This is a genomic window from Anaerostipes faecalis, assembly GCF_018982945.1.
GTDB classification, from domain to species: domain Bacteria; phylum Bacillota; class Clostridia; order Lachnospirales; family Lachnospiraceae; genus Anaerostipes; species Anaerostipes faecalis.
On the sequence record NZ_JABRXE010000004.1, the window covers coordinates 1 to 230686 of the forward strand.

Annotated in this window: 253 protein-coding genes, 7 tRNA genes and 2 pseudogenes (1 of these 262 cut by a window edge); 228 read left to right on the forward strand and 34 right to left on the reverse strand. The window is 37.3% G+C overall.

Annotated elements, in window-relative coordinates:
* The 7 genes and pseudogenes from KTB61_RS05485 to KTB61_RS05515 form a co-directional block, all read left to right on the forward strand.
* A pseudogene (locus KTB61_RS05485) lies at positions 1-233 on the forward strand (RNA-guided endonuclease TnpB family protein); the annotation flags it as partial.
* 42 nt (positions 234-275) lie between these two features.
* Entirely contained in the window at positions 276-1022 is a 747-nt protein-coding gene (locus tag KTB61_RS05490) for an APC family permease (protein WP_278277200.1), read from the forward strand.
* 106 nt (positions 1023-1128) lie between these two features.
* Positions 1129-2346, forward strand: coding sequence for a peptidase T (gene pepT / locus KTB61_RS05495; RefSeq protein ID WP_216696998.1), 1218 nt, complete (start codon positions 1129-1131; stop codon positions 2344-2346).
* Between the two features lie 421 nt (positions 2347-2767).
* Positions 2768-2962 carry a hypothetical protein gene (locus KTB61_RS05500; RefSeq protein ID WP_230973630.1) on the forward strand — a complete coding sequence of 65 codons (195 nt, stop codon included), beginning with the start codon at positions 2768-2770 and terminating at the stop codon, positions 2960-2962.
* Between the two features lie 99 nt (positions 2963-3061).
* Complete coding sequence (locus KTB61_RS05505; RefSeq protein ID WP_075759945.1) at positions 3062-3616, forward strand: LemA family protein; 555 nt, start codon at positions 3062-3064, stop codon at positions 3614-3616.
* Between the two features lie 19 nt (positions 3617-3635).
* Entirely contained in the window at positions 3636-5561 is a 1926-nt protein-coding gene (locus KTB61_RS05510) for a DUF2207 domain-containing protein (RefSeq protein WP_230973631.1), read from the forward strand.
* A gap of 30 nt (positions 5562-5591) precedes the next feature.
* Positions 5592-6782, forward strand: coding sequence for a phosphopentomutase (locus KTB61_RS05515; protein ID WP_216696999.1), 1191 nt, complete (start codon positions 5592-5594; stop codon positions 6780-6782).
* A gap of 75 nt (positions 6783-6857) precedes the next feature.
* On the opposite strand, the gene KTB61_RS05520 is transcribed toward KTB61_RS05515, so the two are convergent.
* Positions 6858-7193 (reverse strand): helix-turn-helix domain-containing protein, encoded by a 336-nt coding sequence (locus KTB61_RS05520; RefSeq protein ID WP_216697000.1) that lies wholly within the window; start codon positions 7191-7193, stop codon positions 6858-6860.
* A 175-nt stretch (positions 7194-7368) separates the two neighbouring features.
* On the opposite strand from KTB61_RS05520, the gene KTB61_RS05525 reads away from it, so the two are divergent.
* The 8 genes from KTB61_RS05525 to rbsK all read left to right on the forward strand — a co-directional run bounded on the left by KTB61_RS05525 (position 7369) and on the right by rbsK (position 16682).
* Positions 7369-7983, forward strand: a complete 615-nt coding sequence (locus KTB61_RS05525; protein ID WP_216697001.1) for a DUF5688 family protein — start codon at positions 7369-7371, stop codon at positions 7981-7983.
* Positions 7984-8069: 86 nt separating this feature from the next.
* Complete coding sequence (locus KTB61_RS05530; protein ID WP_216697002.1) at positions 8070-8948, forward strand: damage-control phosphatase ARMT1 family protein; 879 nt, start codon at positions 8070-8072, stop codon at positions 8946-8948.
* Between the two features lie 145 nt (positions 8949-9093).
* Positions 9094-10401, forward strand: coding sequence for an ATP-binding protein (locus KTB61_RS05535; RefSeq protein WP_075759961.1), 1308 nt, complete (start codon positions 9094-9096; stop codon positions 10399-10401).
* A gap of 154 nt (positions 10402-10555) precedes the next feature.
* Positions 10556-11416 carry a class I SAM-dependent methyltransferase gene (locus KTB61_RS05540; protein ID WP_075759962.1) on the forward strand — a complete coding sequence of 287 codons (861 nt, stop codon included), beginning with the start codon at positions 10556-10558 and terminating at the stop codon, positions 11414-11416.
* A 155-nt stretch (positions 11417-11571) separates the two neighbouring features.
* Positions 11572-12576: a rod shape-determining protein gene (mreB, locus tag KTB61_RS05545; RefSeq protein WP_075759963.1), complete on the forward strand. Its 1005-nt coding sequence runs from the start codon at positions 11572-11574 to the stop codon at positions 12574-12576.
* Positions 12577-12720: 144 nt separating this feature from the next.
* Positions 12721-14979 carry an SF1B family DNA helicase RecD2 gene (gene recD2, locus KTB61_RS05550; protein WP_216697003.1) on the forward strand — a complete coding sequence of 753 codons (2259 nt, stop codon included), beginning with the start codon at positions 12721-12723 and terminating at the stop codon, positions 14977-14979.
* A 123-nt stretch (positions 14980-15102) separates the two neighbouring features.
* On the forward strand, positions 15103-15636 hold the full coding sequence (locus KTB61_RS05555; protein WP_216697004.1) for a helix-turn-helix domain-containing protein: 534 nt from the start codon (positions 15103-15105) through the stop codon (positions 15634-15636).
* A 29-nt stretch (positions 15637-15665) separates the two neighbouring features.
* A complete protein-coding gene (gene rbsK / locus KTB61_RS05560) occupies positions 15666-16682 on the forward strand; it encodes a ribokinase (protein WP_230973632.1) in 1017 nt (338 codons plus the stop codon).
* A 126-nt stretch (positions 16683-16808) separates the two neighbouring features.
* On the opposite strand, the gene KTB61_RS05565 is transcribed toward rbsK, so the two are convergent.
* On the reverse strand, positions 16809-16979 hold the full coding sequence (locus tag KTB61_RS05565; protein ID WP_075759967.1) for a DUF362 domain-containing protein: 171 nt from the start codon (positions 16977-16979) through the stop codon (positions 16809-16811).
* 212 nt (positions 16980-17191) lie between these two features.
* Here KTB61_RS05565 and KTB61_RS05570 point away from each other — a divergent pair, with 212 nt between their 5' ends.
* The 10 genes from KTB61_RS05570 (at position 17192) to KTB61_RS05615 (ending at position 27010) form a co-directional block, all read left to right on the forward strand.
* The gene (locus tag KTB61_RS05570) at positions 17192-17398 is read left to right on the forward strand and encodes a DUF1858 domain-containing protein (protein ID WP_075759968.1); all 207 of its coding nucleotides are present in this window, start codon (positions 17192-17194) and stop codon (positions 17396-17398) included.
* Positions 17399-17979: 581 nt separating this feature from the next.
* On the forward strand, positions 17980-18465 hold the full coding sequence (locus KTB61_RS05575) for a PTS sugar transporter subunit IIA (RefSeq protein WP_083638405.1): 486 nt from the start codon (positions 17980-17982) through the stop codon (positions 18463-18465).
* A 47-nt stretch (positions 18466-18512) separates the two neighbouring features.
* On the forward strand, positions 18513-18794 hold the full coding sequence (locus KTB61_RS05580) for a PTS sugar transporter subunit IIB (RefSeq protein ID WP_075759969.1): 282 nt from the start codon (positions 18513-18515) through the stop codon (positions 18792-18794).
* A gap of 36 nt (positions 18795-18830) precedes the next feature.
* Positions 18831-20207, forward strand: a complete 1377-nt coding sequence (locus tag KTB61_RS05585) for a PTS galactitol transporter subunit IIC (RefSeq protein WP_075759970.1) — start codon at positions 18831-18833, stop codon at positions 20205-20207.
* A gap of 57 nt (positions 20208-20264) precedes the next feature.
* Positions 20265-21263, forward strand: a complete 999-nt coding sequence (locus tag KTB61_RS05590) for a dihydroxyacetone kinase subunit DhaK (RefSeq protein ID WP_075759971.1) — start codon at positions 20265-20267, stop codon at positions 21261-21263.
* Positions 21232-23358 (forward strand): BglG family transcription antiterminator, encoded by a 2127-nt coding sequence (locus tag KTB61_RS05595; RefSeq protein ID WP_230973633.1) that lies wholly within the window; start codon positions 21232-21234, stop codon positions 23356-23358. The genes KTB61_RS05590 and KTB61_RS05595 overlap by 32 nt, the downstream gene beginning before the upstream one ends.
* Before the next feature lie 4 nt (positions 23359-23362).
* Positions 23363-24031, forward strand: coding sequence for a class II aldolase/adducin family protein (locus tag KTB61_RS05600; protein WP_075759972.1), 669 nt, complete (start codon positions 23363-23365; stop codon positions 24029-24031).
* A gap of 38 nt (positions 24032-24069) precedes the next feature.
* Positions 24070-25080 (forward strand): dihydroxyacetone kinase subunit DhaK, encoded by a 1011-nt coding sequence (locus KTB61_RS05605; protein WP_216697005.1) that lies wholly within the window; start codon positions 24070-24072, stop codon positions 25078-25080.
* 13 nt (positions 25081-25093) lie between these two features.
* On the forward strand, positions 25094-25717 hold the full coding sequence (locus KTB61_RS05610) for a dihydroxyacetone kinase subunit L (RefSeq protein ID WP_075759974.1): 624 nt from the start codon (positions 25094-25096) through the stop codon (positions 25715-25717).
* Positions 25718-25828: 111 nt separating this feature from the next.
* Positions 25829-27010: an iron-containing alcohol dehydrogenase gene (locus tag KTB61_RS05615; RefSeq protein WP_075759975.1), complete on the forward strand. Its 1182-nt coding sequence runs from the start codon at positions 25829-25831 to the stop codon at positions 27008-27010.
* 130 nt (positions 27011-27140) lie between these two features.
* Here the strand turns inward: KTB61_RS05615 and KTB61_RS05620 are convergent, their stop codons facing one another.
* Positions 27141-27842: an adaptor protein MecA gene (locus tag KTB61_RS05620; RefSeq protein WP_230973634.1), complete on the reverse strand. Its 702-nt coding sequence runs from the start codon at positions 27840-27842 to the stop codon at positions 27141-27143.
* A 219-nt stretch (positions 27843-28061) separates the two neighbouring features.
* Between KTB61_RS05620 and KTB61_RS05625 the strand changes: the two genes are divergently transcribed.
* Positions 28062-28256 carry a hypothetical protein gene (locus KTB61_RS05625; protein ID WP_075759977.1) on the forward strand — a complete coding sequence of 65 codons (195 nt, stop codon included), beginning with the start codon at positions 28062-28064 and terminating at the stop codon, positions 28254-28256.
* A 47-nt stretch (positions 28257-28303) separates the two neighbouring features.
* Here KTB61_RS05625 and KTB61_RS05630 read toward each other — a convergent pair whose 3' ends face one another.
* On the reverse strand, positions 28304-28993 hold the full coding sequence (locus KTB61_RS05630; protein WP_216697007.1) for an N-acetylmuramoyl-L-alanine amidase: 690 nt from the start codon (positions 28991-28993) through the stop codon (positions 28304-28306).
* Between the two features lie 180 nt (positions 28994-29173).
* Here KTB61_RS05630 and KTB61_RS05635 point away from each other — a divergent pair, with 180 nt between their 5' ends.
* The 10 genes from KTB61_RS05635 to atpC (KTB61_RS05680) all read left to right on the forward strand — a co-directional run bounded on the left by KTB61_RS05635 (position 29174) and on the right by atpC (KTB61_RS05680) (position 37584).
* Entirely contained in the window at positions 29174-30223 is a 1050-nt protein-coding gene (locus KTB61_RS05635; RefSeq protein ID WP_216697008.1) for an L-threonylcarbamoyladenylate synthase, read from the forward strand.
* 14 nt (positions 30224-30237) lie between these two features.
* Positions 30238-31119, forward strand: a complete 882-nt coding sequence (gene rpiB / locus KTB61_RS05640) for a ribose 5-phosphate isomerase B (protein ID WP_230973635.1) — start codon at positions 30238-30240, stop codon at positions 31117-31119.
* A 321-nt stretch (positions 31120-31440) separates the two neighbouring features.
* On the forward strand, positions 31441-32124 hold the full coding sequence (locus KTB61_RS05645; RefSeq protein ID WP_216697009.1) for a F0F1 ATP synthase subunit A: 684 nt from the start codon (positions 31441-31443) through the stop codon (positions 32122-32124).
* Between the two features lie 19 nt (positions 32125-32143).
* Positions 32144-32362, forward strand: coding sequence for an ATP synthase F0 subunit C (atpE, locus tag KTB61_RS05650; protein ID WP_075759981.1), 219 nt, complete (start codon positions 32144-32146; stop codon positions 32360-32362).
* 18 nt (positions 32363-32380) lie between these two features.
* The gene (gene atpF, locus KTB61_RS05655) at positions 32381-32863 is read left to right on the forward strand and encodes a F0F1 ATP synthase subunit B (RefSeq protein WP_075759982.1); all 483 of its coding nucleotides are present in this window, start codon (positions 32381-32383) and stop codon (positions 32861-32863) included.
* Positions 32864-32865: 2 nt separating this feature from the next.
* Complete coding sequence (gene atpH, locus KTB61_RS05660) at positions 32866-33369, forward strand: ATP synthase F1 subunit delta (RefSeq protein ID WP_230973636.1); 504 nt, start codon at positions 32866-32868, stop codon at positions 33367-33369.
* A 7-nt stretch (positions 33370-33376) separates the two neighbouring features.
* Positions 33377-34876, forward strand: a complete 1500-nt coding sequence (gene atpA / locus KTB61_RS05665) for a F0F1 ATP synthase subunit alpha (RefSeq protein WP_216697010.1) — start codon at positions 33377-33379, stop codon at positions 34874-34876.
* Between the two features lie 10 nt (positions 34877-34886).
* The gene (atpG, locus tag KTB61_RS05670; protein WP_075759985.1) at positions 34887-35759 is read left to right on the forward strand and encodes an ATP synthase F1 subunit gamma; all 873 of its coding nucleotides are present in this window, start codon (positions 34887-34889) and stop codon (positions 35757-35759) included.
* A gap of 22 nt (positions 35760-35781) precedes the next feature.
* Positions 35782-37170: a F0F1 ATP synthase subunit beta gene (gene atpD / locus KTB61_RS05675; protein WP_075759986.1), complete on the forward strand. Its 1389-nt coding sequence runs from the start codon at positions 35782-35784 to the stop codon at positions 37168-37170.
* A complete protein-coding gene (gene atpC / locus KTB61_RS05680; protein WP_075759987.1) occupies positions 37171-37584 on the forward strand; it encodes an ATP synthase F1 subunit epsilon in 414 nt (137 codons plus the stop codon).
* An 86-nt stretch (positions 37585-37670) separates the two neighbouring features.
* On the opposite strand, the gene KTB61_RS05685 is transcribed toward atpC (KTB61_RS05680), so the two are convergent.
* Entirely contained in the window at positions 37671-38735 is a 1065-nt protein-coding gene (locus KTB61_RS05685) for an acyltransferase (protein ID WP_075759988.1), read from the reverse strand.
* 89 nt (positions 38736-38824) lie between these two features.
* Between KTB61_RS05685 and KTB61_RS05690 the strand changes: the two genes are divergently transcribed.
* From KTB61_RS05690 to atpC (KTB61_RS05745), 12 genes are all read left to right on the forward strand, one after another.
* Positions 38825-39127, forward strand: a complete 303-nt coding sequence (locus tag KTB61_RS05690; RefSeq protein ID WP_083638407.1) for a FeoA family protein — start codon at positions 38825-38827, stop codon at positions 39125-39127.
* Positions 39128-39140: 13 nt separating this feature from the next.
* Positions 39141-40952: a ferrous iron transporter B gene (feoB, locus tag KTB61_RS05695; protein WP_216697011.1), complete on the forward strand. Its 1812-nt coding sequence runs from the start codon at positions 39141-39143 to the stop codon at positions 40950-40952.
* Between the two features lie 164 nt (positions 40953-41116).
* Positions 41117-41350, forward strand: coding sequence for an AtpZ/AtpI family protein (locus KTB61_RS05700; RefSeq protein WP_075759991.1), 234 nt, complete (start codon positions 41117-41119; stop codon positions 41348-41350).
* A complete protein-coding gene (locus tag KTB61_RS05705; RefSeq protein WP_075759992.1) occupies positions 41340-41744 on the forward strand; it encodes a hypothetical protein in 405 nt (134 codons plus the stop codon). Before KTB61_RS05700 ends, KTB61_RS05705 begins: the two co-directional genes overlap by 11 nt.
* Before the next feature lie 18 nt (positions 41745-41762).
* Entirely contained in the window at positions 41763-42491 is a 729-nt protein-coding gene (atpB, locus tag KTB61_RS05710) for a F0F1 ATP synthase subunit A (RefSeq protein ID WP_075759993.1), read from the forward strand.
* A 42-nt stretch (positions 42492-42533) separates the two neighbouring features.
* Positions 42534-42797: an ATP synthase F0 subunit C gene (atpE, locus tag KTB61_RS05715; RefSeq protein WP_075759994.1), complete on the forward strand. Its 264-nt coding sequence runs from the start codon at positions 42534-42536 to the stop codon at positions 42795-42797.
* A 27-nt stretch (positions 42798-42824) separates the two neighbouring features.
* Entirely contained in the window at positions 42825-43346 is a 522-nt protein-coding gene (gene atpF, locus KTB61_RS05720; protein WP_075759995.1) for a F0F1 ATP synthase subunit B, read from the forward strand.
* Positions 43331-43876 (forward strand): ATP synthase F1 subunit delta, encoded by a 546-nt coding sequence (gene atpH / locus KTB61_RS05725; RefSeq protein WP_075759996.1) that lies wholly within the window; start codon positions 43331-43333, stop codon positions 43874-43876. The genes atpF (KTB61_RS05720) and atpH (KTB61_RS05725) overlap by 16 nt, the downstream gene beginning before the upstream one ends.
* A 21-nt stretch (positions 43877-43897) precedes the next feature.
* The gene (gene atpA / locus KTB61_RS05730) at positions 43898-45406 is read left to right on the forward strand and encodes a F0F1 ATP synthase subunit alpha (protein WP_075759997.1); all 1509 of its coding nucleotides are present in this window, start codon (positions 43898-43900) and stop codon (positions 45404-45406) included.
* An 11-nt stretch (positions 45407-45417) separates the two neighbouring features.
* Positions 45418-46278, forward strand: coding sequence for an ATP synthase F1 subunit gamma (atpG, locus tag KTB61_RS05735; protein WP_075759998.1), 861 nt, complete (start codon positions 45418-45420; stop codon positions 46276-46278).
* 17 nt (positions 46279-46295) lie between these two features.
* Positions 46296-47696 carry a F0F1 ATP synthase subunit beta gene (gene atpD, locus KTB61_RS05740; RefSeq protein WP_075759999.1) on the forward strand — a complete coding sequence of 467 codons (1401 nt, stop codon included), beginning with the start codon at positions 46296-46298 and terminating at the stop codon, positions 47694-47696.
* Positions 47697-47704: 8 nt separating this feature from the next.
* Positions 47705-48109, forward strand: a complete 405-nt coding sequence (gene atpC / locus KTB61_RS05745; RefSeq protein ID WP_075760000.1) for an ATP synthase F1 subunit epsilon — start codon at positions 47705-47707, stop codon at positions 48107-48109.
* Positions 48110-48326: 217 nt separating this feature from the next.
* Here atpC (KTB61_RS05745) and KTB61_RS05750 read toward each other — a convergent pair whose 3' ends face one another.
* Entirely contained in the window at positions 48327-48776 is a 450-nt protein-coding gene (locus KTB61_RS05750; protein ID WP_075760001.1) for a CYTH domain-containing protein, read from the reverse strand.
* A gap of 95 nt (positions 48777-48871) precedes the next feature.
* On the opposite strand from KTB61_RS05750, the gene trmB reads away from it, so the two are divergent.
* The 3 genes from trmB (at position 48872) to KTB61_RS05765 (ending at position 51904) form a co-directional block, all read left to right on the forward strand.
* Complete coding sequence (trmB, locus tag KTB61_RS05755; RefSeq protein WP_216697012.1) at positions 48872-49513, forward strand: tRNA (guanosine(46)-N7)-methyltransferase TrmB; 642 nt, start codon at positions 48872-48874, stop codon at positions 49511-49513.
* 182 nt (positions 49514-49695) lie between these two features.
* Positions 49696-50013, forward strand: a complete 318-nt coding sequence (trxA, locus tag KTB61_RS05760) for a thioredoxin (RefSeq protein ID WP_075760003.1) — start codon at positions 49696-49698, stop codon at positions 50011-50013.
* Positions 50014-50110: 97 nt separating this feature from the next.
* Complete coding sequence (locus KTB61_RS05765) at positions 50111-51904, forward strand: ABC-F family ATP-binding cassette domain-containing protein (protein ID WP_216697013.1); 1794 nt, start codon at positions 50111-50113, stop codon at positions 51902-51904.
* Between the two features lie 54 nt (positions 51905-51958).
* Here KTB61_RS05765 and KTB61_RS05770 read toward each other — a convergent pair whose 3' ends face one another.
* The gene (locus KTB61_RS05770) at positions 51959-53137 is read right to left on the reverse strand and encodes an AI-2E family transporter (RefSeq protein ID WP_216697014.1); all 1179 of its coding nucleotides are present in this window, start codon (positions 53135-53137) and stop codon (positions 51959-51961) included.
* A 152-nt stretch (positions 53138-53289) separates the two neighbouring features.
* Here KTB61_RS05770 and KTB61_RS05775 point away from each other — a divergent pair.
* Together KTB61_RS05775 and KTB61_RS05780 are read left to right on the forward strand one after the other, a co-directional pair.
* Positions 53290-53362 (forward strand) — tRNA-Lys (locus KTB61_RS05775).
* 101 nt (positions 53363-53463) lie between these two features.
* The gene (locus tag KTB61_RS05780; protein ID WP_216697015.1) at positions 53464-54276 is read left to right on the forward strand and encodes a carbon-nitrogen hydrolase family protein; all 813 of its coding nucleotides are present in this window, start codon (positions 53464-53466) and stop codon (positions 54274-54276) included.
* On the opposite strand, the gene KTB61_RS05785 is transcribed toward KTB61_RS05780, so the two are convergent.
* Entirely contained in the window at positions 54262-54936 is a 675-nt protein-coding gene (locus KTB61_RS05785) for a DUF554 domain-containing protein (RefSeq protein WP_330656327.1), read from the reverse strand. The two genes, KTB61_RS05780 and KTB61_RS05785, sit on opposite strands and share 15 nt — an antisense overlap.
* Positions 54937-55158: 222 nt before the next feature.
* On the opposite strand from KTB61_RS05785, the gene KTB61_RS05790 reads away from it, so the two are divergent.
* From KTB61_RS05790 to KTB61_RS05825, 8 genes are all read left to right on the forward strand, one after another.
* Positions 55159-55647 carry a C-GCAxxG-C-C family protein gene (locus KTB61_RS05790; protein ID WP_075760006.1) on the forward strand — a complete coding sequence of 163 codons (489 nt, stop codon included), beginning with the start codon at positions 55159-55161 and terminating at the stop codon, positions 55645-55647.
* 414 nt (positions 55648-56061) lie between these two features.
* Positions 56062-56235, forward strand: coding sequence for a hypothetical protein (locus KTB61_RS05795; protein ID WP_216697016.1), 174 nt, complete (start codon positions 56062-56064; stop codon positions 56233-56235).
* 8 nt (positions 56236-56243) lie between these two features.
* Positions 56244-56519: a MarR family winged helix-turn-helix transcriptional regulator gene (locus tag KTB61_RS05800; RefSeq protein WP_216697017.1), complete on the forward strand. Its 276-nt coding sequence runs from the start codon at positions 56244-56246 to the stop codon at positions 56517-56519.
* 20 nt (positions 56520-56539) lie between these two features.
* Positions 56540-56962 carry a zinc ribbon domain-containing protein gene (locus KTB61_RS05805; protein WP_075760008.1) on the forward strand — a complete coding sequence of 141 codons (423 nt, stop codon included), beginning with the start codon at positions 56540-56542 and terminating at the stop codon, positions 56960-56962.
* 1 nt (position 56963) lies between these two features.
* Positions 56964-57809 carry a DUF5685 family protein gene (locus KTB61_RS05810; RefSeq protein WP_075760009.1) on the forward strand — a complete coding sequence of 282 codons (846 nt, stop codon included), beginning with the start codon at positions 56964-56966 and terminating at the stop codon, positions 57807-57809.
* Positions 57802-58560: a DnaJ domain-containing protein gene (locus tag KTB61_RS05815; RefSeq protein WP_216697018.1), complete on the forward strand. Its 759-nt coding sequence runs from the start codon at positions 57802-57804 to the stop codon at positions 58558-58560. Before KTB61_RS05810 ends, KTB61_RS05815 begins: the two co-directional genes overlap by 8 nt.
* Positions 58561-58594: 34 nt before the next feature.
* Complete coding sequence (gene dnaK / locus KTB61_RS05820) at positions 58595-60340, forward strand: molecular chaperone DnaK (protein ID WP_216697019.1); 1746 nt, start codon at positions 58595-58597, stop codon at positions 60338-60340.
* Positions 60341-60470: 130 nt separating this feature from the next.
* A complete protein-coding gene (locus tag KTB61_RS05825; protein ID WP_075760012.1) occupies positions 60471-61082 on the forward strand; it encodes a DUF3793 family protein in 612 nt (203 codons plus the stop codon).
* A 68-nt stretch (positions 61083-61150) separates the two neighbouring features.
* Here KTB61_RS05825 and KTB61_RS05830 read toward each other — a convergent pair whose 3' ends face one another.
* Positions 61151-61519, reverse strand: coding sequence for a metal-dependent transcriptional regulator (locus KTB61_RS05830; RefSeq protein ID WP_075760013.1), 369 nt, complete (start codon positions 61517-61519; stop codon positions 61151-61153).
* Positions 61520-61773: 254 nt separating this feature from the next.
* Here KTB61_RS05830 and KTB61_RS05835 point away from each other — a divergent pair, with 254 nt between their 5' ends.
* The 8 genes from KTB61_RS05835 to KTB61_RS05870 all read left to right on the forward strand — a co-directional run bounded on the left by KTB61_RS05835 (position 61774) and on the right by KTB61_RS05870 (position 67543).
* Entirely contained in the window at positions 61774-61986 is a 213-nt protein-coding gene (locus tag KTB61_RS05835) for a FeoA family protein (protein WP_075760014.1), read from the forward strand.
* Between the two features lie 30 nt (positions 61987-62016).
* Positions 62017-62238 (forward strand): FeoA family protein, encoded by a 222-nt coding sequence (locus KTB61_RS05840; protein ID WP_075760015.1) that lies wholly within the window; start codon positions 62017-62019, stop codon positions 62236-62238.
* 87 nt (positions 62239-62325) lie between these two features.
* Entirely contained in the window at positions 62326-64473 is a 2148-nt protein-coding gene (gene feoB, locus KTB61_RS05845; protein WP_216697020.1) for a ferrous iron transport protein B, read from the forward strand.
* A gap of 63 nt (positions 64474-64536) precedes the next feature.
* On the forward strand, positions 64537-64704 hold the full coding sequence (locus tag KTB61_RS05850; protein WP_230973637.1) for a FeoB-associated Cys-rich membrane protein: 168 nt from the start codon (positions 64537-64539) through the stop codon (positions 64702-64704).
* Between the two features lie 14 nt (positions 64705-64718).
* Positions 64719-64976 (forward strand): transcriptional repressor, encoded by a 258-nt coding sequence (locus tag KTB61_RS05855; protein ID WP_075760018.1) that lies wholly within the window; start codon positions 64719-64721, stop codon positions 64974-64976.
* 110 nt (positions 64977-65086) lie between these two features.
* Positions 65087-65842 (forward strand): class B sortase, encoded by a 756-nt coding sequence (srtB, locus tag KTB61_RS05860; protein ID WP_075760019.1) that lies wholly within the window; start codon positions 65087-65089, stop codon positions 65840-65842.
* Complete coding sequence (locus KTB61_RS05865) at positions 65829-66590, forward strand: glycoside hydrolase family 25 protein (RefSeq protein WP_230973638.1); 762 nt, start codon at positions 65829-65831, stop codon at positions 66588-66590. The genes srtB and KTB61_RS05865 overlap by 14 nt, the downstream gene beginning before the upstream one ends.
* A gap of 5 nt (positions 66591-66595) precedes the next feature.
* Complete coding sequence (locus KTB61_RS05870; RefSeq protein WP_216697022.1) at positions 66596-67543, forward strand: ketopantoate reductase family protein; 948 nt, start codon at positions 66596-66598, stop codon at positions 67541-67543.
* Here KTB61_RS05870 and KTB61_RS05875 read toward each other — a convergent pair.
* Positions 67540-68454: a CPBP family intramembrane glutamic endopeptidase gene (locus KTB61_RS05875; RefSeq protein WP_075760022.1), complete on the reverse strand. Its 915-nt coding sequence runs from the start codon at positions 68452-68454 to the stop codon at positions 67540-67542. The two genes, KTB61_RS05870 and KTB61_RS05875, sit on opposite strands and share 4 nt — an antisense overlap.
* A 15-nt stretch (positions 68455-68469) precedes the next feature.
* On the reverse strand, positions 68470-69306 hold the full coding sequence (locus tag KTB61_RS05880) for a CvfB family protein (RefSeq protein WP_075760023.1): 837 nt from the start codon (positions 69304-69306) through the stop codon (positions 68470-68472).
* 94 nt (positions 69307-69400) lie between these two features.
* Between KTB61_RS05880 and KTB61_RS05885 the strand changes: the two genes are divergently transcribed.
* From KTB61_RS05885 to KTB61_RS05960, 16 genes are all read left to right on the forward strand, one after another.
* The gene (locus tag KTB61_RS05885; protein ID WP_216697023.1) at positions 69401-69805 is read left to right on the forward strand and encodes a MazG family protein; all 405 of its coding nucleotides are present in this window, start codon (positions 69401-69403) and stop codon (positions 69803-69805) included.
* Between the two features lie 122 nt (positions 69806-69927).
* Positions 69928-70203, forward strand: coding sequence for an HU family DNA-binding protein (locus KTB61_RS05890; protein ID WP_075760025.1), 276 nt, complete (start codon positions 69928-69930; stop codon positions 70201-70203).
* A gap of 133 nt (positions 70204-70336) precedes the next feature.
* Positions 70337-70576 carry an RNA-binding S4 domain-containing protein gene (locus tag KTB61_RS05895; RefSeq protein WP_075760026.1) on the forward strand — a complete coding sequence of 80 codons (240 nt, stop codon included), beginning with the start codon at positions 70337-70339 and terminating at the stop codon, positions 70574-70576.
* Between the two features lie 59 nt (positions 70577-70635).
* Positions 70636-70923, forward strand: a complete 288-nt coding sequence (gene yabP / locus KTB61_RS05900; RefSeq protein WP_083638412.1) for a sporulation protein YabP — start codon at positions 70636-70638, stop codon at positions 70921-70923.
* A complete protein-coding gene (yabQ, locus tag KTB61_RS05905; protein ID WP_083638414.1) occupies positions 70923-71405 on the forward strand; it encodes a spore cortex biosynthesis protein YabQ in 483 nt (160 codons plus the stop codon). Before yabP ends, yabQ begins: the two co-directional genes overlap by 1 nt.
* A gap of 25 nt (positions 71406-71430) precedes the next feature.
* Entirely contained in the window at positions 71431-71667 is a 237-nt protein-coding gene (locus tag KTB61_RS05910; protein WP_330656329.1) for a septum formation initiator family protein, read from the forward strand.
* Positions 71668-71896: 229 nt separating this feature from the next.
* Entirely contained in the window at positions 71897-73855 is a 1959-nt protein-coding gene (locus KTB61_RS05915) for a BglG family transcription antiterminator (protein ID WP_216697024.1), read from the forward strand.
* Positions 73856-73873: 18 nt separating this feature from the next.
* Entirely contained in the window at positions 73874-74311 is a 438-nt protein-coding gene (locus tag KTB61_RS05920; protein WP_075760030.1) for a PTS sugar transporter subunit IIA, read from the forward strand.
* Between the two features lie 32 nt (positions 74312-74343).
* Complete coding sequence (locus KTB61_RS05925) at positions 74344-74634, forward strand: PTS sugar transporter subunit IIB (RefSeq protein ID WP_075760031.1); 291 nt, start codon at positions 74344-74346, stop codon at positions 74632-74634.
* Positions 74635-74657: 23 nt separating this feature from the next.
* On the forward strand, positions 74658-75935 hold the full coding sequence (locus tag KTB61_RS05930; protein WP_075760032.1) for a PTS ascorbate transporter subunit IIC: 1278 nt from the start codon (positions 74658-74660) through the stop codon (positions 75933-75935).
* A 67-nt stretch (positions 75936-76002) separates the two neighbouring features.
* On the forward strand, positions 76003-76383 hold the full coding sequence (locus tag KTB61_RS05935) for a tetratricopeptide repeat protein (RefSeq protein WP_075760033.1): 381 nt from the start codon (positions 76003-76005) through the stop codon (positions 76381-76383).
* Between the two features lie 52 nt (positions 76384-76435).
* Positions 76436-77281, forward strand: coding sequence for a class II fructose-bisphosphate aldolase (locus KTB61_RS05940; protein WP_075760034.1), 846 nt, complete (start codon positions 76436-76438; stop codon positions 77279-77281).
* A 91-nt stretch (positions 77282-77372) separates the two neighbouring features.
* Positions 77373-77981: an AAA family ATPase gene (locus tag KTB61_RS05945; protein ID WP_075760035.1), complete on the forward strand. Its 609-nt coding sequence runs from the start codon at positions 77373-77375 to the stop codon at positions 77979-77981.
* A 14-nt stretch (positions 77982-77995) separates the two neighbouring features.
* Positions 77996-78925: a carbohydrate kinase family protein gene (locus KTB61_RS05950; RefSeq protein ID WP_075760036.1), complete on the forward strand. Its 930-nt coding sequence runs from the start codon at positions 77996-77998 to the stop codon at positions 78923-78925.
* A 63-nt stretch (positions 78926-78988) separates the two neighbouring features.
* Positions 78989-79639: a deoxyribose-phosphate aldolase gene (gene deoC, locus KTB61_RS05955; protein WP_075760037.1), complete on the forward strand. Its 651-nt coding sequence runs from the start codon at positions 78989-78991 to the stop codon at positions 79637-79639.
* Positions 79640-79938: 299 nt separating this feature from the next.
* The gene (locus KTB61_RS05960; RefSeq protein ID WP_075760038.1) at positions 79939-81093 is read left to right on the forward strand and encodes a mannitol dehydrogenase family protein; all 1155 of its coding nucleotides are present in this window, start codon (positions 79939-79941) and stop codon (positions 81091-81093) included.
* Positions 81094-81179: 86 nt separating this feature from the next.
* On the opposite strand, the gene KTB61_RS05965 is transcribed toward KTB61_RS05960, so the two are convergent.
* On the reverse strand, positions 81180-81983 hold the full coding sequence (locus KTB61_RS05965) for an MBL fold metallo-hydrolase (protein WP_075760039.1): 804 nt from the start codon (positions 81981-81983) through the stop codon (positions 81180-81182).
* Positions 81984-82090: 107 nt separating this feature from the next.
* Here KTB61_RS05965 and KTB61_RS05970 point away from each other — a divergent pair, with 107 nt between their 5' ends.
* From KTB61_RS05970 to KTB61_RS06030, 13 genes are all read left to right on the forward strand, one after another.
* Entirely contained in the window at positions 82091-83491 is a 1401-nt protein-coding gene (locus tag KTB61_RS05970; RefSeq protein WP_075760040.1) for a SpoIIE family protein phosphatase, read from the forward strand.
* Between the two features lie 31 nt (positions 83492-83522).
* Positions 83523-84854 (forward strand): tRNA lysidine(34) synthetase TilS, encoded by a 1332-nt coding sequence (gene tilS / locus KTB61_RS05975; protein ID WP_216697025.1) that lies wholly within the window; start codon positions 83523-83525, stop codon positions 84852-84854.
* Between the two features lies 1 nt (position 84855).
* Entirely contained in the window at positions 84856-85374 is a 519-nt protein-coding gene (gene hpt, locus KTB61_RS05980) for a hypoxanthine phosphoribosyltransferase (protein WP_075760042.1), read from the forward strand.
* A gap of 12 nt (positions 85375-85386) precedes the next feature.
* Positions 85387-87213 carry an ATP-dependent zinc metalloprotease FtsH gene (gene ftsH / locus KTB61_RS05985; RefSeq protein ID WP_408630305.1) on the forward strand — a complete coding sequence of 609 codons (1827 nt, stop codon included), beginning with the start codon at positions 85387-85389 and terminating at the stop codon, positions 87211-87213.
* Between the two features lie 72 nt (positions 87214-87285).
* Positions 87286-87367 (forward strand) — tRNA-Tyr (locus tag KTB61_RS05990).
* A 4-nt stretch (positions 87368-87371) separates the two neighbouring features.
* Positions 87372-87457, forward strand: a tRNA-Leu gene (locus KTB61_RS05995).
* A 333-nt stretch (positions 87458-87790) separates the two neighbouring features.
* Positions 87791-88750, forward strand: coding sequence for a leucine-rich repeat protein (locus tag KTB61_RS06000; protein WP_230973639.1), 960 nt, complete (start codon positions 87791-87793; stop codon positions 88748-88750).
* An 11-nt stretch (positions 88751-88761) separates the two neighbouring features.
* Positions 88762-90078, forward strand: coding sequence for a vWA domain-containing protein (locus tag KTB61_RS06005; RefSeq protein ID WP_330656330.1), 1317 nt, complete (start codon positions 88762-88764; stop codon positions 90076-90078).
* Entirely contained in the window at positions 90068-91570 is a 1503-nt protein-coding gene (locus KTB61_RS06010; protein WP_216697026.1) for an ATP-binding protein, read from the forward strand. The genes KTB61_RS06005 and KTB61_RS06010 overlap by 11 nt, the downstream gene beginning before the upstream one ends.
* A gap of 164 nt (positions 91571-91734) precedes the next feature.
* Positions 91735-91807, forward strand: a tRNA-Gly gene (locus KTB61_RS06015).
* Between the two features lie 190 nt (positions 91808-91997).
* Positions 91998-93173, forward strand: a complete 1176-nt coding sequence (locus tag KTB61_RS06020; protein WP_216697027.1) for an ATP-binding protein — start codon at positions 91998-92000, stop codon at positions 93171-93173.
* 283 nt (positions 93174-93456) lie between these two features.
* Entirely contained in the window at positions 93457-93945 is a 489-nt protein-coding gene (locus KTB61_RS06025) for a SprT-like domain-containing protein (RefSeq protein WP_075760058.1), read from the forward strand.
* A gap of 93 nt (positions 93946-94038) precedes the next feature.
* A complete protein-coding gene (locus KTB61_RS06030) occupies positions 94039-94566 on the forward strand; it encodes a nitroreductase (RefSeq protein WP_075760059.1) in 528 nt (175 codons plus the stop codon).
* Positions 94567-94681: 115 nt separating this feature from the next.
* Here KTB61_RS06030 and KTB61_RS06035 read toward each other — a convergent pair whose 3' ends face one another.
* The gene (locus KTB61_RS06035) at positions 94682-94888 is read right to left on the reverse strand and encodes a DUF378 domain-containing protein (RefSeq protein ID WP_075760060.1); all 207 of its coding nucleotides are present in this window, start codon (positions 94886-94888) and stop codon (positions 94682-94684) included.
* 62 nt (positions 94889-94950) lie between these two features.
* On the reverse strand, positions 94951-95610 hold the full coding sequence (locus tag KTB61_RS06040; protein ID WP_075760061.1) for an HAD family hydrolase: 660 nt from the start codon (positions 95608-95610) through the stop codon (positions 94951-94953).
* Between the two features lie 144 nt (positions 95611-95754).
* Here KTB61_RS06040 and KTB61_RS06045 point away from each other — a divergent pair, with 144 nt between their 5' ends.
* The 7 genes from KTB61_RS06045 (at position 95755) to KTB61_RS06075 (ending at position 100529) form a co-directional block, all read left to right on the forward strand.
* Positions 95755-96255 carry an HAD domain-containing protein gene (locus KTB61_RS06045; RefSeq protein WP_216697028.1) on the forward strand — a complete coding sequence of 167 codons (501 nt, stop codon included), beginning with the start codon at positions 95755-95757 and terminating at the stop codon, positions 96253-96255.
* Positions 96256-96266: 11 nt separating this feature from the next.
* Positions 96267-96758: an HD domain-containing protein gene (locus tag KTB61_RS06050; RefSeq protein ID WP_075760063.1), complete on the forward strand. Its 492-nt coding sequence runs from the start codon at positions 96267-96269 to the stop codon at positions 96756-96758.
* Positions 96759-96819: 61 nt separating this feature from the next.
* Positions 96820-96892 (forward strand) — tRNA-Phe (locus KTB61_RS06055).
* A 27-nt stretch (positions 96893-96919) separates the two neighbouring features.
* Positions 96920-96990: transfer RNA gene (locus tag KTB61_RS06060), tRNA-Gly, on the forward strand.
* 55 nt (positions 96991-97045) lie between these two features.
* Positions 97046-97687, forward strand: coding sequence for a DNA-3-methyladenine glycosylase family protein (locus KTB61_RS06065; RefSeq protein WP_075760064.1), 642 nt, complete (start codon positions 97046-97048; stop codon positions 97685-97687).
* An 18-nt stretch (positions 97688-97705) separates the two neighbouring features.
* Positions 97706-98863: an NAD(P)-dependent malic enzyme gene (locus KTB61_RS06070; RefSeq protein ID WP_216697029.1), complete on the forward strand. Its 1158-nt coding sequence runs from the start codon at positions 97706-97708 to the stop codon at positions 98861-98863.
* A gap of 226 nt (positions 98864-99089) precedes the next feature.
* Positions 99090-100529 (forward strand): MATE family efflux transporter, encoded by a 1440-nt coding sequence (locus tag KTB61_RS06075; RefSeq protein ID WP_216697030.1) that lies wholly within the window; start codon positions 99090-99092, stop codon positions 100527-100529.
* Here KTB61_RS06075 and KTB61_RS06080 read toward each other — a convergent pair.
* Positions 100498-101322, reverse strand: coding sequence for a helix-turn-helix domain-containing protein (locus tag KTB61_RS06080; RefSeq protein ID WP_075760067.1), 825 nt, complete (start codon positions 101320-101322; stop codon positions 100498-100500). The genes KTB61_RS06075 and KTB61_RS06080 overlap by 32 nt on opposite strands.
* A 228-nt stretch (positions 101323-101550) precedes the next feature.
* Here KTB61_RS06080 and KTB61_RS06085 point away from each other — a divergent pair, with 228 nt between their 5' ends.
* Positions 101551-103236 (forward strand): amidohydrolase, encoded by a 1686-nt coding sequence (locus KTB61_RS06085; protein WP_216697031.1) that lies wholly within the window; start codon positions 101551-101553, stop codon positions 103234-103236.
* 28 nt (positions 103237-103264) lie between these two features.
* Complete coding sequence (locus KTB61_RS06090) at positions 103265-104629, forward strand: MATE family efflux transporter (protein ID WP_075760068.1); 1365 nt, start codon at positions 103265-103267, stop codon at positions 104627-104629.
* Between the two features lie 67 nt (positions 104630-104696).
* Here the strand turns inward: KTB61_RS06090 and KTB61_RS06095 are convergent, their stop codons facing one another.
* Both KTB61_RS06095 and KTB61_RS06100 read right to left on the reverse strand, forming a co-directional pair.
* Complete coding sequence (locus KTB61_RS06095; RefSeq protein WP_216697032.1) at positions 104697-106658, reverse strand: YhgE/Pip domain-containing protein; 1962 nt, start codon at positions 106656-106658, stop codon at positions 104697-104699.
* Positions 106659-106670: 12 nt separating this feature from the next.
* Entirely contained in the window at positions 106671-108740 is a 2070-nt protein-coding gene (locus KTB61_RS06100; RefSeq protein WP_216697033.1) for an efflux RND transporter permease subunit, read from the reverse strand.
* 163 nt (positions 108741-108903) lie between these two features.
* On the opposite strand from KTB61_RS06100, the gene KTB61_RS06105 reads away from it, so the two are divergent.
* The 12 genes from KTB61_RS06105 to KTB61_RS06160 all read left to right on the forward strand — a co-directional run bounded on the left by KTB61_RS06105 (position 108904) and on the right by KTB61_RS06160 (position 119679).
* Positions 108904-109503, forward strand: a complete 600-nt coding sequence (locus KTB61_RS06105; protein WP_075760071.1) for a TetR/AcrR family transcriptional regulator — start codon at positions 108904-108906, stop codon at positions 109501-109503.
* A 94-nt stretch (positions 109504-109597) separates the two neighbouring features.
* A complete protein-coding gene (malQ, locus tag KTB61_RS06110) occupies positions 109598-111016 on the forward strand; it encodes a 4-alpha-glucanotransferase (RefSeq protein WP_075760072.1) in 1419 nt (472 codons plus the stop codon).
* Positions 111017-111213: 197 nt separating this feature from the next.
* Positions 111214-112062, forward strand: a complete 849-nt coding sequence (locus tag KTB61_RS06115) for a Rossmann-like and DUF2520 domain-containing protein (RefSeq protein WP_075760073.1) — start codon at positions 111214-111216, stop codon at positions 112060-112062.
* A complete protein-coding gene (gene panB / locus KTB61_RS06120) occupies positions 112059-112886 on the forward strand; it encodes a 3-methyl-2-oxobutanoate hydroxymethyltransferase (RefSeq protein ID WP_075760074.1) in 828 nt (275 codons plus the stop codon). Before KTB61_RS06115 ends, panB begins: the two co-directional genes overlap by 4 nt.
* Positions 112887-112913: 27 nt before the next feature.
* Positions 112914-113756, forward strand: a complete 843-nt coding sequence (panC, locus tag KTB61_RS06125; RefSeq protein WP_216697034.1) for a pantoate--beta-alanine ligase — start codon at positions 112914-112916, stop codon at positions 113754-113756.
* A gap of 23 nt (positions 113757-113779) precedes the next feature.
* Positions 113780-114169 (forward strand): aspartate 1-decarboxylase, encoded by a 390-nt coding sequence (panD, locus tag KTB61_RS06130; protein WP_044921912.1) that lies wholly within the window; start codon positions 113780-113782, stop codon positions 114167-114169.
* A gap of 9 nt (positions 114170-114178) precedes the next feature.
* On the forward strand, positions 114179-115375 hold the full coding sequence (gene coaBC / locus KTB61_RS06135) for a bifunctional phosphopantothenoylcysteine decarboxylase/phosphopantothenate--cysteine ligase CoaBC (protein WP_216697035.1): 1197 nt from the start codon (positions 114179-114181) through the stop codon (positions 115373-115375).
* 124 nt (positions 115376-115499) lie between these two features.
* Positions 115500-116996, forward strand: a complete 1497-nt coding sequence (locus KTB61_RS06140) for a HAMP domain-containing sensor histidine kinase (protein WP_075760078.1) — start codon at positions 115500-115502, stop codon at positions 116994-116996.
* A complete protein-coding gene (locus tag KTB61_RS06145; RefSeq protein WP_075760079.1) occupies positions 116989-117678 on the forward strand; it encodes a response regulator transcription factor in 690 nt (229 codons plus the stop codon). The genes KTB61_RS06140 and KTB61_RS06145 overlap by 8 nt, the downstream gene beginning before the upstream one ends.
* A 9-nt stretch (positions 117679-117687) precedes the next feature.
* Positions 117688-118398, forward strand: a complete 711-nt coding sequence (locus tag KTB61_RS06150; protein WP_216697036.1) for an RluA family pseudouridine synthase — start codon at positions 117688-117690, stop codon at positions 118396-118398.
* A gap of 15 nt (positions 118399-118413) precedes the next feature.
* Entirely contained in the window at positions 118414-119190 is a 777-nt protein-coding gene (hisA, locus tag KTB61_RS06155; RefSeq protein ID WP_075760081.1) for a phosphoribosylformimino-5-aminoimidazole carboxamide ribotide isomerase, read from the forward strand.
* Positions 119191-119205: 15 nt separating this feature from the next.
* Positions 119206-119679, forward strand: coding sequence for a hypothetical protein (locus KTB61_RS06160; RefSeq protein ID WP_230973640.1), 474 nt, complete (start codon positions 119206-119208; stop codon positions 119677-119679).
* 54 nt (positions 119680-119733) lie between these two features.
* Here the strand turns inward: KTB61_RS06160 and KTB61_RS06165 are convergent, their stop codons facing one another.
* From KTB61_RS06165 to KTB61_RS06180, 4 genes are all read right to left on the reverse strand, one after another.
* Positions 119734-120195: a hypothetical protein gene (locus tag KTB61_RS06165; RefSeq protein ID WP_075760083.1), complete on the reverse strand. Its 462-nt coding sequence runs from the start codon at positions 120193-120195 to the stop codon at positions 119734-119736.
* 33 nt (positions 120196-120228) lie between these two features.
* Complete coding sequence (locus KTB61_RS06170) at positions 120229-120867, reverse strand: lysophospholipid acyltransferase family protein (RefSeq protein WP_230973641.1); 639 nt, start codon at positions 120865-120867, stop codon at positions 120229-120231.
* Between the two features lie 154 nt (positions 120868-121021).
* A complete protein-coding gene (locus KTB61_RS06175) occupies positions 121022-122473 on the reverse strand; it encodes a nicotinate phosphoribosyltransferase (protein WP_216697037.1) in 1452 nt (483 codons plus the stop codon).
* Between the two features lie 78 nt (positions 122474-122551).
* Positions 122552-122815: an HPr family phosphocarrier protein gene (locus KTB61_RS06180; protein ID WP_075760086.1), complete on the reverse strand. Its 264-nt coding sequence runs from the start codon at positions 122813-122815 to the stop codon at positions 122552-122554.
* A gap of 69 nt (positions 122816-122884) precedes the next feature.
* Between KTB61_RS06180 and KTB61_RS06185 the strand changes: the two genes are divergently transcribed.
* The 3 genes from KTB61_RS06185 (at position 122885) to KTB61_RS06195 (ending at position 124913) form a co-directional block, all read left to right on the forward strand.
* Positions 122885-123817 carry a SpoIID/LytB domain-containing protein gene (locus KTB61_RS06185; RefSeq protein WP_075760087.1) on the forward strand — a complete coding sequence of 311 codons (933 nt, stop codon included), beginning with the start codon at positions 122885-122887 and terminating at the stop codon, positions 123815-123817.
* Between the two features lie 40 nt (positions 123818-123857).
* Positions 123858-124547, forward strand: a complete 690-nt coding sequence (locus KTB61_RS06190) for a M23 family metallopeptidase (RefSeq protein ID WP_230973642.1) — start codon at positions 123858-123860, stop codon at positions 124545-124547.
* A 102-nt stretch (positions 124548-124649) separates the two neighbouring features.
* Positions 124650-124913: a GIY-YIG nuclease family protein gene (locus KTB61_RS06195; RefSeq protein WP_075760587.1), complete on the forward strand. Its 264-nt coding sequence runs from the start codon at positions 124650-124652 to the stop codon at positions 124911-124913.
* Positions 124914-124917: 4 nt separating this feature from the next.
* Here KTB61_RS06195 and trhA read toward each other — a convergent pair whose 3' ends face one another.
* Positions 124918-125562 (reverse strand): PAQR family membrane homeostasis protein TrhA, encoded by a 645-nt coding sequence (gene trhA, locus KTB61_RS06200; RefSeq protein ID WP_075760089.1) that lies wholly within the window; start codon positions 125560-125562, stop codon positions 124918-124920.
* Positions 125563-125767: 205 nt separating this feature from the next.
* Here trhA and KTB61_RS06205 point away from each other — a divergent pair, with 205 nt between their 5' ends.
* Together KTB61_RS06205 and KTB61_RS06210 are read left to right on the forward strand one after the other, a co-directional pair.
* On the forward strand, positions 125768-126157 hold the full coding sequence (locus KTB61_RS06205; protein WP_075760090.1) for a Fur family transcriptional regulator: 390 nt from the start codon (positions 125768-125770) through the stop codon (positions 126155-126157).
* 138 nt (positions 126158-126295) lie between these two features.
* On the forward strand, positions 126296-126838 hold the full coding sequence (locus tag KTB61_RS06210) for an NADH peroxidase (RefSeq protein ID WP_075760091.1): 543 nt from the start codon (positions 126296-126298) through the stop codon (positions 126836-126838).
* A gap of 96 nt (positions 126839-126934) precedes the next feature.
* On the opposite strand, the gene KTB61_RS06215 is transcribed toward KTB61_RS06210, so the two are convergent.
* Genes KTB61_RS06215 through KTB61_RS06230 form a run of 4 tightly spaced genes read right to left on the reverse strand, consistent with a single transcriptional unit; the run spans position 126935 to position 131090 of the window.
* Positions 126935-127825, reverse strand: coding sequence for a DUF4340 domain-containing protein (locus KTB61_RS06215; RefSeq protein ID WP_216697038.1), 891 nt, complete (start codon positions 127823-127825; stop codon positions 126935-126937).
* Positions 127826-127836: 11 nt separating this feature from the next.
* Positions 127837-129249, reverse strand: coding sequence for a Gldg family protein (locus KTB61_RS06220; RefSeq protein WP_216697039.1), 1413 nt, complete (start codon positions 129247-129249; stop codon positions 127837-127839).
* 12 nt (positions 129250-129261) lie between these two features.
* Positions 129262-130128, reverse strand: a complete 867-nt coding sequence (locus KTB61_RS06225) for an ABC transporter permease (protein WP_075760093.1) — start codon at positions 130126-130128, stop codon at positions 129262-129264.
* A gap of 2 nt (positions 130129-130130) precedes the next feature.
* A complete protein-coding gene (locus KTB61_RS06230) occupies positions 130131-131090 on the reverse strand; it encodes an ABC transporter ATP-binding protein (protein ID WP_216697040.1) in 960 nt (319 codons plus the stop codon).
* A gap of 305 nt (positions 131091-131395) precedes the next feature.
* On the opposite strand from KTB61_RS06230, the gene acpP reads away from it, so the two are divergent.
* The 9 genes and pseudogenes from acpP to KTB61_RS06275 all read left to right on the forward strand — a co-directional run bounded on the left by acpP (position 131396) and on the right by KTB61_RS06275 (position 139671).
* Positions 131396-131629 carry an acyl carrier protein gene (gene acpP / locus KTB61_RS06235; protein WP_075760095.1) on the forward strand — a complete coding sequence of 78 codons (234 nt, stop codon included), beginning with the start codon at positions 131396-131398 and terminating at the stop codon, positions 131627-131629.
* A gap of 99 nt (positions 131630-131728) precedes the next feature.
* Complete coding sequence (gene fabD, locus KTB61_RS06240; RefSeq protein ID WP_216697041.1) at positions 131729-132655, forward strand: ACP S-malonyltransferase; 927 nt, start codon at positions 131729-131731, stop codon at positions 132653-132655.
* The gene (fabG, locus tag KTB61_RS06245; protein ID WP_075760097.1) at positions 132649-133389 is read left to right on the forward strand and encodes a 3-oxoacyl-[acyl-carrier-protein] reductase; all 741 of its coding nucleotides are present in this window, start codon (positions 132649-132651) and stop codon (positions 133387-133389) included. The genes fabD and fabG overlap by 7 nt, the downstream gene beginning before the upstream one ends.
* A gap of 11 nt (positions 133390-133400) precedes the next feature.
* The gene (gene fabF, locus KTB61_RS06250) at positions 133401-134645 is read left to right on the forward strand and encodes a beta-ketoacyl-ACP synthase II (RefSeq protein WP_075760098.1); all 1245 of its coding nucleotides are present in this window, start codon (positions 133401-133403) and stop codon (positions 134643-134645) included.
* A 10-nt stretch (positions 134646-134655) separates the two neighbouring features.
* Positions 134656-135096: an acetyl-CoA carboxylase biotin carboxyl carrier protein gene (accB, locus tag KTB61_RS06255; protein ID WP_075760099.1), complete on the forward strand. Its 441-nt coding sequence runs from the start codon at positions 134656-134658 to the stop codon at positions 135094-135096.
* A 15-nt stretch (positions 135097-135111) separates the two neighbouring features.
* A complete protein-coding gene (gene fabZ / locus KTB61_RS06260; RefSeq protein ID WP_075760100.1) occupies positions 135112-135534 on the forward strand; it encodes a 3-hydroxyacyl-ACP dehydratase FabZ in 423 nt (140 codons plus the stop codon).
* 16 nt (positions 135535-135550) lie between these two features.
* Positions 135551-136915, forward strand: a complete 1365-nt coding sequence (locus tag KTB61_RS06265) for an acetyl-CoA carboxylase biotin carboxylase subunit (protein WP_216697042.1) — start codon at positions 135551-135553, stop codon at positions 136913-136915.
* Between the two features lie 25 nt (positions 136916-136940).
* Positions 136941-138606, forward strand: a pseudogene (locus KTB61_RS13335) (acetyl-CoA carboxylase carboxyltransferase subunit alpha).
* A gap of 6 nt (positions 138607-138612) precedes the next feature.
* Positions 138613-139671 (forward strand): NAD(P)H-dependent flavin oxidoreductase, encoded by a 1059-nt coding sequence (locus KTB61_RS06275; RefSeq protein WP_075760104.1) that lies wholly within the window; start codon positions 138613-138615, stop codon positions 139669-139671.
* A 75-nt stretch (positions 139672-139746) separates the two neighbouring features.
* On the opposite strand, the gene KTB61_RS06280 is transcribed toward KTB61_RS06275, so the two are convergent.
* Complete coding sequence (locus KTB61_RS06280) at positions 139747-140514, reverse strand: DeoR/GlpR family DNA-binding transcription regulator (protein WP_075760105.1); 768 nt, start codon at positions 140512-140514, stop codon at positions 139747-139749.
* Between the two features lie 203 nt (positions 140515-140717).
* Between KTB61_RS06280 and hxlB (KTB61_RS06285) the strand changes: the two genes are divergently transcribed.
* The 46 genes from hxlB (KTB61_RS06285) to KTB61_RS06510 all read left to right on the forward strand — a co-directional run bounded on the left by hxlB (KTB61_RS06285) (position 140718) and on the right by KTB61_RS06510 (position 169562).
* Positions 140718-141281, forward strand: a complete 564-nt coding sequence (gene hxlB / locus KTB61_RS06285; protein WP_075760106.1) for a 6-phospho-3-hexuloisomerase — start codon at positions 140718-140720, stop codon at positions 141279-141281.
* A gap of 13 nt (positions 141282-141294) precedes the next feature.
* Positions 141295-142293: a dihydroxyacetone kinase subunit DhaK gene (locus KTB61_RS06290; RefSeq protein WP_216697043.1), complete on the forward strand. Its 999-nt coding sequence runs from the start codon at positions 141295-141297 to the stop codon at positions 142291-142293.
* Between the two features lie 28 nt (positions 142294-142321).
* Positions 142322-143470 (forward strand): mannitol dehydrogenase family protein, encoded by a 1149-nt coding sequence (locus KTB61_RS06295; RefSeq protein ID WP_216697044.1) that lies wholly within the window; start codon positions 142322-142324, stop codon positions 143468-143470.
* A 51-nt stretch (positions 143471-143521) separates the two neighbouring features.
* Positions 143522-144148, forward strand: coding sequence for a 3-hexulose-6-phosphate synthase (hxlA, locus tag KTB61_RS06300; protein WP_216697045.1), 627 nt, complete (start codon positions 143522-143524; stop codon positions 144146-144148).
* 21 nt (positions 144149-144169) lie between these two features.
* Complete coding sequence (hxlB, locus tag KTB61_RS06305) at positions 144170-144727, forward strand: 6-phospho-3-hexuloisomerase (protein WP_075760110.1); 558 nt, start codon at positions 144170-144172, stop codon at positions 144725-144727.
* 118 nt (positions 144728-144845) lie between these two features.
* Positions 144846-145796 carry an aldo/keto reductase gene (locus KTB61_RS06310; RefSeq protein WP_216697046.1) on the forward strand — a complete coding sequence of 317 codons (951 nt, stop codon included), beginning with the start codon at positions 144846-144848 and terminating at the stop codon, positions 145794-145796.
* A gap of 485 nt (positions 145797-146281) precedes the next feature.
* On the forward strand, positions 146282-146602 hold the full coding sequence (gene rpsJ, locus KTB61_RS06315) for a 30S ribosomal protein S10 (protein WP_216697047.1): 321 nt from the start codon (positions 146282-146284) through the stop codon (positions 146600-146602).
* A 113-nt stretch (positions 146603-146715) separates the two neighbouring features.
* Complete coding sequence (gene rplC / locus KTB61_RS06320; protein ID WP_075760112.1) at positions 146716-147345, forward strand: 50S ribosomal protein L3; 630 nt, start codon at positions 146716-146718, stop codon at positions 147343-147345.
* A 29-nt stretch (positions 147346-147374) separates the two neighbouring features.
* Complete coding sequence (rplD, locus tag KTB61_RS06325; protein ID WP_075760113.1) at positions 147375-147995, forward strand: 50S ribosomal protein L4; 621 nt, start codon at positions 147375-147377, stop codon at positions 147993-147995.
* The gene (rplW, locus tag KTB61_RS06330) at positions 147995-148294 is read left to right on the forward strand and encodes a 50S ribosomal protein L23 (RefSeq protein ID WP_075760114.1); all 300 of its coding nucleotides are present in this window, start codon (positions 147995-147997) and stop codon (positions 148292-148294) included. Before rplD ends, rplW begins: the two co-directional genes overlap by 1 nt.
* A gap of 67 nt (positions 148295-148361) precedes the next feature.
* Positions 148362-149204 (forward strand): 50S ribosomal protein L2, encoded by an 843-nt coding sequence (gene rplB, locus KTB61_RS06335; RefSeq protein WP_075760115.1) that lies wholly within the window; start codon positions 148362-148364, stop codon positions 149202-149204.
* A 16-nt stretch (positions 149205-149220) separates the two neighbouring features.
* Positions 149221-149499, forward strand: a complete 279-nt coding sequence (gene rpsS / locus KTB61_RS06340) for a 30S ribosomal protein S19 (RefSeq protein WP_075760116.1) — start codon at positions 149221-149223, stop codon at positions 149497-149499.
* 27 nt (positions 149500-149526) lie between these two features.
* Positions 149527-149916 (forward strand): 50S ribosomal protein L22, encoded by a 390-nt coding sequence (gene rplV / locus KTB61_RS06345; RefSeq protein ID WP_075760117.1) that lies wholly within the window; start codon positions 149527-149529, stop codon positions 149914-149916.
* 12 nt (positions 149917-149928) lie between these two features.
* Positions 149929-150579, forward strand: coding sequence for a 30S ribosomal protein S3 (gene rpsC / locus KTB61_RS06350; RefSeq protein WP_075760118.1), 651 nt, complete (start codon positions 149929-149931; stop codon positions 150577-150579).
* Entirely contained in the window at positions 150579-151016 is a 438-nt protein-coding gene (gene rplP / locus KTB61_RS06355; protein ID WP_075760119.1) for a 50S ribosomal protein L16, read from the forward strand. The genes rpsC and rplP overlap by 1 nt, the downstream gene beginning before the upstream one ends.
* Complete coding sequence (rpmC, locus tag KTB61_RS06360) at positions 151006-151209, forward strand: 50S ribosomal protein L29 (protein ID WP_075760120.1); 204 nt, start codon at positions 151006-151008, stop codon at positions 151207-151209. The genes rplP and rpmC overlap by 11 nt, the downstream gene beginning before the upstream one ends.
* Positions 151210-151233: 24 nt before the next feature.
* The gene (gene rpsQ, locus KTB61_RS06365; RefSeq protein WP_075760121.1) at positions 151234-151488 is read left to right on the forward strand and encodes a 30S ribosomal protein S17; all 255 of its coding nucleotides are present in this window, start codon (positions 151234-151236) and stop codon (positions 151486-151488) included.
* Between the two features lie 33 nt (positions 151489-151521).
* Positions 151522-151890 carry a 50S ribosomal protein L14 gene (gene rplN, locus KTB61_RS06370; RefSeq protein WP_009264114.1) on the forward strand — a complete coding sequence of 123 codons (369 nt, stop codon included), beginning with the start codon at positions 151522-151524 and terminating at the stop codon, positions 151888-151890.
* 12 nt (positions 151891-151902) lie between these two features.
* Positions 151903-152214 (forward strand): 50S ribosomal protein L24, encoded by a 312-nt coding sequence (gene rplX, locus KTB61_RS06375; protein WP_075760122.1) that lies wholly within the window; start codon positions 151903-151905, stop codon positions 152212-152214.
* Between the two features lie 23 nt (positions 152215-152237).
* Entirely contained in the window at positions 152238-152777 is a 540-nt protein-coding gene (gene rplE, locus KTB61_RS06380) for a 50S ribosomal protein L5 (protein ID WP_075760123.1), read from the forward strand.
* A gap of 14 nt (positions 152778-152791) precedes the next feature.
* Entirely contained in the window at positions 152792-152977 is a 186-nt protein-coding gene (locus KTB61_RS06385; RefSeq protein WP_008393389.1) for a type Z 30S ribosomal protein S14, read from the forward strand.
* 23 nt (positions 152978-153000) lie between these two features.
* On the forward strand, positions 153001-153402 hold the full coding sequence (gene rpsH, locus KTB61_RS06390; protein ID WP_216697048.1) for a 30S ribosomal protein S8: 402 nt from the start codon (positions 153001-153003) through the stop codon (positions 153400-153402).
* Positions 153403-153615: 213 nt separating this feature from the next.
* Positions 153616-154158, forward strand: a complete 543-nt coding sequence (rplF, locus tag KTB61_RS06395; protein WP_075760125.1) for a 50S ribosomal protein L6 — start codon at positions 153616-153618, stop codon at positions 154156-154158.
* Positions 154159-154172: 14 nt separating this feature from the next.
* Positions 154173-154541, forward strand: a complete 369-nt coding sequence (gene rplR / locus KTB61_RS06400; protein ID WP_075760126.1) for a 50S ribosomal protein L18 — start codon at positions 154173-154175, stop codon at positions 154539-154541.
* A 14-nt stretch (positions 154542-154555) separates the two neighbouring features.
* The gene (gene rpsE, locus KTB61_RS06405; protein ID WP_075760127.1) at positions 154556-155065 is read left to right on the forward strand and encodes a 30S ribosomal protein S5; all 510 of its coding nucleotides are present in this window, start codon (positions 154556-154558) and stop codon (positions 155063-155065) included.
* Between the two features lie 13 nt (positions 155066-155078).
* The gene (rpmD, locus tag KTB61_RS06410; protein WP_075760128.1) at positions 155079-155261 is read left to right on the forward strand and encodes a 50S ribosomal protein L30; all 183 of its coding nucleotides are present in this window, start codon (positions 155079-155081) and stop codon (positions 155259-155261) included.
* Positions 155262-155289: 28 nt separating this feature from the next.
* Entirely contained in the window at positions 155290-155733 is a 444-nt protein-coding gene (rplO, locus tag KTB61_RS06415; RefSeq protein ID WP_075760129.1) for a 50S ribosomal protein L15, read from the forward strand.
* Between the two features lies 1 nt (position 155734).
* A complete protein-coding gene (gene secY, locus KTB61_RS06420; protein WP_075760130.1) occupies positions 155735-157051 on the forward strand; it encodes a preprotein translocase subunit SecY in 1317 nt (438 codons plus the stop codon).
* A gap of 103 nt (positions 157052-157154) precedes the next feature.
* Entirely contained in the window at positions 157155-157799 is a 645-nt protein-coding gene (locus KTB61_RS06425) for an adenylate kinase (RefSeq protein ID WP_075760131.1), read from the forward strand.
* 3 nt (positions 157800-157802) lie between these two features.
* The gene (gene map / locus KTB61_RS06430; RefSeq protein ID WP_075760132.1) at positions 157803-158558 is read left to right on the forward strand and encodes a type I methionyl aminopeptidase; all 756 of its coding nucleotides are present in this window, start codon (positions 157803-157805) and stop codon (positions 158556-158558) included.
* Positions 158559-158570: 12 nt separating this feature from the next.
* Positions 158571-158789, forward strand: a complete 219-nt coding sequence (gene infA / locus KTB61_RS06435; protein ID WP_075760133.1) for a translation initiation factor IF-1 — start codon at positions 158571-158573, stop codon at positions 158787-158789.
* Between the two features lie 69 nt (positions 158790-158858).
* Positions 158859-158972 (forward strand): 50S ribosomal protein L36, encoded by a 114-nt coding sequence (gene rpmJ / locus KTB61_RS06440; protein WP_075760134.1) that lies wholly within the window; start codon positions 158859-158861, stop codon positions 158970-158972.
* 283 nt (positions 158973-159255) lie between these two features.
* Positions 159256-159624 carry a 30S ribosomal protein S13 gene (gene rpsM / locus KTB61_RS06445; RefSeq protein WP_075760135.1) on the forward strand — a complete coding sequence of 123 codons (369 nt, stop codon included), beginning with the start codon at positions 159256-159258 and terminating at the stop codon, positions 159622-159624.
* A gap of 111 nt (positions 159625-159735) precedes the next feature.
* Entirely contained in the window at positions 159736-160128 is a 393-nt protein-coding gene (gene rpsK / locus KTB61_RS06450; RefSeq protein ID WP_075760136.1) for a 30S ribosomal protein S11, read from the forward strand.
* Between the two features lie 17 nt (positions 160129-160145).
* Positions 160146-160739, forward strand: a complete 594-nt coding sequence (rpsD, locus tag KTB61_RS06455; RefSeq protein WP_075760137.1) for a 30S ribosomal protein S4 — start codon at positions 160146-160148, stop codon at positions 160737-160739.
* A 39-nt stretch (positions 160740-160778) separates the two neighbouring features.
* On the forward strand, positions 160779-161735 hold the full coding sequence (locus KTB61_RS06460) for a DNA-directed RNA polymerase subunit alpha (RefSeq protein WP_075760138.1): 957 nt from the start codon (positions 160779-160781) through the stop codon (positions 161733-161735).
* A 65-nt stretch (positions 161736-161800) separates the two neighbouring features.
* The gene (locus KTB61_RS06465) at positions 161801-162337 is read left to right on the forward strand and encodes a bL17 family ribosomal protein (protein WP_075760139.1); all 537 of its coding nucleotides are present in this window, start codon (positions 161801-161803) and stop codon (positions 162335-162337) included.
* A 270-nt stretch (positions 162338-162607) separates the two neighbouring features.
* Positions 162608-163459: an energy-coupling factor transporter ATPase gene (locus KTB61_RS06470; protein WP_216697049.1), complete on the forward strand. Its 852-nt coding sequence runs from the start codon at positions 162608-162610 to the stop codon at positions 163457-163459.
* Entirely contained in the window at positions 163444-164307 is an 864-nt protein-coding gene (locus KTB61_RS06475) for an energy-coupling factor transporter ATPase (RefSeq protein WP_216697050.1), read from the forward strand. Before KTB61_RS06470 ends, KTB61_RS06475 begins: the two co-directional genes overlap by 16 nt.
* Positions 164300-165109: an energy-coupling factor transporter transmembrane component T family protein gene (locus KTB61_RS06480; RefSeq protein ID WP_075760142.1), complete on the forward strand. Its 810-nt coding sequence runs from the start codon at positions 164300-164302 to the stop codon at positions 165107-165109. The genes KTB61_RS06475 and KTB61_RS06480 overlap by 8 nt, the downstream gene beginning before the upstream one ends.
* Positions 165110-165112: 3 nt before the next feature.
* Positions 165113-165865 carry a tRNA pseudouridine(38-40) synthase TruA gene (truA, locus tag KTB61_RS06485; RefSeq protein WP_075760143.1) on the forward strand — a complete coding sequence of 251 codons (753 nt, stop codon included), beginning with the start codon at positions 165113-165115 and terminating at the stop codon, positions 165863-165865.
* A gap of 6 nt (positions 165866-165871) precedes the next feature.
* Positions 165872-166801 (forward strand): AEC family transporter, encoded by a 930-nt coding sequence (locus KTB61_RS06490; protein WP_075760144.1) that lies wholly within the window; start codon positions 165872-165874, stop codon positions 166799-166801.
* Between the two features lie 180 nt (positions 166802-166981).
* Positions 166982-167416 (forward strand): 50S ribosomal protein L13, encoded by a 435-nt coding sequence (rplM, locus tag KTB61_RS06495; protein WP_075760145.1) that lies wholly within the window; start codon positions 166982-166984, stop codon positions 167414-167416.
* A 19-nt stretch (positions 167417-167435) separates the two neighbouring features.
* Positions 167436-167828, forward strand: coding sequence for a 30S ribosomal protein S9 (gene rpsI / locus KTB61_RS06500; RefSeq protein ID WP_075760146.1), 393 nt, complete (start codon positions 167436-167438; stop codon positions 167826-167828).
* A 375-nt stretch (positions 167829-168203) separates the two neighbouring features.
* Positions 168204-168779 carry a transposase gene (locus KTB61_RS06505; protein ID WP_230973657.1) on the forward strand — a complete coding sequence of 192 codons (576 nt, stop codon included), beginning with the start codon at positions 168204-168206 and terminating at the stop codon, positions 168777-168779.
* A gap of 171 nt (positions 168780-168950) precedes the next feature.
* Positions 168951-169562, forward strand: coding sequence for a transposase (locus tag KTB61_RS06510; protein ID WP_216697052.1), 612 nt, complete (start codon positions 168951-168953; stop codon positions 169560-169562).
* A 192-nt stretch (positions 169563-169754) separates the two neighbouring features.
* Here KTB61_RS06510 and KTB61_RS06515 read toward each other — a convergent pair whose 3' ends face one another.
* Positions 169755-170600 (reverse strand): patatin-like phospholipase family protein, encoded by an 846-nt coding sequence (locus tag KTB61_RS06515; protein ID WP_216697053.1) that lies wholly within the window; start codon positions 170598-170600, stop codon positions 169755-169757.
* A 202-nt stretch (positions 170601-170802) separates the two neighbouring features.
* Here KTB61_RS06515 and KTB61_RS06520 point away from each other — a divergent pair, with 202 nt between their 5' ends.
* The gene (locus KTB61_RS06520; RefSeq protein WP_075760150.1) at positions 170803-171606 is read left to right on the forward strand and encodes an SDR family NAD(P)-dependent oxidoreductase; all 804 of its coding nucleotides are present in this window, start codon (positions 170803-170805) and stop codon (positions 171604-171606) included.
* Between the two features lie 95 nt (positions 171607-171701).
* Here the strand turns inward: KTB61_RS06520 and trpS are convergent, their stop codons facing one another.
* Both trpS and KTB61_RS06530 read right to left on the reverse strand, forming a co-directional pair.
* Positions 171702-172763, reverse strand: coding sequence for a tryptophan--tRNA ligase (trpS, locus tag KTB61_RS06525; RefSeq protein WP_075760151.1), 1062 nt, complete (start codon positions 172761-172763; stop codon positions 171702-171704).
* A gap of 137 nt (positions 172764-172900) precedes the next feature.
* The gene (locus tag KTB61_RS06530; RefSeq protein WP_216697054.1) at positions 172901-173854 is read right to left on the reverse strand and encodes an L-lactate dehydrogenase; all 954 of its coding nucleotides are present in this window, start codon (positions 173852-173854) and stop codon (positions 172901-172903) included.
* A gap of 228 nt (positions 173855-174082) precedes the next feature.
* Here KTB61_RS06530 and KTB61_RS06535 point away from each other — a divergent pair, with 228 nt between their 5' ends.
* The 4 genes from KTB61_RS06535 to KTB61_RS06550 all read left to right on the forward strand — a co-directional run bounded on the left by KTB61_RS06535 (position 174083) and on the right by KTB61_RS06550 (position 177848).
* Positions 174083-175246, forward strand: a complete 1164-nt coding sequence (locus tag KTB61_RS06535) for an FprA family A-type flavoprotein (protein WP_075760153.1) — start codon at positions 174083-174085, stop codon at positions 175244-175246.
* Positions 175247-175359: 113 nt separating this feature from the next.
* Positions 175360-176286 carry a radical SAM protein gene (locus KTB61_RS06540; RefSeq protein ID WP_075760154.1) on the forward strand — a complete coding sequence of 309 codons (927 nt, stop codon included), beginning with the start codon at positions 175360-175362 and terminating at the stop codon, positions 176284-176286.
* A gap of 17 nt (positions 176287-176303) precedes the next feature.
* The gene (locus KTB61_RS06545; protein ID WP_075760155.1) at positions 176304-177179 is read left to right on the forward strand and encodes a pyridoxamine kinase; all 876 of its coding nucleotides are present in this window, start codon (positions 176304-176306) and stop codon (positions 177177-177179) included.
* A gap of 27 nt (positions 177180-177206) precedes the next feature.
* Positions 177207-177848: a chloramphenicol acetyltransferase gene (locus tag KTB61_RS06550; protein WP_075760156.1), complete on the forward strand. Its 642-nt coding sequence runs from the start codon at positions 177207-177209 to the stop codon at positions 177846-177848.
* On the opposite strand, the gene KTB61_RS06555 is transcribed toward KTB61_RS06550, so the two are convergent.
* A complete protein-coding gene (locus tag KTB61_RS06555; RefSeq protein WP_216697055.1) occupies positions 177840-178409 on the reverse strand; it encodes a TetR/AcrR family transcriptional regulator in 570 nt (189 codons plus the stop codon). The genes KTB61_RS06550 and KTB61_RS06555 overlap by 9 nt on opposite strands.
* 158 nt (positions 178410-178567) lie before the next feature.
* Between KTB61_RS06555 and glgB the strand changes: the two genes are divergently transcribed.
* A complete protein-coding gene (glgB, locus tag KTB61_RS06560) occupies positions 178568-180385 on the forward strand; it encodes a 1,4-alpha-glucan branching protein GlgB (protein WP_075760158.1) in 1818 nt (605 codons plus the stop codon).
* Between the two features lie 63 nt (positions 180386-180448).
* On the opposite strand, the gene KTB61_RS06565 is transcribed toward glgB, so the two are convergent.
* Positions 180449-181075, reverse strand: coding sequence for an SdpI family protein (locus KTB61_RS06565; protein WP_075760159.1), 627 nt, complete (start codon positions 181073-181075; stop codon positions 180449-180451).
* Positions 181072-181230: an ArsR family transcriptional regulator gene (locus KTB61_RS06570; protein WP_143249386.1), complete on the reverse strand. Its 159-nt coding sequence runs from the start codon at positions 181228-181230 to the stop codon at positions 181072-181074. Before KTB61_RS06570 ends, KTB61_RS06565 begins: the two co-directional genes overlap by 4 nt.
* Positions 181231-181353: 123 nt before the next feature.
* Between KTB61_RS06570 and trxB the strand changes: the two genes are divergently transcribed.
* The 9 genes from trxB (at position 181354) to KTB61_RS06615 (ending at position 192972) form a co-directional block, all read left to right on the forward strand.
* Positions 181354-182274, forward strand: coding sequence for a thioredoxin-disulfide reductase (gene trxB, locus KTB61_RS06575; RefSeq protein ID WP_216697056.1), 921 nt, complete (start codon positions 181354-181356; stop codon positions 182272-182274).
* A 355-nt stretch (positions 182275-182629) separates the two neighbouring features.
* Complete coding sequence (hpf, locus tag KTB61_RS06580) at positions 182630-183160, forward strand: ribosome hibernation-promoting factor, HPF/YfiA family (protein WP_075760161.1); 531 nt, start codon at positions 182630-182632, stop codon at positions 183158-183160.
* Positions 183161-183497: 337 nt separating this feature from the next.
* Entirely contained in the window at positions 183498-186065 is a 2568-nt protein-coding gene (secA, locus tag KTB61_RS06585) for a preprotein translocase subunit SecA (protein ID WP_075760162.1), read from the forward strand.
* 12 nt (positions 186066-186077) lie between these two features.
* The gene (gene prfB / locus KTB61_RS06590; protein WP_075760163.1) at positions 186078-187190 is read left to right on the forward strand and encodes a peptide chain release factor 2; all 1113 of its coding nucleotides are present in this window, start codon (positions 186078-186080) and stop codon (positions 187188-187190) included.
* Positions 187191-187333: 143 nt separating this feature from the next.
* Positions 187334-187774 carry an ACT domain-containing protein gene (locus KTB61_RS06595; protein ID WP_075760164.1) on the forward strand — a complete coding sequence of 147 codons (441 nt, stop codon included), beginning with the start codon at positions 187334-187336 and terminating at the stop codon, positions 187772-187774.
* A gap of 12 nt (positions 187775-187786) precedes the next feature.
* Positions 187787-188986, forward strand: coding sequence for a cofactor-independent phosphoglycerate mutase (locus tag KTB61_RS06600; RefSeq protein WP_216697057.1), 1200 nt, complete (start codon positions 187787-187789; stop codon positions 188984-188986).
* A 22-nt stretch (positions 188987-189008) separates the two neighbouring features.
* Positions 189009-190214, forward strand: coding sequence for an aspartate kinase (locus KTB61_RS06605; RefSeq protein WP_075760166.1), 1206 nt, complete (start codon positions 189009-189011; stop codon positions 190212-190214).
* A gap of 115 nt (positions 190215-190329) precedes the next feature.
* Positions 190330-190809, forward strand: coding sequence for a deoxycytidylate deaminase (locus KTB61_RS06610; protein WP_075760167.1), 480 nt, complete (start codon positions 190330-190332; stop codon positions 190807-190809).
* 18 nt (positions 190810-190827) lie between these two features.
* The gene (locus KTB61_RS06615) at positions 190828-192972 is read left to right on the forward strand and encodes a Tex family protein (protein ID WP_216697058.1); all 2145 of its coding nucleotides are present in this window, start codon (positions 190828-190830) and stop codon (positions 192970-192972) included.
* 2 nt (positions 192973-192974) lie between these two features.
* Here KTB61_RS06615 and ymfI read toward each other — a convergent pair whose 3' ends face one another.
* On the reverse strand, positions 192975-193700 hold the full coding sequence (gene ymfI, locus KTB61_RS06620) for an elongation factor P 5-aminopentanone reductase (RefSeq protein WP_075760169.1): 726 nt from the start codon (positions 193698-193700) through the stop codon (positions 192975-192977).
* A 135-nt stretch (positions 193701-193835) separates the two neighbouring features.
* On the opposite strand from ymfI, the gene KTB61_RS06625 reads away from it, so the two are divergent.
* The 34 genes from KTB61_RS06625 to KTB61_RS06790 all read left to right on the forward strand — a co-directional run.
* On the forward strand, positions 193836-195080 hold the full coding sequence (locus KTB61_RS06625; RefSeq protein ID WP_216697059.1) for an LCP family protein: 1245 nt from the start codon (positions 193836-193838) through the stop codon (positions 195078-195080).
* A gap of 96 nt (positions 195081-195176) precedes the next feature.
* A complete protein-coding gene (locus KTB61_RS06630; RefSeq protein WP_230973643.1) occupies positions 195177-196004 on the forward strand; it encodes a YitT family protein in 828 nt (275 codons plus the stop codon).
* Positions 196005-196100: 96 nt separating this feature from the next.
* On the forward strand, positions 196101-197186 hold the full coding sequence (locus tag KTB61_RS06635; RefSeq protein WP_216697060.1) for a PucR family transcriptional regulator: 1086 nt from the start codon (positions 196101-196103) through the stop codon (positions 197184-197186).
* A 4-nt stretch (positions 197187-197190) separates the two neighbouring features.
* Complete coding sequence (ftsE, locus tag KTB61_RS06640) at positions 197191-197874, forward strand: cell division ATP-binding protein FtsE (protein ID WP_075760172.1); 684 nt, start codon at positions 197191-197193, stop codon at positions 197872-197874.
* Positions 197861-198772, forward strand: coding sequence for a permease-like cell division protein FtsX (gene ftsX / locus KTB61_RS06645; RefSeq protein WP_216697061.1), 912 nt, complete (start codon positions 197861-197863; stop codon positions 198770-198772). The genes ftsE and ftsX overlap by 14 nt, the downstream gene beginning before the upstream one ends.
* Before the next feature lie 12 nt (positions 198773-198784).
* On the forward strand, positions 198785-199972 hold the full coding sequence (locus tag KTB61_RS06650) for a murein hydrolase activator EnvC family protein (RefSeq protein ID WP_230973644.1): 1188 nt from the start codon (positions 198785-198787) through the stop codon (positions 199970-199972).
* 139 nt (positions 199973-200111) lie between these two features.
* The gene (locus tag KTB61_RS06655; protein WP_075760175.1) at positions 200112-200264 is read left to right on the forward strand and encodes a YezD family protein; all 153 of its coding nucleotides are present in this window, start codon (positions 200112-200114) and stop codon (positions 200262-200264) included.
* A 189-nt stretch (positions 200265-200453) separates the two neighbouring features.
* Complete coding sequence (cysK, locus tag KTB61_RS06660; protein ID WP_216697062.1) at positions 200454-201383, forward strand: cysteine synthase A; 930 nt, start codon at positions 200454-200456, stop codon at positions 201381-201383.
* Between the two features lie 120 nt (positions 201384-201503).
* Positions 201504-201577: transfer RNA gene (locus tag KTB61_RS06665), tRNA-Cys, on the forward strand.
* 226 nt (positions 201578-201803) lie between these two features.
* Positions 201804-202979, forward strand: a complete 1176-nt coding sequence (locus KTB61_RS06670) for a MalY/PatB family protein (RefSeq protein ID WP_216697063.1) — start codon at positions 201804-201806, stop codon at positions 202977-202979.
* A gap of 131 nt (positions 202980-203110) precedes the next feature.
* Positions 203111-203557: an Rrf2 family transcriptional regulator gene (locus KTB61_RS06675; RefSeq protein WP_075760177.1), complete on the forward strand. Its 447-nt coding sequence runs from the start codon at positions 203111-203113 to the stop codon at positions 203555-203557.
* Between the two features lie 147 nt (positions 203558-203704).
* Positions 203705-206182 (forward strand): (2S)-3-sulfopropanediol dehydratase, encoded by a 2478-nt coding sequence (hpsG, locus tag KTB61_RS06680; protein WP_216697064.1) that lies wholly within the window; start codon positions 203705-203707, stop codon positions 206180-206182.
* 2 nt (positions 206183-206184) lie between these two features.
* Entirely contained in the window at positions 206185-207105 is a 921-nt protein-coding gene (locus KTB61_RS06685) for a glycyl-radical enzyme activating protein (protein WP_216697065.1), read from the forward strand.
* Entirely contained in the window at positions 207089-208420 is a 1332-nt protein-coding gene (locus tag KTB61_RS06690; RefSeq protein WP_216697066.1) for an aminotransferase class III-fold pyridoxal phosphate-dependent enzyme, read from the forward strand. The genes KTB61_RS06685 and KTB61_RS06690 overlap by 17 nt, the downstream gene beginning before the upstream one ends.
* Before the next feature lie 51 nt (positions 208421-208471).
* A complete protein-coding gene (locus tag KTB61_RS06695) occupies positions 208472-209257 on the forward strand; it encodes an ABC transporter permease (protein WP_216697067.1) in 786 nt (261 codons plus the stop codon).
* A gap of 15 nt (positions 209258-209272) precedes the next feature.
* On the forward strand, positions 209273-210298 hold the full coding sequence (locus KTB61_RS06700) for a taurine ABC transporter substrate-binding protein (RefSeq protein ID WP_216697068.1): 1026 nt from the start codon (positions 209273-209275) through the stop codon (positions 210296-210298).
* A 9-nt stretch (positions 210299-210307) separates the two neighbouring features.
* On the forward strand, positions 210308-211201 hold the full coding sequence (locus KTB61_RS06705; protein WP_083638426.1) for an ABC transporter ATP-binding protein: 894 nt from the start codon (positions 210308-210310) through the stop codon (positions 211199-211201).
* 37 nt (positions 211202-211238) lie between these two features.
* Positions 211239-212366: an iron-containing alcohol dehydrogenase family protein gene (locus KTB61_RS06710; protein WP_216697069.1), complete on the forward strand. Its 1128-nt coding sequence runs from the start codon at positions 211239-211241 to the stop codon at positions 212364-212366.
* Between the two features lie 51 nt (positions 212367-212417).
* Positions 212418-213659 (forward strand): O-acetylhomoserine aminocarboxypropyltransferase/cysteine synthase family protein, encoded by a 1242-nt coding sequence (locus tag KTB61_RS06715; protein WP_216697070.1) that lies wholly within the window; start codon positions 212418-212420, stop codon positions 213657-213659.
* 1 nt (position 213660) lies between these two features.
* Positions 213661-214524: a 4Fe-4S binding protein gene (locus tag KTB61_RS06720; protein ID WP_216697071.1), complete on the forward strand. Its 864-nt coding sequence runs from the start codon at positions 213661-213663 to the stop codon at positions 214522-214524.
* Positions 214517-214762, forward strand: a complete 246-nt coding sequence (locus KTB61_RS06725; protein ID WP_075760188.1) for a sulfurtransferase TusA family protein — start codon at positions 214517-214519, stop codon at positions 214760-214762. The genes KTB61_RS06720 and KTB61_RS06725 overlap by 8 nt, the downstream gene beginning before the upstream one ends.
* 1 nt (position 214763) lies before the next feature.
* The gene (locus KTB61_RS06730; protein ID WP_075760189.1) at positions 214764-215081 is read left to right on the forward strand and encodes a thioredoxin family protein; all 318 of its coding nucleotides are present in this window, start codon (positions 214764-214766) and stop codon (positions 215079-215081) included.
* A gap of 15 nt (positions 215082-215096) precedes the next feature.
* On the forward strand, positions 215097-215303 hold the full coding sequence (gene thiS, locus KTB61_RS06735) for a sulfur carrier protein ThiS (protein ID WP_216697072.1): 207 nt from the start codon (positions 215097-215099) through the stop codon (positions 215301-215303).
* On the forward strand, positions 215303-216109 hold the full coding sequence (locus KTB61_RS06740; RefSeq protein ID WP_216697073.1) for a HesA/MoeB/ThiF family protein: 807 nt from the start codon (positions 215303-215305) through the stop codon (positions 216107-216109). The genes thiS and KTB61_RS06740 overlap by 1 nt, the downstream gene beginning before the upstream one ends.
* An 8-nt stretch (positions 216110-216117) precedes the next feature.
* Complete coding sequence (locus KTB61_RS06745; RefSeq protein ID WP_216697074.1) at positions 216118-216528, forward strand: M67 family metallopeptidase; 411 nt, start codon at positions 216118-216120, stop codon at positions 216526-216528.
* Positions 216529-216697: 169 nt separating this feature from the next.
* Positions 216698-217837: a S41 family peptidase gene (locus tag KTB61_RS06750; protein WP_216697075.1), complete on the forward strand. Its 1140-nt coding sequence runs from the start codon at positions 216698-216700 to the stop codon at positions 217835-217837.
* A 13-nt stretch (positions 217838-217850) separates the two neighbouring features.
* A complete protein-coding gene (locus KTB61_RS06755) occupies positions 217851-219386 on the forward strand; it encodes a nitrite/sulfite reductase (protein WP_216697076.1) in 1536 nt (511 codons plus the stop codon).
* A gap of 170 nt (positions 219387-219556) precedes the next feature.
* Positions 219557-220207 carry a precorrin-2 dehydrogenase/sirohydrochlorin ferrochelatase family protein gene (locus KTB61_RS06760; protein ID WP_216697077.1) on the forward strand — a complete coding sequence of 217 codons (651 nt, stop codon included), beginning with the start codon at positions 219557-219559 and terminating at the stop codon, positions 220205-220207.
* A complete protein-coding gene (gene hemB, locus KTB61_RS06765) occupies positions 220186-221157 on the forward strand; it encodes a porphobilinogen synthase (RefSeq protein WP_216697078.1) in 972 nt (323 codons plus the stop codon). Before KTB61_RS06760 ends, hemB begins: the two co-directional genes overlap by 22 nt.
* A complete protein-coding gene (gene hemL, locus KTB61_RS06770) occupies positions 221133-222437 on the forward strand; it encodes a glutamate-1-semialdehyde 2,1-aminomutase (protein WP_230973645.1) in 1305 nt (434 codons plus the stop codon). Before hemB ends, hemL begins: the two co-directional genes overlap by 25 nt.
* Entirely contained in the window at positions 222395-223645 is a 1251-nt protein-coding gene (hemA, locus tag KTB61_RS06775; RefSeq protein WP_230973646.1) for a glutamyl-tRNA reductase, read from the forward strand. The genes hemL and hemA overlap by 43 nt, the downstream gene beginning before the upstream one ends.
* A gap of 11 nt (positions 223646-223656) precedes the next feature.
* Positions 223657-226002, forward strand: coding sequence for a hydroxymethylbilane synthase (gene hemC, locus KTB61_RS06780; RefSeq protein WP_216697079.1), 2346 nt, complete (start codon positions 223657-223659; stop codon positions 226000-226002).
* 137 nt (positions 226003-226139) lie between these two features.
* Positions 226140-227051, forward strand: a complete 912-nt coding sequence (locus KTB61_RS06785; protein ID WP_230973647.1) for a DUF2935 domain-containing protein — start codon at positions 226140-226142, stop codon at positions 227049-227051.
* A protein-coding gene (locus KTB61_RS06790) for a multicopper oxidase domain-containing protein (RefSeq protein ID WP_216697081.1) crosses the window boundary here: on the forward strand, positions 227027-230686 show its 5' portion. The gene runs 12 nt beyond the window's last position; only the first 3660 of its 3672 coding nucleotides appear in the window; its start codon is at positions 227027-227029; the stop codon falls past the right edge of the window. Before KTB61_RS06785 ends, KTB61_RS06790 begins: the two co-directional genes overlap by 25 nt.

Genomic DNA, 230686 nt, shown 5'->3' on the forward strand with positions numbered 1-230686 from the left:
CCTTTTTTGATAGGGATGTTATGCCTGTCTATGGCGAAGAAGATAGCCAAACACCTGCAACATTCAGCGGAAAAAGAGTGAAAAGAGGACTCTATCGGACTTCCACGGGCTATGAATTCAATGCAGACGTAAACGGTGCACTCAATATCCTTCGTAAAAGTAATGTTGTGTGCTTAGATGCACTATACAGTAGAGGCGTCGTGGCAACGCCTATGAGAATACGTATGGCTTAATTGCCATGCGCTGTTCTCATGAAGCCCCCACTTCTATAAGTGGTGGGTAGTTCACTTGTCCTTCAGTCCATTTTAGGAGTTGGAATGACCCAGTATGTAAAATTAAGTCAACTTGCCGGAAGTGACACGCCACATATGATTTTCGCAACAAATCTTTTAGGCCATGCAGGAAGTATTTGGATGGGGCTGGTAACAGTACTGGCAGGAATTTCAACATTGAATACGATACTTCCAAGTACTTCGAAGATTATGCAAGGCATGGCAGAAGAAGGAATGTATCCGAAAATTTTTGCAAAAACCAATCGTCATGGGGTTGCATTGGCCGGCATGTGCCTGATGTGTGGAGTTGTTGCCATGATTTTGATTACAGGATATGCAAATTCCAGTGGCTTATCTAATATGATCCTTGCCGCTTCATGTTTTTGGTTGGTATCTTATGCACTGACACATTTAAATGTTATGGTTTTAAGAAAAAGATATCCGGAGGCACCAAGAAATGAGAAACTTCGACTTGCAAATATTCCACAGATTATCGGAATCATTGGGATAATCTATATGATCTGGAATATCAGTTCAGATATGGAAAGCCGCTTGATGATATACAAACTATTTTTTATAATTTTTGCATTACTAGTCATCTTTGCTTTTTGCTGGGTCAAATTTGTCATGAAAACAAAACCATTTAAAGCAGTACCTATCGAAGAAGTAAGTGAGGAAGCTTCCAAATGGAGAAAGGAAGCGGAACGTCAGGAGTATGTCTATCAGGAAGGGCAGACAGTATTATTATAGAAATTGTTATAGAAAACTAAAGTTGCAGAATCTGTCGGTTATGGAATATAATAAAAGAAATATGTATTCAATGAACAATGTGATAAAATAATAAAAAGGAATTATTATGGACATAAAGCAACGTTTTTTAAATTATGCAACGATATATACAGGAAGCTCTGAAGGCAGTTCTGTCACTCCGTCTACAAAGGAACAGTTTAATCTGGCGCATGAGCTGGAACAGGAAATGAATGAAATCGGATTATCAGATGTGCTAGTAGACGAGAACTGTTATGTGTATGGCTTTTTACCTGCCACAAAAGGCTACGAAAACTGTAAACATATTGGGTTTATTGCACATCTGGATATTGTGAGCGATTTTGGAACAAGGGAAATTAAACCACAGGTTGTAAAAGATTATAATGGGAATGCTATTTCTCTTGGAACCAGTGGACGTTTTCTGGATACAGAACAATTTCCTCATTTGAAAAATGCCTTGGGAAAGACAATTATCACAACAGATGGAAATACAGTACTGGGTGCTGATGACAAAGCGGGAATTGCCGAAATCATGACCATGTGTAGTGAACTGATAGAGAAACAGATTCCACATGGAAAAATCAGCATTTGTTTTACTCCTGATGAAGAAATCGGTCATGGAGCAGCATTGCTGGATCTGGATAAATTTGATGCAGATTATGCATTTACTGTGGATGGAAGCAGTCCCGGTGAAATTGAATATGAAACATTCAATGCAGCCAGTGGAATATATGAAATTAAAGGGATATCTGTGCATCCGGGAGATGCCAAGGATAAGATGGTAAACGCATCTCTTGTGGCAATGGAAATAAACAGGATGCTTCCAGAAGAAGAGATTCCTGCTAATACAGAGGGAAGAGAAGGTTTTTTCCATCTGTGCTCCATGGAGGGAGATGTAGGAAGGGCAAAATTAACCTATATTGTCCGTGATCATGATTCTCATATTTTTGAAAATCGTAAAGATAAAATGAAGAAGATTGAAACTGTCTTAAATAAAAAATATGGAAAGGGTACCGTAAAATTAACTTTAAAAGACCAATATAAAAACATGGCAGAAATTATGAAACAACATCCTGAAGTTATTGGAAAAGCCCGAAATGCCATCAGTGAAAGAGGATTACAGCCGGTTTCTAATCCTGTAAGAGGAGGAACAGATGGAGCACAGCTTTCTTTTCGTGGATTACCATGTCCGAATCTTGGGACAGGAGGATATGCAATGCATGGACCATATGAACATGTTATTGTGGAAGAGATGGAAGAAATAGTCCAGATATTAATAAATATTGTTAAGGAATCTTATAACTGATGAAGCCTCCGATAGACCCCGTTATTTAAGCAAAAAATATCTCTTGACAGTGATGGAAGACAGTGCTATATTCAAATCAAGCAACAAAAGGGAGTAGCTGAACATCCATTTATGGATGGGTTTGAGATCGTCAGCCGATACTGTAAGGTATCCGTATCAAATGAGATAGCAAGACTTTTATTGTGACGAATGTCATGATAAAGGTCTTTTTTTATTACATAGGAAAATCCTTTGAATTGCCTATGTAATAAAAAAAGACCTTGTCGGCTTTGTTTATAAATCAAATGATATCCGTCACGAAAGTTGCCGAGAAAGTGAGGTATTACAATGGAGGAAGTAATGAAAAGTGAAATGAGAGAAGCTGTGGAAGCTGGAGAGAAGGTACTGATAACTTTAAAAGCTGCACAGAAGGAATTAAACAGTGCAGGATGTCGAAATTCCGATGGATCTTCATGTAGAAGTGGAAGGGTTTTTAAAATTTGCAGATTTTTTCTTTGATGGAATTGTGGCAGATTATCTTGTCCAGTCAAAGATCGAGAATGCAAAGAAACAGCTGAATGATGCCGTTTATCAGGTAGAAAGTATACTTATGGATCTGAAAGAAAGGAGTAGATAAAGGAGTAGATAAAGGAGAAAGCAGATGTATTAAAAACAGCAGAATTATATTATAATGGATGTAAGGATATAAAATAATTGTTTTGAAGGGAGAAATAAAATGATTGCAGGAATTATTATTGGAGTGCTGATATTATTATTGGTGATTTATGTTGTAAGTTCATACAATGGTTTTGTCAGTTTGAGAAATAAGACAGAAGAAGCATTTTCAGCTATGGATGTATCTTTGAAAAAAAGATATGATCTGATTCCTAATTATGTGGAAACTGTAAAAGGGTACGCAAAGCATGAATCAGAAACTTTAGAAAAGGTTATTTCAGCAAGAAACTCAGCTATGGGGGCATCTTCTGCAGAAGAGCGTATTGAGAATGAAAATGTATTAAATGGTGCTTTAAAATCTTTGTTTGCTGTAGCCGAGAGTTATCCGGATCTGAAAGCAAATCAGAACTTTTTACAGCTTCAGGATCAGCTTCAGAGGCTGGAGGAAGAAATTGCAGGTTCCAGAAGATATTATAATGGAGTTGTTAATAAATTTAATACAAAAACAGAGATGTTTCCTGGAAATATTATTGCAGGTATATTTGGATTTAAACGGAAACCTTTATACGAAGTAGAAAATACAGAAGAACGTGAAAATGTTAAAGTGTCTTTCTAGAAGACTATGAGGTAGGATTATGAAAAAGATCAGAGCATGGGCAGTCATTATTATAATGGCTGTTGCAAGCATTATTTTTTGCAGAGCAGATTCAGTTAAAGCAGCTGAAAATGTTTCCTATGATTCCAATATGAAGACAGAAAAATATGATGTGGATGTTGTGATTAGCGAAGATGGAAGCTATACAGTAACAGAAAAGATAGCGGTTAAATTTTTAAATCCACGACATGGAATATACCGTTATATTCCCAATAAGGGGAAAATCATTACGGCAGATAAAAATGAAAAACAGAAAAAGCTTTTATATTTTGCAGATATAAAAGTTCTGGAAAGTAATACTACCTGTGAAAAATCATCAGAAAATGGAAATATAGTATTGAGATTTGGAGATGAGGATACGTATGTGAAAAATAAAACCTACCGTTTTACTTATCGCTTTACCCCTCGCTATGAAGATGAAAGTTTCCACAGTATATATTTTAATATTTTCCCGACAGGATGGCAAAACAGAATTCCTGCAGGCAGTCACTTCAGTATTCAATTTCCGAAAAAAACGGATGTAAGCCAGCTGAAATTTTCTTATGGAGCCTACGGAGAATCAAAGAATGGAGAAAATATTTTAAATCTTTGGATAGATGAAACAAATCATCAGTTGTCAGGAACCTTAAAGAAAAAGCTGGACCTGGGGAATGGAATTACGGTTTATGGGGAAATGGAGGAAGGATATTTTTCTCAATACCATCAGTCTCATATGGATAAAGTTGTCTTTGCGGCAACCCTGGCAGTTCTGGTTTTGGCTTTGGGATTGTATTTTAAGTTCGGAAAAGATGAAAAAATTATTCCTTCTATTCAGTTTCAGCCTCCGGAAGGGTTAGATAGTGCAGCAGTTGGATATATTATTGATGGCACAATTGAAAATGAAGATCTGATTTCTCTCATTATATATTGGGCAGATCATGGATATCTTCGTGTGGAGGAAAAGAAGAAGGGAAAGGTTACCCTTTATAAATTAAAAGATTTAAAGAAGGATGCACCGGGATATCAGACATATCTGTTTGATGCGTTGTTTGATGGAAAAGATTCCGTTAAAATCTCATCATTACAATATAAATTTGCGGATCATTTACATAATGCAAAAGATAAGCTGAAATATTATTACAAAGATCAGATTTATACAAAGGCATCAAAGGCAGTAAGAATGGTAATGTTACTTGTAATCCCGATTCCTTTTGGAATCTTTCTTCTCATGATGAGTTATTATAATTATATAGGAGGTTTTGGGATTTTCCTGGAAATTGCCCTATGGTTACTGTTTTTAGCAGGTGCTGTCATTTCATGTATTACGGTGGATAAATGGTATGCCATATCCGCATCTGCAAGAAAAGTACGAATTGCCATAAGTGTTATTTTAACAGGTGGCAGTATTTTAGGATATGGAGCTTATTACATCTGGAAAACAGCTCAAGGAGATATGTTTAATTACAGATGGCTGTATGCAGTGATAGCAGCAGTATCAGTGATAGCTGTTGTGCTTGTAGCATTTATGAAAAAAAGAACTGATCAGTGTATTCAGTGGATGGGATATCTGTCTGGATTAAGAGATTTTATTGAAACTGCCGAACTGGATCGTATGAAAGTCCTGGCAAAAGATCATCCGGAAATGTTTTATCATATTTTACCGTATGCTATGGTTTTTGGATTATCTGATGTGTTTGCAGAGAAACTGGAAGATCTGAAGATTCCGGCACCTGACTGGTATGACTCTTATGTTGAAACACCATATTTCCATTATTATATGTTAAGCAGATGTATGGAGAATACCATAGCAGAAACTTTGTCAGTACCAGAACCGCCAGTACAGGATGAGGGCGGTGGTTTCTCAGGAGGATCCTTTGGAGGATTTTCAGGAGGAGGCTTTGGCGGCGGAGGCGGCGGAAGCTGGTAAAAAAGTAACTATAAAAAGAAGGTGCAGAATATGAGAAAATATAAACGTATTTTTACAATTGTAATTGATTCTCTTGGAGCAGGAGCCATGGAAGATGCGGGGAAATATGGTGATAAAGGAACCGACACATTAGGGCATATATCTGAATCAGTGGATAACTTTGAAATCCCCAATCTTCAGAAACTTGGTTTAGCCAATTTGCATAAGTTAAAACAGGTGAAACCAGTGGAAAATCCTATGGGCTATCATATGCTGCTTAATGAGGCAAGCGTTGGAAAAGATACTATGACGGGACACTGGGAGATGATGGGCCTTCATATTACAAAGCCATTTAAAACATTTACGGAAACCGGCTTTCCAAAAGAACTAATTGAGGAGCTTTCCAGGAGAACCAGACATAAAATCATCGGAAATAAAAGTGCCAGTGGAACAGAAATTCTGGATGAACTGGGGGAGGAAGAAATTGCCACAGGGCATATGATTGTTTATACTTCGGCGGATTCAGTATTACAAATATGTGGAAATGAAGAGACTTTTGGACTGGAGGAGCTGTACCGATGCTGTGAGATAGCCAGAGAACTGACTTTAAAAGACCAGTGGAAGGTGGGACGTGTTATTGCAAGACCATACATTGGAAAGAAAAAGGGAGAATTTAAACGAACCAGTAACCGCCATGATTATGCTTTGAAGCCTTACGGGAAAACTGTTTTAAATGCATTAAAAGAAGCTGGATTTCAGGTGATTTCTGTGGGGAAAATATATGATATTTTCGATGGAGAGGGGCTGACAGAATCTAATAAATCTAAAAGTTCAGTTCATGGAATGGAACAGACTATAGAAATTGCCAGGAGGGATTTTGAAGGGCTTTGTTTTACCAATCTGGTTGATTTTGATGCCCTGTGGGGACACCGTAGAAATCCTCATGGATATGCACAGGAACTTGAAAAATTTGATAAAAAACTGGGGAAATTGTTGCAATTATTAAAAGAAGATGATTTGCTGATTATCACTGCAGATCATGGAAATGATCCGACTCATACAGGAACAGATCATACAAGGGAAAAGGTACCATTTCTTGCTTATTCACCGTCAATGACAGGTGGTGGAAATCTTGGAGAAGCAGACACTTTTGCCATAATAGGAGCAACGATAGCAGATAATTTCCAGGTGAAGATGCCAGAAGGAACAATAGGAGAATCTATTCTGGACCGGTTAAATTAAATAAAAAGACAAAATAGGAATAAAAAAAGGAGCTATTACAATTAAAATATTGTAACAGCTCCTTTTTAAGTGTTATCATTTTAAATGAGGAATTATTGCAGATAATATTTCAGCAATCTGGTTACGTTGTTCTAGAGTCAGGTGTCTGGTCAGTTCCCATAAAGCATCATGTTTAGATGGATAGTCTGCTTCTAAAAGAGTATCTCCAAATAATAAATAGTCTGCTGATACGTTCAGGGCATTGGAAATAGATGCTAGTATATGAATAGACATGGATTTCAGACCAGATTCAATTTCATAAACATAATGTGGTGTAATTTCAGCTATCTCAGCCAGTTTCTCCTGGGTCATATTACGTTGCTTTCGAATTTCTTTAATTCTTTGTCCGGTTGCTTTAACGTCTGTTTTCATTTGATACCTCCCATGAGAAAACAAGCTTTTCAACATAAGAAAATACTATAACTAACAGCAACAGATAGCCACGAGCTTACAGCTACATTATTTGTTGCTATAAGCAACATGTGATGGTATGATAGATAGAGTATGAAGATAACACGCAATAAAGCAGTAGGAGTTGTATGATAATATGCAAAAGAATCAGGGTTTGATTCAGAATAAATGTCCAAAAAGTATTGAGAAAAATATCATATATCATTTGATAAATTATAACAAAAACAGGAAAATATTAGAAAAACTTCCGCATATACATTATGAAGATCTGGCAATAGTTTTTCGCTTTGTACAGAAAAAAGTCGGACAGATAAACTCAGTACTTATCGATTGTAAAATGACAGAAGAATGGAAAATGGATGAAAAGGATTTGTGGAGATGTGCCAAAAAGAATACACCGGAAATGTTTCCGGAGAAAATAGAATCCATAAATGAAATGTTTCATCGCCATAAAAAAAATGAAGAACCGGCATTAATCTTATCGAATCAGCAAGGCCTGTATGGAGCAGGAGTTATTTTGTATGAAGATATTCTTAAAAATCTGGCAGACCGGTATGGATGGAATTTATTTTTACTTCCAATCAGTATTCATGAAGCTATGATACTATTCGACCGGGGACAGTATGTACAGGAGGAATTGTTGAAAATCATACAGATTTCCAATCAGACCGTTGTATCAGAAAATAATTTTTTGTCGGATAATGTATATTATTATGACCGGCTGGATCATGAATTGTTTTGTCTTTTTTAATTAATATGATTAAAGCAAATCTGGATTGGAGATTTTATTGAGAATTTAATATAATAGAAGCAGAAAATTAAGAGAAGGAGCTTATTATGGAGAAAGTTAGATTAAATTCTCAGTGCATTCGTTGTTTGGTGAAGAAACAGATGGAAAATTTTGATAATAATATAGCTGAGAATCAAAAGGTTCAATATATGCAGGAAGTTTTAAAGATTATTGCACAGGCAGGACCGTCAGAAGGAGGGCCCGTGATTTCGGGACGTATTTTTGAACTGCAAAAGAGAATGTTTGGAGAGAAGGTTGATTATAAACCGATTAAACACCGATACAACCAGATGATGCTGGATATGGAATATGAAATCAGTCAGAAAATAGAAAATTCTGAAGATACGCTGAAGCAGGCACTGAAATATGCAATGACTGGAAATTACATTGATTTTGGAGCTTTGTCCAATGTAGATAATGAAAAACTGATGGAACTTTTGGAACAGGCGGGAAAAAATGCAGTCAGCCAGGAAGAGTATCAAGCCTTAAGGGAAGATCTGAAACGGGGAGGAAAACTGGTATATCTGACAGATAACTGTGGTGAAGTTGTGTTGGACAAGCTATTGATAAAACAGTTGAAAAAGGAGTATCCGGATCTTGATATTACGGTAATTGTAAGAGGTCAGGAAGTGTTAAATGATGCAACCATGGAAGATGCGAAGCAAATCGGAATGACAGATATTGTAAAAGTTATAGGAAATGGATCTGATATTGCAGGAACTTATGAGGAAGAAATTTCACAGGAAGCATTGGATATGATAAATCAGGCAGATGTGATCATTGCCAAAGGACAGGGAAACTTTGAGACTTTGTGGGGATGCGGTAGAAATATTTACTATATGTTCCTGTGTAAATGTGAGCTGTTTACCGAAAGGTTTGGAGTGAATCTTTTAGAAGGGGTTCTGATAAATGACAAAAATTGCTAGTTAAGAATTAACTCCAAGGAGAACAGACAATGAAGATAAATTTCAGAATTATCTTCCGATTTAGATAAAAAGTGCTATAATGATAAGAAAAATCTACCAAGACCTGATGATTGGGTTGATAGGATATATGGAAGGTGAGTAGAAAATGTACAATATAGTTTCAAAGTTATTAATTTATGGAGATATGGACAAAGATTCTATTTTAATGGAATTAAGTGATATATTTCGCTGCATGGATGAAGGAACTGAGAGTAAAGATATTCTGACGACCAGAGTATTTAAGCAGATTAAGAGAATTTTACAGGTGGCAACAGATTATGCCTTCGACAAAAATTTATGGCATAATTATCTGACATTTTTACTGATTACCAATGAGAATCCTTTTAGTATTACATGTGAAAAGGTTGGAGCAAGTGAGGGAAGTGTAAATCATTTTGCCAAAAATGATTTTAAGGCATTTAAAGAACTGTTTGATTTTGATTTCAGTAAAATTGAAGAGAATCTTGGAATCGATTGTTTTAGCAGGATTTCTGACTATAAGGCTATTGGTAAACCTGAATTAATGTATAACAAAAATGTAAGTGAGAAAGTCCGTGCTTTAAGTGAAAAACTGGAAGCCACTAAAGATGAAAATGAGTTTTTTGATGTGGTAACTGATTTTTATAAAGCCTATGGTGTTGGCATGTTTGGGCTTAATAAGGCATTTCGTATTGAAGAGACAGGTGATGGAGACATCCGCTTCCGTGCAATCAATAATATGGACAAAGTTGTGCTGGATGACCTGGTTGGATATGAAATCCAGAAGAAGAAGCTGGTGGACAATACAGAAGCCTTTGTTCAGGGGAAAAAGGCAAACAATGCTTTGCTTTTTGGAGACAGCGGTACAGGAAAATCCACAAGTATCAAGGCTATTGTTAATGAATACTATGACCAGGGTCTGCGTATGATTGAGATTTATAAGCATCAATTTAAGGATTTGTCCAATGTGATTGCCAAGATTAAAAATCGTAATTACCGTTTTATTATCTATATGGATGATTTGTCTTTTGAAGAGTTTGAAATTGAGTATAAATTCCTGAAAGCTGTTATCGAAGGAGGAGTGGAAACAAAACCGGAGAATATTCTGATTTATGCAACTTCTAACCGTCGTCATCTGATCAAGGAAACATGGAATGATAGAAATGATGTGGAAAATAGCAATGGAATGCACAGATCTGATACTATGGAAGAAAAGTTATCTCTGGTAAATCGTTTTGGAGTAACCATTAATTATTCTAAGCCAAGCCAGAAAGAATATTTTAATATTGTTATTCAGCTGGCAAGAAAAGCAGGAATTACTATGTCAGATGATGATTTATGCAAAGAAGCAAATAAATGGGAATTAAGTCATGGGGGAATTTCAGGAAGAACTGCACAGCAGTTTATCAATTATCTGTTAGGAGTGCAGGATTAAATTCTGAAAATAAAAATTTGTAATGCTTTCATAAAATTAGGTAAAAAGGAAGAATCTCAAGGGGAAGGTTCTTTCTTTTTCTCATTTCATAGGGTATACTAGTTCTTGTATAACAGAAAATAATTAAAATTACAGATAGAAAGAGAGAAAACATATGTGGGTAGCAGATCAATGGAAAGATTATGAAGTACTGGACACCTCAAATGGTGAAAAGCTGGAAAGATGGGGAGATTATTATCTTGTTCGTCCCGACCCGCAGGTTTTATGGACAACACAAAAAAAATTAAGACAATGGAAGAAGCCTAATGGACATTATCACAGAAGTAATAAAGGCGGCGGTCAGTGGGAGTTTTTTGATCTTCCAAAAACATGGGATATTCAGTATAAAGATTTGAAGTTCCATCTTCAGCCATTTAGCTTTAAACATACTGGATTGTTTCCGGAACAGGCAGTAAACTGGGACTGGTTTTCTGATAAAATCAGAAATGCAGGAAGACCGGTAAAAGTATTGAACTTATTTGCTTATACCGGCGGTGCAACTCTGGCGGCAGCAAATGCAGGAGCAGCAGTCACCCATGTGGATGCTTCCAAAGGCATGGTAAACTGGGCGAAAGAAAATGCTCAGTTATCAGGATTAAGAGAAAGACCAATTCGCTGGCTTGTGGATGACTGTGTGAAATTCGTCGAACGGGAAATTCGACGTGGAAATCACTATGACGGGATTATCATGGATCCACCTTCTTATGGAAGAGGACCAAAAGGAGAAATCTGGAAGATAGAGGAGAAAATTTATCCTTTTGTACAGCTTTGTACTAAAATTTTATCAGATGATCCATTGTTTTTCCTGATCAATTCATATACAACAGGACTTCAGCCGGCAGTACTGACTTATATGCTGGAGACAGAAGTAAGATCAAAATTCGGTGGTAAAGTCATGTCTGATGAAATCGGACTTCCAGTCAGTTCCAACGGGCTTGTTTTGCCATGTGGAGCTTCAGGAAGATGGGAAAAATAACGAAGATTACAGAAATCTTAAGTTTTACTAAATTTTTTTATAATCTAAAAAAAACAATTGAATTTTTTGTCGGATTGTTTATAATTAAGAGAGTATGTATACGAATAATCAATCATTAACATAATAATAAAAAATTGAAAGGGGAATTTGTTACCATGGCATCAGGAACAGATATTGGAATTGACTTAGGAACAGCCAGCGTCTTAGTATATGTTAAAGGTAAAGGCGTTGTTTTAAAAGAGCCTTCAGTTGTGGCTTTTGATAGAGATACAAACAAAATTAAAGCAATCGGAGAAGAAGCACGTTTAATGCTTGGAAGAACACCGGGAAATATTGTGGCAGTTCGTCCGCTGAGACAGGGTGTTATCTCTGATTATACAGTTACAGAGAAGATGTTAAGCTACTTTATTAATCGTGCAATAGGCAAATCATTATTTGGAAGAAAGCCTCGCATCAGTGTCTGTGTTCCAAGTGGAGCAACAGAAGTTGAGAAGAAGGCAGTTGAAGATGCAACTTACCAGGCAGGAGCCAGAGATGTATCTATTATTGAAGAACCGGTTGCAGCAGCAATTGGAGCAGGAATCGATATTTCCAAACCATGTGGAAATATGATCGTAGATATCGGGGGAGGAACTTCTGATATTGCTGTTATTTCTCTTGGAGGAGTTGTTGTAAGTAATTCTATCAAGATCGCAGGAGATGATTTTGATGAAGCTATTGTTCGTTTTATGCGTAAAAAGCATAATCTGTTAATTGGAGAACGTACGGCTGAAGAGATTAAGATTAATGTAGGTACAGTATTTAAACGTCCTGAAAATCTTACAATGGATGTACGTGGACGTAATCTGGTAACAGGATTACCTAAGACTGTCACTGTAACTTCTGAAGAAACAGAAGAAGCCTTAAGAGAACCTGCATACCAGATCGTTGATGCAGTTCATAACGTTCTGGAGAGAACTCCACCTGAACTGGCAGCAGATATTTCTGACAGAGGAATTGTATTGACAGGAGGAGGATCACTGATCCAGGGTCTGGAAGAGCTGATTGAAGAAAAGACAGGTATCAATACAATGACTGCAGAAGATCCGTTAACAGCTGTAGCGATCGGTACAGGAAAATTTATTGAATTTCTTGCCGGAGAAGACGATAAACGTAAATAATAAGTGTTAAATTAAAAACAAAGCGGACAAGTGCCTCATGATACTTGTCCGCTTTATTTTTCTTCGGGAAATCTTATAAAAGCTCCTTAAGAAAAAATACTCCGTGCAGCATGCAATCAGATACGTATGGAAAGAGAGGACTGAATGGAACATCTGGAAGGATATGTTGATCATATTAGATTTCGAAATGAAAATAATGGATATACGGTGTTAAGTCTTGATGTGGAGGATGATGAGGAAACTGTAGTTGGATTGTTCCCTTTTTTGAATGAAGGGGAATATATTTCTATGGAAGGGGAATATGTTGATCATCCGGTTCATGGACCTCAGTTTCAGATGAAAACTTATGAAATTACGGCACCTGATGATATACATAGTATGGAACGATATCTGGGTTCCGGTGCTATTAAAGGTGTTGGACCGGCAACAGCTAAAAAAATTGTAAAAAAATTTAAGATGGATACTTTCAGGATTATAGAAGAAGAACCGGAAAGATTGGCAGAAATCAAAGGAATTACAGATAAAAAAGCTCAAATGATTGCTGTGGAATTTAATGAAAAACAGGAAATGCGTCACGCCATGATGTTTTTATCCGGATATGGAATTAACAATAATCTTGCAGTTAAAATCTACAAAGAATATGGAGACCATCTTTATACCATTATTCAGGAAAATCCATATCGAATGACAGATGATATTGCAGGTGTGGGATTTAAGATTGCAGATGAAATTGCTAAAAAAGTAGGTATTGGAAGTGACTCTGATTACCGAATCATATCTGGAATATTCTATACATTGATGCAGGCATTAAATGAAGGCCATATATATCTTCCAAAACATATTTTGTGCAGAAATGCAGCATATATTCTTGGAGTGAGGGAAGAAGCCATTGAAGAACATTTACTGGGGATGATGATTGACAAAAAAATTGTAATCGTTGAGGAAGAAGAGATTAGAATTTATGGAGCTGCTCAATATCACATGGAAGTAAATACAGCAAGAATGCTGTGTGATCTGAATCTTCATTATGATGTTTCTGTTTCAGAGATTGAAACGATGATTGCAGGCATTGAAGAGGCCGAGCAGATTACATTTGCCAATAAGCAAAAAGAGGCAATTGAAGCTATTGCCAGCCACAGTATCGTGATTTTAACCGGTGGTCCGGGAACTGGAAAGACAACTACGATCAATGGTATGATTCAGTATTTTGAAAGGGAAGGTCTTGATATCCGTCTGGCGGCACCAACCGGAAGGGCTGCAAAGCGTATGACAGAAGCTACAGGATATGAAGCTATGACCATTCACAGATTGCTGGAGATTAATGGAGAGGCTGAAAGAGATCTGAATCATGGTGGAATGCCCTTTGAGCGTAACAGTGCCAATCCTCTGGAAACAGATGTGGTTATCATTGATGAAATGTCTATGGTAGATTTATATCTGATGAATGCACTTTTGCAGGCAATGGTTCCGGGGACCAGACTGGTGATGGTAGGAGATGCTAATCAGCTTCCATCTATTGGTGCGGGAAACGTGTTAAAGGATATGATATCTTCCAAAGAATTTAAGGTAGTAGAACTAAATCAGATCTTCCGTCAGGAAGAAGGAAGTCATATTGTAAGAAATGCTCATTTAATCCATCAGGGAAGAACGGTAGAGCTTGATAATAAAAGCAGAGACTTTTTCTTTCTTCAGAGGAATTCTGTTCAGGATGTATTGGGAGTTCTTGTCTATCTTGTCAGAGATAAGCTTCCGGCATATGTCAATGCCGAGCCATATGATATTCAGATTCTTACTCCTATGCGAAAAGGTGAACTGGGAGTCGAAAGACTAAATCAGGTTATGCAGCAGTATCTGAATCCTCCAGACAAGGAAAAGAAAGAAAAGGATACATCTTTTGGAGTTTTTCGTGAAGGTGATAAAGTGATGCAGATTAAAAACAATTACCAGCAGGAATGGGAAATCCGAAATAAAAAAGGGTTTACTGTGGATAAAGGAGTTGGTGTGTTTAACGGGGATATTGGAATTATTACGGAAATTAATGATTTTACAGAAAAAGTAACGGTAGTATTTGATGATACAAGGGAGGTTCAGTACGGCTATGCATCGCTGGATGAACTGGAACTTGCTTATGCTATTACGATACATAAATCTCAGGGAAGCGAGTATCCGGCGGTAGTAATGCCTCTTTTAACAGGACCAAGAGTACTGTTTCACAGAAATCTGCTGTATACAGGAGTTACCAGAGCAAGAAACTGTCTGACGATTGTTGGAGATAGAGGAACGTTGTTTTCAATGATTCAGAATGTAAATGAACAAAGACGATATTCTACACTGACAAAACGGATTCAGGAAATAGCCGGCGAATCAGAAGAAAATCCGTTTGACGAAGGGTGGATAGAATAGAATAAAGTTTTTTCATAAAATAAAAAAATTAGCTAAAACCGTCATCTTTTAGAGGACGGTTTTTCTTGTTTCATAAATAAGTCCTTGATACACTAAAATACGAAGAAAGCAAGGAGGGGGCTTATGAGAGAAAAGAAACGTATGATATCAGAAGCAGCCCGGGAATTGGGACTGGAAACTTATAATTTAAGAACCTGGGAAGATGAATTTGGGCTGATGATTCCACGAAATGAAAAAGGATACCGATGCTATGGAGATAAAGAAATCCAGACATTCCAGATAATTCGAAATATGAAAAATGAAGGTATTGATACAGAACAGATCAGGAAAAAGCTATTAGGGAATATTATTCCTTTTCCAAAGGAAACTCAGGTGGGAGTATCGGATAAAATGGCGCAGTTTCAGGATGTAATGGTGAAGATCATGGGACAGGCTCTTAGAGAGCAAAAAGGTTTTCTGGAGAAAGAAATAGGAGATCAGGTTTCTCAAAAAATTTCAAAAGAGATAGATTATCAGTTCAGACTGAGAGAAGAACAGCAGGAAAAGCATTTCCAGAAATTAGATGAACTGATTCGAATACAGCAAAAAACAAGAGAAGAAATTGCGGCTTCCAAAGAAAAGAAAAAATTCTTTCGACGTAGAAGAAAAGAAAGATAAGATTGTATTTCTACAAGAACAATATTATAATGAATTCAGAAACAGAGTGTATTTCAAACAGCATAAGTGAGGAATTGATTATGGGTAAAAGACCAAAGATATTAGTTGTGGGAAGCTTTGTTATGGATCAGATTGTCACTACCAGAGTATTTCCACAGGAAGGTGAAACTGTCCTTGGGAAGACTTTTCATAAGGCACCTGGAGGGAAAGGAGCTAATCAGGCAGTACAAATGGCTCGTCTCGGTGCAGATGTTACGATGATAGGTAAATTAGGGAAAGATTCCAATGGAGAAGAACTTCTGGATGTATGTAAAAAAGCAGGGATAGACACTGGTAAAGTATTATTTGATGAGACTGAAGCATCAGGATGTGCCATGATTATTTTGGAGTTAATTCCTGGAGGAAGCACAAGGAATCGCATTATTGTTATTCCGGGATCCAATATGACCATAAAACCGGAGGAGATTGCTTTTCTTGAAGATGAGATCGAACAATATGATCTTGTTTTGCTACAGCATGAGATTCCTATGGAGGTTAATGAAAAAGTTGCTTCATATGCCCATGCGAAGGGGGTACCGGTGATGCTGAATCCGGCCCCGGCAGCACAGCTGTCAAAAGAGTTTATTGCAAATCTGACATATATTTCTCCAAATGAACATGAAGCTGCGGCTATGACAGGAATAAAGATACATAGAGATAAAGGAGTATTTAATCTGGAGGAAGCAAAAGTTGCTGCTTTAGTATTAAGAGGTTTTGGTGTTGATAATGTTGTTATAACGTTGGGAGAATCGGGAGTTCTGATGGACACTCCCCAAGGGATGATTTATAAACCGTCTGTTCCAGATGTGAATGTAGTAGATCCTACAGCTGCAGGAGATTCTTTTGTTGGAGCGTTTTGTACGAGAATATGTATGGGAGATAGTTTTGGTGAAGCATTGACTTTCGCAAATCATACGGCGGCACTTACAGTATCTAAAATGGGGGCTATGCCATCGCTTCCTCACCTTGATGAAGTGGAAGAATATATTCGATCAAAAAAAGATTAATAGTTGTAGATTTCCTGTATTCCTCAATCATGAGAGACTTGCTCCGCTTTAGTGTAGCAAGGTCTTTCCTAATAAAATAAAAAAAGAGATGCAATAGTGCATCTCTTTTTTATGTACGTTTCTGGATTATTCCTGGCTGATAGCACCAGCTGGACATCCATCTGCACAAGCACCACAATCCATGCATGTATCTGCATCGATTACGTACTGTCCATCTCCTTCGCTGATAGCTCCTGCTGGGCAAGTTCCTTCACAAGCACCACAAGAAATACAAGCGTCTGAAATTACATATGCCATAGTTAAGTCCTCCTTATATAGTATAGTCAATTAAAACGGAAACCCGCTTAACTACATCTTATTTTAATATACTTAATCAAGAATATCAAGCAATTTGTTGTTTTTTTAACGATAATGTATTATACTATAAACATTAGTCTTATAAAACTTCAAATGGAGAGTCTGTTTGTTGTTTTTTAAGTAAAAATATAAGTATATGGAGGAATTTTAGAATGACAATTTCAAAAGATATGGTAATTGGTGATTTACTGGCAATTGATCAGAATTTTGCAGCTATTTTAATGAGATCCGGAATGGGATGTGTTGGATGCCCATCTGCACAGGGAGAAACTTTAGAAGAAGCAGCATTTGTTCATGGAATGGATGTTGAAGAGCTTCTTGGAAAATTAAATGAATATGCAGCTACAAAAGAAGCATAGTCAAATCATTATATCAGATGAGGGATGACTCCCGCCTCTGTAGGCGGTGAGCAACAATTATGTATCAGTGGCGGGTTTCAATCCCCCATCTGATATACGCTCCGCGAGGATGCGCAGGAATTCGGATTGGAAGTATGTCTGCTATGCAGACCCGAATTCCGCGCCAAGACTCGCGAGCGAGTCTTGAATAACAGGAATATAAAGCTTATAAACAGAGAAGGGATTTCTATAAAAATAATATGGAAATTTCTTCTTTTTTTCTTGTAAAAAAAGGTTTGTTCAGCTGTTTCGTAAATATATAGTATACTGTTCAATTGTGTTAAAGAGGTAAAATATAATAAAAAAATCCACGGTTTTAGGCGGTTTTTATGAATTATTTATAAATTTTTAATAATTGCACAACGTTGTGCAAAGGAAATGTTCATCACAGGAATGAGCAACAGATGGCGCATTATTCGAACTCAAAGAAGATTGTATATATAAAAATACTGAAATATAATGAGTACAACAGGTGATGGACAAGAAGTACCGAGTCATAAATAACAGATTATCCTGATTATTGAAAAGGAGAGTGATACAAGGTGGCTAATCGTGACACAATTTACAGAGAACTAATTCAGCTTGACTGGGAAGTGGCAGATCAGACAGAATTCTTTGACAAGATGGCAGCTAAGTTGGTTGAACTTGGATATGTAAAAGAAACTTTTGCAGATGCCATTAAGACAAGAGAAGCTAATTTTCCAACTGCACTTCCGGTAGAACCTTATCCAGTTGCGATTCCTCATGCAGATCCACAGCATATTATTAAACCATTTATCGCATGTACCAGATTAAAGAATCCGGTAAAATGGTGTGAGATGGCTAATAATGATGAAGAACATGATGTAAAATTTATTTTCATGTTAGGTTTCCTCGGTGGACATGGTAATGAAGGGTCTAACGAACATGTAGAGTTACTGCAGGTTCTTGTAATGAACTTCCAGAAACCGGAGTTAATGGATAAGTTAGTAAATGCAAAAACTGAAGATGAGTATATGGAAGCAGTTCTTTCCATGGAAGGTCTTTAGAATTTAAAAGTAACTTTTTAATTATTTTTTAGAAAGAAGGTCTTAAAATGAAACAGATTGTTGTAGCATGTGGTAGTGGAGTGGCAACATCTCAGACAGTTGCAAGTAAAGTAAATCGCCTTTTAAAAGAAAATAACGTTCCAGCAGAAGTTTTAGCTGTTGATATTAAATCTGTTGATCGTTATATTGCAGGAAGCGTTGCTTACATTGCAATTACAAAAGTTGACAAAGAATATCCAATTCCTGTTATCAATGGTATTGCATTCCTTACAGGAGTAGGACAGGATGCGGAATTCAAAAAATTAGTTGATGCTGTAAATAACGGCTGATTTTAATTTTAAAGAGAGACGGAAGGAGAAAATTATATGAGTATTTTGAGTGATGTTATTAATTGGATATTGGGATTAGGTGCAGCAATTTTCGTACCTATCGTAATCATTATTGCAGGTTTAATCGTAGGAATGAAACTGAAAGATGCTATTTCAGCTGGTGTAACACTTGGTGTAGCATTCACAGGTATGTCAATGCTGATCAGCTTCATGTCTGGAGCAATCGGACCTGCTGCAGAAGCAATGTTAAAGAGTACAGGTATCAACTTACCAATTGTTGACGGTGGTTGGACAACGTTATCAGCTATTGCCTGGTCATGGCCATATGCATTCTTAATGTTCCCACTGATGATCGGAATTAACATCGTTATGTTAATTATCAACAAAACAAAAACATTTAATGCTGACTTATGGAATGTTTGGGGTAAAATCTTTACAGGTGTTTGTGTAACAGCTGTATGTAAACCTTACTTTGGAACAGCAGCTGCAGTAGTAATTGCTTTCGTTGTAGCTGGTATCCAGATTATCTTCGAATTGAAGATGGCAGATATGTATCAGTATCGTATTGAAAAATTATCAGGAATTCCGGGTGTAACATGTACTCATAAGATGGGATTCACATCTATCTTCATGTTCCCGATTGACTGCTTATTAAAGAAAATTCCGGCATTAAACAAACGTTTTGATGCTGCTGTATTAAAAGACAAGATTGGTATCTTTGCTGAGTCTCACATTTTAGGATTTATCCTTGGTGTACTGTTCGGAATCTTAGCAAGATATGATGTTGCTGCAACATTAACATTAGGTATTCAGGCTGCAGCTTCTTTAACACTGTTCCCTGTAATTTCTAAATACTTTATGATGGCTCTGGAACCAATTTCAACAGCTATCAGTGCATTTATGAATAAGAAATTTGATGACAGAACATTAGTTGTAGGTCTTGACTGGCCATTCATGGGTGGTGCAAACGAAATCTGGTTAGCAGTATTCTGGGCTATTCCTGTAACATTAATTTATTCTATGTTCTTACCAGGAAACGAAATCCTGCCATTTGCCGGTATCATTAACAATGCTATCGCAGTAGCAGCATTCCTTGTAACAGGTGGTAACGTAATCCGTATGTTGATTCTGGTTACACTTTTTGCTCCAGCTTATCTGTGGGTTGGAACAATCATGGCACCATTTATCTCTGATCTTGCACGTTCTACAGGAGCTGTAGCTTTGAAAGCAGGCGAATTAATTTCCTGCAGTTCTATTGATGGACCTATCCAGACATATGCATTCTCTCATGTATTCAAGATCATGGATGGTGAATTTATTCCATTGGTACTTTGTGTAATCTTTGTTGTATGCTTTGTTGCACTGTACAAATATCTTGGAAAAGAAGAAGCAGAAGGAAGAGAAATCAACTAATATTTATATTGTATTCGAAAATTGGATAGCATAAAGAAAGAAAAATGAGGTTTAATTATGCAGAGATTTGTAAATGATCCTGATTATATTGTAGAAGATATGTTAAAAGGGTTTGTAAAGGCCCATAGTGATCTGATTGTACGTTCTGAAGCAAATGACCGTGTTGTTAAATACATAAATGCACCAGTGGAAGGCAAAGTTGGGCTTGTTACTGGAGGAGGAAGTGGTCATGAACCTGCTTTTCTTGGCTATGTTGGAAAGAATATGATGGATGCAGTTGCAGTAGGTGAAGTTTTTTCTTCACCTTCTGCACAAGCATTTTATGATGCATTTATGGAGGCAGATTCAGGACAGGGTGTTGCCTGTCTGTTTGGAAATTATGCCGGAGATAACATGAATGTTAAAATGGCTGTCCGCATGGCAAAGAAAAAAGGTGTTACAGTTAAATTTGTAACAGCAACAGACGATGTGGCATCTTCACCAAAAGAAACAAAGGAAAAACGCCATGGTATTGCCGGTGGTGTTTTCATGTGGAAAGTTGGAGGAGCAAAAGCAGCACTCGGCGGAACTTTGGATGAAGTAATTGAAACTGCTCAGAAAGCGGTGGACAATACAAGAAGTATTTGTGTCGGACTGGAGCCATGTACAATACCGGCTGTTGGACATTCTAATTTCCAGATTGCAGATGGAGATATGGAATTTGGTATTGGGCACCATGGGGAGCCAGGTATTAATGTACAAAAATTAAAACCAGCAAAGGAAATTGCCCGTGATATGGCAAAAGCAATTATTGATGACCTTGAACCAGACAGTGGTGATGAAGTTGCGGTTTTACTTTCTGGTTTAGGAGCAACTCCGATTATGGAATTATATGTTCTATATGATGATATAGAAGCTTACCTGAAAGAACAGGGACTTTCTATTTATAAGGTATTCATTGGAGATTATGTAACTTCTCTGGATATGAATGGAGCTGCTTTAACAGTGATGAAACTGGATGATGAGCTGAAAACCTTATTGGATTATGAAGCAAAATCACCAGGAATTGAAGTGTAAAAATACTTTTGAAAGAGGTGCACCATTGTATTTAGATGAAAGAGGTTATGCTGTTCTTAAAACAATTGTGAATAATCCTGCAATTACAGGAAAAGAAGTAGAAGCTTCTTTACAGCTAACAAGAAAGCAGTTAAGCTATACCATTGAAAAAATCAATGATTATCTGCAGGGCAATGGGATGCCGAAAATCGAACGGCTCAGAACAGGAAAATTTATTATTCCGGTTGCTGTGCTGGAACAATATCAGACAGAAGATATTGGAAGAACAGATACAATATATATTTATTCAGATAAAGAGAGAGGATTCCTGATTTATCTGATGCTTTTATGCATCAAGGAAGAGTTATCAATTTATCATTTCACATCAGAATTACAAGTAAGTAAAAACACATTTTTAACAGATTTAAAGAAACTTGAGAAAAAGTTGGAATCTTATCATTTGGAAGTATCCTATAGCCGGCAGGAAGGTTATCATCTGGTTGGAAGTGAATATTCCAAACGGGAAATGATGATTACTGCAGTTCGGGGAATCTTAAAACTTCCAAATGGCAAAGATACGATTATGGGTATCTGCCGTATCAGTCAGGAACTGATGAGGCAGGTAGAGAATCAGATTAATGTCATCGAGAACCGGTTAAAAATCCGATTTACAGATGAGCGGCTGAAGGAACTTCCATTGATTTTGTGTCTGATTGTTATCAGGACAAGAAAAGGAAGGATTCTCCGTGAAGTTCCAGAAACTTTTCAGCATATAGCAGGAACGAAAGAATATTCTGTGATGCTGGAATTTGCAAAGGAATATGATATTACATGGCAGACTGAAAAATTATTTCTGGCTGCACAGATTCAGATTTCTAATTTTCACGGAATACAGAGTAATGAGTCCCAGCAGGAAGAGGAACTGATGAAAGCTTCCGAGGAAGTCATTACCAATTTTGAAAATCTGATTTGTGTCACAATCAATGAAAGGGACATGCTTTTAGAAGCATTATTCCAGCACATCAAACCGGCATTCTACCGAATGAAATACCATTATCATATAGAACAGAGTATTGTAGATATGGTTCTTCCTATGTATAACTCATTACATGCAGTTGTAAGGAAGTCTATTTCACCATTTGAAAAACTTGTGGGAGAGAAGTTTCCTGATGAGGAACTGGTCTATATTACAGCACTGTTTGGTGCGTGGTTGAGGCGAGAAGGAATTCTTGATCTGGTAGAAACCAGAAAGAGAGCTTTAGTGGTTTGTGCAAATGGAGTATCTGTTTCAAATTTCCTTTACTTTTCATTAAGAGAATTGTTTCCCGAAATTGATTTTATTGCATGTTTATCTATGAGAGAATTTGCGGAATATGATGAAAAGAAGTTTGATATTGTTTTTTCCATGGTGAGATTGGAAACAAGAAAAATGCAGTTTTTAGTAAAACCATTTATTGATGAAATATCAAAAAGAAAATTCCGTGAAAAGGTTATGGGTGAACTGACAGGAATAGTCCCCCATGAAATCGATGTGATAGGGCTTATGGATATTATTAAAAAATATGCAGATATCCAGGATGAAGAAACTTTAAAACGTGAAATAGCCAATGCACTGACGCCGGATTCCAGGGAGGAGCCGAAAATTAATGTTGGTACCCAGTTATCAATCGAATTGAAAGATGTGTTAGTAAAGGATACCATACAGGTGCTTGATCACACATTGCCTTGGGAAGATGCTGTAAGAATAACAGGTATTCCATTGATTAACAGAGGAGATGTTACAGAGGAATATGTGGAACAGGCAATTGAAAATATAAAGGATGAGCATCCGTTTATTATGATTGCTGATGGAGTTATTATTGCTCATGCAGGAGTAGATGACGGTGCAAAAAGAGTTTGTCTTTCTTTGCTGACTCTGCCAGAAAAAATAAATGTTGATGATTATATGGAAGCGGATGTTATCATCATGATTGGAACACCAGATCCGACAAAACATTTGGAAGTTCTGGAAGAGTTAAATTATATTCTCGAAAATAAAAAGACCCTGCAGATATTAAAAAAGGCAGAAAAACCGGATGATATATTAGAATTAATTCAAAAAGAAAAGGAGAAATAGCGAGATGTTAGAATCATTAAAAAAAGATGTAGTTGCTATGGCAAAACGTGCGCAGGCTGAAGGATTATGCAAACATTTATCTGGAAATCTTAGTGCAAGAGATCCAGAAACAGGATATGTTGTAATTACACCTACACAGGTAGATAGAGAATTATTAACAGCTAGAGATATGGTAGTTCTTGATCTGGACGCAAATGTTATCGAAAATGAATCAGGACTTCGCCCAACAAGTGAATCTCTGATGCATCTTCAGATTTATAAAACAAGACCAGATGTTAATTCTATCTGTCATACACATTCTATGTATGCGACAACATTTGCTGTATTAAATAAACCAATTCCTGCAGTTGTTTATGAAATTGCTAATCTTGGTGTAACAAAATCAAGAATTCCAGTTGCACCTTATGGACGTCCAGGAACAACAGACCTTTCTGACAGTGTAATCGAACCAGTTCAGGAAGCAGATGTATTCTTATTACAGGGACATGGGGCAGTAGCAGTATCTCAGGGAGACATCTATGATGCATACTTAAGAGCTGCTTATATCGAGGAATTAGCTCAGTTATACTTCAATGCACTTTGCGCAGGACAGGGTGAAGAACCATACTTCTTCCCGCCAGAAGAATTACAGAAATGGGAATATCCATCACAGATTAAATTTCCTAACAAATAATTTTTTACTGTATTCATGAGCATAAGGAGTATTTTCATATGAAAAAAATTATTAATTCTCCAGATAATTATATTAAAGAAATGTTAGAAGGAATCTATATTGCACATGCAGATGATTTAACATGTGTTGATGGAGATTTACAGGTTCTTGTAACAAAACATAAAAAAGAAGGCAAAGTAGGTATTGTAACCGGTGGTGGATCTGGACATCTTCCATTGTTCTTAGGATATGTGGGAAAAGGAATGATTGATGGATGTGCTGTTGGTGACGTTTTCCAGTCTCCAAGTGTGGATCAGGCAATTGCTTTAACAAGAGAAGCAGACAATGGTGCTGGTGTTCTTTACATCTATGGTAACTACAATGGAGATATCTTCACATTCCGTCCGGCAGCTGATGAAGTTGAGATGGAAGATGACATTGAAACAGCAGAAGTTCTTGGAGCTGATGATGTTGCTTCAGCAGGGCCATCTGCACCAGGAGAAAAGAGCACACGTCGTGGTGTTGCAGGTATCTTCTTTGTTTATAAATGTGCTGGGGCTGCAGCAGATAAAATGTTATCTTTAGAAGAAGTTAAACGTGTTGCAGACAAAGCCAATAACAATGTTCGTACAATGGGTGTTGCTTTAACTCCATGTACAGTACCAAGAGTTGGAAAACCAAGTTTTGAAATTGAAGATGATGAGATGGAAATCGGAATGGGAATCCATGGAGAACCAGGAATCCGTCGTGGAAAACTGGAACCAGCAGATCAGATTGTTGATGAAATGTTAGAAAAGATCGTAGCAGATCTTCCATATGAAAGTGGAGATGAAGTAGCAGTTCTTGTTAATGGTCTTGGTGCTACTCCATTGGATGAACAGTACATAGTAACTCGTCGTATCAATCAGGTATTAGAAGAAAAAGGAATTAATGTATACAAATACTATGTAGGTGAGTATGCAACAGCAATCGAAATGGCTGGATTCTCCATTTCTTTATTAAAACTTGATGATGAACTGAAAGAGTATATTGATCATCCGGTTGATACACCATTCTTCAAACAGATTTAGGAGGACATTTCATATGGAGACATCTTACTTAATTACTCTTTTAAAAGAAATCAGCGATATTATGGCTGAAAACAAAGATAAACTGATTGCAATGGATGGTATTGTCGGTGACGGAGATTTAGGCCTTACAATGACAGATGGTTTCAAGGCTGCATATGATGCAGTTGCAGATGGAGCCATCACAGATGCGGGTAAATTGTTATTTGCAGCTGGAAAAGCAATGGCTAATAAAGTTCCTTCAACTATGGGGTCATTAATGGCAACTGGCTTAAAACAGGGAGGAAAAGACCTGAAAGGTAAAGAATCTCTGGAAAATGCAGATATTGTTCAGGTATTTGAATCTTACGAAGCAGGTGTTGCAAAGCTTGGTGGAGCAAAAGTCGGTGACAAAACATTTATCGATGGAATTCATCCAGCAGTTGAAAGCTTAAAGGCTTCTTTAGAAGCAGGAGATTCTTTAGCTGATATGGCAGCAAAAGCTGCAAAAGCAGCTGATGAAGGATTTAAAGCTACAACAACTATGATTGCTGTTCATGGAAGAGCAGCAACAAGAGGAGAAGCTTCCAGAAGTCTGGAAGATCCAGGAGCAAAAGTTGCAGCATTAATATTTGAAGCATTTGAAAAAAGTGTTCAGTAAAATATAACTCATTTATCCCTCGCAAAACGGCTTCCGCGCTTCGCTTGTGCAGATAGTTTTTGCGAGGGATAAATTCGTTTTGAATGGAATTTATAATTAAAGGAGGACGGTATGTTAAATTTCCAGTATTATACACCAACCAAAGTTATTTTTGGCAAAGATAGTGAAAAGGAAGTTGGTGCTCTTATAAAAGAGCAGGGATGTAAAAAAGTTTTGGTTCATTACGGCGGACAGAGTGCAAAAAAATCGGGACTTCTGGATCGTATTTTTAAAGCGTTGGAAGTTGAAGGAGTGGATTATGTAAGTCTTGGCGGTGTTGTGCCAAATCCAAGATTATCTAAGGTTTACGAAGGAATTGAACTTTGTAAGGAAGAAGATGTTGATTTTATTCTTGCTGTAGGAGGCGGAAGTGTTATTGATTCTGCGAAAGCCATCGGCTATGGTATGGCAAACCAATTCTGTGATGTATGGGATTTGTATACAGGAAAAGAGCAACCGACAGGATGTATGCCGATTGGAGCGGTTCTTACAATTGCAGCAGCAGGAAGTGAGATGAGCAATTCTTCTGTAATTACAAATGAAGACGGATGGTATAAAAAGGCATTGGATATTGATTATGGAAGATGTAAATTTGCAGTAATGAATCCAGAACTGACATATACATTGCCGGAATATCAGACAGAAAGCGGATGTACGGATATTATGATGCATACTATGGAACGCTATTTTGTTGTAGAAGATACAATGGATCTCACAGACAGTTTTGCGGAAGATGTGATGAAAAATGTAATGGTTAATGCAAAAATTCTTTTGGATGATCCGAAAAATTATGATGCACGGGCAGAAATTATGTGGGCAGGTTCTGTATCACATAATGGTCTTACAGGTTGCGGAACCAATGGCGGTGACTGGGCAACTCATTTGATCGAACATGAATTAGGAGGAATGTTTGATGTGGCACATGGGGCAGGACTTGCAGCAGTCTGGGGAAGCTGGGCAAGATATGTAATGGATGAAAAACCGGAACGTTTTGCAAAGTTTGCTAAAAATGTGATGGGAGTAGAAGATCAGGGCGATGTTAAGAAAACAGCATTGGCAGGAATTGAAGCTGTTGAGGATTTTTACCACTCCATTAATATGCCTGTTAATATGAAAGAACTTGGTATTGAGCCAACAGATGAACAGATAGAAGAAATGGCAATGAAAGCAACCAATGAAAATACCGTGGAATTGGGTGCATTTAAAAAATTAAAAGCAGAGGATCTTGTAAAGATTTATACGGCTGCAAAATAAGTCTCTTATGATTGAGGGAGACAGGAGATTGACAGGGAACTTGTCCCTTTAATTTTATTGACTATATAAAAACATGGTACTCCGAATGTATCTGACCAAGCAGAGCCTCGGGGACCATGTTTTTAAATCTCTAATATTCAGCCATCTCTTCTATGGCCTGTTTTTGGATAATGGTTTGTAGATGTTCATTAAATAAAGCTTTGGTTGCATAAGTGTTTGGCAAACGTTTGCAGTATTCAGAAAGTATAGAATGAATTTCATCCATACGATGGTTTTCAGCTGTTTCCGATAAAATGTTTAATGTCAGATAATAACAATGGTTCATTGGATTTTTATATAAACTGCTCTGAGTATCATAATCTTTGATTAGTTTTACTGCGGCTGATATGTCTTCCAGTGAATGGAAACAGTATATACTCGTATTAGAATCCGTTAGTGCATCTTTCATGGATTTTTCAAAATCCTTCATTGGATGTTCAACTGCATCTCCAAGTATGTCTAACAATTCACTGTCATCTGCAAAATGAATATGATCTGGGGAAACATTTTTAGCCAGTTTTTTATAGTGGTCCTGGAAGTCCTCCGGATTATCAACTCTGGTAATTACAAGAATCAGACATTCTTTTGAAACGGGGATGGCTTCTACCATTAATGGAATATCATTTGTTTCAAAACCAAGCTCTGCAGAGGCTTTTTGCATTAATTCACGAAAAAGTCCTTTTGCTTTATCAGACCCAAAAGCCAGCTCGTTTAATAGTGTTTCCTTTCCTGCAAGATCTTCTTTATTTAAAGTACATCGTATTTGATTATCGCTGATACGTTCTATTTTCATAATCATCACTCCTTACTTTGTTGTTATTATAGTATTACTTTTGACAGGTGTAAAGTGTTTCTATTGAATTTACAAATTTCCCCAATTTTTATGTTGAAAAAATTTACAATTAAGTATATAATAGGAATATGTCGCGACAGAACCTTACATTTTGGTACAGTAAAGGATATGACTACCACGAAATACTGCTTCATATGTAAGCAGCAGAAGGAGGTACATATGGCGAATCATGACGAATTATCTAAATATTTATCTGAAGGACTGGCAATCCGTTTGGATGGCATTGCAATAAGTGATGTGAACCTGGAACATGTGAATCTAATATTAAAGGAAGATGATTCATACATGAAAGAGTTTATTGATAACGGGGAAGGGGAGATTTGTGCTGTCAATTTTCAAAAAATAAGAGAATGATTACAAGGAGTTCATTGCCGGGAGTAATTCCCGGCATTTTTTTATTACTATTCTGATGAAGAGGAAAGATACTCTTTTAATCCCTGATATATACATTGTGCAGCTTTTTTCTGATAAGAGCTGGTCATAAGTTTTTGCTTTTCTTCTTCATTCGATAGGAAGCCACATTCCACAATCACTGTAGGATATGGATTATTTTTTAGAAGATAGTAATCCGTGTTGGATTTTGCCTTGCGGTGATTTGATGGATCTAATCCCTTAACTAATTCAGACTGTATGGAATCAGCCAGATGCTTGCTTTTTGAAGAACCCAGATAGTAGAAAACCTGTGCACCATGAACTTCTTCACTGGGATAACTATTCTGATGAATACTGATGACAGCAATGGGATCCTGATCGAATATCTGTTGTTTTCGATTTTTCAGGTCTGATAATTTTACATTTGTTGAAGATGACGCCAGATTATAATCACCGTTTCTTGTTAAAAATACTTTGAAGTTTGCTTTCTCCAGAATTTTTTTCAGTTTTAGGGAGAGAGAAAGATTAATATCTTTCTCCAGAATATTACCAGAACCTACTTTTCCAGGATCAGAGCCGCCATGACCGGGATCTATATATATAATATTCCGATTATGGATTGTTTGATTTACAAAAATGGGAAAAGTAAATGAAGAAACAGAAAGTAGAAATAGAATAAAGAAACTTCCTAAAAATATCATTTTTGAATTTTGTTTCATACGAGCAGCCCTTGCTTTTTTTATATTATAAGAAAATTTATGAAACAATATTCTCATATTATAGGAAAATATAAGTTTAAAGGATTTGTCTTTTCCGTTAAGCGGAAAAAGGATGAAGAATACGGACTTTTTTTTTGTACGGATTAATGATATAATTGTTAAGTATGTTTAGGAGATATTATGAAGACAAAATTAGTAAAAATTCAGCAAATTGAAGAATCAGATGATGGACTCAATGAAGCTGCAGGGCTGATAAGGAAGGGCGAGGTCGTTGCATTTCCAACAGAAACAGTTTATGGACTGGGTGGGAATGGCTTTATGGAAGATGCGGTCCATAAGATTTATGAAGCCAAAGGACGGCCTTCAGATAATCCATTAATCTTACATGTGTGTGACATAGATATGGTGGAAAGACTGGTTAAGAAGATGCCGCCAACCGCCAGAAAGGCCATGGAAGTTTTCTGGCCAGGTCCGTTAACTGTGATTCTTCCAAAGACAGAGATAGTCCCTGGATGTGTTACAGGAGGCTTGGAATCTGTAGCAGTGAGGATGCCATCACATCAGGTGGCATTGGAACTGATTCGAAGATCAGGAGTGCCAATTGCCGCCCCTAGTGCCAATACATCAGGAAGACCAAGTCCTACAAAGGCAGAACATGTTATGGAGGATCTTAAGGGAAAGATTCCTATGATATTGGATGGAGGAGCTGTTTTGGTTGGGGTGGAGTCAACAATTGTTGATTTTACAGAGGATATTCCTGTTATTTTAAGACCAGGTCGTATTACAAAGGAAGATTTAGAAAAAGTAATTGGATGTAAGGTGCAGATGAATACATCTTTTCGTGGAGAAGATAATGGGATACCTAAAGCACCAGGGATGAAATATAGACATTATGCACCAAAGGCACAGATGACATTGATTCTGGGAGAAAGGCAGGCGGTAGTTGATGAAATCAACCGTTTGACTGAGAAAGACAGAAAACAGGGAATAAGAACAGGAGTTATCGGCACAGATGAAACAGTGGATTTATATTGTGCAGATGAAGTTGTCTCTGTGGGACAACGTAAGAACATGGAAACAGTAACAGCAAATCTGTATGATGTTATACGTGGATTCGATCATAAAGATGTGGATGTGATCTATTCAGAGGGTTTCGAAGGGGAACCTTTGGAGGAGGCGGTCATGAACCGTCTTGTGAAAGCAGCAGGTCATAGGATCATTCGAGTTTGAAAAAGGAGAATGTTTTGAAGAAGATTATCATAGTGAGTACAAATAATACCTGCCGCAGTTTTATTGCAGAGTCTGTATTGCGTCAGTATCTGAAAGAGGCTCATCAAAAAGATGTTGAGGTGGTTTCCAGAGGGCTGGTTGTGCTTTTTCCGGAACCGGTACATGTAAAGGCAGCAGATATGGTCCGGGAAACCGGAATTGAGATTGTAGACTTTCAGTCTTCCCAGCTTTTGCAGGAAGAAGTTGAAGAAAGTGATTTGATCCTCACGATGACAGAAGAACAAAAAGAAAAGATCATAAGTGATTATCATGGATACAAAGAAGTTGCTACTATTAATGAATATGCCAGAGTTGAGGGAGCGGTCATTGATCCCTATGGTATGGAAGAAGAAGACTATGAGCGTTGTTTTATTCAGATTACGCGATTAATAAAAAAAATATGGGAAGAAAGATTAGGAGGAAACAAAATGATAGGTATTGGAAGTGATCATGGCGGATTTGCATTGAAACAGGCAGTAATCAAGCATTTAGAGGAAAAGGGTTATGCAGTAAAAGATTATGGCTGCTATTCTGAAGAATCCTGTGATTATCCTGTTTATGCAAAAGCAGTTGCAAAAGGAATCAAAGATGGTGAGATCAAACAGGGAATTCTGATTTGTGGAACAGGTATTGGAATTTCTATTACAGCAAACAAGATTCCTGGAATCCGTGCTGCTCTTTGTGGAGACACATTTAGTGCAAAAGCCACAAGGGAACATAACGATGCAAACATTCTTGCAATGGGTGCAAGAGTAACAGGAGAAGGACTTGCTCTTGAAATCGTAGATACTTTCCTGGAAACAAAATTCTCAAATGATGAAAGACATATTCGTCGTATCAATATGATTGAAGATTAATTAGAAAGTGAACCTTGGGAAACAGCCGGAATCGGCTGTTTTTTTATTACATAGGAAATTCCTTTGAATTTCCTATGTAATAAAAAACGCTCCGCGTGGATGTCCGCTTTGTTCTGTTATAGCGTGTTATAGCATTTTTCACAATAAAAAGAACTGCATTTTGTACAATATAAACAAAAATTTAACGGGAAAATAATTGACAAATAGAAATCAGGGGAATAAAATAGCAGACAAACAAAGGTGTTTACAATTTCTGTTAAGCAGAAACTGTAGGCACCTTTTGTTAAAAAAGAATACCAGACAGGAAAAGAAGGTGAGAAAATGGGTTCATTGGCAAATGAACTAATGAAGGCCCTGGAACTTCGGACAAGTTTTGTGATCCCTGTTGGGAAGGGAATTCCGGTGCCTGAGTCAACGGTAGTTACCTGGGGTATCATGGCAATTGTTGTATTGCTGTGTATCATTTTTGTAAGGAACCTGAAAATCGAACCAGAAGGACCGCAGCTTTATGTGGAAGCGCTTGTTGGATTCATTTATGGATTTATAGGTGATATTGTGGGAGAAAAAGCAAAACCATATATTCCTTTCCTGGGAACGGTGCTGATTTATCTGGGCTGTTCCAATGTATCAGGATTCTTTCGGGTAGCACCTCCTACAAAAGACCTGAATGTAACTGCAGGGCTTGCAGTAATCAGCTTGTTTCTGATTATTTATTCCGGCATACGCGAAAAAGGTGTCAAGGGATATCTGATGAGTTATGGACAGCCAATGGCAATGATGATTCCAATTAATTTGTTGGAGATCATCACCAGACCTTTATCATTATGTATGCGTCTTTTTGGAAATATTTTAGGTGGTTTTGTTCTGATGGAACTGATTACCATTGCAGCGCCGGCAATTGTGCCATTGCCGTTCAGCTGTTATTTTGATTTTTTTGATGGATTATTACAGGCATATGTTTTTGTTTTATTAACATCACTGTTTATTAGTGAATCACTTGAGTAAAAGAAAAGGAGATATGATTATGGGATTAGCAGCAATAGGAGCAGGAATTGCGGTATTAACAGGTTTAGGAGCAGGAATTGGAATTGGAATAGCAACAAACGGAGCTTTGGGAGCTATTGCCAGACAGCCGGAGGAAGCTGGAAACATTAACAAAACATTACTTCTTGGATGTGCACTGGCAGAATCAACAGCTATTTATGGACTGGTTATAGCTATTTTACTGATTGTATTAAAATAAAACCGGGAGGCAGAAGATATGTTTCTAAAATTAGACTGGGCCATAATCTGGCCAATTGTAAATATCTTTGTATTTTATCTTCTGCTTCGGAAATTTTTGTTTGGTCCGGTAAATGCGATTATGGAAAAAAGGAAAGAGATAATCACAAAAGATTTAACAGAGGCAGCAAACCAGAAGCAGGAAGCTGCAGAACTGAAAAAAGAGTATGAAGCATCTCTTACAGCAGCAAAGGATCAGGCAGGACAAATCGTTTCCGATGCAAGAGAACGTGCAAAGGCAGAATATCATGAGAAAATAAGTCAGGCAGATGAAGAGATTGCGCTGATGAAGGAAAATGCCCAGAAGGATATGGAAATTCAGAAGCAGAAAACACTGGCAGGATTGCAAAGTGAAATCGCAGGAATTGCACTGATGGCAGCAGCAAAAGTGGTAGAAAAGGAAACAACCAGTCAGGACAATGAAAAAATGTTAGATGATTTCTTAAAAGAGGCAGGTGTCTAGAAATGAAAATAGTATCTATGGCATATGGACAGGCATTATTTGATCTGGATATATCCACAGAAAGTATTCATGAATCAGAATGTATTTTAAATGAGAATCCTGAACTGATGAAGGCATTGGAAAATCCATTGATTTCCAAAAAGGAGAAAAATAAAGTAATTGAGAAGATTTTTCCAGGAGCTATGCAGAAGTTTTTAAAAACGATTTGTGCAAACAGAAATACGGAAAATCTGAAAGAAGCATTTGCATATTACCATATACTCAGATCGAAAAAAGAAAAAAAGATTCAGGCAGAGCTGATTTATGTGACAAAACCAGAAGAAATACAGAAAAAAAGAATAAAGAAATACCTGAAAAAGAAATATGATGCAGATAGTGTGGAGCTTATTTTAAAACAGGATCATTCGCTGATTGGAGGATTTGTCATAAAAGTTCAGGATTATGTGATTGATAACAGCCTAAAAGGGAAACTGGAAAAAATGAAACAGGATTTAACGTGGAGGTGAGAATCAGGTGAGCAGTATTAAACCAGAAACTGTTGTTTCTGTCTTAAAAGATCAGATTGAACATTATGATGAAAAGACAGAAGTGAAAGAAGAGGGAAGAGTTATACAGATTGCAGATGGAATTGCAACTGTTTATGGAATGGATCAGGTTATGTACGGAGAGCTGGTAATTTTTGAAACCGGTGTTCGTGGAATGGTCCTGAATATTGAAAGAAGCTGTATCGGATGTGTTCTCCTGGGTTCCGATTATGGATTGATGGAAGGTTCCAAGGTTACACGAACCGGAATTCAGGCAGAAATCCCGGTAGGTAATGCTATGATTGGACGTGTGGTGAATGCCATAGGAGAGCCGATTGATGGAAATGGGGAAATAGAGACAGATGAATACAGACCGATTGAACATGAAGCAGCAGGAGTTATAGATCGAAAATCTGTAGATCAGCCTTTACAGACAGGAATTCTAGCTATTGATTCCATGTTTCCGATTGGACGAGGACAAAGGGAACTGATCATCGGAGACCGTCAGACAGGAAAGACTTCTATTGCAGTAGATGCGATTTTAAATCAAAAAGGTCAGGATGTGATATGTATATATGTTGCAGTTGGACAGAAGGCATCAACGGTATCACAGATTGTAACAACCCTGAAAAAACACGGTGCCATGGATTATTCTATTGTTCTTGCATCCACAGCAAGTGACCCGGCATCTTTACAATACATTGCGCCTTATGCAGGAACTGCAATCGGAGAGCACTTTATGTATCAGGGAAAAGATGTACTGATTGTATATGATGATTTGTCCAAGCATGCAGTGGCTTACCGTACTATCTCATTGCTGCTGGAGAGATCTCCTGGACGAGAAGCTTATCCAGGTGACGTATTTTATCTCCATTCAAGGCTTCTGGAACGATCCTGCCGTCTGGATGAAGCACATGGAGGCGGCTCTATAACAGCGCTGCCAATTATTGAAACACAGGCAGGTGATGTATCTGCATATATTCCAACTAACGTGATTTCCATTACCGATGGGCAGATTTTCCTGGAAAGTGAACTGTTCTTTTCAGGTGTTCGACCGGCAGTTAATGTCGGATTATCAGTTTCACGTGTAGGAGGTGCAGCTCAGACAAAAATCATGAAAAAAGTTGCAGGAAATCTGAGAATTGATTTGGCACAGTATCGCGAACTGGAGGTTTTCACACAGTTTAGTTCAGATCTGGATGAGGGGACAAAAGAAGTCTTAAACCATGGAGCACATCTGATAGAATTGCTGAAACAGCCATTGTATCATCCAATGAGTCTTCATAAACAGATTATTCTGTTATATGCAGCATCTCATAAGATGCTTGACAATATTCCTTTAAGTGAGCTTAAGAAGACAACAGAAGAAATGGTATCTGTTTTTGAACAGAAATATCCGGAAATTATTCAGGAAATCGATGATGGAAAAATCCTGACGGAGGAACTTGCTGCATCCATTCAGCAGGGAATTGAGACTTTTTTTAAGTAGGTGATGTCTTATGGCAAATATGAGAGAAATTAAGACAAGAAAGAGCAGTATTGAAGATACAAGGAAAATTACCAATGCAATGTATCTGATTTCATCATCAAAACTTAAGAAAGCAAGAAAGCAGCTGGAGGCTACTGCGCCATATTTTGAAATGATACAGGCTACATTAATGGATATTATGACTCATTCGCCCAAACTGAAGCATCCGTTTCTGGAGAGTTCCAGAAAGTCTGGACAGAAAAAGGGTTTTTTGATTATGACAGCGGATCGTGGACTTGCAGGTGCCTACAATCATAACGTAATTAAAATGGCAGAAGAGCAGATGGGGAAAGTTGAAGACTGCAGATTGTTTGTTATGGGATATATGGGAAGAAATTATTTTGGAAAAAGAAATGAGGCTCAGACCGATGAAGATTTCTTTTATACGACCCAGGATCCGACCATTTACCGGGCAAGGAGAATAGCAGAAAAAATACTCAAAATGTATGTTGAAGGAGAACTGGATGAAGTTTATGTTATTTACACGAAGATGATAACATCAACAGTATCAGAGCCTCAAATGGTTAAAATACTGCCGTTAAATGGCGAAAATTATATTATGGCAGAGAAACAATCCGGGAGAACGACAGATTTTCAGCCTTCTGTTGAAGCTGTTATGGACCGGCTGGTGCCAAATTATATCAAGGGGCTGGTGTATGGGGCTATGGTTGAGTCCTTCTCCAGTGAACTGAATGCCAGAATGATGGCAATGGAAGGTGCAAGTAAAAGTGCCAGTGAGATGATTCAGAAATTAGATTTACAGTATAATAGGGTCCGCCAGGCAGCTATTACTCAGGAAATAACGGAAGTTGCCAGCGGGGCAAAAGCATTAAGAAAGAAATAAGAACGAAGGAAGGGATAATCAGATGGAAAAAGGAAAAATTGTTCAGGTTCTGGGTCCTGTTATAGATGTGGAATTTGAGACAGAACATCTTCCTTTGATAAAAGACGCATTAACCGTCAAAAATAAAGGGAAAAATGTTGTTATGGAAGTGGCACAGCATATGGGAAACCGGACGGTACGCTGCATTCTTCTTGCGGCAAGTGAAGGTCTGCATAAAGGAATGGAAGTAATGACAACAGGGGGACCAATTAAAGTACCTGTAGGGAAACAGACACTTGGCCGAATGTTTAATGTTCTTGGAGAAACCATAGATAATGGAGAACCTATTGAAACAGAAGAAAAGTGGACGATTCACAGGGAACCACCGAAATTTGAAGATCAGAGTCCTGTTGTAGAAATGTTTGAAACAGGAATTAAGGTTATTGATCTTCTGGCACCTTATGCAAAAGGTGGAAAGATTGGTTTATTTGGAGGTGCAGGTGTAGGAAAAACTGTATTGATTCAGGAATTGATTCACAACATTGCAACAGAACATGGAGGATACTCAATTTTTACTGGTGTAGGAGAGCGTTCCCGTGAGGGAAATGACCTTTGGGGCGAAATGACTGAATCCGGGGTTATTAAGAATACAGCGCTGGTGTTTGGACAGATGAATGAACCGCCTGGATCCCGTATGAGGGTTGCACAGACAGGACTGACCATGGCAGAATATTTCCGTGATCAGGAAAAACAGAATGTATTATTATTTATAGACAATATCTTCCGTTATGTACAGGCAGGATCTGAAGTTTCAGCGCTTCTCGGGCGAATGCCGTCAGCAGTAGGTTATCAGCCGACACTTGCCAATGAAGTTGGAGAACTTCAGGAGCGAATTACATCCACAAAAAACGGGTCCATTACATCTGTACAGGCTGTTTATGTACCTGCCGATGACCTGACAGACCCGGCTCCGGCCACAACATTTGCACATCTGGATGCGACAACTGTATTGTCCAGAGCAATATCTGAGCAGGGAATTTATCCGGCAGTTGATCCGCTGGAATCCAGCTCAAGAATTCTTGAGCCTGATATTGTAGGTGAAGAACATTATGAAACAGCCAGACGTGTGGAAGAGGCCTTGCAGAAATATAAAGAACTGCAGGATATCATTGCAATTCTGGGAATGGAAGAACTGGATGAAGAAGATAAACTTACCGTTTACAGGGCAAGAAAAATTCAGAAGTTTCTTTCACAACCATTCCATGTGGCAGAAAACTTTACGGGAATTCCTGGTGTCTATGTGCCAGTCAGTGAAACAATCCGTGGATTTAAAGCGATTCTTGATGGTGAGATGGATGAATATCCGGAAACAGCATTTTTGATGGCAGGAACAATTGATGATGTAAAGGAGAAAGCGAAAGGGGTGTCATAAATGGCAGAGACCTTTTATTTTGAAATTATTGCCAGTGACAAGAAATTTTACAGCGGGGCATGTGAACATGTCATATTTCCTGCAGTGGATGGTTCTTACGGTGTCCTTGCCAATCATGAAGATACAGTTACTGCAGTTGTTGCCGGGGAAATGAGATTTAAGGTAGATGGAGAATGGCATACGGCAATTGTAGGAGAAGGATTTGCAGATATCACACGGGATTTTGTGATTATTGTTGTTGATACGGTAGAACGACCAGAAGATATTGATATCATCCGGGCAAGAGAAGCAAAAGCTCGTGCAGAAGAACGGTTAAAGCAGAAGCAGAGCAGGATACAGTATTATCATACACAGGCCGCATTATCCAGAGCCATGGCGAGACTGAAAGTAACAGCAAAGTATACAAGAAAATAGGGAATGGGATATAATCTTATCCAGAAAAAAGAGAATGTTGAAAAAGTAGATTTATAATCTGCCAGGTCAACATTCTCTTTTTTACATCACATCCAAAAGCGAATTATTTTTATTTTTCTTAATAAATAAACGATGATTCCTGATACAAAGAAAACCAGGAAAGATAGAACCGGAATTTCCCAAAAAGGAGAATATCGGCCAATCATTTTCTGAGAAACAAGAAAATGAATGAAAATATTGTGTACCAGATAAATTCCAAAAGAAAGCTGTCCACCCAAAAGGATAGGTTTTCTGAATTTTTCCCAAAAAGGAGAGGAGCCTATCTGGGTAAGAAAAATAAAAACGGCAATTCCGGTAATAACAATTCCAGGTGCGAAATCATTGGTCCAGGTTTCTTCCCATCCGCCAAGAGTCAGGCTGGCCTTTCGGGCAAGAAAAACAGTAACTCCCATAGAAAAAACAGCAATCCCATAAAAAATATAACGCTGGATTTTTGACAATGGATAACGATAAATATACCAGCCTGCCAGAAGAAAGCCGCTATACTTAAGGAAACCGGTAAGTTTCAGTTTACGAAGAAACAGATTGGCATAGGAAAATGCACCAATACCCAAAGGTTCCACATAAGGAATAATGCAGTTGGTAACAAAAAGTATAGCAAGAAGATACAAGTATGTTTTCTGGTCCATTTCCTTTACCAGTATTCGTAAAAATGGGAGAACCAGATAGAGACCAATCATCATATAAAGGAACCAGTAAACAACGTTACCATCGTTTTTTAATAAAGTAATCAGCGCATGCTTAAGATCCTGTAAAGAAATAGAAAAAGTATCTCGATAAAAAACAGAGTAACAAATATCAAATAATGGCACCATGATGCAGATTGCCATCAGCATTCTTAGAATGTAAGATTTTAAAATCTTGCTGGCAGTGATTGTTTTTTCTGGATTTAGTAAAAAGATACCACTGATCATCAGAAATAGAATAACTGGCCAGGATGAAATCAGAATGTTGAAAAAATGACTAATCTGCCAACGACTGCTCCAGAAAACAGAGGCACGGATTTCCTGAGAAGAGATATGATTAAAGCAGATTAAGAGAATTGCAATGATTCGAATAAATTCAGGATATAACATTCGTTCTTTTTTCATATATAATCTCCTTAAGTAAATATTACAAATATTTTACCATAATATTACATAAATGGAAATAGGGGATTATTTACAAAAATTTATAAAAAATGGATAATAAAGTAACAATTATTTCCATAGAGAATATATTACTATTAGTGACTATTATAAAGGTTAAGAAAATAATGGAGAAAAGAATGGATGAGATGGAACCGGGAGAAAAAGGAGAAATTATAAAAATAGATGCAAAAGAAGATTTTTGTGACAGGATGGCTGCTGTGGGATTAGAAGAGAAGGTATCAGTAGTGTGTGTTGGAAAAAGTCCATGGGGAAATCCATCCGCTTATGGTGTTTGTGGGGCGGTAATTGCATTTCGGAATGAGGATGTTCATAATATTAAGGTAATTGTTTAGGAGTAAAAAGAGCATGAAACAGTCTGTTGTTGTGGCATTTGCAGGGAATCCAAATGTGGGAAAGAGCACTTTATTTAATAGTCTGACAGGTATGAGACAACACACGGGAAACTGGCCGGGAAAAACAGTGGAAAAGGCAGAAGCTGATATTGAAACAGACAGGTATTGTTATCATCTGATTGACTTACCTGGGACTTATTCTTTAAAAGCCCGCTCTTTGGAGGAGATAATCACACAAGATTATTTAAGTGAGCAGAATCCGGATATTACAATGGTAGTCTGTGATGCATCCTGTCTGCAGCGTAATTTAAAATTTTTACTGCAGGTTATGGAAATAAGTTCCCACGTAATTCTTTGCGTTAATCTGATGGATGAAGCAAAGAAAAGAGGAATTATCATTAATCTGGAGAAACTGTCTGAAATCTTAGGTATAGTCGTCATTGGAACCTGTGCTCATAAAAGGAATACCAGGAAAGAAATCATGAGTCTTTTGGATCAGGAAGTTGGACGGCAAAGGAAAAGAAATAATATAAAGGAAAAGGATATTGAAAGCATATGTCAGAAGGTTATAGAGAAACCAGAAGGATATGATCGAAAAGACAGGCAGATGGATAAGATTTTTACAAGTATCCAGACCGGATTTCTTTCTATGATATTATTATTTACATTAATTTTCTGGATTACCCTTACAGGTGCAAATTATATTTCGGATGGTCTGGCAGATGGAATGGATATACTTTATGGATGGATAGGAAAATTGTTGACTATTATAGAAATACCAGAGGTATTTTATGATTTTCTAATGAATGGAGTCTTAAAGGTCATGTTTTGGGTAATCTCGGTTATGCTGCCGCCAATGGCAGTTTTCTTTCCTCTGTTTTCAGTGCTGGAAGACAGCGGTTATTTGCCAAGAATGGCTTATAATCTGGATTGCCCGTTAAAAAAATGCGGAGGATGCGGAAAACAGGCTCTTACAATGAGTATGGGTCTTGGGTGTAATGCTGTGGGGGTGACAGGGTGTCGGATTATCGATTCTCCACGGGAACGTCTTATTGCTGTTTTAACCAATAGTTTCATACCATGCAATGGAAGGTTCCCTGCAATGATTACGGTTATTACAATATTCTTTTCTGGATTTTCTCAAAAAGAACAACTAGATCGTATTCCTTTTGTGGTAATTCTGGCGGGATTTATTATTTTGAGTATTTTACTGACTTTTTTTGTGTCAAAAATATTATCATTAACTATTTTAAAAGGAATTTCTTCTTTTTTTATGTTGGAGCTGCCACCATATAGAAAACCTCAGATGAAAAAAATTCTGGTTCGTTCAGTTTTTGACCGGACATTGTATATGCTTAGAAGAGCAGTTATAGTTTCAGTACCTGCCGGGGCAATTTTATGGATCATGATTAATGTAAAAACAGGAAATATTACATTGATGAAAGGATTTATTAAATTTCTGGAACCATTAGGACATTATATTGGATTAGATGGGACTATTTTAGCTGCTTTTTTGTTGGGTTTTCCTGCAAATGAGATTGTTATACCGATTATGATCATGGGATACCTTCAGAATGGAACTCTGGAGGAAATTTCTAATTTAAGACAGATTTACGGATTGCTTGTGCAAAATGGATGGAATTTAGGAACAGCAGTCTGTTTTCTGGTTTTTACAATCAGTCATTGGCCATGTGCAACTACATTATATACAATATGGAAGGAAGAGAAAAAAATACGATGGGTTATTTGGGCGGTAATTATACCTGCCATGACAGGAATGAGTATATGTCTTGTTATCCATACAATTATGCAGGTTGTTATATAAACCATGAAAATACAGGCTTTTTACAATATAATAGATACAAAAAAAATCAGATACACTCAAATAATTTGTGGGAAATATATGGAAAAGTAAAAATGTGGTGGTTATATTTTGGAAGAAATGATATAATGCACTCATGAAGATGCCATACATAAGGAGGTTTTGATATGAAAAAATATGGGCCTGTTATCCGTATGTTTTCATTAATCACCCAGCTTGGAATCACTATGCTGACATCCATTTTTTTATGTATGTTTATTGGGTTATGGATTGACCGGACGTTTTCCACCCATCTGTTTCTTCCGTTTTTGATTTTAGGAGTTCTTGGAGGAATCAGAGGAGTGTATTCGCTGGTCCGGCATGCGAATGATGACAGCGGGGAGGGTGAAAATGATAGATAAGTTAAGACAGCTGGATGAGACATTTTTGGATCTGGTCATTGGGATTTTTCTCTATGGTGTGGTATCTGGAATTTTGGGCATGATAATAACAAAGGGGAATCTGTGGTTCCTTCTTGGCATTTTGATCGGCATCCTGGCTGCAGTGGGGATGATCATTCACATGATGGTCAGTATTCAGAAAGCAGTAGAAATGGATTCTCATGATGCCAGTCGATATATGGTCAAATGTACCATGATTCGATATTTTGTCATGTTGTTGATCATGATACCTGGAATTAAGATGGATTTTATCTGCTTTATTGGAATTATCACAGGTATTTTAAGCAGTAAATTTTCAGCATTACTTCACAGGGTGATACATCAGCATCTTACCAGAAGAATTTTAAAAGAATAACAAAAAGGAGGTTATGCTATGGGACTTATGAAAGCCCCCATGATGCTTGCATCAGCTGGAAATGATGTAGATTTCATGGTTCATGGGCTGATACCGCTTAAGTTTCTTGGACATAGGGTGTGGATTACAACAACTCATGTGACTACATTGATTGTTATGGTATTTATCCTGATTCTTGCATTGATTGCAAGACGTGCAATCTTAAATGGAAAGGAAAAACCCGAGGGACTGCAGAATTTTGTGGAACTTCTTGTTGAAACACTGGACAAACTTGTTCAAGGAACAATGGGAAGGCATTGGAGGCCTTTTGTCAATTATATCGGAAGTATTATGGTGTTTATCTTAATATGTAATACATCCGGATTATTTGGACTTCGACCGCCAACAGCAGATTATGGCACGACTCTGGCCCTGGCATTGATTACATTTGTACTTATTCAGTACAGTGCTTTTAAGACCAGTAAGCTGAATGTGTTCATTGATTTATTTAAGCCAATTCCTATTTTGTTTCCGATCAATCTGATTGGAGAGTTTGCAACACCGTTATCTATGTCACTGCGTTTGTTTGGAAACATTATGGCAGGTACCATTATGATGGCATTATGGTATGGATTACTTCCGGTATTTGCAAAACTTGGAATCCCGGCATTTCTGCACATCTATTTTGATTTATTTTCAGGAGCAATACAAACATTTGTATTTGCTATGCTGACGATGACATTTATCGCACAAAAGCGTGATGCTTAAAGACATTGAAATTCATAAAGATATATCTAGGAGGAAAGAAATATGAATATTACAAGTGAGGCATTTGTATTAGGATGTTCAGCAATTGGGGCTGGACTTGCACTGATTGCTGGTATTGGACCTGGTATTGGTCAGGGATATGCAGCAGGACAAGGTGCATCAGCAGTAGGACGCAATCCTGGAGCAAAGGGTGATATTACATCAACTATGCTTTTAGGACAGGCTGTTGCAGAGACAACAGGTCTTTACGGATTGGTTATCGGCCTGATCTTATTATATGCAAACCCATTATTTGCAAAACTTTAAAAAGATAAGCCGAAGGGAGGCCAAGGCGTGGACGGAAGAATATTTGGATTAGATATTCAGCTTGGCTTTGATGTGATTTTGCAGGCAATCGCAGTATTTATCATGTTTGCATTGCTTTCCTATTTATTGTTTGAACCGGCCCGCAAGATGCTGGAAGAACGTAGGAAAAAGATTGCAGGGCAGTTAGATCAGGCAGCTGCGGATCAGGAAGATGCAGCAAGATTAAAAGCTGAGTATGATGAGAAATTAAAGAATGTTGAAAAAGAAGCAGACGAGATTCTGGCTCAGGCCAGAAAGAAGGCACTGAAAAGAGAAGAGGATATTGTAGCTGAGGCAAAAGAAGAAGCTGCAAGAATCATTGCCGGTGCCAATCGTGAAGTTGAGCTTCAGAAAGCCAAGGTCAAAGATCAGATGAAGCAGGAAATGATTCAGGTGGCAGTCTTAATGGCAGGTAAGATTATTGAAAGTCAGATAGATGCCAAGGAACAGGCTGCACTTGTTGATCAGACCTTACAGGAAATGGGTGATAAGACATGGCTTCAAGAGTAAGTAAGATCTATGGGGATGCATTTGTATCTCTGCAGGCTGAAGAAGGAAGTCTTGCACAGGCGATGGAAGAAGTTAAGGCGGTCAAAGAAATCTTTGACTCCAATGATGATTTGATTCGTTTTCTGCATCACCCACAGATTACCAAAGATGAAAAGATGAAGGTCGTGGAGAAAATTCTTAAAGGAAAAGTATCAGATGATATGACAGGTTTTCTCATGATTATCATAAAAAAGGGACGCTATCAGGAAATAGATGGAATTTTTGATTATGTGATCGAAAAGATAAAGAAGCTTGAGGGAATAGGAACTCTTAAAGTAACTTCAGCGTTTCCTTTATCGAAAGAACAAAAAGAAAAAATTGAAAAGAAAGTTCTTTCCATTACCAGTTATAAAAAGCTGGAGATTCATTATGAGACAGATGAGGCAATCATTGGAGGTCTTATCCTGAATATGGATGACCGGGTTGTGGATAACTCCATTCGTACAAAGCTTACGACAATGGGGAAACATTTGTCAAAAATACAACTTTAGAACAGGAGGAAGATAAGCCCCATGAATTTAAGACCAGAAGAGATCAGCTCTGTAATCAAGGAGCAGATTAAACAATATTCAACAAAGCTTGAAACCTCTGATATTGGAACGGTAATACAGGTAGCTGATGGAATTGCCAGAATCCATGGTCTGGAAAAAGCCATGCAGGGAGAACTTCTGGAATTTCCTGGCGAAGTTTATGGTATGGTACTGAATCTGGAAGAGGATAATGTTGGTGCTGTACTTTTGGGAAATCAGAAGAATATTAATGAAGGCGATACAGTTAAGACTACCGGACGTGTTGTAGAAGTACCAGTTGGAGATGCTATGACCGGACGTGTCGTTAATTCACTGGGTCAGCCAATTGATAATAAGGGACCTATTGAGACTGATAAATATCGTCCAATTGAGAGAGTTGCTTCTGGAGTTATCTCAAGAAAATCTGTAGATACTCCGATTCAGACAGGAATTAAGGCGATTGATGCCATGGTACCGATCGGACGCGGACAGCGTGAATTGATCATTGGTGACCGTCAGACAGGTAAGACAGCGATCGCTATTGATACTATTATTAACCAGAAGGGTCAGGGTGTTCACTGTATTTATGTAGCAATTGGACAGAAAGCATCTACAGTTGCTAATATCGTAAAAACTTTGGATGAGTTTGGTGCTATGGATTATACAACAATTGTAGCATCTACAGCCAGTGAACTGGCACCTCTTCAGTATATTGCGCCATATGCAGGATGTGCTATTGGTGAAGAATGGATGGAAAAGGGAGAAGATGTACTGATCGTGTATGATGATTTGAGTAAACATGCAACTGCATATCGTACACTTTCGCTACTTCTGAGACGACCACCTGGACGTGAAGCTTATCCTGGTGACGTTTTCTATCTTCATTCAAGATTACTGGAAAGAGCAGCCCGCTTATCAGATGAACTGGGTGGAGGATCATTAACTGCACTGCCAATTATTGAAACTCAGGCAGGGGATGTATCTGCATATATTCCAACCAATGTAATTTCTATTACAGATGGTCAGATTTATCTGGAAACCGAAATGTTTAATGCAGGTTTCCGTCCGGCAATCAATGCAGGACTTTCTGTATCCCGAGTTGGTGGATCTGCACAGATTAAGGCAATGAAAAGTATTGCCGGTCCAATTCGTACAGATCTTGCCCAGTACCGTGAACTTGCAGCATTTGCCCAGTTTGGTTCTGAACTGGATGCAGATACAAAAGAGCGTCTGGCACAGGGTGAAAGAATCCGTGAAGTATTAAAACAGCCACAATATCAGCCGCTTGCTGTTGAAAAACAGGTTGTGATCATTTATGCGGCAGTTAACAAGTATCTGCTGGATCTGGAAGTGAATAAAGTACTGGATTTTGAAAAAGAGCTGTTTGAACTGATTGACACAAAATATCCGGAAATTTTCAAGTCAATTGCAGAAGAGAAAGTAATAAATAAAGAAACAGAAGAAAAGCTTATTCAGGCAATAAATGAGTGCAAAGACTCTTTTAGAAAGTAAGGTGAATCGTCATGGCATCAATGATTGATATAAAAAGACGAAAAGCCAGCATTGAAAGTACCGGACAGATCACCAAAGCCATGAAACTTGTCTCTACAGTTAAATTGCAGAGGGCAAGACAGCGCGCAGAGGAATCAAAAGCATATTTTAACAAGATGTATCAGACTATGACATCTATTCTTGCAAAAGCAGGGAATATTGAGCACCCGTATTTAAAAGCCAACGGGTCTTCTGTGAAAGGAATTATTACGATTTCTTCCAATCGAGGACTTGCAGGCGGATATAACAATAATATTGTAAAGATGATCCGTGACTGCGGAATGGATAAAGATGAAATTGCAATATATGGTGTTGGACATAAGGCTATGGAAGTACTTGCCCATCGAGGATATAAAATAGTTTCAGATGATTCTGAGATTATTAATGAGCCTGAATACGAAGATGCAAGAAAACTTGGTGAAAAGGTTTTAGAAGCTTTTGAAAATGGAGAGATTGGTGAAATATATCTGGCATATACCGATTTTAAAAATACCGTTGTACATGAACCTAAATTAGTGAAATTGCTGCCGATTGAATGGGACAGGGACTCTCTGGAGGAATCTCAGGATGATAAATTACTGATGAATTTTGAACCAGAACCAGAAGAAGCCCTAACCATGCTGATTCCGAAATATCTTTGCAGTATGATCTATGGGGCTCTGGTTACATCGGTAGCCAGTGAAAACGGTGCGAGAATGCAGGCAATGGACTCTGCAACCAGCAATGCAGAGGAAATGATTTCCACCTTAGAGCTTGCTTATAACCGCGCAAGACAAGGTGCAATCACACAAGAACTGACAGAAATTATTTCAGGAGCAGAAGCACTTAAATAAGAGTAGGAGGAAATAAGATGGCAGATAATCATACAGGGAAAATCACCCAGGTGATTGGTGCGGTTCTGGATATCAAATTTGAGGAAGGACAGCTTCCGGAAATAAATGACGCAATCGATATTCAGACAAAAGATGGAGGCAAACTTGTTGTAGAAGTTGCCCAGCATCTGGGAGATGATACCGTAAGATGTATCGCAATGGGACCAACCGATGGACTGGTTCGCGGCATGGATGCCGTTGCTACAGGAGGACCAATTTCTGTTCCTGTCGGTGAAGCAACATTAGGACGTATCTTTAATGTGCTGGGAGATCCTATTGATAATAAACCTGCACCGGAAGGTGTAGAACGGTTGCCAATTCATAGAAAAGCACCGGAATTCAGTGAGCAGTCTACAGAAACTGAAGTATTGGAAACAGGAATCAAAGTCGTTGATCTGCTGTGTCCATATCAGAAAGGTGGAAAAATCGGACTGTTTGGTGGTGCCGGGGTTGGAAAGACCGTATTGATTCAGGAATTAATTCGAAATATTGCAACAGAACATGGTGGATATTCTGTATTTACCGGAGTAGGAGAGCGTACTCGAGAAGGAAATGACCTTTATTATGAAATGAGCGAGTCTGGAGTTATCGATAAAACAGCCATGGTATTCGGACAGATGAATGAACCACCTGGAGCACGTATGCGAGTAGGTCTTACTGGACTTACTATTGCAGAAAATTTCCGTGATCAGGGTGGAAAGGATGTATTGCTGTTTATTGATAATATTTTCCGTTTTACTCAGGCTGGATCTGAAGTATCTGCTTTGCTTGGACGTGTTCCAAGTGCAGTAGGATATCAGCCGACACTGCAGACAGAAATGGGTGCATTACAGGAACGAATTACTTCCACAAAAAACGGTTCTATCACATCTGTACAGGCAGTTTATGTGCCTGCGGATGACCTGACAGACCCGGCTCCTGCAACAACATTTGCCCATCTGGATGCAACTACGGTATTATCCCGTTCTATTTCTGAAATGGGTATTTATCCTGCAGTAGATCCGCTGGAATCCACATCCAGAATTCTGGATCCGAAGATTGTTGGAGAAGAGCATTATCAGGTAGCACGTGGAGTTCAGGAAATTCTTCAGAGATATAAAGAATTGCAGGATATTATTGCAATCCTTGGTATGGATGAACTTTCAGAAGAAGAGAAACTGATTGTAGATCGTGCAAGAAAGGTCCAGAGATTCCTGTCACAGCCATTCTTTGTGGCAGAACAGTTTACAGGTAAACCGGGACAGTATGTATCATTAAATGATACTATTCAGGGATTTAAGGAAATACTGGAAGGAAAACATGATGATATTCCGGAAGGTATGTTCTTGAATGCAGGAAGTATTGATGAAGTAGTAGAGCGTGCAGCAGAGAAGAAGTAGGTGATGGCATGGCTGATAATTTAATGAAATTAGAAGTAACAACGCCGGAGCGTACTTTTTATCAGGGTGATGTGCGTATGGTGGAGCTGACAACAACGGAAGGTGATGTTGGAATTTATCCAAAGCATATTCCCATGACTATGATAGTTGCACCTGGAGTTCTCACTATCACAGAATCAGATGGTACCAAAAAGGAGGCAGCATTAATGAAAGGCTTCCTGGAAATAACAGGTGACTCCATGAGTATTTTGGCAGAAGTTGCTGAATGGCCAGATGAAATTAATCTGGAACGTGCCAGAAAGGCAAAAGAGCGTGCCAAGAGACGTCTGGCAGCCAAAGATGCCAATACAGATTATGTACGGGCAGAAATGGCACTAAAACGAGCACTGATAAGAGAAAAAATTTCAAATTAAAGAGAGACTCAGATATACCCCGTAAAACGGCTTCCGCGCTGCGCTTGTGCAGATTGTTTTTGCGGGGTATATTTTCGTCTTAGAAAGAGAATTTAATTCATGGAGAGGGTTAAAAGAAGAAAGAAAATTCATGGAGTGCGTTAAAAAATACATCCTGCATGGAAACATTCTGTGGGGCCATAGGTCCCTGGTCGTTCCAGGCAGGATATCTGAGTTATTATCGATTTGCTAAATTATTATTCTGATATCTGGAGTCGAAGGTTACTTCGTCATCAAACCATTCTGGTCCTTCATAGTCAAGTGCTGCTTCTTCGCTTGGAAATTCGACTTCTGCCATAACAAGCCCTTCGTGATCTCCGTGAAATACATCCAGTTCAATCAGATAACCATCATCTGTGGGAATTTTATAACGTGTTTTCTGAATGAGAATGCCGTCAATTTTTGGTCGTAAATGTTCATAAGCTTTTTTATCCAGCGGGAATTCAGATTCCGTGCGGGACATAAGGCCACGGGACTTAAAGGTAAGAAAATACAGCTTATTCATTCGGCGAATCCTTATGACAGGATCCATGCATAAATAACCTTGTTCAATTTCTGAATGTGGATAAGTTTCCAAATTGTCAGGTAAATCGTGGACAATAAATTTACGTTCAATTTCCATGGGCATCCCCTCCATTTGTTTTTCTTTATTATACCTAGCGATTATGATATAATCAACAAAGATTAAAGAAAAAACAAAAAATAAGGAGAAATGTAGAATTTATGCGTTTAAGGAATGTACCTGGGGCAAGAGAAACTATTATTGAAAGTCCCATATCCATTCAGGATCCAGAAAAATTAAAAGGAAAATGGGCGGATGAATTTAAAAATGACCATCCTGTACACATTGAAGTAGGTATGGGAAAAGGAAAGTTTATTTTAGAAATGGCAAGAAGAAATCCTGATATCAATTATATAGGGATTGAAAAATATTCCAGCGTTCTTGTGAGAGCTGTGGAAAAAGCGGAAGAATTTGAAGGAGATAACCTTCGCCTTATTCGTATGGATGCAGAAAATATTGAAGATGTATTTGATGAAGCAGAAATTGATCGTATATATCTGAATTTCTCTGATCCATGGCCAAAAGACCGTCATGCCAAACGTCGTTTAACATCAACACGTTTTTTTGAGCGGTATGATCATATTTTAGCTTCAGAAGGACGTGTTATGTTTAAGACAGACAACAGAGCTTTGTTTGACTTTTCTCTGGAACAGGTTGAAGAGGCTGGATGGATTCTGGAAAATTATACTTATGATTTGCATCATAGTGAATATAATGAAGGAAATGTTATGACAGAATACGAAGAAAAATTTTCTGCAAAAGGAAATCCAATCTGTCGTTTAACAGCATATCGTCAAAAATAACTTTTTTCTGCATATATTATGAAAAAAGTGGTAATATAATCATGAAACCAGGAAAATGTCAAAGAAAAATTCATATGTTTCTTTATCAGCATCCTTGTATCAGCAAATGGATCTGTAAATTTTTAATTTCATTAAAAGAAGCAAATGATTGTTTAAACCGAAAAGAATAGGAGGAATGGAACATGGAATATACATTTACAAAGGAAAATTTTGAAAAAGAGGTATTACAGTCTGATGTACCGGTATTGGTTGATATGTTTGCAACATGGTGTGGCCCATGTAAAATGATGGCTCCTGTAGTTGAAGAGATAGCAAAAGAATATGAAGGAATCGCCAAGGTTGGAAAAGTCGATATCGATCAGGACAGTGATCTGGCAGCCCGTTACAGCATTATGTCAGTTCCGACATTTTTAATCTTTAAAAATGGAGAAGTAGTGGATAAAGTAGTAGGTGGTGTACCAAAAGACATCCTGACACAGGCAATTGAAAAAGCAAAATAAAATGATATTGGAGCTTCATTTGAGGCTCCTTTTTTCTTGCATGTAAACTGCTTTTGCCATATAATCGAGATAATAAGCCTATAATCGGGAGGATCAGATGAATATTTTAAATATAGAGCATATTAGCAAAATATATGGAGAAAAAGTGATTTTTGATGATGTATCCTGTGGAATTCATCAGGGAGACAAAATTGGTATTATCGGAGTCAATGGGACAGGGAAAACAACTTTATTAAAGATAATTACAGGTATGGAAGAACCGGATTTGGGACAGGTAATATGCGGAAATGGAATCAGTGTTGCCTATTTGCCGCAAAATCCTGAGTTTCCTAAAGAACTGACGATTCTTGAATATGTTATGGAAGGAAAAGAACATCAGGACTGGAAGACAGAAAGTGATGCAAAATCCATACTTACCCGATTAGGTATTTATGATTTTGAAAGCAGTACAAAATATTTATCTGGAGGACAGAAAAAAAGAGTAGCATTGGCAAGAACACTGGTAGATCCTGCGGAGGTTCTTGTTCTGGATGAACCTACCAACCATCTGGATAACGATATGGTTTTATGGCTGGAGGATTATCTGAATCAGTTTAGAGGTGTTTTAATCATGGTAACCCATGACCGGTACTTTTTGGATCGTGTTACCAATAAGATTGTGGAAATTGATAAAGGAAAGCTGTATGAATATAATGCAAATTATTCCGGTTTTCTTGAATTAAAGGTCCAAAGAGAAGAAATGGAACAGGCAACGGAAAGAAAACGCCAGAGTCTTCTTCGTGTGGAAATGGAATGGATGAAGCAGGGAATTAAAGCCCGGGGGACAAGGCAGAGAGCACGAACAGAACGATTTGAAGCATTAAAAAATGCTGCAGGTCCGGAAATCCAGCAGAAAGTGGAAATGGATTCTGTCAGCAGTCGTCTGGGGAAAAAGACCATAGAGATTGAACATGTCTCTAAAGGGTATGATGATAAACAGCTGATCCAGGATTTTTCTTATATTATCTTAAGAGATGATCGTCTTGGAATAATAGGACCAAACGGTTGTGGAAAATCTACATTGATGAAGATGATCATGGGAATTGTTTCTCCAGATGAAGGGCAGATCATAATAGGTGACACTGTTAAAATCGGATATTTTGCTCAGGAAAATGAAGAAATGGAAGAGGATAAGAGGGTCATAGATTATATCCGTGATGTGGCAGATTATATTGAAACTGCCAGGGGGAAAGCAAGTGCATCCCAGATGCTTGAGAGATTTTTGTTTCCGCCAGCATTGCAGTATACCCCATTAAATAAATTATCCGGTGGAGAAAAAAGAAGACTTTATTTGTTAAGAGTGTTAATGGAAGCTCCGAATGTTCTGATACTGGACGAACCGACAAATGATCTGGATATTGCCACTTTGACGATTCTTGAAGATTATCTGGATACATTTCAGGGAATTGTTATTACTGTTTCTCATGACCGGTATTTTCTGGATCGAATCGTAAACAGAATCTTTGCTTTTGAATCAGGAGGGCGTCTGGTACAGTATGAAGGTGGTTATACGGATTATCTGGAAAAGACCAAGGACAAATTTAAACAGATACAAACAAAAAAGGAACCTAAAGATAATAAAGGTACAAAATTTCAGAAAACCCATCAGAAAAAATTGAAATTCACCTTCAAGGAACAAAAGGAATTTGAAACTATTGATGAAGATATTGAAAAGCTGGAAACAAAGATTGAACAACTGGATGAGGAAATAATGAAAAATGCCACAAATTCTGGAAGGCTTTCTGAATTGACGGTTGAAAAAGAAGAAACGGAAGCTCAGTTAAATGAAAAAATGGATCGCTGGGTCTATTTAAACGATTTAGCAGAAAGAATTGAAAATCAGAATCTATAAAAAAATTCTGGGGATTTAATATGCCCCAGAATTTTTTGCTACATAATTTCATTATTAAACTTCGTCTGGATCTAAATGTATATCCTTTTTGTATAAACGGTATTCTACCCAGTTGGTAATTAAATATTGAACACAGGCAAAAAACGGAACACCTAAAAACATTCCAAGAGGTCCAAAGAATTCTCCACCTACAGTAATAGAGAACAAGATCAGTAATGGGCGGACACCAGTGGATTGTCCAAGAATTTTAGGACCGAGAATCAGTCCGTCAAATTGCTGAAGTACCAATATCATAATAAGGAAAATAAATGCTTTCATGGGACTGATGATAAGCAGGATAAAAGCACCAGGAACGGCACCAAAAAATGGTCCAAAGTACGGAATCATATTGGTAATTCCAACAATAACACTAATGAGAACTGTATATGGAAGCTTAAGAATCGTCATTAAGAAAAAACATAAAACTCCAATAATCAGAGAATCAATAGATTTTCCTATGATAAAACTGGAAAAGATCTCGTGACAGTCTTTACATGTTTTCAAAACAGTATAGGACCTCTTTTCATTGAAAATAGCAAGAATCAGTTTTTTCATAGACAATTTAATAATCCCTTTATCTGTTGTCATATAAACAGATACTACAAAAGCAATAAAAATATTAAACAGCCATTTGGCAAGAGATAAAGACATATTATATAGCCATGGAATAATCTCAGCAATAATTGTATTGGAAAGATTTAAAAGTTTCGGGAGAGTTTTTGTTTCGATGGTATCCAAAACTTCAGGAGGAAGCAAGTGTGTACTTGTTGCGCGATATTTTTCAAAAAGGTCTACAATAACTTTGTAAATAGAAGGAATCTGCAATGACAGTTCACGGATACTCTCATATAGTTGAGGAATAATGAATGTAAGGCAAACAATCAGACATCCAATAAATACCAGATAGCTTAATAAAATAGAAAGGCCTCTGGAAAGCTTTTTCTTTTTTTTCGGAAGAATCCTGTCAAAAGTGTTTCTCTGGAAAAAAGCAACTACCGGATTCATAATATAAGCAATGAGGAATCCCATAAAAAATGGGAAAAGTGTATCCCAGATATCATTTAAAATTTTTTTGGTAATATTCCACTGGGTAATAAAATGGAATATTAGGCATCCGATCAAGATGACTGCAATAGAATAAATACATATTGTAAAATATTTTTTGTTTGATTCAAATTTATGATTCCCCGCCATTTTTTTCTCCTTATCAATTATTTGATACTATTATAGAATGTAAGTTGATTTTCTACAAGAAAAAAATGAAATTTGTACTTGCATTCTTTGTACCAATCGTATATAATAAATCTTGCGTTAAGGGAGAGCCCCTTAACAGATAATATAAATATGCGTGATTAGCTCAGTTGGTAGAGCACCTGACTCTTAATCAGGGTGTCGAGGGTTCGAACCCCTCATCGCGTACTAGAGACACTGTTTTTGGATATCAAGCCGGGGATGGTGTTTTTTTGTTTCTAAAAAAACACTTAAAGAATTATTATGCAGACTGAGAGACGGGTGATGATATGGCAGTAAAATTAGCATTGGCACAAACCACATCTTCTTTGAAGTGGGAAGAAAATGTGATGAAAGCTGAAAGATATATAAAAGAAGCTAAAAGACAGGGAGTAAAACTTATTCTCTTTCCAGAATATTTCATGATGTATTATCCATCTGAAGAGATTAATTACAGAAATGAAGCACAAAGTTTGGATGGTCCCTTTGTAAGTAGAATGAAAGAACTTGCAAAGCAATATGAGATGTGGATTATCGCAGGTATGAATGAGGATTCTTTGGATAAAGAGAAAAGCTATAATACAATAGTTTTGATTGATGATTCAGGAAGGCTTGCAGCCAGGTATCACAAAAATCATTTATTTAATGCTTTTTCCTGCCAGGAGTCTGAAGATACACTGGAAGGGCAGAATATGTTTATACCTGTGGATTCTCCCGCAGGAGTGATAGGAATGGGCTGCTGCTATGATTTGCGTTTTCCGGAAGTGGCACGACTGGCGGCTCTTGGAGGTGCACAGGTTATGTTTTATCCATCAGCATGGGTAAAAGGAAATATGAAATATGAGCAATGGGAGTCCTTGCTGCGAGCAAGAGCGATAGAAAATGAAATGTATGTTTTTGGATGCTGTCATTATAGCCCGATGCACTATATGGGCAGAAGCATTGGTTTTGATCCAATGGGTGAAAAAATAATAGAGGGAGAAGAAAAAGAACAGCTTCTTGTATGTGAAATAGATCTGGGGAAAATACAAAAGGTCCGCCGTGACAATCCTGTATTTGAGAATCGACGGACAGACCTTTATTCATTATTATACAAAAAATAAAAAGAAAATAATCGGTACCAGTAAAGCCGGAAGCATATTAAGGGTCTTAAGATCTTTTATTTCCAAAATGGAAAGACCGGATGCAGTAATCAGAAAACCGCCGACAATAGTGATTTCTGCCATAAGGGGAGCTGTTAAAAATTCCTGAAGGAAAGTGGCACCAAGATAGATTGCCCCCTGCCAGCAAAATAGTACCGGACTGGCAAATGCCATTCCAATCCCATAAGTTGAAGCCAGTACTGTTGAAGTTACAAAATCCAGAGTTGCGTTTGTAAATAAATATGTATTGTCTCCATAAAGAGCACTTTGGATTGGCCCTAAAATAGATAAACTTCCGATGCAATACAGAAGGATTCCGGTAGAAAGACCCTTGGATAACTCTGATTTCCCAAGGCGGCTCATAAGATTTTTGAATCTGCCATCAATATCAAGGACGGTACCGATCAGACTTCCAAGAGCCAGGCTCACAATGAATAAAACCGGGTATTTACTATTTGACATATTTGAGATGACAGCGTTGAGTCCAAGACCTACAGCAGCCAGTCCCATGGCATTATACAGACAGTTCTGATATTTTTTATGAGTTCCTTTTCGAAAAATACTTCCAAGAATACTTCCGGTTAAAATAGTTCCGGTATTTACAATAGTTCCGATCATCATCAGTACAATTCCTCTTTTCTATTATATTCAGATATATTATAAACGAAAGTTCATAATTGTGGGAAGAAAAAATATAATAATAAAGAAAAAGAAGTTTGGAGCGGATAAGATGCCTCAAACTTTTTTCTGTTTTTACCAATGCCGCCTGGCTATTTATGATATACTGTTAATGGAAATCCTTAAAATCTATAGACAGTATAGTGAATAAAGGGAGGTAAACGGATGTTAGCAAAAGAGGAGAGTCTTTATGCCTCAAAAGCAGGAAATTTATTCGGGAAAGGGTTTAACTGTGCCCAGTCTGTTTTTCTGGCATTTGAAGATTATTATGAGATTGACCATGAAACTGCTTTAAGATTAAGCTCTTCCTTTGGAGGAGGAATGGGACGGCTTCGTGAAGTCTGTGGAGCAGTCAGCGGAATGTTTATGGCAGCAGGATGTATATATGGATATTCCTCTCCCGAAGATTATGAAGCAAAAAAAGCTCATTATGAGCGAATCCAGATACTGGCAGAAGAATTCAGAAAAGAGAACGGATCAATTGTATGTAGGGAACTGCTGGGATTGAAAAAGGGAAAAGATGATCCGACACCTTCAAAACGTACGGAAGAATATTATAAAAAACGGCCATGTAGAGAACTGGTAGAAATGGCAGCGGCGATTCTTCATGGTTATATGGAAGAGCACTCCAAGAGAGAGCCGGATGAAATGTAAAATATTTTTGAGATTTGATAGAGTCATTAGGATTTATTTAATATTAAATCTTACACATGTAATATATCAGATGAGGGATGACTCCCGCCTCTGTAGGCGGTGAGCAACAATTATGTATCAGTGGCGGGTTTCAATCCCCCATCTGATATACGCTCCGCGAGGATGCGCAGGAATTCGGATTGGAAGTATGTCTGCTATGCAGACCCGAATTCCGCGCCAAGACTCGCGAGCGAGTCTTGAAAATAGAAGATAAATAAAGGGGAAGAGAAAAATTATAAACTTTTCTTTAGAAATTGTTTAGATAAGGTTCATTGAATTCCTTATATCTTGGGAGTATGCTGTCTTTTGTACAATTGATAACAATGTTAACAATAATAATATACAGTCTTTCACAGGCTGAAAAAGGAAGGAGCCATGGGAGATCATCAGACGATAGAAGATGATATGATTACTTTGTTCCGTAAGTTGCTGAAAGTAGATTTTTCTGCTTATATCCGGAATCTTTCCAGAGAAGAGTTTTTCATGCTGGGTGTCATAGAAAATTATTCCCGGCAAAACCAGGGGAAGGAATTCGTGTTTCAGAGATAGCGGAAACATTGGATGTATCCTCTCCAGCAGTGTCCAGGATGCTGCGTGGGCTGGAAAAGAAAAAATACATTTGCAGAAAGGCAAGCAGTATCAGCAGGAGAAATACTATCGTAAAGCTGGCACCGGATGGAGTCAGGGTATACGAGGATTCTAAAAATCATATCAGCGATTTAATTCAGAGAGTTATGAAGCAGATGGGAAAAGACCAAATGGACGAATTAATGAGACTTTGGAATCGGTTTGCCCACATTTTTGTTGAGGAGACAGGAAAAGATTTGGAATAATTTGAAGGAGATGACAGTTAATGAGAGAAAAAATTAATCAATTTATGCTTGGGAGATATGGAAATGATGATCTGAACCGGTGTTTAATGAAGATTGTAGTTGCAGCTATTGTTTTATCGCTATTCACTGGACGGATACATATAGGTATTATTTCATTGGGAACTATTTTTTATTGGATTGGTTTACTTGGACTTATATACAGCTATTTTCGCATGTTTTCCAGAAATATATATAAGCGTTCTGAGGAAAATAGAAAATTCCTTCAGAAAACAGCCAATATCCGGGGATCCTGGAGTTCTAAAAAAAGAATGATGGAACAAAGAAAATATTACCATATCTATACATGCCCGGGATGCAAACAGAAAATCCGCATTCCAAAGGGAAAAGGGAAAATAGAAGTACGTTGTCCAAAATGTGGAGCTACATTTGTAAAGAGGAGTTAACATGTTCGGATATATCATTGTCAATAAACCGGAAATGAAATTTAAAGAATTTGATATATATCATGGGTATTACTGTGGACTTTGCAGGAAATTAAAAGAATATTATGGTGTTGAGGGACAGATTACATTGTCTTATGATATGACTTTTGTTATCATGATGTTGTCTAGTTTGTATGAGCCGAAGACAGAAGATGGATGTACCAAATGTGCAGCTCATCCACTTCAAAAACATCCTACAAAAATCAATGAGATTACAGATTATGTAGCTCATATGAATGTGATTCTTGCATATTATAAGTGTCAGGATGACTGGAATGATGATAGAAAAATAAAAAAAAGAATTCTTGGAAAAGCATTAAAGCGTAAATGCAGGCTTTCCGAATCTTTATATAGAGAAAAATGGAAGAAGATAGATCATTTGTTAAATGAATTATCCAAAGAAGAGGAAAACGGGAATACAGATATTGATCATATGTCAGGAATGTTTGGACAGATTATGGCTGAGATTATGCTTTACAGGGAAGATGAGTGGAAAGATCTTCTTTTAAGATTTGGATTTTATCTGGGAAAATTCATTTATTTAATGGATGCATATGAGGATATCGAAGATGATATAAAAAATAATAATTACAATCCTTTAAAAGAGATATATCAGAGGGATGATTTTGAAGAAATCTGTCATGGCATTTTAACTATGATGATGGCAGAGTGTTCTAAAGCATTTGAACAGCTGCCTTTGATTGATAATATTGAAATCTTACGTAATATTTTGTACTCTGGTGTATGGTACAGATATGAAAATGTAAGAACCAAAAGAGAAAAGGAAAAGGGAGAAAAGAATGGTTGATCCTTATGAAATTCTTGGAGTGTCGAGAGATGCAACGGAAGAAGAGATTAAAAAAGCATATAAGAGATTAAGTCGAAAATATCATCCTGATGCAAATCTGGATAATCCGAAAGCTGCTGAAGAAAAGTTCAAGCAGATTCAGCAGGCTTATCAGCAGGTAATGAAAGAGAAAACATCTGGTTATAGTCAGGGTTCATATGGTACCCAGGGAAATCCATATGGACAATCACAAAGCGGTCCATATGGCAATACCCAGGGAAATCCATATGGCAATCCGTTTGAAGATATATTCCGTGAATTTTATGGAGGCGGAGCTTATAGTGGTCAAGGATATGGAGATCAGACCAGCACAGGATATGAAAAAGATAATCATCTGAGGGCTGCGGGAAATTATGTAAGAAATGGTTATTATCAGGAAGCAAGAAATGTTTTAGATGGTATGGAAGCAGGTAAGAGGAATGCTCGTTGGTATTATTATAGCGCATGTGCCAATGTTGGACTTGGAAACAATGTAACAGCCATGGAACATGCCCGCCAGGCTGTTTCAATGGAACCTGGAAATGCAGAGTATCAGATGTTGTTACAGCAGTTGGAAGGGAATGGAACATGGTATCAGCAACGGCAGCAAAGTTATGGAAGTCCTTATGCAGCAGGTGGAGACTGGTGTATGAAGATTTGTCTCCTTAATCTTGCATGTAATCTTTGCTGTGGCGGAGGCGGCTTCTGTTGTGGAGGTCCATATTATCGGTAAATAACAGAAAAAATAGGATACTGGAGGGAATAAAATGAGCAAAATCATAGGTATAGATTTAGGAACCACCAATTCATGTGTAGCAGTCATGGAAGGTGGACAGCCAGTGGTCATTACCAATAGTGAAGGACAGAGAACAACACCATCCATCGTTGCATTTACAAAAAACGGGGAGAGACTGGTGGGAGAATCTGCAAAGCGTCAGGCTGTGACAAATATTGACAGGACGGTTGCATCTGTAAAGCGTCAGATGGGATCAGATCGTCGTGTAAAGATTGATGGGGAAAAATACAGCCCACAGGAAATTTCTGCTATGATCCTTATGAAACTTAAAAAAGATGCAGAAAATTATCTGGGAGAAACTGTGCAAAAAGCTGTTATCACAGTACCGGCCTATTTTAGTGATGCTCAAAGACAGGCTACAAAAGATGCAGGGAAAATAGCAGGACTTCAGGTTGAAAGGATCATCAATGAACCAACAGCTGCAGCATTAGCATATGGACTGGATAAATCAGTTTCTCAAAAGATTATGGTATATGATCTAGGTGGTGGAACTTTTGATGTATCGGTGATTGAAATAGGTGATGGAGTTGTGGAAGTACTGGCAACGTCAGGAGATAATCATCTTGGTGGAGATGATTTTGATGCAAGGATCGTACAATACCTGTTAAAAGAATTTAAGGCTCAGGAAGGCATTGATCTATCAAAAGATCAGACAGCAGTACAGAGAATCATGGAAGAAGCGGAAAAGGCAAAAAAAGAGTTATCATCAGCAATGAGTGTTCAAATTAATCTTCCATTTATTACAACAACAAATCAGGGACCGAAACATATGGATATTTCCCTTACCAGAGCAAAGTTTCAGGAACTGACCTATGATCTGATCGATAAAACGGCAGGACCGGTAAATCAGGCATTGTCAGATGCGGGAATATCTGCATCACAGTTGAATCAGGTTTTACTGGTAGGAGGATCCACAAGGATGCCCGCAGTTAGTGATAAAGTAAAACAGCTGACTGGAAAAGAACCTTCTAAAACATTAAATCCTGATGAATGTGTTGCCTTGGGAGCTGCAATTCAAGGTGGGAAAATGGCAGGAGAATCAGGATTAAATGAAATTCTCCTTATGGATGTTACACCACTGTCACTTTCCATTGAAACAGCAGGAGGAGTAGCTACCCGGCTGATCGAGAGAAATACAACGATCCCGACCAGATATAGCCAGATTTTCACAACAGCAGCTAACTTTCAGACTTCCGTTGATATTAAAGTACTGCAGGGTGAGCGTGCTATGGCAAAAGATAATCAGGTACTGGGTAATTTCAGATTAAAAGGAATTAAACGTGCTATGCGAGGTATTCCTCAGATCGAAGTAACATTTGATATTGATGTTAATGGAATTTTAAATGTATCTGCAAAAGATCTGGGAACAGGGAAGGAACAATCAATCACGATTACATCCAGTTCTAATTTATCAGATGAAGATATTCAGAGAGCCATGGAAGATGCAAAGGCATATGAATCTCAGGATCAGGAAAAACGAGATGCCATAGAAATTTACAATGAAGGGGAAAAACTTTTATATCGGGGAGAAAGAATTCTTTCAGAGAAGAAAAAGGAATTGACAAAAGAACAAAAATCTATGCTGAAATCGGGAATTACCGGATTAAAACGTTCCATGAAAAGAGTAAAAGCCCAAAATATTACACAGGAAGAGGCAAGACAGATAAAGGCTGCCATGGATGAACTGGAGCAGATTCTTGCTCCGATAGAGGCATAAATTTACAGAGTATGATAAAAGGAAAGTGGGAAGATTAATGATAAATCTTCTCACTTTTTTCTATGGACATTTTTATAAAGATACCTTATGATACATATAGTTAGTTAAGGCTAACTAAAAGGAGGAACATATGAGGTATCAGTTTGAATTAAGTAAGGTAAAATGGGAAAAAACAATGAAAATGCAAATAGCAATGCATTGTGCACCAGTATTAGCAGGGGTAAAACCATCCAATGCCGTAACCTTGAATGATTATGATTCCAGCGAATTACAGGAAACTGTTCAAGGGACAGATATTCAATGTGCACTTATTTACAAAGACAGGGAAAAATGTTTGTGGCTTCTTTATAGAGAACAATCTGTAAATCATTATCTGATGAAAAAGGAGCATAAAGAATTCTTGAAAAAATGCGGCTATACATCCTTTCAGTTCTATGATATTCTTTCAACCCTTAGAAAAAAATATCAGGTGTACAAAAATAAAAAAGGAAGTTTTCCTCATGAGCTGGGCTTAATTCTAGGATACCCTCTATGTGATGTTGAGGGATTCATTCAACATCAAGGAAAAAACTTTCTGTATTCAGGCTACTGGAAGGTATATGATAATCCTTCAGTAACAAAAAAGCTGTTTGAAATATATGATTTCGTTCGCTATCAGATGATCAAGCAGATTGAATATGGGAAATCACTGAGACAGATTATAGATTCGTACAGGACTTATCAGGTTCCGAATTTTGCATAAGTACAAAACACTTAAAGAAAGATAGGATATGAAAAATCTTCCCGCATAAAAATAAGCAGGAAGATTTTTTATTTCTTCGAATGAATATGTTGTTTGATTGCTTCAAAACTTTCAGGGCTTATAACATGTTCCATACGACATGCATCTTCAGCTGCAATTTTAGGATCTACACCTAAATCTGTGAGCATCTTTGATAAAAGTTCATGTCGCTCGTAAATTGTTTCAGCAATTTTACGACCGGATTCTGTCAGTGCAATGTGTCCATCTGTATCCATGATGATCAGATCATTCTGACGAAGATTTTTCATAGCGATGCTGACACTGGGTTTGGAAAAATTCATTTCGCGGGCGATATCAATAGAACGAATGGTTTTTTGCCTTTGTCCGAGAATTAAAATTGTTTCAAGATAATTTTCAGCAGATTCCTGTATCTTCAAGGTATTTCTCCTTATCTTTCATGTTTTATATGTATCAATTCTATATGATACGAAGTACATCATATCACAAGTTTAACTTATTTTCAATGGATGGGGGGAAGCTGATAGATAAGAAAAATGAAAAAAATAGTTGACAAAACAGTTAGTTGGTGCTAACCTATAAAAGAATTAGGAATGACTAACTGATAATAATCGAAGGTGGTTAGATATAACTTACTAAGAAAGCTGGTAAATATTGAATCAAGGGAGGATGCATGATGCCGTTAACGATGGTAAGACCTGGTGAAGAAAATTTAATTAAAAAAGTCGGAGGGAAAACAGAGACCAGAAGATTTCTGGAGACTTTGGGATTTGTAGTAGGTGGCAATGTTACAGTGGTTTCGACAAATAAAGGGAATCTGATTGTAAATATTAAAGATTCCAGGGTTGCAATCAGCCGGGAAATGGCAAATAAAATCATGGTTTAAGCTATATTGTTGAAAGGAGAGTTGCATATTATGCAGACATTAAAAGATACGAAAGTAGGAAGTACAGTATCTGTTGTAAAGCTTCACGGAGCAGGAGCAGTGAAGCGTCGTATTATGGATATGGGAATTACAAAGGGATGTGAAGTATATATTCGTAAAGTTGCACCTTTAGGAGATCCTGTTGAAGTAACAGTCAGGGGATATGAGCTGTCTCTGAGAAAAGCAGATGCACAGATGATAGAAGTACAGTAATTTTTTTATAACAATAGTTAGCGACTGCTAACTATATTTTTTGCAAAGTAGTTAGTCTAAACTAATAGATGTTGAGGAGGATAAAAAATGTCAGTAAAAATTGCACTTGCCGGAAATCCAAATAGTGGTAAGACAACTTTATTTAATGGATTAACTGGATCAAATCAGTTTGTGGGAAACTGGCCGGGAGTAACTGTTGAAAAAAAAGAAGGAAAGCTAAAAGGAAATAAAGATGTTACTATCATGGATTTACCAGGAATTTATTCTTTATCTCCATATACTTTGGAAGAAGTGGTAGCAAGAAACTATCTGATTACAGAACGACCAGATGCTATTCTGAATATTGTGGATGGAACAAATCTGGAACGTAATCTGTATTTAACAACTCAGTTGATGGAACTGGGGATTCCGGTTATTATGGCAATAAATATGATTGATATCGTAGAAAAGAATGGCGATGAGATTGATACAGAAATTCTTTCCAGACAATTAGGATGTGAAGTTGTAAAAATTTCTGCATTGAAAGGAAAGGGAATTAAGGAAGCAGCCGATAAAGCAGTAAATCTGGCAGGAAGCAGTCAGACAAAAGCTCCTGTTCATACATTCAGTGCAGAAGTTGAAACAGTACTTCAGGATATTGAAAGTACACTGGAAGATGATATTCCGGAAGAACAGAAACGTTTTTACGCTATTAAATTATTTGAACGTGATGATAAGATAATGGAGCAGATGAAATCTGCACCAAATATAGATCAGATTATTGAAAAAGCAGAAAATGATTTTGACGATGATTCTGAAAGTATCATTACAAATGAAAGATATAATTATATTACTTCAATTATTGGAAAATGCTATAAAAAGAAAAACAAGGAACAGTTAAGCACCTCTGATAAAATTGATAGAATCGTTACAAATCGTTTCCTTGCACTTCCAATTTTTGCAGTGGTTATGTATATTGTTTATTATGTATCTGTGACAACCGTTGGAACGATTATGACAGACTGGACCAATGATGTACTGTTTGGGGAGATTATTCCTCCTGCGATTGAAAGCTTTCTGGTAAGTATCCATTGTGCAGAATGGCTTCAGAGCTTAATTCTTGATGGTATTGTTGCCGGTGTTGGAGCAGTTATCGGATTTGTACCTCAGATGTTAGTACTGTTTATCTTCCTTGCGTTTTTAGAAAGCTGCGGATATATGGCGCGTATTGCATTTATCATGGACCGTATTTTCCGTAAATTCGGATTATCTGGAAAATCCTTTATTCCAATGCTTATTGGAACAGGATGTGGGGTTCCCGGTGTCATGGCATCTCGAACTATTGAAAATGACAGAGATCGTAAAATGACAATTATGACGACAACATTTATTCCTTGTGGAGCAAAGCTTCCAATTATTGCACTGATTGCAGGTGCATTATTTGACGGAGCTTCATGGGTAGCACCGAGTGCATATTTTGTTGGGATTGCAGCAATTATTATTTCTGGTATCATATTAAAGAAAACAAAGATGTTTGCGGGAGAACCGGCACCATTTGTTATGGAACTTCCGGCATATCATCTGCCAACAGCAGGAAATGTATTAAGAAGTATGTGGGAACGAGGATGGTCATTTATTAAGAAGGCCGGAACCGTTATCCTGTTATCCACTATTTTTATCTGGTTTACATCAAACTTTGGTGTACACGGCGGATTTCATATGGTAGATGATTTAAGTGAAGGAATTTTATCTGATATTGGTAAAGGATTTGCATGGATTTTTACTCCTCTTGGATGGGGAAATTGGAAAGCAGCTGTTGCAGCTGTTACTGGATTAGTGGCAAAAGAAAATGTTGTTGGTACTTTTGGCATCCTTTATGGATTTGCAGAAGTAGCAGAAGATGGTGCAGAAATCTGGGGAACTCTAGCAGGAAGTTTTACTTCAGTAGCAGCATATTCCTTCCTGGTATTTAATTTGTTATGTGCACCATGTTTTGCAGCTATTGGAGCAATCAAACGTGAAATGAATAATACAAAATGGACATGGTTTGCCATTGGATATCAGTGTGTGTTTGCATATGCAATTTCATTATGTATTTATCAGATTGGTGGATTAGTGACAGGAACCATAAGTTTTGGAGCTGGAACTGTAGCGGCAATTCTGATTATTGTATTTTTACTTTACATGCTGCTGCGTCCATATAAAGAAAGCAATACTTTTAATATTTCAAGTGTTGAAGTAAAAACAAAAGCATAAATAATATGTAAATCTTATATAGTTAATAGTCAATGAAAGGATGTAGCAATGTTTGATTTTTTTATGGAAAATTTATCTACGATACTTGTAGCTTTGGTGGTATTTGGATGTGTTTTGCTGGCCGTGCGTAGTATTCACAGAGATAAGAAAAACGGAAAGGCCTGCAGTGGATGCGCAGGTGGCTGCAGCGGGTGTGCAGGTTCATCAGGGTGCCATGATCATCAGGAATAAAAGGTGTGATACATATGTCTCAAGAACAGGTACTAAAATTACTTCAGGATAATGGGAAAAGAATTACCCAGCAGAGGAAAATTCTAGTTGATGTAATTTTAAATGGACAATGGGAATGTTGTAAAGAAATATATTATGAAGCGGCCAAAAGAGATTTATCTATTGGAATGGCAACAGTATACAGAATGATGACTACACTGGAAGAAATTGGGGTTATAGAAAGAAGATGTGTTTTCTGTATAAAAGAGAACAGAGATTGTATTCCTAAATAAAGTTTTGTACGAAAAAATGGTCTTGCATGAGAATGCAGGGCCATTATTGACGTTAGAAAGAAAATTCAGTATACTTTTTTAAAGGAGAATTTTTCCAAAGAGAAATTGTTATGAGAAAATATATTATAAATTTAATTTTGCTAATCAGTGCTATTATTTTTTGCTTTTCCGGATGGAAATTATATGGAATCCGGCATTCTTATCAAGAGGCAGAAAAAGAATATGAGACTATTCGAAAAGAGACACATGCAGATGAAAAGAAAAAAGGGAAAAAAATAGATAGAAAAATTGATTTTTCAAGACTGAAAAAGATTAATCCTGATGTGGTGGGGTGGATTTATATTCCTGGAACATCCATTGATTATCCTGTAGTAAAAGGGAAGGACAATGAAGAATATCTGCACAAAACATTCCAGGGAAAAATCAATTCGTCAGGTGCAATTTTTATGGACTGCAATGGGAAGAAGGATTTTTCCGGCGAGCATAATATTCTTTATGGTCACCATATGAGAAATGGATCAATGTTTGCAGATTTATTGAAGTTTAGAAAAGAATCATTTGTGAAGAAATATGATAGTGCCATATTATATACACCTGAAAAAACTGTTTATCTTAAAATATTTGCAGCCTATGGAAAGAAAGCAGATCAAAATATTTTATTATCTTTTGGAAACCCGCAGGAGAAATTTCACTATCTCCAGGATATTTTTAAAAGAAATGAGATAAAATCCGGTAATCTCATAAACAACATAGAAAATATACAAAAAATCTATACCTTTGTTACATGCAGCTATGAGGCTGAAAATCAGAGGACATTTGTTCATGGAATGGAGGTTGGAAAGCAGGAAATCAATGAAGTTAAATAAGAGAAATAAAAAAGAATTAAGAATAATCTGTTTATTTCTTCTGGCAATAACAGTGATTTTTCTTTGGATCGTTCAAAATATCGGTTTTCCTATTGAAACAAAGATTTTCCAGGGTGGTAAAATTAAGGTAATCGATGTTTCTTCTTATAATGGAAATATAAACTGGAAAAAAGTAAAAGATCAGGAAATTAATCATGCCATGTTAAAAATTGGATCTGGGATAAATGGAAAACGGAAAGAAATGGAAGATTCACGTTTTTCTGGTAATTACAGGAATGCAGGATATGCGGCAATTCATCGGGGAATTTACTATTATTCATATGCTGAAAATGTGACAGATGCCAGAAAAGAGGCGAAGCATTGTCTGTCTTTGATGCAAAAAAATGGTATTGATCCAACCGATCTGGATTTACCTGTTGCATATGATGTAGAGGAACCGTCTGTTTTTCAAACGGGGAAAGAAAATGTAACTGCCATAACAGTAGCATTTTGTGAGGAAATTGAAAAAGCAGGATTTACTCCTATGATTTATTCAGGAGTATCTGCTTTGAATCATTATTTCGATTACGATAAGATAAAAAAATATAAAATATGGGTAGCGCATTATACAAATCGTTCCCGGCCGGCAGTACGTTTTCCATATCAGATGTGGCAGTATACCAGTAAAGCTTCTGTGCCAGGAGCAAACACAGGACGAGGTTACTGTGACGTTAGTTACTATTACATAAATCAAAAAGAGAGGAAATAATAGCTATGAGAGAGATAAAAAGTGTGGCATTGATTGGACTTGGTGCCATAGGAGGTTATGTTGCACCGAAACTGGAGACAGTTATGGGACATGAAGGATTTACGATTATTGCAGATGGAAAGAGAAAAGAACGTCTGGAAAACGAAGGATGCACCATCAATGATGTTATCTGGAAGTTTTCGGTTACAGCACCAGAAGATGCTGTAAAACCAGTGGACTTACTGATTTTTTCTGTAAAATATCATGGACTGGAGCAGGCTATTGAAGATGCAAAAAAATTTGTTGGAGAAAATACTATTCTGATGTCATTACTTAATGGTGTGGAAAGTGAAGAAATTCTTCGGAAGCATTTCCCTAAACAGCATATTTTGTATTCCATTATTCGAATTCCATCTATTCATGAAAATGGGAAAATATCGTATCCTGATGATTGGGGGGAAATATCCTTTGGAGATCCTGTCAATCATGAATTGTCTGAGGATGTAAAGGCAGTAAAGAATCTTTTTGAAAAGGCACAGATTGGATATCAGATTCCAGAAGATATGCTGAGAAACATGTGGCACAAATTTATGACTAACGTCAGTGAAAATCAAATTGCGGCTGTATTGAAAGCACCTTATGGAATATTTCAGATTAGTAGAGAGGCTAATCATCTTAGAGAGAATGTAGCCAGAGAGGTTATAGCCATCGCTCAGGCTAAGGGAATTGATTTAAAAGAGGAAGATTTACTTCCTGTAAGAGAAAAAGTTGCATCTTATCCATTTCAAGGGAAGCCATCAACTATGCAGGATATTGAGCATAGAAGAAAAACTGAAGTTGATATGTTTGCAGGGGCAATGCTCAGAATGGGAAAGGAGCTGGGAATTCCAACTCCTTATAATCAGATGCTGTTTGATTGTATAAAAGCTTTAGAAACCTGGAATGATTATCAGACGAAGTCTGAAAATTGCTAAAACATTGATACAGATATTTCCACTAGAATGGAAAGAATAAAACAAATTATCAGAGCAGCAAAGTAGGAAGTACTTGTTGCTCTTTCTTTTGGCCAGCTTTTTCTCACGTCTCTGGAAAGCCATGTTTTCATATAGCCCAGACGACCATTAAAATATGCAAGGGCAATCAGCAGAAAAAAACTTAAAATCAGACCAATAAGGGCCGCAGGCAGAATAGAAATCACACCAATCCAGCTAGTGCTATCTGAAGCGGCAGTTTGAGTCATTTCAGACAGTATGCTGAATTTATTCAGAATATATGAGGCAACCAATGAAGAGCCATTAAATATTCCATGTACGATCATAGAAGAAAAAATACTGTCAGATGCCTCTACCACCAGTCCGAATACAAGACCAAGGAAAAAAGCGTAGCAAAACTGTTGAAAATTCATATGTGCAAGACCGAAAAATAAGGCAGAAAAGAAAATCCCTTTTATGGGATTTCCTTTGCGAAGTCCCGAATATACAACACCTCGAAAAATCAGTTCTTCCACAATTCCAGGCAGCAAAGCTGTGGAAATCAGCATTAATGGAAAGTTCTGCATGATACCCTTCGTAATGGAAGAGGTGGTAATATCATGGAAAAACATTTGTCCTGCCACGCTGATCAAACCAGCGGCAGGTCGAATGGTAAATGCCAGTAAGATCAGCAAAAGTATGGAAACAGGGTGGATTTTGTGAAGGCGTAAAGTCTTTCTGAAATCTTTTCCGGTGAAAATCATATATATTATGATATAACAAAGCAAACCGGCATATGTGATGATTGATAACAACGGTCCATTGCTGAAAAAAATAGAAATTCCCATGGAAAAGCAGAGGAATATTAAAACATAGCATAAACTGAAAAAGCCCACAGATTTAAAATATCTCATAATGACCAGACTCCTTTATTTTTTTAAAATGCCTGTTTTAGTAATGATAATTTTATCTTCCTTTAAAAGTCTTCCTACTGCCCGTTTAAATGCGTTTTTACTAAGTCCAAGCTCCCGGTCAATGATTTCAGGTTTCACTTTGTCATTAAAAGGAAGACATCCGTCATAGCTGTCAATGGTATCCATAACCAGTTTGGCATCACGATCCATCTGAAGATATGCTTTTTCATGAGGACTTAAACTGAGTTTTCCATCAGAAGAAATACTGGTAATACGAAGATGAAGCTGTTCACCAATGGAAATCTTACCGTGAAGTTCTTTTTTTGGAATTCTGCCAAGATACTTATCTTCTACAGCAACAAAAGCACCATGTTCTGGATGAATGTTGTATACGGTTCCCATGACCCATTCGCCAGTTTTAAAAGAATGTTCTGTGGACAGAAGCTGACCAATCTTCATTGTTGCACAAAGACGGGAACTTTTATCAACATAAAGAGAAACTAAATAATTTTTTCCTGGACGAACACGTCCCAGCTGTTCTTTAAATGGAAGAAACAGATCTTTTTCCAGTCCCCAGTCAAGAAATGCTCCAATTGAACTTACTTCTTTTACACGTAAAGGACGGATGGTACCCAAAGTTATTTTTGGAATATGAACGGTCGCGATTGGACGGTCTTCGGAATCTTTGTAGACGAAACAGGAAATACGGTCCCCGATATGGGAATCCTGAGGAACCTGCTTGGCAGGAAGAAGAATGCTTCCTTCGATTTTATCTTTTTGATCATTTACATAGACACCGAAATCCTTTCTTTTTACAATATATAAATCTTGAAATTTTCCTAATTGAATCATATCATAACCTCTTTCTTTTAAATTTCAGGTTTGCTAAACTAGTATATCATAGTTTGGGACAAATATGAAATATAATGAATCAAGGAGGAGTCATATGGAAATAAATGAGAAATACTCTTTTCAGGAGCTGATAGAAATTGTGGCAAAGCTGAGAGGTGATCAGGGATGCCCCTGGGACAAAAAACAGACTCATGAATCTTTAATTCCATGTCTTATGGAGGAAAGTGATGAGGTTAAGGAGGCAATCTGTCATAAGGATATGGATAACCTGTGCGAGGAGCTGGGTGACGTACTCCTTCAGGTAGTGATGCATGCTCAGATAGCCAGTGAAAATGGCAGTTTTAATATAGAAGATGTCATTACTGGAGTCAGCCGGAAGATGATTCGCAGACATCCCCATGTATTTGGTGATTTAAAGGTGGAAGATGAACAGCAGCTGTTAAAAAACTGGGAACGAATCAAGCAGGAAGAACGACTGGAAAAAGAAAGTCCAAAGTAGCATGAAATCGAGGTTTTGACATATTTTACTTGACTAACATTAGGAAAGACTATAGAATTAGCTTATGCGAATTTAAGAGCATAAATAAAATATGTTTGGGTTGAGATTAGGAGGAAGAATTAATGAACAAGACAGAATTAGTCGCTGCAATTGCAAAGAAAACAGAATTGTCCAAAAAAGATGCAGAAAAGGCATTAAAAGCCTTTACTGATGTTGTAGCAGAAGAACTTAAGAAAGGTGAAAAAATTCAGTTAGTTGGATTTGGAACATTCGAAGTTACTGAAAGAGCTGCAAGAGAAGGAAGAAATCCTCGCAGTGGCGAAATTATGAAGATTGCTGCTTCTAAAGCTCCAAAGTTCAAAGCAGGAAAAGCTTTAAAAGACATCGTAAACGAATAGATAATGTTCATTTGATTATGACTGCCGGTTTTTTCACGGACCGGCAGTTTTCTTAATTTATCAGGAAAATCCTGGTGAATGATATGCTTCCGGAAGATGTGCTAAAGTCATATATGGATTAGAAAGGTAGATTATGAGATTAGATAAATTTTTGAAAGTATCAAGAATCATTAAAAGAAGAACTGTTGCAAATGAAGCTTGCTCTGCCGGACGTGTTTTTGTAAATGGAAAGACGGCCAAAGCGGGAACCAATGTGAAGCCAGGTGACAAAATTGAAATACAGTTTGGAAATCGTGAAGTAGCAGTGGAAGTGTTAGATGTAATGGAAACTGTGAAAAAAGATCAGGCAGCAGAATTGTATCGATATTTATAGGTATCTTTTGCAGGCTCCTTTCATATGATGTATAAATCAAAATTGAAAGGAGAGCAATTATGATTGAGGATAGACAACCTATAAAAACACATAAACTAAATATTCTGAATCGGTCTCTTGGGGTGATTACCGGTGTCAAAGATGTAGTTTCTTTTGATCTGAATGAAATCATTTTAGATACAGAACAGGGTTTGCTTATGATCAAAGGGATGAATCTTCATGTTAAAAGACTTCTGGTAGAAAAGGGAGAAGTTGAGATTGATGGAAAGATTGACAGCTTCCTTTATTCGGAAATGGAAGAATCCAGAGGAAAGAAAGAAGGGTTCATAGGAAGGCTTTTGAAATAATGGAAGTAGTAACCGGGCAACTGATGTTCTTTCTGGAATCTCTTGGATTTGGAGCGGTACTCTTTTTTCTATATGATATCATCAGAGGATTTCGAAGAATATTTATACATAAATCCTTCTTTATTATAATAGAAGATCTTTTTTTCTGGATGCTGGTGGGAATCATAAGTTTTCGGTTTCTCTGCTGGTATAATCAGGGGGAATTAAGAGGCTTCTTTTTTCTTGGACTTGGTATTGGAATGATATTATATTTTAAACTTGCCAGTAAGATGATTATAAATATATCTACTGTTATTTTTGATTATCTGAAAAGATTTTGTAAATATATATATTATTTATTATTTCGTCCTGTATTGAAGATAAACACAAATATCAGGTGGCAATTGAAAAAAGAGAAAAAAAAAGTTAAAATGGCACTAAAGAATGGAAAAATAAGGGGTGATGCAGATGAAGATGGAAAGAAAATACAGGAAAAAAGATAAAAGGAAAAAGTACATCGCTTTTTTTGTGATTGTATTTGTAGTGGCAATGTCTTTTTCCTATTTAGGTCTGTATCAAAAATCCAAAAAGCTGGAAAAAGAACAGCAGCAGGTTGAGGCACAGATTAAAAAGGAAAAAGAAAAAAAGAAAGAATTAAAGAAAAAAAAGGAATATATTAAAACAAGAGAATTTATTGAGAAAATGGCAACTGAAAAGTTTGGATTATTATATCCAGATGAATTTTTACTGAAAGCAGATGAATAAAAAGAATCAGGAATTTACCTGATTCTTTTTTTTTACATAGGAAATTCAAAGGAATTTCCTATGTAAAAAATGCTCTGCGCGGATGTGCACGATGTGTAGCAGTTAAAACTGCTACACATCGGCACGCAAAGCGGAAATAGTTGTTTTTTATTTCCGCTTCAAGCGGAAAAACACGAACTATATTATGAGGAAATATTTTCCTATAATAAATTTCAGAAGGAGTGAAGAAATGGAGTTATCTAATAAACGATGCATCCAGATCCTGAAACTACTAATGAAAAGTAAAGATAAGATGACCGGAGATAATCTGGCGATTTCAATTGGTGTTTCTTCAAGAACCATAAGAAATGATATGAAGGAACTGAATCGTGATTTGAAGAAATATGGAGCAGAGGTTATTTCGGAAATCGGTCAGGGCTATTATCTGAAAGTTACGCAAAAAGAAAAATTTGCAGGCTTTCTAGAAGAGCTTCAACGGAAAAAAAAGGAAAAAGATTTTAAAAATATTATTCCATCAGAGCCGGAAGACCGGGTGCGGTATATTATCTCCAAATTGCTGTTATCATCACTAAACGGGAGAAAGGAAATCATAGATTCCTTTGATCTTGAGGAAGAACTTTTTATTAGTACGTCTACTTTGAAAAAAGATTTTCGTACCATTGATCGAATACTGAAAAACTACGATTTAAAAATCAGCATTACGAAAAAAGAAGGTGTTCGTATTGTGGGAGAAGAAACGAAGATACGCTATTGCATTTCGGAGTATATTTTCAATAGCAAAGGATATTTTGGTGCGGAAGAAAATGAATTTTATAAGAATGTATTTACTGAAGAGGAAATGGAAAGCCTTCGAAAAATACTTTTAGAAGCTATTACAGACTATAACCTTAGATTGACAGATATTGCTTTTAAGAATGTATTGATACATAGTCTGATTATGTTAAAGCGTTTTGAAAGACAGAAGAGAGTCATTTATGAAAAAAGTGACATGGAGTCTTTTGAACAACGAATAGAATTTGACTGTGCAAAGGAAATTATCTGGAAAATACAAGAAGAACTTGGTGTGGATCTGGGAAATGAAGTATATTATCTGACTCAGCATTTAATATCAAGCCAGAGATTTCTGATTGATAATCCGGAAGATGATTATGAATACAAAGAGGAAATTAGCAATATTCTGGAAACAATAAAGGCAGAAACAAACATTGACCTTTCAGATGATAAAGAGCTGATCAATGGATTGGCAATGCATTTGGAAGCAGCAATGCAACGTCTGAGATTTGACATGAATATTCGTAATGAATTTTTGGATTCTATCAAGAATATGTATCCTCTGGCCTTTGAACTGGCAGTTCTGGCAGGGGAGGTGATTGAAAAGAATCACAAATTCAAACCGAAAGAAAATGAGATTGGATTTCTTGCCATGCATTTTGGGGCAGCTCTTGAAAGAAAGGGTCTTAACCGGAAGATGGAAAGAAAAAAAGCAGTAATTGTCTGTATTGCAGGAGTAGCAACAGCCATGCTGTTAAAAGAAAAAATACAACAGAATTTTGGACATAAGATTGAGGTTGTAAAAACATGTCCTAGTCAGGAAGTAACACAGGAATTAATTAATCAGGTGGACATCGTGCTTACAACTGTGGAATTAAGTGACTTTCATTCTTCCAAAATTAAGAAAATAAACCTATTTCTGGAAGATGCTGATATAGAAAGTATCAGAACTGTTCTGGAAACGACAGAAAATAATGAAGTGGCTGCATATAGAGATATTTTTCGATCTGATTTGTTCTTTTCAAATGTGGATTTGAAGAACAAACAGGAGGTGCTGGAATATATTACAGATACTATGCTGAATAGAGGATATATTACAGAAAATATAAAGAGATCTATTTTTAAAAGAGAAGAGATGGCAACCACAGAACTGGGAAGTCTGGTGGCAATTCCACACGCATTAACTAATGATATGGGTGAAGCTGTGGTATCTGTCATGATTTTGAAAAAACCTATCCCCTGGGAAAATGAAAAAGTTCAGGTAGTACTTTTACTAAATATTCCAAAAAGCAAGTATGGAATGTGGGAATCTGTTTTTAAACGGTTATACCAATATCTGATAGGAAGTCAAGGGGTAACTAAGTTAATTAAAAATAGAAATTATGAAGAATTTATTGGACAGCTTGAAAGCATGTGATTAAAGGAGGAAAAAGAAGTGGAAGGGCTGGTTTTAAACAAAAATAATGTAAAACTGAAAGTCGAGGCAGCAAATTGGGAAGAAGCAATCCGTGTTGGTGCCGGAATGCTTGTAGAACAGGGACTTGCAAAAGAATCCTATGTGGAGGGTATTATTTCAGCTGTAAAACAGCTGGGTCCATATATCATTATATCTGAAGGACTGGCAATGCCTCATACAAGACCGGAAGAAGGAGCATTGGACATCGGGTGCAGCCTGATTACTTTGAAAGAGCCGGTACTATTTGAAGGGGACAGCAGTCCGATAAAGGTTATGATTTGTTTCTCAGCAGTAGACAGTGAGAGCCATATGGATATTCTAAAGATGATCGTTGAGTTTGTAGAACGCGGACTCATTGATGATATAGCTAAAGCAGAGACTTACGAAGAGTTACTTGAAGTGATTGGAACTAATTAAAGTGATTAACATATAAGAAAGGAGGAGCTATTATGTTACAAATTTTAACTGTATGTGGTGCAGGACTTGGAAGTAGTTTTGCGTGCCAGATGAGTGTGGAAGCTGTTCTGAAAGAACTTGGTGTGGAAGCAAAATTGGATCATACAGACATTTCCAGTGTAGGTGGAGCAAAAGCTGACATTATTCTTTCAGGAAAGAATTTTGAAAAACAGTTTGAACGCTATACACTTGATTGTCCTACAGTGTTCCTTGATCGTCTGGTTGATAAAAATGAAATCAAAGAAAAACTGACACCAGTATTAAAGGAACTTGGAGCATTATAAACAAGAAAAAGTGAGGAGAAAATATGCAAGTTTTAAATTTTATTATTAAAAATATTTTAACACAGGCGTCTGTAGTTATTGGGCTGATTGCTCTTCTTGGATTAGCATTACAGAAAAAACCAGTGGGAGCTATTGTGTCTGGAACAATGAAAACTATCTTAGGATTTTTAGTTTTATCTGCAGGTTCCAGTGTAATCCAGGGATCATTGGCAATCTTTGGTGATTTGTTCAATAAGGCTTTTGGATTAAAAGGTTTAGTAGCATCAATTGAAGGTATCAATGGTCAGGCAATGACAGACCTTGGACTTGGTTCTGAAATCGCTATCACATTGGCAGGTATCTTTATCGTCAACATTATTTTAGCTCGTGTAACAAAATTCAAATATATTTTCTTAACAGGACAGGCCCTGTTATGGGAATCTACTCTTTGTGTAGTATTTGCTTACTTTACAGGATTAAGAGGAGTAGCATTGATCATCGTTGCATCTATCGTTGGTGGTGCTTTCGCAACATTAATGCCAGCATTTGCTCAGCCAGTTATGAGACAGATTACAGGAAGTGATGACATTGCGTTAGGACATTTCTGTACAATTGGTTACATGTTTACAGCATTGATTTCTAAATTAACAGGTGACAAAGAGCATTCTACAGAAGATATTGCTCTTCCACAGAGTCTTGAATTCTTACAGGATACATATCTTTCTGTAATGGTAGTTATGGTTCCATTTTACTTAATCGTTGCTATCTTTGCAGGACCAGCCGCATGTGCAGAATATGCTGGAGAAACTAACTATATCGTATTTATGTTCCTTCAGGCATTACAGTTTGTAACAGGTCTGTATGTATTGATGGCAGGTGTTCGTCTTCTGTTAGCTGAATTAGTTCCAGCATTCCAGGGAATCTCTATGAAACTGGTACCAAATTCAAAACCTGCTTTAGACTGCCCTGTATTATTCCCATATGCACCAAACGCAGTTATCCTTGGATTTATCTTTACAACAATCGGATCTATCATCGGTATGTTCATTACACCACTTATGGGATTACCAATGATTCTTCCAGGTGTTATGAGTAACTTCTTTGCAGGTGGTACAGCAGGTATCTTTGCTAACCAGGTTGGTGGACGTCGTGGAACAATGATCGGATGTATTGCACATGGTATCTTCATCATCATCATTCCAGCACTGCTTTCCCCAATGTTAGGAGAAATCGGATTCCAGAACATGACATGTACTGATGTAGATACAGTATTTACAGGATTCTTCTTCATGATTATTAAATCTATTACAGGAATCTTTTAATTTGAAGTCGTGATAGGAATTTTGTTAGAAAATTTTGATGACAAAAAGACTTTTGGAGGGATCAAACATGTTTTTCTTTAAAAAGAAAGAAAAGAAAAAAGAGGAAACAGCAGCTCCAGTTGTAAATAAAGAAGAACTTCTTGCTAAAGCAGAAGAAAAAATAAAAGAACTGGAAGGAAAAGAAGGTAATGACAAAGTCCAGGTACTTAATGAAATAGGATCTTTGTATACTCAGGCAGAAGAAATAGACCAGGCAATAAAATATTATGAAGAGAGTCTGGAAATCTGTAAACAGCATGGAAAAGCTTCAACAGATCTGATGAAACTGTATAACAAAAAACGTCAGGAAGCTGCAGAAGCAAAAGATGACGAAAAAGTTAAAGAGTATATGGAAAAAGTTCAGGGACTTATGCAAATGTCAAAAGACATCATTCGTGGAAATGCGTAAAAGCATGAGAAACATGTGAGACCGCAGGACATAATAAAGGAGTAATAATATCATGTATAAAAATTTAATTGACTTATTTAAAGAAAACGAAGGAAAAGGTGCTGTTGGTGCATTTAACCTGCATTGTTTTGAAATGTTGCCATCTATGATTGCAGCAGCAGAGGAACTGAATGTACCTGTTATCATTCAGACATCTTTAGGAACAGCTGAATATATTGGTTTCGAACCATTAATTGCAGCAGTAAAAGCTTTAGCTGAGAAATCTTCTATCAGTGTTGCATTACATATGGATCACTGCAAAGATATCGAAGCATTAAAGAAAGCAATTGATTTAGGATATTCTTCTGTAATGTATGATGGATCTTCTCTTCCTATTGAAGAAAACATTAAAAATACAAAAGAAGTAGTTGCTTATGCTCATGCAAATGGAGTATCCGTAGAAGGTGAAATCGGTTCTATTGGTGGAGCAGAAGAAGGTGTTGTTGTAGAAAAAGATGCAGCGATGTACACAAAACCAGAAGATGCACTTTATTATGTATCAGAAACAAATGTTGATGCACTGGCTGTTTCTATCGGAACAACTCATGGACAGTTCAAATCTAAAGCAAAGATTAACTATGAACTGTTAACAGAATTAAAATCAAAACTGGGTGATGTTGGACTGGTTCTTCATGGAGGAACAGGAGTATCTGATGAAGATATGAAACGTTGTGTACGTGAAGGAATGAAGAAAATCAATGTAGGAACAGAATTAAATAAAAACTACATTGAAGTCGTAAGCAAAACATTTACAGCAGATGATGTAACACCATTAACATCTTTACGTAATCTGTTAGGACCTGCAAACGACAGAATCAAAGAAATCGTAATGGAAAAGGCTTCTTTATTTAAATTATAGGTTCTTTGGTGATATTCACCGATAATGATTTAGGTATGGCGGGGAGGAATCCCCGCCTATTGTTTTTTTGAGAAAATTTGGAGGTCAGAAAATGAAAAAAACTATCGTTTTACTGGCAGGATATCCAGCTACGGGAAAAAGTTATCTCTGCAATAAGATTTTAGAAAAACTGCCAGAATTTATAGTAGTGTCCCAGGATGAAATGAAAGAAAAATTATTTGATCAATACGGATTTAATAACATGGAAGAAAAAGTCTGTATTGAAAATAAAAGCTGGAAGCAATATTATGAAGTTATGGAAGAACATCTGCAAAAAGGAGATTCAATCATTTCAGATTATCCCTTTAGTGATAAACAGAAAAGTAGAATTTCAGGTCTGTCAGAAAAATATGGATATCAGGTGGTTACTTTTCGTCTGATTGGTGATCTGGAAGTGCTTTATCAGCGTTCAAAAAAAAGAGATCTGGATCCAAAACGTCATTTAAGTCATCTGGTATCCTGCTATCATAAAGGAGATGTTCTGGAAGACCGTTCTAAAGCAGATTGTTTGGTGACTTATGATATATTTATGGATCGTTGCAAAAATCGTGGTTATGGAACTTTTCAGCTGGGACATTTGATAGAGCTTGATGTTACTGATTTTACAAAAATTGATTATCCTGCAGTTATTCAGGAACTATATAATTTAGTGGAAGAATAAAAGGAGAAAATCTTATGGGAAGTATTTTTTGTATTGGACAGTCTGCTTATGATATTACAATACCGCTGACAGATCCAATAGTGGAGAACCAAAAATATCGAATCCTTGAAAAATATGAAAGTGGTGGAGGTCCGGCATTTAATTCTTCATATCTTTGTGGACTTTGGGGTGCTGATGTTTCACTAATTACCAGACTGGGAAATGACGAATATGGGAAAAAACTTCGAGAGATTGCAGAAAGTGTTCATGTGGGACTTGATTACCTGATTCCAGATGATGAAATAGCAACTCCTCACAGTTATATTTTTTCCAATAGTAATAATGGTTCAAGAACATTGTTTAATTTTCCGGGTAAGCTAAAAGATCTAGAGTATATCTATCCAAAGCAGGATGTGTCTGTAATTTTAAGTGATGGACATGAACCGGATATTAGTATTGGAGCTATTGAGACATATAAAGAGGCAGTTTCTGTTGTAGATGCAGGAACATGTCGTGAAAGCACATTAAAAGTTGCTAAAAAAGTGGATTATCTGGTTTGTTCAGAAGATTTTGCACGACAATATACTGGAAAAACTCCAGACATTGAAAACTGGGCTCTTTGTCTGGAAATATTTAAAGAAGTTGAAGCAATTAACGGGAAACATGCAGTTATCACCTTAGGTGAGAAAGGGCTGCTTTATAAGAAGGATGGACAGGTATGCCATCTTCCTGCTTATAAAGTAAAAGCAGTGGATACCAATGGAGCCGGAGATATTTTCCATGGAGCTTTTGCATATGGATTATACAGGAATATGTCATTGCTGGATATTTTAAAACTCAGTTCCATGACTTCAGCAATTTCTGTACAAAGCTCAGGAAGCCAAAGTTCCATTCCGACACTTGAAAAAGTTAAAAAACAGTTGAATGTTTGTGGAGAAAAGACAACTGCAGATAAATTACAATAAATAGACTTCAACTTGCAGATCGTATCAATTATAATTTAGAAAAAGAATAAAAAGGAGACTGCTATGACAAGAGAAGATATTTTTAAAACGGTTGATCACACTTTGCTGGCACAGACTGCAACATGGGAAGAAATCAAACAGATATGTGATGATGCAATAACCTATCAGACAGCGTCTGTATGTATTCCGGCATCATATGTGAAAAGAGCAAAAGACTATGTGGGAGATAAAATGGCTGTATGTACAGTGATTGGATTTCCAAATGGATACAGCACAGCTGCTGTAAAAGAATTTGAAACAAAAGATGCTTTAAATAACGGTGCAGATGAAATAGATATGGTTATCAATCTTGGAGATGTAAAAGATGGTCGTTTTGACAAGATTAAAGATGAAATAGTACTTCTTAAGAAAGCCTGTGGAACAAAGATTCTTAAGGTTATTATTGAAACATGTCTTTTAACAGAAGAAGAAAAAATCAGGATGTGCAAGGTAGTAACGGAAGCAGGTGCGGATTATATTAAGACTTCTACAGGATTTTCTACAGCAGGAGCAACGTTTGAAGATATTGCGTTGTTTGCAAAACATGTAGGATCAGATGTAAAAATTAAGGCTGCGGGAGGAATCAGCTCTTTTGATGATGCCCAAAAGTTTATCGAATTAGGAGCTGATCGATTGGGAACCAGTCGTTTAGTGAAAATCGCCAAAGCTCAATAGTAATTATGCACAAAGAAAAACTGATTTTATGTGTAAAATTTATAAATTAAAAAATTAAATTTTATATTGAATTCTAATAAAAATGAGTATATGATAATAATGTAAATACACTCATATAATTTTCAAAGGTGAGGGGCGGAGATTTTTCTCCGCCCCTCACCTTTTATTTTTTCATTAGTTTGAAAAATCTGTCATTTTTTTATTTGTCAAATTTCGTGTTGTAAAAGGATGGGATTAAGCATTATTATGACTATAGAAACAGTAAAACATGGAATGAATAGAAAACGAGGGATAGATTTATGAAAAATGTATTTATCGTAGGGGCAGGAAGACTTGGCAAAGGATTTGTAGCGGAGACGTTTGATAATGCCGGATGGAAGATTACATTTCTAGATAAAGATTCCAAAGTTGCAGAGGAATTGGAAAAACAGGGATGTTTTCATGTTAAGGTTCATCGTGTGGAAGAAATTCAGAATCGAACCATTACGAATTTTAAGGCTTTTACCTGTGACTCTGGATATTCTTGTATGGAAGCTTTTTTAGAGACTGACCTGATCGTACTTCCATTGTATCCGGAAGATTTTAAAGATGCAGGACATTATTTGTCAAAATGTTTTGAAAAATTCTATGAAGTACATCCAGAACGAAAATTAACATTGATTTGTATTACTAACAAAAACTATGAAATTCCAAAATATGAGACATACTTTAAAGAATTATTATCTGATGAAGCACAAACATGGTTTGATAAAAATGTAGTTATCCGTGATTCTATTATTCGAAGGGCCACAGATGCTGAAAGTAATTATGCCACAGACATTGATACGGTTGCAGTGAATTCTTTATTGATTCAAGGACCTGTTAATAATGATTTTAGTGATGTGGAATGGATGGAAGTTGTAGACAAGGTTGAAATGCTTAAGGATATTAAAGTAACAGCAGTAAACGGGCCTCATGCCTCTTATGCATTCCTTGGATATCTGAGGGGATGGAAGACCATTGAGGAGGCGGAAGAGGATTCCTGGGTGGCAGAAATCGTAGAAAAAGCCAGAGAAGAAATTACAGAAGGTGTTCTGAAGGAATATCCAGTGACTCCAGAAGAAGTTCATAATCTTGTATATTTTGCACCGGCAAAGGGAGTGCTTCCGGATTCTATTCATCGTGTTGCATTTGATCCAGTTCGAAAGGTATCAAAAGGAGATCGGTTAACCGGTGCAGCCTATGTAAACTGGAAGCATGGAGTGCCTTTTGACAATATTGCCATCGGTCTTGCTGCAGGCTTTGGATATGCAGACCCGGACGATGAAAATGCACAGATAATACAAAAAGACATAAAAACTTTGGGAATTAAAAAGACCATTAGTAAATATATAGATTTTCCTGAGGATCATATAATAACAGAAACAGTCCTAAAACAATACAACATGCTGTGCGAACAAGGATTAATTAAATAGCTTCTCATTTTTCTTTTCAATATTAGTTGAAACCCCCTGGTGAATAAGGTTTTTAACCTGCTCGCCAGGGGGTTTTATAGATGAAATTAAAATACGATAACATCCTGGTCTTCAGGAATCAGCAGATTTCCAGAATAATATTTTTGTCCTTCTTTTAAATAATTTTCCTGACGATGGGCCATATCATGATCTTCTGTATGCCATAAAACCAGATTTGGTATATTTAATGACTGAGCAAGCTGACAGGCATCTTTTACGGTGCTGTGATGTTTTTCGTAAGGTTTAAAACGATCTCGTTGACTATAAAGACAGAAAGCTTCATGCAGCATCCAGTCAGAACCTTGAACAAATTGATGGAGATTATCCCGGTAAGGTTCATCACCAACGAAGGTAAGTTTGATTCCATTGTCCATATTTACGGAAAAACCAAATTGTTTGTCTTTGGTGGATTCAATGTCAAAAAAGATAAATTTATCTCCAAGGATAGTTTTTGTTTCACCATGCTCAACAATATGAAACAACATGCGGTCATCGAAATACTTATAAAATTTTTTTCTAACTGTCAACGTAGTGAGCGTTTTGATGGTATCTACAAGTTCTTTGTGACAGTAAATATGAAAATCACCATCATATGTTCCGTTGTTCATAAATGTTCCAACAAGACGAATCAGCCATATAACACCAAGAATATGATCTGTATGAGCATGACTGACAAACAAATGATGAATATTTTTTATTGGAATATGGGCATTTTCCAAAGCAGAGAGAATTCCATTTCCACCTCCGGCATCAACAAGAAAGTATTCATCGTTTTTTTTCATGGCATAACATGTATTATAGCAGTTTATAGCACGGGCATTTCCAGTACCAAGAACAATTAATTGGTCCATATCAGTCTCCTTTTGTAATTGATGAAATAATTTGCATTTTATTATATCACATATCGACAAATAATCAGGAGCTCTTTTTTTATAATGGTTGGAAGGAGGGATAAGATATGGAAATCCGTAGTAAAAAAGAGTGCGAAAAGGACAAATTATTTCATGAATTAAATGAGGTGATTTCTTATCATATGAAGGAAATGCAGAATTGTCTTATGACGGCAGGAAAGTTATTTTATGATTATGATCAGGATATATCTGAAAAAAAATCAGGAAAAGAAGTAGTGGAAAGTGCCATTGTGAAAGAGTGTGTCGTATGTAAAGAAAAAAGAAAATGCAGATTTACCATGGAAGAAAAGGATCAGCTGGGTGTCTGCCTTGAGAGGTATGGAAGATTACGATCTGATGATTTCCGTAATTTTCGTTCCTGCAAAAGAGAGAAGGAATTTATCCAGGAAATCAATAGAATTTATGAAAGAGAGTTGTTTCATTTGTCAATGGAACAGGGGCTGATACAAATGCGGAGACTAATAGGAAAGCAATATCTGGAAGCAGGGAATATGCTGGGAGGTTTTGCAGGAGGCCAGTTTGAAATGTCCAAAGGAAATAAGGAGCTGAAACAATCCATAAAAAAACAATTTAAAGAGCAGCATTTAGAGGTGAAAGAAATATATTTTTATGACAATCTGGAAAAAGGAAAGCAGATTTATTTGTTTGTAAAAAGAAGGAGGAGTAGTGAAATATCAGTGAAACAGACAGCTTTGATATTATCAGAAACTCTAAAGAAAAAAATGCAGCCTCTTCCTGGACAAAAAAAGATGATTGGCAGTGGATATGAAATGCTGGGATTTGTACAAGCACCAAGATTCCATGTGTTGGGCGGTGTTATATCAAAACCGTGCAGGGATGGTGATAAGAACGGAGATAGTTTTTCTATGAAGAATATCGGGGAAAAACGTTTTATTTCTATTATTTCAGATGGAATGGGGACGGGAGATAATGCAAGCAGGGAAAGCAGGAAGAATATTGAAACTCTGGAAGAACTTTTAGAAGCAGGAATCAGTGAGACCAAAGCCATTACATTGCTACACTCTTTGTTTTTGCTTCAGCCGGAAAAGGAACAATATGCTACCATTGATTATCTGCAGATTGATTTGTTTGCAGGAATCGGAACATCCTTGAAAATAGGTGCCTGTCCATCTTTTTTGAAAAGAAAAGGAAAGGTGGAAATTCTGCCGTCAGAGACTCTTCCAATTGCGTATAAAGATGATAAAGCAATCCCTTTTTGTCGTAAGAAGCTGGAAAGTGAAGATATGATTCTTCAGGTCAGTGATGGAGTTCTGGATTCCATAGAGGGAGATGGAATAGAAAAGATATGTGAATATATGGAAGAAATACAGGCAATCCGACCGCAAACATTTGTAGAGCAGCTAATGGAAAAATTACAGGAGACAAAAGGATTTGAGAAAAGAGATGATATGACAATGATTGCTCTGGGAATTTGGGATAAGTATTGAATAAAAAATCCTGTAATGTTAAAGTGATATTATGGAAAAAGTTATACAATTTATAAAAAACAGATCTTTAATAGAGGAAAATGACAGGATTCTGGTTGGTGTCTCTGGTGGGGCAGATTCTGTTTATCTGCTTCGGGTTTTGTGTGCTCTTCAGGAGAAGATGAATCTTTCCATAAAAGCAATTCATGTAAACCATCAGATTCGTAAGGAAGCAGCAGGAGATCAGGAATTTGTAGAAACCTTATGTGCCAGATGGAAGGTACCTTGTAAAGTAGTGTCTGTGGATGTAAAAAAGATAGCCAAAAAGTATAAGCTTACTCTTGAGGAGGCGGGGAGAAAAGCACGATATGAGATTTTTTACAAAGAAAGAGATGCATTAGGAGGAGGGAAAATTGCAGTTGCTCATCATCAAAATGATCAGGCAGAAACTTTTTTGTTTCGCATTGCCAGGGGTACCGGGATTGAAGGTGCAGGTGCAATGAAAGCATTTGATGATCCACTGATTCGTCCTTTGTTATGTATGAAAAAGGCTGAAATCCAGGAAGAATTGATAAAAGCAGGACAAGATTGGGTGGAAGATGCCACTAATGAGGATAATGCATATGCGAGAAACCAGATTCGAAATCAGATTATACCGCTGATGGAGGAAGTGAATCCCAGGACGGTAGAACATATTGCATTTTTATCAGAGGATATTCAAGAAGTGATGGAATATTTAAAAACTGTATTGGAAAAGCAATATCATAAGATTGTAAAAAGAGATGAAGAAAGAAGGCTTATCGACTGGATAGATTTAAAAAAGCAGGATTTGTGGATACAGAAACAAATCGTAAAAAGAGCTTTGGAGGAAACAGCAGGAAGAAGAAAAGATATTGAGAAGAGACATGTAAGAGATGTTTTTTCCCTGATGGAGAAAGACAGCGGAAAGCAGATTTCACTGCCCTATCAGATGGTGGCTGAGAAAAGTTATCAGTATATTATCCTGAAGAAAAAAGGATGTGAGAAAAAGCAGCAAGTACAAGGGATTCTTCGGCAGGAAAAAATTCAGGATTTTTCAAATATATTGGAAAAGGATTGTATCAAAATCATTGATTATGATAAAATAGAAAATGGTATACAATTGCGCTATCGAAAGCCTGGAGATTTTTTTGTTTTTGGAACTGAGGGCAGGAAGAAATCTTTAAATCGCTTTTTTATTGATGAAAAGATTCCAAGAGAGATGAGAGATCAGATTCCTTTGGCGGCAGATGGAAATCATATTGTCTGGATTGTTGGCAGAAGAGTCAGCAGTCATTATCAGGTTTCGGATAAAACAAAACAATATCTGAAATTGGAATTCATAAGAGAAAAAGGAGATGAATAGCATGGCTAAGATCAGAGAATTAATTTCGGAAGAAAAAGTTGATCAGAAAATTGCTGAGATGGGGGCACAGATTAGTAAGGATTATGAGGGAAAAGAGGTTCATTTAATTGCAATTTTAAAAGGAAGTGTTTTTTTTGCCTGTGAGCTTGCAAAGAGAATCACTGTACCGGTAACCATTGACTTTATGTCTGTATCCAGTTATGGAGATTCCAGAGAGTCTTCAGGAATTGTAAAGATTGCAAAGGATTTAGATGAACCGATTCAGGGAAAGGAAGTTCTGGTAGTAGAAGACATTATTGATTCTGGAAAAACTCTGAATCATTTAAAACCTATGTTATTGAGCAGAGGGCCAGCCTCTTTAAATCTTTGTACATTGCTGAATAAACCGGAAAGACGTGAAGTGGAAGTAGAAGTGAAGTATATTGGATTTGATGTGCCAGACGAGTTTGTTGTCGGGTATGGACTGGACTTTGCACAAAAATACCGCAACTTACCATATATTGGAGTGGCAGAGGAATAGAGAGGAGACATAATATTGAACCAGAAGAGAAGTAGTAATGGTTTTTTGATACTGATTATTTTGTTTGCTATAGGAATTTATTATTTCTCAAATATGTTACAGACAGGAAGTAAAGATTATTCATATCAGCAGTTTATAAGTGATGTGAAAGCTGACAAAGTAGTAAGTGTAACATTTGAACAGAATAAAGAAGTACCAACAGGAAAACTGACAGCAGAATATAAAAAGAATGTTTACCGCAGTTGTGAACTTACCAACGTTGCAGAAACAATGAAAGAAGTGAAGTCGGTTTCTCCAAAATTAAAGATGACTTTAAAGCCGATCGATCATAGTGGAGAGATGATCACAAATATTATCGGTATACTTGTTCCGGTGGGAGTTGTCATTTTGTTTATGGTCATGATGATGAGACAAAATGGCGGCGGTAATGGCAAAATGATGGACTTTGGAAAGAGCCGTGCCAAACTTGCCAATCCAAATGGTAAGAAGGTTACCTTCAGAGATGTGGCAGGTCTGGATGAAGAGAAAGAGGAACTGGAAGAAGTTGTTGAATTTTTGAAGAATCCTGCCAAATTTATTAAAATCGGAGCTAGAATCCCTAAAGGAGTACTGCTTGTGGGGCCTCCGGGAACAGGAAAGACTCTGCTTGCAAAAGCTGTTGCAGGTGAAGCCAATGTACCATTTTTCAGCATTTCAGGTTCAGATTTTGTAGAAATGTTTGTTGGTGTAGGTGCGGCACGTGTGCGAGATCTTTTTGCAGAAGCAAAGAAAAATTCACCATGTATTGTATTTATCGATGAAATTGATGCGGTAGCACGCCGAAGAGGTTCTGGTCTTGGCGGTGGACATGACGAAAGAGAACAGACATTAAATCAGATGCTGGTTGAAATGGATGGTTTTGGTGTTAATGAGGGAATCATTATGATTGCTGCCACTAACCGTGTTGATATTCTGGATCCGGCTATTCTTCGTCCAGGACGATTTGACAGAAAAGTTGGTGTCGGACGTCCGGATATTAAAGGGCGTGAAGAAATTCTTAAAATACACAGTCGCGAAAAGCCGCTGGGTGATGATGTGGATCTTCATGAAATTGCAAGAACAACAGCTGGTTTTGTAGGTGCAGATCTGGAAAATCTTATGAATGAAGCGGCGATTCATGCTGCAAGACAGGATCGTGCTTATATTGTAAAAGAAGATATCGACAAATCCTTTATTAAAGTCGGAATAGGAACAGAAAAGAAAAGCCGTGTGGTTCCGGAAAGTGAACGAAAGATTACGGCTTATCATGAGTCAGGTCATGCAATCCTGTTCCATCTTCTTCCAGATGTAGGACCCGTTTATACTGTTTCAATTATTCCTACAGGAACGGGGGCAGCAGGATATACAATGCCACTTCCTGAAAGAGATAATGTCTTTATGACAAAAGGAAAAATGATTCAGGATATTATGGTAAGTCTGGGAGGAAGAATTGCCGAAGAACTGATATTTGATGATATTACCACAGGAGCATCTCAGGATATTAAACAGGTAACTCAGCTGGCACGTTCCATGGTTACTAAATTTGGTATGTCAGAGGAACTGGGTCTGATCAACTATGATACAGGTGACAGTGATGAGGTCTTCCTAGGTAAAGAAATCGGTCAGCAAAGACCATATGGAGAGCATATTGCTACTGTTATCGATGAAGAAGTCAAGAAGATTGTCAACAAGTGTTATACCGACGCAAAGTCAATGATCGAAGAGCATATGGATGTCCTTCATAAATGTGCAGAACTTCTGCTGGAAAAAGAAAGAATTAACCAGGCAGAGTTTGAAGCTTTATTTTATGAAGAAAACTAAAATAAAATGAAAAAAATACTTGCATTTTACCTGATGATAAAGTATAATCTTAAATTGTCAGGTAAATGACTTGGTGGGATTCCCGAGTGGCCAAAGGGGGCAGACTGTAAATCTGTTGGCAACGCCTTCGAAGGTTCGAATCCTTCTCCCACCATTTTGCCGCAGTGGCGGAACTGGCAGACGCGCAGGACTTAAAATCCTGTTCGAGTTAAATCGAGTACCGGTTCGATTCCGGTCTGCGGCATTAAATCAGAGTAGAGGAAACGTTGGATTTACAGCGTTTCCTTTATTTTTTTATTACATAGGAAATTTCTTTGGATTTCCTATGTAATAAAAAATGCTCCGCACGGATGTGCACGATGTGCAAAGGAAAGCAGTTAAAACTGCTGCACATCGGCATGCAAAGCGGAGCAAGTCCCTCATGATTGAGGAATACAGGGAGTTGATAGCGGATTTGTCCGCTTTTTTTATTAGGAAAGATTTCAAATATGTTTCTGTGATTGATATTTCCTCTCAGACGGCTATAATAAAAATGTACAAAATTGTGAGAAAATCACTGAAACGAGGATAAAAACAAATGCTTAGGATAGAGTATAGAGATATAAAAGATGGAGTTGAGGTTCTTCGTTGTTTTGGCAATGATTCTACGATAACATTGCCGGAAAGCATTGAAGGAAAACCAATTCTTAAAATTGGGAACTATGCTTTTTCTCAATACAAGAAAAAAGAAGAAGAAGCTAAATCCATTACCCTTGGAGCTGTTTTTGAAAATTCTGCTTTGGAAATGATATGTGGAGATAAAGTAAGAGAAGTGTATCTTTCGTCAAAGACAGAAGAAATCGGGAAATATGCTTTTTATGGTTGTATCAATCTAGAGAAACTTGGTTTTTCCGATGCTCTTCTTCGAACAGGAACAGGAATTTTCACTGGATGTAAATTAAAAGAAATCAGGCTGGATTTATATCAGGGGAGAAAATCTGCATTAAGAGATATTGTCACTGATACAAGATTTCCGTTGAAGACTAAGCTGCTATATCATAAAAATGAGCATATAGAAGAAGTAAGTCTTATTTTTCCGGAATATTATGAAGAAGCAGTGGAAAATACACCTGCAAGGATTATTGAGAATCATTTTCATGGAACCGGATACAAGTATCGCCAGTGCTTTTTCAGGGGAGAGGTAGATTATGAGAAATATGATGACCTGTTTACAGAAGCAGTGGTTTTAGAGGATGAAGATATAATCAGTGATATTGCATTTGGAAGATTGTTGTATCCATATGATCTGACGGAACACCATAAACAGGAATATCTGGATTATATTAGTAGTCATCAGAGTGAAATGATGAAAGCATTGATCAATCATGAGGACATGGATGGAATTAAGATATTTTCCTTTAAAAATATTTGGACCAGAGAATGTATAGATGAAGCAATTGATCTGGCATCAGCAAAGGGAAAAACAGAGATACTTAGTTACTTAATGGATGAAAAGAATCGGAAATTTTCAAAGAAAAAAAAGACATTTGAATTATAGGGGAATGAAACGTGGAAGAAAATTTAAATGAGCGTCTGGATCAGATTGGAAAACAGATCCTGAGAGCTACGAGAAATGAATTATATATTCATATGCGGTTTCTGGATGTGGCATTAAGCAGCTTTTTTTATGTTATGGATCCATCAGTTACCACATTTGCCACAGATGGGAATAACATGTTTTTTCATCCGGCAGCAATCGGAGGTATGTTTCGTCAGAGCAGGATTTCCATGAATCGCAGTTATCTGCATATGGTACTTCATTGTCTGCTCCATCATGTAACCCGGAGGAGAAAAAGAGACATACAGATGTGGAATCTGGCATGTGATATTGCAGTAGAATCTATTATGGATCACTGGTATCTGAAATGTATTCATAAGCCACAGACATGGCTTAGAAAAGATACATACAGGAAACTGGAAAAATCCATGAAGGTTATGACAGCAGAGGGAATTTACCGGCAGCTTATGGTATGGAATCAGCAGGGGAATGATCTGGAAGCAATAGGAAGGGAATTTTATTGTGATGATCATAGGTACTGGCCGGATGATCCTCAGAAGAAGATGAATCAGGAAATTGAAAATAAATGGAAAAATATCAGTGAAAAAACAGAGACGGATATGGAGACATTTTCCAGTGAGGAATCACAGGAGTCTGGAAATTTAATGGAACAGGTTCAGGTAGAAAACAGGGAACGATATGATTATCGGGAGTTTCTGAGGAAATTTGCAACGTTAAGAGAAGAGGTGACCATCGATCCTGATACATTTGATTATACGTTTTACACTTATGGATTATCCATGTATGGAAACATGCCGCTGATTGAGCCTCAGGAATGGAAAGAGGTGAAAAAAGTCCAGGAATTTGCCATTGTCATTGATACATCTATGTCTTGTTCAGGGGATCTGGTCAAAAAATTTCTGGAGGAAACCTATGGAGTGTTAAGTCAGCAGCAAAGTTTCTTTCATAAAGTGAATATTCATATTATTCAGTGTGATGAAGAAGTCCAGAATGATCGAAAGATTACCGATGAGCGGGAATTAAAAGAATATATGGAAAATCTTGAGCTTGTGGGGGAAGGCGGAACAGACTTTCGTCCTGCATTTGAATATGTGGATTCCCTGATTGAAAAAGGAGAATTTCATCAGTTAAAAGGGCTGATTTATTTTACCGATGGAAAAGGTACTTATCCGAAAAAAATGCCATCTTACGAGACTGCTTTCATTTTTATGCAGGAAGAATATGAAGACACACAGGTACCGCCATGGGCAATAAAACTAGTCATTGATGCACAAGATCTGGAAGAAGGAGAAGAAAATGAACATTAAAAGAGCAAAACAGGAAATAAAGAATTCCATTGAAGCCTATCTTCATAAAAATGAATATGGGGAATATATGATACCATCTATTCGTCAGCGACCAGTCCTTTTGATGGGACCTCCAGGAATTGGAAAGACACAGATTATGGAGCAGATTGCAAAAGAATGTCAGATTGGTCTGGTAGCATACACCATTACTCATCATACAAGACAGAGTGCGGTGGGACTCCCTTTTATTAAAGAAAAGGAATATGGTGGACAGACTTATTCTGTAACGGAATATACTATGAGCGAGATTATAGCATCAGTTTATAACAAAATTGAGCAGACAGGGATGAAAGAGGGTATTCTGTTTATTGATGAAATAAATTGTGTATCCGAGACTTTAGCACCGACCATGCTCCAGTTTCTGCAATGTAAAATGTTTGGAAATCAAAGTGTACCGGAAGGCTGGATTATCGTAGCAGCAGGAAATCCGCCGGAATATAATAAATCTGTTCGGGAGTTTGATGTGGTAACACTGGACAGAATCAAAAGAATCGATGTGGAAGCAGATTATGAGGTATGGAAAGAATATGCATATAAAACAGGAATTCATCCATCGATTCTTGCGTACCTTGAGATAAAAAAAGATTGTTTCTATCGAATGGAAACTACAATTGATGGAAAGGCTTTTGTTACAGCCAGAGGATGGGAAGACCTTTCACAGCTGATCTGGGTATATGAAAATCTTGATAAATCCATTGACAGGGAAGTGGTTTATCAATATCTTCAGCATCAGAAAATAGCAAAAGACTTTGCCAATTATTATGAATTATATAAGAAATACCGAAAGGATTATGGAATTGAGCGAATTCTTAAAGGGGAGTTCCATAGTGAAACGATCAATCGTTTAAAATTTGCAGCATTTGACGAAAAACTAAGTGTAGTCAGTTTATTAAATGGAAAACTTGCAGAAATGTTTAAAAGCTGTTTTATAACAGATGCCTATGTAACAGAATTATTCCAGTGTTTAAAAGATTTTAAATCCAATGGATCCATGGAGCAGACTTTAGAAACAGCAAAATCTGTTTTTGAGCAAAAGAAAAAGGCAGAGCAGCTATTAAAGCAGGAAGAGTATATCAGAAAGGATGTCATTCATAAGCTGGAAACATATCAGAAAATGATTATGGAAGAACATCTGGATTCTGAAGATGCCTTTGAAGCTGTAAGGGAGGATTTCAATAAAGAAACTGTTCGTAGAGAAGAAGAGATTGACGAAACATCAAGAGCATTGGAACATGCATTTGATTTTATGGAACAGGCTTTTGGTGAAAGTCAGGAAATGGTCGTATTTGTAACAGAATTAAATGTAAATTATTACAGTGTACAGTTTATTAAAGAAAATGGATGTGATAAATATTACCAGTATAATAAAGGTCTTTTGTTTGATGAGCAGCAGGAGCAGATACTGGAAGATTTAAATGATATAGAACAGAAAATAGAAGGAACTTTAGTTTAGTTCCTTCTATATTTCTGCTGGTTTCGGGGCATAATCTTTTCTGGGTATCTAAGCACCATAGATAGATGTATGAAAGAAATATATGAATATCAATAGAATATAAAAAAACTGTTGACAGAATAGATGAAATGGGGTACAATCATCATTGTCTGAAAAACAGATATGCGATAGTGGCGTAGTTGGTAACGCGCGACCTTGCCAAGGTCGAGACCGCGGGTTCGAGCCCCGTCTATCGCTTTTTTATTTTAACCCACGTTTTGCGTGGGTTTTTTTATTACATAGGAAATTCTTTTAAATTTCCTATATAACCAAAACGCTCCATGCCAATGGCAGCGATGATATCTTCTTGAGTTTTTTTCTGGAACTGCGTATAATAAAGAAAGCCTATTGAAACAGTAGGAATAAAAGAAAGGGAATAGAAAAACTCATGGAGCAGAATTTATTGGATATAGATTACAAAGAAATTAGCCGGCTTCGTCCGGAGAAATATCAGCTGATTGATATTCGAGAGGAGACTTCAGTTGCATATGGGATGATTCCAGGAGCAGTTCATATTCCAGAACATGAAATATGGGATAGAATGCAGGAATTTGAGACCGGTAAGAAAATAATTCTATATTGCATGAAAGGGATATTCAGTCAGAAAATAGCAAAAAAACTTAGAGAGAAGGGAATTGATGCCTATAGTCTGGCAAAAGGATATACAGGGTGGCTTTTGGAAAGTATGAGAGACCAGCAGGAGCAGAAGGCAGAAGATCTTGAGGAGAGAAGAAAGGATATAGAAAAGAGCATTCAGAAGAAGTTCAAAAAGAAATTGTTTTCCAGATTTGCAAAGGCAATTAACCGATATGAATTGGTTAAGGAAAACGATAAGATTGCAGTTTGTATTTCTGGTGGAAAAGATTCTATGCTTATGGCAAAATTATTTCAGGAGCTTAAACGGCATAATAAATTTCCTTTTGAAGTAGAATATCTGGTGATGGATCCTGGATATAGTGAAGCCAATCGAAAAGTAATTGAAAACAATGCTAAGCTTTTGAATATCCCGATTACTATTTTTGAATCGGATATTTTTGATGCAGTGTATGAAATTGAAAAATCACCTTGCTATTTATGTGCCAGAATGCGAAGAGGTTATTTATACAGCAAGGCAAAAGAGCTTGGATGTAATAAGATTGCCTTAGGACATCATTATGATGATGTAATCGAAACAATTTTAATGGGAATGCTTTATGGAGGACAGGTACAGACGATGATGCCTAAACTGCATAGTACTAATTTTGAAGGAATGGAGCTGATTCGTCCGTTATATCTGATTCGTGAGGAAGATATTAAACACTGGAGAGACTATAATAATCTGCATTTTATTCAATGTGCCTGCCGGTTTACTGATACATGTACCACGTGCCGGTCTGATGGAAGCAGTGTCTCCAAACGAATGGAGATTAAGAGGATGATTGCAGATATGAAAAAAACAAATCCTTTTGTAGAAAGTAATATTTTTAAAAGTGTAGAAAATGTTAATCTCAGTACTATTGTGGCCTATAAAGAAAATGGCATAAAACATCACTTTTTAGATGACTATGAATATCCGAAAAATTAGTCTCCCTAAAATGGTTAAAACCTGTAAAGTTTGTGGAGAAAATCCAACGATTATATCAGATGAGGGATGACTCCCGCCTCTGTAGGCGGTGAGCAACAATTATGTATCAGTGGCGGGTTTCAATCCCCCATCTGATATACGCTCCGCGAGGATGCGCAGGAATTCGGATTGGAAGTATGTCTGCTATGCAGACCCGAATTCCGCGCCAAGACTCGCGAGCGAGTCTTGAAAGCTTGCGGATTATGAAATTACAGCATGCAATATTTGATAGAAAGGGAAATACATGAGAGATTTACAACGAATTGCGCAGGAGTGTATCAATGAACTGGATCAGATAAATATTCCCTATGGAAATGTGGAGAAGTTTGTTTCTAATCAGCGTTTTTCAAGAACATGGGGACGTTGTCAGAAGACATCTGGCGGGTTTTTGATACAAATATCTGAAAAACTTTTACAGGATCATGTGCCAATGGAAGCTTTGAAGCAGACAATACTTCATGAAATGATTCATACCTGTCCCGGGTGCTTCAATCATCAGAGAGAGTGGAAACGGATGGCTGCATTAGTTAATGATACTTATGGATATAATATAAAAACATACTCGGATGCGGAAGAATTGGGAATGTCTCCAGTTGTCAGAAAAGTAAAGCATCGTTTTGTGTGCACAGGATGTGGACTGGTGATTGAAAGGCAGAAAGAAAGTAAGTTTACAAAAAATTATAAAAAATATTATTGCAGCAGATGTAAGGGAAGATTTCAGAAAGAATTTTGATTTTCCTCAAAAAGACTGATTGTAAGATATTCTTGTATATAATGAATAACATGTTACAATAAATAATAAAATAATAGAAAGGCAGGGAACTAGATGGGAGAAACATTAACAGCAATTAAAGATAGAAGAAGTGTGCGTAAATTCAAATCTGATATGATTCCAAAAGAGATTATAAACCAGATTATAGAAGCAGGTACATATGCAGCGACAGGAATGGACAGACAGTCGCCAATTATTATTGCAGTAACTAATAAGGAACTTAGAGATAAACTGTCAAAAATGAATGCAGTATTTATGGGAAAAGATGAAAGCTTTGATCCTTTTTATGGTGCACCTGTGGTTTTAATCGTTCTTGCAAATAAAGCAATGCCAACATATATTTATGATGGAAGTCTTGTTATGGGAAATCTCATGGTGGCAGCACAAGATCTGGGAATCGGCAGCTGCTGGATTCATCGTGCAAAAGAAGAATTTGAATCTGAAGAAGGTAAGAAAATTTTAAAGGAACTTGGAATTGAGGGAGAATATGAAGGAATCGGACATTGTGTTTTAGGATATGCAGATACTCCGAAAACAGAAGCTTCTCCAAGAAAAGATTCTTATGTTTACTATATAGAATAATTTACCTGGGCATCATTCTTTTGTATATCAGATGAGGGATGACTCCCGCCTCTGTAGGCGGTGAGCAACAATTATGAAAATGTTAAAAGGCGGATTCTGGCAGAATCCGCCTTTATTACACATCTTTGCCACAGTGTCTGTAAAAGGTCAGTAAATATAGTCCACACAAACCAACCAGGTCATAAATAATTCTGGTAAGAGCAGTCATATTGCCAAATAGAAAAGCAACCAGATCAAAGCGGAAAAATCCTATCAGTCCCCAGTTGATTGCACCAATTATCACAATAGTCAAAGCGGTGCAGTCTAGAAATTTGTTTCCCATAGAAGCCTCCTTTTCATGTATCAAAAATTCTATGGATACAGTATGGCTAAAATGCATAAAATTTATTCAGAAAGAATTTCACGGAAAGAACGAATCACTTTGATGACACCTGGCTTTTCTTTAAATGGGGTAAAATCTTTATCAGATGCCATGACAATAATATTGGAACATCCTGCCTGATAAGCATTTCGAATACCAGAACCGGAATCTTCAAAAATAAGACTTTTTTCAGGAGAAGATCCAAGAATATGGCAGGCATCCTGAAACATTGCAACTTTGTTTTCGTAAGTTCCATCATCATACACGATATTTTCTCTTGGAATCCAATGATCAAGATGAAAATGTTCGATAAAAAAATCAATATTTTCTTTGATTGAAGCAGATGCAATAGTAAAAGGAATTTTTTTTGCTGTTAAATAGTCAAAATATTCAGTTACACCGTCTACCAGATGAAAATTTTCTTTATCTTTGAGGCAGTTTTGACGATACAGACTTTCTTTTTTCTTTGAATAATAATCAATCTGTTCCTGTGAAAAGGTACCGTTGGATAGCATTTCAATGTTTTTTTGATTAGGACTTCCGTTAATTTTTGTCTGCAGCTCTTCCATGGTAATCCCGGTTCCGCGGATTTCTTTGGAAATTTCATTCCAGGCTGCAATATGTTTATCATCATCTAAAAATAAAGTTCCATTAAAATCAAAAATAATACAGTCAGTATTCATCTTATTAACTCCTTTCAAATATTCCATAATTGTAGCATATATTTTAGGGTCGGTAAATGTCATTTCCAGGGATTCATTGCGGATTCAAATGAAAAAGAGTATAATATTAAAAAAGTCAGTTGTTCCATGAAGGAGGAATCTTAAATGAAAGTTATTTTTCTGGATGTGGATGGTGTTCTGAATTCTCAGGACCTGTTTGAAAGATGTGGTGAGGAACTGGTTCCGATAGATGAAGAGAATATCAGATTTCTAAAAGAAATCGTAGATGCCACCGGAGCTAAAATCGTATTGTCTTCATCCTGGAGATATGGATGGGCAGAGCATAGTGATGATGTACAGGACTGGTGTCAGCTCCTGGTAGATTATTTGGCTAAATATGGTCTGAAGATTATTGATAAGACAGCATATTTAAGTTCAGGCCGTAGAGAAGATGAAATCAGGGATTGGCTGGTACATTGTGATGAAAGAGTAGAGAGTTTTGTTATTTTAGATGATGGAGAATATGACTGGTATCGGCATGGATATGATAAGCACCTGGTTAAAACTGATTTCTGTACTGGTGGATTAAGGGAAGCGCATGTAAAAGAGGCAATTAATATTTTAAATAAGAAACCATTTTGGAAGTTCTGGAAAAGACAGAAATAAGGAGGCATAAGATGACAGCCAGATTGATTACAAAGATGATTGAGTATTATCAAGGAGATCCAAAACGTATCCAGCATTTTCTTAAGGTATATGCTTATGCAAAAACAATCGGAGAGCAAGAGGGGCTGGATGAGAAAACACAGAAGATTTTGGAGACAGCAGCAGTAACTCATGATATAGGAATCAAGATCAGTGAAGAGAAGTATCAAAGCAGTGTAGGAAAATATCAGGAGATGGAAGGTCCGGCTGTTGCCCGGATAATGCTTGAAGACATGGAGTTTGAAAAGGAAATCATTGATAGAGTATGCTTTCTTATAGGACATCACCATACATACGACAGAATAGATGCCATAGATTATCAGATTTTAGTGGAAGCAGATTTTCTGGTTAACCTGGCTGAAGAGGGCAGTTCCAGAGAAACAATAGACACTGTAAAAGAGAAAATTTTCCGTACAGCAACGGGGATATTTCTGATTGAAAAAATTTTTGAAAAAATAGCTTGATATCTAGAGCACAATGTGGTAAAGTATAGAAGTCGCAGAAATGAGGACACTCATTATGAGAGCCCAGATAGCTCAGTCGGTAGAGCAGAGGACTGAAAATCCTCGTGTCGCTGGTTCGATTCCGGCTCTGGGCATTGCCGAGAGGCATATGAATTTTATATGCGGGTGTAGTTCAATGGTAGAACTCCAGCCTTCCAAGCTGATCACGTGGGTTCGATTCCCATCACCCGCTTTTTTAAGAAGAATGTTTCGACATTCTTCTTTTTTTGTTTTATAATGAAAACAGTATGAAATATTTTGATTATGGTGAGAAGGAACTAAATTATTTGAAATCCAAAGATAAAGTTTTGGGAGAGGTTATTGATCAGATAGGAATGATTCGAAGGGAGGTTCTTCCAGATTTTTTCGAGGCTTTGGTAAATTCAATTGTTGGGCAGCAGATTACAACAAAAGCCCAGCAGACAATCTGGAGACGTATGAAAGAGGTTCTGGGAGATATAACACCGAATAAAATAGTATCTATGGAGGAGGAAGAACTTCAGGGCTTTGGAATTTCTTATCGAAAAGTCCGTTACATTAAATCAGCGGCTCAAAAAATACTTTCAGGTGAATTAAAGGTAGGAGCTTTGAGGGAAATGGATGATCAGCAGATTTGCGACTGCCTGGTGAAACTGGATGGTGTAGGAGTGTGGACGGCACAGATGCTGATGATATTTTCCATGGAGCGTCCGGATGTTTTAAGTTATGGAGATCTGGCCATTCAAAAAGGACTTCGAATGATTTATCATCACCGAAAAATAACCAGAGAACTTTTTCATAAGTATCAAAGACGTTATTCCCCATATGGAACAGTTGCAGGTTTTTATTTATGGGCAGTCGCCGGAGGTGCTATAGAAGGGTTGAAAGATTATGCACCAAAAAAGAAATGAGTAAAGGAGAAATAAGACATGGATTACAACAAACTGGCACTGAATATGCATGAACAGAACAAAGGAAAAGTAGCAGTACGTTCAAAGGTAGCAGTAAAGACAAGAGATGATTTGAGTACTGCATATACTCCGGGAGTTGCAGAACCTTGTAGAAAGATTCGTGATAATAAGGATGAGGTATATCGTTATACAGCAAAAGGTAATCTGGTAGCTGTTGTTTCTGATGGAACTGCAGTACTGGGATTGGGTGATATTGGACCGGAAGCTGCCATGCCTGTTATGGAAGGAAAGGCAATTCTCTTTAAAGAATTTGCTGATATCGATGCATTCCCAATCTGTCTTGATACAAAAGATACGGAGGAGATTATTCAGACTGTCAAGAATATTGCTCCGACTTTTGGAGGAATTAATCTGGAAGATATCTCTGCACCAAGATGTTTTGAAATTGAACGCAGATTAAAAGAAGAACTGGATATTCCGGTATTCCATGATGATCAGCATGGAACTGCTATTGTTGTTGCAGCGGGACTGCTAAATGCACTAAGATATGTGGGGAAATCTTTAGAAGAAGTGAATATAGTAATCAATGGCGCTGGTTCTGCTGGTATTTCTATTTGCAGATTATTACTTCAGTTTGGTGTGGGAAATATTGTTCTGGTAGATCAGAAGGGTGCATTATGTCCGGGAGAAGACTGGATGAATCCTGCACAGGCGGAAATGGCAGAAAAGACAAATAAAGATAAGCAGACCGGTCCGCTGGCAGAGATTATCAAAGGGAAAGATGTCTTTATTGGAGTATCTGCACCAAATATCGTTACAGCCGAGATGGTGTCTACTATGGCGGATGATGCGATCATCTTTGCCATGGCAAATCCAACACCGGAAATTATGCCGGATGAGGCTAAAAAAGGTGGGGCAAAAGTCATTGCTACCGGACGTTCTGACTTTCCAAATCAGATTAACAATGTGCTGGTATTCCCTGGAATCTTTCGTGGAGCCCTGGATGCAAGAGCCAGTCAGATCACAGAATCTATGAAGATGGCTGCAGCAAGAGCCATTGCCGGAATTATCACAGAAGAGGAATTGAATGACGAATATATTATTCCGGGAGCATTTGATGAAAGAGTTTGTGCTGCAGTGGCAAAAGCAGTAGCGGAAGAAAGCAAAAAATTATAACAGCTGACTGATATAGAAATGTACTAAAAAAAATACATCATTGACGATGAAAAAAGCTATTGATAAAATAAAGATTGTCGAGTGGCGAAAGCGTAAATCCAGATTTGGATTTGCGCTTTTTCTTTTTTAATTATATCAGGTTATGGCAGCTTTCCTTTAAAAGACTCCATATTAACATTGCCGGCAACAGTGTTCCATATGGTGTCGGAAAAAGGAGGTTTTGAAAATGGAACAGAAACAGACAGTGAATAAAATGGGGACAGAACCTGTAAAGAGATTATTACTGACAATGGGAGTGCCAATGATGCTTTCTATGGCGGTACAGGCGCTTTACAATATTGTGGATAGCTATTTTGTAAGTTGTATGCCTGACACAGATAAAATTCAGAATATGGGAGACTATGCAGTCAATGCATTGACCTTAAGTTTTCCTATACAGATGCTGATGGTTGCTATAGGAGTAGGTCTAGGTGTTGGTATCAATGCAATTTTGTCCAAGAGCCTTGGGGAAGGAAATCGTGAAAAGGCTGGAAAAATTTCTGGAAATGCTGTTTTTATTGGAATTTGCATGTATATTCTGTTTTTAATTTTTGGGTTCTTTGGAATAGATATTTATTTGAAATCGCAGACCAGCAATCCTGTTGTTTTGGAACTGGGGAAAGAATATCTGCAGATCTGTACCTTTGCATCTTTTGGAATTGCCATGTATATGATATATGAGAAATTACTGCAGGCAACAGGAAGGACAGGATGTGCTACCATTGCCCAGATTACCGGAGCAGTAACTAATATGGTGCTGGATCCTGTTATGATTTTTGGATATTTCGGATGTCCGAGGCTTGGGATTCAGGGAGCTGCCTATGCAACAGTCATTGGACAGATTGTCTCTTTTCTTATGGACATGATATTTCACTACAAATTTAACAAAAAAGATTTTGATAATAAACTGTCTTATCTGCGACCGGAAGGAAAAGTTTTAAAAGAAATATTCCAGGTGGGGGTTCCTGCAATTTTTATGCAGGCACTTATGTCTTTTATGACCTATGGGGTGAATATTATTTTTGGAGCAGTGTCTTTGGCTGCAGTAACTGCCTATGGTGTTTATTATAAAATTCAGCAGTTTGTATTTTTTGCAGCTTTTGGAATGAATAATGCAATGATTCCGATTATCGGATTCAATTACGGCATGCAGGATAGGAAACGTGTGAAAGATGGAATAAAATATGGAATATTATATACCCTTATTATTATGCTGATTGGAGCTGTGGGATTACAGCTATTTGCCGTTCAGATTTCAGGATTTTTTTCGATTTCTGCACATACTCAGATTCTTTGCATTCGTGCCATTCGTATCATCACCCTGGGATTTTTATTTGTGGGAGCCAATATTGCATATCAGGGTATATTTCAGGCACTGGGATATGGTGTTAGCTCCTTGATCGTGTCCCTTATCCGACTTTTAGTAGTTACTTTGCCACTGGCATGGGTTTTTACAAAATTTTCTGATCCGGAGAAGATCATATGGGCGGCATTTCCGATTGCAGAGGGAGTAGCATTTGTTGTGGCGGTTTTTATTATGAAAATAATTTCAAAACAAAAAATTGATCAGATGAAGACAAAAAGTGTAAAAATCATTACACAGATACAAGAACCTGCAATTCAATGATATGTTCTTCTTTGTTGGAAGATTCAGTTTCATCAATCATATAAAAGGAGTATATATCAGATTTAGGTGTTAAATTGTGATCATTCATATAATCAATTAATTCATTAAGGAATTTATAAGAAAGATCAGATTCTTTTTTAGATAAAAATGCCAATGTAAGATAAGAACCGGCAGGAAGTGTATAATTATGATTGTAATGATCGTCGTTAGTATAATAAAAAACACCGCGGACAATAAGTTCTTGGGTCTTTAGAAAATGTTCCAGATCTAATGCATAAAAATCACAGGCTCCTACAAGTGGCACTGTAATAGAATTTTCTTTCATGTATTTGATGATGGATATTTCAAAAATATCTTCTTCAATATCCTCATCGCTGATCTTAATGCTGTTCCGCTCTGGAAAATGTTGAAGTTGAATAGTTTCCAAAGGTGTTTCATATAAAATATGATTCATAAAACCAATGCGGGACTGAATGGATGATAAGGTTGTTTCCAGTTGGGAAATCTGTTGTTTTAATGCAATTTCTTCTTTGTGAAGTATGGAAAGTGTTTGATCAACAGAACGGGTAGTTACCAGTTCTTTGATTTCTGAAAGTGGAAATCGAAGACGCAAAAGTTCCATAACAATTCCAAGAGTCTCTATGTCACTTGATGTAAAATAGCGGTAGTTATTTTCGGGATTACGAATTGGATGGAGTAAGCCAATTTTCTCGTAATATCTTAAAGTATCAATGGTTGTATTAAATAAATCTGCCAGTTCTTTACTTTTAAAATGATATTTTGGTTTTTTCATAATATAATGTCTCCTGTTTTGAGTCAAAATCTTTCCTGTTTTCTTGTAATATAGCAAGAATAAAAATAAAAATCAAATTAACCATTGACTCATGTGTTACACATGGGTTTATGATTCTCTTGTAAGCAGACAAGGATGCCTGAGAAAAGGTATCTTTGTCTGCTTTGTTTTTGTTTAACTTGAAGTGTATTTATTTTACAAATGATAGATTAGATTGGAGAAATTATTGTGAGAAATGAATTGATTGTAAAAGGTAAGATTTTCACAGGAAATCGAGAAAAACCATGGGCAGAAGCAATGTATATCAAGGATGGAAAAGTTGCAGCTATTGGTTCATGGAATGAAGTAAAGAGTGTCACATCAGAAGAAATAAAAATAATTGAAGAATTAAAAGGGATGATAATGCCTGGGTTTACTGATGGTCATGGACACTATTCCTATTGTGGTGCCATTAAACAAAAAAGTATAGAATTGTTTGATTGTGATACAAAAGAAGATACCTTAAAAGCGATTAAAGACTTTGTAGATGAAAATCCAGAAGACGATTATTACATAGGAAATGGATGGACAGTTACAGCATTTGAAAATGGACCGACTCGACAGATGTTGGATCAGATTTGTGATCATAAACCTATCGTATTAATGTCTGAGGATGGACATGGAAGATGGGGAAACACAAAAGCTTTGGAACTAGCTGGTATTACAGTAGATACAGAATCAGAATTGCAGGGAGAAATTGTGCTGGATAAAGATGGTGAACCGACAGGTTATTTTAAGGAATGGATCGGATTTTTATTGGATAAAGCGGTTCCGGAGGCTTATTCTGTGGAAGGTATGAAAGAGAGCATGGAAGAAGAGCAAAGAGAATTTTTGTCCAATGGAATTACATCTGTTTTTGAGCCGGTTATGGAACGTCCCGATACGGTGAGAAAGGCATATGAAGAACTAGATGCTGAAGGAAGATTAAAAATCAGATTTCAGACCGGATATTTTTGCAATCAGAGAAAATCTTATAAAAAGCAGTTGGAAAAGTTCTATGACCAGAGCACATCCTATAATGGAACAAAATATCGAAACGACTTTGTAAAAATCATGGTGGATGGTGTTGTAGAAGGACAAACCGCATATTTATTTGATGAGTACAGTAATAAACCGGGATATTATGGACTTGCAAACTGGACACAGGAAGAACTAAATGATATCTGTCAGATTGCAAAAAAAATGGGATTTCAGATTCATATGCATGCTATTGGCGATGCTGCACTGGATATGGCATTGACCGCCTTGGAAAATGCAGAAAATACTCAACCTGAACATGGATGGCTTGGAGAATTTGAAGAATTCCGCCCGGCCATTACACATTTACAGCTGGTTCGTCCTGAAGATGTAAAGCGAATGAAAAAACTGGGAGTTACGGCAGCTGCCAATCCTTATTGGTTTTTTAAAGAAGCAGGTTACTATGAAGAAGTTGAAGAGAAGGTTTTGGGAGAAAGAGCGAAGAAAGAATATCCGATGAAGATGTTCTTTGATGGCGGATTAAATGTGACGGGAGCTTCAGATTATCCGGTAACCCTTCCGGTAGTTCCTTTAGCAGGTATGGAGATTGCGGTAAATCGTAAATTTCCCGTGACAGCGGAAGAGACTCTCCTGAATTTGGAAGAAAAAGTCACTTTAGAGCAGATGCTATATGCATTTACCATAAATGGAGCCTATCAGATGGGAGTTGAAAGTACATTTGGTTCATTGGAACCGGGAAAAGAAGCAGACTTTATCATAACAGACCGGGATTTACGAACGGTGCCTGATCATCAATACAGTGAAGTTCATGTATTGGAAACTTATATTCATGGTCAGTGTGTATATCAGATGGGAAATGACTCCCGAGGGAGTCTTGAACATAGTGAATCATTATAAAAGGACAAACGAAAAGGAGGACAAAACTATGGATGAAATGATGATGGATGAAAACAAGTTAAAAAGAGATTTCAACTGGAAAACATTACTGCTGTTTGCAGTACCTACAATCGCATTAAATTTGTGGCTTGGAGTGTATCAGCTGATCAACTCAGCAATCAGTTCCAGTATGATTAATACAGATGCTCTGGCAGCGATTGACATCTGTTATCCGATCTTGTCAGTGGAAGAAGGACTGGCAGCGATGCTCGGTGCAGGTGCATGTGCGGTAATCGGGAAAAAACTAGGTGAAGGAAAAATAAAAGAAGCCTGTTCCAATCTGACGATGGTCACTCTATTTGGAGCAATCATAACAGCAGTTTACCTGGCATTGGTATTTGTTTTTAGAACATCTCTTCTGGAAACTCTTGGTGCAACTCAAAGATTAATGCCTTATTGTGATGAATATGTAAAAGTTCATGTAATATTTGGCGTTTTTTATATGATTCAGACCATGTTTCAGCTGGTTTTAGTCGTAGCAGGAAGACCTGGAGTAGGGTGTGCATTAACTGTTATTGCCGGAGTTGTTGAAATTGCAACAGTATATTTATTTATCGGAGTATTTCATCTGGGAATCATGGGATCTGCATTGGGAGCAGGATGTGGAATGCTTGTTTCAGCCATTGGTTCTATTCTTGTGTTATGTAATAAAAAACAGGAATTACATTTTGTGATTCCTGATTTCTCAGGAAAAGATTTAGGAAAAACATGCTGGCTTGGTGTAGCAGATCTGATTCAGAGTGCAGCTCTTGGATTGATTACAGCTCTTTATAATATTGTCTCCATTAAGTATTATGGAGAAACAGGATGTGCAGCTATTACCATTTTACTGTATTCTCAGTGGTTATTTGCTTCCAGTCTATATGGATATGGAAAAGGAATCAGCCCAATTATCAGTTATAATCTTGGAGAGAAAAAATTTGATAAAATTAAACAGTATATTAAGAATGGAAGTATAACCATAGTATTGGCATCTGTTTTGATATTTGGAGTAGCATGTATACTGGCAAAACCAGTAATTTTAATGTATTGTCCGGAAGGCAGTGAAGTATATAATATGACCATAAAAGTGTTCTGGATTTTCTCGCTGAATTATCTGCTATATGGTGTTGGAACCATGGTAACAGCTATCTTTGTTGCATTAAATGATGGAATAAGAGGAACCGTTCTGGCGACGTTTAGAACCATCATATTCCCAATTTTGATTTTGTCATTTCTTCCAATGGCAATTGGTGGATTTACCATCTGGATTGCCATGCCATTAAGTGAGGGGTTATCTATTATATTAGCAGCATTTTTGCTGTGGACAGATCGAAAAGTATTACATTTCAACACAGAGCCTGCTGTAGAATAAAATAATAAAAAAGAGAGCATTGGAGTTGACTGATAAAATGGTTAGGACCAATGCTCTTTCTTTAAGTCTATTTTTCAATTTCTTCAGTTTCAATCATAAATTTGACGCTGCCTTTTGCATTGCCTGCCTTTTGGGTAAAGGTCTGATAATCATTTCCCGCATCTACAACTGCATTTGCACGGTCTAAAGTTTCCTGAAGATCTCCATTAATGGTATCTGTCAGTTTTTTAATACCATCATTGTGAAAAGTAATCATACCTTGATTTAATGTACTGGCACCGGATTGTAATTGAGAAATACCAATAACCAGTTTTCCGGTTCCGTTGTCTAATGTACTGGCACCGGCACTTAGTTGCTTTCCTCCTTTGGATGCAGATGTTAAGCCATTGTTTAAAGTGGAAGCACCGGCATTTAACTGACCGATGGAAGAGGTTAAGGTTCTGGAAGAGGCCAGTAACCGGCTGGTTCCTGCAGAAATCTGTTGTAATGCAGATTGAAGTTTAGCAGTAGAATTTTTTGTAGCCGTCAGTAATTTCTGGATATTTCCAAGGGATGCCGCAATAACCTGCAGATCTGTTTGTGTTTGCTTTAAGCTGTTTCCGATGGAAGTGGCAGAACTTCCGATAGAAGAAACATTGTTTCCAATGGTTTTAGCATGATTTCCAAGAGAATCTGCATCCTGTGCCAAAGCTCCGGCAATGGAAGCTAATTGCTGGCGTTGTTCTGCAGGAATATTTTCATCCTGTGCCAAAGATCCGATTTTTTCTGCCTGGGAACCGATATGAACGGCTGATGTTCCTATGGACTGGGCACAAACACCAATATTTTGAGTGGATGAGCCGATCTGTTCCGTTTTTGTTTTGATATTTGTAAGTTCAGCGGTAACTTCTTTCTGTGCATTTTGCAGATTTTGCTGAAGTTTTTCCTGGCTGTTTTCATCTGGTACAGAATTTTTTAATTGGTTTATGATTTGTTTGATCCCAGAGTCCAGTTCCTGTACAGAAGAAGGAAGTTTCCTTGTTTTAGAAGCCAGCTGTGAAGTACCATTTTTTAAATCCGCAGATCCGTTTGCCAGTTGATTGAGGCCACTGGATAAATCCTTGGAACTTTTACTTAATTTTGAAGTTCCGGCTTTCAATTCTTTGGATGCTGAAGACAGTTTTTCAACGCCTTCCACCAATTCCCTGGAACCATCGACCAGCTGATTGGATGCATCTTCAAGCCGATGAAGTGAGGATGTAAGCTCATCAAAGGAATCTATATGATCAAGACCAAGTTCAGACAAGGTGTTTGCTGTTGCAACAGTGGCTGTTACAGACATCTGAAAATCTTTCGCATCAGCAGTGATTTCAAAGTCTTCTGGAAGATCAAAAGCATCTCCAAGACTTGTTTGGTCCAGATTCAGGCTTTTTGAAAGACCTGGCATTGCTACACCGATGACAATGTGCTTATTACCGTCAGAAATCACTTTACCATTGGATACTTTTACATTGGAAAAATGATCAGTATTCAAAATGGCAGCAGTGACCATGGTAAATGGTGTATAGACAGTAGTGCTTTTTCCCTGAATGGTCTTTTGTATCTTAGAGTGGTTAGTGTAAGAATAATGAATTTTTATTTTACCGGATTTTCCAACCAGTTTAGCAGGACTGGTTTTTTTGCCGTCTAAATAATAGGTAACTTTCATGGTCACTGGAAGGCTTTTATTGGAATTACCCTGATAGTAAATATCATTTCCGTTGGCAGACCATGTAATTTTGTGATTTTTTCCACGAGAAAATGTTTCGTTACCTTTTACATTTTCAATATCTGTTAAATCTGTGGCATCTTTGATTTCCTTCTCACTGGTAAAGTTTTTCAGCCAGTCACTTACAATTATAGATTTTTCATTTCCGTTTGAGTCAGTTTTTACATAAACAGTTTCTTCCTTTTCAACATCATCGGAAGCAAAAACAGGTGTTACAGATGTTGCTGTCAGAACTGCTGTTAGCAGAATTGCAAAACTTTTACTTATTATTCTTTTTCTCATAACATATTGCTCCTATTCTAAATGTCCCATATGAAGGGTTGTTTTACAGATTACTTTATCGAATACCATAAACATTGCCGGCAAGATACAAATGACAGCGATAGTACTGATGATAGCTCCTCTTGCCAGCAACGTGCAGATTGAGCTGATCATATCAATATTGGAATAAAAAGCGATTCCAACAGTTGCCGCGAAGAAACTTGATCCGCTGGTAATGATAGATTGCATGGAAGTTTCATGGGCAATACGGATGGAATCTTTCTTTCCAGCTCCCCGTAATCGTTCTTTCTGATAGCGACTGGTCATTAAAATAGCATAATCAACAGTTGCTCCCAGCTGAATTGTTCCAATAACAATACTTGCCACAAAAGGTAGTGTCAGTCCGGTATAGTAAGGTATTGCCATATTAACATTGATAGCGAACTCAATAACTGCAACCAGAAGAAATGGAAGGGAAATGGAACGAAATACAATGAGGATAATAACAAAAATTGCAGCAATGGAAGCCATATTTACGTTTCTTAAATCCACATCAGTTACCGTTTCCAAATCATTCATTAAAGGTGCTTCACCAATGACCATGGACTGGCTGCTGTATTTTTTCACAATGCTGTTAATCTGTTTAATCTGCTGATTTACTTCTTTAGTGGCAGATTTATATTTAGAACAGATAAACTGCATTTCATAATCGTCACTTTGTAACGTTTCTTTCATGGAATCAGGAATCATGTCAGAAGGAATGCTTGAACCGATAATAGAATTCATTCCCAAACACCATTCTACTCCATCCACTTTGTCAATCTCTTTTTGCATGTTAGTTTTTTCTTTGGAAGATAGTCCGTTTTTTAATAAAATCATATGAATGTTACTCATATGAAATTCGTCGCTTAATTTCTTGTTTGCCACATTGCTGGGAAGATCCTGCGGAAGAGATTTATCTATATTGTAATAAATTCCGGTATGATTATTTCCATAGACAGCAGGGAATAACATAACAAGGAAAATTACAATAAATGCTTTATAGTGTTTTGTTATAAAATGAGAAGCACTGGTAAAATCAGGCATCAGACAGCGATGCTTTGTTCTTTCAATCAATGGGTCAAATACAAGAATCAAGGCTGGAAGTATTGTTATACAGCAGACAACTCCAATAACAACACCCTTGGCCATAACAATTCCAAGGTTGGCACCTAAAGCAAAAGTCATGAAACACAAAGCAATGAAACCTGCAATGGTGGTAACAGAGCTTCCGGCAACAGATTTAAATGTATTTGAAATGGCATGTGCCATGGCACGATTTTTATCATTTTCAAATCGTACTAAATTATCTTCGTAGCTATGAAGAAGAAAAATGGAATAATCCATGGTAACTCCCAGCTGCAAAATGGCGGTTAGAGCCATTGTAAGGTAAGATACATCATTCAGGAAAATATTCGTTCCCAGATTATAAAGAATTGCCATGCCTATACTTAAAAGAAACAATATGGCAACCATGAAGGAATCCATACTAAGGCAAAGTACCAAAAAGGAAAGTATGGCAGCAATTGTTACATAAATAGGTATTTCCTGGATAACCAGATTTTTAATATCAGTTACAACGCCAGACATACCACTTAGAAAACATTGTTTTCCTACGATATGACGCATGTGGGTAACAGCATCCATCGTTTCATCAGAGGAGGTGGTTTTGTCGAACATTGCAATCATCAAAGTGGCATTTTTATGAAAAAATACATTCCGGATTTTTTGAGGAAGCATTTCTTTTGGAACACTTAAATCCGCAATATCGTCATACCAGATAATTTTATCTACATGTTCTGTTTTCTCCAGCTTTTGTTTTAGTTTCTGTACGTCTTGTAATTTCATATCCTCTACGATAATCATGGAATATGCACCGGCACCAAACTGGTCTACCATAATATCCTGACCTTTTACGGTTTCCAGAGAATTTGGAAGATAGCTAAGAATATCATAATTAATTCTGGTTTTGGAAATCCCAATGACAGAAGGGATTAACAAAATCAGGGAAAGTGCCACGATTAGTTTTTTATGTTTTGCAATCCATTTTCCAAACTTGATCATAATAACCTCCATAATTTAATACTGACCTTTAGTCATTTTTTTCTAAATAATGGTATATAACAAAAATGACTAAAAGTCAATAACATTTAAAAATCTTATAGAAAATTTGATTTTTGCCCATTTTGAGATATACTTAATAAAAAGAAGAGAAAGGAGGATTTCTTTGAAGAAAGTTGAGGAAAAAAAGAAAAGAAAGCAAACAGCGTTATTGGATACAGCATATGCCCTATTTACACAGAACGGCTTTCATAAAACGTCTATCTCAGATATTGCCAATAAAGCAGGTGTGGCAAAAGGAACCTTTTATCTATATTTTAAAGATAAGGTAGATATTCGTTATAAACTGATTGCCTTTAAATCTGCAGAAGTTTTTAAAAAGGCATACAATCGTCTTCAAGAAGAAGAAATTCCTGTTTTTGAAGATCAGATTATTTTTCTGATCGATCAGATCATCGATGAACTGGAGAAAAATCCTACATTACTAAAATTGATTTCAAAACATTTGGGCTGGGGAATGTTTAAAAATTCTCTTGTTGATCCAATCGATGATGCTCAGAGAAATATTTATGATATATATATGAAACTGTTGAATGATTCAGGACACAAATTCGATAAGCCGGAAGTAATGATCTATATGATCATCGAACTGGTAAGTGGATGTTGTTACAGCTCTATTCTCACGGGACAGCCAGTATCTGTACAGGAATTAAAGCCTCATTTATATGAAGCCATCCGGTTGATTTTGAAAAAACATCAAATATAGTGAATTGTACAAGATTTTAACCATTCTCTATAACAAAAAGTGTGATATAATAAAAAATAATGTTATCTGTAAATGTAGTTAAAGGGAGAATTCAATGAAAGCTAGTGGAATATTGTTACCAATTTTTAGTTTACCGTCGTCTTATGGAATAGGATGTTTTTCAAAAGAAGCGTATGATTTTGTTGATTTTCTGGCAGATTCAGGACAGAAATACTGGCAGATTTTACCTTTGGGAACCATAGGAGCGGGGAATTCCCCTTATCTTTCTTTTTCAAGTTTTGCAGGAAGTACATTATATATAGACCTGGAGCAGCTTGTAGAAGAAGGATTATTAACGAATGAAGAAATAGAAGAGTTTAAAGAAGAGAATACAGGTAAAGTTAATTATGATAATGTACATAAGAGCCGCAGGCTGCTTTTAAGAAAGGCCTATACCAGATTTAAGCCTGATACAGATTTTAAGAAATTTGTTGAAGACAATAAACATTGGCTGGATGAATATGATGCATTTATGATGGAACAGAAACCGGAATGTAAAGAAGGGTATTTTAAATTTGGCCAGTATGTCTTTTTGAAGCAATGGTTGAAACTTAAAGCCTATGCCAATGATAAAGGAATTGAAATTATTGGAGATTTGCCATTTTATGTTGCATTATCAGGGACTGCTTTTAAAAATCATAAAGAATTATTTAAAGTAACAGAAGATGGAGAGCCTTCGGTTGTTGGAGGATGTCCTCCGGATGCTTTTGCAAAAGATGGACAGGTATGGTCCAATCCTGTATACGATTGGGAATACCATAAGAAGACAGGCTATAAATGGTGGATGGAACGCCTTTCTCATAATTTCTTGTTATATGATGTACTTCGACTGGATCATTTTCGCGGTTTTGATGAATATTTTGAAATTCCTGCTGAGGATGAAACAGCAGTTAATGGAGAATGGGCAGCAGGTCCGGGATATGATTTCTTTGAAACAATGAAACAGGAACTGGGAGATAAAAAGGTTATTGCAGAAGATCTTGGCTTTTTAACAGATGGAGTCCATAAATTATTAAAGGATACAGGATATCCAGGAATGAAAATACTGGAGTTTGCCTTTGGTGCATGGGATGACAGTATTTACCTTCCGCATAAATATTCTGAAAACTGTGTGGTTTATACAGGTACTCATGATAATGATACTGTAGAAGGATGGTATGAGACATTATCACAGGATGATAAAAACTTTTTGGAACATTATCTGTCACATAGTACTATTGAACGCACAGGAAAAGTTAATCTTGATTTGATTTCTCTTGCTCTGGAAAGCAAAGGTGATATGGTTATCATTCCTTTACAGGATTATCTGGGACTTGGAAGTGAAGCACGGATTAATACACCATCTACTGTGGGAGATAACTGGGAATGGCGCGTTAAGACAGAACAGCTTACAGATGAATTGAAAGATACAATTTACACTTTGACAAAAAGATACAGAGGAAAATTCGAAGAAGCAACAGAAAATAATCAGTAGAAGAAATGGAAGAGACTCGAAAGGGTCTTTTCTTTTTAAAATGATTTGTCAAAAAAATAACAAAAATAGGTCTGGTATCCCATTTAATACTTGCCTTTTCGTATATACAGTGATATAGTACCACTTGGATGGTATTCTTGAAAGAAATCATACCGGTTATAATTAGAACATCACCTGACGAAAGTAGGTGATAATGTATGAAAGTAGGATTTATCGGGGCTGGCAAGGTAGGCTGTTCCCTTGGAGATTACTTTGTACACAATGATATTCCCGTTGTGGGATTCTATAGTCGCACACAAGCATCAGCAGGTGAAGCGGCAGAACAATGCAATACAACACATATTGGCAGGATTGACAAAATGTTAACAATGTGTGATGTTCTTTTTCTAACGGTACCAGACGATGCGATTGAAGGAGTCTGGAAACAGATTAAAACTTTTCCGATAAGAGGAAAGTATATCTGTCACTGTAGCGGATCTTTAAGCTCCGCTGTTCTTTCTGGGATTGAAGAAACCGGTGCATACGGTTATTCTATTCATCCAATGTTTCCATTTAAAAGTAAGAAAACTGCATATGATGACCTGAAGCAGGCACTGTTCACGGTTGAAGGTGATAAAGACCATATGGAAAAGCTTCTGAAAATGCTGCATGAATGTCCAAATACATTTGTACCAATGCAAAAAGAAGACAAAGCAAGATATCATGCGGCTGCGGTATTTGCATCAAACCTGATGGTAGGACTTATAAACCAGTCCATGGGACTTTTAAGCAAATGCGGATTTAGTAAAGAAGAAGCACTATGTGCCATTAAGCCTTTAGCATTACAAAATCTCAATAATATTTTTGAAACAGGTACCATGAAGGCTCTTACCGGACCGGTAGAACGTCATGATCTGGGAACCCTGGAAAAACATTTAGATGTGCTTGATTCTCAGGAAATGGATACCTATAAGGCTTTGACGAAAGAAATCATTAAAATTGCAGAGGATAAGCATCCGGAAACAGATTATGCAGATATGAAGCAATTATTGGAGGAAGAAAAATGAAACAAACAGTGAGTACCTTACAAAAAATGAAAGATAACGGTGAAAAGATTTCCATGCTGACAGCTTATGATTATTCAACAGCAAAGCTGTTTGATGAGGCTGGAATTCATACAATGTTAGTTGGAGATTCTCTTGGAATGGTAATGCTTGGTTATGATTCAACAATTCCAGTAACCGTAGAAGATATGATCCATCACGGAGCAGCTGTTGTCCGTGGTGCAAAAGAGGCCCTGATCGTAGTAGATATGCCATTCTTGTCATATCATACATCTGTATATGATGCAGTTGTAAATGCAGGACGTATTATGAAAGAAACCGGTTGTACAGCTGTAAAGCTGGAAGGTGGAAAAGACGTATGTCCTCAGATTGAAGCAATCGTGAAAGCGCAGATTCCTGTTTGTGCACATATTGGTCTGACTCCACAGTCTGTAAATGCTTTTGGTGGATTCCGCGTACAGGGGAAAAGTGAAGCAGCAGCACAGGAATTGATTGAAGCAGCTCTGGCTGTAGAAGCAGCAGGTGCATTTATGGTTGTTTTGGAAGGAATTCCTGCAAAACTGGCATCTATTATTACAGAGAAACTTCATATTCCGACTATTGGAATCGGCGCAGGAGCAGATTGTGATGGACAGGTTCTGGTATATCAGGATATGTTATCTATGTATGGAAATTTTGTTCCTAAATTTGTAAAACAGTTTGCTCAGGTTGGAGATATTATGAAAGATGCTGTTGCACAATATATGACAGAAGTGCAGGATGGCACATTTCCGGCAAAAGAGCACACATATGCCATCAGCGATGATATTATAGAAAAATTGTACTAGAAGTAATGAAATATAAGGAGAAATGCAATGAAAATTGTTGAAACAGTAAAAGAGGTAAGGGAACAGGTAAAGGAATGGAAGAAACAGGGACTGACAGTAGGACTCGTTCCAACCATGGGATATCTTCATGAAGGACATAAAAGCCTGATGGAAGCTGCAAGAAAAAACAATGATAAAGTAGTAGTCAGTATTTTTGTAAATCCAATGCAGTTTGGACCAACAGAAGATCTTGCAGAATACCCAAGGGATCTGGATCATGATGCAAAGTTATGTGAGGAAGTAGGAGTTGATTTGATTTTCCATCCGGAACCGGAAGAAATGTATGAAAAGGATTTCTGCTCTTTTGTGGATATGACCGGATTAACAGAAGGGCTTTGTGGAAAAACAAGACCAATCCATTTCCGTGGTGTTTGTACTGTAGTAAACAAATTATTTAATATCGTAACACCGGATAATGCATATTTCGGACAGAAAGATGGACAGCAACTGGCTGTGATCCGTCGTATGGTCCGTGATCTGAATATGGATATCAATATCGTTGGATGTCCGATCGTCCGTGAAGAAGATGGGCTGGCTAAAAGTTCCAGAAATACTTATTTGTCTCCGGAAGAAAGAAAAGCAGCACTGATCTTATCCAAAACCATCAAACTTGGAAAAGAACTGGCAGCAACAGAAAAGAATGCAGCAAAAGTGATCGCAGCAATGAAAGCGAATATTGAAACTGAGCCATTGGCGAAGATTGATTATGTGGAAGCAGTGGATGCAGTTTCCATGGCACCGGTTGAAACACTGGATGGAGAATGTATGCTTGCTATGGCTGTATATATTGGAAAAACAAGACTTATTGATAACACATTAATTAATGATTAGAATAAATAAGGAGAAAATCAGAAATGAATATTAGTATGTTAAAAGGAAAAATTCACAGAGCCACTGTAAAACAGGCAGAACTGGATTATGTAGGCAGCATTACTGTTGACCCTGTACTCCTTGAAGCTGCAGGCATCCTGGAATATGAACATGTACATATCGTAGATGTGAATAATGGAAGCCGTTTTGAGACTTATACAATTCCGGGAGAGCCTGGAAGTGGTATGATCTGTCTTAACGGACCAGCTGCAAGATGTGTGGCAACCGGAGATAAGATCATTATTATCGCATATGCTGATATGACTCCGGAAGAAGCAAAAACATTTGAACCTAAAGTTGTATTTGTAGATGATGATAATCAGATTTCACGTTGTACAAATTATGAAAGACATGGACGACTGGAAGATATGTAGGAGAAAAATATGTTAAAAGGGAAAACCGTTGTACTGGGAGTAACTGGAAGTGTTGCTGCATATAAGATGGCAAATGTGGCCAGCATGTTGGTAAAACGTGGATGTGAAGTCCATGTTATCATGACAAAAAATGCCACAAATTTTATTAATCCCATTGCATTTGAAAGCCTGACCAATACCAAATGTCTTGTGGAAACATTTGACAGGAATTTTCAGTTCCATGTTGCACATGTTTCTTTGACAGATAAAGCAGATGTTATGTTGATTGCTCCTGCATCTGCCAATATCATTGGGAAAATTGCAGGAGGAATCGCAGATGATATGCTTTCCACAACAGTGATGGCATGTAAAAAACCTGTCATTATCGCTCCGGCAATGAATACCAAAATGTATGAAAATCCAATCCTGCAGGATAACCTGGATAAATTAAGAAGATTTGGTTATGAAATCATTGAACCTGATTCCGGACATTTGGCATGTGGTACTACAGGTGCAGGGAAAATGCCTTCAGAAGAAGTACTTGTAGCTCATATTGAAAGACAGATCGCTATGGAAAAAGATATGAAGGGTAAAAAAGTCCTGGTTACAGCAGGTCCTACCATTGAAGCCATTGATCCTGTTCGTTTTATCTCTAATCACTCTTCAGGAAAAATGGGGTATGCAATTGCCAAGGCAGCAATGTTAAGAGGAGCAGAAGTCACATTGGTAACAGGAAAGACATCTTTAGAACCGCCAATGTTTGTAGATGTTGTTCCGGTTAACAGTGCAGCTGATATGTATAAAGCGGTGACTGAGAAAAAGGACCAGCAGGATATTATCATAAAAGCAGCAGCAGTTGCTGATTATACTCCGGCAGAAGTCAGTGATGAGAAAGTAAAGAAAAAAGATGCAGATATGAGCATATCTCTGGTTCGTACAAAAGATATTCTGGGAACATTGGGAGTTCAGCGGAAAAAAGGACAATTTTTGTGCGGATTTTCCATGGAAACTCAGAACATGCTTGAAAACTCCAGAGCGAAACTGCAAAAAAAGAACATTGATATGATCGTGGCAAACAATCTCAAAGAAGAAGGTGCCGGATTTAAGACAGATACCAATGTGGTGACTTTTATTACCAGAAATGAAGAAAAACAGCTTCCGAAATTAACCAAAAATCAGGTTGCAGATGAACTTTTAGATTATATTCTGAAACAGATGGAAGCATAACAATTGCAGGAAACTTCAATAGAAGATGTTTATAAAAATTAAATAAAAAATCGTACAAATTCTTTCTTTTTTTCTCCCCTATGGTAAAATATATGTATAGGACAGAAAGGGAGCAATTATAAGAATGAAAGCAGTGAATAAAGTTCGATTAATCTATTTGCCAGCGATTGTACTACCGTTTTTTGCAATGATAGTATCAATCGCTGCTTTAAGTGTAGGCTATGTGCGGATGACAGATACTGAAGTGACAGAAGATGCCTTTGAACGGGTCGTGAATCCGTTAAAGACTATGAATAATTCCACAAAAGGAATATTCAAAGAACTTGAAAAGAAGGCATTGATTCAGCCGGAAGTATTTGAAGACCAGAAATATCTGGAGATGATAAATCATAAGCTCTCAGATAAAGATTCCTATCTGATCGTCAGAAAGAATGGAAGTATTGTTTACAGAGGAAAAGCTGATAGTGATCCGGAACTGGAGACTAAACTGCCAGAGTACGGAAGTGGTGGAAGTGACCAGGACAGAGGCTTTTTCGTCGGAAAACCAGGGAATTATCTGGTAAAACAACAGGATTTTGAATATCAGGATGGTGGAAAAGGCTCTGTTTTTATTATGACAGATTTGGGAACAGTTCTTCCACGTTATAAGAATATGATCATACAGGTATTTTTTGCTGTTCTGGGAGTTCTTATTTTAACCAGCAGTTTTCTTTCTTGGTTCATGTATAAGGAATTTGTGGGACCGATTCGTCAGTTAAAGGCAGGAGCAGAGCGAATTAAAGATGGAAATCTTGATAATGACGTTGTGATATACAGCGGTGGTGAAGAAGTCAGAGAATTATGCGATGCCTTTAATGAAATGCGGGCAGAGCTGAAAGATTCTATTGATGCCAGAATGGTCTATGAAAAACAGAATCGTGATCTGATCAGTAATATTTCTCATGACCTGAAAACCCCGATTACAGCTATTAAAGGGTATGTGGAAGGTATTATGGATGGTGTGGCAGATACTCCAGAAAAGATGGATCGTTATATCAAGACCATTTATAACAAGGCAAATGATATGGATGTGCTGATCAATGAATTATCCCTTTATTCAAAGATTGATTCCAATATTATTCCTTATAATTTTGAAAAGATTAATATAAATGCATATTTTAAAGACTGCGTTGATGAAATCGGAGCTGATTTGGAACAGAAAGGAATGCTGTTTTCATATAGAAATTACTGTTCAGCTAACACCACAGTTACGGCAGATCCTGAGCAGTTAAAGAGGGTCATTAATAATATTATCAATAATGCGTGTAAATATAATAATAAGGCCAAAGGAAAGGTGAGTATTACTTTGACAGAATTTGACCGGAAAGTGCAGATTGAGATTAAGGATAATGGAATTGGAATTTCTAAGGAGGATCTGCCTCATATTTTCCGAAGAACTTATCGGGCAGATATGTCAAGAAATTCTGCAGGGGGAAGTGGCCTGGGATTATCTATATGTAAAAAAATCATAGAAGAACATGGTGGCGAGATTTGGGCAGAGAGTAAATTACGTGCCGGAACAACCATATTCTTTACATTGAATAAAGTGCTGGATAAATCAAAGGAGAATGAAAATGAGTAAAATTTTAATCGTAGAAGATGAACTTGCAATTGCAGAACTGGAGAAAGACTATTTGGAATTAAGTTCCTTCGAAGTTGAAATTGAAACAGATGGTAAAAAGGGTATGGAGATGGCATTGAAGAATGATTATGACATGGTCATTTTGGATATTATGCTCCCTGGAGTGGATGGATTTGAAATCTGTAAGCAGATTCGTGCTGTAAAAGAAATTCCAATATTAATGGTTTCTGCAAGAAAAGAAGATATTGATAAAATCAGGGGACTTGGCCTTGGAGCAGATGACTACATTACAAAACCATTTAGTCCAAGTGAGCTGGTTGCCAGAGTAAAAGCTCATCTGAATCGCTATCAGAGACTGGTAAATAATCAGATGGATGTAAATGATGTCATTGAGATTCGCGGATTGAAAATCGACAAAACAGCAAGAAGAGTTTATCTTAATGATGAAGAAAAAATATTTACCACCAAGGAATTTGATCTTCTGACTTTTCTGGCCAGCCATCCAAACAGGGTCTTTACAAAAGAGGAATTGTTTAATAAAATCTGGGATATGGAGTCACTGGGAGATATTGCAACCGTTACTGTTCATATTAAAAAAATCCGGGAGAAAATTGAGATGGATACATCAAAACCTCAGTATATTGAAACTATCTGGGGAGTAGGATATCGATTTAAAATGTAGGTATAGTTTATGAGAAAGAAGAAGATTGAAGTTTTATATAAAGATGAAGCAATTGTGGTTTGTGTGAAACCAAAAGGCATGCCTACGGCAAGTGACAAATCAGGAGATATGGATTTGCTTCATCAGCTAAAAAATCAGCTGTTTTTTGAAGAAAAAGGAACTAATGAACCGGAGTTATATGTGGTACACCGGCTGGATCGTCCGGTAGGCGGGGTTATGGTATTTGCCAGGACAAAAGAGGTAGCAGCTAATTTAAGCGAGCAGATCAGAAACCATCAGTTTCAAAAGGATTATCAGGCGGTATTAACAGGCTGGCTGCCTGAAGATGAAGGCACATTTCGGGATTTTTTATTAAAGGATGAACGTAAGAATGTTTCTAAGGTGGTAAAAGAGGGAACACCAGGTGCCCGTGAAGCTGTATTGGATTATGAAGTTATTGATATGATGGAATCCAAGAAGATGAAATACACTTATTGTCTGATTCATCTTCTTACAGGAAGGCATCACCAAATCCGGGTACAGACATCATCCAGAGGATTTGGCATATGGGGTGACACCAAATATAATCCATTGTTTCAGAAAACAAAGAAGAAATATAAAGAAATTGGATTATATGCCACAAGAATCAGCTTTTGCCATCCAGTTACCAATGAGAAGCGCAGTTTTAAGGTAGAACCTTCCGGAGAAGCATTTGAACTGCTTGAAATGACAGATTATTAGGAGCATGAAATTATTATGAGATTCAGACCATGTATTGATATTCACAATGGAAAAGTTAAACAAATCGTCGGGGGAAGCCTGCTGGATCAGGGGGACTGGGCACAGGAAAATTTTGTATCTGTGCATGATGGAGGATTTTATGGTAAACTATATAATGATAATAACTTAAAAGGTGGACATATTATTTTACTTAATGCAAAGGATTCAGACTATTATGAAGCTGATCGTGCAGAAGCAGTAAAGGCACTGGAAGCTTTTCCAGGAGGTCTGCAGGTAGGCGGAGGAATAACAGATGAAAACGCAGCTTATTTTTTAAAAAAAGGAGCATCTCATGTAATTGTGACGTCTTTTGTATTTGTAAATGGAGAGATTCGTTTTGACCGTCTGGATGCTTTGACACAGGCGGTTGGAAAAGAACATATAGTACTTGATCTAAGCTGTAGAAAAAAGGATGAAGGCTATTTTGTTGTAACGGATCGTTGGCAGAAGTTTACCAGAGAACAGCTTACAGTTGATCTGTTAAAGCAGCTGGAACAGTATTGTGACGAATTTTTGATACATGGAGTAGATGTGGAAGGAAAAGCCCAGGGAATTGATCAGAAACTAGTCAGTATTCTGGCAGAGTATCAGGGAAATCCTGTTACATATGCCGGTGGTGTACGTAATTTTGAGGATTTGGAAATATTAAAAAAATATGGAGAGAACCGCATTGATGTAACCATAGGAAGTGCATTGGATTTATTTGGAGGCACGATGAATTTTTCAGAAGTGTTGTCCTATTGCGGAAAATAGATGGAGGGTAATATAATGAAATTATTGTATGAAGCCAGTAATTTTACCATACAGGTACATTGGGTTGTACCATTTGCAATCTTAGGTTTTATTGGAGCATTACTTCTTCTTTTTGCCAAGAAACCTTTTTTTAAGCTGCTTTCAGCAGTTTGTCTGACTATTTGTGCTATTGCTGCATTGCGTTTTACTTTTGGCTATATGCAGATTATTCATACTTATAAACAGGGAAAATATCAGACAATTGAAGGTTATGTGGAAAACTTTGTTCCTGCTTCTGTTGGAGGCGAGGATAAGGAAGATATGGAAGAAGAAAGTTTTGATATCAAGGGTGTTCATTTTTCTTATGGAGACAGATTCATTAAGAAGTTTGGATACCATCTGCCATCCACCCAGGGAGGTTATATAAAAAGAGATGGTCAGTATTTAAGAATTGGTTATATTCAGACAGAAAAAGGTCATGTGATTGTTAAAATAGAAGAACGTAAATAAAAATGCCGGAATCTCATGGTAATGGAGATTCCGGTATTTTCTGTTAGGAATGTATTACTGTTTGCGCATATATTCTGCGCCCTTTTTTGCAAGCTTTGCACGAATACCTTTCTTTTCTGGTTCAGGTGGTGCAACATTACGAAGATTTTTGATACTTGTAATATAAATTCCACTTACAACAGCCTTAATTTCAGCCTTTACAGGAACATCATCAAAGATTGCTTCGTCACATAAAAGTGGAGTAATCTTAGGACCAATTTTAACTTTAACAATTGGTACTTTAGACATCTTTGCGCGCTTTGGAATATTGTCAGTAACCATTTTAGGAAAGCCTGCATCCATAATCTTCATACGTTTCTTGTCTATGACAAGCATGGAAACAGTCTGTGCCATCTCATCCAGCTGAGCTCTCTGCTCTTCCTGTTTCTTCTGCATTTTGTTACCATAGTAATACAGAATACCTAATATAGCAGCGATGATTATTCCAACGATTAAAAGAATTAACCATATTTTCATTATTCTTTTTCCTCCTGTTAAATTTTCAACATCCTACATTATATCATCTTTTGTTTCAATTGTCTTATGTTTTTTTCGCATTTCGATAATTTCTTCACGAATAAATGCACCAAGATGCTTTTGTGATGCACGATCTATTTCATCAGGATAAATTGGATCACCAAATGTGATATGAACAGTTGCAGGTTTTACAGTATAAAGCCGGTTGTTTTCCAGAATGTCTGCAGTTCCGGAGATAGCCATGGGAACAATAGGAACATTGGCCTTTAAGGCAGGACGAAGGCTGCCTTCTTTAAAGGCATGAGGATCATCATCCTGGCTTCTTGTTCCTTCAGGGAAAATTACCATGGAAAATCCATCCTTCAGGTATTGTGTTCCAACATTCATGGTTTTTAGACCTTCCTTTAAATTTTTACGGTCTAAAAACAGACAATTGATAAATTCCATCCAGTGACGGAGACATGGAATTTTTTCCATTTCTTTCTTTGCAAAAAAACCGGCACCGGTTGGAGTGGCAACGAATCCACATAAAATGTCATAATAACTGCTATGGTTTCCAACATACAGCACGGCAGTGTCAGAAGGAATTTTTTCTCTTCCCTCAACGATCAGATTTGTTCCAGCAAGACGCAGACAGCGGATAAAAGCATTCATAACCATGTGCTGAGCCATTTTGGAACGTTTATGTGACCGACCGGTTTTGTTCCAGTGGTTGAACAAAGGATACAAAGGTGCCGTTAATGTCAGGAAAAAAAACAGATAGATTATATCGGCAAAAAAACGAATCATTAGTTTCTCCCTTCAAATATTAAAAATATTTTAGAATTTAATTAGATTTCTGATCTAAAAGCTGATTCTTCAACTGATACAGAGGAACAGATAAATCAACGTAAACTTCCTGCGGATTCACAAGACGTCTGCTTTCGTCCCACAAAGAATTCAGTTCCTGTTGACAGTAGCTGCGAATCTCCATAACAGAAGGACTTTCGTAAAAACATTGTCCTTTTTTAAAAACTGGAACAAGAAGTTCCCTCATTTGGTAGGTTCCACCAGGAATTCTCAATTTTTTCCAGGTTGCCAGAGGATCAAAAATCACAAGATCACAAGATGGATCATAAACTTCATCAGAGAGGCATATTAAATCCCCACGAATTTTCCCGGTTTCTTTATCATATATTCTGAAAACAGTTTTATTTCCCGGATTTGTAATTTTTACAGGGTTTTCAGATATCTTGATTTTAGCAGTGAAATCAGGTTCGTCCTTATGTTTAGAAGCGGCAAGTTTATAGACACCTCCAAAAGCAGGACAGTCTGAGGATGTAATAAGTTTTGTGCCTACACCCCAGGATGTAATAGGAGCACCCTGATGGAGCAGACTGGAAATGATATGCTCATCCAGGTCTCCAGATGCTGCAATTACTGCGTCGGGGAATCCGGCTTCATCCAGCATTATTCTTGCTTTTTTTGTTAAATATGCTAAATCACCGCTGTCAAGACGTATTCCGTATCGTGCAGGAGTACGACCTTCCTCTTTAAGTTCGCGGAAAACGCGGATTGCATTTGGTATTCCAGAACGTAAAGTGTCGTAGGTATCAACCAGAAGAGTACATGCCTCAGGATACAAATCTGCATAGGCACGAAAGGCAGTATATTCATCATCAAAGCTCATAATCCAGCTGTGGGCATGAGTTCCAAGAACAGGAACATCAAACAGTTTACCGGCAAGAACATTGGAAGTTCCATCGCAGCCGCCAATCATAGCGGCTCTTGCACCATATGTTCCGGCATCAGGACCCTGGGCACGGCGTAACCCGAATTCCATAATTCCTTTGCCGCCGGCAGCATAGACAACTCGGCTTGCTTTGGTAGCAATAAGACTTTGATGATTGATGATATTTAACACTGCAGTTTCGATCAGTTGTGCCTCCATCATCGGGGCGACAACTTTTAACAGTGGTTCCATAGGAAAAACTACAGTTCCCTCAGGAATTGCGTAAATATCTCCGCTGAAATGATATCCTGCAAGATATTCAAGAAAGTCTTCATCAAAAATCCCAAGTCCGCGAAGGTAATCAATATCTTCATAGGAAAAAGACAGATTTTTGATGTAGTCAATAACCTGATCAAGACCACATGTAATTGCATAACTTCCGCCGGAAGGATTTTCCCGGTAGAATACATCGAATACGACAGTTTCATCGTTTTTGGTTTTAAAATAACCCTGCATCATGGTAAGTTCATAAAAATCTGTGAGCAGAGTAAGATCATGTATATCCATGACAACTCCTTTATTAAAAAATTGACGAATTTTGTTATCCTTCAATATTATATCATAGTCCGACAGAATCCAACAATGCTATTCTGCAAGTTCTTCGTTCATAATTCGGATGAATTCTTCCATGGCTTTATCTTCATCATTACCAGAAACAGATAAAATTATTTCATCGTTACAGCCGACACAGGCAGTCATAAGTGAAATTGGATTGCATACATCAAAACAGTTTCCGTTAAAAGTCATTGTAACAGTAGAATCAAATTTCTTTGCTGCGGCGGCCAAAGTAGTACATGGGCGTGCGTGAAGCCCCTGAGGTGATTTAATGATAAATGAATGTGATTTCATAGTAATTCCCCTTTCATATTTTTTCTTATTGTAACATAAAATAGTAAGACGGACAAAAGGGGGATAGAAATGAGGCACAGAATGATGTATGTTCTTTTTCTTGGATTTTTATTTATTACAATTCCATATTTAATAACAGTATCAATGACAGTAAAAAAGAATAAAATAGTAGATTTTCAGACATATAACAGTAAATATAAGATTATTTCCCAGAATAAGGAAACAGATCTTGAAACATATCTTTTAAGAATTCTTCCGGGACAGATTTCCATGGATTATAAGGAAGAAACATTGAAAGCTCAGGTAGTAATACTTCGTACAGATATTATCAGACGGATGGGAAATCAAAAAAAAATTCAGGCAGAAAAACTGCCATATGAGGAGAAAGATAATCTGGAATTAAAGGAAGCATTAGGAAATAGAAAATACCAGGCAATGGATCAGTTAAGAAAAAGAGTTGTAAGTAATACTCTTGGGAATGTTATAACTTATAAAGGAACATTAATAGAACCTTATTATCATGGGGTAAGTGTTGGAATGACATTAGGAGCAGAAGAATGGATGGGGAAGAAAATTCCTTATTTACGGTCAAAGGACAGTCTAAAGGATGTTGAAGCACCGGATTATATAACTGTGGAATTATTTACATATGGAAAGATTGGGGAAATTTTAAAAGAAAAAAAGGGAATCGAGATGAAAATGGAAGATCTGAAAAAAAGAATCCTTATTAAAAAGACCACAGGAAATGGATATGTAAAACAGGTTCAGGCCGGGACATTAACAATATCAGGTGAAAGATGGGCAGAATGGTTTCATCTGGCATCCAATAATTTTTATTTAGAGCCATATGATGGAAAACTTCGGATTATTTGTCTTGGAAAAGGAAATGGACTGGGAATGAGTCAGTATGGTGCCAATGAAATGGCAAAAAGAGGAGAAAAGTATCAGAGAATTTTAAAATATTATTATTCAGGTATAAAAATAAAAAGCTTGTATGAATAAACTTCAAAGAATAGGCAAAACTATTTTTGAGGTGATGAAAATGAAGAAGATGAACAAAGATAATCCATTGCCGCTGCGTAAATATTACAAGGCTATGGTAGCAGTTTTTGTTTTATTTTTGGGAGTTATGGCGTATTACAGCGTCCAGTTTAAAAACAAGAGAGAACTGGCTAAGCAGGAAGTGAAACTGGATCAGTCAGTGGATGTGGACAATAGCGCAACTCAAGGAACAACAGAAGTGACAACGTCATCCTCTGTTACAGATGAAAAAAAAGAAAAAACAAAAACTACAGAAACTATGCAGCAGACAGTTTCCTATAATGGGAAAACGAAACTATCCTGGCCTTTAACGGGAAATATTATTTTGCCATTTAGTGTTGATGCTACAATTTATTTTGAATCCTTGGATCAATATCGAATCAGTAAAGGAATTTTGATCGAAGCAAAACAAGGAGACAATGTAAAAGCAGTGAAACAGGCAAAAGTGGCAGAAATAGGGAAAACAGCAGAATATGGTCAGACAGTATTATTGGATTTGGGAAACGGATATACAGCTTTATATGGTCAATTAAAAGATCTTCAGGTAAAACAGGGAGATACAGTTGAGACAGGGCAAATTATTGGAAAAGTTGCGCTCCCGACAGATTATTATACTCTAGAAGGAACAAACTTATATTTTCAGATGGAAAAAGATAAAAAGCCGGTTGACCCGGGAAAATATTTGGAATAAGATTTGTATAAAGAAGAAATCTATTTGGTTAATAAAATGACAGAGCAGGAAAAGCCGCCGGTAAGCTGGCGGTTTTTTCTTTTTCTGGCAGGAGGAAATGGAATGGAAAATTATACATATATAGTACGATGTAAGGACGGGAGTCTTTATACTGGATGGACAAATGATATAGAACGGCGATTAGAAATGCACAATCAGGGAAAAGGAGCTAAGTATACAAGGGGAAGAAGACCGGTTAAGCTTATTTATCTGGAAAAATTTTCAACCAGAGAGGAAGCTATGAAAAGAGAAGCAGCTATAAAAAAACTTAAGAGAAAGGAAAAACTCCTGCTGATACAAGAATATCAGCAGGAGAAAGAAAAGTAATTAATTATAGAAGAAACATTACAATCATATGGCAGGCACTTCCACCCATAACAAATAAATGAAAAATTTCGTGTAAACCAAAATTTTTCCAGTGATTTTCAAACCATGGAATCTTTAATGCATAAATAACTCCACCAATGGTATATATGATTCCACCGGCAAGAAGCCAGCCGAAAGAGGCATGTGAAAGGCTGTGAATAATTGGTGCGATGGCAATAATACAAAGCCATCCCATGGCAATATACATAACAGACGAAAGCCATTTTGGGCATCCTACCCAAAACATTTTAAAAATAATTCCTAAAAGAGCAATAAACCATATAACAGTTAACAGACCATAACCAAGGCGGCCTCCAAGAGCAATGGTACAGATCGGAGTATAGGAACCAGCAATCAATACAAAAATCATAGCATGATCAAGTCGCTTCAATCGTTTATTAATTTTTTCAGAAATGTTAAAGGAATGATAAGCAGTACTGGCACCATAGAGTCCAATCATACTTAAAGTAAAAATAACCAGTGAAATAATTCGAATATAATCACCTGTAAAAAGATTTTTTATAATTAATGGGACAGAAACAATAGCAGCCAAAATCATTCCGATAAAATGAGTAATGGCACTGCCAGGATCTTTTAGTTTGTTCTGCATGAAAAACACCTCCATAAAATAGTACTCTTAAATATTATATGTAGTATTAAATACTACATGAGCTTTCCTATAATACTAAACCTATTTCTTTTTAAAAGCAAGGATTTTTTTAAATATAGCAATTAACCAGGTTCCATATTGACAAAACAGAACTTTTTTATTAAAATAAAAACAGTAATAATTATTATTATGAAAGGAGTAGCCTATGCAGCCAGCAATAAAAAGAAGCAAACAAAGAGATGCTATCGTTGCATTTTTGATGAATCGTAAAGACCATCCGACTGCTGATATCATATACATGAATATTAAGAAAGAGTTTCCTAATATTAGCTTAGGAACAGTATATAGGAATTTGGCACTACTTTCAGAACGAGGAGAAATTTTAAAGATAAGCTATGAAGATGGAGCAGATCGTTACGATGCTCAGACAAAGCCTCATTATCATTTTATATGTAAGAAATGTGGAGCAGTGATAGATGTGGAGATGGATTCCATAGAACGTCAAATCAAAGAACTGGTAGATGAAAAATTTTCAGGTCAGATAGACGAATGTGTTACTTATTTTAAAGGAATCTGCGAAAAATGTCAGAATTAAGTTTTGAGAAAAAAATCAAAAAATTATTGACAAGTGTTTGAAGCAATGATATGCTTAAAACAGAAAAGCAGTAATAATTACTGTTATTAACAAAAGAATACTAATTAATTATGATAAAAAGAAAAGGAGAATAACATTATGGCAAAATGGGTTTGTACAGTATGTGGATATGTTCATGAAGGAGATCAGGCACCTGAAAAATGTCCAGTATGTGGAGTACCAGCTGATAAATTTAAAGAACAGGTTGGAGAAAGAGAATGGGCAGCTGAACATGTAGTAGGAGTAGCAAAAGGAGTAAGCGAAGATATCATTGCAGACTTAAGAGCAAACTTTGAAGGAGAATGTTCAGAAGTAGGAATGTACCTTGCAATGGCAAGAGTAGCACACAGAGAAGGATATCCTGAAATTGGATTATACTGGGAAAAAGCAGCATATGAAGAAGCAGAACATGCAGCAAAATTCGCAGAATTACTTGGAGAAGTAGTAACAGACAGCACAAAGAAAAACCTGGAAATGCGTGTAGATGCAGAAAACGGGGCAACAGCAGGAAAATTTGATCTTGCAAAACGTGCAAAAGAAGCAAACTTAGATGCAATCCATGACACAGTACATGAAATGGCAAGAGACGAAGCACGTCACGGAAAAGCTTTCGAAGGACTGCTTAAGAGATACTTCGGTTAATCAGAAACCTTGTAAAATCAATATTTTTAAAAAATTCAGGGTATGTCAGAGAAATCTGACATACCCTTATTTTTTCTATACGAGTGTTTACATAAATTATTCAGGATTCAATATATTTTTCACTACATCTGCATCGCTTAGATAGACCATTTTGGAATCCTTCAATTTTACATAGTAATTCTTTTTGTCTTTATCGTTTTTTCCAATATAAAGTGTCAGGTTTTTCTTTTTGCTGGTATCTGTATCTTTATAAGAAATTTCTACAGATATACGCGAAGCTGCATCTAATCCATACTTAGAAAGTTCATTGCCGCTGGCAGAGTAATCCTGACAGTCTCCAAATGTAAAAACTCCAAGGCCTCCGGCAATGCTGTCCAGACCGTTCTTTGAGCTGGAAGTATAGGTTGTTTTTTTGTCATTATTGTTGACAACAACTTTCGTAAGGTTTCCAGTACTTAAAGAAGGGAAAGTGTCTGTTTCAATCATATCATTTAAAGAAGAGGAAAGATTTGACAATATATTAGAAGAAACAGTGTAAATTTTAGATTTATCATCAACGGTGAAGTAATAGTTTTCTCCTGTAGCATTGCCGATGTAATAGGTTGCTTGTGCACCGTTTTTATCCTTTACTTTTATAGTATAGGAAGGCTGATCTAATCCATAATTAGAAAGACTGTCACCATCTTTTAATTCTCTTACAGCCTCTACATTTTGAAATTGAGATGCAAGCTCTTTTAAATAAGATTGAACGATGGGGTATTCTTTGTTTGATGTATAATACCAGGTTCCATTTTCTTTAGCAAAGCTTAGATTTTCGCCATTATTATAAGAAATGGATGTCAATGAAGACAGCTTTTTAATCCATATGATATTTTCAGATTCTTTTTTTTCAGATGAATGTTTCTGGTAAATGCTGATTCCGGTATAGAGGGCAAGAAGCCCTGCAAATACCAGAATTAAAATGGATAATGTTCGTTTTCTATTCATTAGCTGCCTCCTTATCTTCTGCGTCGTCTAAACCATACAACGAATCCACCAACGATCAGTGCAAGCGGAATGATAAAGATGATAAGAATACTAAAAGGTCCTGGATGGGCAATGGAATTATAAGATACTTCCAGGCTTTTAGGAGAAATTGAAATATTATCAGCATTATCAAGATTTCCGGTTACGGCATTTGTAAATAATGTCAGGTTTTCCAGAGATGAAAAAGAGCTGGTGACCTGTTCGTCAATAAGCATGTTACTTCCAAATACAGTCAAGCGGCTTTCTGCTTCAACTTTTTTTCCGTTACTGTTTTTAACAGTAACAGATTCCGTGGCAGTAGCTCCTAGAATAAATGAGCCCTGTTTCTGATTATCTTCTGTAATAGCATAGCCGTTTTCGGATGTTGTCATAAAAGATTCTGTGGTAATTATATCACGTGCAGGGTCTGTCTGGGTCATTCCTTTGGAGTTAATCATCAGAACGGAAGCTGAGCTGATACCGGATGCCATGTCACCGCTTACGGAAAGGTTTGGAACCAGATAATAGTAGTTTCCCTGATAGCAACGTTCTGTATCGGCAATATATCCATCGGCTACCTTAAGTCCATAGTCTTCCAGTAAACCATACAGATTATCCATATCTTTGTCAGTATACGCCATGAGGGTAACAACTTTTCCACCATTTTTCAGGTATTTAGACAGGACAGTTGTTTCATCTTTTGTTAAATCACTGGTTAAACCATTTAAAATCAGAAGATCACAATCTTCAGGAATGGAAGAAGCGGATAAAAGGTTTAACTCAGAAGTTGTGATCCTGGATTTTTCCAACAAGCTGGAGACGGATGAAGAAAGAGATGACTCACCATGTCCGGAAGTATAGTATGCCTTATATTCTTTTGTATTTGTTACATAATTTACAGCACTGGTCAGCTGCCCATCACCATCAAAGGAGGATGCGGAAGAAGAAGTACCATAGTATGATGCATCAGATACAAGAATATCATCAAATGAGATGGAAAGCTGTCGGTCAGTTTTGGAACAAGAGACGACAATGCTGTTTTCTTCAGTGTTATACTTAGTCAGTGCAGATGGATGAAGAACCGGGTCGATCCATTGTACTTTGATTTTTTCGGACATTCCAGCATATTTGTTTACAAATGTCTTGATTCTGTCATCTGTATTATCCTTTTCTGCAATAATATAAAATATTATATTACTATCCAGATTTTTCACCAGCTTGCGGCTTTTTGATGAAATTTCATAAATATTCGTGTCACTGATATCAATTTTTCTGATTTTTTCTGGTAACTGACCTATCAGCAGGTTTACTACTAGAAGGATTCCGAAAACAATGACACTTAAAAGAATGCTATAGGATCCTTTACGGGAACCGTTGGTTTGAAATAATTTTTTTAGTTTATCCATGTCATATTCCTCCTAACTCCATCGTCTCTTCTGAAAACTTTGTATGGTTAAGAATACAAAAAAGATTATGATGGAAATGTAATAGAAAAGTCCGCTAATATCAAAAATATAATTTTGTGCAAAGTTATAAAAAACATCTGTTAAAACAAGATGTTCCAATGTATTGGAAATCAGATTTTCATAAAGTGTTGACTTTGCAATATAAATACCAATTCCAGCAATCAGTCCTATTGCTTCAATTCCGCCGGCAATTACAGGATTTTTTGTAATGTAATAAACAATACCGGCAATAATGGTTATCAGAATTAGAATAATAATTAACCCGCTGAGGGCGCTGGTTGGCACATATGCAAGAAGATTATCCATCATATATAAGAAAAATAATACGCCACATGTGCTGACAGCTGCAATAATCAGGCTTTCTGTTAACGAAGAAAGAAACATTCCAATGGCAAAATAGACACATCCAAGCAGGAAAAATGCCAGAATAGATGAATAATCAACCAGAAGATGAGCGTTTCCCTGTAATTTTATTATGATTGGGAAAAGGCAGAAAATCAGACAAGGAATTCCGAAGACTGATATCATTGCAAAATATTTTCCCAGGATGACTTCTGTCAGTGAAACAGGAGAAGTAAGCCATAATTGTTCTGTTTTATGTTTCCGCTCTTCTGCAAAACATTTCATTGACAGCATTGGCACGCAAATCAAAAGCGCAAAAATAACACCGGAAAGTGAATATGAGAAGAATGGATAACCGCTGTTTAAGTTATAGACCATGAAATAAACTCCTCCAATAATAGTTACAAAGGCAGCAAAAACACAGCCTGTCATAGATGTAAAATAGGAGCGAAGTTCTCTTTTATAGATTGCTTTCATTTTTATTTATCTCCTTTCTTTTCTTCTGGACTCTGATCCGTTAATTCAAGGAAAATATCCTCCAGAGAAGCCTTTAGAATGTTGATTTTTGTAATAGGAATTCCCTTTGATGCAAAAGGAACAGAAATATTTTCACATAGAGTTTCAGCATTTTCTTTTGGCTCGATTATAAGATCACATGAGTTTTCTTTTTGCCCTGTCCAGGAAACAGTATGAATGCCGGAAATCGTGTCAAAAGTTGACTGAATGATTTCAGCGTCTGCTTTTATGGTAAGTTCAATAGAATCCTTTCCATGGGAGAGTTCTTCCAGCTGATCAGGTGTACCGCTGGCAGCAAGTTGACCTTTTGATATAATTAGTACGTAATCACAAATTTCCTGTACTTCAGCAAGAATGTGAGAACTAAGTATTACTGTATGATTTTTTGACAGTTCACGAATTAATTTCCGGATTTCAATGATTTGTTTTGGGTCAAGACCTACTGTTGGTTCATCTAAGATAATAATATCCGGGAATCCGATAATTGCTCCGGCAAGCCCTGTCCTTTGTTTGTAACCTTTGGATAGATTTCCAATCAGACGGCGGGATACATCATCAAGCTTAATCATGCTGCAGACTTTTTTGATATGTTCTTTTCTATCGGTTTTAGGAATCTTTTTTAATTCTGCAACAAAAGAAAGATATTCCATAACTGTCATATCAGGATACAATGGAGGAATTTCTGGAAGATAGCCAATGGATTTTTTAGATATCTCAGGCTCATCCAAAATACTATGTCCGTTAATCAGTACTTCTCCACTGTCTGCTCCAATATATCCTGTCATTATATTCATAGTTGTAGATTTTCCGGCTCCATTAGGACCAAGGAATCCGTATATTTTTCCTTTGTCAATTGTAAATGACAGATCATTTAAAGCAAGATGGCTGCCATATTTCTTTACAAGATGTTTTACTTCTATCAAAATACTACCTCCTTAAAATTAGCTTAGTTCGTTCTTACTTTAAACGTAAAAATAAAAGAAAATGTGATAAAAATATGATAATTTTGTGAACCCTTAAGAAAAGATATCCGCCATTGAATTCCATGACGAAAAATATTTAAAAATGTTGATGAAAATACTGGAAATGTACTCTTGGATAGACTTGCATATTTTAATATTGTTTCGTATAATATAGAAGTAATATAGCTAGAAAACTTGACAAGTAGTAGCAGAAAAAGGTATACTTTGAGAATCAAACTAATTATGTTGTATGAAGGAGAATGATTATGTTAGAAAAGATGAAAGAAATCATTGCAGAACAGTTAAGTGTGAATGAAAGTGAAGTTACATTAGAAGCATCTTTCAAAGATGACCTTGGAGCTGATTCATTAGACTTATTTGAATTGGTAATGGCTTTAGAAGAAGAATATGATGTAGAAATTCCATCTGATGATCTTGCAGAACTGAATACTGTAGAAGATGTAATTAACTACTTAAAAGACAAAGGTGTAGAAGATTAATATTTTGATGAATTGACTTATAACTTTGCGTTATAAGTCAATTTTTTGAAGTCGATATTTTGAAAGTCAAAATAATTTGCAAATTGGCGAGGTGAGATTATGGGTAAAATCGTATTTATGTTTCCTGGACAGGGAGCGCAGTATGTGGGAATGGGAAAAGATTTTTATGATTCTTTTTCCTGCAGCAAGGAAGTATTTGAAAAAGCCAATGAAGTTTTGGATATTGATGTAAAGAAATTATGTTTTGAAGAAAATGAAGATATCAATATTACGGAATTTACACAGGCAGCTATGGTTACATCCAGTGTGGCTATCTTAAAGAAACTGGAAGAGATGGGGCTGAAACCGGACATGACAGCTGGTTTGAGTCTTGGAGAATATTGTGCCTTGGTTGCCAGTAAAGTTATGAGCTTTGAAGATGCTGTGAAAGTTGTACGCCAGAGAGGAATTCTTATGCAGGATACAGTTCCGGCAGGAGAGGGAGCCATGTCTGCAGTTCTTGGAATGAAAAAAGAGGAGATTGAGGCGGTTTTACCAGGTGTTGAAGGAATTGTGACAATTGCAAACTATAATTGCCCTGGACAAATTGTTATATCAGGAGAGACATCAGCTGTTGCCAAAGCGGGAGAAGCATTAAAAGAGGCAGGTGCCAAACGTGTTTTACCGCTGAAAGTCAGCGGACCATTCCATTCACCAATGCTTCAGCCAGCAGGGGAAAAACTTCTGGAAGTACTGGCTGATGTGGAAGTGTGTGATTCGGAAGTTCCATATGTATCCAATACAACAGCGGAATTTGTAACATCAAAAGATGATGTGAAAGAGCTGTTAGGAAAACAGGTTTATTCTTCTGTTCGATGGGAACAATCTATAGAAAAGATGATCCAGGATGGAGCAGATACATTTATTGAAATAGGACCAGGAAAAACTTTATGCGGATTCATGCGAAAAATAAATCGTAATGTAAAATCAATCAATATTGCAAAAGTTGAAGATTTGGAAAAGGTAAAGGAGATCTTGGAATGTTAAAAGGAAAAATTGCAGTTGTAACTGGAGCAAGTCGCGGAATTGGAAAAGAAGTTGCATTAACTCTGGCAGGATATGGAGCAACCGTAATCGTGAATTATTGCGGATCTAAGGATAAGGCTGAGGCTGTGGTAGAGGAAATAACATCCGCAGGCGGAACAGCAAAGGCATATCAGGGAGATGTGTCTGATTTTAATGTAGCAAAAGAAATGATGACTTCTGTAAAGAAAGAATTCGGATCTGTTGATATTCTTGTGAATAATGCCGGTATTACAAAAGATAATCTGATTCTTAAAATGAGCGAAGAAGAATTTGATAAAGTAATTGAGGTCAATTTGAAAGGTGCTTTTAACTGTATGAAACACGTTTCAAGAATTATGCTGAAACAAAAATATGGACACATTATTAACATGTCTTCTGTCTCAGGAGTTATGGGAAATGCAGGTCAGGTTAATTACTGTGCATCTAAAGCGGGAATTATCGGTATGACAAAATCTCTTGCAAGAGAACTTGGCTCTCGTGGAATTACAGTAAATGCAATAGCTCCAGGATATATTCAGACAGAAATGACAGAAGTTTTACCGGATGAAGTGAAAGATAGTATTTTAAGTACAATTCCATTGAAGAGAATGGGACAGACAAAAGACATTGCAGAGACAGTTGCATTTCTGGCATCTGACAAAGCTGCATATATTACTGGACAGACCATCAGCGTAGATGGCGGAATGGGAATGTAAAGGAGAAAGACATGAAAGAAATGAAAAGAGTTGTCGTTACCGGTATGGGAGCTATTACTCCGTTGGGAAATAGTGTAAAAGATTTCTGGAGCGGTATCAAGGAACAGAAAATCGGGTTTGCTCCAATTACACATTTTGATGCTAGCGAATATAAGTCTCATCTGGCGGCAGAAGTAAAAGATTTTGATCCAAAAGAATATATGGATCGAAAAGCAGCAAGACGTATGGAATTATTTTCACAGTATGCTGTTGCGGCTACAAAAGAAGCAATCGAAGATGCAGGACTTGATCTGGAAAAAGAAGATGCAACAAGAATCGGTGTATCTGTCGGATCAGGAACAGGAAGTATCCAGACAGTGGAACAGACAACAAAAACTCTGGAGACAAAAGGACCAAATAGAGTAAAACCACTGGTAGTACCAATGATGATTTCAAATATGGCAGCAGGAAATGTTTCTCTGACATTTGGACTTAAAGGCAAAAGTATCAATGTTGTGACAGCATGTGCAACAGGAACTCAGTCTATTGGAGAAGCATATCGTTCTATTCAGGTGGGAGAAGCCGATGTAATGGTTGCCGGAGGAACAGAAGCAGCGATTACACCTGTAGCAGTTGGAGGATTTGCTGCACTGACAGCATTAAGTGGTTCTGACGATCCTGAAAGAGCATCTATTCCTTTTGATAAAGAACGTGATGGATTTGTTATTGGAGAAGGTGCAGGAATCGTTGTACTGGAAAGTTTAGAGCATGCACAGGCAAGAGGTGCTGAAATCCTTGCGGAAGTTGTAGGATACGGTGCTACAAGTGACGCTTATCATATTACTTCGCCAGCAGAAGATGGTGAAGGAGCTGCAAGAGCAATGGAATTTGCCATGAAAGAAGCCGGTGTAAAACCAGAAGAGATCGATTATATCAATGCACACGGAACAAGTACTCATGCAAATGACCTTTTTGAGACAATGGCAATTAAAAAGGCTTTAGGAGATCATGCTTATGAAGTGAAGATCAGCTCTACAAAATCTATGATCGGACATGGACTTGGAGCAGCAGGAGCCATTGAATTTATTACATGTGTAAAATCTATTGAAGAGGATTATATTCATCCAACAGTTGGATTAAAAGTTCCAGATGAAGAGTGTGATCTGGATTATACATTAGAACCGGTTACAGATCGTAAGGTGAATTATGTTTTAAGTAATTCTCTTGGATTTGGTGGTCATAATGCAACACTTCTTGTAAAGAAGTATGAGGGTTAGGAGGATTTGTATGAAAATCGAAGAAATGAAAGAACTGATCCAGGCAGTATCAGAAGCTAATGTTGATGAATTTGAATATGAAAATGACGATTTTTCTATTAGAATTGCTAAAAATGAAGCGAAAGTTGTTACTGCAGAAGCAATTCCTGCACCAGCTGCTGCACCAGCTGCAGTTCCAGCAGCACCAGAATCAGATCAGAACGATACAAAGATTGAAGGAAATGAAGTGAAGGCTCCATTGGTGGGGACTTTCTACGCTGCACCTTCTGAAGGAGCAGAACCTTTCGTATCTGTTGGAGATACTGTAAAGAAAGGTCAGGTTATCGGAATCGTAGAAGCAATGAAACTGATGAATGAAGTGGAAAGTGAATTTGATGGAACTGTTGCAGCAATTCTTGTTGAAAACGGTGAAATGGTTGAATATGGACAGCCGCTGGTTGTGATTCAATAGAAAGGGTGGCTTTATATGTTGGATATTAAAGAAATAATGAGCATTATTCCTCACAGAAGTCCGTTTTTGCTTGTGGATCGTGTGGAAGAAATGGAAGTAGGGAAACGTATTGTTGCTAAAAAATGTGTCAGCTATAATGAACCATTTTTTACTGGTCATTTTCCTCAGGAACCCGTAATGCCGGGAGTTCTGATTATTGAAGCACTGGCACAGGCAGGAGCAGTATGTGCACTTTCAGCAGAAGAAAATAAAGGGAAAATAGCTTTCCTTGGGGGAGTCAACAAAGCAAAATTCCGTGGAAAAGTAGTACCGGGAGATGTGCTGACACTGGAAGTTGAAATGGTTAAGATAAAAGGACCTGTTGGTGTTGGAAAAGGGACAGCAAAGGTTGACGGAAAAGTTGTTGCATCTGGTGAAATCACATTTATGATTGGATAAGAGAGGGTGTATCTTAATGTTTAAGAAGATATTAATTGCAAACAGAGGAGAAATTGCTGTTCGTATTATCCGTGCGTGCCGTGAAATGGATATTATGTCTGTAGCGATTTGTTCAGAAGCAGATAAAGATGCATTACATGCACAGCTTGCTGATGAAACTGTATGTATCGGGCCAGCACCGGCAAAAGAAAGCTATCTTGATATGGAAAGAGTTGTTGGTGCAGCGATGGCAGTTGGTGCTGATGCAATTCATCCTGGATTCGGATTTTTATCTGAAAACAGTAAATTTGTCAGAATGTGTGAGAAATGTAATATAACATTTATAGGACCATCAGCTGAAATTATCGATAAAATGGGAAATAAGTCAGCTGCAAGAAAGACTATGATGGATGCAGGAGTTCCAGTCGTTCCGGGAACAAAAGATGCGGTATATGAAGCAGAAGAAGGACAGAAAATTGCTGATGATATGGGATATCCTGTTATGATAAAAGCTTCTGCCGGAGGTGGCGGAAAAGGAATGCGTGTGTGCTATTCTTCAGAAGAATTTGTACATACATTTGAAACAGCCAAACTTGAAGCGGAAAATGCTTTTGCTGATGGAACCATGTATATTGAAAAATATATTGAGGATCCAAGACATATTGAATTTCAGATTCTTGCAGACAAATTCGGTAATGTTGTCCATTTAGGTGAACGTGACTGTTCCATTCAGAGAAGACATCAGAAACTGATTGAAGAATCACCATCACCTGCAATTGATGCTCAGCTGAGAGAAAAAATGGGAGAAGTAGCAGTGCGTGCTGCAAAGGCAGCAGGATATTACAGTGCTGGTACTATTGAATTTCTCAAGGATAAGCATGGAGAATTCTACTTTATTGAAATGAATACAAGAATACAGGTTGAGCATCCTGTTACAGAGTGGGTAACAGGAATTGATCTTATCCGTGAGCAGATCCGTATTGCAGCAGGTCAGCATCTGACCTACAGTCAGGATGAAATCCAGGTTCGCGGACATGCCATTGAGGTTCGAATCAATGCGGAAGATACAGAGCATAATTTCCGTCCAAGTCCTGGAACTGTAACAAATGTTCATTTTCCAGGTGGAAAAGGTGTACGAATTGATTCAGCACTGTTTTCAGGGTATGAAATTCCGCCATATTATGATTCTATGGTGGCTAAATTGATCGTATATGATAAGAACAGGGAACTGGCATTAAGAAAACTTCGAAATGCATTGGGTGAGCTAGTTCTTGAAGGAATCAAGACAAATATTGATTACCAGTATGAGATCATTAATAATAAAGATTTTCTAGAAGGTAATGTTGATACAGGATTTATTGAGAGATTCCAGAAATCACTGGAAGAAAATGCTGAGAACTAGAGCAAGGAAAGCCAGGTGAGATACTATGTCATTAAAAGAGATGTTTAAAAAAAGGACGTTAACGCCTCAGGAGAAAAAACAGGCGGAAAAAATCCGAAAGGCAAAAGATACGTTATTGGAATTTCAGACTCCGGATGGATTGTTCCAGAAATGTAATGAATGTGGAAAACCGGTTTATAACGAAGATGTTATTGAAAATTACTATGTATGTCCATTTTGCGGAAGCTATTTCAGGATTCGGCCAAAGACAAGAATTGCAATGGTTTTGGATAAAGATACATTCCAGGAGTGGGATGAAAAAATGGAAACCAGTGATCCTCTTAAATTCCCAGGTTATAAGAAAAAATTAGAACGTCAGCAGTCAACTACAAATCTTAATGAGGCAGTGGTTACCGGAAGAGGTCAGATCTGCGGAAAAGATGTTGTAATTGCTGTTATGGGAGCAGATTTTATGATGGGAAGTATGGGAGAGGTCGTTGGTGAAAAAATTGCTCGAGCAGTAGAAAGAGCCACTGAACTTAGACTTCCGGTAATTATATTTACATGTTCGGGAGGAGCCAGAATGCAGGAAGGTATTATATCTTTAATGCAGATGGCAAAGACTTCTGCAGCTCTTAAGAAACATGATGAGGCAGGATTGTTATATATTACTGTTCTGACAGATCCGACTACCGGAGGTGTTACAGCAAGTTTTGCAATGCTTGGAGATGTAATTCTGGCGGAACCGGGCGCTTTGATCGGATTTGCAGGTCCAAGGGTTATTGAGCAAACCATAGGGCAGAAGCTCCCAGAGGGATTCCAGAGTGCAGAATTTCTGCTGGATCATGGATTTGTTGATAAGATTGTAGAACGTAAAAATCTGCGAAAAGTGTTAGCTACTGTGATAAGGAGTTGTGAGTATGAGCAATAATTTTACACCTTGGGAACGAGTTCAGATATCCAGATCTGCAGAACGTCCAACAAGCCTTGATTATATTTCTACGATTTTTGATCGTTTCATGTCATTACATGGAGACAGATTGTTTGGTGATGATAAAGCAATCGTAGGAGGTTTAGCTTCTATCGGTGGAAGACCTGTAACTGTTATAGGACAGCAGAAAGGTCGTTCAACAAAAGAGAATATTAAAAGAAATTTTGGTATGCCTTCTCCAGAAGGATATAGGAAATCTCTGCGATTGATGAAGCAAGCAGAAAAATTCCATCGTCCGATTATTTTGTTTGTTGATACACCAGGTGCATTCTGCGGAATTGAGGCAGAAGAAGGTGGTGTTGGAGAGGCAATTGCCAGAAATTTATTTGAAATGTCAAATATTAAAGTGCCGATTTTGTCTATAATGATTGGTGAAGGAGGAAGTGGTGGAGCCCTTGCCATGGCAGTAGGAAATGAAGTGTGGAGTTTAGAAAATTCTACATATTCTATTCTTTCTCCGGAGGGATTTGCAGCTATCTTGTGGAAGGATGGAAACCGTGCATCAGAAGCAGCAAAGGTTATGAAAATCACTGCCCAGGATTTAAAAGAACTGGGAATTATTGAGCAAATCATTGCGGAACCTGAACCTGCATCTGTTGAAAATATCATGGATATTTCTGAACAACTAAAACAGATGATTGGTGAGTTCATTTCAAAATATGATGAAAAGACACCAGAAGAAATTGTGACAGAGCGTTATGAGCGCTTCCGTAAATTTTAATGGAGGTTGTTTGTGAAAGAATTAAAAATAGGAAATCTTACAGCAAAAGTTCCGATTATTCAGGGGGGAATGGGGATTGGTATCAGTCTTAGTTCTCTGGCTGGAGCGGTAGCCAAGGAAGGCGGAATTGGTGTTTTATCAGCTGCACAGATAGGATATAAAGAGCCTGATTTTATGGAAAATCCTCAAAAAGCAAACTTAAGAGCTATTGGGAAACATATTGAGCGTGCAAGAGAAATTGCTGGTGGAGGAATCCTGGGAATTAACATTATGGCAGTAACAAAAAATTATGCTGCCTATGTGAAAGAATCCATTGCAAATGGAATTGATTTGATCATTACAGGGGCAGGGCTTCCGACTGAACTTCCCGCTATAGCAAAAGGAAGTGAAACCAAGCTGGTACCAATTGTATCTCCTGCAAAATCTGCCAGAGTTATTTTGAAAATGTGGGATAAAAAACATCATATAGCACCAGATGCAATGATTATCGAAGGTCCTAAAGCAGGAGGACATCTGGGATTTAAATATGAAGAACTGATGGATCCGCAGATTAATGAAAAACACGATGAGAATATTCGACAGATTTTAGAGATGGTAAAACCATATGAAGAGAAATATGGAAAGAATATTCCGGTTATTGTTGCTGGTGGAATTTCCGGCAAGGAAGAAATGCAGCATTATATGGATATGGGAGCTTCAGGTATTCAGATTGCGACTCCTTTTGTTGTGACAGAAGAATGTGATGCAAGTCAGGCATATAAGGATACATATATTAATTGTAAAAAAGATGATATTATAATCGTAAAAAGTCCTGTAGGCATGCCTGGAAGAGCTATTCGTAATAAATTTATGACAATGATACAAGAAAAAGGTCGGATCGCTCCAAAGCACTGCTATCAGTGTATGGAAAAATGTAATGTGAAAGAGACAGTTTATTGTATTTCACAAGGATTAATTAATGCTGTAGAAGGCAAAATCGATGATGCTTTGCTGTTTTGTGGCGCAGATGCATGGAAATACAATAAAATGACAACTGTAAAAGAAGTTATTGCAAGATATATTTAATTCAAAAAATGAGAATAGAAAAAGGATTCAGCAAAATTGCTGAATCCTTTTTCTATTCTCATTTTTTCTTATACTCTACAGATCTACAAGAATAACTTTAGTCATTTCTCTAATAGAATCGTATAGAGGTTTTGGCAGGTTACTATCGGTAATAAAATAGTCAATATCTCTCCAGCTGGCATATTGAATAAGGGCAGATGCACAAGCTTTGGAACTGTCTGCGATTACAACATTCAGTTTTGAATTGGGAATAATGGCCTGTTTAGTCTGTGCGTCGGAAAAATCAGATACAGCAGGTCCTTTATGCTGTTCAAATCCATTAGTTCCAAGGAAGGAAACAGCAACTTTCAGATTGTTGATAAAGTTTGTTGCCTGAAAACCTTCTGCAGACATATTCCCAGGATTAAGCTGTCCGCCTGTAATGATAGTTGTATTGTCACTGCCAATTAGTACATTTGCTGCACTTAAGGAGCAGGTTACGATGGTACATCCGGAACGCTGACTTAAAAGTTTTGCCATATGTACAATAGTACTGCCGGCATCCAGGTAGATAACTCCGGTTTGAGGAATAAACTCCAGTGCTTTTTCACAAAGCTTTGTTTTAATGTCAGCATCTTTGTTGATACGAGTTTCGATTGGAACTGTTCCGAATTCATAAATTGATGTAGCACCGCCGTGGCTTCTCTGGGCAGCACCGATTTCTGTCAGGTAGGACAGATCTCTTCGAATTGTTTCTCTGGAAACCTGAAATTGTTCGGCCAGCTGTCCGATTTTAACACTGCCATTATCATGCAGCAATTTCAAAATTTCTTTTTGTCGCTCAGCGGCAATTAATTTCCCCATTTTGAATCTCCTTCCTACAATTTCTATTTTACAATATGAAAATATATCAGTCAACGAAATAAATTCACAAAAACTCTCAAAAGTACAAAAAATGCCAACAAAAATATTGACAAATGTGGCAAGTGAAGTTAAAATAAAACCATAAAGCAACAAAACAGCACAAAACAACACAATGAAATTGTCCATAAGAAGGAGTTGGAAGTATGGAAGCCAAAAAATTAAAAATGATAACGGATGAATTATCAAAATATTCTGGAATGGTAAAAGAAGAGGAAATTCAGGCTTTAGCTGACGCTGTGGTAAATGCAGAAAAGATTTTTCTGGCAGGAGCAGGACGTTCAGGACTTGCAGCAAGAGGTTTTACAAATAGACTTCTGCACATGGGATTTGATGTACATTTTGTAGGAGAAATTTCCTGCCCTCCAATTAAAGAAGGAGATCTTATTATTCTTGGATCAGGATCAGGAACAACTAAGAGCTTAATTGTCATGGGCGAAAAAGCTAAAGGGGTTGGAGCTAAAATCGCAACTGTTACAATGTTCCCTGCTCATACTATAGGACAGATGGCTGATGTTATTGTAACTGTTCCCGGATCAACACCAAAAAAAGCAGAAGGAGAAAAGAACCTGGCAGAATCTGTTCAGCCAATGGGGAATTTGTTTGAACAAATGAGCTGGCTTACGTATGACAGTATTATTATGACTCTGATGGATAGACTGGGCCAGACCAGTGAAGAAATGATGGGACGACATACAAACTTAGAGTAAAAGGAGTAAATCAATGCAGAGATTTGTAAATGATCCGGATTATATTGTTGAAGATATGGTCAAAGGTTTTGTGAAAGCATATGATGATTTAATTGTCCGCTCAGAAAACAATGACCGGGTTGTAAAATATAAAGATGCACCAGTTGAAGGAAAAGTCGGACTTGTAACTGGAGGCGGAAGCGGTCATGAACCGGCATTTCTTGGATATGTAGGCAAAAATATGATGGATGCAGTTGCGGTAGGAGAAATTTTTTCTTCTCCATCGGCACAGGCCTTTTATGATGCATTTATGGAAGCAGATGCGGGAAAAGGTGTTGCCTGTCTTTTTGGTAATTATGCTGGTGATAATATGAATGTTAAAATGGCAGTGCGCATGGCAAAAAAGAAAGGTGTTACTGTTAAATTTGTTACTGCAACAGATGATGTGGCATCTTCTCCAAAGGAAACAAAAGAAAAGAGACATGGAATTGCCGGTGGTGTTTTCATGTGGAAAGTCGGCGGAGCTAAAGCTGCCATGGGTGCAGATTTAGATGAGGTTATAGAAACTGCACAGAAAGCAGTGGATAATACCAGAAGCATTTGTGTGGGTCTGGAACCATGTGCCATCCCGGCTGTGGGACATCCAAATTTCCAGATTGATGATGGTAATATGGAATTTGGTATAGGACATCATGGTGAGCCGGGTATTAATGTACAAAAACTGAAACCGGCAAAAGATATTGCAAGAGATATGGCTGAAGCAGTGGTTGCAGATTTAGAACCAGATAGTGGAGATGAAGTGGCTGTGCTGTTATCTGGTCTTGGAGCAACACCGGTTATGGAATTGTATGTCCTGTATGATCAGATCGAAGCATACCTGAAGGAAAAAGGACTTTCTATTTATAAAGTGTTTATTGGAGATTATGTGACTTCTCTGGATATGAATGGGGCAGCATTAACCGTGATGAAGCTGGACGAAGAGCTAAAGGAACTTTTGGATTATGAAGCAAAGTCACCGGGAATAGAAATATAAAGGAAATGTTTTTAGGAGGAAGAAAAAAATGAAAGCTGTACATTTTGGAGCGGGAAAAATCGGACGAGGATTTATTGCTGATTTACTGCATGATACCGGTTATGAGATCGTATTCGTGGATGTAAACGAAAAAGTAAATGAAGAACTGAACAAATACCATAACTACTATCTGTATGTTATTGAAGAAGATTATAAAAGAAAAGAAATTGATAAAGTATCTGCATTATCTCCGATTACACAGGGAGAAGAAGTTGCACAGGCAATCGTAGACGCAGATGTTGTAACAACTGCGGTTCTGGCAGATAACTTCCCTAAAATTGCAGGAAATCTCGCAAAAGGGTTAAAAGCAAGATTGGATGCAGGAAAAGAAAAGATAAATGTAATCCCTTGTGAAAATGCATTGTTCTGTGGTGATATGCTGAAAAAAGAAATTGTTGCTACAGGGATTATTTCTGAAGAAGAGTTAGAGAGTATTGCAGCAATTCCAAATACAGCCGTTGACCGTATGGTATTTGGGACAGATCGTGATGGAAGAGACGGAATAGAAATCGGTAAAGATCATGAATTGGCAGTGGAGGTAAATAAACTGACAGATCCGGAGAATCCTCCAATCAAAGGTGCAGAATATACAGATAATCTGCAGAAATTCCTTGAAAGAAAGCTTTATACTATCAACTGTGGTCATGCATGGTCTGGATACATGGCACATCTGATGGGATATGAAATTATTCAGGACTATTTTGCATCAGAAGAAAATGTAAAGATGACAAAAGATGTTATGTTTGAAGTGGCAGCGCTGCTGGAGAAGAAACATGGATTTACACACCAGGAAATGGCAGATTATATTGAATTTGCAGTAAACCGTTTCCTGACACCTGGAATCACAGATACAGTATCACGTATTTCCAGAGCACCAATCCGTAAGCTTGGACCAGAAGACCGTTTGGTAGGACCGGCAACTCAGTGTGAAGAAGCGGGACTTCCAAATGCCATGTTATTAAAAGGAATTGCAGCTGCATTCTTGTTTGATGTGAAAGAAGATGAGCAGTCTGTAGAATTACTTCAGTACGTTGCTGATAATGGAATTGAAAAAGCAATTCCTCATTATACAGGAATCGAAGAAGGAAGCAGAATGTTTAATGAAATTGTAAAGTATTACAATGAATTAAAAAAATAAAGTAAAAGATAATATAAAAAATGATTTTATAGAATTTTAGGAGGAAGAATTATGAAATTACAGTTAGCTTTAGATGAAATGAAAATGGATGCAGCATTAGAATTCATGGAAAAGGTAAAAGATTATGTAGATATTATTGAAATTGGTACTCCATTCTGCCTTGATTCTGGAAATAATGCAGTTGAAACATTTAAAAAAGCATTCCCTGATAAAGAAGTTCTGGCAGATTGCAAGATCATGGATGGGGGATATCTTGAAGCAGAAAATGCAATTAAAGCAGGAGCTGATTATGTAACAGTTTGTGCAGTAGCTGATTTATTAACAGTAAAAGGTGCTTTTAAAGCAACACAGGATTATGGAAAACAATTAGTTGTTGATATGATTACAGTTGAAGATATTCCTGGAAAAGTAGCAGAATTAGAGGAAGTTGGAGTTGATGTATTGGCTGTACATACTGGAGGAGATGCACAGGCTGTTGGAAGAGAACCAATTCAGGATTTAGAAGTAATGGTTCAGTGCGCTAAAAAATCTAAAATTGCGGTAGCTGGAGGAATCAACAGCAAAACAATCGATAAATATGTAGCCTTAAAACCGGATATTGTAATTGTGGGAAGTGCTATTGGACGTGCAGAAGATCCGGTAGCAGAAGCAAAAGCAATCAAAGAGGCTATGTTATAAGAGTCGGGAGGAAATTAAATTATGACAGAATGTAAAAATATTTTTGCGATTCTTGATGAGTTAAAAGAAAATGCAGCACAGATCAATGATGACGATTTAAAAGCTGTGGAAAAGCTCATTACAGAAGCAAACCGTATTTTCATCGGTGGTGCCGGACGTTCTGGATTTGCTGCAAGAGGATTCTCTAATCGCTTGATGCATCTTGGATATACGGTATATTTTGTTGGAGAACCAACGACACCATCTATTCAGGCAGGAGATTTATTAATTGTAGGTTCTGGTTCAGGAAATACAGCAAGTCTTGTGTCTAATTCCCAAAAAGCAAAAGAGCAGGGAGCTAAAGTCGCAACACTTACCATGTTCCCGGAAAATACCATCGGATCTATGGCGGATGCTGCGATTAAGATTCCTGGAGAAACTGAAAAAGTGAAAGGGAAAGGAAAAGCATCTGTGCAGGCTTCCGGTTCATCCTTTGAGGAATTATGCTGGATTACCTATGATGCAATGGTAATGGATTTGATGAAATTAACAAATCAGACAAATGAAGATTTGTTTAAACGTCATGCAAATATGGAATAGATTAAAATTACAGCAGCTGTTTAGGTAAAAAGAGATATTTGTATATTAGAGAGTGTTGTACTTCTGGTGCAACACTCTTTTCTCCCCGTTATTACGAGAAATGAAAGAGGTGGAATATATGAAGATACCGGTAAGAACTTTAGAGAATGGAGTAGAAATGCCATATCTGGGATTTGGAACATGGAAACTAAAAGGTGAAAAATGCTCAGAAATGGTTGCGTATGCATTGAAAAATGGTTATACAGCTGTGGATACAGCTCAGGTCTATCTAAATGAAGAAGCAGTGGGGGAGGGAATTCGTCAATCTGGTAAAAAAAGAAATGAATTTTTTATAACATCCAAAATAAGAAATCGTTTTCAGGGCTATGATAATACCATGTATGCAGTGGAGGCTTCGCTGAAACGATTTGGACTGGAATATCTGGATCTGTTTCTTATTCACTGGCCGGGAGAAGATAAATACGTGCCTACATGGAAGGCACTGGTGCGTATGTATGAGGAAGGTATGATCCGGTCCATTGGAGTTAGTAATTTTTATCCGGAGCATATGGAACAATGTGCACAAAACACAGGAATTATGCCGATGGTAAATCAGATTGAAATGCATCCATACTTAATGCAATATGAGATTGTAGATTATTGTAGAGAAAATAATGTATTTCCGGTTTCATGGAGTCCTTTGTCAGCAGGAGGAGAAGCAAGACGAGATCCTAAAACAAGTGCGGAAGGTCATTCAGGACATATAGCCAGCGGAAATGTGATGGAGGATCCGGTGATCAGAAAAATTGCAGAAACACATAAAAAAACACCGGCACAGATTATTTTGCACTGGCATGTGCAAAATGGATTTGGAGTTGTTCCAAAATCTGCAAATCCGGGGCGTATTCTTCAAAATAAAGATATATTTGATTTTGAGTTAACTAAAGATGAAATGAATCAGATACAGGAATTAACCAAAAAGCAGATTCGCATTGGAGATGATGGAAGAACTTATCGTTTCCCGTTGTTGAATGAAATGATTGAAGCAGGAAATGAACCGGAAAAAGACCGGTTTGGAAACTACTTATAATATATTTTAATCCTTTGCCTGTCAGGTGTGCAGGTGAAGGATTATTTTTAAATTTAAGATATATTGTATGATTCTAACTATTTCGTAATATTCGGTGAGAGAAATGAGTTTCTTCTATTATATATGTACTAGAAATCTGCTTTATTGTACTTTCTTTCATACATTCAAAAAAAGTGAAAAAAATTCTTGCATTTCCCTTTCTTTTCATATATAATCTAATCGTTGTGACCTTGATAGCGTTGAAGCGTGAGGTTGCTGTACCGGTAAAAGCCGGTGCAGGTTTTCCGTGGAGCAAATGTCAAGTTGTTAAAACTGGCGACAAGTCACTGTACGAATTACAATCTATTTATTTTTGCATGTATTCAAAAAGAATACTACAAATAGAGACGCAGTGTGTAGATTTCACGATACACACGGAGGAGTGTACAGTCACCACTTGTCGTGCTACAAGAAAATTATAGTGCGAAAAGGAGGCGGCTTTTTTTATGGCAGCAAGTCAGGTAATGAGAATTACATTGAAAGCGTATGATCATCAGTTAATCGATGCAAGCGCAAAGAGTATTATCGAAACAGTTAAAAAAACAGGATCTAAGGTGAGTGGACCAGTACCTATGCCAACTAAGAAAGAAATCATCACAATTCTTAGAGCAACACATAAGTATAAATATTCCAGAGAACAGTTCGAACAGAGAACTCATAAAAGATTAATTGATATTATTACACCAACACAGAAAACAGTTGATGCTTTATCAAAAGTAGAAGTACCAGCTGGTGTGTACATCGACATCAAGATGAAGACAAAATAAGTAATCCCGAAGGGTTATGAGTAGTGAGGTATCCCCTTAAGCTTGTAGCGTCTAGGATGATTACAACGTAACACGTTATAATCCGCTGTAGATTAATAGGAGGAACAATCAAAATGAAAAAAGCGATTTTAACAACAAAAGTCGGAATGACTCAGATCTTCAATGAAGATGGAGTGTTGATTCCAGTTACTGTATTACAGGCAGGACCTTGTGTCGTTACTCAGGTAAAGACAGTTGAAAATGACGGATACAGTGCAGTTCAGGTTGGATTTGTTGATAAAAAAGAAAAAGGAATCAACAAACCTCAGAAAGGGCATTTCGATAAAGCTTCTGTAACTCCAAAGAGATTTGTAAGAGAGTTCAGATTTGAAAATGCAGAAGAATATACAGTAGGTCAGGAAATTAAAGCTGACATCTTCGCAGCAGGAGATAAAATTGATGCAACTGCAACATCAAAAGGTAAAGGATATGCTGGTGGTATCAAACGTCATGGTTTGAAATCAGGTCCATCTGCCCATGGTTCTAAATATCATCGTCATGCAGGTTCCAATGGTATGGCATCTGATCCTAGTAAAGTATTCAAAGGAAAGAAAATGCCAGGACATATGGGAGCTGAAAGAGTTACAATCCAGAATCTGGAAGTAGTAAAAGTTGACGCTGAACAGAACATTATTTTAGTAAAAGGTGCTGTACCAGGACCTAAAAAATCTTTAGTAATGTTAAAAGAATCAGTAAAGGCATAGGTCTTTAAAAGAAAGGAGGACTATTTAAGATGGCAACAGTATCTGTGTTAAACATGGAAGGCAAAGAAGTTGAAAAATTAGATCTTAATGACAGCATCTTTGGCGTAGAAATAAATGAACATTTAGTACATCTGGCAGTTGTAAGCCAGTTAGCAAATAACCGTCAGGGAACTCAGAAAGCTAAAACACGTTCTGAAGTTCGTGGTGGTGGAAGAAAACCTTGGAGACAGAAAGGAACAGGTCATGCAAGACAGGGATCTATCCGTGCTCCACAGTGGACAGGCGGTGGAGTTGTATTTGCTCCAACACCAAGAGATTACAGCAAAAAGTTAAACAAAAAAGAAAGACGTTTAGCTCTGAAATCTGCTTTAACATCCAGAGTTCAGGAAGATAAATTTATCGTAGTAGATGAATTTAAATTCGACGAAATCAAAACTAAGAATGTTAAAAATATGTTAGACAGCTTCAATGTAAGCAAAGCATTAGTAGTAATGGGAGATAAGAATGATAACTTAATCTTATCTGCAAGAAACATTCCTGGTGTAAAAACAGCATTGACAAGCACAATCAATGTATATGATATTTTGAAATACGACACTGTAGTTGTTTCTAAGGAAGCAGTTGCAAATATCGAGGAGGTATATGCATAATGGCAGATATTAAATATTATGACGTTATCTTAAAGCCGGTTGTAACAGAAAAAAGTATGAATGCAATGGCTGAAAAGAAATATACTTTTTTAGTTCATCCATCTGCAACTAAATCCCAGATTAAAGAAGCAGTGGAAAAAATGTTCGAAGGAACAAAAGTGGCAAAAGTTAACACAATGAACAATGATGGTAAAACAAAAAGACGTGGAATGACTTTTGGAAAAACTGCTAAAACAAAGAAAGCAATCGTTCAGTTAACAGCAGAAAGTGCTGATATTGAAATTTTCGAAGGACTGTAAAATTTAGCAGCTAAAGACTATACGCAGTACAAGCGTGATAATAAAACAGATTTGAAAGGAGATCAACATGGGAATCAAATCATATAACCCATATACACCTTCTAGAAGACATATGACCGGATTAGATTTTGATACTATTACAAAATCAACTCCAGAAAAATCTCTGGTAACTTCTTTAAAGAAGAACGCTGGTCGTAACAATCAGGGTAAAATCACAGTAAGACACCGCGGAGGCGGATCTAGAAGAAAATATAGAATTATTGACTTTAAGAGAAATAAGGATGGAATTCCTGCTACAGTAACAGCAATCGAATACGATCCAAACAGAACAGCAAACATCGCATTATTAACATATGCAGATGGTGAAAAAAGATATATCATTGCTCCGAACAAATTAGCCGTTGGAACAACTCTTATGAACGGTCCGGAAGCAGAAATCAGAGTTGGAAACTGCCTTCCATTGGCAAATATTCCAGTTGGTACAGAAGTTCACAATATTGAAATGTATCCTGGAAAAGGTGGACAGTTAGTACGTTCTGCAGGTAACTCAGCACAGTTAATGGCAAAAGAAGGAAAATATGCAACACTTCGTTTACCATCTGGTGAAATGAGAATGGTGCCTGTAGTATGTAGAGCTACTATCGGTCAGGTTGGAAACATCGAACACGACCTTGTTAACATTGGTAAAGCAGGACGTAAACGTCATATGGGTATCCGCCCAACAGTTCGTGGTTCTGTTATGAACCCTAATGACCATCCACACGGTGGTGGTGAAGGTAAGACTGGTATTGGTAGACCAGGACCATGCACACCTTGGGGTAAACCTGCATTAGGACTTAAGACACGTAAGAAAAACAAACAATCTAACAAGATGATCGTAAGAAGAAGAGATGGTAAAACTGTTAAATAGTACAAGGAGGTAACTTATGGCTCGTTCACTTAAAAAAGGACCATTTGCAGATAAGAGTCTGCTTAAGAAAGTAGACGCTATGAACGAAGCAGGAGACAAAAGTGTTATTAAAACATGGTCTCGTCGTTCTACAATCTTCCCATCATTCGTAGGACACACAATTGCTGTTCATGATGGAAGAAAACATGTGCCAGTTTATATTACAGAAGATATGGTTGGACACAAACTTGGAGAGTTCGTAGCAACAAGAACTTTCCGTGGACATAAAGCTGAGAAAAAATCCGGAATGAGATAATCAAGTTTGGAAGGAGGTTTCATTTAAATGGCTAAGAAATACAGCAGATCTCAGTACAAAAAAGAGAGAAATGCAAACAAAGATACAAGACCAAAAGCTACATTAAGAAATGCTAGAGTTTCTACAACAAAAGCAGCTTTTGTATTAGATGCGATCAGAGGAAAAGACGTAGAAACAGCACTTGGAATTTTACTTTACAATCCAAGATATGCTTCAACATTAATTGAAAAATTATTAAAATCTGCAATTGCTAATGCAGAAAATAATAATGGAATGGACCCAGAAAACCTTTATATTGCAGAATGTTATGCAAATAAAGGACCTACAATGAAGAGAGTAAAACCTAGAGCACAGGGTAGAGCTTATAGAATTGAACATAGAATGAGCCACATTACACTGGTGCTTGATGAAAGATAGAAGGAGGCAAACATGGGACAGAAAGTAAATCCTCATGGTCTGAGAGTCGGAATTATTAAAGATTGGGATTCTAGATGGTATGCAGAAGATGATTTTGCAGATAATCTTGTAGAAGACGATAAAATCAGAAAATATGTAAAGAAAAAATTATATAATGCTGGAATTTCAAGAGTTGAAATCGAAAGAGCATCTGATAGAGTAAAATTAATTGTTTATACAGCAAAACCTGGAGTAGTTATCGGTAGAGGTGGAGCATCCATCGAAGAACTGAAAAAAGAAATCCAGAAGATGACAGACAAAAAGTTACTGATTGATGTTAAGGAAGTAAAAAGACCAGATAAAGACGCTCAGTTAGTTGCAGAAAATATTGCACAGCAGTTAGAAAATCGTATTTCTTTCAGACGTGCAATGAAATCCTGCATGCAGCGTACAATGAGAGCTGGTGCTTTAGGAATTAAAACAGCTGTTTCCGGACGTTTAGGTGGAGCAGACATGGCTCGTACAGAGTTCTACAGCGAAGGAACAATTCCTCTTCAGACACTTCGTGCAGATATTGATTACGGATTTGCTGAAGCAGATACAACTTATGGTAAAGTCGGAGTTAAGACATGGATTTACCATGGTGAAGTACTTCCATCAAAAAAGGAAGGGGGAAATAAATAATGTTAATGCCAAAAAGAGTAAAACGTCGTAAACAGTTCCGTGGAAGCATGCGCGGAAAAGCATTACGCGGTAATAAAATCACATACGGTGAATTCGGTATCGTAGCTTGTGAACCAGGATGGATCACAGCAAACCAGATCGAAGCAGCCCGTGTTGCCATGACTCGTTACATCAAACGTGGTGGTAAAGTTTGGATTAAGATTTTCCCTGACAAACCAGTTACAGCACAGCCTGCTGAAACTCGAATGGGTAAAGGTAAAGGTAACTTAGAATATTGGGTAGCAGTTGTAAAACCAGGAAGAGTTATGTTTGAAATCGGTGGCGTAAGTGAAGAGCTCGCAAGAGAAGCGTTACGTCTTGCTGTACACAAACTACCTGTAAAGTGTAAAATTGTTTCTCGTGAAGCTTTAGAAGGCGGTGACAACAGTGAAAACTAAAGATTTTGTAAAAGAATTAAATAATAAGTCATTAGACGAATTAAACAATGAGCTAGTAGCTGCGAAAAAGGAATTATTCAATTTAAGATTCCAGAATGCAACAAATCAGCTTGAGAATACAAGCAGAATCAAAGAAGTAAGAAGAAATATTGCACGTATTCAGGGTGCAATTACAGCAAAAGCTAATGCTTAGTAAATTCGAAAGGAGGAATTTGTTGTGGAAAGAAATTTAAGAAAGACACGTGTAGGTCGTGTTATCAGTGATAAAATGGATAAAACAATCGTAGTTGCAATCGAAGACAACGTAAAACATCCTTTATATAAGAAAATCGTTAAGAGAACTTACAAATTAAAGGCTCATGACGAAAATAACGAATGTAACATTGGAGATAGAGTAAAAGTTATGGAAACAAGACCTCTTTCTAAAGATAAAAGATGGAGACTTGTAGAAGTTATCGAAAGAGCAAAATAATCTTTTTGTTCAGTTGGAAAGGAGAATAAAGGAATGATTCAGCAGGAGTCAAGACTTAGAGTAGCCGACAACACAGGAGCAAAAGAAATCCTTTGCATTCGTGTGTTAGGAGGATCTACCAGAAGATATGCTAACATTGGTGATGTGATCGTTGCTACAGTCAAAGATGCAACACCAGGTGGCGTTGTAAAAAAAGGTGATGTAGTAAGAGCAGTTGTAGTTCGTACAAAGAAAGGTGCTCGTCGTAAAGATGGTTCCTATATTAAATTTGACGAAAATGCTGCTGTAATTATCAAAGACGATATGAATCCAAGAGGAACTCGTATCTTTGGACCAGTGGCAAGAGAGCTTAGAGACAAGAAATTCATGAAGATTGTTTCATTAGCACCAGAAGTATTATAAGGAGGAAACACTGTGTCAGCAATTAGAATTAAAAAAGGCGATTTAGTTAAGATTATCGCTGGTAAAGATAAAGATAAAGAAGGAAAAGTAATTGCTGTTGATCAGAAAAAAGGTACTGTTACAGTTGAAGGTGCCAACATGATCACAAAGCATACAAAACCTAGTCCTGCAAATCAGCAGGGAGGAATCGTAAGCCAGGAAGGACCAATGGATGTTTCCAATGTAATGTATGTGCATAATGGAAAAACAACAAAGATTGGCTATAAAGTAGTTGATGGTAAAAAAGTACGTGTTGCACGTGCAACTGGCGAAGTTATCGACTAATTAGAGAGAGGAGGTTTACGCAGGTGAGTAGATTACATGAACAGTATAGCAACGAAATTAAAGATGCTATGATGAAAAAATTCGAATATAAGAATATTATGCAGGTACCAAAGCTTGAAAAGATCGTTATCAATATGGGCGTTGGTGAAGCAAAAGAAAATAAAAAGCTTTTAGATTCTGCAGTTGCTGATCTTGAAAAAATTTCAGGTCAGAAAGCAGTCGTAACAAGAGCAAGAAAGTCTGTTGCGAACTTTAAGTTAAGAGAAGGTATGCCTATCGGATGTAAAGTTACATTACGTGGTGAAAGAATGTATGAATTCGCTGATCGTTTAATTAACTTAGCATTACCTCGTGTACGTGACTTTAGAGGAGTTAACCAGAACTCTTTCGATGGAAGAGGTAACTACGCATTAGGTATTAAGGAACAGTTAATTTTCCCTGAAATCGAATACGATAAAGTTGATAAAGTAAGAGGAATGGATATTATCTTCGTTACAACAGCGAACACTGATGAAGAAGCTCGTGAATTATTAACTTTATTTGGTATGCCGTTTAAGAAATAGTTAGGAGGGTTCCCATGGCTAAGAAGTCAATGGTTGCAAAACAAAAAAGAAAAGCAAAATTCTCAACAAGAGAATATAGCCGTTGTAGAATCTGTGGACGTCCACATGCATATTTAAGAAAATACGGAATTTGCAGAGTTTGCTTCCGTGAATTAGCATATAAAGGACAGATTCCAGGTGTCAAAAAGGCAAGCTGGTAGAATAAGGAAGGAGGAACATATAAATGACAATGAGCGATCCAATTGCAGATATGCTTACAAGAATTCGTAACGCAAATATTGCGAAACATGATACAGTAGAAATTCCTGCTTCTAAGATGAAGACAGCGATTGCAGAAATCTTATTAAAAGAAGGTTTCATCAAAGCTTATGACATCAAAGAAGAAGGTTCATTCAGCACAATCGTAATTACATTAAAATACGGTGCAGATAAAAATGAAAAAATCATTACAGGACTTAAGAGAATCTCTAAACCAGGTCTCCGTGTTTACGCTGGAGCAGAAGAACTTCCTAAAGTATTAGGTGGACTGGGAATTGCGATCATCTCAACAAACAAAGGACTGTTAACTGATAAAGAAGCAAGAAAAGCAAACGTGGGTGGAGAAGTATTAGCATTTATCTGGTAGGCATTGAGCACTTGACAAGAACGAGCGTAAGTGATGTTCGAGTTTAGTGCGAAAGCCGTTACCGAGACTCAGTAAAAACAAGTGAAAACGAAGTTTTTACGCTAGTCGAGTGTAACTTCTTATATTTATGAATATCGTATGAAAGCAATATTTCAAATCATTCTGAAAACAGAAGGGATTTTTATCCCTTCCGACAATTTAAGGAGGTAACCTATGTCTCGTATAGGTAGATTACCAATCGATATCCCTGCAGGAGTAGAGGTAAAGATTGAAGAAGGAAACAAAGTGACTGTAAAAGGTCCTAAAGGAACACTGGAAAAGAATTTACCAGTAGAAATGACAATCAAAGTTGAAGATAATCAGGTTGTTGTTACAAGACCAAATGACTTAAAGAAAATGAAGTCTTTACATGGTCTTACAAGATCATTAATTGCCAACATGATTACAGGTGTATCTGAAGGATACGAAAAGAAACTGGAAATCAATGGTGTTGGTTACAGAGCACAGAAAAAAGGAAAAGAAATCACTTTTAACCTTGGTTTCTCTCATCCTGTTGTTATGTCTGACCCAGAAGGTATTGAAACTGTTATGGAAGGACAGAACATCATTATCGTAAAAGGTATTGACAAAGAAAAAGTTGGACAGTACGCAGCTGAAATCAGAGAACTTAGAAAACCTGAACCTTACAAAGGAAAAGGTATCAAGTATGCTGACGAAGTTATTAGACGTAAAGTTGGTAAAACCGGGGCTAAATAAAGGAGTGATATAGGATGATTAGAAAAGAATCAAGAAGCAAGATTCGTGCGAAAAAACACTATAAACTTCGCAATAGAATCAATGGAACAAGCGAAAGACCTCGCTTAAGTGTATTTAGAAGTAATGATCATATGTACGCTCAGATTATTGACGACACTGTTGGAAATACATTAGTATCTGCTTCAACAACTCAGAAAGACGTAAAAGCGGAACTTGATAAAACAAACGATGTTGCCGCAGCTAGCTATTTAGGAAAAGTTATCGCTGAAAGAGCTCTGGCAAAAGGTATTACAGAAGTTGTCTTTGACAGAGGCGGATTTATTTATCATGGAAAAATTGAAGCATTAGCAGATGCAGCTCGTGAAGCTGGTCTGAAATTCTAATAGGAGGAAGTCAAATGAAGCATACACTTATCGACCCTAGTCAGTTAGAGCTGGAAGAAAAAGTTGTATCCATCAAGAGAGTTACAAAAGTTGTAAAAGGTGGACGTAACATGAGATTTGCAGCATTAGTTGTTGTAGGGGATAAAAATGGTCATGTTGGTGCTGGATTAGGAAAAGCAGCTGAAATTCCAGAAGCTATCCGTAAAGGTAAAGAAGCTGCAATGAAAAAATTAGTTGAAGTACCAATCGATGAAAAAGGAACAATCCCACATGACTTCACAGGTCATTTTGGTGGAGCATCTGTATTATTAAAGACATCTCCAGAAGGTACTGGTATCATCGCTGGTGGACCTTCTCGTGTTGTACTTGAACTTGCAGGATATACAAACATTCGTTCAAAATCTTTAGGTTCTAATAATAAACAGAACGTTGTACTTGCAACAATCGAAGGATTAAAGAACTTAAAGACTCCGGAACAGGTAGCAAAACTACGTGGAAAATCAGTAGAAGAGCTATTAGGATAGGAGGAAATCGAAAATGGCAGATAAATTAAGAATTACTTTAGTAAAATCAACAATCGGTGCAATTCCAAAACATAAAAAAACTGTAGAAGCTTTAGGGCTTAGAAAGCTTAATAAAACAGTTGAGCTGCCGGATAACGCAGCAACTCGCGGAATGATTCACCAGGTGAAACATTTAGTAAAAGTAGAAGAAATCTAAAATTATTCGGCAAGGAGGTGTGCAAGGAATGGAATTATCAAACTTACGCCCTGCAGAAGGATCTACTCATAGCGACGCATTTAGAAGAGGTCGTGGACATGGTTCAGGAAATGGAAAAACTGCAGGTAAAGGACATAAAGGACAGAAAGCTCGTTCAGGCGGTGGAGTAAGACCAGGTTTTGAAGGTGGACAGATGCCTTTATACAGACGTATTCCAAAGAGAGGTTTCAAATGTATTAATTCTAAAGAAATCGTTGGAATCAATGTATCTGTTTTAGAAAGATTTGAAGATGGTGCAGAAGTATCTGTAGAAACATTAATTGAAGCAGGAATCGTTTCTAATCCAAGAGACGGTGTCAAAATCTTAGGAAATGGAGAACTTACTAAGAAACTGAATGTAAAAGCAAATGCATTCAGCGCAAGTGCTAAAGAAAAAATCGAAGCACTGGGTGGAAAAGCTGAGGTGATCTAGTATGTCAAACGCTGTAGTCAGCGCTTTTAAAAACAAGCAACTAAGAAAAAAACTATTATTTACGACACTAATATTAATTGTTGTTCGTTTTGGATCACAGTTACCAATACCGGAGATTGATAGTGCACAGATCAGTGCATATCTGAAGAGTACATTAGGCGATTCATTCAGCCTTCTGAACTCTTTCACCGGAGGTTCATTTATGCAGATGTCTGTATTTGCATTAAGTGTAACACCATATATCACATCTTCCATTATTATGCAGCTTATGACCATCGTCATTCCAGCGTTGGAAGAAATGCAGAAAGATGGAGAAGATGGAAGAAAGAGAATGGCAAAGATTACAAGATATGTAACAGTTGTTCTCGCGGTTATCGAAGGTGCCGGACTGGCAATTGGATTTGCCAACAGAGGTGCTTTGGGAACCGATTATACAAAGTTTACTATTGTCACAATGATTATTGCGCTGACAGCAGGTGCAGTACTTGTTATGTGGCTTGGGGAACGCATTACAGAAAGCGGAATAGGGAATGGTATTTCTATTATCCTGTTAATTAACATAGTTTCTGGAATGCCGGGAGATTTTGTATCTCTTTATAATCAGTTTATGAAAGGGAAACAAATCGGGCCTGCGCTTATTGCAGGATGTGTGATTGCAGGTGTAATACTTGCAATGGTTGTATTTGTTATTATCTTATCAGATGCAGAGCGCCATATACCGGTACAGTATTCTAAGAAGATGCAGGGAAGAAAGCTGGTTGGTGGACAGTCCAGCAACATTCCTTTAAAAGTCAATACAGCAGGGGTGATCCCAATTATCTTTGCTTCATCCATTATGCAGTTTCCAGTAATGCTGCAGAACTTATTCCATTATGAAAATAACGGATTTTTTGGAAAGGTATTGACAAGTTTAAATTCGTCCACCTGGTTTGATGCAGCTCATCCAAAAAGATCACTTGGATTGGTGATCTACATTGTGCTTGTTATCTTGTTTGCATATTTCTATACATCGATTACTTTTAATCCGTTGGAAATTTCAAATAATATGAAAAAGCAGGGCGGTTTTATTCCAGGAATCCGACCGGGAAAACCTACAGTAGATTACTTGAATAAAATATTAAAATATATTATATTTATAGGAGCTGCAGGACTAACAATTGTTGCAATTGTACCATTTTTCTTTAATGGAGTTTTTGGTGCAAGTGTTTCATTTGGAGGAACATCCATCATCATCGTTGTAGGTGTTATTCTTGAAACAATCAAACAGATCAAGTCACAATTGTTAGTACAGAATTATTCTGGTTTTTTAAGTGAGTAAGTATAAAAAGAAGCTGTAGTTTCACTACAGCTTCTTTGTGCTTATAAGGAGTTAAGGTGGTCTTGTCCGCTTTATTATGCATTATTGTAAAGGAGGGTTAATTATGAAAATTATAATGTTAGGTGCTCCAGGAGCAGGAAAAGGTACTCAGGCTAAGCAGATTGCAGAAGCATATAAGATTCCGCATATTTCAACAGGTGATATTTTTAGAGCCAATATTAAAGAAGGAACGGAATTAGGTAAAAAGGCTCAGGAATATATGGATCAGGGACTTCTGGTACCAGATGAACTGGTATGTGATCTTGTTGTAGATCGTATTCATAAAGATGACTGTGCAGAAGGATTCATTTTAGACGGATTCCCTAGAACAATTCCTCAGGCAGATGCTCTGGATGGAGCATTGGCAAAAGAAGGAGCCAAGATTGATTACGCAATTGATATTGAAGTACCAGATGAAAATATCATTAAAAGAATGTCTGGAAGACGTTCTTGCAAAGAGTGTGGAGCAATATTCCATCTTGTATATAATCCTCCGAAAAAAGAAAACTGCTGTGATACATGTGGCGGAGAACTGGTGCTTCGTGATGATGATAAAGAAGAAACAGTAAAGAAGCGTCTGGATGTGTATCATGAACAGACAGCTCCTTTAATTAAACATTATAAAGAAGCTGGCTCCTTGTTTGAAATTGATGGAACTCAGGATATTAAAGTTGTTTTTGATGAGATTAAATCTATTTTAGAGGCATAAAATATGGCAGTCACAATAAAATCTAAAAAAGAAATTGCATTAATGAGAGAAGCAGGGAAAATCCTTGAAGATGTACATAATCAGCTGGCTGAGATTATTCGGCCAGGGATTTCTACATTAGAGATTGATCAGTTTGGTGAAAAAGCTATTCGCTCCTATGGATGTATTCCAAACTTTCTGAATTATAATGGTTACCCGGCATCAATCTGTGTATCAGTGAATGATGAAGTGGTCCATGGAATACCAAGAGCAGACAGGATTTTACAGGATGGAGATATTGTAAGTCTTGATGCCGGATTGATCTATGAAGGATATCATTCAGATGCGGCAAGAACCTATGGTGTGGGAAATATTTCAGAAGAAGCTGCTCGTCTGATCAGAGTAACAAAAGAAAGCTTTTTTGAAGGAATGAAATTTGCAAAGCCTGGAAATCATTTGTTTGATATTTCAGAGGCTATTCAAAAACATGTCGAAAGCAATGGATATTCTGTTGTAAGAGATCTGGTGGGACATGGAATCGGAACTCATCTTCATGAAGACCCACAGATTCCAAACTTCAAAGAAAGAAGAAGGGGAATTAAATTAAGACCAGGAATGACATTAGCCATCGAGCCAATGGTAAATGAGGGAACATTTGAAGTGGCCTGGATGGATGATGACTGGACTGTTGTTACGGAAGACGAAAGCTTATCCGCACATTATGAAAATACCATCGCAATTACAGAAGATGGGTATGAAATATTGACGTTGTCTGAATAGGAGGATGAAAAAATGGCAAAATCAGAGGCAATTGAAATTGAAGGAATCGTATTAGAAAAATTACCAAATGCAATGTTTAAAGTTGAAATCGAAGGTGGACATGTAGTTCTTGCACATATCAGTGGAAAACTTCGTATGAACTACATTAAAATTTTACCAGGGGACAAAGTAACATTAGCTTTATCTCCATATGATTTAACAAAAGGAAGAATTATTTGGAGAGATAAGTAAAAAACTCTTGAAAAATAAAAATTATGATGGTATAATCGTGTACGAACGTTTTTTGAAAGGAGAATTCAAGTGAAGGTTAGAGCATCTGTAAAACCAATTTGCGAAAAATGCAAGGTTATTAAAAGAAAAGGATCTATCAGAGTAATCTGTGAAAATCCAAAACACAAACAGAGACAGGGATAGTCTGCAGTTTTATGAATCTAGATAAAATGCAGAGGTCCTTGTTTGACTGTGCATTCACCGGTAAACTGTTAAACAGTGCACTTGGTGTTTTTGTGCTGTGTAATAATACACACACATTAAATTTGGCGGCTGCAGTATGAGGACAGGTACACTCATACTGATTATTTATATAGATAGAAAAGATAATTAAGGAAGAGACATATATGTCATTTCACCGTACGCGGATATATGGATTGCCCTTAATTCGACAATGTTATTATTTATTTTTGGAGGAAGAAAAAACATGGCTCGTATTTCAGGTGTTGATTTACCAAGAGAAAAGCGTGTAGAGATTGGTCTTACTTATATTTATGGAATCGGTCTTTCCAGCGCAAAACGTATTTTGGCAGAAGCTAACGTAGATCCTGATACACGTGTTCGTGATTTAACTGATGATGAAGTTAAGAGACTGAGCGCAGTTATCAACGAAACACAGGTTGTAGAAGGTGATTTAAGAAGAGAAATCGCTCTTAACATTAAGAGATTAAAAGAAATTGGATGCTACAGAGGAAAACGTCATAGACAGGGATTACCTTGCCGTGGACAGAAAACAAAAACTAATGCAAGAACACGTAAAGGTCCTAAGAAAACAGTAGCAAATAAGAAGAAATAAGGTATCGTTTTGTGATACACCCGGCTGCATGTACAGTCTGGGAGACATAAGACTTCTTGATTGATGAAAACCTTATTGAAATGAAATGAAGAAAGAAAGGTATACGTAATTATGGCTAAAGTTACAAAGAAAAGTGCGAAAAAACGTGTAAAGAAGAATGTACAGCACGGACAGGCACATATTCAGTCATCTTTTAATAATACAATTGTTACATTAACAGATGCACAGGGAAATGCTCTTTCTTGGGCAAGTGCAGGTGGATTAGGATTCAGAGGATCTAAAAAATCTACACCATATGCAGCTCAGATGGCTGCAGAAACTGCTACAAAAGCAGCATTAGTGCATGGATTAAAAACAGTAGACGTAATGGTAAAAGGTCCTGGTTCAGGAAGAGAAGCTGCTATTCGTGCTTTATCAGCAGCTGGATTAGAAGTTACTAGCATTCGTGACGTAACACCTGTTCCACATAATGGATGTCGCCCACCAAAACGCAGAAGAGTTTAATTAGGAGGATATAAAAGATGGCAATTGATAGAACTCCAGTCTTAAAGAGATGCAGATCCTTAGGTTTAGATCCAGTCTTTTTAGGAATTGATAAAAAATCAAATAGATCTTTAAATAGAGCAAACAGAAAAAAAAGTGAATATGGTCTTCAGCTTTGCGAAAAGCAGAAAGCTAAATTCATCTATGGTGTATTAGAAAAACCTTTCAGAAACTACTATGCTAGAGCTGAAAGAATGAAAGGTCAGACAGGTACAAACCTTATGACTTTATTAGAGCTGCGTCTTGACAATGTTATGTTCCGTTTAGGATATGGAAGAACAAGAAAAGAATGTAGACAGATTGTTGACCACAAACATGTACTGGTAAACGGAAAACAGGTTAATATTCCATCTTACCAGGTAAAAGTTGGTGATGTGATCGAAATCAAAGAAAAACATAGAAATTCTCCAAGATATAAAGAAATCTTAGAAGTTACTGATGGTAGAATGGTTCCATCATGGTTAGAAGCTGATCATGATAACTTTACAGGAACTGTAAAAGAACTCCCTACAAGAGAAGAAATCGATGTACCAGTTAATGAAACACTGATCGTCGAATTATATTCTAAATAATAACCCTCAAGTCAATCTTAAGCCAAAAGGAGGGCCCATATGTTTGAATTTGAAAAACCAAATATTGAAATTAGTGAGATTTCAGAAGATAATCGTTTTGGACGTTTTGTTGTAGAACCTTTGGAAAGAGGTTATGGTACAACTCTTGGGAATTCCTTAAGACGTATCATGCTTTCTTCCTTACCGGGAGCAGCAGTAAGTTCTGTAAAGATGAAAGGTGTTCTGCATGAATTCAGTTCTATTCCAGGAGTAAAGGAAGATGTACCTGAAATTATTATGAACATCAAATCTCTGGCGATTAAGAACAACAGCTCATCCATGGAACCAAAACAGGCTTATATTGAGTTCTCAGGACAGGGTGTTGTAACAGCAGGAGATATTAAGGCTGATAGTGATATTGAAATTTTAAATCCGGATTTGGTCATTGCAACATTAAGCGATGAAAGCAGTAAACTGGATATGGAACTTACAATTACGAAAGGCCGTGGATATGTTGGTGCTGACAAGGCAGATAAAGAAGGAAAAGCTATTGATGAAATTGCTGTAGATGCAATTTACACACCAGTTGAGAGAGTAAACTTAAAAGTAGAAAATACACGTGTGGGTCAGATTACAGATTATGATAAACTGACATTAGATGTATTTACAAATGGAACTCTTACACCAGATGAATCTGTCAGCTTAGCAGCAAAAGTATTATGCGAGCATTTGAACTTATTCGTTGATTTATCTGAGAATGCCAAGACTGCAGAAGTTATGGTTGAAAAAGAAGATGATGAGAAAGAAAAAGTTCTTGAAATGAGCATTGATGAATTAGAATTATCTGTTCGTTCATACAACTGCTTAAAGAGAGCTGGTATCAATACAGTAGAAGAATTAACAAATAAGACTTCAGAAGATATGATGAAAGTTCGTAACCTTGGACGTAAATCATTAGAAGAAGTTTTAGCAAAATTAAATGAACTTGGATTATCTTTAAGTTCAGGAGACGAATAGTAACCAGACCCGCCTAGGCTGAAGGAAGAAGTAGGCAAGGCGAAAAAACACAGGAGGTCAATAAAATGGCAATGTATAGAAAATTAGGAAGAACTTCTTCCCAGAGAAAAGCACTGATTCGTGCTGAAGTAACAAATCTTTTACATCATGGAAAGATCGTTACAACAGAAGCAAAAGCAAAAGAAATCCGCAAAGTAGCTGAAAAGCTCATTGCTTTAGCTGTAAAAGAAAAAGACAACTTTGAAACAGTTACTGTTGACGCAAAAGTTGCAAAAAAAGATGCTGATGGAAAACGTGTAAAAGAAGTTGTAGATGGTAAGAAAGTAACTGTTTATGAAACAGTTCAGAAAGAAATCAAAAAAGATATGCCATCCCGCTTACATGCAAGAAGACAGATGTTAAAGGTATTATATCCTGTAACTGAAGTTCCTACAGAAGCAGCTGGTAAAAAAGCTAATACTAAAAAAGTAGACTTAACTCAGAAATTATTTGATGAGTATGCACCAAAATATGCAGATCGCAATGGTGGATATACAAGAATCGTTAAGATCGCTCAGCGTAAAGGTGATGGAGCATTAGAAGTATTACTTGAATTAGTATAGTGAATCTATATTAAATACTAAGCAAATCCAAGCCGAAAGGCTGTGGATAAATAAATAATTCCAAATCGACAACACAACATTAAGGGTATTTTAGTAAACACTAAGATACCCTTTTATTATTACATAGGAAATTTCTTTGAATTTCCTATGTAATAATAAATGCTACGCGTTGTTCTTCCATGAAAAGACCTTGTTTCATTTATTATGAAGAATCTTGCCAAGGAAGATTCTTTTTTGTATAATAGGAAACAATGAGTTAAGGAGAAAAACATGTCAATTTTACAGATTAAAAACCTAGTACACAAATATATAACCGTCGGAGATACAGAAGAGGAAAATCTGGAAATCACAGCCATTGATGATATAGATATTTCAGTGGAAAAGGGAGAATTTATAGCTATTCTTGGAAAGAATGGCTCTGGAAAATCATCTTTGGCAAAACATATCAATGGTCTGCTTATGCCAACCAGTGGAACTGTATATGTAAAAGGAATGGATACAAAAGACAGAAAAAATCTGCTGAAAATCCGGCAAAGTGCAGGTATCGTATTTCAAAATCCCGATAATCAGATTGTTGGGACTATTGTGGAAGAGGATGTAGCATTTGGTCCGGAAAATATGGGAGCGTCTGTAGAAGATATATGGAAGCGTGTAACAAGAGCATTGGAAGGCGTTGGAATGACAGCTTATAAGGAAGCCAGTCCCAATCATTTATCTGGTGGACAGAAGCAAAGAGTTGCCATTGCAGGAATTATGGCAATGGAACCGGAATGCATTATTTTAGATGAGCCTACAGCAATGCTGGATCCGAAGGGAAGAGAACATGTGCTATCCTTAGTAAAGGAATTGAATCAGGAAAAAAATATCACCATTATCATGGTAACACATCATATGGAAGAGGTACTTTTTGCAAATCGAATTATTGTAATGGATCATGGGAAAATAGCGATGGATGGTACACCTAAGGAAGTGTTTCCTCATGTGGAGAAAATGAAAGAACTAGGTCTGGAAGTTCCGTATGCCACGGAGCTTTCCTATGAACTTCGAAAAGAGGGAGTACCATTGTCAGATACCATAACGACCAGAGAAGAACTTGTGGAGGAATTATGTCAATTGATTTAGAACATGTGGATTATATTTATGAAGATAATTCCCAGAATAAGAATTATGCATTGAAGGATGTAAACTTAGAGATTCATGAAGGAGAATTTATTGGTATTGTAGGGCATACAGGTTCTGGAAAATCAACTCTTATACAGCACCTCAATGGATTAGTTCGACCGACAAATGGAAAAATATTTTTTAATGGTCAGGATATTTTTGATAAGGATTTTGATCTGAGAGGACTGAGAGGAAAGGTTGGAATCTGTTTTCAATATCCAGAACACCAGCTCTTTGAAGTTACAATCTTAGATGATGTTTGCTTTGGGCCAATGAATTTTGGAAAGTCCAGAGAAGAAGCAGAGGAGATTGCCAGAAAAGCGCTTTTTGATGTGGGTATAAAAGAAGAACTATTTTCAAAATCTCCTTTTCAGTTGTCTGGGGGACAGAAACGACGTGTAGCTATTGCTGGAATTCTGGCTATGGAATCAGAATATTTTATATTAGATGAACCAACAGCAGGACTTGATCCAATCGGAAGGGATCAGATTCTTAATCTGTTAAAAAACCTTCATGAAACAAAAGGTATTTCTATTATTTTAGTATCCCATAGTATGGAAGATGTAGCATCATATGTGGATAGAATGATTGTAATGAACCAGGGATCTGTATTGTTTGATGGGAATAAAAGAGAAGTATTTTCTCATCAGAAGGATCTGGAAAAAATAGGACTGTCAGTACCATTTTTCACTTATCTGGCAAAAGATTTAAATGACCACGGTTTTCCTGTAAAAAAGGATATTTTAACATTACAAGAAGCAAAAGATGAAATTTTGAAAGTATTAAGAAGGAAATCAGAAGATGCTTAAAGATATTACCATTGGACAATATTATAGATCAGATTCAGTTTTACACAGGCTGGACCCGAGAGTAAAATTATTTGGGACACTGATATATGTAATTACGCTTTTTTTGCATAAATCACCAGTGAATTATGTAATGTCACTGGGCTTTTTGTTGATAATGATAGGATTATCAACAGTACCGGTGTCTTTTATTATAAGAGGATTGAAATCTGTAGCGGTTATTTTAGTTTTTTCTGTGGGAATCAACATGCTTTTCATTCCGGGAAAGCCGATTTTTCAAGTGGGGTTTATCAGTATTAGCAAAGAAGGCCTTAGAATGGCAGTTTATCTGGGAAGTCGTCTGATTATGCTGATAATGGGAACTTCATTGCTTACCTTTACTACAACGCCAAATGAATTGACAGATGGGCTGGATAAATCCCTGGGATTTCTTAATGCATTAAAGATTCCTGTCCATGAAATTGCAATGATGATGTCCATTGCTTTAAGATTTATTCCGATTCTTACAGAAGAACTGGATAAAATCATGAAGGCACAGACAGCCAGAGGAATTGATTTTGAATCTGGAGGACTTTTAAAGCGAGTAAAAAGTATGGTGCCGATTGTTGTACCTTTAATTGTAGCCGCTGTTCGCAGAGCCAATGATCTGGCACTGGCTATGGAATCCCGGTGTTATCACGGTGGACAGGGAAGAACAAAAATGAAACCATTGAGATATGAAACCAGAGATAAAATTGGTTATCTGATTTTGTTGGTATTTTTGGCTGTAATGATTTATTTATCATTTTGCAGTCCATGGAGATAGATCATGAAACGTATAAAATTAGAAGTCGCCTATGATGGGACAAATTATTATGGCTGGCAGATTCAGCCAAATGACATTACCATCGAAGCTGTGTTAAATCAGACTTTATCAGAACTTCTTGGGGAAGAAATTAAAGTAATAGGTGCAAGCAGAACCGATTCTGGTGTTCATGCTCTTGGAAATGTGGCAGTATTTGACACAGAAAGCAAAATACCAGGAGAACGTATGGCAAAGGCATTAAATGCAAGACTTCCTGAAGATATTATCATCCAATCTTCAAAAGAAGTGCCATTGGATTTTCATCCGCGTCATCAGGATACTAGAAAAACCTATGAATACACCTTTTACCATGCACACTATGACAATCCGGTTACAAGACGCCATCATCATTTTGTGTATGTACCTCTTGATGTGGAGAAGATGAATGAAGCGGCAGGTTATTTTAAAGGAGAGCACTGTTTTATTAGCATGTGCAGCAGCAAAGCACAAGTTACATCTTATGTAAGAGAAATATATGACTGTAAAGTAACTCAACAGGGTAAATACATTACTATGAGGGTTACAGGAAGCGGATTTTTATATAATATGGTGCGATTAATGGCAGGAACCATACTGGAAGTAGGTCGTGGCAGAAAGGACCCGGAATGGATCAGGGAAATACTTTCCAGCGAAGAAAGAGTAGCTGTAGGGCCAAAACTTCCAGCAAAAGGACTGACGCTAATAGGAATAGAATATATGGAAGAGAAGGATAATTAAATAATAATGGAAAATAGTATTATTATATTCCAAAAACTTATTGTACTTTTTGGTTTTATACTTATAGGATATATTGCATACAAGAAAAAATGGGTAACAGATGAAGGATCCAGTCAGATTTCAGGATTGATTGTAAATGTATTCAATCCACCATTAATTATCATGACAGTTATCGGGACCAAGAGCCGGCCTGCAGCGGAGCTTGTAATGGTAGATTCAGTGCTTGCAATTTTAATGTTTGTTCTTTTGATTGCAATTAGTCCTTTGATTGTGCGAATGCTGAAGATTGAGGAGAAGAATCGAACTATTTATTCCATTATGCTGATTTTTTCCAATCTTGGATTTATGGGTATACCATTGATACAGGCAGTATATGGACAGGAAGCGACTTTTTATGTGGCAATGTATATGATGGTATATAATATCTTGTTTTATTCTTATGGAGTATATGTATTTGAAAAAGCCAAAAATAAAAGTGAAGAGTTTCATTTTCAATTAAAAAAAATGTTTAATCCAGGAATGATATCCTGTCTGATTGCATTATTTTTATTTCTTGTACCGATACCAGTTCATGGAATAATCGTAAACTGCATTACATATCTGGGAAATGCAGCAGTACCATTATCTATGATCGTGACAGGAATTTCTCTGGCAAGGAGTAATTTGAAAGAAGTATTTATGGACAAGAAATTATATGAATTCACCTTTTGGAAAATGCTAGTTATACCTGCCGTAGTTGCACTGATCCATAAAAATTTTCATCTGGATCCGGTTGTTACAGGCGTTATGGTACTGATGCTTGGGATGCCCAATGGTAGTATGCCGGTTATTATGGCGGAAGACTATGGATTGGACAGTTCTATCTGCAGCAGAGGGGTTGCATTGACCACGATTTTATCATTGATTACATTACCACTTGTGACCTATCTGATATAATCGGTAAAATGCGTGCAGATAGCAAAAAACAGAGAAAATTTGGTCGATTTGACTATTGACACACCCGAGGGTGTGTTATATAATATAAAACTGTGACACGTGAGAGAATACTACCCCAAAGCCCCGGTGGGAGTATTTTAATATAGACACAATGATTGAAATATTTTAAGGAGGAACACCATGAAAAGTTTTATGGCCAGCCCATCAACAATTGAAAGAGAATGGTATGTAGTTGATGCTACAGGACATACATTAGGACGTTTATCATCAGAAATCGCTAAAATCTTAAGAGGAAAAAATAAACCAACATATACACCACATATTGACACAGGTGATAATGTAATCGTAGTAAATGCTGATAAGATCAAAGTAACTGGTAAAAAATTAGACCAGAAAATTTACTACCATCATTCAGACTATGTAGGTGGAATGAAAGAACAGACATTAAAAGAAAAATTAGCTAAGAAACCTGAAGACGTAATCTATCTTGCAGTAAAAGGAATGCTTCCAAAAGGTCCTTTAGGAAGACAGATGATTAAGAAACTTCACGTATATGCAGGCCCAGAGCACAAAAATCAGGCTCAGCAGCCAAAAGCATTAGAGATTAAGTATTAATTAGAAGGAGGACGAAAAAGTGGCTACAGCAAAATATTACGGAACTGGTAGAAGAAAAAGCAGTGTTGCTAGAGTATATTTAGTACCTGGAACAGGAAAAATCACAATCAATAAAAGAGATATTGATGAATATTTAGGATTAGAAACATTAAAAGTAGTTGTACGTCAGCCATTAGTTGCTACAGACACACTTGATAAATATGATGTATTAGTAAACGTTCATGGTGGTGGATTCACAGGACAGGCTGGAGCAATCCGTCATGGTATTTCCAGAGCTTTATTACAGGTAGACGGAGAATACCGTTCAACTTTGAAAAAAGCAGGATTCTTAACAAGAGATCCAAGAATGAAAGAAAGAAAGAAACCAGGTCTCAGAAAAGCACGTCGTGCACCACAGTTCAGCAAGAGATAATATTTTTACAGAGAAAATATATGAAAACCCCGGAGATGTTATATTCAATGGCATTAAGTTAAGAAATCTCACATCACACTAAAATGTGGTGTGGGATTTTTTTGTAAAAAGTATTGACAAAGGGCTAAAAAAATGCGGCCGCTTTAGCTACTGATAATTTTTAGAGGTAGCTAAAGCGGCCCTTGTAATTAGATAAATATCTTTTACAAGGAGGAAATCGCATGAATTATAAACCACAAGATGCTAAAAACATTCTACTCAGTATTATTAATCGACAGAAAGAAAATTTGACTGGACTCGTAGTCAACCCCCCAAAAAGATTTTTCTCGAAATCGAAAGATTCCATATGAGAAGATGATGCTTTCACTTTTGACAATGGAGGGTGCTTCATTAACAAGTGAACTTTTACGCCAGTTTGGTTGCGATATGAGTATTGCTACTTCATCAGCATTTGTTCAACAAAGAAAGAAAATACTTCCCGAAGCATTTGAAAAGCTCTTTTTTGATTTTTCCAAAGAGACAGAACACACGGTTAATTTTAAAGGTCATCGATTACTTGCTGTAGATGGGACTGATATTCAAATCGCAACAAATCTAAGTGATACGGATTCTCTTATTCAAACAAGAGAAGGCGTCAAACCGTATAATCTGCTTCATTTAAATGCAATATACGATGTAATGGCGCATACCTATAAAGACGCTGTTGTATTCAAGAAAAGGATAGAAAATGAAAACAAAGCTCTTGTAAAAATGGTGAATCGTTCTTCATTGTCTGGAAATATCATTATTATTGCAGACCGAGGGTATGAAGCCTATAACAACATGGCACATATTCAAGAAAAAGGATGTAAATATCTAATAAGAATAAAAGATTTTCAGAATTATTCATCTGGGATTTTACATGGTTTGGAACTTCCTGACGAAGACGAATTTGATGAATATATCAGATGAGGGATGACTCCCGCCTCTGTAGGCGGTGAGCAACAATTATGTATCAGTGGCGGGTTTCAATCCCCCATCTGATATACGCTCCGCGAGGATGCGCAGGAATTCGGATTGGAAGTATGTCTGCTATGCAGACCCGAATTCCGCGCCAAGACTCGCGAGCGAGTCTTGAAAGATTTGAAACTTACCAGAAAACAGACGAATGAAGTAAAGGAATTACTCAAAGATAAAAATCACTATCGACGAATAGCCCATGGAAAGCCATTTGATTACTTGCCTGAAACAAGCAAGAAAGCTGATGAAACGGTGTTTTATGAATTGCCATTCCGAGTGGTTCGATTTCCGATTACGGATGATACCTATGAGGTTGTTGTGACAAATCTAGATAAAGAGGAGTTTCCGCCAGAAACTTTAAAGCAGCTTTATGGTATGCGCTTGGGAATAGAAACATCTTTTAGGGATTTGAAATATACAATAGGATTATTACATTTTCACTCAAAAAAAGAGGAATACATACTCCAAGAAATCTTTGCTCGACTTACGATGTACAACTTTTCTGAACTGATTACCTCGCACGTAATCTTAGAAAAGAGAAATAGAAAACATACTTACAAAGTGAATTTTTCTGTTGCCACACATATTTGTCGAGAATTTCTATTAGGAAAATGTATTCCGTCTAATATTGAAGCAATAATTGCAAGATATATAACGCCTATTCGCCCTGGGCGTTCAAGACCACGAGATATACGGATCAAACAAGCAATCAGCTTCATGTATAGAGTAGCATAATCTCTTATAAAAATATACCTTTTCAGCAAGGAAATCATCCTTGCTTATTTGGCGTGTCAAAAATCATCTATCTCTCATTTGCACAGTAAAAGAAAAGAGAAGTTTGCAGTTCTTACACTACAAACTTCTCTTAAACCCACACTAACTTAATGCCATTGATGTTATATTTCTGGGGTTTTTTCTATGGCAAATTTATAATTGGCGAAGAAAATCCTGTAGTTTCATAAGATTTGTGTTTGCATCTGATAGACCAAGCTCATAGACTTTCTGCAATTTGGCTGGATTCTTCTCGATGCGTCCAATTTCAATGGGCTTTGATGGCCTGATGACAAATGCTTTTTCCGCTTTTTCCAGTTGCAAAAGTTTTTTTACAGAGTGATTGTATAAAGTATGTCGTTCCAGTAATCTTTTTGCAATCTGGGGATATTTCCGAGCGTAAAGTTTTATAAGAGCAGGAGACATTGGCTTTTTACGATAATTTATATCGCGGGTGAGGACTACAATCAGTTTTTCACATCCCTGGTTTAAAAGCCATTCAAAAGGAATACTGTCACTAATTGCTCCGTCAAGATATTTTTGACCGTTAATATTTACAGGCTGGGATACAAATGGCATGGAACCGGAGGCACGCAACATATCCATCTGAGTGAATACACTTTTGATTTGCATGTATTCTGGATTTGCTGTTTCTATATTTGTTGCGACAGCATAAAAAGGTATTCCGGATTTTTTATAGCTTTCATCATCAAAAGGATCCAGTTTGCGAGGAACTTCCTCATAAGCATATTTTGTGCTGACAATATTGCCTTCGTTCAACAAAGGAAGAATTCCCAGATAATTTTTATCCGGATTAAAACGTTTGCTGTAGCGAATTACCCTGCCTTTTTGACCGGATAAGTAATTTACGCCAAATAATGCCCCGGCGGAAACACCGACAGCACAATCTACAAGAATATGGTGATCCAGAAAAATGTCCAATACACCTGCAGTATACATTCCACGCATGGCACCGCCTTCTAAAACCAATCCTGTTTTCATTCTTTTTCTCCATTCTTTTTATAATTTAACACATCACGACTGCTGCATATTCAAAAATGCGTCTCAATATCATACTGGTTTAGAATAGTAATGTCAAGAAATATGCAATGGTGGCATAGATATATATTTTTTTATGTATGTATACACAAAATTGTGCTAAAATTTATAAAAAGAAAAAATTTAAATAAGGAGGACTTCGAGTATGGACAGATTAAAAGACAAAGTTGCTGTTGTTACAGGATCTACCAGTGGAATTGGTGTCGGGATTGCCAGATTGTATGCTTCGGAAGGAGCTAAGGTAGTGATTTGTGGACGAAGAAAAGAAAAAGGTCAGGCTGTTGTGGATAGTATTCTAAAAGAAGGCGGAGAAGCAACTTATCATTTTATGGATATTACCGTTACAGAAAGTATTGAAGAACTTTTTGCAGATACAGCAAAGAAGTACGGGAAGATTGATATTCTGGTAAATAATGCAGCCAATGTAGGTCTGAAGGATGGTCGTGTGGATGAACTTAGTCTGGAGATGTGGGACAGTGTCTTCCAGAGTGATGTACGTGGTACTTTTTATGCCACAAAATGTGTCCTTCCATATATGAAGGAAAATGAAACCGGAGGCTCTATTATTAATATTGGTTCTATGGCTTCCTGTGGAGGAGATCTGGGTTCTACAGCTTATGCCTGTGCCAAGGCAGGTGTGGATATGCTGACACAGTCAACGGCACTTCAGTATGGAAAACAGAAAATCCGTTGTAACTGTGTGCGTCCAGGTTTGATCGTAACACCAGAAAATGAAGAACGTGTACCTCAGGCACTGAAAGATATTTTCTTAAGTAATATTATGGTAGATCGTTATGGATGTCCAGAAGATATAGGACATATGTGCGTATATCTTGGCTCTGATGAAAGCAGTTATGTAAGTGGACAGATTATTAATGTAGATGGTGGTCTGAATTCGCATGTTTCCACAGTTGCTCAGTTTAGGGAATTAAATTCTCGTACATGGTAGAATCTGATAGGCGCCAAAAGATAGTAGGAATCAGAAATATAAAAGGAGGAATTTCTCTTCATTGAGAAATTCCTCCTGCTTCATTTACATATCAATTATTTCCAAAGGTCTACATCTTCAAAATAGTTAATCTTCATAGCAGAACGAACATCATGAAGTGTCTGGGCAGCTTTGGCCTGTGCCACTTCACTTCCCTGTTTTAAGATGTCATACACATCAGGAATTCTTTTTTCCCACATTTTTCTGCGTTCACGGATTGGTTCCAATTCTGCCTGAAGTACATTGTTAAGGAATTTTTTAACTTTTACATCTCCAAGACCTCCGCGTGAATAATGAGCCTTTAATTCATCCAGATTCTTATAGTCAGGTAAAAATTCATCAAAATACTCTGGACGGCAAAATGCGTCAAGATAAATGAATACAGGGTTTCCTTCAACTTTTCCAGGATCCTGAACACGGAGATGGTTAGGATCGGTAAACATAGACATAACCTTCTTCTTTATATCTTCTGGTTCATCAGAAAGATAAATACAGTTTCCAAGGGATTTGCTCATCTTTGCTTTTCCATCAATTCCCGGCAAACGCAGACATGCCTGATTTTTAGGTAAGATAATCTCAGGATCAGTTAAAGTTTCACCATAAACAGTATTGAATTTATGAACAATTTCCTTACACTGCTCAAGCATAGGAAGCTGATCTTCTCCAACTGGAACAGCAGTAGCACGGAAAGCAGTGATATCTGCCGCCTGACTGATTGGATAACAGAAAAAGCCTACAGGAATGCTGGCTTCAAAGTTTCTCTGCTGAATTTCAGCTTTAACTGTTGGGTTACGCTGAACACGGGAAACTGTTACCAGATTCATATAGTAGAATGATAATTCTGTTAATTCAGGAACCATAGACTGAATAAAAATCGTTGATTTGTCCGGATCAAGCCCGCTTGCAAGATAATCAAGTGCAACCTGAATAATATTCTGACGTACTTTTTCCGGATTTTCTGCATTATCAGTCAATGCCTGAGCATCTGCGATCATAATATAAATTTCATCAAAATTTCCAGAATTCTGCAGTCTGACACGTTCTTTCAAAGAACCTACGTAGTGTCCTACATGAAGGCGTCCGGTTGGCCGGTCACCTGTTAAAATCACATTTTTCATAATGTGTAAACTCCTTTTAAAATATAATTATAAATTGATTTCATCCGTTAAAGGGAATACCCTTTCTTTCTAATATTAAATTATATCGTGACTGACAACTTCCGTCAATATTGGAAACAATGAATAGCTTTATTCCATCATTCTATGACCATATCATTTAATTTTTTATTGAATCTGACGCCATCACAACATGCTTTAAATTCTTCTTGTTCCTGTGGAGTCAGATCCAGCTCGATAATTTCTTCAACACCATTGGAACCAATGATAGCCGGAACTCCAACAAAGATATTATTTTGTCCATATTCGCCATTAAGCGGAGCACTGACAGGCAGGATTGTTTTTTCATCATGTAAAACTGCTTCTACACATCTCGCCAATGTTGAGCAAATACCGTATTCTGTACATTTTTTTCCTTCATAGGTCAGCCATGCACCGTCGATTACGCGTTTTTTCAGTTCTTTGGCATCAAACTGGAATCTTTTATCATGCTGCAAAGAGGATAATGCTTTTCCATGGAAGGAAATCTGAGACATAGGAACCATAATGGCATTTCCGTGTTCACCAAGCATATAGGCAGTGATTGATTTGTGGTCAATGCCGGTTTGCTGAGATAATGCAGATAACAGACGAGATGTATCAAGACCGGTTCCCGTTCCAAACACATGTCCTTTTGGGAGGTCAGATATTTTTGCAATCTGTGAAGTGATAATGTCACAAGGATTTGTAATATTGATAAAGATTCCATGAAAACCACTTGCGATAACTTTAGGAACCATTTCCGTAGTTTCTTTAATTGTAAAATTTAATTCAGCCACACGGTCATGAGTTGCTTCCAATAATGTTATTTTTCCAAGGGAATTTACGATAATATCGCAATCCCCAAGATCACCATAGTCAGCGATAGATACATTAACCTTATGTGGACAGTAAGCGATAGCATCCATCAAATCCTGACGTTCACTCTTAACTTTCTGCTCATTCTTATCTACCAGAACCAGTTCATCTACCAGTCCGCGAAGAGCAAGTGCATATGCACAATGAGCTCCTACATGTCCAACACCAATAATTGCTACTTTTCTTTTTTTAATCATGCTAAAAACCTCCAGTCGATATTTCTTGTATCTGTCATTCTACCTTTTAAACAGAAAGAAGGCAACTGTTACATGAGGATATCATAAATATATTTTTATCAGGAAAGGTTCATGATAAAAAAAGATTGTATAGAAAACAATAATAATTACAACTAGTTTATGATTTAAAAATGTGTTATAGTTGGTACAACAGAAGATATAAGTATTTTAATTTTGGAGGAATAACTAATGAAAGATATTGTAATTACAGATGAAATTAAATACATTGGTGTGAATGATCATGATATTGACCTGTTCGAAAGTCAGTATATTGTTCCTAATGGAGTTTCCTATAACTCTTATGTCATTTTGGATGAAAAAGTTACAGTTATGGATACCGTAGATAAAAGAAAAACAGATGAATGGCTGGATAATCTTGAAAAGGCACTGGACGGACGTACAGTAGACTATATTGTTGTTTCTCATATGGAACCAGACCATGCAGCAAGCCTTCAGGTACTGGCTGAAAAATATCCGGAAGCTAAGATTGTGGGAAATGCCAAGACATTTAACATGATTCCTCAATTCTTTACTTTTGATTTAACAGATCGTACAGTGACAGTAAAAGAGGGAGATACTTTATCACTTGGTGTACATACATTACAGTTCTTTATGGCACCTATGGTGCATTGGCCAGAAGTTATGGTTGCTTACGAACAGTCTGAAAAGATTCTGTTTGCAGCAGATGGATTTGGAAAATTCGGAGCACTGGATGTGGAAGAAGACTGGGCTTGTGAAGCCAGACGCTATTATTTCAATATTTGTGGAAAATATGGTGTACAGGTACAGGCTCTGCTTAAGAAAGCTGCAACATTGGATATTCAGATGATCTGTCCTCTTCATGGACCAATCCTGAAAGAAAATCTTGGATATTATATCGGACTGTATGATACATGGAGCAAATATGAACCTGAAAATGAAGGAATTCTGGTTGCATATGCATCAATCCATGGAAATACAGCAGAAGCAGCTAAGAAATTTGCTGCTATCCTGGAAGAAAAAGGAGCTAAGAAAGTGGTAGTTGCAGATTTATCCAGAGATGATATGGCAGAAGTTATTGAAGATGCATTCCGCTATGACAAACTGGTTCTTGCAGCAGCAACATATGATGGTGGAATTTTCCCATGTATGGAAGATTTCTTACACCACTTAAAAGCTAAGAATTATCAGAAGCGTACAGTAGCATTTATGGAAAATGGATCCTGGGCACCTATGGCTGCAAAACATATGAAAGCAATTGTAGAAAATCTGAAAAATATCACAGTTGTAGATCCTGTTGTAACAATTCGTTCTACAATGAATGACGATACTGTAAAAGCAATGGAAGAACTGGCTGATAACCTTCTTGCATAATAAGATGATTTTGATTTTTTATTAAGTATAATAAAATGAGATGTGAATGAGAAAATATCAGGCACATCTCATTTTTTCTGCTATAATATTAAGAAAAAAGAAAGGGTAGGAAAATGGAAGAGTTTCGTTATGTTTTTGGACCGATTCCATCCAGAAGACTTGGAAGATCCCTTGGAATCAGTCCATTACCAAAAAAAACCTGCAATTATTCCTGTATTTATTGTCAGCTGGGACGTACCAATAAAATGACAAATCAGAGACAGGAATTTTATAAAACGGAAGCTATTTTAGATGAATTTAAAGCATATTTAAAAGATTCTGATAAGTTTGATATTGTAACGGTGGTAGGAGAAGGAGAACCTACTTTATGTAGTAATCTTGGTGAGCTGATTTGCGGATTAAAAGAGCTCACAGACAAGCCTGTGGCGGTGATTACCAATGGTTCACTGCTTTCAGATCATCAGGTGCGGGAAGAGCTTTGTCATGCAGATATGGTACTTCCTTCTTTAGATGCTTACAATCAGGAAATTGCAAAGAAAATCGACCGTCCGTATGGAACTATTAAGTTTGATGAGGAATTTGAAGGACTGGTTGAATTTTCTAAAATATATCAGGGAGAGTTATGGCTGGAAATTATGCTGGTGGATGGAATAAATGATGACAAAGAATCCATAAAAGAATTTCAAAAGCTGATTAGCCAGATAGATTACGACCGATTGTATCTGAATACTCCTGTTCGTCCTCCTGCTGAAGAAGGAGTTAATATAGTATCAGAAGAGAACATGCAATATGCTGTGGAAAAGCTGGGAGGAATCTCTATTGAAATGTTAAGTTCAGGAAGCTTTTTTAGTGAAATAGAAGATACTTATGAAGCTGTTAAATCTATTATAGGAAGACATCCAATGAATCAGTTTGAATTAAATGGTTTTTTGGACAGCAGAAACTGTGAAAACAAAGAAGAAATGCTTGAAAGAATGAAACAGGATAAGGAGATTGCCATTATTGATTATAAGGGAATCTTTACATTTCGTCTTCAGTAAAAAGGAGGTTCATTGTTATGAAACGTAGTGTACCAAGAGTTGCAGCAATTCATGATTTATCAGGGTTTGGACGAGCTTCTCTGACAACAATCATTCCAATTCTTTCTACAATGGGGGTGCAGGTATGTCCATTGCCTACAGCGATTCTTTCTAATCATACAGGGGGATTTGATTCCTTTAGTTTTGTGGATTTTACAGAACATATGAAGGCTTACATTGAAGAATGGAAAAAACTTAAGATAGATTTTGATTGTATTTATTCCGGATTTTTAGGATCTGAACGACAGATACAGATTGTATCAGATTTTATTGATGATTTCAGTACAGATGATAATCTTGTTGTTATAGATCCGGTTCTGGGAGATAATGGAAATCTCTATTCTACCATGACAGAAGACCATGTAAGGGAGATGAAAAAACTGGTAGCCAAAGCAGATATTATTACACCTAATTTTACGGAAGTAAGTCTGTTGCTTGGGGAAGACTATAAAGAAGAGACCAATAATGAAGAAATGAAAGTGTGGCTCAGACGGTTATCAGATATGGGACCGAAAATCGTGGTAGCTACCAGTGTGCCGGATCAGGGAGTAGAAAAAGATTCCAACGTCATTGCTTTTGACAGGGATAGTGATACTTACTGGAAAATACGATGCAAGTATATTCCGGCATTTTATCCGGGAACAGGAGATGCATATACTTCTGTTATGATAGGAAGTCTTCTGAATGGCGACAGCCTGCCTATCGCCCTTGATAAAGGTGTTCAGTTTATCACACAGGCGATTAAAGCAAGTTATGGGTTTGATTATCCAAATAGAGAAGGTGTCCTATTGGAAAGAGTGCTTGATGTGTTAAAAATGCCGGTAGTACTGGGCGGATATGAAATGCTGGAATAAACTGGTAACAGAAAAGAGGAAAAAGAAATGTTTCAATTGATCGATGAGAATAAATGGCCAAGAAAAGAACATTATAAATACTACACAGATACCCTTACCTGTGGTTATACGATTACTGTTCGTCTGGATGTCACTAACCTGTATCAGCAGGTAAAAAGAAATCATTTGAAATTCTATCCGGCATTTATTTATTGTGCTGGAAAAGCAATCAATGAGATGGAAGAGTTCCGTATGGGAACAGATTCCAAAGGAAATCCAGGATACTGGGATGTTGTACATCCCAATTTTACAATTTTCCATAAGGATGATCATACTTTTTCTGATGTCTGGTCCTATTTTCATGAGGATTTTAGAAAATGTTATGAAAATATAGTAAATGATATGGAAACATATAAAGATTGTAAAGGACCAAAGGTAAAAGAAAACCAGCCACCTAATTTCTTTTGTATTTCATGTGTTCCATGGATGGATTTTACAGGATATAGTACATGGGTGCCAGGAGGCAGGCCGAATCTGTTCCCGATTATCACATTTGGAAAATATATAGAAGAAAAGGGTAGAAAGAAATTGTCAGCTTCTTTGACAATTTCACATGCGGCAGCAGATGGCTATCATTCAAGTATGTTATTTAAAAGGCTTCAGGAAATCCTGGATGAGTTGTTAATCTAAGAAACCTCTGCAGGTGATAGAAACTAAGGTTTCCAGAAGGTGAGAGATTTCTTCTTCGGATTTCTGAAAGTCATTTTCAATCCATTGTGCAATGATACCGATACAGCCTCGTGAAACATAAGTGTGAAGCGCGATTAAAGTTGATTCTGGCTGGTGTGGATAAACCTTTTTCCAGCCGGAAATAGTTTTTTCCTGAGTCATGGTGGTAATCTCATCTAGAAAAGAAGGATTGCCCTGTTCAGAGAAAATCAGACGTATCAGTTCCTTGTTGGTAGAAAGACAGTGTACAATAGAGGTCATTAGTTCGGCAATGGAATTTTCCCGTTGAAATTGAATCATGGTATCTTCCAGATTTTCGAAAACTTCGTCTTGAATTGAGCGAAGAAGATCCATAGGATCAGAATAATATGTATAAAATGTACTACGATTAATATCCGATTTTTCGCATAAGCGGGAAACGGATATTTTTTGTATAGGTTGTTCTTTTAGAAGTAGCAGAAGATTTCTTTTTAATGAATTTTTTGTTCGCAATACACGGCGATCAGTTTTTTTGTTTTTCATGCAATCAACTCCTTATTTTTTTAATTAAACAATTTATTTTTAAAATGTCGGATAACCGTCAGTGGCAGAAACTTTGTTGGTTGTTCTGTTCTTTATCATTGATTATAATATACATATGAATGAAAAACAACAGATGTATGTTAAAGGGGGACGGCTTAATGAACAGGCAGGATTTTTATGATGGTAAAATCTTTGATGCATATAAATATTTTGGAGCCCACAAAGAAGGAGATGGGATTAGATTTATTACATATGCACCGAGAGCCACAAAGATTTCTGTGATTGGAGAGTTTAATCAGTGGACAGAAGAATTTCTTACCCAGGATGAACAAAGCGGTTTCTTTTCCATGTATTCTCGGACGGCAAAAGAAGGACAGATGTACAAATATCGTATTTATGGTCCGGATGGTAATATGGCAGAGCATTGTGATCCGTATGGATGTGAAATGGAAATGCCGCCACGAGCATGTACAATTATCAACGAATTGAAAAACTATCAATTTCATGATGAAGAATGGCTTAGAAAGAGAAATGATCAGAAGAACCAGCCATTAAATATCTATGAGATGCATATGGGATCATGGAAAATGGATATGGAAAAAGTGGATGAGAACGGAGAAAACGGATGGTATACTTATGATCAGATAGGAGAAATGCTGGTACCATATCTAAAAGAAAATCATTATACCCATGTGGAATTAATGCCTTTATCTGAGCATCCGTTCTATGGATCCTGGGGATATCAGAATACAGGATTTTTTGCACCTACCAAACGGTATGGAACTCCACAGCAGCTGATGAAATTTGTAGATTTGCTTCATCAGGCGGATATTGGTGTTATCATGGATTTTGTACCGGTACACTTTGCTATTGATGGCTATGGCCTGCAAAAGTACGATGGCACGGCTTTATATGAGTATGATAATAACGATACGGGGGAAAGTGAATGGGGAAGTTTTAACTTTATCCATTCTAGAAGAGAAGTTCGCTGTTTCCTTCAGTCAGCAGCCAATTACTGGATCGAAGAGTATCATGTAGATGGAATTCGCATGGATGCAGTGAGTCGTTTATTATACTGGCAGGGAAATGAAAACAGGGGAACCAATGAGCTTGCTATTGAGTTTCTGAAAAATATGAATCAAGGATTAAAAGAAAGGCATCCGGATGTAATGCTGATTGCTGAGGACTCCACATCTTATCCAGATATAACGAAACCTGTAAAGGAAGGAGGTCTTGGATTTGATTATAAATGGGACCTTGGATGGATGCATGATACCCTGGAGTATTTTCAGACATCGCCTGAATACAGAACGAGGGATTATCACAAATTGACTTTTTCCATGATATATTTCTGGAATGAAAAATATTTACTGGAATATTCTCATGATGAGGTAGTTCATGGAAAGGCAACAATTCTTCAGAAAATGTATGGAAATTATGATGACAAATTTCCACAGGCACGTGCTATGTACATGTATATGATAATGCATCCTGGAAAAAAACTGAATTTTATGGGAAATGAATTTGGACAGTTAAGAGAATGGACAGAAAAACAGGAACAGGACTGGATGGTACTGAAATATCCTGCTCATGATGCTTTTCATCAATATATGATTCGGCTGAACCAGATTTATCAGGATTGTGAAGCTCTTCATAAGGATTATGACCATAATAATTTCCTATGGCTGGATTGTCATCAGGAAGAACGTTGTATCTATGCCATTGGGCGTAAAGAAGGAAATACCATGGTGGCAGCAGTTTTTAATTTTTCTGATAAAGTACAGGAAGACTATAAAGTCACTATTGCAGGACTATGGAAGGAACAGGTTATATTAAATACAGACTGGAACCAGTACGGAGGCTCTACTGCAGAAGGACAGGATATTTATAAGACAGAGAAGGAAGCAGATACAGAACTGACTATAACTCTTCCTAAATATAGTGGAATCATGTTTGAAATGAAAAAAGGAAATTAAAAAAATCACTTCCATGCAGACGGAAATCAGGAGCAGCTGATGTAAAATATCAGCTGCTCTCTATTATTTTTTAAAGATTATGCAGGAGTATACCATTGGAGTAATGGAAATAATCAGAATAATCAATGTGAAAACAATCATTTTCCCAATACCTGGAAGAAATGAAGATAAAGCAGCAAGTATTCCGCCAATAAACCAGAGTTTCCCAGCGAAACGGTGAGTTCTGAACCAGACTTCTTCACTGTTTAAAGTCCATGGTGTTTTGATTCCCATAAAATAGTTAAATTTTATCTTAGGCATCATATTACCAACATAAGCCAGTAAAAATCCAATGATAAACGGAAGAACAACATCAATTTTTATCGGTACACCAAATGTGACAGCGATAGTAAAAATCTGAAGCGCGAACATTAACAGGCAAATCACCAATTTAAAATGTTCATATTCTTTTTCAAATTTTTGATAGTTTTTTCGTTTTGGATCAGCTTTACGGAGTATATCCATAAACATCCAGAGAATGAAAATAAGTGCCGGTTCCATAAAAATAGTAAACTTACTGCCATAATGATCAATTTCGCCATAAATGTTCCAGTGAGTGGGAATTTTATCCGGCAGATAAAAAAAGAAGACAATGGAAACTATTAGTGAAAGAATAAAAATAATAAAAATTCTTTTGTTTTTGATTTTCATTTACAATCCTCCTTAAATTGCTGAAGCCAGCCTATGATTTCTTCCAGAACAGAAAGATTTAACTCATAATAAATATATTTTCCTTTTTTTTCTGCTGTAATCAGGTTGGCATTTTTTAAAATACTTAAATGATGAGAGATGGTTGCGCCTGTCATGTTAATCTAAATATTATTTTTCAAATAAGGATTCAGCAGATTGTATAGGTTTGGTATAATAATAAATATGGAAAGGATAATAATAATTAGAAAGATAATAAAATATCAGAAGGAGTTGAAAAAATGAAAATTTATGATTTGGTGATCATTGGTTCCGGTCCTGCTGGAATGGCTGCTGCGATTTATGCAAAGAGAGCAATGCTTGATACAGTCCTTATTGAAAAAGAATATATACCAGGCGGTCAGGTGATTCAGACCTATGAAGTTGATAATTATCCGGGAATTCCCAAAACGAATGGAATGGAGTTAAGTGATAAATTTGCAGGCCATGCAAAAGATCTGGGTGTAGAGACAATGACAGCTGAAGTCACAGATATCAAACCAGAGGGAAAGATAAAAGAAATTTATCTAAAAGATGGGAATATGATAAAAACAAAAACAATTATTCTGGCAACAGGAGCTGTCCATCGTACACTTGATATTCCAGGAGAAAAAGAACTGACAGGTATGGGAGTTTCTTATTGTGCAACCTGTGATGGTGCTTTCTTCAGAAATAAAGTGACTGCAGTTGTTGGTGGAGGAGATGTGGCACTGGAAGATGCAATATTTTTAAGCCGTATATGCGAAAAAGTGTATCTGATTCACAGAAGGGATGAATTGCGTGGAGCAAAGATCCTTCGGGATCAGGTGAAAAACAATGATAAGATTGAAATACTGTGGAATACGGTGGTAACTGAAATTCAGGGAGAAAATAAGGTAGAAAATATCCACATCCAGGATGTGAATAACGGTGTGGATAAGGTTTTAAAAGCGGATGGTATTTTTATTGCAGTAGGAACCAGGCCTGCATCAGATCTACTGAAAAATCAACTGGAGACTGATTCGCAGGGATATATTATTGCAGGAGAAGACGGAATTACAAATCTTCCAGGAATTTTTGTCGGTGGGGACGGAAGACGGAAAAACTTACGTCAAGTGGTGACTGCAGTTGCGGATGGAGCTAATTGTGTGCTTTCAGTGGAGAGATACCTTCAAAAATTATAATTTTCTGATAATTTAGCAAGATTATTTTTGCTGACTAATAAATCAAAATGCAACTGTTTTTTTACGATTTGTGATAGATGTATAACATTTTCCAATGCAAGTATTTTTTGAAAAAATAAGTCACAATATACCCACAAAGTTATCCACATACACAAATGGCATATTTAAGCCAAAAATTAGTTACCCACAAAGTTATCCACATTATCCACAGGCAGTAATCGACAAAAAACGATTGTTAAAAAACATAAAAACAAAACAAATGTTTTGTGTAGTATTTCTAAAAAGATTTTGTTTCATTCGTAAATGTTATATGTTATAATAAATTTACAATTAAAAAGTAAAGGAGTTGGGAGCCATGAAGTTCATTATTAGTGGAAAGAACATTGAGGTTACGGAAGGAATCAAAGCAGCAGTTGAAGAGAAACTGGGACGCCTTGATAAGTATCTGGTTGATGATACGATTATTAATGTAACACTTAGTGTTCAGAAGGGAAGACAGAAGATAGAAGTTACCATTCCTATGAAAGGACATATTATTCGTGCAGAAGAAGACAGTGAAGATATGTATGTATCTATCGATCTGGTTGTAGACGTTATTGAACGTCAGATTCGCAGATATAAAACAAGACTGATGAATCAGAAGCACGAGGGAACCAGCTTCAGACAGGAATTTATGGAGATGGAAGATGATGCAGAAGATGATGAAATCAGAATCATCCGAAGCAAGAAGTTTGCGATCAAACCAATGGATGTGGAAGAAGCCTGCATTCAGATGGAACTCTTAGGACATGATTTCTTCGTATTCCGCAATGCTGATACCTTTGAAGTTAATGTTGTGTATAAGAGAAAGGGAAATACATACGGATTAATTGAACCAGAATTTTAAGATAGTTTATAAAAGGAGATCATATGATCTCCTTTTTTTATTACATAGGAAATTCCTTTGAATTTCCTATGTAATAAAAAACGCTCCGCGTGGATGTGCAAAGGAAAGCAGTTAAAACTGCTGCACATCGGCACGCAAAGCGGAGCAAGTCCCTCATGATTGAGGGATACAGGGAGTTGATAGCGACTTGTCCGCTTTTTTTACAATCTGTTAACTTGCGTCTCATATTTAGAAGTGTTACAATAGCAGAGTCTATAGGCAGATGGCAGAAATACTCTGTCTACGGAATTTATGAGAGGATGTAACTATACATCATATAGATTTAGGAGAGCAATTTATGGGTTTATTTGACAAAGTGTTTGGTTCTCACAGTGAAAAAGAGTTAAAGAGGATCAGTAAGATTGTTGATCAGATTGAAGCAATGGACGAAACCATGCAGAAATTATCTGACGAAGAGTTAAGACATAAGACAGACGAATTTAAGGAACGTTTATCCCAGGGAGAAACTTTAGATGACATTCTTCCAGAAGCTTTTGCAGTTGTCCGTGAAGCCAGCAGCCGTGCCATTGGACTGAAACATTACCGTGTTCAGTTGATCGGTGGTATTATCCTGCATCAGGGACGAATCGCAGAAATGAGAACTGGTGAAGGTAAGACTCTTGTATCCACACTTCCTGCATATTTGAATGCATTGGAGGGCAAAGGTGTTCATATTGTTACTGTTAATGATTATCTGGCAACTCGTGATGCCCAGTGGATGGGACAGGTACACAATTTCCTTGGTATTAGTGTGGGGGTTGTTACCAATGATATGGAAAATGACCAGCGTCGAGATGCTTATAATTGTGATATTACTTATATTACCAATAATGAACTGGGATTTGATTATCTGAGAGATAACATGGTCATTGACAAGGCAGATCTGGTACAGAGAGATCTTCACTATGCTATCGTGGATGAAGTGGACTCTGTTTTGATCGATGAGGCAAGAACTCCTCTGATTATTTCCGGGGAAAGTGGTAAATCCACTGAATTATATCGTGCATGTGATATTCTGGCACGTCAGATGCAACGAGGAAGTTCCACAGGAGAATTATCCAAGATGGATATTCTGATGAATGAAGATATTGAGGAAGACGGAGATTTCCTTGTAAATGAAAAAGATAAACAGATTATGCTGACAGCCGATGGTGTAAAGAAGGTAGAAAAGTTCTTCCATATTGATAACCTTGCAGATCCTGATAATCTGGCAATCCAGCACAATATTATTCTGGCATTGCGTGCTCATAATCTGATGTTTAAAGATAAAGATTACGTGGTAAAAGATGATGAAGTTCTGATCGTTGATGAATTTACCGGACGTATTATGCCGGGAAGACGTTATTCTGATGGATTGCATCAGGCAATTGAAGCTAAAGAAAATGTAAGAGTTAAGAGAGAATCTAAAACTCTGGCAACTATTACATTCCAGAATTTCTTTAATAAGTATGATAAGAAAGCAGGTATGACTGGTACAGCTCAGACAGAAGAACAGGAATTTCGTGAAATATACGGAATGGACGTTGTAGTTATTCCGACAAACAAGCCGGTGCTTCGTATTGATCATGAAGATGCCATTTATAAAACAAAACGGGAAAAAATGAATGCCGTTGTGGAAGATATCATTGCCAGCCATGAAAAAGGACAGCCGGTCCTGGTTGGTACCATTACTATTGAAATGTCTGAAGAACTTAGTGCAATGCTCAAGAAAAGACGTATTAAACATAACGTCTTGAATGCAAAGTTCCATGAAAAAGAAGCAGAAATTGTTTCTCATGCAGGTGAAATCGGTGCGGTGACTATTGCAACCAATATGGCTGGTCGTGGTACGGACATTGTTCTGGAAGATGGAGTTGCAGAGCTTGGAGGACTGAAAATCATTGGAACGGAACGACATGAGTCCAGACGTATTGATAATCAGCTTCGTGGTCGTGCCGGTCGTCAGGGAGATCCGGGTGAATCTAAATTTTACCTGTCTCTGGAAGATGATCTGATGAGATTGTTTGGATCTGAACGTATGATTTCTGTATACAATGCCCTTGGAATTCCGGAAGGAGAAGAAATTCAGCACAAATCCATCAGCAAGACCATTGAGAAAGCACAGAAGAAGATTGAAAATAACAACTTTGGTATTCGTAAGAATCTGCTGGATTATGACCGTGTAAATAATGATCAGCGAGAGGTTATTTATAAAGAACGCCGTAGAGTATTAGACGGTGATGATATGAAAAATTCTATTCTTTCCATGATGAAAGATACGGTGGCTGATCATGTTAATAAAGTAATCAGTGATGAACTTCCACCGGAAGAATGGGATCTGAAAGCTTTGAATGCTGAATTAAGACAGATCGTTCCATTGAAGAAGATTGAACTGACAGAAGAAGAGAAAGCTTCTGGAAGAGTGGAAAATCTTATAGAGCGTCTGCAGAATGAGACAGTTGAACTGTATGCACAAAAAGAAAAAGAATTTGAAGATTTCGATCTTCGTGAGATTGAACGTATTATCCTTTTGAAAGTTATTGACCGTAAGTGGATGGATCATATAGATGATATGGATCAGTTGCGTGAAGGTATCGGTCTGCAGGCTTATGGACAGAGAGATCCTGTTGTTGAATATCGTATGGTGGGATTTGATATGTTCAATGAAATGACAAAAGCTATTCAGGAAGAGACTACAGGTGCACTGATGCATGTTCAGATTGAACAGAAAATCGAAAGAGAAGAAGCACCAAAAATTACTGGAACCAATAAGGATGAGAGTAATGAAAAAATGCCGTACGTAAGGAAAGGGGCTAAAATCGGACGTAATGATCCTTGTCCTTGCGGTAGCGGAAAGAAATATAAAAACTGTTGCGGAAAAAATTAAGGAGTTTAGTAAGTGATTGAATTAGAACAATTAAGATACACTTTGAACTCTTTTCGAGAACCACTTGAGACACTCAGTGGTTCTCTTGCTTTAGAAGCAAAAAGAGAAAGAATCGATCAACTGGAGCTTTCCATGGAAGAACCAGGATTCTGGGATGATATTGAAGAATCTCAGAAAGTAATGAAAGAAATAAAGAGTCTGAAAAGTGTTGTAGAAGATTACGAAGATTTAAAAACAAAATATGAAGATGTGGAAACCCTGCTGGATATGGCTCAGGAGGATGAAGATGAAGAGCTGGTAACAGAAGCAGAAGAGATTATGAAAGATTTTGAAAAACAATATGAGAGTCTTCGGATTTCCACATTGCTCACGGGAGAGTATGATAAAAATAATGCCATTTTGACACTGCATGCCGGTGCAGGTGGAACAGAATCCTGTGACTGGGCTAATATGTTATATCGAATGTTCACAAGATGGGCAGTGAAAAAAGGATATTCTACAGAAGTTATCGACTATCTGGATGGTGATGAGGCAGGACTTAAGTCTGTAACGGTGGAAATAAAAGGGGAAAATGCATATGGATATCTTCGTTCGGAGCGAGGAGTGCATCGTCTGGTAAGAATTTCTCCATTTAATGCTGCTGGAAAGCGTCAGACATCTTTTGCCTCCTGTGATGTTATGCCGGAAATTGAAGATGATCTTGAAGTGGAGATTGCTGATGAGGATATTCGAATTGATACTTATCGCGCCAGTGGTGCAGGAGGTCAGCATATTAATAAAACAGATTCTGCAATTCGAATTACCCATCTGCCTACAGGAATCGTTGTGCAGTGCCAGAATGAAAGATCCCAGCATAAGAATAAAGATCAGGCCATGAAAATGCTGAAAACCAAGTTGTTTTTGCTGAAAGAACAACAGCACCTGGAAAAATTATCGGATATTCGTGGTGATGTGACAGATAATGGATGGGGAAGTCAGATCAGATCTTATGTTCTACAGCCATATACTATGGTAAAAGATCATAGAACCAATCAGGAAAGCGGAAATCCAACGGCAGTGTTAGATGGTGATCTGGATGATTTTATGAATGCATATTTATCATGGGATAATCAAAAAGAAAAATAATTTTAGAACAGCTGCCTGTTTCATAGTAATTATTAAATTGTATTTTTTTTAAAGCAATTTTTCCTATTGCTTCTGAAAATCATCTATGGTAGTATTCTGTAGAAAGACAATTGTACATCACAGAAAAACAAAGGAAACTTGTTATGGAAAAAACAAATTATTATGTAATTAAGAAGAAAGCGGTTCCGGAAGTTTTACTGAAAGTGCTGGAGGTACAGAAGCTTTTGGATTCCAAAAAGGCACTTTCTATTTTGGAAGCTACAGAAATTGTTGGTATTAGCCGCAGTTCTTATTATAAATACAAAGATGACATTTTTCCGTTTTATTCCAGTAAAAAAGGGAAAAATATTACATTTGTTATAGAAGTCAATGATCAGCCTGGTGTTATGGCATCGATTCTTCAGACTTTTGCAGTCTATGATGCCAATATTCTGACGATACATCAGAGTATTCCAATCAACGGGAAAGGATTGTTGACAGTCAGTGTGGAAATTGTATCAGATGAAAGTGATGTTTCTGCAATGATTCAGGAAGTGGAACAGATGGAAAATGTTTCTTATGTAAAGATTATTGCAATGGAATAGCAGGAGGATATTATGAAATACGTAGTGATTTTAGGAGACGGAATGGCAGATGAGCCAATAGAGAGTCTGAATGGGAAGACACCTTTACAGACAGCGGAGAAACCGGTTATGGATGAGATGGCAAGAACAGCTGAGCAGGGAATTGCATATACTGTTCCTGAAAATCTTCCGGCAGGAAGTGATGTGGCCAATCTTTCTATGCTTGGATATGATCCGCAGCAGTATTATTCCGGACGATCTCCACTGGAAGCGTTAAGTATAGGTGTGGATATGAAGGATACAGATATTGCTCTCCGCTGTAACGTGGTAACTGTAACTGAAGATGGAGAATATGAAGACAAAGAAATTCTTGATCACAGTGCAGGAGAAATTACCTCTGAAGAAGCAGAAGTTCTTATTGAAGCTGTAAAGAAAGAACTGGAAACAGATGAATTTAAATTTTATCCAGGAGTGAGCTATCGCCATCTTACTATTTGGGACAAAGGTCAGGTAATAGATTTAATACCGCCTCATGACATTTTAGGGAAAAAGATTGGAGATTATCTTCCAACAGAACCTAAATTAAAAGAGATGATGAAGAAAAGTTTTGATATACTTAATCATCATCCGATTAATGAAGAACGTGCAAAAAAAGGTCTTAATAAGGCAAACAGTATCTGGTTCTGGGGTGCAGGAACAAAGCCTGCTTTGGATAATTTCAAAGAAAAGACAGGTATGAATGGAGCTATGGTTTCTGCAGTCGACCTTTTAAAGGGAATTGCAGTGGGAGCAGGGATGAGAAATCTGGATGTTGAAGGGGCCAATGGAGGCCTGGATACAAATTATCATGGAAAAGCTATGGCTGCAGTAAAATCACTACTTGAAAATGATGATGATTTCGCGTATATTCATGTAGAAGCCCCAGATGAAATGGGACATCAGGGAAACGTTGAGAATAAGATTAAATCAATTGAATATCTGGATTCTCAGGTTGTAAAGGTTGTGAAAGAAGAACTGGAAAAAGCAGGAGAAGAATTTAGAATTCTTATTGGACCAGATCATCCAACACCTATTGCAATCCGTACACACTCTAAAGAGCCTATTCCATTTATGATCTATGACAGTACAAAGAAAGTGGAAGGACAAAACGAGTACAGTGAAGAAACAGCAAGAAAAACAGGTCTTGTTGTGGAGCACGCATATGAATTAATGAATCGATTATTACAAAAATAAGAGAAAATGTAGGAGGCACAAAATGCTGGTAGTAAAAAAATTTGGTGGTACTTCTGTTGGAAATAAAGATCGTATCATAAATGTAGCAAAAAGATGTATTGAAGATTATCAAAAAGGAAATGATGTGGTAGTTGTTTTATCTGCCATGGGAAAAATGACAGATGAACTGATTGCAAAAGCAAAGGAGATTAATCCAAATCCATCCAGAAGAGAAATGGATATGCTGCTTACAACAGGTGAACAGACTTCTGTATCATTAATGGCAATGGCAATGGATGCACTGGGAGTACCAGCGGTTTCCTTGAATGCCTTTCAGGTTGCAATGCATACAACATCTGCATACAGTAATGCAAGAATTAAGAGAATTGATACCGATCGTATCTTAAATGAACTGGAACAGCGTAAAATTGTTATTGTAACAGGTTTCCAGGGAGTGGATCAGTTTGATAACTATACAACACTTGGACGTGGTGGTTCAGATACAACTGCTGTTGCACTGGCAGCTGCACTTCATGCAGATGCATGTGAAATCTACACAGATGTAGATGGAGTCTATACAGCAGACCCAAGAAAAGTATCTGTTGCAAAGAAACTTTCTGAAATTACTTATGATGAAATGCTGGAGATGGCAACACTTGGTGCAGGTGTTCTTCATAACCGTTCTGTTGAACTGGCAAAAAAACACGGAGTGCAGCTGGTTGTAAGATCCAGTATGACTACAGAAGAAGGAACTGTTGTTAGAGAAAGAGTTCGAAAAAAAGATGCTGAAATCAGTGGAGTTGCCGGAGATGATGATGCAGCAAGAATTGCAGTTCTTGGAGTTGATGATATTCCTGGTGTTGCATTTAAGATCTTTAATATTCTTGCAAAGAAAAATGTCAATGTTGATATGATTTTACAGTCTGTAGGACAGCATAAAAATAAAAAGGATATTTCTTTTACAGTTAAAGAAGAAGATATGGATATTGCAGTTCAGGCCCTGGAAGATAATCTTCCTGATGGAAGCTATGAAGGAATCAGTGCAAGTGGAGAAATTGCAAAAGTTTCCATTATCGGAGCAGGACTGCGAAATAATTATGGTATGGCAGCTCGTATGTTTGAGGCTTTATATGAAGCAAATATTAACATTCGCATGATTTCCACTTCTGAAATCAGAGTAACAGTTTTGGTTAATCGCGAAGATATGGTGAAAGCGATGAATGCAGCTCATGATGCATTTAAGATGTAACCTTAAAATCAGCTAGATATAGTTATCCATTTTGTTTTGAAATGTGTCAGAACAAAATGGATTTTTTTTGCTTTATAAGGTAGAATAGGGGTTGAGAATAGAAAGGAGATCGACTATGAAAAGAAAAGATTATATTTCATGGGATCAGTATTTTATGGGAATTGCGTTGCTTTCTGCCCAGAGAAGTAAAGATGAAAATACCCAGGTTGGAGCATGTCTGGTAAATGATCACAATAAAATATTATCTGTGGGATATAACGGAATGCCGATTGGCTGTAATGACGATGATATGCCATGGGAACGGGAAGGTGATGCATTGAATACTAAATATTTTTATGTATGTCATGCAGAACTGAATGCTATTTTAAATTACAGTGGTGGTTCTCTGGATGGTGCAAGAGTCTATGTTACTTTGTTTCCGTGCAATGAGTGTGCAAAAGCAATCATTCAAAGCGGCATGAAAGAAGTTGTATATATGCAGGATAAATATGCTGATGATGATGCTACCATAGCATCAAAAAGAATGTTTGATATGGCGGGTGTGACCTATCGCCAGTTTGTCCCTAAAGGGCAGGTAATAGAACTAGATTTATAAAAGAAAGAGTAGTTGATTATGGACATTATTAAAATTTTGCAGGATGAATTAGGTATTAGAAAAAATCAGGTTGAAACAACCATCAAGCTGATCGATGAAGGAAATACTATTCCATTTATAGCAAGATATCGAAAAGAAATGACAGGTGCATTGGATGATGAAACCCTTCGTACATTTCATGAGAGGCTAATGTATTTAAGGAATCTTCAGGATCGGAAAGAGGCAGTCATAAAAAATATCGAGGGGCAGGGAAAACTGACCGACCAGCTGAAAAAGGAGATTGAAGAAGCTGTAACGCTGGTTGCAGTGGAAGATTTGTATCGCCCTTACAAGCAGAAAAAAAGAACCCGTGGAATGATTGCAAAAGAAAAAGGACTGGAACCTTTAGCCAATATTGTACTTCTTCAAATGACAGAAAATCCATTGGAAAAAGAAGCAAAAGATTTCCTGGATGAAGAAAAAGGTGTTGAAACAGTGGAAGATGCACTGAATGGAGCAAGGGATATTATTGCAGAAAATATTTCAGATAATGCAAAATATCGTACTTATATAAGAAAAACAACATGGGAGCATGGAAAAATAATTTCTGTGGCCAAGAAACCGGAAGAATCTTCTGTGTTTGATATGTACTATGATTTCGAGGAACCAATCAGGAAAATAGCAGGATACAGGATTCTGGCAATTAACAGAGGGGAAAAAGAGGGAATTCTCACTGTTAAAATTGAACCTGATCAGCAGAAAATAGCAGCTTATCTGGCAAATCAGGTTATTACCAAAAAAAATCCTAATACTACAAAGTTTCTGCTGGAAGCCATAGAGGACAGTTATAAAAGGCTGATTGCACCGTCTATAGAGCGTGATATTCGAAGTGAACTTACTGAACATGCAGGAACTGAAGCCATTAAAGTATTTGGAAAGAATCTGGAACAATTGCTGATGCAGCCTCCTATTACAGGACAAACAGTCCTTGGATGGGATCCTGCATTTCGTACCGGATGCAAGCTGGCTGTGGTTGATCCTACCGGGAAAGTACTGGATACAGTGGTGATTTATCCAACAGCACCTCAAAATAAGGTAGAAGAAGCTAAGAAGACAGTAAAAGCACTGATTAAAAAATATGGTATTACACTGATTTCCATTGGGAATGGAACAGCTTCAAGAGAATCCGAGCAGATTGTTGTAGATATGTTAAAAGAACTGGATTCCCCGGTTCAGTATGTGATTACCAATGAGGCAGGTGCATCTGTATATTCTGCAAGTAAACTGGCAACAGAGGAATTTCCGAATTTTGATGTGGGACAACGAAGTGCTACGTCTATTGCAAGACGTGTACAGGACCCTTTAGCAGAATTGGTTAAAATTGAACCCAAGGCCATTGGAGTGGGACAGTATCAGCATGACATGAACCAGAAACAGCTGTCAGAAGCATTAAGTGGTGTTGTGGAAGCAACGGTAAACAAAGTAGGAGTTGACTTAAATACTGCATCAGCTTCTTTGCTGGAGTATGTATCTGGAGTGTCCAAAGCGGTAGCAAAGAATATAGTAACCTATAGAGAAGAGAACGGGCGGTTTTTAAATCGGAGACAGCTGTTGAAAGTATCTAAATTAGGACCTAAAGCCTTTGAACAATGTGCCGGATTTTTAAGGATTTCCGGAGGAGACCAGCCATTAGATGCAACAGGAGTTCATCCGGAAACTTATAAAGAAACCAAACATCTTCTGGAGACTCTTGGATATACCCTGGAAGAATTATCCAGTGAAGGTTTTCGTGAAATTGGCAAAAAAGTTACAGATTATAAAAAGCTGGCCAAAGAACTGGGAATTGGTGAGATTACATTGCAGGATATTGTAAAAGAACTGGAAAAACCAGGACGAGATCCTCGGGAAGATATGCCAAAACCGATTCTTCGCAGTGATGTACTGGAAATGTCCGATTTAAAACCAGGAATGAAATTAAAAGGAACCGTTCGAAATGTTATCGATTTCGGAGCTTTTGTGGATATTGGAGTCCATCAGGATGGTCTTGTGCACATTTCCCAGTTGTCAGATAAATTTATTAAGCATCCACTGGAGGTTGTCAGTGTAGGAGATATTGTGGATGTGACAGTTTTGAGCGTTGATGAAAATAAAAAGCGAATACAGCTAAGTATGAAAGAAAAATAATATTAATACCAGCCACCGGAGAATGTTATGATTTGTCCGGTCATATACTCAGGAGCCGTTGCAGTATGATAAATCATCTGTGCGGCTTCTTTTGGATCTGCAATATAGTCAGCTGGAATCTCTTCCCTTATCATTTCCACATCTTCCTCTGAAAATTCCCGGTTCATATCGGTATCAATCATTCCAAAAGCAATGGCATTGACCTGTATATTGCTGGTTGCAACCTCTTTAGCCAGTGCTTTTGTTAAGGCATTGATACCACCTTTTGTGGTGGAATATAGAACTTCACAGGAAGCACCGACATTTCCCCAGACAGAAGAAATATTGATGATTTTTCCTGATTGATTTCTGATCATGTGAGGAAGAATATTCTGGCAGGTAGAAAATACAGATGTGAGATTGGTGTCTATCATCTGATACCAGTCTTCTATAGATGCATCTGTAAAAAGTCCGATTTTTGAAATACCTGCATTGTTGATCAGACAGTCAATGGTACCAAAATAATCCAGTGCCTGTGTAATCATTTCAGACACGAATTGGTGGTTACCAATGTCGCCGGTAAAAGACATACAGGATACATTCATGGAACATATTTCTTTCTTAAGGGAATCTAATTGTTCTGGATGACGAAAACCGTGAATAACAACATTCCAGCCTTTTTTTGCAAAATAAAGAGCAGTTTCACGTCCAATACCGCGAGAACTTCCTGTGATTAGTACTGTTTTCATAATTTACCTCACAAAGTATATGATATTAAGAAAATTTTAAGGTTATCTACAAGAGATTATAACATAGAGGATTGTTGAAATAAATCGAATAATTTGTTATACTGAACAAAGTTGTATACGGAAGGAGCAGGCACTATGACAAAGAGAAAAAAAAAGGTGGGAGCAGGTGCAATTGCCGCAAGAGTTCTGGTATTGATTCTTGCAATGGTAATTGCTGGTGTTGGAAGTTTTATGGCCAGTAAAGCGTTTTTTGCCCATAGATTTAAAGAAGATAAAAAAGCAGAAATTGCAAAACAATTAAAAGAAGAGAGTAAAGAAAGAGTTGATGTGACATTAGTTCAGATGGATGATACCATGACTATCCGCATTTATCATAATAAAAATCAGCAGATGATTTTTGTACCATTGCGCTCAGATATGGTACTTACTCTCAATGACGATGGCAAAAAGGCAGTAAAAGATGAACTTGGAATCAGTGATGATACAGCAACAGTATCTGATGTGATTAAATCCACCAGTGATGGAAAGTTAATGAAAGAGCAGGTTGAAAAGACTCTTGGAATCTCAATAAATAATTATGAAACCATCACTAAAAAGAAATTTGTAAAATTGATGAATCAGGCAGGAGAAATCAAGATAAATCTTGATAAAGATATTACTTATGAAGATTTAACAGCAAAATCAGTCACCTTAAGTGCCGGAGAAAACACACTAAATGGTAATGCTGTTTTGGCATTGCTCACAGATAATGAAATTTTTCAGGATGAAGCAGATCATATGACTTTGGTAGGAGACATCCTTGTGGAAATCTCTTCTGCCTTAAAAGATAAATCTTTATCTGAATATCAGGATTATGTGAAGACTTATTATGAAACAGTAACATCAGATCTGTCATATGATGATGTTTCAGATTCTCTGGAGAGAATTTATGAAATCAAGGAAAAAGACTTTAATTATAAGATTTTAGATGGAGAAGAATCTAATGGTAAATTCCAGATCGATACAGATGCTGCTAAGAATGCATTTGATGAGATCTTGTCAGAAAGCGGTGATCTGGAAGCAGCGCTGGCTACAACAGAAAAGAAGAAAGAAAGCAATGATGATTCTTCCACAAAGAGTATTACCATCGAAATTCAGAATTCAACCCAGATTTCAGGATTGGCAGGTCGTTGGAAAGATAAACTTGTCGAAGATGGATATACTGTTGGATCCGTAAAAACAAATCGTCAGGGAGAACTGACTCATACCAAGATTATAATATCAGAAAAGGGTATGGCAAAGGATTTGGAAAGCTATTTTAAGAATCCTGAATATGAAGTTGGAGAAGTAACCAGCGGAGCAAAGATTTGTATTATTCTTGGAACAGAAGATGAAATTTAGACGAATATCATAATTGAATAAAAAGAAAGATCTTTTCCATACTAAATGTACATTAAGACCGGGAAAATGAAGAGTGTACATTTAGGAGGGAAGGCATTGAAACATTTTATAAAAATGATCGTTGGGACATTTTGTATGGCAGTGGCCACCAATACCGTTTTTCAGCCAATGGGAATTGTAACCGGAGGTTTTAGCGGATTAGGGATTATTCTATGGAAAATATGGAGAATCCCATTATGGGTGACAAATACCATGCTGAATGTCCCTGTTTTTTTTGCAGCTTATCATTGTAAGACAAGAAAGTTTTTCTGGAATACATTATCAGGTGCAGTTTTATTATCTCTGTTTCTTGGGATTCTGCCTCGATTTACTTTTTTTCCAAAAGATTTCTATGTGAATCTTATTTTAGGAAGTATTCTAATGGGAATCGGTCTTGGGGTTATTCTAAAAAATGGAGAATCTACCGGTGGAACAGATTTGATGGCATCTTTGCTGAAAAACATATTTCCACAATTTAGTATAGCTGTTCTTCTTGGAATATTAGATGGAATGATTGTGTTTATGGGAATTTTTGCTTTTGGAGTTGAAAAAGCCTGTTATGCGCTTCTTTGTATTTATGGAATCACAAAGATTACAGATACAGTAGTGGAAGGACCCGGGACATTAAAGCTGATTTATATTATAAGTGAAAAGGAAAACAGAATTGCAGAAGAAATCTTAACCAGGAAGCGAAGAGGTGTAACAAAAGTCTATGTAAAAGGCGGATATCGAGGAAAAGAGGGTTTTATGCTTATGTGCATGGTATCGAAAAAAGAGGTTTCCACAATGAAAGATATTGTGAAAAAGATAGATCCGGAGGCATTTGTGATAATTTCTGATGCACGGGAAACTATTGGGGAGGGTTTTGTGAATTTTCAACAATAGTATTAAAGAATTACTAGTTTTTTCTTTTTTTTTTGTAAAAAATGCTGTATAGTAAAAGAAAAGATCGAAGGAAAACTAGGAAAGGTAGATGAAGGGATGATTTCAAATCAGATTTTACAAGAAGCAATTAGTGGAATCAAAGATGTAACGGGAATAGATTTGTGTGTCGTGGATGTATCTGGCAATGTTGTGGCAAAAACGATGGATATACTGGATAATGTGGGGATGGAAGTACAGGCTTTTGCAGGATCCATGGCAGAAAGCCAGGTAATTGATGGTTTTCAGTATTTTAAGATATTTGATGATAAACGTCTGGAGTATATTCTTTTAGTTAATAGCATAAATGAAACAGCATATACTATTGGGAAATTAGCAGTTTTACAGGTGGAAAATTTACTGGTTGCCTATAAAGAACGATTTGATAAGGAGAACTTTGTAAAAAATCTGCTTCTGGATAATCTGCTTTTAGTGGATATTTATAACAGAGCAAAAAAACTGCATATCAAGGTGGAAGCAAAAAGAGTTGCTTTTCTGATACAGGCTGCCTATGGAAAGGATCAGAGTCTTATGGAAACTATGAAACAGTGCGGATCCATTGAAGAGACAGCTTTTCTGACAGCAGTAGATGAAAAGAGCATAGTTTATGTTACGGAAATCGGGCCAAAGGACAGCCAGATTCAGTTTATATTACATGCAAAAGAATTGGTGACAGAGCTTGCTGATGCAGGTATCAGGGATATTAAGATTTCTATAGGAAATATTGCGGAGAATATAAAAGATGTATCTCGTTCATATAAAGAGGCGCAGATTGCATTGGAAGTTAGTAAGATTTTCTATGAGGATGCTACAGTTATTGCATATAATCAGCTGGGAATCGGACGTTTAATCTATCAGCTGCCGCTGCCATTATGCAAGATGTTTATCAGAGAGGTATTTGGAGATTATTCTCCGGATTCAATTGACGAGGAAACTTTATCTACCATTGATAAATTTTTTGAAAATAATCTTAATGTTTCAGAGACATCAAGGCAGTTGTTTATACATCGAAATACGTTGGTATATCGCCTGGATAAAATTCAGAAAAATACCAATCTGGATCTCAGAAATTTTGAAGATGCAATTGCTTTTAAAATCGCACTGATGGTAGTAAAATATATGAAATATATGGATACGGTGGATTAATATTATGATAACGTTAAATCAGGTGACAAAAGAGTATAAAAAGGGAAATGTTGGTCTGGAAGATGTATCGCTTCATGTTGATAAGGGTGAGTTTGTCTTTGTTGTAGGTAAAAGCGGATCGGGGAAGACAACACTGGTGAAACTGCTCTTAAAGGAGTTAGAGCCTACCAAAGGTGAAATTATAGTAAATGGATATCATTATAATAAAATGAGACGGCGGGAGTTACCATACTTGCGCCGTCAAATGGGTGTGGTCTTTCAGAATTTCCGTCTGTTAAAGGACCGGAATATTTTTGAAAACGTTGCTTTTGCACAAAAGGTCGTAGAGGCACCAAACCGCCATATCAGACGTCAGGTTCAAAGTGTTCTGGACCTGGTTGGTTTAGGAGATAGACTTAAGGCGTTTCCAGGGGAATTGTCAGGTGGAGAACAGCAAAGAGTAGCAATTGCAAGAGCACTGGTAAATCACCCTGTTGTTTTACTTGCTGATGAACCTACAGGAAATCTGGATCCGGTCAATGCGAAGGAAATTATGGCGCTTCTTGAGGATATTCAGCATAGAGGAACCACAGTTATGGTAGTAACACACAATAAAGATATGGTAAATAAAATGGGAAAAAGAGTAATCTCCTTGAATCAGGGTCATGTAGAACAGGATGAAGCAAGGGGGTATTATGAGATTATTTAGAAGATTTGTTTATGGAGTTAAAGAAGGGATTCGAAATATTTTTCGTAATAAGATATTTTCTCTGGCATCAATTGGAACCATTGCGGCATGTGTATTTCTCATTGGAGTGTCTTTGGCTGTTATTTTAAATGTTCAGTCCACCATGAGACAGATGGAAAATTCTGTTGGTGTTTCAGTTTTCTTTCAGTCAGGAATTTCAGAAGAACGAAAGAATCAGATTGGAGAAGAAATTAAGGCAAAGAAGGAAGTAGATCAGATTCGATATGTTTCTGCGGAGGAAGCATGGGCAAAGTACAAGAAAGATGTATTTAAAAACAACCAGGAGCTTTTGGAGGGATTTGAAGGGAGCAATCCTCTTAAGGAATCGGATTCTTATGAGGTAACCCTGAGAGAAATCAGCAACCATCAACAGCTTGTTAAAGAGCTGGAGAAAATCCATGGAGTTCGAAAGGTCAGGTATTCAAAAGTTGCGGCAGAAGGCGTATCTAAAATGAATGTTCTAGGTACTTATATGGCGGGAGGTTTGATTCTTATCCTGCTTCTTGTATCAGTATTTCTGGTAAGCAATACGGTTTCTCTTGGAATTTCTGTGCGAAAAGATGAAATTGCAATTATGAAATTTATTGGCGCGGCAAATGGATTTATTAAAGCACCATTTCGAATGGAAGGAATCCTTATTGGAATTATAGGATCAGCACTTCCTATTACAGTGATTTATTTTGGTTATCACAAAATTATTTTATGGATGACGGAGCGATTTCACGTGATTACAGCATTTATGAAGTTTGTATCAGTAGAGAAGATTATGTTGTATCTGATCCCGATGGCATTAATTGTAGGACTGTTTATTGGTCTTATGGGAAGTTTTATAACGATTAGGAAATATTTGAGAGTATAAGGGGGAAGAATCATGCCTGAAAGATGTATATGGAAAAAGGTATTGATTTTTGCGGCAGCTTTATTTTTGATGACAGGATCTTATCATCAGGTTATTGATGCGAAGACCAGTAAAAAAAAAATAAAAGAAGAAAATCAGAAATTAGATAAACTGAATCAGCAGATGCAGGCAGAGATTGAGCAGCTGGATAAAAAAATGGTGAAAAGTGATATAAAATATGAAAAGTATTCTCAGAGACTTGAGACGTTACAAAAGAAAGTCCAGAAGACGGAAAGGAAACTAAAAGAAGCCAGAGAATCCAGAGTTAATCAGTATAAGATTATGGATAAAAGGATTAAATTCCTCTATGAAAATGGAAATACGGCATATTTAGAAATAATTTTTGAAGCAAAATCATTTCAGGAATTTCTTACAAGAGCTGAATATATTTCAAAGATTTCCCAATATGATAGTACTATGTTCCAAAAGCTGAAAAATACAGAAAAGAAAATTGAGCTGTCGTCTAAACAATTGAAAAAAGAATATAAAAATGTTCAGACAGTAACTATTCAGGCAAAAAAAGAAAAAGAGCAGCTTAATAAGATGGCATTGGCGAAAAAACAAAAGCTGGCTCAGTACCGAAAGAAACTGGCCGCAAATAAAGTATTACTGGCACAATATGAGGTAGAAGAAAAACGTCAGCAGGAGACTGCAGGTGCAAAGAATGAAATATCTTCAGGAAACGGGGCATCCTCAGGAAGTGGGTATTCTTCAGCAGGTACTTCATTTTCAGGAAATAGTTCATCTGGGGGACAGAGCAGTATGGTGGGGAGCGGAAATCTCATATGGCCGGTTCCATCTTGTCATTCAATTTCTTCAGGATATGGATACCGTATCCATCCTGTAACCGGAGAAAGAAAATTACATGCGGGTATCGATATCCCATGTTCTACCGGTTCCACTATTGTGGCATCAGATAGTGGGACAGTCATTGCGGCAGGGTATAATGCATATAATGGAAACTACATAAAGATTAGCCATGGAAATGGAATTGCTACCATGTATCTTCATTGTTCAAGACTTCTTGTATCTTCTGGAAGTCATGTGAGCAAAGGACAGATAATTGCAAAATCAGGAGCAACAGGAATGGTTTCCGGTGCTCATTTACATTTTGTTGTACAAAAAAACGGGAATTATGTTAATCCAGTAAATTATTTATAAAAAATTTTTATATCTAACTCTTAGGAAATACAATATCTTATGTTATTGACATTTTTTTTTCAACGTGAAATAATATCATTATTTTAAAATATATTAATTTACTAGGAAAAGTAGAAAATACCAAGCGGAGGATATTAGTATGGATGAGAAGAAAAAAGAAGGAATATCTGATGAAATTCTTATTCAGATTAAGAATGAATTAGAAGCATTAAGATACGGATCGTTAACAGTTATTGTTCAGGATGGACGAGTGGTTCAGATTGAAAAAAATGAAAAAATCAGATGTCGATAAATGGAAAAATTGTTACACCAATGTGTTAAGAGGACAAGTTCCCCTATTGATGAGGGACTTGTCCTCTTTGTTTTGGAAAGTAATAAAAAAATTAAAAAAGTTACTTGACAAAGCGGGTTCTTACCAGTATAATCTAATTCATATAAAACCTAGCAGTTAAGTATGATATTAAAGAAAGGATATAAAATTATGAGCAAGATTACAGAAAGTGCATTAGAATTAATCGGAAATACACCATTATTAAAATTAAACCGCTATGCAGGTGATGCAGAGGCTACAATTCTTGGAAAACTGGAATATCTGAATCCGGCAGGATCTGTGAAAGATCGTATTGCATTAGCTATGATCAAAGATGCAGAAGAAAAGGGAATCTTAAAACCGGGGGCTACTATTATTGAACCTACATCAGGAAATACAGGAATCGGTCTTGCAGCAGTTGCAGCGGCAAAAGGATATAAAGCGGTACTTACACTTCCAGATACAATGAGTGTGGAGAGAAGAAATCTTTTAAAAGCTTATGGAGCTGAGCTGGTATTGACAGAAGGTGCAAAAGGTATGAAAGGTGCCATTGCTAAAGCAGAAGAATTAAATAAATCTATTGAAGGATCTGTGATTCTTGGACAGTTTGTTAACCCGGCAAACCCTGAAGTTCACAAAGCAACAACAGGACCTGAAATCTGGGATCAGACAGAAGGAAAAGTTGATATCTTTGTTGCAGGTGTAGGTACAGGCGGAACAGTAACAGGTGTCGGAGAATATTTAAAATCTCAGAATCCTGATGTAAAAGTAGTGGCAGTAGAACCTGCAAGCAGTCCGGTATTATCAAAAGGAACACCAGGACCACATAAGATTCAGGGAATCGGTGCCGGATTTGTACCAGATGTGTTAAATACAAAGGTTTATGATGAAGTTATTACTGTAGAAAATGAGGATGCATTTACAGAAGGTAAAGCATTTGCAGTAAGTGAGGGAATTCTGGTTGGAATTTCTTCTGGTGCAGCATTAAAGGCAGCAAAAGAACTGGCAGCAAGACCGGAAAACAAAGGTAAAACAATTGTAGCACTGCTTCCAGATTCTGGAGACCGCTATTTATCTACCCCACTGTTTGCTGATAATTAGAACATGGTAATGTCGTGAAACTCCTTAAATAAATATAGTATAGCTGACTGAACGACCGGAGATTCGCATGAATATTAGCTTATTCTGCGAACTCTGACCGTTCTTTTTTATACATTTGTCGATGCTGTAGCCAGATGGGAAAAGGCAAAGGTCTGCAAAACCTCAGAATGTTGGTTCGAATCCAATCAGCATCGTTTATATATCAGATGAGGGATGACTCCCGCCTCTGTAGGCGGTGAGCAACAATTATGTATCAGTGGCGGGTTTCAATCCCCCATCTGATACACGCTCCGCGAGGATGCGCAGGAATTCGGATTGGAAGTATGTCTGCTATGCAGACCCGAATTCCGCGCCAAGACTCGCGAGCGAGTCTTGAACTATTGTGTTTACTAAAGAAAGTTTAATTGCAAGGAGGAAGAAATGAAATACGATTTCCATACTATTCCAAATCGAAAAGGAACCATGTGCCTGAAATATGATTTTGCAAAACGCAAGGGGAAACCGGAAAATATACTGCCTTTATGGGTGGCAGATATGGATTTTGTGACTGCTCCGGAAATATTAAAAAGGCTGGAAGAAAGAGTCCAGAATGGAATTTTTGGATATACAGAAGCGACGGAAGAATATTTGAATGCTGTTTCAAAATGGTATCAGGAACATTTTCAATGGGAGATTAAAGCTAATTGGGTGATTAAGACTCCGGGAGTTGTGTTTGCACTGGCAGCAGCAGTTCGGGCATTTACGGAAAAAGGAGATGGTGTACTGATTCAACGGCCGGTATATTATCCTTTTTCTAAAATTATTGAAAGTAATAACAGAGTTGTTATTAATAGTTCCTTAAAACTGGTAGCAGATCATTATGAAATTGACTTTGATGATCTGGAAAAAAAGATGGCGGATCATAAGGTTAAACTGTTCTTATTCTGCAGTCCGCAGAATCCTACAGGAAGAGTCTGGAGAGAGTGGGAATTAAGAAAAATAGGGGATTTATGTGAAAAATATGATGTATTAATCGTCAGTGATGAAATACATAATGATTTTGTAAATGAGGGATATACTCATCATATCTTTGCCAATCTGGATAAGAAGTATGCAGATATGATAATCACCTGTACTGCCCCCACCAAGACCTTTAATCTGGCTGGATTACAGATTTCGAATATCGTTATTTCTAATACCAGGCTGCGCAGAATATTTCGAAAGGAAGTAAATGCCATGGGATACGGCCAGCAAAACACAATGGGGGTGGTTGCATGTCAGGCTGCATATGAAGAAGGAGAAGAATGGTATCGGCAATTAAAACAATATTTAAAAGGAAATCTTGATTTTCTGAGAGAATATCTGCAGGAAAAAATTCCGGAAATTCATTTAATTGAACCTGAGGGAACTTATTTAATATGGATTGATTTCCGACAACTGGGATTGACAGAAAAAGAAAGAGAAGAACTCATTGTTAAAAAAGCAAATTTGTGGTTGGACAGTGGTGTGATTTTTGGACCGGAGGGAGAAGGTTTTGAAAGAATTAATATTGCCTGTCCGAGAAAAATATTGAAACAGGCATTAACACAGCTGGAACAGGCAATTCATCAAAGTTAATAAAACGAAAAAAGCTCTTGACAAAATATGAACATGCCAGTATGATCTAATTCATATAAAACCTAGTAGATAAGTATGAATATAAAATTAAACCGATATACAGGTAATGAAAAGAATGGGTGGAAGAATTTATGAAATTTTCAAAAAAATGCAGATATGGGTTAAAAGCTTTGATTGATTTAGCTGCCAATTTTAAAAATACTCAGGTATCACTGGGAAGTTTAGCAAAAAGAAACGGAATTCCCTGTCAATATCTGGAGCAGATATTTGGAAGTCTTCGAAGAGTAGGAATTATAAAAGGAATGAAAGGACCTCAGGGAGGCTATTCCCTGAATGTTGATCCTGCCAGAGTAACAGTATCAGAAATCCTGGTAGCTTTGGAAGGTCCTTATCAGATTGAAGATGAAGAAACTTTCAATGAAAATGATGAAAACAAAATCTCAATGGTTATACAGCACAGCATCATTGATAAAATCAATGAACAGTTGGATGAAACGTTAAACTATTTAACATTGGAAGATCTGGAAAAAAGTTATTTTGAATATACGCAGGATGGGCTGAATATGTATTATATCTAATAACTTGTCTGTATATCACAAGAAACATAAGAACAATAAAAAATAGAAAAAAAACTGACTGGAAAACCAGAGGTTGCAATAAGAAAGCAGTATCGCTTTGAAGTGTTGTAATCTCTGTTTTTTTTATAAATTTTAGGAGGAAAGAAAATGAGTAAAGTAAAATCACCGCAGGAACAGCGGATTCAATATGAAATTGCACATAAAATACCACCATTTGTGCATAGAAATCGTGCAACAAAGATATTAAATGAAATTAGAGGACAGAAGCCTCAGATTGATATTGAAAGAGGACGGTATTTTACACAGTCATTTCGAGAAACAGAAGGGGAGCCTTTAATTTTAAGATGGGCGAAAGCCTTATTACATTATGCAGAACATGCAACGGTCTATATTGATAAGGACCAGCTTTTGGTCGGAAGAAGCGGAAAACAAGGACGCTATGGAATTCTTTATCCTGAACTGGATGGAGACACATTAAAAGAAGCAATTGAAACACTTCCAACCAGAACGGTTTCTCCTTTTAGCATTTCAGAGGAAGATGCGAAAATTGTGGCAGAGGAAATTGCACCATACTGGAAAGATAAGACTTTTCATGAAGATTTGGCAAAGGCACTGACCCCAGAGACTACAAAGCTGACATATAATTCGGACAAAGAATTGACATCCAGATATATTGTCAATGAAACTGCTTCTTTTCGATCTTCTCTTCAATGGGTACATGACTATGAAGTAGTACTGGAAAAAGGTTTCCAGAAAATTAAAGAAGAAGCAGAGGAAAGAATTGCACAGTTAGATGAATACAGCCCTATTGATTATACAGAGAAACTTCCGTTTTTGCAGGCAGTTGTTTTAACCAGTGATGCCATTATTTTATGGGCAGAACGACATGGAGATTTGGCAGAAGAACTTGCAAAAGAGGAAAATGATCCAGTACGGAAAGCAGAATTACTAAAAATTGCAGATACATGCCGATATGTTCCCAAATATCCGGCAAGGACATTCTATGAAGCAATGCAGGCACAATGGTTTACTCAGATGTTTTCCAGAATCGAGCAAAAGACAGGAACCATCATTTCCAATGGAAGAATGGATCAGTACTTGTATCCATTCTATCAGCATGATATAGAAGCAGGCATTATTACAGATGAAGAAGTGCAGGAATTATTTGAATGCATGTGGGTTTCCATGGCCCAGTTTGTAGATTTATATCTTTCTGAGGCGGGAGGTTCTTTTAACGAAGGATATGCCCACTGGGAAGCAGTTACCATTGGAGGAGTAACGAAAAAGGGATATGACGCAGTTAATGAATTAACATATATTCTTTTGAAATCCAAAAGGGAATTTCCATTAAATTATCCTGATCTGGCAGCAAGGATCCATACGGGAAGTCCGAAACGTTATTTGTATGAAGTGGCAGAAACCATTAAAGATGGAGCGGGATTTCCGAAATTAATTAATGATGAAGAAGTTGTACCGCTGCTGTTATCCAAAGGTGCATCCTTTGAGGAAGCATATGATTATAGTGTATCTGGGTGTGCGGAATGTAGAATGCCAAATCGGGATACTTATACGAGTCCAAACGCGTACATTAATTTTGCTGCAGCATTGGAAATGGTAATTTACAACGGAAAAATGCAGAAATATGGTGATGAGGTTATTGGCCTTCAGACAGGGAAATTTGAGGATTTTCAGTCCTTTGATGAAGTCTTGGAAGCTTACTTAAAACAACAGAGATATTTTATTAAACATGCATTTATTCAGCAGCATGAAATTATCCGTCTTCGTGGAGAACATTTTGCAACGCCGCTGGGTTCAGCTCTGCATAAGCTTTGCCAGGAGACTTGCACAGATTTGCATCAGCCGAAGATTGAGGGTGGTATTGATTTAGGATACTTTGAATTTATTGGATATGCGACGGTGGTTGATTCATTAGCAGCTATCAAGAAACTGGTATTTGAAGATAAAAGAATTACTGCAGCTCAGTTAAAAGAGGCTTTAGAACATAACTTTGAGGGTTATGAGGCAATTCGTCAAATGCTTGTCAATGCACCGGCCTATGGAAATGATGATGATTATACGGATGAAATAGGAAAACTGCTTGATTTTGAAGCTCAGGAATTTACCGCACGTTACGGAAAAGAACTGGATGTACATATGGATTTACGACTGGTACCATTTACATCTCATGTGCCATTTGGAAAAGTTGTCAGTGCTACACCAAATGGAAGACTTGCTTATACACCATTGTCTGATGGATCTAGTGCATCTCAGGGAGCAGATAAAAACGGACCAACAGCTGTATTACTTTCCAATTATAAAACGAAGAATTTTGATCGAAGAGATCATGCAGCAAGGCTTCTAAATGTAAAATTAAGTCCTTCTTGTGTTAAGGGAGAAGAGGGAACAGAAAAATTGGTACATTTCATAGAAAGCTGGAGAGATTTAAAACTTTGGCATTTACAATTTAATGTATTGAATACGGATACCTTAAGGGAAGCGCAGAAACATCCTGAATTGTATGGCAATCTTTTGGTTCGCATTGCAGGATACAGTGCATACTTTACAGAATTATCGAAGGATCTTCAGGATGATATTATTGCAAGAACAGAACATAAGGCAGTATAGGTATGGAACAATCAGCTTTGGTATTTAATATACAGAATTATTCACTACATGACGGTCCGGGTATTAGAACTATTGTGTTTTTAAAGGGATGCCCATTGCGATGTCGCTGGTGCTGTAATCCGGAATCTCAGGATGTGCGGGCTGAAATTTCTTATGTGGAACAGAAATGTATAGGGAAAACAGAGTGTACTTTTTGCCAGAATATTTGTGGAGAAAATGCAATTAAATTTGAAGCATCAGGGAAAGCTTTCATTGAACGAAGCAAATGCAGCAGATGTCTTGCCTGCGCCGGAGTTTGTCCATCTAAAGCAATAAAGGTGGAAGGAAAAGCAAAAAGCATATCATCCATTTTAAATCAGGTAAAAAGAGAGTCTGCTTTTTACCGTCATGGAAGTGGAGGATTGACAATTAGCGGTGGAGAACCTTTGATTCATAGAGACTGGCTGCTGTCGCTTTTAAAAGAAGCGAAAAGAAGAAGAATCCATACAGCAATAGAAACCTGTGGCTATGCAGATTACGGGGTTATGAAGGAAGCAGCAAAATATCTGGATGTGATTTTGTTTGATATCAAGTCAATAAATGAAGAAAAACATATCGAATATACAGGAAAGTCCAATCAAAAGATTCTGAAAAATTTTCAAAGATTATGTGAAGACTTTCCTGATTTGCAAAAATGGGTGAGGACCCCGGTAATTCCTGGGTTTAATGATACGTTGAAAGAATTAAACGAAATTCAGATTTTTTTAAAAGGTAAGACCAATGTTACTTATGAAATGCTTCCATATCATCGATTTGGAGAGGGAAAATATAAGATTCTTGGACGAAATTATGAAATGGGGAGTCAGATTCTTTCAGATGAAATGAAAAATTATATAGAAAATCAAAAGAAAATCGGAGGAAAAAATAATGTCAAATTTGAATAGAGAGTTAACCGTTGCTTACGATCAGAAATATAATCAGCATCCATGGCTTCCAGGAAATGTTGATGCGATTCCCATTGAGCGGGCAGAAGGAATTTATTTTTATGATTTTAATGGAAAAAAATATTTCGATATGTCTAGTCAGCTTTCTTGTGTAAACATTGGATATGGAAATAAAGATGTTATTGAAGCAATACAGAAACAGGTAGAAATTCTTCCATATATCGCACCTGCTTATGCATCTGCACCAAGATCTGAATTGGCGAAAATGCTGGTGGATCTGGCACCAGATAATATGAAAAAAGTATTTTTTACCTGTGGAGGATCTGATGCCAATGAAGCAGCAATTAATATGGCAAGAACAGTCACAGGAAGAAGTAAGATATTTTCCAGATATCGAAGTTATCATGGTTCAACGCTTGGTTCCGGAAATTTATCAGGGGATCCTAGAAGATTTTCGCTGGAAAATCCATCTGCCACCGGATTTATAAAATTTAAAGATCCATATGTATATAGAAGTACTGTGAAATTTGTAAATGATCAGGAAGCATCAGAATACTATCTTCAGAAAATAGAAGAACAGCTTGCCTATGAGGGACCGGAAAATGTTGCAGCCATTTTTGTGGAATCTATTACAGGAGCCAATGGAGTAATCATTCCTCCAGATGGATATCTGCAGGGACTGCGTAAGATTTGTGATAAGTATGAAATTCTTCTTGTTTGTGATGAAGTTATGGCCGGATTTGGAAGAACCGGAAAAATGTTTGCTTTTGAAAACTGGGATGTAAAGCCGGACATGATTACTTTTGCAAAAGGGGTTACAAGTTCTTATGTTCAGCTTGGAGGAGTAATTATTTCTGATAAAGTTGCCGAGTACTATAGTGATAAAGTTTTCCAGTATGGATTGACTTACAGCGGACACTCTCTTGCATGCGCAGCGGGCGTTGCCTGTGTAAATTACTATAAAAAAGCTAATCTTCTGGAAAATTCTAGAAAAGTTGGGAAAGTATTAGGAGAGATTCTGGAGGAAATAAAACAGAAACATGCCTGTGTTGGGGATGTACGCTATATAGGTCTGTTCGCAGCAGTAGAGTTTGTGAAGGATAAAGAGACGAAAGAACCATTGGTGCCTTATGCAGATAAATCAGGAACCATGGGCAAAATAGTAGGACTTTTAAAGGAACGTGGTTTTGCAACTTTTGGCAGAGAAAATAATATAAATATTGCTCCACCATTGATTATTACCGAAGAGGAACTTCGGACAGCAATGACGATTTTTGATGAAGTTCTGGATATTGTTGATAAAGAGTTTTTGTAGGAATCCATTCCTGCAGTAATAGTTTTTACTTGAAAAGATGGGAGAAAATATATGATGGTGAAAAGCAAAACTGGAGTATTAGAAACAGCCATAAGCTTTAGTGTTGTTGCAGTATTTCTAATTGCATGGTTTGCTGTTACTTCTGCAGGAATTGTATCGGAAACTTTGATACCAACTCCGCAAAGTGTATGGGAAAGTTGTGTAACAATTGTGAAAGAAGGGTATAAAGGTTCCACACTGCTGGAACATCTTGGAGCCAGTATGAGTCGTCTGATCAAAGCATATCTGATTGCGATTGTGACAGCGGTACCACTTGGCCTTCTCAGTGGATATAATTCTAAGATAAAGGCTTTAATTGAACCTATCGTGGAGTTTTACAGACCTCTGCCACCATTAGCATATTATACACTGTTGGTATTATGGATGGGTATTGGTGACGGTTCTAAAATTATGCTTTTGTTTCTTGCAGGATTTGCACCAATTTATATTGCATGTGTTTCTGGAGTAAATCGAATTAAAGAAGATTATATTTTAGGAGCTAAGACATTGGGGGCTGACAGTCGTCAGGTATTCTTTTTCGTAATATTCCCTGCGGTGCTTCCGGATATTTTTACAGGTCTGCGGACATCCCTTGGAGTGGAATACACAACATTGGTGGCAGCAGAAATGGTAGCAGCAGTTAGCGGAATTGGATGGTTAGTTTTGGATGCAAGTAATTATTTAAGAAGCGACATTATGTTTTTTGGAATTATCTTAATGGGAATTACCGGTATTTTGCTAGATCAGATTATTCGCTTATTAGAAAAAAGAATAATTCACTGGAAAGGAAAAAATTAAAGGGAGGGATATAAAATGAGAATAATTAGGAAGAAATGGATTGCAGGAGTATTGGCAGTTATGGTGATTACAACACTGGGATTTACCGGATGTGGTTCATCTAAAAAAGAAGAAAAATCTGCAAAGACAACAGAAATTAAGATTGGAACCATGGATCTGGTAAATGGAGATCTGGTAGCACGTGCAGAAAAATATTATGAAGAAGAGCTGGGAGTTGATGTAAAAATTGTAAATTTTGATTCAGGAAAAGACGTGAATACAGCGTTGGCGGCAGGAAGTATTGATGTATCGGAGCTTGGATCAAATCCAACGGCTTTGGGTATTTCTAACGGTTTAAAATATGATGTGATTTATATTGGAGATATTATTGGATCTGCCGAATCACTGGTTGTAAAAAACAGTGCAAATGTAAAATCAGTCAAAGATCTTAAAGGTAAAAAAATAGCAACACCGTTTGCCTCTACTGCACATTATAGTCTGTTAAACGCTTTGAAATTTGAAGGAGTAAAAGAAACAGATGTAAAACTGCTGGATATGGAACCAGATGATATTAATGCAGCATGGAGTCGCGGAGATATTGATGCAGCTTATGTGTGGTATCCGGTTTTAAACAATCTGTTAAAAGATGGAACCATTCTTACAGGAAGTGACAAGATTGCTAAAAAGGGAGCAGTTACAGCTGACTTGGTTGTAGCAAGACAGGATTTCGAGAAACAAAATCCAAAGCTGGTTACAAAATATGTGAAGGCTTTAAACAAAGCTAATGATCTGGATCAAAGTAATCCTGAAAAAGTGGTCAGTGATATTGCAGATGTATTAAAAATCAGTAAAGACGATGCAGAATTCCAGAGAAAAGGCTTTGAATGGATACAGGGAGAAGATCAGCTGAAAGAAGAATATCTAGGAGGAAATATTGCAAAAGTACTGAAGAACACAGCTGATTTTCTGGCAGAACAGGGAAGTATTAAAAAAGCACCAGACCTGCAGACATTTAAAGATCATGTGAATACAACTTATCTTGAAGAGGCACTGGGAAAATAGGAGGTTCTTATGGGAAAGAAAAAGGGAGATTGGAAGGAACAACTGTATGAACCTGCCAATGAACTACTAAGTGTTTCTGGAATTAATTTTCATGGAGAAGAACCAGAAGTTCCTGAAGAAGGCGGGGATCCTTTGATTCATGTGAAAAATGTAAATTTGGATTATTCTGCAGCCAATGGTCCTGTGAGAGCATTGGAAAATATTAATTTTAACATTTACAGGGGAGAATTTATTTGTGTATTAGGTCCCAGCGGCTGTGGAAAATCTACTTTGCTAAAAATTCTGGCAGGATTTATTCCACCATCTGGTGGTGAAGTGCGATTGGAAGGACAATTAATCCATGGAATTGACTGGCAACGAGGTGTTGTTTTTCAAAATCCTCCATTGTATGAATGGTATTCTGTAAGAGATAATGTCAGCTTCGGACCTAAGATGCGAAAAGTACCGAAAAAAGAATATGAAGCATTGACAGATACATACCTCAAAAAAGTTGGTCTGCAGGAATTTGCAGATAAAAAAGTATATGAGCTGTCAGGAGGAATGCGTCAGAGAGTGTCAATTGCCAGAGCACTGATTAATAATCCGGAAATTCTTCTTATGGATGAACCTTTTGGGGCACTGGATGCCTTTACAAGAGAAACCATGCAGGGATTGATTCGAAAAATCTGGTGGGATACTGGAAAAACGATATTTTTTATTACTCATGATGTAGAGGAAGCATTGTTGCTTGGAAGTAGGGTTTTAGTTTTAAGCAGACATCCAGGGAAAATTGTAGATGACGTACCGGTTCGGTTTTCTAGACAGATTGTAGAAGAAGGAATTGAAGATATACAGTTTACAGAAGATTTTTATAAATACAGAGAAAGACTTCTGAAGCTGATTCATAGTCAGCATGACAAATAAAATTGAAATTCTCTGTTGCAGCAGGAAAGGAGATAATATGAACTGGAAATATTCACAGCCGGTATCCAGTTACTTTGGAAATGGAGCATTGGGAGAATTATCTCAAAGAATAGCAGAAAGAGGCTATCAAAGAGGAGTGCTTATTACCACGACCCATTTTTTGAAAAATGGAACAGCTAAGAAGTTGTTATCAAATTCAGAAAATCATCTAATCAACAGTTTTACTGGATTTTCGCAAAATCCGGATGTATCAGAAGTTGATGGCTGTGCACAACTTTTAAGAAAAGAAAAAGCAGATTTTATTGTTGCACTGGGAGGCGGAAGTGTTATGGATGGGGCGAAAGCAGCTTCAGCCATGGCGTTAACCGGAAATTCTATCAAAACATACTATGGAAGCCAAATTCCAGTACCGGAAGAACATCTTCCGGTGATTGCGGTTCCAACTACAGCAGGAACAGGCAGTGAAGTAACGAGTGTGGCGGTTTTGACAAATCGAGAAAAGGGTACAAAAGCACCAATGTCATCCAATAGTTTTTATCCGGAATGTGCTGTGATTGATCCTAGACTTACCTGGTCAATGTCTCCGTATTTAACAGCGTGTACTGGAATTGATGTATTGTCTCATGCAATTGAAGGATATTGGAGCAAAGGACATCAGCCAATTTGTGATGCTTTGGCAATTCATGCAGCAAAACTTGTTTTTGAAAATCTGAGAGTTGCATATAAAGATGGGACCAATGTGACAGCAAGGGAGAAAATGTCAGAAGCATCCGTAATTGCCGGATTAGCATTTGGATTGCCTAAAACAACATCCTCCCATGCATGTTCATTTCCGTTGACGAATTTATATGGAATTCCCCACGGGGAAGCCTGTGGACTGACTTTAGATTTTTTTATTCAAATCAATGGGAAAAAAGATGTACGGACGCAGGAATTGTCAAAAATACTTGGATTTAAAAATAGTGAGGAAATGGCCATGGAAGTTAAAAATTTGAAAAAAGAGTTAGGACTTCGCATGGACTTAAAAGACAAAAATCTGACAAAAAAAGAGAAAAATCAATTGATTGCTTTAAGTCATTATCCTAATCTCTGCAATAATCCGGTAGAAATTACAGATAGAGTTTTAAGAAAACTATATGATTATCTGTGTGGTGAATGGCAATAAAGAGGAGTAGGATAAAAAAGTTAACAGAATGGTAAAGCAAGGAGTTGGAATATGAAATTTAATACACAATTGCTACATGGTGAAGGAAACCATGCAGGATATCATCAAGCCACGCTTCCACCAATATTTCAGTCGAATGCATTCGAACATTCATCAGCAGAAAAACTGGAAAAGATATTTCAGAACAAAGCACCAGGATTTTCTTATTCCAGGATTAATAATCCTACGGTAGATGCTTTTGAAAAAAGAGTGACAATTTTAGAGGGTGGAATTGGAAGTGTTGCCTGTTCTTCTGGCATGGCGGCTATTTTTAATGCCATTGTAAATATTTTGGAGACAGGAGACGAAATTTTGTCTTCTGCCAGTATTTTTGGAGGAACCATAGGTCTGTTTCAGGACTTACAGGCATTGGGCATAAAGATTACATACATAGAACATTTGTCCAAAGAAACAATTGATGCAAACGTAAATAAGCATACAAAAGTTATTTTTGGAGAAGTCATCGGAAATCCTAAATTGGATGTACTGAACATTAAAGAAGTTGCAGATGCAGCTCATGAACATGGAATTGTCTGTATCATAGATAATACGGTGACCACACCGTTTATCGTACAGCCATTATCTTTGGGAGCTGATATTGTAATTCAGTCTTCCAGTAAATATATCAATGGAAGCAGCAATTCCATTAGTGGAATTATTACTGATGGTGGAAAATTTGACTGGAATACAGATAAATATCCTCAGATGAAAGAATATAAAAAGATGGGGCCTTACGGATATATTGCAAAATTAAGAAATACCCTGTTTCGTAATACCGGAGCCTGTTTATCTCCAACCAATGCTTTTTTGAATTATATCGGTTTGGAAACTTTAGGAGTTAGAATGGAAAAAATCTGCAGCAATGCAGAAACATTGGTAGAATGGCTCAATCAAAATGAAAAAATTATAAAGGTACAGTATCCGGGCCTTCCGGATAATCCATGTTATGAAATTGCAAAACAGCAGTTCCGGAATGGATTTGGCGGCTTGATCACGATTCGGTTAGGAACCAAAGAAAAAGCATTTACTGTGTTTAATGCTTTGAAAATACCATTAAAAGTATCGAATATCGGGGATACAAAAACTTTAGTGATTCATCCTTCTTCTACGATTTATGCACACAGTACAGAAGAAGAAAGAATAAGTGCAGGAGTATATGATGATTTACTTCGAATCAGTGTAGGGCTTGAGGATGTGGATGATTTAATAGAAGATTTTGCACAGGCGTTAAACCAGATAGAAAAGGAGAATTAATATGGCAGTAGACTATGTAGCATTAAAAAAAGGCGGATTTATGCGCCAGAAACAAAAAAATCATTTTTCTTTGAGATTGAAAAGCACTGGTGGTCACGTGACAGCCAAACAGCTGGCAAAGATTGCAGAAGTTGCAGAAAAGTATGGAGAAGGATATATTCATCTAACTTCCAGGCAGGGAGTGGAAATACCTTTTATTAAACTGGATCAGATTGATGAAGTGAAAGAAGAACTGGCATTGGGAGATGTGACGCCAGGTGTTTGTGGACCAAGAGTTAGAACTGTTACAGCCTGTCAGGGACAGGAAATCTGTCCAAGCGGTTGTATTGATACATATACATTGGCAAAAGAACTGGATGAGAGATATTTTGGACGAGAACTTCCTCATAAATTCAAATTTGGTATCACAGGTTGTCAAAATAACTGTTTAAAAGCGGAAGAAAATGACCTTGGTGTAAAAGGTGGAATTAAAGTTGAGTGGAAAGAAGATGCCTGTATTCAGTGTGGAGTATGTGAAAAGGCATGCCGAACCAATGCTATTTCCATTGAAGATGGAAAAATCAAGGTAAATGACGATCTTTGTAACTTCTGTGGAAGATGCTCAAAATCATGTCCAACAGATGCATGGGAAGAGACTCATGGATATATAGTTTCCTTTGGAGGATTATTTGGAAACAGTATTAATAAGGGAGAAGCAGTAATTCCGTTTATTGAAGATCATGAAAAATTGCTGAAGGTCAGTGATGCAGCCATTGAATTTTTTGAAAATCATGCAAAACCAGGGGAGCGGTTTAAATTTACCATTGATCGGATTGGAAAAGAAAAATTCGAACAGGTGATAAAGGAGGCATATGAAAATGACTGATTTTAAAATAGATGACACAGTAGATATCACGGACGTTGTATGTCCAGTAACATTTGTAAAGGCAAAAGTTGCATTGGAAGAATTGGATGAAGGAGAGATTTTGTCTATTCACTTGAATGATGGAGAACCAGTCCAGAATGTACCAAGAAGTATTAAGGAAGAAGGACATAAGATCTTAAAACTTTTAAATAATGAAGATGGAACATACGATTTAATTGTTGAGAAAGTTGGTGAATAAAATGAGTGTGAAGCTTGGAAAAGACAATTTTGAGACCAATGTACTTAAGGAAGAAAAACCGGTTTTGGTTGATTTCTATTCTGACAGCTGCATACCATGTAAAAGACTTTCTCCGATTTTAGCAGATTTGGAAGATACTTATGGAGACAAGATTATCGTTGGAAAAGTGAATGTTTTATTTGAGCAGGAACTGGTAGAGAAATATGACATTATTAGTTCTCCAACAGTTTTACTTTTCAAACAGGGAGAAATAAAAGAAAAATTTGTTGGGAAAATCCAGAAAGATGATTTAGTTGAAATAATAGAAAAAAATATTTAGAAAGAGGAAATAAAAATGAAAATTGTAGTAGCAGGAGAATCAAAAGAAGTAGCAGAAACAACAACAGTAGAACAGTTAATTGTCCAGGAAAATGTTGAAACACCAGAGTATGTTACAGTATCAATTAACGATGAGTTCATTGACCGTGCAGATTTTGCTTCTCATGTTTTAAAAGAAGGGGATAATGTAGAATTTCTTTACTTCATGGGAGGTGGAAGATAGTGGCATTTACAAATGAACAGCTGGAACGCTATTCCAGACATATTATTTTAAAGGAGGTCGGAGCAAAAGGTCAGAAGAAGCTTCTGAATGCCAAAGTGCTGATTATCGGTGCTGGCGGTTTAGGAGCTCCGGCAGCTATGTATTTGGCGGCAGCTGGTGTTGGAACCATCGGTATTGCAGATGCAGACGAAGTGGATTTATCGAATCTGCAGCGTCAGATTATCCATGGAACCGACGACCTTGGAAAAGCAAAAGTACAATCTGCCAAAGAGACCATGAACCGGATCAATCCGGATGTTACAGTGAATACATATCGAACTTTTGTAACATCAGAAAATATTATGGATTTGATTGCTGATTATGATTTTATTATTGATGGAACGGATAATTTTCCGGCAAAATTTTTAATCAATGACGCCTGTGTTATGGCAAAAAAACCATTTTCACATGCAGGTATCATTCGCTTTCAGGGCCAGTTAATGACATATGTTCCTGGAGAAGGCCCATGTTATCGTTGTGTATTTCAGGATCCGCCTCCAAAAGATGCAGTGCCAACCTGTAAACAGGCTGGTGTCATTGGTGCCATGGGTGGAGTTATTGGAAGTCTTCAGGCAATGGAAGCAGTTAAATATATTCTTGGAGTTGGCGATTTGCTGACAGGATATCTTTTAACTTATGATGCACTGAAAATGGAATTTCGAAAAATAAAGTTACCGAAAGAAGTTAAGAATTGTAAAGTATGTGGAGAGCATCCAACAATTACAAAACTGATTGATTATGAAATTGCCCAGTGTGATGGAATATAGGAGCAGATATGAAAATAACAATAAAAAAAGCAGATTATGAGAAGCTGGTCGCATATGCCAGAGAGCATCTTCCAGAAGAAGCATGTGGATTGATCGCAGGACAGATTACAGAAGGTAAAAAGTCCATTGAAAAAGTTTATTTTCTTACAAACATCGACCATTCCAGAGAACATTTTTCACTGGATCCTAAGGAACAGCTGACAGCAATCAAGGATATGCGCAGTCTTGGAATTGTACCCCTTGGAAACTGGCATTCTCATCCGGAATCTCCTTCCAGACCATCACAGGAAGACAAAAGGCTTGCTTACGACAGCAGTGCCAGTTATTTGATTTTATCTTTGATGGAGAAAGAGCCTGTATTGAATTCTTTCCATATTCAGGGAGAAATTACGGAGAAAGAAGAAGTTAGTATTATATAAATATAGCTGATGAAAACAAGAGTCGCTGGTTCATAGATGAATATTTATCTATGAGCCAGCGGCTTTTATTTCATATGAGGAAAGATACGGTTACACATAGGTATGAAATCTGCTATAATGGAGGAAACTTTTATTTGATAACGTGATAACGACTGGGAGGGAATCATTCATGAAGAAATTATCAAAGATTATTGTTGGTATCCTGGTAGTTACTTGTATTGCAGAAGGATTTTTCCTGTATCGAGCTTATGCGATACCAAGTGACACTTTAAAAACGGCACAGAAAATCAATAAGATTGAAAAAACCATTGAAAAATATTACAAAGGAAAGATTAATAAAGAACAATTAGAAGATTATACTTACAAAGGACTGGTCGCAGGACTTGAAGATCCTTATTCTGATTATTATTCCAAAGAAGATTTTGAGGATTTGATGGAAAGTACCAATGGGGTTTATTCTGGTGTGGGAATTTATATGACACAGAATCTTACAAGTGGAATCATTACGGTTGTGAAGACTATCAAAGGAAGTCCTTCTGATGGAAGTGGATTGAAAAAAGGTGACATTTTAACGAAAGTAGATGACCATGATGTAACAGCGGATGAGGAATTAAGTGAAGTCGTGGACCGGATCAAAGGAAAAGAAGGAACGGAAGTTACTCTTTATTTTCTTCGTGGAAGCAAAACCATGAAATATACTTTTACAAGAAAATCCATCGAGACTCCAACAGTTGAAACAAGGATGCTTGACAATGGAATAGGATATCTGTCCATTTCAGAGTTCGATGAAGTAACAGTGAAACAGTTTGAAGATGGAATGAAGAAGCTGAAAAAAAAGGGAATGAAATCTCTGATTATTGACCTGAGAGATAATCCAGGCGGATTGCTGAATGCAGTTGTGGATATTGCAGATGATCTGCTTCCGAAAGGAAAGATTGTCTATACAGAAGATAAAAACGGGAAGAAAAAAACATATAATGCTGAGGATGACGATCAGCTAAATATGCCACTGTGTCTGCTGGTAAATGAAAATAGTGCCAGTGCATCAGAAATTCTGGCTGGAGCAATCAAGGATCATAATGCAGGGACTCTGGTTGGAGAGAAAACCTTTGGAAAAGGAATTGTGCAGGGATTCTTTGATCTGGGGGATGATTCATATGTTAAACTGACATATTCATCTTACTATACCCCTGCTGGACATAATATCCATAAAAAAGGAATTCAGCCAAATGTTTCAGTGAAGGATAACGAGAAAACCAAACAGGATGAACAGCTTCAAAAGGCTGTAGATATTTTGAGTAAAAAGTAGGAGGAAAAAAGCGATGAATCAGGAGTGGAAAAAAGAAATACCGGAATTTAAAGAAAAGACATTACAATTTTACAATGGAGAAATGAAAAAGGCCGATTATAAAGGTTTTTCCGGTAAATTTGGAAGTTATGCACAAAAAGATGGAAAATCAAGTATGCTTAGGCTTCGTATGGCAGGCGGACGACTGACAAAAACAAAATTAAAGTTTATTGCAGAAAAGATAGAAAAACATCAGGTGAATAAGGCTCATCTGACAACATGTCAGACAGTGCAGCTGCATAATCTTCAGCCGGAAGCTATTTTTGATATTATGGAAGATGCATTGGACGTAGGAATTGTTACCATGGGAGGTGGTGGAGATTTTCCACGAAATACAATGGTATCCCCTTTATCAGGTGTTGAAAAAGGAGAATATTTTGATGTTCTGCCATATGCGGAGGCTACAGCAGATTATCTGCTTGGATTTATCAATGCAGAAAAAATGCCAAGAAAATTGAAAGTATGTTTTTCCAGCAGCCCTTCTAATGTACCACATGCCACATTCCGTGATCTGGGGTTTGTAGCTCGTCCGGATGGTAAATTTGATGTATATAGTGCCGGAGGACTGGGAAATAATCCTAGATTTGGATTAAAAGTAGCAGAGGCGATTGATCCTGAGAAAGTTCTTTATTATGTTTGCGCCATGAGAAATACTTTTATTTCATATGGAAATTACGAGCAGAGAGGAAAAGCACGTACAAGATATATGCAGGAAACACTTGGTGAAGAAGGTTATATTAAAGCTTATCAGGAAAAACTGGAAGAAGTTTTTGCATCAGGAGAGAATCTTGATCTGAATGTTTCTCCACAGATTATAGAGAAAAAAGGTGATGGAACCACTGCAGAAGGCAGAAGAATTATTTCCCAGAAGCAGGATGGTTTATATGCAGTAAAATATCATCCGATCGGAGGATGCCCTGCTCCTGAAAAATTTGCACAGCTTTATGATGTAATAAAGGATATAGAGGAAGCTGAAATTCGATTAAGCCCTGATGAAAGCATGTACATCATTAATCTTACAGGTCAGGAAGCTGATAAAGTACTGGAAGCAACAGAGGATGGAGCCAAAACAGTATTTGAAACTTCTGTTTCCTGTATCGGAGCATCTATCTGTCAGGTAGGATTGAGAGATTCTCAGGCTTTGCTTCATAAGGTAATTGAGGAAGTCAGAAAAGCAGGATTAAAAGATGGAGCTTTGCCACAGATTCATATTTCAGGATGTCCTTCTTCTTGTGGAACCCATCAGACAGGAGCTATAGGTTTCCACGGTGCGGTAAAAGTCATCGATAAAATAGCAAATCCTGCATTTACTTTGCATGTAAATGGATGTGATCTGCAGGGGCAGGAGAAAATGGGAGAACAGATTGGTGTCATTTTGGAAAAAGATATTCCGGCATTCCTGGTAGAATTGGGACAGACGGTGGAAACAGCTGGGATGACATATGACCAGTGGATGAAAGACCATGCAGAAAGTCTAAAGGAGATTGCAGAGAAATATATCGTAAAATAGAGTTAAAATAAGGCTGTCATAAGTGCAAGGTAAGAACCTTGCATTTATGATAACTCTATTTCATACTAAATAAGTAGAAATAATATGAATAAAAATGGTATCAAGTGAACTTATTGTGAATCTGTCTGAAGTGAGATATAATATGCAAAAGAAAAGCAGAAAGGAGTATTATGTCATATTTTCCAATGTTTATTGATCTAGGGGGCAGAAAATGTCTGGTCATCGGTGGAGGAAAAGTTGCCAGCCGGAAAATACGGGTATTAAAAGATTTTGGTGCGGATGTTTTTGTTGTGGCACCTGATATTATAGATGAGATAAAAGAAATTCCCCATATTCAATGGGAGGAAAAGGAATTTCAGGAAAAAGATCTGGAGGCAGCCACACTGGCAGTTGCAGCTACGGGAGATTCCAATCTGAATCATAAGATCAGTATTTTGTGTCAGAATATGAATATTCCGGTAAATGCTGTTGACCAGATTGAGGATTGTGATTTTATTTTTCCATCCTATGTAAAATGCGGAGAGGTAACAGGAGCTTTCACCAGTGGAGGACAAAGTCCTGTCATAACCCAGTATTTAAAACAGCAGACACAGACATACCTGACAGAATTTATTGGAGAACTTGCAGAAAGCCTTGGAGATATTCGACCAGTGGTTAAAAAAAGAACAAAATCAGAAGGTCAGCGTAAGAAAATCTATCAGGAAATCCTGCAGAAAGGACTGGAAGAAGTCCGGTTGTTGAAAATGGAAGAAATTGATAAAATCATAGAAAAATATAGTCAGGAATCAGAGGAGGAAACATGGACAGAACAAGGAGACTAAGAAAAAATGCCATTATCCGTAAAATGGTAAGGGAAGAACATGTCAGGGTAGATGAATTGATTTATCCGATTTTTGTTATAGAAGGAGAAAATATTTGTGAACCGGTGGAATCTATGCCAGGAATTAATCAGTATTCCATGGATCGGATTGGAGAGGAACTGGATCGTGTTGTAGAAGCAGGAATTCCGGCAATTCTTATATTCGGGATTCCGGCGCATAAAGATGAAGTAGGAAGTGGCGCCTATGATGAACATGGAATTGTTCAGGAAGCCATTCGATACATAAAAAAAGAATATACTCAGTTGCTGGTTATTGCAGATGTCTGTCTGTGTGAATACACATCTCATGGGCACTGTGGGCTGATTAAAGATGGTGAGATTTTAAATGATGAGACATTGCCATTACTGGCTAAAACGGCTGTCAGCTATGCAAAGGCCGGAGCAGATATGATTGCACCAAGTGATATGATGGATAAACGTGTAGAGACAATTCGAAATGCTTTGGATCAGGCTGGTCTCATAAATACACCGATTATGTCCTATAGTGCCAAGTTTGCATCTGCATATTATGGACCGTTTCGAGATGCTGCTCATTCTGCTCCAGGATTTGGAGACAGAAAAACATATCAGATGGATCCGGCAAATGGACAGGAGGCTCTCAGGGAAGTTGAGGAGGATATTCTGGAAGGTGCAGATATGATTATTGCAAAACCGGCCATGGCTTATATGGATATTATTAAGGAAATTTCACTGAATTATAATATTCCTGTTGTTGCCTATAATGTCAGCGGAGAGTATGCAATGGTCAAAGCAGCTGCTGCCAATGGATGGATTGATGAAAAGAAAATCGTCATGGAAAATTTAACAGGAATGAAACGTGCGGGAGCAAAAATGATTATTACTTATCATGCACTGGATGCAGCCAGATGGATCAGGGAAGAGGAATTATAATGGAAACAAAATCAAGAGAATTATTTGAACGTGCTAGAAAACATATGCCAGGAGGGGTTAACAGCCCTGTCAGAGCCTTTGGTGCTGTTGGCGGGACTCCTAGATTTATTGCATCTGCCAGCAAAGACAGAGTGGTGGATGTGGATGGAAATGAATATATCGACTATGTATGTTCATGGGGACCTGGAATTCTGGGACATGCACATCCTCGTGTTATCGAAAAAGTTCAGGAAGCCTGTGAAAAAGGGCTGACATTTGGAGCCCCTACAGAAAGAGAAGTAATCCTTGCAGAAATGATTTCTGAATTAATGCCATCTATGGAAGTCAGCCGTCTGGTCAATTCAGGAACAGAAGCGGTCATGAGTGCTATTCGTGCAGCCAGAGGATATACAAAAAGAGATAAAATTATCAAATTTAAAGGATGTTATCATGGTCATTCCGATGGACTTTTAGTAAAAGCAGGATCAGCAGCATTAACAACATCAGTACCGGACAGTGCAGGTGTTCCTGCAGATTATACGAAAAATACTCTGGTGGCAGCCTATAATGATCGCAGATCTGTAGAAGAATTGTTTGAAGCAAATCCAGAAGAAATTGCGGCTGTTATTGTAGAACCAGTGGCAGCAAATATGGGAGTGGTACTTCCGGAAGATGGGTTTTTACAGTTTTTAAGAGATATAACAGAAAAATATGGATCATTGCTGATATTTGATGAGGTCATTACAGGATTTCGTCTGGCTTTAGGCGGTGCCCAGGAATATTATCAGGTAACTCCTGATTTAACAACTTTAGGAAAGATTGTCGGTGGTGGAATGCCGATGGGCGCCTATGGTGGAAAACGGGAAATTATGCGGATGGTGTCTCCAGATGGTCCGGTATATCAGGCAGGAACTTTATCCGGAAATCCGGTAGCAACGGCAGCAGGAATTGAGACATTGAAGATTTTAAAAGAAGATCCAGCTATTTATCAGCGGCTGGAGATTAAGACAAAAAAACTTGCTCAGGCAGTAAAAGAAGCAGCAGGAGACAAAGTTTATGTAAATCAGATCGGTTCTCTCATGAGTGTTTTCTTTACTTCCAGAGAAGTGAAGAATTATGAAGATGCAGTTTCTTCTGATACTGAAAAATATGCAAGATATTTTCAGGATATGCTTGAAAGAGGAATTTATCTTGCACCAGCACAATTTGAGGCAATGTTTGTTTCAGATGCTCATACTGAAGATGATATTGAAAAAACATGTCATATGATGAAGGAAAGTTTATGCAGTTTGGATTTATAGGAATCAATTATGAAAAAGCAGATTTAAATATTCGTGATAAGGTTGCTTTTACCGATCAAAAAAAAATAGATTTTCTCAAACAGGCAGATCAGGCAGGAATTGAACAGTGTATGGTGCTGTCCACCTGTAATCGCAGTGAAGTGTATTATTTCTATGAAGAAGATGCCCAGATAGAAGTGATCGGTCATTTATATCAGGAAATGTTTCCGGATATTGATCTGACTGAATATATGATGACTAAAACTGGGGAGTCTGCGGTACATTATTTAATGAGGATCGCAGCAGGACTGGAATCTATGGTGCTGGGAGAAGATCAAATCCTTGGACAGGTAAAAGATGCATTGGATTTTTCCAGGACCATGGGAAGCTGCGGGAAACAGCTCAATAAGGTGGTTCGGGATGCAGTGACCTGTGCAAAGAAAATTAAAACACAGCTAAAAATCAGTGAAAAACCTTTGTCAGTCAGCTATATAGGAATTCAGAAAGTGAAAGAAACCTGTGGAATTCAAGGGAAAAATGTTTTAGTGATAGGAAGTGGAAAAACAGCAGTTCTTGCTTTACGGTATTTGAAGGAGTATCAGGCAGGAAAAGTCTGGATTTGCAGCAGAACATTGTCTCATGCAGCAAAAGTACAGGAAGAATTTCCTGAAATACAGGTTTGTGAATATAAGGAACGGTATCGGGTTATGAAATTTTGTGATATCGTGATTTCGGCAACGTCTTCTCCACATTTGGTTATTCGTCAGGAGGAAGTTCAATCAGAGAATTCTTTAGTATTTCTGGATCTGGCAGCTCCAAGAGACATTGATGTTCGTTTGGCAGATATACCGAAAGTGATACTTTTTAATCTGGACACATTAAAAAATATTTCCATGGAAAATCAAAAAGAACGGGAGCGTCTTGTAGAAGAGAGCAAAGATATGATTTATCAGGCATGCAGGGAAACTATGGAATGGCTGTCAGTCAGTCGTATGGATGAAACTATTGAATCCCTGCAGCAGAGATGCAGTGAAATTGTGGAGGATAGTTACGGATATCTGTCCAGAAAGATAGATTTAAGTAAGAGGGAACAAAAAATTCTAAAAAAAGTGCTTAATGCTTCTTTGCAGAGATTGTTGAAAGAGCCGATTCAGGAATTAAAGCATTTGGATACAAAAGAAGAACAAGACCAGTATAAAGAAATCGTGCAGAAACTGTTTCAGATATAGGAGGATAAAATATGCACTATAAAATCGGTTCCCGCGGGTCTAAATTAGCATTGATTCAAACAGAGTATGTATGTGAAAAATTAAGAAAAGCATATCCAGAGCATACGTTTGAAATTGTGATTGTAAAGACAAAGGGAGATAAGATTCAGAACCGGCCGTTAAATAAAATTGGTGGAAAAGGTTTATTTGTAAAAGAAATTGAAGAAAAAATCTTAAATGGAGAACTTCATATGGGAGTCCACAGCATGAAGGATATGCCGGCAGAACCTGCCGATGGTCTGGTATTTACCAGACCTTGGAAACGTGAAGATCCAAGGGATGTATTGATTTTGCGGGAAAAAAATTCTCTGGAAGAATTATCAGAAGGAGCTGTCATCGGGACTGGAAGCAAACGGCGTGCATATCAGTTAAAAAAACTTCGTCCGGATCTGCGTATTGTAGATATTCGAGGAAATGTGGATACCCGTCTTCGTAAAATGGAAGAGCAGAAGATGGATGGAATTGTACTGGCAGCAGCAGGGCTAAAACGTTTGGAGATGGAAAATCGAATTACCCAGTATTTGTCACCATCACAGATGATCTCTGCACCGGCACAAGGTGTTCTGGCATTGGAGGTCAGGGAAAATGACAGTCAGTTGATTGAAATGCTGGATGCATTTTGTGATGAGGAGATGGAACTGGCAGTCAGAGCAGAACGTGCTTTTTTGAAACGAATGGGTGGCGGCTGTCATATGCCTGTAGGTGCAATCTGTCAGAAAAAAAATGATGAAACGTTCCATATGGAAGTAATGTTTGGTGATGAGCAGGGACAGAAATTGTCTTTTGCAGCGGTAGACGGTGTCAATCCGGAAGAAATGGCAAAGGAAGCAGAACAAAAGATCCGCCATCAAATGGCAGGAACGGTTACTTTGGCAGGAGCAGGACCTGGAGATCCTGGGCTTTTGACTCTCAAAGGGAAAGAAGCTATTGGGAAAGCAGATTGTATTATTTATGACCGTCTTGCAGCACCGGAATTGTTAAACTATGCAAAAGAAGATTGTGAAATGATTTATGCAGGAAAAGAAAATCATCATCATACTCTGAAACAGGAAGAAATTAATCAACTTTTAGCTGAAAAGGCCATGGAATATAAAAATGTCGTCCGTTTAAAAGGTGGAGATGTCTATGTGTTCGGCCGGGGTGGAGAAGAAGGATTATATTTAAAAGAACATGGGATACCATTTCGTGTGATCCCAGGAATCAGTTCAGCTATTGCAGGTCCGGCTTATGCGGGGATCCCAGTGACCCATCGAGGACTGGCTTCCGGATTTCATGTGGTAACTGCACATAACCGGAGAGATGAGCTGGCAGAGATTGATTTTGAGGCAATGGCAAGGTCAAAGGATACTTGTATATTTCTAATGGGATTATCAAAAGTACGTGAAATTGCACAACGCCTGATGGAAGAGGGAATGCCATCAGAAACTAAAACTGCGGTGATTTCCAAAGCCACAATGCCAGAACAAAGGGTATGCAGCAGTGATTTAGGACATATAGCAGAGGAAGTGGAGAAAGCAAAACTGCCATCGCCTGCCATTATTATTGTTGGGGATGTTGTTAGTTTAAGAGATTCGTTAAATGTGATGGAAAATTCCCTGAAAAAAGTCTGTGTGGTTCCTAAAATCGGAAAAGAAACTTCTAAGCTAACCAGAATTCTTCGAAAAAAGGGAGTAAAGGTTCGGGAGATTCAAGTGGGAGAAATTCAAATCAAAGAATGTCCAATGAGCCAAGAACAGTTACAGCAGGTGCAATGGCTGATCTTTACAAGCCGGAATGGAATTTGTGGATTTTTTGAAAATCTGTTTTCTTCTGGCTTGGACGCAAGAAGTCTGTCTGGGATCAAAGTCGCCGTCATTGGTGAGAAAACCAATGAATATTTGAAACAATATGGCGTCTGTGCAGATCTAATTCCAAAGAAATTTAATGAAGAAGGTTTGCTTAGAGAACTTCAAAATCAGATAAAATCAACGGATACCGTCTGGTATTCTGGCGGAATGGCCGGTGGGGAGAAAATAAGAGAAACCCTTGGGGAAATATGTGGTTTTCAGGAACTATGTGTTTATGAAAATCGTACCGTCAACTTATCTGAGATTGATATGGAAGAAGATGCAAATATATTATTCACCTGTGCTTCTTCTGCTGAGCGATTGTTAAGTGCTATGAATCCGGAAGATGTAAAAAGGTGGAAAGAAAAGGGCATTGCTTATTCCATCGGATCTAAGACCAGTAAAAAACTTAAGGAGCTGGGAGTGGAACAGATTGTGGAAACACCACAGTCTACTTATGAAGCATTGGCAGAGATGTTTTTTAAAAAGTAAAAAATGAGCCAGAGAGCAGGCAGTGAAATGAAAATGATACATTTTGCTGCCTGATTCCATATTTTAAAGAACAACATATAATATAGTGTAATAAGAGATCTGAAAGGATGAATATGGAAGATTTTTTTCAACAATCAATGGAGTTACATCTCTTCTTTGCAAGAATCATGAAAGAACATGCCTTGTTTCTCCAGACAGGATTTCAAATGATAAATAAAGAACAGATTCGAAAAGCTAACTGGTTTCGAAATCAATTTGAGGATTTATTAAGGGATGTAGTGAAAGTTTCCGATGGTATGGTTTGTGACAGAATCTTAAAATCAGGAGAAATCATTACAGAGTTTACCTTTCTGGCTGAACGGAAAACCAGTCAGTTAACAGGAGTGCCAATTGATAGCAGGATTACCAGACAAGAGAGAAAAATCATTGGGAAAGCTCATCAAGGATGCAGTGAGAGACAAAGGAACAGAAAAGCCAGTCAGATTAATCAAAGAGCACTGAACCTGTTAAATGGTCTGATCGCATTTAAGGAACAATTATATGTCCAAGTAACCCGATGTGGATTATTTACTGCCAATTATCCTTTGTTAATACAGCATATTACACGAGAAGCTAAATTATACCGTTCTTTTGTAAGGATGCTGGAAAGGAAGGGAAGAATCTGTCGGGAGGATATGTGTAAAACAGAGTTGTTCTGGAATCAGATCATGATGGAGCATGCACTTTTTATCCGTGGCTTATTGGATCCAACCGAAGAAAAATTAATTGATACTGCCGATCAGTTTGCAAAAGAATATTGTCATCTTTTAGAAGAAGCAGAGAAAAAGAATTGTGAAATAATAAAAGAAAACGTGGGAAAGACCATTGAAATAACAGAAAAATATCGGGATTTTAAAGAAGCAGGAACAAAAGGTATTACAGAATGTCAGATTCAGTCTGTTATCCTGCCGTTACTGGCTGATCATGTACTTCGAGAAGCAAATCATTATCTGAGACTGTTGAAGGAAAAAAGCGAGGATGACTTATGGACCTGTGCAGATATCCGGTAAAACAGACAGTCCGTACCTTTCAGATTGAAGCTATAGAAATCCCGATTGTTTATAATAAGTACGGAGATTATGATCCCAATGGTCTGATTTATGTATTGGAGAAGGATGCAAAAGAAGTAAAAAACAAAGCACTGGAAAAATTCCATCAGAAAATCCCGCAGCCCTGTGATCTCGTAAAACCGTTGGTAATCCGGGCAAATCTGGGAGATGAAATTATTGTTGAATTTCATCATTCCTTAAAGAGAAAATTATCCATTCATGTGCAGGGACTTTTGTATGATGTGAAGACATCGGATGGTACGGCAGCAGGAAGAAATCCTGACAGTACCACGGGAGACAAGATAATTTATCACTGGTATGCACAGAAAGAAGGAGTCTATCTGTTTTCAGATATGGGGGATACCAGAAGCAGTGAAGAAGGTACCAATGTTCATGGCCTATTTGGAGCTGTTATTGTAGAAGCACCAGAGTCTACATGGAAAGATCCGGAAACCGGGGAAGAACTGGAAAGTGGATTATTTGCAGATATATATCATCCGGTGAATCCTGCTTTTAGGGAGTATGCGGTATTTTTTCATGATGAACTGGAAATCGGGAACAAGGATGGCCGGCAGCCTGTAGATCCTCATACAGGATTACCATCCGCCACTACAGGAATCAGTTATCGTTCAGAGCCAATGAGAAACCGAATGCCATTGACGGAAGAACATGCAGATACCGGGGAAGACATATCCATGAGTTCGTGGGTGTACGGAGATCCGGCACCGCCAATTTTGAAAGCTTATGTGGGAGATCCTTCTAAAATCCGTCTGATTCATGGGGGAATTAAAGAAACACATGTATTTCATCTTCATAATCATCAATGGAGAAAAATTGCAGGAGATATTCGCTCTACAATTATAGATTCCATTTCCATCAGTCCTCAGGAGTGCTACACTCTGGAAATTCTTCACGGGGCGGGAAGTCTTAATGGAATGATAGGAGATGCAATTTTCCATTGTCATCTGTACCCTCATTTTCATGAAGGAATGTGGACATTATGGAGAATATATGATCGGCTGCAGGATGGGACTGGAAAACTGCCAGATGGAACGTTGATTCCACCACTGATACCGTTGAAAGACCGGCCGAAACCGCCTAAAAAAGATCAGTTGCATCCAGGATATCCAAATTTTATCAATGGAACATTTGGAGAGCGACCGTTACAGCCACCACTGGGAATTCTGACAGAAGAAGGGGAAAATAAAATTGATCCGACACCTTTAGAGAAGGCTAATTTTGTTGAAGGTTTCGAAAGAGGAGCTTTATATACAGATACATGTCCGTGTCATACAGATAGATGTGACTGTGAATCTGCAAAAGATGTGAAATTATTTGAGATTGCTGCTGTTCAGGCAAAAGTTGTTTATAACCGCTATGGATGGAATGATCCGCAGGGAAGATTTTTTGTCTTAAAAGAGGAGCTGGAACGTCACGGTGGGCTGGATGCATATATAGATAAGGTGGAAAAAGGGAAAATATGTGTAGAACCGTTGGTAATCCGCGCAAATGCAGGCGATTGTATTGAAATAAGGTTTACCAATCTTCTGCCGGAATATATAGAAGAAAGTCCTTTTCAGTTAAAAACTTTGACTGACATTGTGGGATACCATATTCACCTTGTGAAATTTGATACCATTGTATCAGATGGAGCTGCAAACGGATGGAATAATATTGCTGGAGCAAGAAAATATGAAACATTGGTGGAACGGTTTTTTGCTAATACAGAATTAAATACGGTATTTTTCCATGACCATTTATTTGCCAATTCTCACCAACATCATGGAATGTTTGGAGCATTGATCGTTGAAGAAGCAGGTGCAACGTTCCATCATATTCGTACAGGGAAACCTTTATCTTTCGGAACGAAAGCAGTCATAAAACGAAGAGACGGAACATCCTTCCGGGAATATGCTTTGTTTGTGCATGATTTTGCACTTTTGTTTGATAAGGACGGAAATCCGTTGAATCCACCAGAAGTACCGGGATCTCATGATGATCCGGGAGTTATGGGAATTAACTATCGTTCAGAGCCTATGAGGGAACGTCTTAACGGAAAAGAAGACCCGGCCTATCTTTTTAGTTCCTTTGTTCATGGGGATCCGGCAACGCCAATTCTGGAAGCATATCCCGGAGATGAAATGATCATACGTCTGTTGGACGGTGCCCATGAAGAACAACATGCCTTTAACATTGCTGGTATGTCATGGAGAAAGGAGATTGGCAATGCTGCTTCTCCGTATACGGCATCTCAAACCCTGGGAATTTCAGAAGTTTTTAATCTGCATATTGATAAACATTATGGATGTGGAGATTATCTATACTATTTTGGAGGCATTGATGATGCGTGGCTGGGATTATGGGGAATCATACGTGTTTATGACAGGAAAAAGAAACGATTGAAGCCATTGTGTAAAGGAAAGGGACAGATTTTACCATTGCCGCCATGTCCGGAAAAAGGTGCTGTTATACGAAAATATGAAGTTGCGGCGATCAGCCGTAATATTGAATACAATCGCTATGGAGATCATGATCCCAATGGTCTGATGTTTGTACCAGTGGAAGATATGGATATGATTTTATCGGGAAAGACAGCCCCTAAACCGTTAATTATCCGGGCCAATGCAGGAGATTGGATTGAAATTATCCTCCACAATGAACTGAAAGAGCAAATTCCTTATTTTGATTATCCAAGTGTGCCTTTGGATAAAAAATACAGGCCATCCATGAGAGTTTCTTTGAATCCTCAGTTTCTGCAATATGATGTGGTGTGTGATTCTGGAATCAATGTAGGATATAATAACCGGGAGCAGACGGTAGGTCCGGGAGAAAGCAAAAAATATCTTTGGCATGCAGATAAAGAATACGGCTCCTGTATCATACAGTCTTTTGGAGATATGAGAAATCACCGGTATCATGGATTGTTTGGAGCGATTATCATTGAACCTCCGGCATCAAAATGGTATCAGAGTTTTACAAAATTAAATGGAGTTCATGAAGAACAGGCAGTCATAACTGCCCCAGGGGTTGGTAGTTTTCGGGAATTTGTCGTTTTTGTTCAAAATGGAATCCGCCTGTTAGATGAAGATGGAAATTTGATTCAGACGGCAAAAGGAGAAGACGGAGAAGGTGTTGATCATGAAGATACCGGGGAAAAAGGATATAATTATCGTTCTGAGCGATTTGAGAACCGGCTGGAACGAGACCCGAGAATATCTAAAGTGTTCAGCAGTAAAATCCATGGGGATCCGGCAACGCCTGTTTATAAGGCATATACAGGAGAACGTGTTGTATTCCGAACCATGATGCCGGCAGATAAACCTAGAAATACAGGTTTTGCTGTTCATGGACATATGTGGAGGGAACAGCCGGAGAATCCTTATTCCAGAGTGATTCCTTTACAGGGAGCAGTCAGTATTGGAAATAAATTTGACATGGAACTGGAAAATGGTGCTGCCTGTCCTGGAGATTACCTTTATCGGTCCGGCAGTCTCAAATGGGATGTGGAATCCGGTATGTGGGGAATCTTCAGGGTTCTTAGACAGGGATTTGGATGTAAATGTAAAAATTTATGCAGACGGGTTATCGGACGATTT

What these genes read in the sequence shown, in the direction of transcription:
- pepT (WP_216696998.1), top strand. Translation starts at nt 1,129, where the DNA reads ATGGACATAAAGCAACGTTTTTTAAATTATGCAACGATATATACAGGA.
- KTB61_RS05505 (WP_075759945.1), top strand. Translation starts at nt 3,062, where the DNA reads ATGATTGCAGGAATTATTATTGGAGTGCTGATATTATTATTGGTGATT.
- KTB61_RS05510 (WP_230973631.1), top strand. Translation starts at nt 3,636, where the DNA reads ATGAAAAAGATCAGAGCATGGGCAGTCATTATTATAATGGCTGTTGCA.
- KTB61_RS05515 (WP_216696999.1), top strand. Translation starts at nt 5,592, where the DNA reads ATGAGAAAATATAAACGTATTTTTACAATTGTAATTGATTCTCTTGGA.
- KTB61_RS05520 (WP_216697000.1), bottom strand. Translation starts at nt 7,193, where the DNA reads ATGAAAACAGACGTTAAAGCAACCGGACAAAGAATTAAAGAAATTCGA.
- KTB61_RS05525 (WP_216697001.1), top strand. Translation starts at nt 7,369, where the DNA reads ATGCAAAAGAATCAGGGTTTGATTCAGAATAAATGTCCAAAAAGTATT.
- KTB61_RS05530 (WP_216697002.1), top strand. Translation starts at nt 8,070, where the DNA reads ATGGAGAAAGTTAGATTAAATTCTCAGTGCATTCGTTGTTTGGTGAAG.
- KTB61_RS05535 (WP_075759961.1), top strand. Translation starts at nt 9,094, where the DNA reads ATGTACAATATAGTTTCAAAGTTATTAATTTATGGAGATATGGACAAA.
- KTB61_RS05540 (WP_075759962.1), top strand. Translation starts at nt 10,556, where the DNA reads ATGTGGGTAGCAGATCAATGGAAAGATTATGAAGTACTGGACACCTCA.
- mreB (WP_075759963.1), top strand. Translation starts at nt 11,572, where the DNA reads ATGGCATCAGGAACAGATATTGGAATTGACTTAGGAACAGCCAGCGTC.
- recD2 (WP_216697003.1), top strand. Translation starts at nt 12,721, where the DNA reads ATGGAACATCTGGAAGGATATGTTGATCATATTAGATTTCGAAATGAA.
- KTB61_RS05555 (WP_216697004.1), top strand. Translation starts at nt 15,103, where the DNA reads ATGAGAGAAAAGAAACGTATGATATCAGAAGCAGCCCGGGAATTGGGA.
- rbsK (WP_230973632.1), top strand. Translation starts at nt 15,666, where the DNA reads ATGAATTCAGAAACAGAGTGTATTTCAAACAGCATAAGTGAGGAATTG.
- KTB61_RS05565 (WP_075759967.1), bottom strand. Translation starts at nt 16,979, where the DNA reads ATGGCATATGTAATTTCAGACGCTTGTATTTCTTGTGGTGCTTGTGAA.
- KTB61_RS05570 (WP_075759968.1), top strand. Translation starts at nt 17,192, where the DNA reads ATGACAATTTCAAAAGATATGGTAATTGGTGATTTACTGGCAATTGAT.
- KTB61_RS05580 (WP_075759969.1), top strand. Translation starts at nt 18,513, where the DNA reads ATGAAACAGATTGTTGTAGCATGTGGTAGTGGAGTGGCAACATCTCAG.
- KTB61_RS05585 (WP_075759970.1), top strand. Translation starts at nt 18,831, where the DNA reads ATGAGTATTTTGAGTGATGTTATTAATTGGATATTGGGATTAGGTGCA.
- KTB61_RS05590 (WP_075759971.1), top strand. Translation starts at nt 20,265, where the DNA reads ATGCAGAGATTTGTAAATGATCCTGATTATATTGTAGAAGATATGTTA.
- KTB61_RS05595 (WP_230973633.1), top strand. Translation starts at nt 21,232, where the DNA reads ATGAAGCAAAATCACCAGGAATTGAAGTGTAAAAATACTTTTGAAAGA.
- KTB61_RS05600 (WP_075759972.1), top strand. Translation starts at nt 23,363, where the DNA reads ATGTTAGAATCATTAAAAAAAGATGTAGTTGCTATGGCAAAACGTGCG.
- KTB61_RS05605 (WP_216697005.1), top strand. Translation starts at nt 24,070, where the DNA reads ATGAAAAAAATTATTAATTCTCCAGATAATTATATTAAAGAAATGTTA.
- KTB61_RS05610 (WP_075759974.1), top strand. Translation starts at nt 25,094, where the DNA reads ATGGAGACATCTTACTTAATTACTCTTTTAAAAGAAATCAGCGATATT.
- KTB61_RS05615 (WP_075759975.1), top strand. Translation starts at nt 25,829, where the DNA reads ATGTTAAATTTCCAGTATTATACACCAACCAAAGTTATTTTTGGCAAA.
- KTB61_RS05620 (WP_230973634.1), bottom strand. Translation starts at nt 27,842, where the DNA reads ATGAAAATAGAACGTATCAGCGATAATCAAATACGATGTACTTTAAAT.
- KTB61_RS05625 (WP_075759977.1), top strand. Translation starts at nt 28,062, where the DNA reads ATGGCGAATCATGACGAATTATCTAAATATTTATCTGAAGGACTGGCA.
- KTB61_RS05630 (WP_216697007.1), bottom strand. Translation starts at nt 28,993, where the DNA reads ATGAAACAAAATTCAAAAATGATATTTTTAGGAAGTTTCTTTATTCTA.
- KTB61_RS05635 (WP_216697008.1), top strand. Translation starts at nt 29,174, where the DNA reads ATGAAGACAAAATTAGTAAAAATTCAGCAAATTGAAGAATCAGATGAT.
- KTB61_RS05645 (WP_216697009.1), top strand. Translation starts at nt 31,441, where the DNA reads ATGGGTTCATTGGCAAATGAACTAATGAAGGCCCTGGAACTTCGGACA.
- atpE (WP_075759981.1), top strand. Translation starts at nt 32,144, where the DNA reads ATGGGATTAGCAGCAATAGGAGCAGGAATTGCGGTATTAACAGGTTTA.
- atpF (WP_075759982.1), top strand. Translation starts at nt 32,381, where the DNA reads ATGTTTCTAAAATTAGACTGGGCCATAATCTGGCCAATTGTAAATATC.
- atpH (WP_230973636.1), top strand. Translation starts at nt 32,866, where the DNA reads ATGAAAATAGTATCTATGGCATATGGACAGGCATTATTTGATCTGGAT.
- atpG (WP_075759985.1), top strand. Translation starts at nt 34,887, where the DNA reads ATGGCAAATATGAGAGAAATTAAGACAAGAAAGAGCAGTATTGAAGAT.
- atpD (WP_075759986.1), top strand. Translation starts at nt 35,782, where the DNA reads ATGGAAAAAGGAAAAATTGTTCAGGTTCTGGGTCCTGTTATAGATGTG.
- atpC (WP_075759987.1), top strand. Translation starts at nt 37,171, where the DNA reads ATGGCAGAGACCTTTTATTTTGAAATTATTGCCAGTGACAAGAAATTT.
- KTB61_RS05685 (WP_075759988.1), bottom strand. Translation starts at nt 38,735, where the DNA reads ATGAAAAAAGAACGAATGTTATATCCTGAATTTATTCGAATCATTGCA.
- KTB61_RS05690 (WP_083638407.1), top strand. Translation starts at nt 38,825, where the DNA reads ATGGATAATAAAGTAACAATTATTTCCATAGAGAATATATTACTATTA.
- feoB (WP_216697011.1), top strand. Translation starts at nt 39,141, where the DNA reads ATGAAACAGTCTGTTGTTGTGGCATTTGCAGGGAATCCAAATGTGGGA.
- KTB61_RS05700 (WP_075759991.1), top strand. Translation starts at nt 41,117, where the DNA reads ATGAAAAAATATGGGCCTGTTATCCGTATGTTTTCATTAATCACCCAG.
- KTB61_RS05705 (WP_075759992.1), top strand. Translation starts at nt 41,340, where the DNA reads ATGATAGATAAGTTAAGACAGCTGGATGAGACATTTTTGGATCTGGTC.
- atpB (WP_075759993.1), top strand. Translation starts at nt 41,763, where the DNA reads ATGGGACTTATGAAAGCCCCCATGATGCTTGCATCAGCTGGAAATGAT.
- atpE (WP_075759994.1), top strand. Translation starts at nt 42,534, where the DNA reads ATGAATATTACAAGTGAGGCATTTGTATTAGGATGTTCAGCAATTGGG.
- atpH (WP_075759996.1), top strand. Translation starts at nt 43,331, where the DNA reads ATGGCTTCAAGAGTAAGTAAGATCTATGGGGATGCATTTGTATCTCTG.
- atpA (WP_075759997.1), top strand. Translation starts at nt 43,898, where the DNA reads ATGAATTTAAGACCAGAAGAGATCAGCTCTGTAATCAAGGAGCAGATT.
- atpG (WP_075759998.1), top strand. Translation starts at nt 45,418, where the DNA reads ATGGCATCAATGATTGATATAAAAAGACGAAAAGCCAGCATTGAAAGT.
- atpD (WP_075759999.1), top strand. Translation starts at nt 46,296, where the DNA reads ATGGCAGATAATCATACAGGGAAAATCACCCAGGTGATTGGTGCGGTT.
- atpC (WP_075760000.1), top strand. Translation starts at nt 47,705, where the DNA reads ATGGCTGATAATTTAATGAAATTAGAAGTAACAACGCCGGAGCGTACT.
- KTB61_RS05750 (WP_075760001.1), bottom strand. Translation starts at nt 48,776, where the DNA reads ATGCCCATGGAAATTGAACGTAAATTTATTGTCCACGATTTACCTGAC.
- trmB (WP_216697012.1), top strand. Translation starts at nt 48,872, where the DNA reads ATGCGTTTAAGGAATGTACCTGGGGCAAGAGAAACTATTATTGAAAGT.
- trxA (WP_075760003.1), top strand. Translation starts at nt 49,696, where the DNA reads ATGGAATATACATTTACAAAGGAAAATTTTGAAAAAGAGGTATTACAG.
- KTB61_RS05765 (WP_216697013.1), top strand. Translation starts at nt 50,111, where the DNA reads ATGAATATTTTAAATATAGAGCATATTAGCAAAATATATGGAGAAAAA.
- KTB61_RS05770 (WP_216697014.1), bottom strand. Translation starts at nt 53,137, where the DNA reads ATGGCGGGGAATCATAAATTTGAATCAAACAAAAAATATTTTACAATA.
- KTB61_RS05780 (WP_216697015.1), top strand. Translation starts at nt 53,464, where the DNA reads ATGGCAGTAAAATTAGCATTGGCACAAACCACATCTTCTTTGAAGTGG.
- KTB61_RS05785 (WP_330656327.1), bottom strand. Translation starts at nt 54,936, where the DNA reads ATGATGATCGGAACTATTGTAAATACCGGAACTATTTTAACCGGAAGT.
- KTB61_RS05790 (WP_075760006.1), top strand. Translation starts at nt 55,159, where the DNA reads ATGTTAGCAAAAGAGGAGAGTCTTTATGCCTCAAAAGCAGGAAATTTA.
- KTB61_RS05795 (WP_216697016.1), top strand. Translation starts at nt 56,062, where the DNA reads ATGGGAGATCATCAGACGATAGAAGATGATATGATTACTTTGTTCCGT.
- KTB61_RS05805 (WP_075760008.1), top strand. Translation starts at nt 56,540, where the DNA reads ATGAGAGAAAAAATTAATCAATTTATGCTTGGGAGATATGGAAATGAT.
- KTB61_RS05810 (WP_075760009.1), top strand. Translation starts at nt 56,964, where the DNA reads ATGTTCGGATATATCATTGTCAATAAACCGGAAATGAAATTTAAAGAA.
- KTB61_RS05815 (WP_216697018.1), top strand. Translation starts at nt 57,802, where the DNA reads ATGGTTGATCCTTATGAAATTCTTGGAGTGTCGAGAGATGCAACGGAA.
- dnaK (WP_216697019.1), top strand. Translation starts at nt 58,595, where the DNA reads ATGAGCAAAATCATAGGTATAGATTTAGGAACCACCAATTCATGTGTA.
- KTB61_RS05825 (WP_075760012.1), top strand. Translation starts at nt 60,471, where the DNA reads ATGAGGTATCAGTTTGAATTAAGTAAGGTAAAATGGGAAAAAACAATG.
- KTB61_RS05835 (WP_075760014.1), top strand. Translation starts at nt 61,774, where the DNA reads ATGATGCCGTTAACGATGGTAAGACCTGGTGAAGAAAATTTAATTAAA.
- KTB61_RS05840 (WP_075760015.1), top strand. Translation starts at nt 62,017, where the DNA reads ATGCAGACATTAAAAGATACGAAAGTAGGAAGTACAGTATCTGTTGTA.
- feoB (WP_216697020.1), top strand. Translation starts at nt 62,326, where the DNA reads ATGTCAGTAAAAATTGCACTTGCCGGAAATCCAAATAGTGGTAAGACA.
- KTB61_RS05850 (WP_230973637.1), top strand. Translation starts at nt 64,537, where the DNA reads ATGGAAAATTTATCTACGATACTTGTAGCTTTGGTGGTATTTGGATGT.
- KTB61_RS05855 (WP_075760018.1), top strand. Translation starts at nt 64,719, where the DNA reads ATGTCTCAAGAACAGGTACTAAAATTACTTCAGGATAATGGGAAAAGA.
- srtB (WP_075760019.1), top strand. Translation starts at nt 65,087, where the DNA reads ATGAGAAAATATATTATAAATTTAATTTTGCTAATCAGTGCTATTATT.
- KTB61_RS05865 (WP_230973638.1), top strand. Translation starts at nt 65,829, where the DNA reads ATGAAGTTAAATAAGAGAAATAAAAAAGAATTAAGAATAATCTGTTTA.
- KTB61_RS05870 (WP_216697022.1), top strand. Translation starts at nt 66,596, where the DNA reads ATGAGAGAGATAAAAAGTGTGGCATTGATTGGACTTGGTGCCATAGGA.
- KTB61_RS05875 (WP_075760022.1), bottom strand. Translation starts at nt 68,454, where the DNA reads ATGAGATATTTTAAATCTGTGGGCTTTTTCAGTTTATGCTATGTTTTA.
- KTB61_RS05880 (WP_075760023.1), bottom strand. Translation starts at nt 69,306, where the DNA reads ATGATTCAATTAGGAAAATTTCAAGATTTATATATTGTAAAAAGAAAG.
- KTB61_RS05885 (WP_216697023.1), top strand. Translation starts at nt 69,401, where the DNA reads ATGGAAATAAATGAGAAATACTCTTTTCAGGAGCTGATAGAAATTGTG.
- KTB61_RS05890 (WP_075760025.1), top strand. Translation starts at nt 69,928, where the DNA reads ATGAACAAGACAGAATTAGTCGCTGCAATTGCAAAGAAAACAGAATTG.
- KTB61_RS05895 (WP_075760026.1), top strand. Translation starts at nt 70,337, where the DNA reads ATGAGATTAGATAAATTTTTGAAAGTATCAAGAATCATTAAAAGAAGA.
- yabP (WP_083638412.1), top strand. Translation starts at nt 70,636, where the DNA reads ATGATTGAGGATAGACAACCTATAAAAACACATAAACTAAATATTCTG.
- yabQ (WP_083638414.1), top strand. Translation starts at nt 70,923, where the DNA reads ATGGAAGTAGTAACCGGGCAACTGATGTTCTTTCTGGAATCTCTTGGA.
- KTB61_RS05915 (WP_216697024.1), top strand. Translation starts at nt 71,897, where the DNA reads ATGGAGTTATCTAATAAACGATGCATCCAGATCCTGAAACTACTAATG.
- KTB61_RS05925 (WP_075760031.1), top strand. Translation starts at nt 74,344, where the DNA reads ATGTTACAAATTTTAACTGTATGTGGTGCAGGACTTGGAAGTAGTTTT.
- KTB61_RS05930 (WP_075760032.1), top strand. Translation starts at nt 74,658, where the DNA reads ATGCAAGTTTTAAATTTTATTATTAAAAATATTTTAACACAGGCGTCT.
- KTB61_RS05935 (WP_075760033.1), top strand. Translation starts at nt 76,003, where the DNA reads ATGTTTTTCTTTAAAAAGAAAGAAAAGAAAAAAGAGGAAACAGCAGCT.
- KTB61_RS05940 (WP_075760034.1), top strand. Translation starts at nt 76,436, where the DNA reads ATGTATAAAAATTTAATTGACTTATTTAAAGAAAACGAAGGAAAAGGT.
- KTB61_RS05945 (WP_075760035.1), top strand. Translation starts at nt 77,373, where the DNA reads ATGAAAAAAACTATCGTTTTACTGGCAGGATATCCAGCTACGGGAAAA.
- KTB61_RS05950 (WP_075760036.1), top strand. Translation starts at nt 77,996, where the DNA reads ATGGGAAGTATTTTTTGTATTGGACAGTCTGCTTATGATATTACAATA.
- deoC (WP_075760037.1), top strand. Translation starts at nt 78,989, where the DNA reads ATGACAAGAGAAGATATTTTTAAAACGGTTGATCACACTTTGCTGGCA.
- KTB61_RS05960 (WP_075760038.1), top strand. Translation starts at nt 79,939, where the DNA reads ATGAAAAATGTATTTATCGTAGGGGCAGGAAGACTTGGCAAAGGATTT.
- KTB61_RS05965 (WP_075760039.1), bottom strand. Translation starts at nt 81,983, where the DNA reads ATGGACCAATTAATTGTTCTTGGTACTGGAAATGCCCGTGCTATAAAC.
- KTB61_RS05970 (WP_075760040.1), top strand. Translation starts at nt 82,091, where the DNA reads ATGGAAATCCGTAGTAAAAAAGAGTGCGAAAAGGACAAATTATTTCAT.
- tilS (WP_216697025.1), top strand. Translation starts at nt 83,523, where the DNA reads ATGGAAAAAGTTATACAATTTATAAAAAACAGATCTTTAATAGAGGAA.
- hpt (WP_075760042.1), top strand. Translation starts at nt 84,856, where the DNA reads ATGGCTAAGATCAGAGAATTAATTTCGGAAGAAAAAGTTGATCAGAAA.
- KTB61_RS06000 (WP_230973639.1), top strand. Translation starts at nt 87,791, where the DNA reads ATGCTTAGGATAGAGTATAGAGATATAAAAGATGGAGTTGAGGTTCTT.
- KTB61_RS06010 (WP_216697026.1), top strand. Translation starts at nt 90,068, where the DNA reads ATGAACATTAAAAGAGCAAAACAGGAAATAAAGAATTCCATTGAAGCC.
- KTB61_RS06020 (WP_216697027.1), top strand. Translation starts at nt 91,998, where the DNA reads ATGGAGCAGAATTTATTGGATATAGATTACAAAGAAATTAGCCGGCTT.
- KTB61_RS06025 (WP_075760058.1), top strand. Translation starts at nt 93,457, where the DNA reads ATGAGAGATTTACAACGAATTGCGCAGGAGTGTATCAATGAACTGGAT.
- KTB61_RS06030 (WP_075760059.1), top strand. Translation starts at nt 94,039, where the DNA reads ATGGGAGAAACATTAACAGCAATTAAAGATAGAAGAAGTGTGCGTAAA.
- KTB61_RS06035 (WP_075760060.1), bottom strand. Translation starts at nt 94,888, where the DNA reads ATGGGAAACAAATTTCTAGACTGCACCGCTTTGACTATTGTGATAATT.
- KTB61_RS06040 (WP_075760061.1), bottom strand. Translation starts at nt 95,610, where the DNA reads ATGAATACTGACTGTATTATTTTTGATTTTAATGGAACTTTATTTTTA.
- KTB61_RS06045 (WP_216697028.1), top strand. Translation starts at nt 95,755, where the DNA reads ATGAAAGTTATTTTTCTGGATGTGGATGGTGTTCTGAATTCTCAGGAC.
- KTB61_RS06050 (WP_075760063.1), top strand. Translation starts at nt 96,267, where the DNA reads ATGACAGCCAGATTGATTACAAAGATGATTGAGTATTATCAAGGAGAT.
- KTB61_RS06065 (WP_075760064.1), top strand. Translation starts at nt 97,046, where the DNA reads ATGAAATATTTTGATTATGGTGAGAAGGAACTAAATTATTTGAAATCC.
- KTB61_RS06070 (WP_216697029.1), top strand. Translation starts at nt 97,706, where the DNA reads ATGGATTACAACAAACTGGCACTGAATATGCATGAACAGAACAAAGGA.
- KTB61_RS06075 (WP_216697030.1), top strand. Translation starts at nt 99,090, where the DNA reads ATGGAACAGAAACAGACAGTGAATAAAATGGGGACAGAACCTGTAAAG.
- KTB61_RS06080 (WP_075760067.1), bottom strand. Translation starts at nt 101,322, where the DNA reads ATGAAAAAACCAAAATATCATTTTAAAAGTAAAGAACTGGCAGATTTA.
- KTB61_RS06090 (WP_075760068.1), top strand. Translation starts at nt 103,265, where the DNA reads ATGGATGAAATGATGATGGATGAAAACAAGTTAAAAAGAGATTTCAAC.
- KTB61_RS06095 (WP_216697032.1), bottom strand. Translation starts at nt 106,658, where the DNA reads ATGAGAAAAAGAATAATAAGTAAAAGTTTTGCAATTCTGCTAACAGCA.
- KTB61_RS06100 (WP_216697033.1), bottom strand. Translation starts at nt 108,740, where the DNA reads ATGATCAAGTTTGGAAAATGGATTGCAAAACATAAAAAACTAATCGTG.
- malQ (WP_075760072.1), top strand. Translation starts at nt 109,598, where the DNA reads ATGAAAGCTAGTGGAATATTGTTACCAATTTTTAGTTTACCGTCGTCT.
- KTB61_RS06115 (WP_075760073.1), top strand. Translation starts at nt 111,214, where the DNA reads ATGAAAGTAGGATTTATCGGGGCTGGCAAGGTAGGCTGTTCCCTTGGA.
- panB (WP_075760074.1), top strand. Translation starts at nt 112,059, where the DNA reads ATGAAACAAACAGTGAGTACCTTACAAAAAATGAAAGATAACGGTGAA.
- panC (WP_216697034.1), top strand. Translation starts at nt 112,914, where the DNA reads ATGAAAATTGTTGAAACAGTAAAAGAGGTAAGGGAACAGGTAAAGGAA.
- panD (WP_044921912.1), top strand. Translation starts at nt 113,780, where the DNA reads ATGAATATTAGTATGTTAAAAGGAAAAATTCACAGAGCCACTGTAAAA.
- coaBC (WP_216697035.1), top strand. Translation starts at nt 114,179, where the DNA reads ATGTTAAAAGGGAAAACCGTTGTACTGGGAGTAACTGGAAGTGTTGCT.
- KTB61_RS06140 (WP_075760078.1), top strand. Translation starts at nt 115,500, where the DNA reads ATGAAAGCAGTGAATAAAGTTCGATTAATCTATTTGCCAGCGATTGTA.
- KTB61_RS06145 (WP_075760079.1), top strand. Translation starts at nt 116,989, where the DNA reads ATGAGTAAAATTTTAATCGTAGAAGATGAACTTGCAATTGCAGAACTG.
- KTB61_RS06150 (WP_216697036.1), top strand. Translation starts at nt 117,688, where the DNA reads ATGAGAAAGAAGAAGATTGAAGTTTTATATAAAGATGAAGCAATTGTG.
- hisA (WP_075760081.1), top strand. Translation starts at nt 118,414, where the DNA reads ATGAGATTCAGACCATGTATTGATATTCACAATGGAAAAGTTAAACAA.
- KTB61_RS06160 (WP_230973640.1), top strand. Translation starts at nt 119,206, where the DNA reads ATGAAATTATTGTATGAAGCCAGTAATTTTACCATACAGGTACATTGG.
- KTB61_RS06165 (WP_075760083.1), bottom strand. Translation starts at nt 120,195, where the DNA reads ATGAAAATATGGTTAATTCTTTTAATCGTTGGAATAATCATCGCTGCT.
- KTB61_RS06170 (WP_230973641.1), bottom strand. Translation starts at nt 120,867, where the DNA reads ATGGCTCAGCACATGGTTATGAATGCTTTTATCCGCTGTCTGCGTCTT.
- KTB61_RS06175 (WP_216697037.1), bottom strand. Translation starts at nt 122,473, where the DNA reads ATGGATATACATGATCTTACTCTGCTCACAGATTTTTATGAACTTACC.
- KTB61_RS06180 (WP_075760086.1), bottom strand. Translation starts at nt 122,815, where the DNA reads ATGAAATCACATTCATTTATCATTAAATCACCTCAGGGGCTTCACGCA.
- KTB61_RS06185 (WP_075760087.1), top strand. Translation starts at nt 122,885, where the DNA reads ATGAGGCACAGAATGATGTATGTTCTTTTTCTTGGATTTTTATTTATT.
- KTB61_RS06190 (WP_230973642.1), top strand. Translation starts at nt 123,858, where the DNA reads ATGAAGAAGATGAACAAAGATAATCCATTGCCGCTGCGTAAATATTAC.
- KTB61_RS06195 (WP_075760587.1), top strand. Translation starts at nt 124,650, where the DNA reads ATGGAAAATTATACATATATAGTACGATGTAAGGACGGGAGTCTTTAT.
- trhA (WP_075760089.1), bottom strand. Translation starts at nt 125,562, where the DNA reads ATGCAGAACAAACTAAAAGATCCTGGCAGTGCCATTACTCATTTTATC.
- KTB61_RS06205 (WP_075760090.1), top strand. Translation starts at nt 125,768, where the DNA reads ATGCAGCCAGCAATAAAAAGAAGCAAACAAAGAGATGCTATCGTTGCA.
- KTB61_RS06210 (WP_075760091.1), top strand. Translation starts at nt 126,296, where the DNA reads ATGGCAAAATGGGTTTGTACAGTATGTGGATATGTTCATGAAGGAGAT.
- KTB61_RS06215 (WP_216697038.1), bottom strand. Translation starts at nt 127,825, where the DNA reads ATGAATAGAAAACGAACATTATCCATTTTAATTCTGGTATTTGCAGGG.
- KTB61_RS06220 (WP_216697039.1), bottom strand. Translation starts at nt 129,249, where the DNA reads ATGGATAAACTAAAAAAATTATTTCAAACCAACGGTTCCCGTAAAGGA.
- KTB61_RS06225 (WP_075760093.1), bottom strand. Translation starts at nt 130,128, where the DNA reads ATGAAAGCAATCTATAAAAGAGAACTTCGCTCCTATTTTACATCTATG.
- acpP (WP_075760095.1), top strand. Translation starts at nt 131,396, where the DNA reads ATGTTAGAAAAGATGAAAGAAATCATTGCAGAACAGTTAAGTGTGAAT.
- fabD (WP_216697041.1), top strand. Translation starts at nt 131,729, where the DNA reads ATGGGTAAAATCGTATTTATGTTTCCTGGACAGGGAGCGCAGTATGTG.
- fabG (WP_075760097.1), top strand. Translation starts at nt 132,649, where the DNA reads ATGTTAAAAGGAAAAATTGCAGTTGTAACTGGAGCAAGTCGCGGAATT.
- fabF (WP_075760098.1), top strand. Translation starts at nt 133,401, where the DNA reads ATGAAAGAAATGAAAAGAGTTGTCGTTACCGGTATGGGAGCTATTACT.
- accB (WP_075760099.1), top strand. Translation starts at nt 134,656, where the DNA reads ATGAAAATCGAAGAAATGAAAGAACTGATCCAGGCAGTATCAGAAGCT.
- fabZ (WP_075760100.1), top strand. Translation starts at nt 135,112, where the DNA reads ATGTTGGATATTAAAGAAATAATGAGCATTATTCCTCACAGAAGTCCG.
- KTB61_RS06265 (WP_216697042.1), top strand. Translation starts at nt 135,551, where the DNA reads ATGTTTAAGAAGATATTAATTGCAAACAGAGGAGAAATTGCTGTTCGT.
- KTB61_RS06280 (WP_075760105.1), bottom strand. Translation starts at nt 140,514, where the DNA reads ATGGGGAAATTAATTGCCGCTGAGCGACAAAAAGAAATTTTGAAATTG.
- hxlB (WP_075760106.1), top strand. Translation starts at nt 140,718, where the DNA reads ATGGAAGCCAAAAAATTAAAAATGATAACGGATGAATTATCAAAATAT.
- KTB61_RS06290 (WP_216697043.1), top strand. Translation starts at nt 141,295, where the DNA reads ATGCAGAGATTTGTAAATGATCCGGATTATATTGTTGAAGATATGGTC.
- KTB61_RS06295 (WP_216697044.1), top strand. Translation starts at nt 142,322, where the DNA reads ATGAAAGCTGTACATTTTGGAGCGGGAAAAATCGGACGAGGATTTATT.
- hxlA (WP_216697045.1), top strand. Translation starts at nt 143,522, where the DNA reads ATGAAATTACAGTTAGCTTTAGATGAAATGAAAATGGATGCAGCATTA.
- hxlB (WP_075760110.1), top strand. Translation starts at nt 144,170, where the DNA reads ATGACAGAATGTAAAAATATTTTTGCGATTCTTGATGAGTTAAAAGAA.
- KTB61_RS06310 (WP_216697046.1), top strand. Translation starts at nt 144,846, where the DNA reads ATGAAGATACCGGTAAGAACTTTAGAGAATGGAGTAGAAATGCCATAT.
- rpsJ (WP_216697047.1), top strand. Translation starts at nt 146,282, where the DNA reads ATGGCAGCAAGTCAGGTAATGAGAATTACATTGAAAGCGTATGATCAT.
- rplC (WP_075760112.1), top strand. Translation starts at nt 146,716, where the DNA reads ATGAAAAAAGCGATTTTAACAACAAAAGTCGGAATGACTCAGATCTTC.
- rplD (WP_075760113.1), top strand. Translation starts at nt 147,375, where the DNA reads ATGGCAACAGTATCTGTGTTAAACATGGAAGGCAAAGAAGTTGAAAAA.
- rplW (WP_075760114.1), top strand. Translation starts at nt 147,995, where the DNA reads ATGGCAGATATTAAATATTATGACGTTATCTTAAAGCCGGTTGTAACA.
- rplB (WP_075760115.1), top strand. Translation starts at nt 148,362, where the DNA reads ATGGGAATCAAATCATATAACCCATATACACCTTCTAGAAGACATATG.
- rpsS (WP_075760116.1), top strand. Translation starts at nt 149,221, where the DNA reads ATGGCTCGTTCACTTAAAAAAGGACCATTTGCAGATAAGAGTCTGCTT.
- rplV (WP_075760117.1), top strand. Translation starts at nt 149,527, where the DNA reads ATGGCTAAGAAATACAGCAGATCTCAGTACAAAAAAGAGAGAAATGCA.
- rpsC (WP_075760118.1), top strand. Translation starts at nt 149,929, where the DNA reads ATGGGACAGAAAGTAAATCCTCATGGTCTGAGAGTCGGAATTATTAAA.
- rplP (WP_075760119.1), top strand. Translation starts at nt 150,579, where the DNA reads ATGTTAATGCCAAAAAGAGTAAAACGTCGTAAACAGTTCCGTGGAAGC.
- rplN (WP_009264114.1), top strand. Translation starts at nt 151,522, where the DNA reads ATGATTCAGCAGGAGTCAAGACTTAGAGTAGCCGACAACACAGGAGCA.
- KTB61_RS06385 (WP_008393389.1), top strand. Translation starts at nt 152,792, where the DNA reads ATGGCTAAGAAGTCAATGGTTGCAAAACAAAAAAGAAAAGCAAAATTC.
- rpsH (WP_216697048.1), top strand. Translation starts at nt 153,001, where the DNA reads ATGACAATGAGCGATCCAATTGCAGATATGCTTACAAGAATTCGTAAC.
- rplF (WP_075760125.1), top strand. Translation starts at nt 153,616, where the DNA reads ATGTCTCGTATAGGTAGATTACCAATCGATATCCCTGCAGGAGTAGAG.
- rplR (WP_075760126.1), top strand. Translation starts at nt 154,173, where the DNA reads ATGATTAGAAAAGAATCAAGAAGCAAGATTCGTGCGAAAAAACACTAT.
- rpsE (WP_075760127.1), top strand. Translation starts at nt 154,556, where the DNA reads ATGAAGCATACACTTATCGACCCTAGTCAGTTAGAGCTGGAAGAAAAA.
- rpmD (WP_075760128.1), top strand. Translation starts at nt 155,079, where the DNA reads ATGGCAGATAAATTAAGAATTACTTTAGTAAAATCAACAATCGGTGCA.
- rplO (WP_075760129.1), top strand. Translation starts at nt 155,290, where the DNA reads ATGGAATTATCAAACTTACGCCCTGCAGAAGGATCTACTCATAGCGAC.
- secY (WP_075760130.1), top strand. Translation starts at nt 155,735, where the DNA reads ATGTCAAACGCTGTAGTCAGCGCTTTTAAAAACAAGCAACTAAGAAAA.
- KTB61_RS06425 (WP_075760131.1), top strand. Translation starts at nt 157,155, where the DNA reads ATGAAAATTATAATGTTAGGTGCTCCAGGAGCAGGAAAAGGTACTCAG.
- map (WP_075760132.1), top strand. Translation starts at nt 157,803, where the DNA reads ATGGCAGTCACAATAAAATCTAAAAAAGAAATTGCATTAATGAGAGAA.
- infA (WP_075760133.1), top strand. Translation starts at nt 158,571, where the DNA reads ATGGCAAAATCAGAGGCAATTGAAATTGAAGGAATCGTATTAGAAAAA.
- rpsM (WP_075760135.1), top strand. Translation starts at nt 159,256, where the DNA reads ATGGCTCGTATTTCAGGTGTTGATTTACCAAGAGAAAAGCGTGTAGAG.
- rpsK (WP_075760136.1), top strand. Translation starts at nt 159,736, where the DNA reads ATGGCTAAAGTTACAAAGAAAAGTGCGAAAAAACGTGTAAAGAAGAAT.
- rpsD (WP_075760137.1), top strand. Translation starts at nt 160,146, where the DNA reads ATGGCAATTGATAGAACTCCAGTCTTAAAGAGATGCAGATCCTTAGGT.
- KTB61_RS06460 (WP_075760138.1), top strand. Translation starts at nt 160,779, where the DNA reads ATGTTTGAATTTGAAAAACCAAATATTGAAATTAGTGAGATTTCAGAA.
- KTB61_RS06465 (WP_075760139.1), top strand. Translation starts at nt 161,801, where the DNA reads ATGGCAATGTATAGAAAATTAGGAAGAACTTCTTCCCAGAGAAAAGCA.
- KTB61_RS06470 (WP_216697049.1), top strand. Translation starts at nt 162,608, where the DNA reads ATGTCAATTTTACAGATTAAAAACCTAGTACACAAATATATAACCGTC.
- KTB61_RS06475 (WP_216697050.1), top strand. Translation starts at nt 163,444, where the DNA reads ATGTCAATTGATTTAGAACATGTGGATTATATTTATGAAGATAATTCC.
- KTB61_RS06480 (WP_075760142.1), top strand. Translation starts at nt 164,300, where the DNA reads ATGCTTAAAGATATTACCATTGGACAATATTATAGATCAGATTCAGTT.
- truA (WP_075760143.1), top strand. Translation starts at nt 165,113, where the DNA reads ATGAAACGTATAAAATTAGAAGTCGCCTATGATGGGACAAATTATTAT.
- KTB61_RS06490 (WP_075760144.1), top strand. Translation starts at nt 165,872, where the DNA reads ATGGAAAATAGTATTATTATATTCCAAAAACTTATTGTACTTTTTGGT.
- rplM (WP_075760145.1), top strand. Translation starts at nt 166,982, where the DNA reads ATGAAAAGTTTTATGGCCAGCCCATCAACAATTGAAAGAGAATGGTAT.
- KTB61_RS06505 (WP_230973657.1), top strand. Translation starts at nt 168,204, where the DNA reads ATGGAGGGTGCTTCATTAACAAGTGAACTTTTACGCCAGTTTGGTTGC.
- KTB61_RS06515 (WP_216697053.1), bottom strand. Translation starts at nt 170,600, where the DNA reads ATGAAAACAGGATTGGTTTTAGAAGGCGGTGCCATGCGTGGAATGTAT.
- KTB61_RS06520 (WP_075760150.1), top strand. Translation starts at nt 170,803, where the DNA reads ATGGACAGATTAAAAGACAAAGTTGCTGTTGTTACAGGATCTACCAGT.
- trpS (WP_075760151.1), bottom strand. Translation starts at nt 172,763, where the DNA reads ATGAAAAATGTGATTTTAACAGGTGACCGGCCAACCGGACGCCTTCAT.
- KTB61_RS06530 (WP_216697054.1), bottom strand. Translation starts at nt 173,854, where the DNA reads ATGATTAAAAAAAGAAAAGTAGCAATTATTGGTGTTGGACATGTAGGA.
- KTB61_RS06535 (WP_075760153.1), top strand. Translation starts at nt 174,083, where the DNA reads ATGAAAGATATTGTAATTACAGATGAAATTAAATACATTGGTGTGAAT.
- KTB61_RS06540 (WP_075760154.1), top strand. Translation starts at nt 175,360, where the DNA reads ATGGAAGAGTTTCGTTATGTTTTTGGACCGATTCCATCCAGAAGACTT.
- KTB61_RS06545 (WP_075760155.1), top strand. Translation starts at nt 176,304, where the DNA reads ATGAAACGTAGTGTACCAAGAGTTGCAGCAATTCATGATTTATCAGGG.
- KTB61_RS06550 (WP_075760156.1), top strand. Translation starts at nt 177,207, where the DNA reads ATGTTTCAATTGATCGATGAGAATAAATGGCCAAGAAAAGAACATTAT.
- KTB61_RS06555 (WP_216697055.1), bottom strand. Translation starts at nt 178,409, where the DNA reads ATGAAAAACAAAAAAACTGATCGCCGTGTATTGCGAACAAAAAATTCA.
- glgB (WP_075760158.1), top strand. Translation starts at nt 178,568, where the DNA reads ATGAACAGGCAGGATTTTTATGATGGTAAAATCTTTGATGCATATAAA.
- KTB61_RS06565 (WP_075760159.1), bottom strand. Translation starts at nt 181,075, where the DNA reads ATGAAAATCAAAAACAAAAGAATTTTTATTATTTTTATTCTTTCACTA.
- KTB61_RS06570 (WP_143249386.1), bottom strand. Translation starts at nt 181,230, where the DNA reads ATGACAGGCGCAACCATCTCTCATCATTTAAGTATTTTAAAAAATGCC.
- trxB (WP_216697056.1), top strand. Translation starts at nt 181,354, where the DNA reads ATGAAAATTTATGATTTGGTGATCATTGGTTCCGGTCCTGCTGGAATG.
- hpf (WP_075760161.1), top strand. Translation starts at nt 182,630, where the DNA reads ATGAAGTTCATTATTAGTGGAAAGAACATTGAGGTTACGGAAGGAATC.
- secA (WP_075760162.1), top strand. Translation starts at nt 183,498, where the DNA reads ATGGGTTTATTTGACAAAGTGTTTGGTTCTCACAGTGAAAAAGAGTTA.
- KTB61_RS06595 (WP_075760164.1), top strand. Translation starts at nt 187,334, where the DNA reads ATGGAAAAAACAAATTATTATGTAATTAAGAAGAAAGCGGTTCCGGAA.
- KTB61_RS06600 (WP_216697057.1), top strand. Translation starts at nt 187,787, where the DNA reads ATGAAATACGTAGTGATTTTAGGAGACGGAATGGCAGATGAGCCAATA.
- KTB61_RS06605 (WP_075760166.1), top strand. Translation starts at nt 189,009, where the DNA reads ATGCTGGTAGTAAAAAAATTTGGTGGTACTTCTGTTGGAAATAAAGAT.
- KTB61_RS06610 (WP_075760167.1), top strand. Translation starts at nt 190,330, where the DNA reads ATGAAAAGAAAAGATTATATTTCATGGGATCAGTATTTTATGGGAATT.
- KTB61_RS06615 (WP_216697058.1), top strand. Translation starts at nt 190,828, where the DNA reads ATGGACATTATTAAAATTTTGCAGGATGAATTAGGTATTAGAAAAAAT.
- ymfI (WP_075760169.1), bottom strand. Translation starts at nt 193,700, where the DNA reads ATGAAAACAGTACTAATCACAGGAAGTTCTCGCGGTATTGGACGTGAA.
- KTB61_RS06625 (WP_216697059.1), top strand. Translation starts at nt 193,836, where the DNA reads ATGACAAAGAGAAAAAAAAAGGTGGGAGCAGGTGCAATTGCCGCAAGA.
- KTB61_RS06635 (WP_216697060.1), top strand. Translation starts at nt 196,101, where the DNA reads ATGATTTCAAATCAGATTTTACAAGAAGCAATTAGTGGAATCAAAGAT.
- ftsE (WP_075760172.1), top strand. Translation starts at nt 197,191, where the DNA reads ATGATAACGTTAAATCAGGTGACAAAAGAGTATAAAAAGGGAAATGTT.
- ftsX (WP_216697061.1), top strand. Translation starts at nt 197,861, where the DNA reads ATGAGATTATTTAGAAGATTTGTTTATGGAGTTAAAGAAGGGATTCGA.
- KTB61_RS06650 (WP_230973644.1), top strand. Translation starts at nt 198,785, where the DNA reads ATGCCTGAAAGATGTATATGGAAAAAGGTATTGATTTTTGCGGCAGCT.
- KTB61_RS06655 (WP_075760175.1), top strand. Translation starts at nt 200,112, where the DNA reads ATGGATGAGAAGAAAAAAGAAGGAATATCTGATGAAATTCTTATTCAG.
- cysK (WP_216697062.1), top strand. Translation starts at nt 200,454, where the DNA reads ATGAGCAAGATTACAGAAAGTGCATTAGAATTAATCGGAAATACACCA.
- KTB61_RS06670 (WP_216697063.1), top strand. Translation starts at nt 201,804, where the DNA reads ATGAAATACGATTTCCATACTATTCCAAATCGAAAAGGAACCATGTGC.
- KTB61_RS06675 (WP_075760177.1), top strand. Translation starts at nt 203,111, where the DNA reads ATGAAATTTTCAAAAAAATGCAGATATGGGTTAAAAGCTTTGATTGAT.
- hpsG (WP_216697064.1), top strand. Translation starts at nt 203,705, where the DNA reads ATGAGTAAAGTAAAATCACCGCAGGAACAGCGGATTCAATATGAAATT.
- KTB61_RS06685 (WP_216697065.1), top strand. Translation starts at nt 206,185, where the DNA reads ATGGAACAATCAGCTTTGGTATTTAATATACAGAATTATTCACTACAT.
- KTB61_RS06690 (WP_216697066.1), top strand. Translation starts at nt 207,089, where the DNA reads ATGTCAAATTTGAATAGAGAGTTAACCGTTGCTTACGATCAGAAATAT.
- KTB61_RS06695 (WP_216697067.1), top strand. Translation starts at nt 208,472, where the DNA reads ATGATGGTGAAAAGCAAAACTGGAGTATTAGAAACAGCCATAAGCTTT.
- KTB61_RS06700 (WP_216697068.1), top strand. Translation starts at nt 209,273, where the DNA reads ATGAGAATAATTAGGAAGAAATGGATTGCAGGAGTATTGGCAGTTATG.
- KTB61_RS06705 (WP_083638426.1), top strand. Translation starts at nt 210,308, where the DNA reads ATGGGAAAGAAAAAGGGAGATTGGAAGGAACAACTGTATGAACCTGCC.
- KTB61_RS06710 (WP_216697069.1), top strand. Translation starts at nt 211,239, where the DNA reads ATGAACTGGAAATATTCACAGCCGGTATCCAGTTACTTTGGAAATGGA.
- KTB61_RS06715 (WP_216697070.1), top strand. Translation starts at nt 212,418, where the DNA reads ATGAAATTTAATACACAATTGCTACATGGTGAAGGAAACCATGCAGGA.
- KTB61_RS06720 (WP_216697071.1), top strand. Translation starts at nt 213,661, where the DNA reads ATGGCAGTAGACTATGTAGCATTAAAAAAAGGCGGATTTATGCGCCAG.
- KTB61_RS06725 (WP_075760188.1), top strand. Translation starts at nt 214,517, where the DNA reads ATGACTGATTTTAAAATAGATGACACAGTAGATATCACGGACGTTGTA.
- KTB61_RS06730 (WP_075760189.1), top strand. Translation starts at nt 214,764, where the DNA reads ATGAGTGTGAAGCTTGGAAAAGACAATTTTGAGACCAATGTACTTAAG.
- thiS (WP_216697072.1), top strand. Translation starts at nt 215,097, where the DNA reads ATGAAAATTGTAGTAGCAGGAGAATCAAAAGAAGTAGCAGAAACAACA.
- KTB61_RS06745 (WP_216697074.1), top strand. Translation starts at nt 216,118, where the DNA reads ATGAAAATAACAATAAAAAAAGCAGATTATGAGAAGCTGGTCGCATAT.
- KTB61_RS06750 (WP_216697075.1), top strand. Translation starts at nt 216,698, where the DNA reads ATGAAGAAATTATCAAAGATTATTGTTGGTATCCTGGTAGTTACTTGT.
- KTB61_RS06755 (WP_216697076.1), top strand. Translation starts at nt 217,851, where the DNA reads ATGAATCAGGAGTGGAAAAAAGAAATACCGGAATTTAAAGAAAAGACA.
- KTB61_RS06760 (WP_216697077.1), top strand. Translation starts at nt 219,557, where the DNA reads ATGTCATATTTTCCAATGTTTATTGATCTAGGGGGCAGAAAATGTCTG.
- hemB (WP_216697078.1), top strand. Translation starts at nt 220,186, where the DNA reads ATGGACAGAACAAGGAGACTAAGAAAAAATGCCATTATCCGTAAAATG.
- hemL (WP_230973645.1), top strand. Translation starts at nt 221,133, where the DNA reads ATGGATCAGGGAAGAGGAATTATAATGGAAACAAAATCAAGAGAATTA.
- hemA (WP_230973646.1), top strand. Translation starts at nt 222,395, where the DNA reads ATGTCATATGATGAAGGAAAGTTTATGCAGTTTGGATTTATAGGAATC.
- hemC (WP_216697079.1), top strand. Translation starts at nt 223,657, where the DNA reads ATGCACTATAAAATCGGTTCCCGCGGGTCTAAATTAGCATTGATTCAA.
- KTB61_RS06785 (WP_230973647.1), top strand. Translation starts at nt 226,140, where the DNA reads ATGGAGTTACATCTCTTCTTTGCAAGAATCATGAAAGAACATGCCTTG.